Origin of the sequence: Caballeronia sp. S22, assembly GCF_964261745.1 — a bacterium.
Classification (GTDB): domain Bacteria; phylum Pseudomonadota; class Gammaproteobacteria; order Burkholderiales; family Burkholderiaceae; genus Caballeronia; species Caballeronia jiangsuensis.
Genome location: NZ_OZ180037.1, coordinates 1 through 228,152 on the forward strand (window position 1 = coordinate 1; position 228,152 = coordinate 228,152).

The 228,152-nt window shown below is 62.4% G+C and carries 208 protein-coding genes and 2 pseudogenes (1 of these 210 running past the window's edge); 101 read left to right on the forward strand and 109 right to left on the reverse strand.

What is annotated here, in order from left to right:
- Window positions 1-420: 420 nt before the first annotated feature.
- The 8 genes from ACEN42_RS23715 to ACEN42_RS23750 all read right to left on the reverse strand — a co-directional run bounded on the left by ACEN42_RS23715 (window position 421) and on the right by ACEN42_RS23750 (window position 9,229).
- A complete protein-coding gene (locus tag ACEN42_RS23715) occupies window positions 421-1,389 on the reverse strand; it encodes a M14 family metallopeptidase (RefSeq protein ID WP_371884881.1) in 969 nt (322 codons plus the stop codon).
- Window positions 1,386-2,858, reverse strand: a complete 1,473-nt coding sequence (locus ACEN42_RS23720; RefSeq protein WP_371884882.1) for an NAD-dependent succinate-semialdehyde dehydrogenase — start codon at window positions 2,856-2,858, stop codon at window positions 1,386-1,388. Before ACEN42_RS23720 ends, ACEN42_RS23715 begins: the two co-directional genes overlap by 4 nt.
- 17 nt (window positions 2,859-2,875) lie before the next feature.
- Window positions 2,876-3,940, reverse strand: a complete 1,065-nt coding sequence (locus ACEN42_RS23725) for a tartrate dehydrogenase (protein WP_371884883.1) — start codon at window positions 3,938-3,940, stop codon at window positions 2,876-2,878.
- A 95-nt stretch (window positions 3,941-4,035) separates the two neighbouring features.
- A complete protein-coding gene (locus ACEN42_RS23730) occupies window positions 4,036-4,533 on the reverse strand; it encodes an Lrp/AsnC family transcriptional regulator (RefSeq protein ID WP_187606672.1) in 498 nt (165 codons plus the stop codon).
- A gap of 43 nt (window positions 4,534-4,576) precedes the next feature.
- Window positions 4,577-5,986: an aspartate aminotransferase family protein gene (locus tag ACEN42_RS23735; protein ID WP_371884884.1), complete on the reverse strand. Its 1,410-nt coding sequence runs from the start codon at window positions 5,984-5,986 to the stop codon at window positions 4,577-4,579.
- Between the two features lie 163 nt (window positions 5,987-6,149).
- A complete protein-coding gene (locus ACEN42_RS23740) occupies window positions 6,150-7,076 on the reverse strand; it encodes a 2-hydroxyacid dehydrogenase (protein ID WP_371884885.1) in 927 nt (308 codons plus the stop codon).
- 5 nt (window positions 7,077-7,081) lie between these two features.
- Window positions 7,082-7,954: a GNAT family N-acetyltransferase gene (locus ACEN42_RS23745; protein ID WP_371884886.1), complete on the reverse strand. Its 873-nt coding sequence runs from the start codon at window positions 7,952-7,954 to the stop codon at window positions 7,082-7,084.
- Between the two features lie 75 nt (window positions 7,955-8,029).
- On the reverse strand, window positions 8,030-9,229 hold the full coding sequence (locus tag ACEN42_RS23750; RefSeq protein WP_371884887.1) for a YbfB/YjiJ family MFS transporter: 1,200 nt from the start codon (window positions 9,227-9,229) through the stop codon (window positions 8,030-8,032).
- A gap of 96 nt (window positions 9,230-9,325) precedes the next feature.
- On the opposite strand from ACEN42_RS23750, the gene ACEN42_RS23755 reads away from it, so the two are divergent.
- Both ACEN42_RS23755 and ACEN42_RS23760 read left to right on the forward strand, forming a co-directional pair.
- The gene (locus tag ACEN42_RS23755; RefSeq protein ID WP_371884888.1) at window positions 9,326-10,201 is read left to right on the forward strand and encodes a LysR family transcriptional regulator; all 876 of its coding nucleotides are present in this window, start codon (window positions 9,326-9,328) and stop codon (window positions 10,199-10,201) included.
- A 51-nt stretch (window positions 10,202-10,252) separates the two neighbouring features.
- On the forward strand, window positions 10,253-10,585 hold the full coding sequence (locus ACEN42_RS23760) for a cupin domain-containing protein (RefSeq protein WP_371884889.1): 333 nt from the start codon (window positions 10,253-10,255) through the stop codon (window positions 10,583-10,585).
- A 27-nt stretch (window positions 10,586-10,612) separates the two neighbouring features.
- Here the strand turns inward: ACEN42_RS23760 and ACEN42_RS23765 are convergent, their stop codons facing one another.
- From ACEN42_RS23765 to ACEN42_RS23775, 3 genes are all read right to left on the reverse strand, one after another.
- A complete protein-coding gene (locus tag ACEN42_RS23765; protein WP_035503817.1) occupies window positions 10,613-10,852 on the reverse strand; it encodes a hypothetical protein in 240 nt (79 codons plus the stop codon).
- A 199-nt stretch (window positions 10,853-11,051) separates the two neighbouring features.
- Window positions 11,052-11,435 carry a nuclear transport factor 2 family protein gene (locus tag ACEN42_RS23770; RefSeq protein ID WP_371884890.1) on the reverse strand — a complete coding sequence of 128 codons (384 nt, stop codon included), beginning with the start codon at window positions 11,433-11,435 and terminating at the stop codon, window positions 11,052-11,054.
- 31 nt (window positions 11,436-11,466) lie between these two features.
- A complete protein-coding gene (locus tag ACEN42_RS23775) occupies window positions 11,467-12,408 on the reverse strand; it encodes an aldo/keto reductase (protein WP_371884891.1) in 942 nt (313 codons plus the stop codon).
- A 193-nt stretch (window positions 12,409-12,601) separates the two neighbouring features.
- Between ACEN42_RS23775 and ACEN42_RS23780 the strand changes: the two genes are divergently transcribed.
- Window positions 12,602-13,408: an NAD(P)-binding domain-containing protein gene (locus ACEN42_RS23780; RefSeq protein ID WP_238292177.1), complete on the forward strand. Its 807-nt coding sequence runs from the start codon at window positions 12,602-12,604 to the stop codon at window positions 13,406-13,408.
- Here ACEN42_RS23780 and ACEN42_RS23785 read toward each other — a convergent pair.
- Window positions 13,372-14,001, reverse strand: coding sequence for a TetR/AcrR family transcriptional regulator (locus ACEN42_RS23785; RefSeq protein WP_371884892.1), 630 nt, complete (start codon window positions 13,999-14,001; stop codon window positions 13,372-13,374). The two genes, ACEN42_RS23780 and ACEN42_RS23785, sit on opposite strands and share 37 nt — an antisense overlap.
- A gap of 128 nt (window positions 14,002-14,129) precedes the next feature.
- On the opposite strand from ACEN42_RS23785, the gene ACEN42_RS23790 reads away from it, so the two are divergent.
- On the forward strand, window positions 14,130-16,166 hold the full coding sequence (locus tag ACEN42_RS23790) for an NADH:flavin oxidoreductase (RefSeq protein WP_250486711.1): 2,037 nt from the start codon (window positions 14,130-14,132) through the stop codon (window positions 16,164-16,166).
- A 3-nt stretch (window positions 16,167-16,169) separates the two neighbouring features.
- Here ACEN42_RS23790 and ACEN42_RS23795 read toward each other — a convergent pair whose 3' ends face one another.
- The 7 genes from ACEN42_RS23795 to ACEN42_RS23825 are packed head-to-tail and all read right to left on the reverse strand — an operon-like array spanning window position 16,170 to window position 22,910.
- A complete protein-coding gene (locus ACEN42_RS23795; RefSeq protein ID WP_035503809.1) occupies window positions 16,170-17,216 on the reverse strand; it encodes an ABC transporter substrate-binding protein in 1,047 nt (348 codons plus the stop codon).
- A gap of 22 nt (window positions 17,217-17,238) precedes the next feature.
- On the reverse strand, window positions 17,239-18,366 hold the full coding sequence (locus tag ACEN42_RS23800; protein ID WP_371884893.1) for an NAD(P)/FAD-dependent oxidoreductase: 1,128 nt from the start codon (window positions 18,364-18,366) through the stop codon (window positions 17,239-17,241).
- Complete coding sequence (locus ACEN42_RS23805; protein ID WP_371884894.1) at window positions 18,359-19,783, reverse strand: FAD-dependent oxidoreductase; 1,425 nt, start codon at window positions 19,781-19,783, stop codon at window positions 18,359-18,361. Before ACEN42_RS23805 ends, ACEN42_RS23800 begins: the two co-directional genes overlap by 8 nt.
- Window positions 19,780-20,088 carry a (2Fe-2S)-binding protein gene (locus ACEN42_RS23810; RefSeq protein WP_371884895.1) on the reverse strand — a complete coding sequence of 103 codons (309 nt, stop codon included), beginning with the start codon at window positions 20,086-20,088 and terminating at the stop codon, window positions 19,780-19,782. The genes ACEN42_RS23805 and ACEN42_RS23810 overlap by 4 nt, the downstream gene beginning before the upstream one ends.
- 10 nt (window positions 20,089-20,098) lie before the next feature.
- Window positions 20,099-20,893 (reverse strand): ABC transporter permease, encoded by a 795-nt coding sequence (locus ACEN42_RS23815; RefSeq protein WP_238212106.1) that lies wholly within the window; start codon window positions 20,891-20,893, stop codon window positions 20,099-20,101.
- A 15-nt stretch (window positions 20,894-20,908) separates the two neighbouring features.
- Window positions 20,909-21,826, reverse strand: coding sequence for an ABC transporter permease (locus tag ACEN42_RS23820; protein WP_371884896.1), 918 nt, complete (start codon window positions 21,824-21,826; stop codon window positions 20,909-20,911).
- Window positions 21,819-22,910 carry an ABC transporter ATP-binding protein gene (locus ACEN42_RS23825; RefSeq protein WP_035503798.1) on the reverse strand — a complete coding sequence of 364 codons (1,092 nt, stop codon included), beginning with the start codon at window positions 22,908-22,910 and terminating at the stop codon, window positions 21,819-21,821. Before ACEN42_RS23825 ends, ACEN42_RS23820 begins: the two co-directional genes overlap by 8 nt.
- A 285-nt stretch (window positions 22,911-23,195) precedes the next feature.
- Here ACEN42_RS23825 and ACEN42_RS23830 point away from each other — a divergent pair, with 285 nt between their 5' ends.
- Window positions 23,196-24,071 (forward strand): IclR family transcriptional regulator, encoded by an 876-nt coding sequence (locus ACEN42_RS23830; protein ID WP_371884897.1) that lies wholly within the window; start codon window positions 23,196-23,198, stop codon window positions 24,069-24,071.
- A gap of 3 nt (window positions 24,072-24,074) precedes the next feature.
- On the opposite strand, the gene ACEN42_RS23835 is transcribed toward ACEN42_RS23830, so the two are convergent.
- The gene (locus ACEN42_RS23835) at window positions 24,075-24,668 is read right to left on the reverse strand and encodes a YSC84-related protein (protein WP_371884898.1); all 594 of its coding nucleotides are present in this window, start codon (window positions 24,666-24,668) and stop codon (window positions 24,075-24,077) included.
- Between the two features lie 157 nt (window positions 24,669-24,825).
- Between ACEN42_RS23835 and ACEN42_RS23840 the strand changes: the two genes are divergently transcribed.
- Window positions 24,826-25,290, forward strand: coding sequence for a septal ring lytic transglycosylase RlpA family protein (locus ACEN42_RS23840; protein WP_187606692.1), 465 nt, complete (start codon window positions 24,826-24,828; stop codon window positions 25,288-25,290).
- Window positions 25,291-25,348: 58 nt separating this feature from the next.
- On the opposite strand, the gene ACEN42_RS23845 is transcribed toward ACEN42_RS23840, so the two are convergent.
- From ACEN42_RS23845 to ACEN42_RS23860, 4 genes are all read right to left on the reverse strand, one after another.
- Window positions 25,349-27,130: a ShlB/FhaC/HecB family hemolysin secretion/activation protein gene (locus ACEN42_RS23845; protein WP_371884899.1), complete on the reverse strand. Its 1,782-nt coding sequence runs from the start codon at window positions 27,128-27,130 to the stop codon at window positions 25,349-25,351.
- The gene (locus ACEN42_RS23850) at window positions 27,127-27,612 is read right to left on the reverse strand and encodes a hypothetical protein (protein ID WP_371884900.1); all 486 of its coding nucleotides are present in this window, start codon (window positions 27,610-27,612) and stop codon (window positions 27,127-27,129) included. The genes ACEN42_RS23845 and ACEN42_RS23850 overlap by 4 nt, the downstream gene beginning before the upstream one ends.
- Before the next feature lie 302 nt (window positions 27,613-27,914).
- Window positions 27,915-28,184, reverse strand: coding sequence for a hypothetical protein (locus tag ACEN42_RS23855; RefSeq protein ID WP_371884901.1), 270 nt, complete (start codon window positions 28,182-28,184; stop codon window positions 27,915-27,917).
- A gap of 15 nt (window positions 28,185-28,199) precedes the next feature.
- Entirely contained in the window at window positions 28,200-37,766 is a 9,567-nt protein-coding gene (locus tag ACEN42_RS23860) for a hemagglutinin repeat-containing protein (RefSeq protein WP_371884902.1), read from the reverse strand.
- An 831-nt stretch (window positions 37,767-38,597) separates the two neighbouring features.
- On the opposite strand from ACEN42_RS23860, the gene ACEN42_RS23865 reads away from it, so the two are divergent.
- The 6 genes from ACEN42_RS23865 (at window position 38,598) to cheY (ending at window position 47,214) form a co-directional block, all read left to right on the forward strand.
- A complete protein-coding gene (locus ACEN42_RS23865) occupies window positions 38,598-39,935 on the forward strand; it encodes an IS4 family transposase (protein WP_371880870.1) in 1,338 nt (445 codons plus the stop codon).
- 459 nt (window positions 39,936-40,394) lie between these two features.
- On the forward strand, window positions 40,395-42,203 hold the full coding sequence (locus ACEN42_RS23870; RefSeq protein WP_374191213.1) for a methyl-accepting chemotaxis protein: 1,809 nt from the start codon (window positions 40,395-40,397) through the stop codon (window positions 42,201-42,203).
- Window positions 42,204-42,314: 111 nt separating this feature from the next.
- Window positions 42,315-43,628: an EAL and HDOD domain-containing protein gene (locus tag ACEN42_RS23875; protein WP_371885077.1), complete on the forward strand. Its 1,314-nt coding sequence runs from the start codon at window positions 42,315-42,317 to the stop codon at window positions 43,626-43,628.
- Window positions 43,625-45,637 carry a putative bifunctional diguanylate cyclase/phosphodiesterase gene (locus tag ACEN42_RS23880; protein WP_371884904.1) on the forward strand — a complete coding sequence of 671 codons (2,013 nt, stop codon included), beginning with the start codon at window positions 43,625-43,627 and terminating at the stop codon, window positions 45,635-45,637. The genes ACEN42_RS23875 and ACEN42_RS23880 overlap by 4 nt, the downstream gene beginning before the upstream one ends.
- 131 nt (window positions 45,638-45,768) lie before the next feature.
- Window positions 45,769-46,677: a chemotaxis protein gene (locus tag ACEN42_RS23885; protein WP_371885078.1), complete on the forward strand. Its 909-nt coding sequence runs from the start codon at window positions 45,769-45,771 to the stop codon at window positions 46,675-46,677.
- A gap of 141 nt (window positions 46,678-46,818) precedes the next feature.
- Complete coding sequence (gene cheY, locus ACEN42_RS23890; protein WP_238292209.1) at window positions 46,819-47,214, forward strand: chemotaxis response regulator CheY; 396 nt, start codon at window positions 46,819-46,821, stop codon at window positions 47,212-47,214.
- Between the two features lie 215 nt (window positions 47,215-47,429).
- On the opposite strand, the gene ACEN42_RS23895 is transcribed toward cheY, so the two are convergent.
- The 4 genes from ACEN42_RS23895 to ACEN42_RS23910 all read right to left on the reverse strand — a co-directional run bounded on the left by ACEN42_RS23895 (window position 47,430) and on the right by ACEN42_RS23910 (window position 53,338).
- Entirely contained in the window at window positions 47,430-48,575 is a 1,146-nt protein-coding gene (locus ACEN42_RS23895) for an IS481 family transposase (RefSeq protein WP_371884905.1), read from the reverse strand.
- 181 nt (window positions 48,576-48,756) lie between these two features.
- Window positions 48,757-50,139 (reverse strand): sigma-54 dependent transcriptional regulator, encoded by a 1,383-nt coding sequence (locus ACEN42_RS23900; protein WP_309243952.1) that lies wholly within the window; start codon window positions 50,137-50,139, stop codon window positions 48,757-48,759.
- On the reverse strand, window positions 50,132-51,973 hold the full coding sequence (locus ACEN42_RS23905) for an ATP-binding protein (RefSeq protein ID WP_371884906.1): 1,842 nt from the start codon (window positions 51,971-51,973) through the stop codon (window positions 50,132-50,134). The genes ACEN42_RS23900 and ACEN42_RS23905 overlap by 8 nt, the downstream gene beginning before the upstream one ends.
- Before the next feature lie 6 nt (window positions 51,974-51,979).
- Entirely contained in the window at window positions 51,980-53,338 is a 1,359-nt protein-coding gene (locus tag ACEN42_RS23910; protein WP_238292215.1) for a 2-hydroxycarboxylate transporter family protein, read from the reverse strand.
- Window positions 53,339-53,758: 420 nt separating this feature from the next.
- On the opposite strand from ACEN42_RS23910, the pseudogene ACEN42_RS23915 reads away from it, so the two are divergent.
- Window positions 53,759-54,457 (forward strand): annotated as a pseudogene (locus ACEN42_RS23915) (GNAT family N-acetyltransferase); the annotation flags it as partial.
- A gap of 43 nt (window positions 54,458-54,500) precedes the next feature.
- Here the strand turns inward: ACEN42_RS23915 and ACEN42_RS23920 are convergent.
- Window positions 54,501-54,899 carry an FKBP-type peptidyl-prolyl cis-trans isomerase gene (locus ACEN42_RS23920; protein ID WP_187606702.1) on the reverse strand — a complete coding sequence of 133 codons (399 nt, stop codon included), beginning with the start codon at window positions 54,897-54,899 and terminating at the stop codon, window positions 54,501-54,503.
- 50 nt (window positions 54,900-54,949) lie between these two features.
- Complete coding sequence (locus ACEN42_RS23925; RefSeq protein ID WP_371884907.1) at window positions 54,950-55,258, reverse strand: DUF4148 domain-containing protein; 309 nt, start codon at window positions 55,256-55,258, stop codon at window positions 54,950-54,952.
- Window positions 55,259-55,521: 263 nt separating this feature from the next.
- On the opposite strand from ACEN42_RS23925, the gene ACEN42_RS23930 reads away from it, so the two are divergent.
- Together ACEN42_RS23930 and ACEN42_RS23935 are read left to right on the forward strand one after the other, a co-directional pair.
- On the forward strand, window positions 55,522-56,784 hold the full coding sequence (locus ACEN42_RS23930) for an MFS transporter (RefSeq protein ID WP_371884908.1): 1,263 nt from the start codon (window positions 55,522-55,524) through the stop codon (window positions 56,782-56,784).
- 69 nt (window positions 56,785-56,853) lie between these two features.
- Window positions 56,854-57,783, forward strand: coding sequence for a LysR family transcriptional regulator (locus ACEN42_RS23935; RefSeq protein ID WP_187606705.1), 930 nt, complete (start codon window positions 56,854-56,856; stop codon window positions 57,781-57,783).
- A 47-nt stretch (window positions 57,784-57,830) separates the two neighbouring features.
- Here ACEN42_RS23935 and ACEN42_RS23940 read toward each other — a convergent pair whose 3' ends face one another.
- On the reverse strand, window positions 57,831-58,712 hold the full coding sequence (locus ACEN42_RS23940) for a LysR family transcriptional regulator (protein ID WP_238212133.1): 882 nt from the start codon (window positions 58,710-58,712) through the stop codon (window positions 57,831-57,833).
- 260 nt (window positions 58,713-58,972) lie between these two features.
- On the opposite strand from ACEN42_RS23940, the gene ACEN42_RS23945 reads away from it, so the two are divergent.
- The 5 genes from ACEN42_RS23945 to ACEN42_RS23965 are packed head-to-tail and all read left to right on the forward strand — an operon-like array spanning window position 58,973 to window position 64,464.
- Window positions 58,973-60,100 carry a porin gene (locus ACEN42_RS23945; RefSeq protein ID WP_371884909.1) on the forward strand — a complete coding sequence of 376 codons (1,128 nt, stop codon included), beginning with the start codon at window positions 58,973-58,975 and terminating at the stop codon, window positions 60,098-60,100.
- Between the two features lie 20 nt (window positions 60,101-60,120).
- The gene (locus ACEN42_RS23950; RefSeq protein ID WP_238212134.1) at window positions 60,121-60,339 is read left to right on the forward strand and encodes a DUF3311 domain-containing protein; all 219 of its coding nucleotides are present in this window, start codon (window positions 60,121-60,123) and stop codon (window positions 60,337-60,339) included.
- Window positions 60,336-61,817, forward strand: coding sequence for a sodium:solute symporter (locus ACEN42_RS23955; protein WP_371884910.1), 1,482 nt, complete (start codon window positions 60,336-60,338; stop codon window positions 61,815-61,817). The genes ACEN42_RS23950 and ACEN42_RS23955 overlap by 4 nt, the downstream gene beginning before the upstream one ends.
- Window positions 61,818-61,822: 5 nt before the next feature.
- A complete protein-coding gene (locus ACEN42_RS23960; RefSeq protein WP_371884911.1) occupies window positions 61,823-63,010 on the forward strand; it encodes an amidohydrolase family protein in 1,188 nt (395 codons plus the stop codon).
- A gap of 53 nt (window positions 63,011-63,063) precedes the next feature.
- Window positions 63,064-64,464 (forward strand): amidohydrolase family protein, encoded by a 1,401-nt coding sequence (locus tag ACEN42_RS23965; RefSeq protein ID WP_374191214.1) that lies wholly within the window; start codon window positions 63,064-63,066, stop codon window positions 64,462-64,464.
- 52 nt (window positions 64,465-64,516) lie between these two features.
- On the opposite strand, the gene ACEN42_RS23970 is transcribed toward ACEN42_RS23965, so the two are convergent.
- Window positions 64,517-65,353, reverse strand: coding sequence for a bifunctional allantoicase/(S)-ureidoglycine aminohydrolase (locus tag ACEN42_RS23970; RefSeq protein WP_371884913.1), 837 nt, complete (start codon window positions 65,351-65,353; stop codon window positions 64,517-64,519).
- 20 nt (window positions 65,354-65,373) lie between these two features.
- The gene (locus ACEN42_RS23975) at window positions 65,374-66,609 is read right to left on the reverse strand and encodes an amidohydrolase family protein (protein WP_371884914.1); all 1,236 of its coding nucleotides are present in this window, start codon (window positions 66,607-66,609) and stop codon (window positions 65,374-65,376) included.
- A gap of 286 nt (window positions 66,610-66,895) precedes the next feature.
- Here ACEN42_RS23975 and ACEN42_RS23980 point away from each other — a divergent pair, with 286 nt between their 5' ends.
- From ACEN42_RS23980 to ACEN42_RS23990, 3 genes are read left to right on the forward strand one after another with little or no spacing between them, the layout of a single operon-like run.
- Window positions 66,896-67,378 carry an Hcp family type VI secretion system effector gene (locus ACEN42_RS23980; protein ID WP_371884915.1) on the forward strand — a complete coding sequence of 161 codons (483 nt, stop codon included), beginning with the start codon at window positions 66,896-66,898 and terminating at the stop codon, window positions 67,376-67,378.
- A gap of 16 nt (window positions 67,379-67,394) precedes the next feature.
- Window positions 67,395-67,913 carry a DUF2778 domain-containing protein gene (locus ACEN42_RS23985; protein ID WP_371884916.1) on the forward strand — a complete coding sequence of 173 codons (519 nt, stop codon included), beginning with the start codon at window positions 67,395-67,397 and terminating at the stop codon, window positions 67,911-67,913.
- Complete coding sequence (locus ACEN42_RS23990; RefSeq protein WP_238212142.1) at window positions 67,894-68,169, forward strand: hypothetical protein; 276 nt, start codon at window positions 67,894-67,896, stop codon at window positions 68,167-68,169. Before ACEN42_RS23985 ends, ACEN42_RS23990 begins: the two co-directional genes overlap by 20 nt.
- A gap of 130 nt (window positions 68,170-68,299) precedes the next feature.
- On the opposite strand, the gene ACEN42_RS23995 is transcribed toward ACEN42_RS23990, so the two are convergent.
- Both ACEN42_RS23995 and ACEN42_RS24000 read right to left on the reverse strand, forming a co-directional pair.
- On the reverse strand, window positions 68,300-69,079 hold the full coding sequence (locus ACEN42_RS23995; protein ID WP_371884917.1) for a Fic family protein: 780 nt from the start codon (window positions 69,077-69,079) through the stop codon (window positions 68,300-68,302).
- 208 nt (window positions 69,080-69,287) lie between these two features.
- Window positions 69,288-69,560, reverse strand: a complete 273-nt coding sequence (locus tag ACEN42_RS24000; RefSeq protein WP_029672539.1) for a phage tail protein — start codon at window positions 69,558-69,560, stop codon at window positions 69,288-69,290.
- 328 nt (window positions 69,561-69,888) lie between these two features.
- On the opposite strand from ACEN42_RS24000, the gene ACEN42_RS24005 reads away from it, so the two are divergent.
- On the forward strand, window positions 69,889-70,362 hold the full coding sequence (locus ACEN42_RS24005) for a hypothetical protein (protein WP_371884918.1): 474 nt from the start codon (window positions 69,889-69,891) through the stop codon (window positions 70,360-70,362).
- A 119-nt stretch (window positions 70,363-70,481) separates the two neighbouring features.
- On the opposite strand, the gene ACEN42_RS24010 is transcribed toward ACEN42_RS24005, so the two are convergent.
- The 3 genes from ACEN42_RS24010 to ACEN42_RS24020 all read right to left on the reverse strand — a co-directional run bounded on the left by ACEN42_RS24010 (window position 70,482) and on the right by ACEN42_RS24020 (window position 72,192).
- Window positions 70,482-70,904, reverse strand: coding sequence for a PaaI family thioesterase (locus ACEN42_RS24010; RefSeq protein ID WP_371884919.1), 423 nt, complete (start codon window positions 70,902-70,904; stop codon window positions 70,482-70,484).
- Between the two features lie 172 nt (window positions 70,905-71,076).
- On the reverse strand, window positions 71,077-71,541 hold the full coding sequence (locus ACEN42_RS24015) for an SRPBCC family protein (RefSeq protein ID WP_371884920.1): 465 nt from the start codon (window positions 71,539-71,541) through the stop codon (window positions 71,077-71,079).
- Window positions 71,542-71,559: 18 nt separating this feature from the next.
- The gene (locus ACEN42_RS24020) at window positions 71,560-72,192 is read right to left on the reverse strand and encodes a LysE/ArgO family amino acid transporter (protein WP_371884921.1); all 633 of its coding nucleotides are present in this window, start codon (window positions 72,190-72,192) and stop codon (window positions 71,560-71,562) included.
- A gap of 94 nt (window positions 72,193-72,286) precedes the next feature.
- On the opposite strand from ACEN42_RS24020, the gene ACEN42_RS24025 reads away from it, so the two are divergent.
- Window positions 72,287-72,751: an Lrp/AsnC family transcriptional regulator gene (locus ACEN42_RS24025; RefSeq protein WP_371884922.1), complete on the forward strand. Its 465-nt coding sequence runs from the start codon at window positions 72,287-72,289 to the stop codon at window positions 72,749-72,751.
- Here ACEN42_RS24025 and ACEN42_RS24030 read toward each other — a convergent pair.
- Both ACEN42_RS24030 and ACEN42_RS24035 read right to left on the reverse strand, forming a co-directional pair.
- Window positions 72,748-73,478: pseudogene (locus ACEN42_RS24030) on the reverse strand (MBL fold metallo-hydrolase). The gene ACEN42_RS24025 and the pseudogene ACEN42_RS24030 sit on opposite strands and share 4 nt — an antisense overlap.
- Window positions 73,479-73,725: 247 nt before the next feature.
- The gene (locus tag ACEN42_RS24035) at window positions 73,726-74,916 is read right to left on the reverse strand and encodes a right-handed parallel beta-helix repeat-containing protein (RefSeq protein WP_371884923.1); all 1,191 of its coding nucleotides are present in this window, start codon (window positions 74,914-74,916) and stop codon (window positions 73,726-73,728) included.
- 370 nt (window positions 74,917-75,286) lie between these two features.
- On the opposite strand from ACEN42_RS24035, the gene ACEN42_RS24040 reads away from it, so the two are divergent.
- Window positions 75,287-77,041, forward strand: a complete 1,755-nt coding sequence (locus ACEN42_RS24040) for an FUSC family protein (RefSeq protein ID WP_371884924.1) — start codon at window positions 75,287-75,289, stop codon at window positions 77,039-77,041.
- A 190-nt stretch (window positions 77,042-77,231) separates the two neighbouring features.
- Here the strand turns inward: ACEN42_RS24040 and ACEN42_RS24045 are convergent, their stop codons facing one another.
- Entirely contained in the window at window positions 77,232-77,786 is a 555-nt protein-coding gene (locus ACEN42_RS24045) for a hypothetical protein (protein WP_374191210.1), read from the reverse strand.
- 547 nt (window positions 77,787-78,333) lie between these two features.
- Between ACEN42_RS24045 and ACEN42_RS24050 the strand changes: the two genes are divergently transcribed.
- A complete protein-coding gene (locus ACEN42_RS24050; protein WP_371885080.1) occupies window positions 78,334-78,564 on the forward strand; it encodes a histidine kinase dimerization/phospho-acceptor domain-containing protein in 231 nt (76 codons plus the stop codon).
- On the opposite strand, the gene ACEN42_RS24055 is transcribed toward ACEN42_RS24050, so the two are convergent.
- Window positions 78,492-80,381 (reverse strand): TRAP transporter large permease subunit, encoded by a 1,890-nt coding sequence (locus ACEN42_RS24055; RefSeq protein WP_371884925.1) that lies wholly within the window; start codon window positions 80,379-80,381, stop codon window positions 78,492-78,494. The two genes, ACEN42_RS24050 and ACEN42_RS24055, sit on opposite strands and share 73 nt — an antisense overlap.
- Window positions 80,378-81,406 carry a TRAP transporter substrate-binding protein gene (locus ACEN42_RS24060; RefSeq protein WP_187606722.1) on the reverse strand — a complete coding sequence of 343 codons (1,029 nt, stop codon included), beginning with the start codon at window positions 81,404-81,406 and terminating at the stop codon, window positions 80,378-80,380. Before ACEN42_RS24060 ends, ACEN42_RS24055 begins: the two co-directional genes overlap by 4 nt.
- 193 nt (window positions 81,407-81,599) lie before the next feature.
- Here ACEN42_RS24060 and ACEN42_RS24065 point away from each other — a divergent pair, with 193 nt between their 5' ends.
- The 4 genes from ACEN42_RS24065 (at window position 81,600) to ACEN42_RS24080 (ending at window position 85,286) form a co-directional block, all read left to right on the forward strand.
- On the forward strand, window positions 81,600-82,508 hold the full coding sequence (locus ACEN42_RS24065; RefSeq protein ID WP_213233979.1) for a LysR substrate-binding domain-containing protein: 909 nt from the start codon (window positions 81,600-81,602) through the stop codon (window positions 82,506-82,508).
- 180 nt (window positions 82,509-82,688) lie between these two features.
- Window positions 82,689-84,047, forward strand: a complete 1,359-nt coding sequence (locus ACEN42_RS24070) for an NAD(P)H-dependent oxidoreductase (RefSeq protein WP_371884926.1) — start codon at window positions 82,689-82,691, stop codon at window positions 84,045-84,047.
- Window positions 84,048-84,084: 37 nt separating this feature from the next.
- Complete coding sequence (locus ACEN42_RS24075; RefSeq protein ID WP_371884927.1) at window positions 84,085-84,396, forward strand: putative quinol monooxygenase; 312 nt, start codon at window positions 84,085-84,087, stop codon at window positions 84,394-84,396.
- Entirely contained in the window at window positions 84,396-85,286 is an 891-nt protein-coding gene (locus ACEN42_RS24080; protein WP_374191215.1) for an NAD(P)-dependent oxidoreductase, read from the forward strand. The genes ACEN42_RS24075 and ACEN42_RS24080 overlap by 1 nt, the downstream gene beginning before the upstream one ends.
- Window positions 85,287-85,359: 73 nt before the next feature.
- On the opposite strand, the gene ACEN42_RS24085 is transcribed toward ACEN42_RS24080, so the two are convergent.
- A complete protein-coding gene (locus ACEN42_RS24085; protein ID WP_371884929.1) occupies window positions 85,360-86,244 on the reverse strand; it encodes a LysR family transcriptional regulator in 885 nt (294 codons plus the stop codon).
- 122 nt (window positions 86,245-86,366) lie between these two features.
- Between ACEN42_RS24085 and argC the strand changes: the two genes are divergently transcribed.
- A complete protein-coding gene (gene argC / locus ACEN42_RS24090; RefSeq protein ID WP_371885081.1) occupies window positions 86,367-87,296 on the forward strand; it encodes an N-acetyl-gamma-glutamyl-phosphate reductase in 930 nt (309 codons plus the stop codon).
- 114 nt (window positions 87,297-87,410) lie between these two features.
- Here the strand turns inward: argC and cynR are convergent, their stop codons facing one another.
- Window positions 87,411-88,298, reverse strand: coding sequence for a transcriptional regulator CynR (cynR, locus tag ACEN42_RS24095; protein ID WP_371885082.1), 888 nt, complete (start codon window positions 88,296-88,298; stop codon window positions 87,411-87,413).
- Window positions 88,299-88,422: 124 nt separating this feature from the next.
- On the opposite strand from cynR, the gene ACEN42_RS24100 reads away from it, so the two are divergent.
- Together ACEN42_RS24100 and cynS are read left to right on the forward strand one after the other, a co-directional pair.
- Window positions 88,423-89,082 carry a carbonic anhydrase gene (locus ACEN42_RS24100; protein WP_371884930.1) on the forward strand — a complete coding sequence of 220 codons (660 nt, stop codon included), beginning with the start codon at window positions 88,423-88,425 and terminating at the stop codon, window positions 89,080-89,082.
- A gap of 47 nt (window positions 89,083-89,129) precedes the next feature.
- Window positions 89,130-89,600 (forward strand): cyanase, encoded by a 471-nt coding sequence (cynS, locus tag ACEN42_RS24105; protein WP_187607113.1) that lies wholly within the window; start codon window positions 89,130-89,132, stop codon window positions 89,598-89,600.
- A gap of 57 nt (window positions 89,601-89,657) precedes the next feature.
- On the opposite strand, the gene ACEN42_RS24110 is transcribed toward cynS, so the two are convergent.
- From ACEN42_RS24110 to ACEN42_RS24120, 3 genes are read right to left on the reverse strand one after another with little or no spacing between them, the layout of a single operon-like run.
- A complete protein-coding gene (locus tag ACEN42_RS24110) occupies window positions 89,658-90,245 on the reverse strand; it encodes a flavin reductase family protein (protein ID WP_371884931.1) in 588 nt (195 codons plus the stop codon).
- A gap of 1 nt (window position 90,246) precedes the next feature.
- Window positions 90,247-90,951 carry a GntR family transcriptional regulator gene (locus ACEN42_RS24115; RefSeq protein WP_371884932.1) on the reverse strand — a complete coding sequence of 235 codons (705 nt, stop codon included), beginning with the start codon at window positions 90,949-90,951 and terminating at the stop codon, window positions 90,247-90,249.
- Complete coding sequence (locus ACEN42_RS24120) at window positions 90,948-91,865, reverse strand: polysaccharide deacetylase family protein (protein WP_371884933.1); 918 nt, start codon at window positions 91,863-91,865, stop codon at window positions 90,948-90,950. The genes ACEN42_RS24115 and ACEN42_RS24120 overlap by 4 nt, the downstream gene beginning before the upstream one ends.
- A 270-nt stretch (window positions 91,866-92,135) precedes the next feature.
- Between ACEN42_RS24120 and ACEN42_RS24125 the strand changes: the two genes are divergently transcribed.
- Genes ACEN42_RS24125 through ACEN42_RS24140 form a run of 4 tightly spaced genes read left to right on the forward strand, consistent with a single transcriptional unit; the run spans window position 92,136 to window position 96,347 of the window.
- Window positions 92,136-93,191, forward strand: coding sequence for an ABC transporter ATP-binding protein (locus ACEN42_RS24125; RefSeq protein ID WP_371884934.1), 1,056 nt, complete (start codon window positions 92,136-92,138; stop codon window positions 93,189-93,191).
- 37 nt (window positions 93,192-93,228) lie between these two features.
- Window positions 93,229-94,518: a PotD/PotF family extracellular solute-binding protein gene (locus tag ACEN42_RS24130; RefSeq protein ID WP_238292272.1), complete on the forward strand. Its 1,290-nt coding sequence runs from the start codon at window positions 93,229-93,231 to the stop codon at window positions 94,516-94,518.
- Window positions 94,519-94,534: 16 nt separating this feature from the next.
- The gene (locus ACEN42_RS24135; RefSeq protein ID WP_238292274.1) at window positions 94,535-95,449 is read left to right on the forward strand and encodes an ABC transporter permease; all 915 of its coding nucleotides are present in this window, start codon (window positions 94,535-94,537) and stop codon (window positions 95,447-95,449) included.
- A gap of 1 nt (window position 95,450) precedes the next feature.
- Complete coding sequence (locus tag ACEN42_RS24140) at window positions 95,451-96,347, forward strand: ABC transporter permease (RefSeq protein ID WP_187606733.1); 897 nt, start codon at window positions 95,451-95,453, stop codon at window positions 96,345-96,347.
- A 5-nt stretch (window positions 96,348-96,352) separates the two neighbouring features.
- Here the strand turns inward: ACEN42_RS24140 and ACEN42_RS24145 are convergent, their stop codons facing one another.
- The 5 genes from ACEN42_RS24145 to ACEN42_RS24165 form a co-directional block, all read right to left on the reverse strand.
- The gene (locus ACEN42_RS24145; RefSeq protein ID WP_238292276.1) at window positions 96,353-97,045 is read right to left on the reverse strand and encodes a TetR family transcriptional regulator; all 693 of its coding nucleotides are present in this window, start codon (window positions 97,043-97,045) and stop codon (window positions 96,353-96,355) included.
- A gap of 65 nt (window positions 97,046-97,110) precedes the next feature.
- A complete protein-coding gene (locus ACEN42_RS24150) occupies window positions 97,111-98,028 on the reverse strand; it encodes an ABC transporter permease (protein ID WP_250486664.1) in 918 nt (305 codons plus the stop codon).
- On the reverse strand, window positions 98,025-99,143 hold the full coding sequence (locus tag ACEN42_RS24155; protein ID WP_371884935.1) for an ABC transporter permease: 1,119 nt from the start codon (window positions 99,141-99,143) through the stop codon (window positions 98,025-98,027). Before ACEN42_RS24155 ends, ACEN42_RS24150 begins: the two co-directional genes overlap by 4 nt.
- Entirely contained in the window at window positions 99,140-100,711 is a 1,572-nt protein-coding gene (locus ACEN42_RS24160; RefSeq protein ID WP_371884936.1) for an ABC transporter ATP-binding protein, read from the reverse strand. Before ACEN42_RS24160 ends, ACEN42_RS24155 begins: the two co-directional genes overlap by 4 nt.
- Window positions 100,708-101,733, reverse strand: a complete 1,026-nt coding sequence (locus tag ACEN42_RS24165; protein WP_187606738.1) for a BMP family protein — start codon at window positions 101,731-101,733, stop codon at window positions 100,708-100,710. The genes ACEN42_RS24160 and ACEN42_RS24165 overlap by 4 nt, the downstream gene beginning before the upstream one ends.
- 197 nt (window positions 101,734-101,930) lie before the next feature.
- Here ACEN42_RS24165 and ACEN42_RS24170 point away from each other — a divergent pair, with 197 nt between their 5' ends.
- The 5 genes from ACEN42_RS24170 to hpxZ are packed head-to-tail and all read left to right on the forward strand — an operon-like array spanning window position 101,931 to window position 105,874.
- Entirely contained in the window at window positions 101,931-102,737 is an 807-nt protein-coding gene (locus ACEN42_RS24170) for a cysteine hydrolase family protein (RefSeq protein ID WP_371884937.1), read from the forward strand.
- Window positions 102,734-103,885 (forward strand): amidase, encoded by a 1,152-nt coding sequence (locus tag ACEN42_RS24175; protein ID WP_371884938.1) that lies wholly within the window; start codon window positions 102,734-102,736, stop codon window positions 103,883-103,885. Before ACEN42_RS24170 ends, ACEN42_RS24175 begins: the two co-directional genes overlap by 4 nt.
- 11 nt (window positions 103,886-103,896) lie before the next feature.
- Window positions 103,897-104,076, forward strand: a complete 180-nt coding sequence (locus tag ACEN42_RS24180; RefSeq protein WP_238212182.1) for an AtzG-like protein — start codon at window positions 103,897-103,899, stop codon at window positions 104,074-104,076.
- Entirely contained in the window at window positions 104,073-105,497 is a 1,425-nt protein-coding gene (locus tag ACEN42_RS24185; protein ID WP_371884939.1) for an AtzE family amidohydrolase, read from the forward strand. Before ACEN42_RS24180 ends, ACEN42_RS24185 begins: the two co-directional genes overlap by 4 nt.
- A complete protein-coding gene (gene hpxZ, locus ACEN42_RS24190) occupies window positions 105,494-105,874 on the forward strand; it encodes an oxalurate catabolism protein HpxZ (RefSeq protein ID WP_187606742.1) in 381 nt (126 codons plus the stop codon). Before ACEN42_RS24185 ends, hpxZ begins: the two co-directional genes overlap by 4 nt.
- Window positions 105,875-105,898: 24 nt before the next feature.
- Here the strand turns inward: hpxZ and ACEN42_RS24195 are convergent, their stop codons facing one another.
- Together ACEN42_RS24195 and ACEN42_RS24200 are read right to left on the reverse strand one after the other, a co-directional pair.
- Window positions 105,899-106,243, reverse strand: a complete 345-nt coding sequence (locus ACEN42_RS24195; RefSeq protein WP_238212185.1) for a response regulator — start codon at window positions 106,241-106,243, stop codon at window positions 105,899-105,901.
- Between the two features lie 169 nt (window positions 106,244-106,412).
- Complete coding sequence (locus tag ACEN42_RS24200) at window positions 106,413-106,676, reverse strand: hypothetical protein (RefSeq protein WP_371884940.1); 264 nt, start codon at window positions 106,674-106,676, stop codon at window positions 106,413-106,415.
- Between the two features lie 172 nt (window positions 106,677-106,848).
- Between ACEN42_RS24200 and ACEN42_RS24205 the strand changes: the two genes are divergently transcribed.
- Window positions 106,849-107,298: a DUF2231 domain-containing protein gene (locus ACEN42_RS24205; protein ID WP_371884941.1), complete on the forward strand. Its 450-nt coding sequence runs from the start codon at window positions 106,849-106,851 to the stop codon at window positions 107,296-107,298.
- Window positions 107,291-108,610 (forward strand): sorbosone dehydrogenase family protein, encoded by a 1,320-nt coding sequence (locus tag ACEN42_RS24210; RefSeq protein WP_371884942.1) that lies wholly within the window; start codon window positions 107,291-107,293, stop codon window positions 108,608-108,610. Before ACEN42_RS24205 ends, ACEN42_RS24210 begins: the two co-directional genes overlap by 8 nt.
- Window positions 108,611-108,711: 101 nt before the next feature.
- Here ACEN42_RS24210 and ACEN42_RS24215 read toward each other — a convergent pair whose 3' ends face one another.
- The 3 genes from ACEN42_RS24215 to wrbA form a co-directional block, all read right to left on the reverse strand.
- Window positions 108,712-109,707, reverse strand: coding sequence for a hydroxyquinol 1,2-dioxygenase (locus tag ACEN42_RS24215; RefSeq protein ID WP_187606746.1), 996 nt, complete (start codon window positions 109,705-109,707; stop codon window positions 108,712-108,714).
- A 34-nt stretch (window positions 109,708-109,741) separates the two neighbouring features.
- On the reverse strand, window positions 109,742-110,233 hold the full coding sequence (locus tag ACEN42_RS24220; RefSeq protein WP_187606747.1) for a hydroxyquinol 1,2-dioxygenase: 492 nt from the start codon (window positions 110,231-110,233) through the stop codon (window positions 109,742-109,744).
- 272 nt (window positions 110,234-110,505) lie between these two features.
- Entirely contained in the window at window positions 110,506-111,132 is a 627-nt protein-coding gene (wrbA, locus tag ACEN42_RS24225) for an NAD(P)H:quinone oxidoreductase (protein WP_238212193.1), read from the reverse strand.
- A 446-nt stretch (window positions 111,133-111,578) separates the two neighbouring features.
- On the opposite strand from wrbA, the gene ACEN42_RS24230 reads away from it, so the two are divergent.
- Window positions 111,579-112,790, forward strand: coding sequence for an FAD-dependent oxidoreductase (locus ACEN42_RS24230; RefSeq protein WP_371884943.1), 1,212 nt, complete (start codon window positions 111,579-111,581; stop codon window positions 112,788-112,790).
- Between the two features lie 186 nt (window positions 112,791-112,976).
- Entirely contained in the window at window positions 112,977-114,083 is a 1,107-nt protein-coding gene (locus tag ACEN42_RS24235; protein WP_371884944.1) for a porin, read from the forward strand.
- A gap of 76 nt (window positions 114,084-114,159) precedes the next feature.
- Here the strand turns inward: ACEN42_RS24235 and ACEN42_RS24240 are convergent, their stop codons facing one another.
- Window positions 114,160-115,092: a LysR substrate-binding domain-containing protein gene (locus ACEN42_RS24240; protein WP_371884945.1), complete on the reverse strand. Its 933-nt coding sequence runs from the start codon at window positions 115,090-115,092 to the stop codon at window positions 114,160-114,162.
- A 561-nt stretch (window positions 115,093-115,653) separates the two neighbouring features.
- Between ACEN42_RS24240 and ACEN42_RS24245 the strand changes: the two genes are divergently transcribed.
- Entirely contained in the window at window positions 115,654-115,896 is a 243-nt protein-coding gene (locus tag ACEN42_RS24245; RefSeq protein ID WP_371884946.1) for a DUF4148 domain-containing protein, read from the forward strand.
- Between the two features lie 129 nt (window positions 115,897-116,025).
- The gene (locus ACEN42_RS24250; RefSeq protein WP_371884947.1) at window positions 116,026-117,603 is read left to right on the forward strand and encodes an efflux transporter outer membrane subunit; all 1,578 of its coding nucleotides are present in this window, start codon (window positions 116,026-116,028) and stop codon (window positions 117,601-117,603) included.
- On the opposite strand, the gene ACEN42_RS24255 is transcribed toward ACEN42_RS24250, so the two are convergent.
- A complete protein-coding gene (locus ACEN42_RS24255; RefSeq protein ID WP_371884948.1) occupies window positions 117,600-117,860 on the reverse strand; it encodes a hypothetical protein in 261 nt (86 codons plus the stop codon). The genes ACEN42_RS24250 and ACEN42_RS24255 overlap by 4 nt on opposite strands.
- A 73-nt stretch (window positions 117,861-117,933) precedes the next feature.
- On the opposite strand from ACEN42_RS24255, the gene ACEN42_RS24260 reads away from it, so the two are divergent.
- The 4 genes from ACEN42_RS24260 to ACEN42_RS24275 all read left to right on the forward strand — a co-directional run bounded on the left by ACEN42_RS24260 (window position 117,934) and on the right by ACEN42_RS24275 (window position 122,260).
- The gene (locus ACEN42_RS24260; protein ID WP_371884949.1) at window positions 117,934-119,484 is read left to right on the forward strand and encodes an MFS transporter; all 1,551 of its coding nucleotides are present in this window, start codon (window positions 117,934-117,936) and stop codon (window positions 119,482-119,484) included.
- A 35-nt stretch (window positions 119,485-119,519) separates the two neighbouring features.
- A complete protein-coding gene (locus tag ACEN42_RS24265; RefSeq protein WP_371884950.1) occupies window positions 119,520-120,542 on the forward strand; it encodes an HlyD family secretion protein in 1,023 nt (340 codons plus the stop codon).
- Window positions 120,543-120,623: 81 nt separating this feature from the next.
- The gene (locus ACEN42_RS24270) at window positions 120,624-121,175 is read left to right on the forward strand and encodes a TetR/AcrR family transcriptional regulator (protein ID WP_371884951.1); all 552 of its coding nucleotides are present in this window, start codon (window positions 120,624-120,626) and stop codon (window positions 121,173-121,175) included.
- Between the two features lie 152 nt (window positions 121,176-121,327).
- Complete coding sequence (locus ACEN42_RS24275; RefSeq protein WP_371884952.1) at window positions 121,328-122,260, forward strand: LysR family transcriptional regulator; 933 nt, start codon at window positions 121,328-121,330, stop codon at window positions 122,258-122,260.
- Here ACEN42_RS24275 and ACEN42_RS24280 read toward each other — a convergent pair.
- Together ACEN42_RS24280 and ACEN42_RS24285 are read right to left on the reverse strand one after the other, a co-directional pair.
- Complete coding sequence (locus tag ACEN42_RS24280; RefSeq protein ID WP_371884953.1) at window positions 122,257-122,913, reverse strand: peroxiredoxin-like family protein; 657 nt, start codon at window positions 122,911-122,913, stop codon at window positions 122,257-122,259. The two genes, ACEN42_RS24275 and ACEN42_RS24280, sit on opposite strands and share 4 nt — an antisense overlap.
- 30 nt (window positions 122,914-122,943) lie before the next feature.
- Window positions 122,944-124,083, reverse strand: a complete 1,140-nt coding sequence (locus ACEN42_RS24285) for an alkene reductase (protein ID WP_371884954.1) — start codon at window positions 124,081-124,083, stop codon at window positions 122,944-122,946.
- Between the two features lie 232 nt (window positions 124,084-124,315).
- On the opposite strand from ACEN42_RS24285, the gene ACEN42_RS24290 reads away from it, so the two are divergent.
- Window positions 124,316-125,230, forward strand: coding sequence for a LysR family transcriptional regulator (locus ACEN42_RS24290; protein ID WP_238212204.1), 915 nt, complete (start codon window positions 124,316-124,318; stop codon window positions 125,228-125,230).
- A 17-nt stretch (window positions 125,231-125,247) separates the two neighbouring features.
- On the opposite strand, the gene ACEN42_RS24295 is transcribed toward ACEN42_RS24290, so the two are convergent.
- The 7 genes from ACEN42_RS24295 to ACEN42_RS24325 are packed head-to-tail and all read right to left on the reverse strand — an operon-like array spanning window position 125,248 to window position 133,268.
- Complete coding sequence (locus ACEN42_RS24295; RefSeq protein WP_371884955.1) at window positions 125,248-126,198, reverse strand: amidohydrolase; 951 nt, start codon at window positions 126,196-126,198, stop codon at window positions 125,248-125,250.
- A gap of 10 nt (window positions 126,199-126,208) precedes the next feature.
- On the reverse strand, window positions 126,209-127,135 hold the full coding sequence (locus ACEN42_RS24300) for an amidohydrolase (protein WP_371884956.1): 927 nt from the start codon (window positions 127,133-127,135) through the stop codon (window positions 126,209-126,211).
- 14 nt (window positions 127,136-127,149) lie between these two features.
- A complete protein-coding gene (locus ACEN42_RS24305) occupies window positions 127,150-129,021 on the reverse strand; it encodes a TRAP transporter large permease subunit (RefSeq protein ID WP_374191216.1) in 1,872 nt (623 codons plus the stop codon).
- A 41-nt stretch (window positions 129,022-129,062) separates the two neighbouring features.
- Window positions 129,063-130,094: a TRAP transporter substrate-binding protein gene (locus tag ACEN42_RS24310; RefSeq protein ID WP_187606762.1), complete on the reverse strand. Its 1,032-nt coding sequence runs from the start codon at window positions 130,092-130,094 to the stop codon at window positions 129,063-129,065.
- Between the two features lie 41 nt (window positions 130,095-130,135).
- Entirely contained in the window at window positions 130,136-131,335 is a 1,200-nt protein-coding gene (locus ACEN42_RS24315; RefSeq protein WP_374191211.1) for a CaiB/BaiF CoA transferase family protein, read from the reverse strand.
- 1 nt (window position 131,336) lies between these two features.
- Window positions 131,337-132,116 carry an enoyl-CoA hydratase-related protein gene (locus ACEN42_RS24320; RefSeq protein WP_371884958.1) on the reverse strand — a complete coding sequence of 260 codons (780 nt, stop codon included), beginning with the start codon at window positions 132,114-132,116 and terminating at the stop codon, window positions 131,337-131,339.
- 12 nt (window positions 132,117-132,128) lie between these two features.
- The gene (locus ACEN42_RS24325) at window positions 132,129-133,268 is read right to left on the reverse strand and encodes an iron-containing alcohol dehydrogenase (RefSeq protein WP_371884959.1); all 1,140 of its coding nucleotides are present in this window, start codon (window positions 133,266-133,268) and stop codon (window positions 132,129-132,131) included.
- 178 nt (window positions 133,269-133,446) lie between these two features.
- Here ACEN42_RS24325 and ACEN42_RS24330 point away from each other — a divergent pair, with 178 nt between their 5' ends.
- Together ACEN42_RS24330 and ACEN42_RS24335 are read left to right on the forward strand one after the other, a co-directional pair.
- Window positions 133,447-134,373: a LysR substrate-binding domain-containing protein gene (locus ACEN42_RS24330; RefSeq protein ID WP_371884960.1), complete on the forward strand. Its 927-nt coding sequence runs from the start codon at window positions 133,447-133,449 to the stop codon at window positions 134,371-134,373.
- A 134-nt stretch (window positions 134,374-134,507) separates the two neighbouring features.
- Entirely contained in the window at window positions 134,508-135,089 is a 582-nt protein-coding gene (locus tag ACEN42_RS24335; RefSeq protein WP_371884961.1) for a PPC domain-containing DNA-binding protein, read from the forward strand.
- Window positions 135,090-135,093: 4 nt separating this feature from the next.
- Here the strand turns inward: ACEN42_RS24335 and ACEN42_RS24340 are convergent, their stop codons facing one another.
- Entirely contained in the window at window positions 135,094-136,008 is a 915-nt protein-coding gene (locus tag ACEN42_RS24340; RefSeq protein WP_371884962.1) for a LysR substrate-binding domain-containing protein, read from the reverse strand.
- Window positions 136,009-136,111: 103 nt separating this feature from the next.
- Here ACEN42_RS24340 and dkgB point away from each other — a divergent pair, with 103 nt between their 5' ends.
- Entirely contained in the window at window positions 136,112-136,918 is an 807-nt protein-coding gene (dkgB, locus tag ACEN42_RS24345) for a 2,5-didehydrogluconate reductase DkgB (protein WP_371884963.1), read from the forward strand.
- Between the two features lie 156 nt (window positions 136,919-137,074).
- Window positions 137,075-138,274 (forward strand): DUF2235 domain-containing protein, encoded by a 1,200-nt coding sequence (locus ACEN42_RS24350; RefSeq protein WP_371884964.1) that lies wholly within the window; start codon window positions 137,075-137,077, stop codon window positions 138,272-138,274.
- Window positions 138,275-138,319: 45 nt separating this feature from the next.
- Here the strand turns inward: ACEN42_RS24350 and ACEN42_RS24355 are convergent, their stop codons facing one another.
- From ACEN42_RS24355 to ACEN42_RS24390, 8 genes are all read right to left on the reverse strand, one after another.
- A complete protein-coding gene (locus tag ACEN42_RS24355; protein ID WP_187606771.1) occupies window positions 138,320-138,484 on the reverse strand; it encodes a hypothetical protein in 165 nt (54 codons plus the stop codon).
- A 71-nt stretch (window positions 138,485-138,555) separates the two neighbouring features.
- Window positions 138,556-139,974 (reverse strand): aspartate ammonia-lyase, encoded by a 1,419-nt coding sequence (gene aspA / locus ACEN42_RS24360; RefSeq protein ID WP_371884965.1) that lies wholly within the window; start codon window positions 139,972-139,974, stop codon window positions 138,556-138,558.
- A gap of 97 nt (window positions 139,975-140,071) precedes the next feature.
- Window positions 140,072-141,529 carry an amino acid racemase gene (locus ACEN42_RS24365; RefSeq protein ID WP_371884966.1) on the reverse strand — a complete coding sequence of 486 codons (1,458 nt, stop codon included), beginning with the start codon at window positions 141,527-141,529 and terminating at the stop codon, window positions 140,072-140,074.
- Window positions 141,526-142,821 carry a dicarboxylate/amino acid:cation symporter gene (locus tag ACEN42_RS24370; protein ID WP_371884967.1) on the reverse strand — a complete coding sequence of 432 codons (1,296 nt, stop codon included), beginning with the start codon at window positions 142,819-142,821 and terminating at the stop codon, window positions 141,526-141,528. The genes ACEN42_RS24365 and ACEN42_RS24370 overlap by 4 nt, the downstream gene beginning before the upstream one ends.
- A 188-nt stretch (window positions 142,822-143,009) precedes the next feature.
- A complete protein-coding gene (locus ACEN42_RS24375) occupies window positions 143,010-143,924 on the reverse strand; it encodes a LysR substrate-binding domain-containing protein (RefSeq protein WP_371884968.1) in 915 nt (304 codons plus the stop codon).
- 81 nt (window positions 143,925-144,005) lie between these two features.
- Window positions 144,006-145,424 carry a pyruvate kinase gene (gene pyk, locus ACEN42_RS24380; RefSeq protein ID WP_371884969.1) on the reverse strand — a complete coding sequence of 473 codons (1,419 nt, stop codon included), beginning with the start codon at window positions 145,422-145,424 and terminating at the stop codon, window positions 144,006-144,008.
- 15 nt (window positions 145,425-145,439) lie between these two features.
- A complete protein-coding gene (locus ACEN42_RS24385; RefSeq protein ID WP_035500507.1) occupies window positions 145,440-146,525 on the reverse strand; it encodes a tartrate dehydrogenase in 1,086 nt (361 codons plus the stop codon).
- Between the two features lie 103 nt (window positions 146,526-146,628).
- Window positions 146,629-147,552, reverse strand: a complete 924-nt coding sequence (locus ACEN42_RS24390) for a LysR family transcriptional regulator (RefSeq protein ID WP_371884970.1) — start codon at window positions 147,550-147,552, stop codon at window positions 146,629-146,631.
- Between the two features lie 141 nt (window positions 147,553-147,693).
- Here ACEN42_RS24390 and ACEN42_RS24395 point away from each other — a divergent pair, with 141 nt between their 5' ends.
- The 3 genes from ACEN42_RS24395 to ttdB are packed head-to-tail and all read left to right on the forward strand — an operon-like array spanning window position 147,694 to window position 150,553.
- Window positions 147,694-148,998: an MFS transporter gene (locus tag ACEN42_RS24395; protein WP_250486626.1), complete on the forward strand. Its 1,305-nt coding sequence runs from the start codon at window positions 147,694-147,696 to the stop codon at window positions 148,996-148,998.
- 50 nt (window positions 148,999-149,048) lie between these two features.
- A complete protein-coding gene (gene ttdA, locus ACEN42_RS24400) occupies window positions 149,049-149,948 on the forward strand; it encodes a L(+)-tartrate dehydratase subunit alpha (RefSeq protein ID WP_371884971.1) in 900 nt (299 codons plus the stop codon).
- Entirely contained in the window at window positions 149,945-150,553 is a 609-nt protein-coding gene (ttdB, locus tag ACEN42_RS24405; protein WP_238212232.1) for a L(+)-tartrate dehydratase subunit beta, read from the forward strand. The genes ttdA and ttdB overlap by 4 nt, the downstream gene beginning before the upstream one ends.
- 12 nt (window positions 150,554-150,565) lie before the next feature.
- On the opposite strand, the gene ACEN42_RS24410 is transcribed toward ttdB, so the two are convergent.
- Complete coding sequence (locus tag ACEN42_RS24410) at window positions 150,566-151,201, reverse strand: TetR/AcrR family transcriptional regulator (RefSeq protein WP_187606778.1); 636 nt, start codon at window positions 151,199-151,201, stop codon at window positions 150,566-150,568.
- Window positions 151,202-151,434: 233 nt separating this feature from the next.
- Here ACEN42_RS24410 and ACEN42_RS24415 point away from each other — a divergent pair, with 233 nt between their 5' ends.
- Both ACEN42_RS24415 and ACEN42_RS24420 read left to right on the forward strand, forming a co-directional pair.
- Window positions 151,435-153,750, forward strand: a complete 2,316-nt coding sequence (locus ACEN42_RS24415) for a sigma 54-interacting transcriptional regulator (RefSeq protein WP_371884972.1) — start codon at window positions 151,435-151,437, stop codon at window positions 153,748-153,750.
- A gap of 161 nt (window positions 153,751-153,911) precedes the next feature.
- Window positions 153,912-154,109 (forward strand): hypothetical protein, encoded by a 198-nt coding sequence (locus ACEN42_RS24420; RefSeq protein WP_187606780.1) that lies wholly within the window; start codon window positions 153,912-153,914, stop codon window positions 154,107-154,109.
- 6 nt (window positions 154,110-154,115) lie between these two features.
- Here the strand turns inward: ACEN42_RS24420 and ACEN42_RS24425 are convergent, their stop codons facing one another.
- Together ACEN42_RS24425 and ACEN42_RS24430 are read right to left on the reverse strand one after the other, a co-directional pair.
- On the reverse strand, window positions 154,116-155,423 hold the full coding sequence (locus tag ACEN42_RS24425) for an NAD(P)/FAD-dependent oxidoreductase (protein ID WP_371884973.1): 1,308 nt from the start codon (window positions 155,421-155,423) through the stop codon (window positions 154,116-154,118).
- A 15-nt stretch (window positions 155,424-155,438) separates the two neighbouring features.
- Window positions 155,439-155,636, reverse strand: a complete 198-nt coding sequence (locus ACEN42_RS24430; protein WP_371884974.1) for a hypothetical protein — start codon at window positions 155,634-155,636, stop codon at window positions 155,439-155,441.
- 116 nt (window positions 155,637-155,752) lie between these two features.
- On the opposite strand from ACEN42_RS24430, the gene ACEN42_RS24435 reads away from it, so the two are divergent.
- Both ACEN42_RS24435 and ACEN42_RS24440 read left to right on the forward strand, forming a co-directional pair.
- Complete coding sequence (locus ACEN42_RS24435) at window positions 155,753-156,658, forward strand: LysR substrate-binding domain-containing protein (RefSeq protein ID WP_238212236.1); 906 nt, start codon at window positions 155,753-155,755, stop codon at window positions 156,656-156,658.
- Window positions 156,659-156,666: 8 nt separating this feature from the next.
- Window positions 156,667-157,299: an NUDIX hydrolase N-terminal domain-containing protein gene (locus ACEN42_RS24440; protein ID WP_371884975.1), complete on the forward strand. Its 633-nt coding sequence runs from the start codon at window positions 156,667-156,669 to the stop codon at window positions 157,297-157,299.
- A gap of 107 nt (window positions 157,300-157,406) precedes the next feature.
- Here the strand turns inward: ACEN42_RS24440 and ACEN42_RS24445 are convergent, their stop codons facing one another.
- A complete protein-coding gene (locus ACEN42_RS24445) occupies window positions 157,407-158,132 on the reverse strand; it encodes a haloacid dehalogenase type II (RefSeq protein ID WP_371884976.1) in 726 nt (241 codons plus the stop codon).
- A 214-nt stretch (window positions 158,133-158,346) separates the two neighbouring features.
- On the opposite strand from ACEN42_RS24445, the gene ACEN42_RS24450 reads away from it, so the two are divergent.
- The 10 genes from ACEN42_RS24450 to ACEN42_RS24495 all read left to right on the forward strand — a co-directional run bounded on the left by ACEN42_RS24450 (window position 158,347) and on the right by ACEN42_RS24495 (window position 169,220).
- Window positions 158,347-158,670 carry a DUF6566 family protein gene (locus ACEN42_RS24450; protein WP_371884977.1) on the forward strand — a complete coding sequence of 108 codons (324 nt, stop codon included), beginning with the start codon at window positions 158,347-158,349 and terminating at the stop codon, window positions 158,668-158,670.
- Window positions 158,671-158,803: 133 nt separating this feature from the next.
- Window positions 158,804-159,847, forward strand: coding sequence for a Dyp-type peroxidase (locus tag ACEN42_RS24455; protein ID WP_371884978.1), 1,044 nt, complete (start codon window positions 158,804-158,806; stop codon window positions 159,845-159,847).
- A complete protein-coding gene (locus ACEN42_RS24460) occupies window positions 159,840-160,643 on the forward strand; it encodes a family 1 encapsulin nanocompartment shell protein (protein WP_187606788.1) in 804 nt (267 codons plus the stop codon). Before ACEN42_RS24455 ends, ACEN42_RS24460 begins: the two co-directional genes overlap by 8 nt.
- Before the next feature lie 148 nt (window positions 160,644-160,791).
- Window positions 160,792-163,575: an AAA family ATPase gene (locus tag ACEN42_RS24465; protein ID WP_371884979.1), complete on the forward strand. Its 2,784-nt coding sequence runs from the start codon at window positions 160,792-160,794 to the stop codon at window positions 163,573-163,575.
- A gap of 71 nt (window positions 163,576-163,646) precedes the next feature.
- Window positions 163,647-164,027 carry a TraR/DksA family transcriptional regulator gene (locus tag ACEN42_RS24470; protein WP_371884980.1) on the forward strand — a complete coding sequence of 127 codons (381 nt, stop codon included), beginning with the start codon at window positions 163,647-163,649 and terminating at the stop codon, window positions 164,025-164,027.
- 114 nt (window positions 164,028-164,141) lie between these two features.
- Window positions 164,142-165,017: a glutathione-dependent disulfide-bond oxidoreductase gene (yghU, locus tag ACEN42_RS24475; protein WP_371884981.1), complete on the forward strand. Its 876-nt coding sequence runs from the start codon at window positions 164,142-164,144 to the stop codon at window positions 165,015-165,017.
- A gap of 3 nt (window positions 165,018-165,020) precedes the next feature.
- A complete protein-coding gene (locus ACEN42_RS24480; protein ID WP_371884982.1) occupies window positions 165,021-165,911 on the forward strand; it encodes a LysR family transcriptional regulator in 891 nt (296 codons plus the stop codon).
- A gap of 103 nt (window positions 165,912-166,014) precedes the next feature.
- Window positions 166,015-167,031, forward strand: coding sequence for a succinylglutamate desuccinylase/aspartoacylase family protein (locus ACEN42_RS24485; RefSeq protein WP_371884983.1), 1,017 nt, complete (start codon window positions 166,015-166,017; stop codon window positions 167,029-167,031).
- Window positions 167,032-167,049: 18 nt separating this feature from the next.
- Window positions 167,050-168,378, forward strand: coding sequence for an MFS transporter (locus ACEN42_RS24490; RefSeq protein WP_371884984.1), 1,329 nt, complete (start codon window positions 167,050-167,052; stop codon window positions 168,376-168,378).
- Window positions 168,378-169,220 carry an MBL fold metallo-hydrolase gene (locus ACEN42_RS24495; RefSeq protein WP_371884985.1) on the forward strand — a complete coding sequence of 281 codons (843 nt, stop codon included), beginning with the start codon at window positions 168,378-168,380 and terminating at the stop codon, window positions 169,218-169,220. The genes ACEN42_RS24490 and ACEN42_RS24495 overlap by 1 nt, the downstream gene beginning before the upstream one ends.
- Before the next feature lie 57 nt (window positions 169,221-169,277).
- On the opposite strand, the gene ACEN42_RS24500 is transcribed toward ACEN42_RS24495, so the two are convergent.
- Window positions 169,278-170,425, reverse strand: a protein-coding gene (locus ACEN42_RS24500; RefSeq protein ID WP_371880806.1) for an IS3 family transposase whose coding sequence is annotated in 2 segments (ribosomal slippage) — window positions 169,278-170,176 and window positions 170,176-170,425 — 1,149 coding nt in all. Because the reading frame shifts where the segments join, the coding sequence is not laid out codon by codon here.
- Between the two features lie 307 nt (window positions 170,426-170,732).
- On the opposite strand from ACEN42_RS24500, the gene ACEN42_RS24505 reads away from it, so the two are divergent.
- Window positions 170,733-172,031: a glycosyltransferase family 87 protein gene (locus ACEN42_RS24505; RefSeq protein WP_371884986.1), complete on the forward strand. Its 1,299-nt coding sequence runs from the start codon at window positions 170,733-170,735 to the stop codon at window positions 172,029-172,031.
- Between the two features lie 13 nt (window positions 172,032-172,044).
- On the opposite strand, the gene ACEN42_RS24510 is transcribed toward ACEN42_RS24505, so the two are convergent.
- Entirely contained in the window at window positions 172,045-173,466 is a 1,422-nt protein-coding gene (locus ACEN42_RS24510) for an aldehyde dehydrogenase family protein (RefSeq protein ID WP_371884987.1), read from the reverse strand.
- Window positions 173,467-173,568: 102 nt separating this feature from the next.
- Here ACEN42_RS24510 and ACEN42_RS24515 point away from each other — a divergent pair, with 102 nt between their 5' ends.
- From ACEN42_RS24515 to ACEN42_RS24525, 3 genes are all read left to right on the forward strand, one after another.
- Window positions 173,569-174,516, forward strand: a complete 948-nt coding sequence (locus tag ACEN42_RS24515) for a LysR family transcriptional regulator (RefSeq protein ID WP_371884988.1) — start codon at window positions 173,569-173,571, stop codon at window positions 174,514-174,516.
- 253 nt (window positions 174,517-174,769) lie between these two features.
- Window positions 174,770-176,023 carry a porin gene (locus tag ACEN42_RS24520; RefSeq protein ID WP_371884989.1) on the forward strand — a complete coding sequence of 418 codons (1,254 nt, stop codon included), beginning with the start codon at window positions 174,770-174,772 and terminating at the stop codon, window positions 176,021-176,023.
- A gap of 102 nt (window positions 176,024-176,125) precedes the next feature.
- Window positions 176,126-177,874, forward strand: a complete 1,749-nt coding sequence (locus tag ACEN42_RS24525) for a tannase/feruloyl esterase family alpha/beta hydrolase (RefSeq protein WP_371884990.1) — start codon at window positions 176,126-176,128, stop codon at window positions 177,872-177,874.
- A 12-nt stretch (window positions 177,875-177,886) separates the two neighbouring features.
- On the opposite strand, the gene ACEN42_RS24530 is transcribed toward ACEN42_RS24525, so the two are convergent.
- Genes ACEN42_RS24530 through ACEN42_RS24540 form a run of 3 tightly spaced genes read right to left on the reverse strand, consistent with a single transcriptional unit; the run spans window position 177,887 to window position 182,201 of the window.
- Window positions 177,887-179,203 (reverse strand): MFS transporter, encoded by a 1,317-nt coding sequence (locus ACEN42_RS24530; RefSeq protein WP_371884991.1) that lies wholly within the window; start codon window positions 179,201-179,203, stop codon window positions 177,887-177,889.
- A 53-nt stretch (window positions 179,204-179,256) separates the two neighbouring features.
- Window positions 179,257-180,450, reverse strand: coding sequence for a CaiB/BaiF CoA transferase family protein (locus tag ACEN42_RS24535; protein WP_371884992.1), 1,194 nt, complete (start codon window positions 180,448-180,450; stop codon window positions 179,257-179,259).
- Window positions 180,447-182,201, reverse strand: a complete 1,755-nt coding sequence (locus ACEN42_RS24540) for an acyl-CoA dehydrogenase family protein (RefSeq protein WP_371884993.1) — start codon at window positions 182,199-182,201, stop codon at window positions 180,447-180,449. The genes ACEN42_RS24535 and ACEN42_RS24540 overlap by 4 nt, the downstream gene beginning before the upstream one ends.
- A 140-nt stretch (window positions 182,202-182,341) precedes the next feature.
- Between ACEN42_RS24540 and ACEN42_RS24545 the strand changes: the two genes are divergently transcribed.
- The 7 genes from ACEN42_RS24545 (at window position 182,342) to dld (ending at window position 190,248) form a co-directional block, all read left to right on the forward strand.
- Entirely contained in the window at window positions 182,342-183,217 is an 876-nt protein-coding gene (locus tag ACEN42_RS24545; protein ID WP_371884994.1) for a LysR substrate-binding domain-containing protein, read from the forward strand.
- Window positions 183,218-183,764: 547 nt separating this feature from the next.
- The gene (locus ACEN42_RS24550) at window positions 183,765-184,775 is read left to right on the forward strand and encodes a lipopolysaccharide biosynthesis protein (RefSeq protein WP_371884995.1); all 1,011 of its coding nucleotides are present in this window, start codon (window positions 183,765-183,767) and stop codon (window positions 184,773-184,775) included.
- A gap of 172 nt (window positions 184,776-184,947) precedes the next feature.
- Entirely contained in the window at window positions 184,948-185,403 is a 456-nt protein-coding gene (locus ACEN42_RS24555; protein WP_371884996.1) for a hypothetical protein, read from the forward strand.
- Between the two features lie 28 nt (window positions 185,404-185,431).
- On the forward strand, window positions 185,432-185,962 hold the full coding sequence (locus ACEN42_RS24560) for a hypothetical protein (RefSeq protein ID WP_187606804.1): 531 nt from the start codon (window positions 185,432-185,434) through the stop codon (window positions 185,960-185,962).
- Window positions 185,963-186,200: 238 nt separating this feature from the next.
- Window positions 186,201-186,965 (forward strand): transcriptional regulator GlcC, encoded by a 765-nt coding sequence (gene glcC / locus ACEN42_RS24565; protein WP_371884997.1) that lies wholly within the window; start codon window positions 186,201-186,203, stop codon window positions 186,963-186,965.
- Between the two features lie 207 nt (window positions 186,966-187,172).
- Window positions 187,173-188,501: an MFS transporter gene (locus tag ACEN42_RS24570; protein WP_371884998.1), complete on the forward strand. Its 1,329-nt coding sequence runs from the start codon at window positions 187,173-187,175 to the stop codon at window positions 188,499-188,501.
- Between the two features lie 7 nt (window positions 188,502-188,508).
- Window positions 188,509-190,248, forward strand: a complete 1,740-nt coding sequence (gene dld, locus ACEN42_RS24575) for a D-lactate dehydrogenase (RefSeq protein ID WP_371884999.1) — start codon at window positions 188,509-188,511, stop codon at window positions 190,246-190,248.
- Between the two features lie 9 nt (window positions 190,249-190,257).
- On the opposite strand, the gene ACEN42_RS24580 is transcribed toward dld, so the two are convergent.
- The 3 genes from ACEN42_RS24580 to ACEN42_RS24590 form a co-directional block, all read right to left on the reverse strand.
- A complete protein-coding gene (locus ACEN42_RS24580; RefSeq protein ID WP_371885000.1) occupies window positions 190,258-191,082 on the reverse strand; it encodes a tyrosine-protein phosphatase in 825 nt (274 codons plus the stop codon).
- Between the two features lie 65 nt (window positions 191,083-191,147).
- Complete coding sequence (locus tag ACEN42_RS24585; protein ID WP_371885001.1) at window positions 191,148-192,455, reverse strand: ATP-binding protein; 1,308 nt, start codon at window positions 192,453-192,455, stop codon at window positions 191,148-191,150.
- A gap of 5 nt (window positions 192,456-192,460) precedes the next feature.
- Complete coding sequence (locus ACEN42_RS24590) at window positions 192,461-193,189, reverse strand: response regulator (RefSeq protein WP_187606810.1); 729 nt, start codon at window positions 193,187-193,189, stop codon at window positions 192,461-192,463.
- Window positions 193,190-193,430: 241 nt separating this feature from the next.
- Here ACEN42_RS24590 and ACEN42_RS24595 point away from each other — a divergent pair, with 241 nt between their 5' ends.
- Window positions 193,431-194,180: a response regulator gene (locus ACEN42_RS24595; RefSeq protein WP_371885002.1), complete on the forward strand. Its 750-nt coding sequence runs from the start codon at window positions 193,431-193,433 to the stop codon at window positions 194,178-194,180.
- A gap of 4 nt (window positions 194,181-194,184) precedes the next feature.
- Here ACEN42_RS24595 and ACEN42_RS24600 read toward each other — a convergent pair whose 3' ends face one another.
- The 4 genes from ACEN42_RS24600 to ACEN42_RS24615 are packed head-to-tail and all read right to left on the reverse strand — an operon-like array spanning window position 194,185 to window position 195,849.
- Window positions 194,185-194,853 carry a flagellar basal body L-ring protein FlgH gene (locus ACEN42_RS24600; protein WP_371885003.1) on the reverse strand — a complete coding sequence of 223 codons (669 nt, stop codon included), beginning with the start codon at window positions 194,851-194,853 and terminating at the stop codon, window positions 194,185-194,187.
- 20 nt (window positions 194,854-194,873) lie between these two features.
- Window positions 194,874-195,494, reverse strand: a complete 621-nt coding sequence (locus ACEN42_RS24605) for a hypothetical protein (RefSeq protein ID WP_371885004.1) — start codon at window positions 195,492-195,494, stop codon at window positions 194,874-194,876.
- 1 nt (window position 195,495) lies between these two features.
- Window positions 195,496-195,678, reverse strand: coding sequence for a DUF6726 family protein (locus tag ACEN42_RS24610; RefSeq protein WP_371885005.1), 183 nt, complete (start codon window positions 195,676-195,678; stop codon window positions 195,496-195,498).
- 3 nt (window positions 195,679-195,681) lie between these two features.
- Entirely contained in the window at window positions 195,682-195,849 is a 168-nt protein-coding gene (locus tag ACEN42_RS24615) for a putative motility protein (protein WP_187606814.1), read from the reverse strand.
- A 382-nt stretch (window positions 195,850-196,231) separates the two neighbouring features.
- On the opposite strand from ACEN42_RS24615, the gene ACEN42_RS24620 reads away from it, so the two are divergent.
- From ACEN42_RS24620 to ACEN42_RS24640, 5 genes are read left to right on the forward strand one after another with little or no spacing between them, the layout of a single operon-like run.
- Window positions 196,232-197,191, forward strand: a complete 960-nt coding sequence (locus ACEN42_RS24620; RefSeq protein ID WP_187606815.1) for an ABC transporter substrate-binding protein — start codon at window positions 196,232-196,234, stop codon at window positions 197,189-197,191.
- Window positions 197,192-197,197: 6 nt separating this feature from the next.
- Window positions 197,198-198,718 carry a sugar ABC transporter ATP-binding protein gene (locus ACEN42_RS24625; RefSeq protein WP_371885006.1) on the forward strand — a complete coding sequence of 507 codons (1,521 nt, stop codon included), beginning with the start codon at window positions 197,198-197,200 and terminating at the stop codon, window positions 198,716-198,718.
- Window positions 198,711-199,769, forward strand: coding sequence for an ABC transporter permease (locus ACEN42_RS24630; RefSeq protein WP_238212277.1), 1,059 nt, complete (start codon window positions 198,711-198,713; stop codon window positions 199,767-199,769). Before ACEN42_RS24625 ends, ACEN42_RS24630 begins: the two co-directional genes overlap by 8 nt.
- Complete coding sequence (gene yjfF / locus ACEN42_RS24635; RefSeq protein ID WP_035500439.1) at window positions 199,766-200,788, forward strand: galactofuranose ABC transporter, permease protein YjfF; 1,023 nt, start codon at window positions 199,766-199,768, stop codon at window positions 200,786-200,788. Before ACEN42_RS24630 ends, yjfF begins: the two co-directional genes overlap by 4 nt.
- Before the next feature lie 7 nt (window positions 200,789-200,795).
- Complete coding sequence (locus ACEN42_RS24640; RefSeq protein WP_187606819.1) at window positions 200,796-201,518, forward strand: FadR/GntR family transcriptional regulator; 723 nt, start codon at window positions 200,796-200,798, stop codon at window positions 201,516-201,518.
- A gap of 674 nt (window positions 201,519-202,192) precedes the next feature.
- Here the strand turns inward: ACEN42_RS24640 and ACEN42_RS24645 are convergent.
- On the reverse strand, window positions 202,193-203,356 hold the full coding sequence (locus ACEN42_RS24645; RefSeq protein ID WP_371885007.1) for a phytanoyl-CoA dioxygenase family protein: 1,164 nt from the start codon (window positions 203,354-203,356) through the stop codon (window positions 202,193-202,195).
- An 82-nt stretch (window positions 203,357-203,438) separates the two neighbouring features.
- Window positions 203,439-204,329, reverse strand: coding sequence for a LysR substrate-binding domain-containing protein (locus ACEN42_RS24650; RefSeq protein WP_250486588.1), 891 nt, complete (start codon window positions 204,327-204,329; stop codon window positions 203,439-203,441).
- Between the two features lie 105 nt (window positions 204,330-204,434).
- Here ACEN42_RS24650 and leuC point away from each other — a divergent pair, with 105 nt between their 5' ends.
- The 3 genes from leuC to ACEN42_RS24665 are packed head-to-tail and all read left to right on the forward strand — an operon-like array spanning window position 204,435 to window position 207,847.
- The gene (gene leuC, locus ACEN42_RS24655; RefSeq protein WP_371885008.1) at window positions 204,435-205,829 is read left to right on the forward strand and encodes a 3-isopropylmalate dehydratase large subunit; all 1,395 of its coding nucleotides are present in this window, start codon (window positions 204,435-204,437) and stop codon (window positions 205,827-205,829) included.
- A complete protein-coding gene (gene leuD, locus ACEN42_RS24660) occupies window positions 205,822-206,466 on the forward strand; it encodes a 3-isopropylmalate dehydratase small subunit (RefSeq protein ID WP_371885009.1) in 645 nt (214 codons plus the stop codon). The genes leuC and leuD overlap by 8 nt, the downstream gene beginning before the upstream one ends.
- A gap of 58 nt (window positions 206,467-206,524) precedes the next feature.
- Window positions 206,525-207,847: a 2-hydroxycarboxylate transporter family protein gene (locus ACEN42_RS24665; RefSeq protein WP_371885010.1), complete on the forward strand. Its 1,323-nt coding sequence runs from the start codon at window positions 206,525-206,527 to the stop codon at window positions 207,845-207,847.
- 19 nt (window positions 207,848-207,866) lie between these two features.
- Here the strand turns inward: ACEN42_RS24665 and ACEN42_RS24670 are convergent, their stop codons facing one another.
- The 3 genes from ACEN42_RS24670 to gcvA form a co-directional block, all read right to left on the reverse strand.
- Window positions 207,867-208,856 (reverse strand): porin, encoded by a 990-nt coding sequence (locus ACEN42_RS24670; RefSeq protein WP_371885083.1) that lies wholly within the window; start codon window positions 208,854-208,856, stop codon window positions 207,867-207,869.
- Window positions 208,857-209,008: 152 nt separating this feature from the next.
- Window positions 209,009-211,441 carry a glucose/quinate/shikimate family membrane-bound PQQ-dependent dehydrogenase gene (locus ACEN42_RS24675; RefSeq protein ID WP_371885011.1) on the reverse strand — a complete coding sequence of 811 codons (2,433 nt, stop codon included), beginning with the start codon at window positions 211,439-211,441 and terminating at the stop codon, window positions 209,009-209,011.
- 283 nt (window positions 211,442-211,724) lie between these two features.
- On the reverse strand, window positions 211,725-212,633 hold the full coding sequence (gcvA, locus tag ACEN42_RS24680) for a transcriptional regulator GcvA (protein WP_371885012.1): 909 nt from the start codon (window positions 212,631-212,633) through the stop codon (window positions 211,725-211,727).
- Window positions 212,634-212,737: 104 nt separating this feature from the next.
- Between gcvA and ACEN42_RS24685 the strand changes: the two genes are divergently transcribed.
- The 4 genes from ACEN42_RS24685 to corA all read left to right on the forward strand — a co-directional run bounded on the left by ACEN42_RS24685 (window position 212,738) and on the right by corA (window position 217,216).
- Entirely contained in the window at window positions 212,738-213,580 is an 843-nt protein-coding gene (locus tag ACEN42_RS24685) for an EamA family transporter (RefSeq protein WP_238292446.1), read from the forward strand.
- A 117-nt stretch (window positions 213,581-213,697) separates the two neighbouring features.
- Window positions 213,698-215,623, forward strand: coding sequence for a diguanylate cyclase domain-containing protein (locus tag ACEN42_RS24690; protein WP_371885013.1), 1,926 nt, complete (start codon window positions 213,698-213,700; stop codon window positions 215,621-215,623).
- Between the two features lie 240 nt (window positions 215,624-215,863).
- A complete protein-coding gene (locus tag ACEN42_RS24695; RefSeq protein WP_187606830.1) occupies window positions 215,864-216,082 on the forward strand; it encodes a hypothetical protein in 219 nt (72 codons plus the stop codon).
- Window positions 216,083-216,238: 156 nt separating this feature from the next.
- Window positions 216,239-217,216, forward strand: a complete 978-nt coding sequence (corA, locus tag ACEN42_RS24700; protein WP_238292450.1) for a magnesium/cobalt transporter CorA — start codon at window positions 216,239-216,241, stop codon at window positions 217,214-217,216.
- An 8-nt stretch (window positions 217,217-217,224) separates the two neighbouring features.
- On the opposite strand, the gene ACEN42_RS24705 is transcribed toward corA, so the two are convergent.
- Window positions 217,225-218,172, reverse strand: coding sequence for a hypothetical protein (locus tag ACEN42_RS24705; protein WP_371885014.1), 948 nt, complete (start codon window positions 218,170-218,172; stop codon window positions 217,225-217,227).
- 238 nt (window positions 218,173-218,410) lie between these two features.
- On the opposite strand from ACEN42_RS24705, the gene ACEN42_RS24710 reads away from it, so the two are divergent.
- On the forward strand, window positions 218,411-218,614 hold the full coding sequence (locus tag ACEN42_RS24710) for a hypothetical protein (RefSeq protein WP_187606833.1): 204 nt from the start codon (window positions 218,411-218,413) through the stop codon (window positions 218,612-218,614).
- 12 nt (window positions 218,615-218,626) lie between these two features.
- On the opposite strand, the gene ACEN42_RS24715 is transcribed toward ACEN42_RS24710, so the two are convergent.
- The 6 genes from ACEN42_RS24715 to ACEN42_RS24740 all read right to left on the reverse strand — a co-directional run bounded on the left by ACEN42_RS24715 (window position 218,627) and on the right by ACEN42_RS24740 (window position 223,499).
- Window positions 218,627-219,721, reverse strand: a complete 1,095-nt coding sequence (locus ACEN42_RS24715; RefSeq protein WP_371885015.1) for an acyltransferase family protein — start codon at window positions 219,719-219,721, stop codon at window positions 218,627-218,629.
- Window positions 219,722-219,780: 59 nt separating this feature from the next.
- Entirely contained in the window at window positions 219,781-220,686 is a 906-nt protein-coding gene (locus ACEN42_RS24720) for a phytanoyl-CoA dioxygenase family protein (RefSeq protein WP_371885016.1), read from the reverse strand.
- Window positions 220,687-220,914: 228 nt separating this feature from the next.
- Entirely contained in the window at window positions 220,915-221,418 is a 504-nt protein-coding gene (locus ACEN42_RS24725; RefSeq protein WP_250486575.1) for an SLATT domain-containing protein, read from the reverse strand.
- Window positions 221,419-221,480: 62 nt separating this feature from the next.
- On the reverse strand, window positions 221,481-221,888 hold the full coding sequence (locus ACEN42_RS24730; protein ID WP_371885017.1) for a VOC family protein: 408 nt from the start codon (window positions 221,886-221,888) through the stop codon (window positions 221,481-221,483).
- Window positions 221,885-222,394, reverse strand: a complete 510-nt coding sequence (locus tag ACEN42_RS24735; RefSeq protein ID WP_250486573.1) for a helix-turn-helix domain-containing protein — start codon at window positions 222,392-222,394, stop codon at window positions 221,885-221,887. The genes ACEN42_RS24730 and ACEN42_RS24735 overlap by 4 nt, the downstream gene beginning before the upstream one ends.
- A 220-nt stretch (window positions 222,395-222,614) precedes the next feature.
- On the reverse strand, window positions 222,615-223,499 hold the full coding sequence (locus ACEN42_RS24740; protein ID WP_371885018.1) for a LysR family transcriptional regulator: 885 nt from the start codon (window positions 223,497-223,499) through the stop codon (window positions 222,615-222,617).
- Window positions 223,500-223,575: 76 nt separating this feature from the next.
- Between ACEN42_RS24740 and ACEN42_RS24745 the strand changes: the two genes are divergently transcribed.
- Complete coding sequence (locus tag ACEN42_RS24745) at window positions 223,576-224,877, forward strand: aspartate aminotransferase family protein (RefSeq protein WP_187606840.1); 1,302 nt, start codon at window positions 223,576-223,578, stop codon at window positions 224,875-224,877.
- A gap of 686 nt (window positions 224,878-225,563) precedes the next feature.
- On the opposite strand, the gene ACEN42_RS24750 is transcribed toward ACEN42_RS24745, so the two are convergent.
- The 3 genes in view from ACEN42_RS24750 to ACEN42_RS24760 are tightly spaced (each overlapping or abutting the next) and all read right to left on the reverse strand, a layout consistent with a single transcriptional unit that may run on beyond the window.
- Window positions 225,564-226,439, reverse strand: coding sequence for a sugar phosphate isomerase/epimerase (locus ACEN42_RS24750; protein ID WP_250486527.1), 876 nt, complete (start codon window positions 226,437-226,439; stop codon window positions 225,564-225,566).
- Window positions 226,436-227,455: an ABC transporter permease gene (locus ACEN42_RS24755; RefSeq protein WP_238212302.1), complete on the reverse strand. Its 1,020-nt coding sequence runs from the start codon at window positions 227,453-227,455 to the stop codon at window positions 226,436-226,438. The genes ACEN42_RS24750 and ACEN42_RS24755 overlap by 4 nt, the downstream gene beginning before the upstream one ends.
- Window positions 227,452-228,152, reverse strand: partial view of an ABC transporter permease gene (locus ACEN42_RS24760; RefSeq protein ID WP_187606843.1) — the 3' portion only. It continues 313 nt past the right edge of the window; 701 of the gene's 1,014 nt are visible here — the last part of the coding sequence; the start codon falls outside the window, past its right edge; its stop codon occupies window positions 227,452-227,454. Before ACEN42_RS24760 ends, ACEN42_RS24755 begins: the two co-directional genes overlap by 4 nt.

Here is a 228,152-nt window from a genome sequence, read left to right on the forward strand (position 1 = left end):
GTCTGACAAGCCATAACCCAGAGCACGCTGGTTCAGCACCAAATAGCTCCGGCCCGCTACGCGGCCGATGGGTCAATCGGGTCGGCGTGCGCTTCTTAGTCGGTTTCCCTCGCATACCCGACGGCAGCGCGAAGCGCTGTGCCGAAGCTATTTGGTGCTGAACCAGCGCGCTAAAACGTCTAGCTCGTCAGACCGTGCGCGAGCCAAGCCCGGTAAGTCCTTCGAGGGCGACACTTAGGCGAGTACCACCGACGGCTGGCAAGTATGGCCAACGTGCGTGTGACCGCGGGCGATGAGAAGCTGCTTTCTTTGGTTACTTTCTTTGCAGCAGCAAAGAAAGTGACCCCCGCCCCGGGGAGGGGCAGTGCCAATAGACCACCACGAAACCGGGATCCGGCGAAAACAAACTCCGCAAAATCTCTATTCCGATTGAATACGCTGTTCGATCCTGCCGAGCCGCACGACAGTCACTCCCGGACGTAATTGCCGCAATGAGGGCATGACGAGCATGCAATCGTCATAGGGCGTCTCGACGGCAGTGCCATCCGACCATCCGATTACGCTACCCGCTTGGGGAAACACTTCGAGCCCGGTAAAGTCGCCCGCGAACCGAAAGTCCATGCTCTTCGCGACAACGGGTTCCGTCACCCGCACGACGAGCATCTCCCGCAGCGATGCCTGAATCCACCCCGCAGGCAAATCATCCTCGCCGACGACACCGGAGAGCAGAAGAAACCGCGCAGTCACGTCGCGCGCCACGGTCACGGCGCCCGCTTCCCAGTGCTGTCCGCATTCGATAAGCAATGCGTTCCTGCTGCTCGACGGATCGCCGAAGCCTTCGTAATCGCGCATGCGCCGTCCTTCGGGATGGCCTTCATCGCAGATGACGGTCGCGGGCGTGCCGAGCCGCGCCGACAATTCGATGCCTTTATCAAGCGGCCCCGCGACGATCAGCGGCTTGCTCTTCTCATGCATCGAATGAAGATCGAGCAGCAGATCGACGGTATCGATCACAGGCCGCATCGCGCGGGCGCGGCGCAGTTCGCTCGAATCGCGCGAGGTGTCGTCGAGCGCTTGCGCAGTCCATACGCGATTGAAATCCTGATCGACGAAACGCGATGCATCCGGCTTGCCCGCATCGAAGCGCGCGTATGCATCGACGTTCGCGAAGGCCAGCGTGAGCTTGCCGCGACGCGGCCTCAGTCGAGCGCGCAGCAACGCATCGACGACGATCGCGCCGCACACTTCGTTGCCGTGCGTGAGCGCATTGATCATCACATGCGGACCGTCGATGCCCGAGTCGAACGTATGCACATACGGCACACCCGCGTTGCCCGCTGCATGCGCGCCGATATCGGGAAACGTGATCTCGATCGGATAGGCGTTCATTCGAGTCCGCCCTGGCAGAGATATTTGATCGACAGATAATCGTCGAGGCCATACTTCGAGCCTTCGCGTCCATAACCCGATTCCTTCACGCCGCCGAACGGCGCGGCTTCGCTCGAAATCGCGCCTTCGTTGATGCCGACGAGTCCCGCTTCGAGCAGACGCGACACGCGATCGATGCGCTTCAGGTTCTGGCTATAGAAATAGGCGGCGAGGCCGAACGGCGTATCGTTCGCGACGCGGATGGCTTCGGCTTCATCGTCGAAACGGAAGAGCGGCACGACCGGGCCGAAGGTTTCCTCGCAGCTCAATTGCATGTCGGATGTGGCGCCGGTGAGCACGGTCGGCGCGTAATAGTTCGGGCCGAGTTCGGCGAGACGCTTGCCGCCCGTGAGCGCGCGCGCACCGCGTTCGATCGCGTCGCTTACGTGACGTTCGATCTTCTCGACCGCGCGCGCGTTGATCATCGGGCCGATCTGCGCGTCGGGGTCCGTCGCGGGCGCGACCTTCAATGCGGCGACGCGCTTCGCCAGGAGATCGGCGAACTTGTCGTACACGGACGACTGCACATACACGCGATTCGGGCACACGCAAGTCTGTCCGCCATTGCGGAACTTCGACGCCATCAGTCCCGTGACGGCGGCGTCGAGATCGGCGTCGTCGAATACGATGAAGGGCGCATTGCCGCCGAGTTCCAGCGAGAGCTTCTTCAACGTGCCCGCCGATTCGCGTGCGAGGTACTTGCCCACCGGCGTCGACCCGGTAAAGGTGATCTTGCGCACGCGGCCATCTTCGAGCCAGTCGCCGACGGCTTCCTGCGCGTTCTCGCGCGATGCGCCGATCAGGTTCAACGCACCCGCCGGCACGCCCGCTTCATGCGCGAGCAGCACGAGTGCGAGCGCCGTGAGCGGCGTGTCTTCAGCAGGCTTGCCGACCACCGTGCAACCCGCCGCGAGCGCAGGCGCGATCTTGCGCGCGATCATCGCGAGCGGGAAATTCCACGGCGTGATCGCCGCGACGATGCCAACCGGCTCCTTTACCGCGCTCATGCGCTTGCCGCGCTGCTGCTGCGGAATGATGTCGCCGTAGATGCGCGTGGCTTCATCCGCGAACCATGCGACATACGACGCGCCATACATCACTTCGCCGCGGCCTTCTGCGAACGGCTTGCCCTGTTCGAGCGAGATCAGACGCCCGAGCGCATCTGCATTTTCGACGATCAGCGCATGCCAGCGATGCAGCACGGCCGCGCGATCTTTCGGCAGCGTATCGCGCCACGCGGGAAAGGCGCGCGCGGCGGCATCGGTGGCGGCGCGGGCGTCGGCGGGGCCGCTGTCGGCCACTTGCGCGATGACATCGCCCGTCGCGGGATCGGTGACGGCGAAGCGCTTGCCGCTCGCGGCGGGAACCCATTTGCCGTCGATGAAATTGTCGGCGCGAATCAGATCGCTCAACTCGTATCGTTGCGTCATGATGGTCTCCGGAATGTTCAGCCGAGCAGGCGAGCGATGGCCGTGCCGACTTCCGTCGTGTTCGCGCGGCCGCCGAGATCGCCGGTATGCGGCCCTTGCTTCAACACGGTTTCAATGGCGGAGAGCATCGCGTCGTGCGCGTCGCGTTCGCCGAGGAATTCGAGCATCATCGCCGCCGACCAGATCATCGCGACCGGATTGGCGATGTTCTTGCCCGCGATATCCGGCGCGGAACCATGCACCGGCTCGAACAGCGACGGGAAGTTGCGCTCCGGATTCATGTTGGCCGAAGGCGCAATGCCGATCGTGCCCGTGCATGCCGGACCGAGGTCCGAAAGAATGTCGCCGAAGAGGTTCGTCGCGACGACCACATCGAAGCGATCCGGGCTCAACACGAAGCGCGCGCACAGAATGTCGATGTGCTGCTTGTCCCATTTGATCTCGGGATACTGCGCGGCGATTTCGGCGGCGCGCGCATCCCACCACGGCATGCTGATCGAAATGCCGTTGCTCTTGGTGGCGACCGTCAGTTTCTTCTGGCGTTTTTGCGCGAGATCGAACGCGAACTTCAATACGCGTTCCGCGCCCTTTCTCGTGAAGATCGATGTCTGCGAGACGAACTCGCGTTCCGTGCCTTCGAACATCGTGCCGCCGACGGACGAATACTCGCCCTCGGTGTTTTCGCGCACGATCATGAAGTCGATGTCGCCCGCCTTGCGGTTCGCGAGCGGCGAGGGCACGCCGTCGAAAAGACGCGCGGGGCGCAGGTTGATGTATTGATCGAACTCGCGGCGAAACTTGAGAAGCGAACCCCACAGCGAGATGTGGTCCGGCACGGTGTCAGGCCAGCCGACCGCGCCGAACAGAATCGCATCGGCGTCTTGCAGTTGCGCCTTCCAGTCGTCGGGCATCATCTGGCCGTGCTGCGCGTAGTAATCGCAACTCGCCCATTCGATATGCCGGTACTCCAGTTCGATATTGAAGCGCTTGCTCACGGCATCGAGCGCGCGCAATGCTTCGGGCATCACTTCCTTGCCGATGCCGTCGCCCGGAATCACGGCAATACGATATTTGCTGGACATGTGCTACTCCGCGTGAAGATGATCGACGATAAAAAGCACGCACGTGCAAAACGCGCGTGCGTGCATTCGTTCATGAGAAGAATGAGGCGCGCGCCTCAGTGATGATGCTGCGAGAAGAGCGTTTCGAGCGGATAGTGCGTTTTCACGAACGCCGTCTTGATGATGACATAGCTGAAGTACTTTTCGATGCCGATGCCACGCTCCAGCAGTCCTTCCACAATGCTCTGGTAATGGCTTACGCTGCGCGTGACGAACTTGAGCAGATAGTCGTAGCCGCCGCTCGCGAGATGACATTCGACTATCTCGTCGACATCCTTCACGGCATTCACGAAGTTGATGAAGTCTTCGCGGCGATGATCCGCGAGCGTGACTTCGGTGAAGACCACCTGCACGTCGCCGAGCTTCTCGAGTTGAATCTGCGCGCCGTAGCCGACGATGAAACCCGCCTTTTCCAGCCGCTTCACACGAATCAGGCAAGGGCTGGGCGACAGACCGACCGCATCGGCGAGCTCCACGTTCGTGATGCGCCCGCGTTTCTGCAATTGCGAGAGGATACGCAGATCGATTCGGTCCAGCTTGCTGTCGGTGCTCATCGCGGCGGGTTCGGTCTCGCATGTCGGCGGTCGGTCGATGTTATCACGCAGCCGCGCGGGAGCTGAAGCCCGATCCGCCCTTCAACGCGTCGCGTACTTCGCTCTGCGCGAGCACGTCGTCGAGCGTTTTCGTGAGGCGCTCGAACAGCATGTCGAAGTTCGCCTGCGTGTAGCACAGCGCCGGCGCGAAGCCGAGAATGTTGTCGCCGAACGCGCGAAACACGAGGCCGTTGCCATACGCGGCTGCGGCGATACGGTCCGGCAGCTTGAGCAATGCATCGAAGCCGCGTTTGCTTTCCTTGTCGGCGACGAGTTCGAGCGCGCCGAGCAAACCGCGATGACGCGAGTCACCGACGAGCGGATGGTCGAGCAATGCGTCGAGCCCTTGCGCGAAGCGCGGCGCCTGTGCCTGGCCGTTCGCGAGCAGGCCGCCTTCATGATAGAGCCGCATCACTTCGAGGCCGATGGCCGCGCTCACCGGATGCGCCGAATACGTGTGGCCATGACCGATGACTGCGGACGCATCGGTGCCATCGGCGATACCTCGATAGACCGCATCGGACATGAGGACCGCGCCCATCGGCGCATAGCCTGCGGTCAAGCCCTTCGCGACCGTCATCAGGTCCGGCTCGACGCCTTCGCCTTCGCACGCGAAGAGCGGACCCGTGCGGCCGAAACCGGTGATCACTTCATCGGCGACGAAGAGGATATCGAGCTTGCGGCATGCATCGCGCATCGCCTTAAGCCAGCCCGACGGCGGTACGATCACGCCGCCCGAGCCTTGAATTGGCTCGCAGAAGAATGCGGCGACGTTGTCCGCGCCGAGCTCCGCGACCTTCGCTTCGAGCGCCTGCACCGATGCCGCGATGAGCGCGGCATCGTCGGCGTATTCGTTGCGATACGCATACGGCGAAGGAATGTGATGCTGCGTCGCGAGCGGCAGATCGAAGTTGCGATGGAACGCGGGCAAGGCGGTCAGTCCCGCGCCGATCGACGACGATCCGTGATAACCGCGTTGCAGCGCGATGCAATGCTTCTTCGACGGACGGCCCGTCGCGTTGTAGTAATGCGTGATGAAGCGCAGCGCGGAATCGACGGCATCCGAGCCGCCGAGCGTGAAGTACACGTGTTGCAGCGACGCGGGCGCAAGCTCGACGAGCTTTGCGGCCAGTTCGATCGCGGGTTCGGAGCCGAAGTGGAAATAGCTCGTGGCGTAGGGCAGTTTCGTCATCTGCTTCGCAGCGGCCTCGACGATGCTCGCGTGCCCGTAACCCGTGTTCACGCACCACAGGCCGGAGAATGCATCGAGCAACTGCCTGCCTTCGATATCGCGCAGGAACACGCCATCGGCGGAATCGAGCACGGTGACGCCGCGTGCCTCATGCGCGCGATAGCTGACGACGGGATGAATCAGATGTTGACGGTCGGACTCGACAAGCGACTTGATCGGCATGATGCGGCTCTCTCTTCGCGAAGGGGGCGGAATGGCTCTTGACCGTTTCATACTATCGGCAGAGCCGTATCGCGCGCATCGCCAAAAAAATCGCCAAAAAGTGAATTCGCGGTTTTTTTCGGGGGCGCGCAGCATTTTGTGCTGCGCGCCCCGGAGGACGGGTTCAGTAGCCGCGCGTGCGGTCGATCGCGCCGATCATGCGTTCTCCCGCGCGATGGCGGCGCAGGTTCTCCAGCACCACGTCGACGGCGGTTTCCGGCCGCGTCGCGCTCGCGATATGCGGCGTCAGGCGCACGCGCGGATGCGTCCAGAACGGATGCGTCGGCGATAAAGGCTCGGGATCGGTCACGTCGAGGATCGCGGCATGGAGATGGCCGCTGTCGAGCGCATCGAGCAGATCCTGCTGAATCACCTGCGGGCCGCGCCCCACGTTGATGAACGATGCGCCTTTCGGCAGCATCTGGAACACGTATTTGCCGATGAGTCCGCGCGTCGCATCCGTGAGCGGCAACAGGCACACGAGGATATCGGTGCGGGCGAGGAACGTATCGAGCGATTCGATGCCCGCATGACATTCGACGCCTTCGATCTCATGCGGCGAACGGCTCCATCCGGCGCAATCGAAGCCGAAGAGACGCAGCGTTTTCAGCACCGCGGTGCCGAGCATGCCGAGCCCGAGCACGCCGACGCGCCGCGTCGAAGCCGCGCGCACGGGCATCTCGCGCCAGACGCGCTCGCGTTGCTGCGCGGCGTAATCGAAGAGATCGCGATGAATGGTGAGCACGGCCTGCGTCACGTATTCGACCATGCCTTCGACGATGCCCGGCTCGGTCATCCGCACGACCTCGACATGCGGCGGCACGCCCGACAGATCGAACTGATCGATGCCCGCGCCCACGGAGAAGATCACTTCGAGATTGGGGAATGTCTGCATGACGTCGGCGGGCGGCTGCCATGCGGCGAGATAGCGGACGGCTGCGGGATCGCCGATGTCGGGCCACACACGGAACGTCACGTCCGGCGCTTTTTGCGCGAAGTGCTGCGCCCACTGCTGGCCGCGTTCAGGATCGGCTTTGTAGAGGATCGTCATGGGTATCAGCCCAGCGCCTGATTGATGATCGCGAATTGCGCGACGGACGCATCGTGCGGCGGCGTGCCGTTGCGCGCCATCTTGATGACCGTATCCACACGTTTGAGCCCGATGCCTTCGAGCCAGTCCGAAAGACCGCTTTCATCCGGCGTATCGATGCGCGTGAACGTGCCTTCGCGAGACGCGAGCGCATGCGCGATGAGCGCCTGCGCGCGGCGTTGGTGCTGCTGATCGGCGGTGACGGCAACCACCGGTCCGATCGCGTGACCGCGCCCGAACTCGCGGATGAGCGAGAAGCCGAGCACTTCGCCATCGCGTTCGAGCACGACGCCGCGCGCGACGTTCAACAGCGCGGGCAGCAGCGCGCTTCGGTCGAGTCCGTTCGCGCGCGATGCGAGATCGACGATGGCCTGCGTATCGCCCGGTTCGATCGCGCGCAGCCGTTCGCCTTGCGGCAAGTCGATCGCAGGCACGTCGAAATCGGCGGATTGATGCTGATGGATCGCGCCGATGCGCTTGAACCCGAGCTTCGCGTAAAGCGGTTCGCCCGCGGGCGTCGCGTGCAGCACAGTGATGCGGTTGCCGAGCGCTTCGAGCAGCAGTTCCATCAGCTTGCGGCCGATGCCTTTGCCCTGGCAGTCGGGCGCGACGATCACCATGCCGAGCGATCCGCCGTCGTCGCCGTATGTCCAGAAGAGCGCGGTGCCGACCACGCGCTCGCCGTCCTGCGCGATGAAACCCGCGCCGGCGTCGAGCACGAAGCGCCAGTCGTCGGCGCGATGCGGCCATTTGACTTCGACCGAGAGCGCATGCGCCGCGGCGATGTCATCGGCGGTGAAGGGACGATAGAGAAGAGCGGATGTTTCGGCGGCGGACACGGCATGCTCCACATGAGAGGATGCCCGCCACTTTGACACGCGGCTTAGGCGCGCGGATAGGACGATCCTGTTGCGTCAGGCGCTCGCTGCGCGCCCGCGCATCCCGAGCCATGCCAGGCCGGCAGCGCCGAGCCCGAGCGCCGCCACCGCGATCCATAACGCGATGGAAAAGGAGCCGGTGTGCGCGGCGATCGGCGCTGCGACGAGCGGTCCGGCGATCTGTCCCACGCCGTACGCGGCCGTCGCGTATCCCATCAGGCCGGCGGCGGCTTCACCGCGCAATCGGCGCGCCTCGCGCATCGCGAACAAGGTGATCGCGGTGAACGGCAAGCCCAGCAGCGCGCTGCCGATACCGAAGCCGAGCGCGCTCGGAAACACGATGCCCAGCAGGATGCCGAGCGCCTGGATCAGATAGCACGCCGCCGACAAGAGCCGGTTGTCCCACGACAGCGGCAGCCGTGCGGCGATCAGCGCGCCTGCGATCAACGCCAGTCCGAACGCCGGCCAGAACAGGTCGGGCCACGGCGAGCCGGGCAACGCCTGTCGCGCGATGACGGGAAGAAACGTCGCGGTGATGATGTAGCCGAAGCCCGCGAGACTGTAGAGGCCGACGAGCCCGATCGAATCGGCGCGCGCCGACGCGGGCGCTGCGCGCTCGGGCACGTGTGCGCGACCGCGCGTCGATGGCGCCTGATGGGCGAGCGTCTTCCACACGATCGCGCCCGCCACGCCCGACGCGATCGCGAATCCGATCCATACCGAGGGCGCTGGCACGCCGAGCGCGGCGGCCGCCGCACCGAGCAAACCGGTCGCGACGATGCCGACGCCGGGCCCCGCGTAGATCACGCCGCCGAGGCCGTGCGCGTCGAGTTCGGCGAGCCGCCGCAAGCCCCATTGCGACGCGAACACGAAGGCCCACGCGCTGACGACGCCCGCCGCGAAGCGTATCGCGGCCCACAGCCAGAAGAGATGGACGACGCCCATCGCGAGCGTCAGCACGATCGTCCACGCGAGCGCGAGGCGCACCATGCGCGCGTGGTCGATGCGGATCGCCGCGCACGACAACGCGCCGATCAAGTAGCCCGCGTAATTCGCCGATGCGAGCCAGCCGCCGTGGCGGATATCGAGCGCGCCGCTTTTCAGCATCAGCGGAAGCAGCGGCGTGAAGGCGAATCGCCCGACGCCGAGCGCCACCGCGAGCACGACGGCGCACGCCAGCGCGGCATTTCGCGCGTGATGAGCGGGCAGCGACGAAGCTTGTGCGGGCGAGGCCATGAGTCGATCAGCGTAGCGGTAATGAACGCATCCTAACTTGACCGATGTATCTTGAAAAATGAATAATCGAGATGCAATGAATCTTCTGGAAAGATCATGGATCTATCGGCATTGACCATTTTTCGGGCTGTCGTGCGCGAGAACGGCGTGACGCGGGCGGCGGCGAAACTCAATCGCGTGCAGTCGAACGTGACGACGCGCATCCGTCAGCTTGAGGAGACGCTCGGCACGGACCTTTTCATTCGCGATGGCCGGCGTCTCGTGCTGACGCCAGCCGGCGAGACCTTGCTGCCCTACGCGGAACGGCTGCTCGCGCTCGCCGAGGAAGCGCGTCACGCGGTCAGCGAGAATCGTCCGCAGGGGCGTCTGCGACTCGGGACGATGGAAAGCACGGCCGCGAGCCGCCTGCCGCGCGTGCTCGCGACTTACCATCAGCGCTGGCCGCAGGTGACGCTCGAACTGGCGACGGGCGTGACACGCGCGCTCATCGAAAGCGTGCGCACGTTCGAAGTGGACGCGGCGGTGATGGCGCGTCCGATCGAGCCCGACACGCTTCCCCCCGAGCAGTTCGAGTTCGTGCCGGTGTTCGAGGAAGAGCTGGCGCTGGTCACGCCGCGCGGACAGCTTCCGGCGACGACGGCGCGCGAGGCGGCGGGTCTGACGCTAGTGGCGTTCGAGCGCGGCTGCGCTTACCGCTCATACGCGATGCGCTGGTACGAGCAGCAGGGCATCAGGCCGGCGCGGGTGCTGGAGCTGGGTTCGTATCACGCGATCGTCGCGTGCGTGGCGGCGGGAGCGGGCGTCGCGGTGGCGCCGCGTTCGGTGCTCGAACTCGCGCGGCTGGATGGCGAAGTGGATCTGCATCCGATGGGCGAACTCGGCCGCGTCGATACGCTGCTCGTGTGGCGCAAAGGGCACTTCTCGGCGGCGCTCAACGCGATGCGCGATCTGCTGGTAAGCGGGTCGAGTTGAGTTCGCACATAATCGATATCAGCGATTTGAACCCTGACGCGAGGCTGATCCATGCAACTGCAAACGGGTAACCTGTTCGGCGTCGAAGCAAGGCGCGGCGTCGAAGAGCGGATCGACATGCTCGTCACGGGGCAGCGCCTGAACGTGGAGCGGATCGTGTCGATGGGACACGCGAGTCCTGAAGGCTTCTGGTACGACGACTCGCGCGCCGAATGGGTCGTGCTGCTGTCGGGAGCGGCCACGCTCGAGTTCGAGGAGAACTCGACGCGGCACGACATGCGTCCGGGCGACTACGTGCTGATCGAGCCGCATTGCCGGCATCGCGTCGCGTGGACGGATGCCGACGAGCAAACCGTCTGGCTCGCGATCTATTTCGAACGATGAAGGCGCGTCGAGCGGCACGCGACCCGCTCAAAGCAGACGAGGGTCCTGCGTCGCGGGTTGCGGCGCTATCTGCAGCGGCACCGGAATGTGCAGCTCCTTCAGGAGCGCGGCAGCGCCGGGCCACGACGCCGGCAGCGTCGGCAGTCCGGGAAGCGTGTTGCCGCCGCCGGGCAGGGTCACATGGGCGATGCCGCCGCGTACGGCGGACATCGCATCGCGATCGATGGTATCGGCGCGGGGCAGATCGGTGATGGTCAGAGTGGTCATGGCTGGTCTCCTGGCAAAAGTGAAGTGAATGACGACATGCAAATCGCCACTCATTCATTTGCACGCGCCATGCCAACGAGTGCGAAAGTCCCTGCCTATAAGCGTCGAGCAATTTATTCGAGCGCGCACGCGTGTCACGCGACGGCTCGCGAGCGACAGTTCGATTACTCGATGTCGGCGCACAGCAGACATTCGCCCGTCAGGGCATTTGCTGAACCCACTGACTTCGCCAGGCCGGTGCTTCGAATGGATTCGAAAAGTATTGGGTTTCGTGAATCACCTTGCCGTCGCGGAATTCCATGATGCTGACCGTAAAGGCCGCCTGTCCCTGATACGAGATCATGTATTCCGTGATCCAGAGATTGCCTTCTCCCTGAATCCGTTTGACATCGAAACCGGATGGCTTGTCCGGATGATGTCCCCGCAATGCCTGCAAGTTCGCCCGTCCGCGTATGCGTTCGCCTGACTGGGGATAATCGCAGATGGCGTCGTCATCGTAGATGTCGTGCTCGGCGTCGAGATCGCCGTTCGCCGATGCGAGCCAGTGCGCATTCAGCGCTTCTCGAATCTGCTCTTCACTCATGGCGTGGCTCCGGATATCGTGCGCGCCGCAATTACTGCGGGCTGCGCGGAATAAAGCCGGGGCTGCCCGTCTTCACGACCTCGTTGAACCGCTGCCGCGTCTCGATCCGGTTGATCTCGTCGAACGCGTCTGCCGGAAGCGCGGATACATCGAGATTCTCGCGTGCGCGCTCCGCTGTCTTGGGCGTCGTGAGCAACGCGCCGCCGCGCTGAATCGCCCAGGCAAGCAGTACCTGCGCCGGCGTCTTGCCGATTCGCGCGGCAATCCGCGTAATGACGGGGTCTTCGAGCGGCCCTGGCCTGATGCCATGACCCAATGGCGCGAAGGCCAGAAACACGATCTGATTTTCCTTGCAGAAGTCCAGAAGCTCTGTTTCCGGAAGATACGGATGAGCCTCGACCTGTACCACTGCGGGCTTGATTCGCGCCGCTTCGTAAAGCCCTCGCAATTGGTCCAGGCCGATATCGGACAGTCCTATGGCGCGGCATTTTCCCTGATCGACGAGACGCTCCATCGCGCTCCACGTATCGTGCAAAGTCACGCCTTTATCGTAAATGACGGCGCCGTTCTGATCGCGCGGATCCTGCTCATCGCCCGGCTGAAATGCAAACGGCGTATGGATCAGATAGAGATCGAGAAACTCGACGCCGAGCCTTTCACGGCTTCCTTCGAAAGCCGCTTCGACACGCTCCGGCCGATGATTGGAATTCCATAACTTTGTCGTGACGAAGATGTCCTCGCGCGTAATTCCGCCATCCGCGAGTCCTGTGCGCAGAGCCTCGCCTACTTCACGTTCGTTTCGATACCGCTCGGCGCAATCGAAGTGTCGATAGCCGGCTTCCAGTGCTTCCCGGGTAGCGCGAAGAGTCGTGGCCGCATCGGGAATGAGTGTGCCGAATCCGAGCGCGGGCATAAGGCCGCTCCCGTGATTGAGCGCCAGTTTTCTGGTCCGAAAATCGCTCTGCTCGATCATGGCGATACTCCGTATTTCTTCACGATGCATTCGTGAACATCCGATACCCGAATCAGTCTATGCGCCGATTCGAGCGCGTGCAACGGAAGCGGCCAGATGTTCTCGAATGCGGATATAGTGCCTCGTGATGTGCGCGTCATCTGCACGAATGTTCAGTTTGACAAATCAGGCTCAGCGAGGAGTGACGAAGTTCATGATCAAGCTCGGGGTGCTCGGCGTCGGCGATCTGACCGAGAAGATGATTCGAGGATGGCATCGCAGCGGCAGCGACACGACGTTTCTTCTTTCGCCCAGAAGCCGCGCAAGAGCGGAAAGTCTCGCGAAAGATATCGGCTGCACGTTGATGCGCGATAACCAGGAAGTCGCGGATGCCGCTGATGTCGTCCTCATCGGCGTTCGTCCGGGACAACTCGGCGAGCTCGCGCAGGAAATCAACGTGAAGCCCGGCATCCCGCTCATTTCCGTTGTCAGTGGCGTGCCGGTCGGCGATTTGCAGCGCATGTTCGGCGCAAGGGAATGCACGCGCGCCATGTTGTCCCTCGCTGCCGAGATCAACCGCTCGACGGTCGCGGTCTATCCCGCCGATTCAGCGATGGCGCCGTTGCTCGCCGCGCTGGGCAATCCGGTGCTGCTTGCAACCGAACGCGAATTCGAACTCGCCACGGTCGGCGCATGCATGAACGGATGGTTTTATTTCCTGCTTCACGACCTCCAGCAATGGTTCGTTCAGAAGGGCTTCGCACCCGACGACGCGAGACAACTCGTGCTCAGTGGCGTCGAAGACTGCGTGGCTTACTCGCGATACAAAGCTTCTTCGGGCATCGGCGAAATCGGTTCATCCATCGCGACGGCGGGCACCTATACGGCACAAGGTCTGGATGTGCTGGAAAGGCTCGGTGGCAACGCGGCGTGGAAAGCCGCATGCGAGCACGTGTTCGAGCAACTGACCGCGAAGGAACACGTTCATTCGAACTCGAACTCGAAGTCGCGCCGCGAGTAGAAGCGCTGGAGTTCGTGCTTCTTCGGCCGCACACCCGTAAAGACTTCGACGTACTCCGGAATGCGCATCATGCGGACGGACATGTCTTCGTGAGGCTTCGTCGAGACATAGCCGGCCTGCGTGAAATACGCGACGCGCGCGCGGACATCGGCGGCGCGCGGCTCATAGTCGAATCGCTCGAATAGCGCAGTCAGCGCCTCGATGCGCTGCGCGTCGTCCTGAGCCATGTGCTCCGCGATGTCCGGCGATTGCTGCGCCCAGTTGCGGATCGCGGCCTCGAAGCGCGAGTCGAAGATCGTGTCGTCGAACCAGCAGTCGAAGACGTTCAGCATCGCTTCGCACACGCTGTCCGCATACGCTTCTGTACGCTCGATCCAGTTGCCCGTGTTCTTCTGTTTCCATCGGTCGAGCAGCGCGGCCAGCAATTCTTCACGATCCTTGAAGAACCAGTAGAAACTCGTCCGCGAAAGATTCAGCTTTTTTGCGAGCGGAAGAATGCGGACCGCTTCCACGCCACCTTCCAGAAGACCTTCATACGCCGCATCGAGCCACATCTCGGCGGAGCCGCGCACCACGTCGAGCGTCTCGTCCATTTCGTTATTTCCTCCGCTTTGACGACTCCAATGTACACCATTGTCTCCCTACTTGACGCATGTGTACAGAGGTTCTACTCTTGATTCACAACAGGCGTTTCGTCCCCACTCGCTTCGATGAGGCATCCATGTCCACGGACCCGCTGCTGCAGCCGTACACGCTGAAACACCTTACTTTTCGAAACCGGATCATGACGACGTCGCATGAACCGGCGTACGCCGAGGACGGGATGCCGAAGGCGAGCTATCGCGCGTACCACGTCGAACGGGCCAAGGCGGGCCTCGCCTTGACGATGACAGCCGGTTCCGCGGCGGTGTCGAAGGACAGTCCGCCGGTCTTCAACAACATCCTCGCGTACAAGGATGAAGTCGTGCCGTGGATGAAGGACCTCGTCGACGAGTGCCACGAGCACGGCGCAAAAGTGATGATCCAGTTGACGCATCTCGGCCGCCGCACGCGCTGGGACAAAGGCGACTGGCTGCCCGCCGTTTCGCCGTCGCACAACCGCGAACCCTCGCACCGCGCTTTTCCGAAGAAGCTGGAGGACTGGGATATCGAGCGCATCGTCCGCGACTTCGCCGATGCGGCGGAGCGCATGAAGGCCGCCGGGCTCGACGGGCTGGAAATCGAATCGTACGGTCACTTGATGGATCAGTTCTGGTCGCCGCTGACGAATACGCTCGAAGGTCCGTATGGCGGCTCGCTGGAAAACCGCATGCGCTTCACGTTCGACGTGCTGCGCGCGATGCGCGAGCGCGTCGGCGAGCGCTTTCTTCTCGGCATCCGCTATACGGCCGATGAAATGCTGGCGGGCGGCATCACGAAGGAGGAGGGCATCGAGATTTCGAAGCGCCTGAAAAACAGCGGTCTCGTCGATTTTCTGAACGTTGTTCGCGGGCATCTGGATACCGACGCCGGGCTCACCGACGTCATCCCCATCATGGGCATGAAGAGCGCCCCGCACCTCGATTTCGCGGGTGAAATCCGGCAGGCGACGGACTTCCCCACGTTCCATGCGGCGCGCATTCAGGACGTCGCGACCGCGCGCCATGCGATCGAGTCGGGCAAGATCGACATGGTCGGCATGACGCGCGCGCATATGACCGATCCGCATATCGTGCGCAAGATCATCGAGCGCAGGGAGGACGATATCCGGCCCTGCGTGGGCGCGAATTACTGCCTCGATCGCATCTATCAGGGCGGCATGGCGCTGTGCATCCACAACGCCGCGACGGGCCGCGAACTGGAGATGCCGCACACGATCAAGCCTGCCGCGACGAAGCGCAGGATCGTCATCGTGGGCGCGGGGCCCGCGGGTCTCGAAGCGGCGCGCGTCGCGGGCGAGCGCGGACACGATGTCGTCGTGCTGGAAGCGATGAACGATCCCGGCGGCCAGATTCGCCTGACCGCGCAGAACGTTCGCCGCAAGGAGATGATGGGCATCGTCGACTGGCGCATGGCGCAGTGCGAAAGGCTCGGCGTGCGGTTCAGGTTCAACACGTGGGCCGACAACGAGACCGTGCTGGCGGAGAATCCGGATGTGGTGATCGTCGCGACCGGCGGCATGCCGCACACGGAGGTCTGTACCGAAGGCAACGAGCATGTCGTCTCGTCGTGGGACATCATTTCCGGCGATGTGAAGCCCGGCGCGAACGTCTTGATCTTCGACGATGCCGGCGATCACGCCGCGCTTCAGGCAGCCGAAACGATCGCGCAGGCCGGCGGCAAGGTGGAAGTGATGACGCCCGACCGCTCGTTCTCGCCCGAAGTCATGAGCATGAACCTCGTGCCCTACATGCGCTCGCTGCAGAAACTCGCGACCACATTCACGGTGACGTTCCGCCTCGAATCCGTGCGCCGAGAAGGCGGCGAACTGGTGGCGACGATCGGCAGCGACTACGGCGGCGTGAAGAAAGAGCAGCGCCACGATCAGATCGTCGTCAATCACGGCACGATTCCGATGGACGAACTGTACTTCGAGCTGAAGCCTTTGTCGTCGAACCTCGGCGCGGTCGATTACGACACGCTCATCGACGGCAAGCCGCAAGTCGTCGAACGAAATCCGCAAGGGCGCTTCCAGCTCTTCAGGATCGGCGATGCGGTGGCGGCGCGCAATACGCACGCCGCCATCTACGATGCGCTTCGTCTCGTGAAGGACCTATAGGCGTTACTTCTCGATCTGCTGATTCCAGCGCTGATCCCACTGGGCGCGATTCGCGTTGATCGTGTCCCAGTCCACCACGGTCACTTTCTTCACGAGCGCGTTCAGGTCGCCGAGATTCTTCTCCATCTCCGGCGTCATTTTCGCCTGCGTGTTGGTGGGAATCTGCTTGCCGGCTTCGGCGGCCTTCGTTTGCGCGGGCGCGGACAGGAGGAATTGCGCGAGCTTCTGCGCGAGCGCCGGATCGGGATTGTTCTTCACGACGCACACATCGACGAGCAGCAGCACCGCGCCTTCCTTCGGCGCGACATACGCAACCGGCAGGCCCTTGTCCTTCAGATCGCCGATGGCGGTCGGCGTGAGCGGAAAGAGGCCGGCTTCGCCCGTCGTGATCATCTCCGAGAGCTTCGCCGAATTCGGAATGTACTCGACGACATTCGGGCCGACCGTCGTCGCCCATTTGGAAAAGCCCGGCTCGACGTTCTTCTCGCTGCCGCCGAGGATGCGGTTGATCGCGAGGAAGCCATGCAGGCCGAAGGTGCTGCTCGACGCCGACTGGAACACCACCTTGCCCTTGTACTTCGGATCGGCGAAGTCCATCCACGAAGTCGGCGGCGCCCAGCCCTTTTCCTTGAAGAGCTTCGTGTTGTAGCCGATGCCGGTCATGCCGAGCTGCACGCCCGCGCCCATGTCGTCCTTCAGGCGCGCGAACGGGTAGAGCTCCTTGAGCACGGGCGCATCGTCGAGCTTCTGGCACACGCCCATGCTGACGGCGCGCGCCATCACGCCGTCATCGAGGAACGCGACGTGAATCTGCGGACTGTTGCGGTTCGCGAGCAGCTTCGCGAGCACGTCGGACGACGTGCCCGGCACCACGACGACCTTCACGTTGTTGGCTTTCTCGAACTCGGGCAGGACCTGGCTGGTGTAGGCCTTTTCCATCGGTCCGCCGTTCATGCCGATATAGATCGTCTTGCTCTGCGACCAGGCGGACGACGTGACACCGAGCGCGACGAGCGCGGCGAGCGAAACGAGTGTGCGGGGCAGCTTCATCGTGAGTTTTCCTTGTTCTGATTTAGTGAGTGACGGGTAGAGGCATCGAACTGAACCGTCCGATCGAGAAGGCGTCGATCGGCGTGCTGGTCGCGCCCTGCGTGACCAGTTCGGCGAGCACTTCGCCGACGCCGGGCGCGAGCAGAAAGCCGCCGCCCGAAAAACCGAAGGCATGCAGAAGACACGGCGTGGTGCGGCTCGGCCCAATGATCGGATTGCTGTCGGGCGTCTCGCCTTCCACGCCGCTCCAGGTGCGGATCAGGAGCGCATCGCGCAGGGCGGGCAGCAGCGCGCAGGCGTCGCGCATCACGGCGCGCGTCGTGGCCGTCGATGGCTGCGCGTACTCGCCATCGCCATGTCCGCGTCCGCCGCCGATCACGCAGTTGCCGCGTTCGACCTGACGCGCGTAGATGCCGCCGCCGACCACGCCGAGACTGTGCCCGATAAAGAGCGGCAGCGGCTCGGTCACCCACATGTTCGGATAGATGGGCTTCATCGGCGCGCTTTCGCCGAAGCTGCCCGCGATGCGGTTCGCCCACGCGCCCGCGCTGTTGACGAGCCAGTCGGAACTGATGCGCTCGTTGCCCGCGCGCATCTGAAAGCGCGTGCCGTCGAAGGTGATGTCGGCGAGCTCGGTCTGCTCGCGCACGTCGGCGCCCGCGCGCCGGGCGGCATGCGCGAAACCCGGCGAGACGAGACGCGGATTCGCGTGGCCGTCGCTCGGGCAGAGCGAGCCGCCGATCGCCGCAGCTCCGAGCCACGGATAGCGCTTGCGGAATGCGGCGCCGCTCATCACCTGCGATTGAACGCCGTGTTCGCGCGCCATCGCGGACCATCGATCGAGCACGTCGAGATCGGCTTCGTAGCGCGCGAGACGCAGATGACCCGACATGACCATCTCGCCGTCGATGCCGATCAGCTCGGGCAGGCGTCCATACACGCGCCGCGCGCGCACGGCGAGCGGCAACTGTTCTGCCGTGCGTCCCTGCGTGCGCACGCCGCCGTAGTTCACGCCGCTCGCCTGCGCGCCGCAGAAGCGCCGTTCGATCAGCGCGACGCGCATGCCCGTTTTGGCGAGCGCAAGCGCCGTCGATGAGCCGACGAGCCCGCCGCCCGCGATGACGACATCGTAATGACGGATGTCACTCATCGTGGGCTTCCTCAGGCTGCACCTGCACGCCGTCGTCGTAGAGCATCGGTGTGATCGGGATGGGTTTGATGGGCGCCTGGCTGCGCAGACGGCCGACCTCGGCGAGCGGCTTGCCGGTTTCGGCGGCGAGGAGCGCAATGGCGGATTCGCCGCACATGCGGCCCTGACAGCGGCCCATGCCGATGCGCGTGAGCGCCTTCAGCCGGTTGACTTCCGTGGCGAGGCCGCTGCGGATGCACGCGCGCATCGTGCCGGCGGTGACTTCCTCGCAGCGGCACACGATCATGTCGTCGGGCCAGTCCTGCGCGGCGTTCGCGGGCGGCGCGAACGCATGCTCGATGCCCGCGCGGAAAACGGCGATGCGTTCGAGTTCGCGTTCGAGCTTCGCTGCATCGGGCTGAGCGCGTTCGTGCGCCATGATGCCGATGTCTTCGATCAGCGCGAGCGCGGCGCGCCGTCCCGCGAGATCGGCGGCGTCCGCACCGGCGATGCCCGCGCCGTCGCCGGCGAGATACACGTTGCGTTCCGAGCTGCGGCCCGCTGCGTCGCGCTCGGGAAGCCAGCAGCGATTGAGCGCGTCGAAGCGGAAACGGCATCCGGCGAGGTCCGCGAGTTGCGTTTCGGGGCGCAGGCCGAAGCCCATGCCGACGGCATCGCAGTCGAGCGTGCGTGGATCGCCGCGATGCGTACGCCAGCGGATGCCGCGCACGGCATCGTCGCCGTCGATGTTATCGAGCGTCACGCCACGTTCGATACGCACGCCATGCGCCTGCAGCCATGCGACGAAATACAGGCCCTTGGCGAACGTCGCAGGCTGGTTCAACAGGCGCGGCGTGGCGGCGGCCTGACGCGCGAGCGGGCTGGTATCGAGCACGGCCGCGACCCGCGCGCCCGCTTTCGCGTATTGATAGGCGACGAGATACAGGAGCGGCCCGGTGCCCGCGAACACGACGCGCGAACCGATCGCGCAGCCTTGCGCCTTCAACGCAACTTGCGCGCCGCCGAGCGTGAAGACGCCCGCGAGCGTCCAGCCGGGCAGCGGCACGATGCGATCCGTCGCGCCGCTCGCGATGATCAGATGCGTGAACGGCACGCTCGCCTCGCGCCCCGCGTGAAGCGTGTCGAGCCGGTTCTGCTCGCACGCCCACGCGAGCGTGTCGGGGCGATAGTCGATCTTCGGCAGCAGCTTCGCCATCGCGCCGTGCACGGCTTCGGCCTTCTTCGCCTCGAAGCCGTAGAGCGTCGTTGCACTGCGTTTGAAGCCCGCGTCGGCGGGCGGCTGCCGATAGATCTGTCCGCCCCAGCGCGCGTTTTCATCGATGACGACCGGCCGCAGTCCCGCCGCGACGAGCGTTTCCGCCGCGCGAATGCCAGCCGGTCCGGCACCGACGATCACCACACGATGCGCGCCGTTCATCGCGCGTCCTCCGTGACGACACGCATGCCCGCTTCGATGCGCGTCGAGCATGCGCGCATGCGTTTGCCGTCCTCGCCGCGCACCCAGCAGTCCTGACACGCGCCGATCAGGCAGAAGCCCGCGCGCGGCTTGCCGCTGAATTCGCTATGCCGCACATGCCGTTGCTGCATGAGGATGGCGGTCAGAAGCGTATCGCCCGCGAGCGCTTCGGCCGGCACGCCATCGAGAACGAAGGGAATGCGTGCGCGCTCGATCTCGTCGAGACGAACGAACTGCGGCGCATGATGAATCGTTGCGGTGCTCATGAGAGTGGGTTCAGTGCTGGCCGATCAGAATGCGGTTGAGCCCGTACACGCGGTCGAGAATCAGCATCGCGCCCGCGGTGATGAAGATGACGAGCGCCGAGACGGACGCCATCATCGGATCGATCGATTCGGTCGCGTACATGTACATGCGCACCGGCAGCGTGACCGTTTGCGGCGACGTGACGAAGACCGACATCGTCAGCTCGTCGAAGCTGTTGATGAACGCGAGCAGCCAGCCGCCGGTGATGCCGGGCAGGATCATCGGCAGCGTCACGCGGCGGAAGGTCGTCCACGAACTAGCGCCGAGAGACGCCGCCGCGTGCTCGATGCTGCGGTCCATGCCGCTCACCGACGCGAGCACGAGCCGCATCACGAACGGCGTGATGATGACCATGTGCGCGAGGATCAGCCACGCGAACGAGCCGGTTGCGCCGATCAGCGCGAAGAAGCGCAGCATCGCGATGCCGAGCACGAGGCCGGGAATCACGAGCGGCGAGAGCAGCAGCCCGTTCAGGAAGCCGCGCCCCGGAAAGCGCGCGCGGCCGATCGCGAGTCCGGCGGGCAACGCGATCACGAGCGACAGCGTCGCCGATGCGAACGCGAGCTTCACGCTGTTGAAGAACGCCGAGATGAAGTCGGGATAATCGAGAATCGCGCGGAACCAGCGCAGCGAGAGGCCGTGCGTGGGCAGCGTCAGTGTTTCTTCGGGCGTGAACGCGACGAGCATGACGATGACGAGCGGCGCCAGCACGAACAGGATCACGATCGTATGGAACGCCAGCGCGACGGGACCGTTTTTGCGCATGATGGATCGCCTCGTTCAGCCCATGCTGCGCGTATAGCGCCGCTCGAGCACGCGGTAGTAAGTGAGCATCACCACCAGATTGGCGATGAGCAAAAGCACCGCGATGGTCGCGCCGAGCGGCCAGTTCATCGAACTGAGGAACTGGTCGTAGACGGTCGTGGCCGCGACCTTCAGACGGCGTCCGCCGAGCAGTCCCGGAATCGCGAAGGCGCTCGCGGACAGACCGAACACCATCAGACTGCCCGACAAAATCCCCGGCACGAGTTGCGGCAATACGATGCGCCGCAGCGTGACGGCGGGCGAGGCCATCAGCGAGAGCGCGGCGTTTTCCGTCTGCGGATCGATACGTTGCAGCGCGGTCCACACCGGAATCACCATGAACGGCAGCATCACGTGAACCAGCGCGATGACGATCGCGAACGTCGTATAGAGCAGCTTGTACGGACCGAAGCCGAACGCGCCGAGCAACTGGTTCACGAGCCCGTTCACGTTGAGCAGCATGCTCCAGCCGAACGCGCGCACGACCACCGAGACGAGCAGCGGCGCGAGAATCACCAGCAGGAAGATGGAGCGCCACGGATCGCCCATGCGCGACAGGATGTACGCCTCGGGCGTGCCGATCACGACACAGAGCAAGGTCACCAGCGCGGCAATGCCGAAGGTACGCGCGAAGATCGTGTGGAAGTACGACGAGCCGAGCACTTCGGCGTAGTTATGCAGGTCGAACGCGGCGACGGAGCCGATCGCGGGATCGAATCGATAGAACGTGAGCGCGAGCGTCATCGCGAGCGGCACGATCACGAGCACCGCGAAAAGCAGCAGCGCGGGCGCGCTCATCATCCAGAGCGGCAGATACGCATGCCACGGCGCGCGCCGGGCGTCGTTCGATGCCGCCGCCGATGCAGGCTCGGAAGAACGCAGCGTGCTATCCACGGGCGGCCTCCTGCTGGATGAAGCGGATCGATTCCGTGTTCCAGTCGATGCCGACTTGCGCGCCTTCTTCGAGCGGCTCGTCGCCGTGATTCTGGCAGCACACGAGCATTTCGCCCGCGCGGCTGTCGAGCCGGTAAAGCCATTGGCTGCCGAGAAAGAAGCGGCTCGTCACGCGGCCCGGCAGACGTCCGCTGCCCGCTGCGCCGAGCCTCAGTTTCTCCGGGCGGATGCACACGGTGACCGCATCGCCGACGCCGATCGCGCGCTCGCGCTCCGGAAGCTGCGAGGTCGAGCCGGTCTCCGCGAGATCGTGGCCGAGATCGATGCGAATGGCGTCGCCGTCACGCGCGACGATCGTGCCGCGCAGCATGTTGGCCTTGCCGATGAACTGCGACACGAAGCTCGTCTCGGGACGCTCATACGCGCGATAGGGCGTATCGACCTGCGTGATGCGGCCCGCTTCCATCACGACGACGCGATCGCTGATCGACAGCGCTTCGGACTGATCGTGCGTGACCATGATCGTCGTCGTACCGATCTTGCGCTGAATGCCGCGCAACTCGAACTGCATGTCCTCGCGCAGTTTCGCATCGAGATTGGACATCGGCTCATCGAGCAGCAGCACGGGCGGCGCGATGACGATCGCGCGCGCGAGCGCCACGCGCTGACGTTGCCCGCCGGACAACTCGCGCGGAAAGCGATGCGCGAACTTGTCGAGCCGCACGAGCGACAGCGCGTCGCGCACGCGCTCGCGGCGCTCGCTCTTGTCGATGCCGCGCATCTCCAGCCCGAAGCTCACGTTCTGCTCGACGCTCATGTGCGGAAAGAGCGCGTAGCTCTGAAACACGATGCCGAGGCCGCGCCGGTTCGGGCGCATGTGCGTGATGTCGCGGCCGTCGAGCATGATGCGCCCGCGCGTCGCTTCGATGAAGCCCGCGATCATCTGCAAGGTCGTGGTCTTGCCGCAGCCCGACGGCCCGAGCAGCGAGACGAATTCGCCTTTCTCGACCGACAGATTGACGTCGGCGACGGCGTGCAGATCGCCGAACGACTTCGACAGATCGGTCAATGTGAGGAACGACATGGCCTGCCCCTTCGGCGCGTCGCGCGCCGCCTGTGTGCGACTGATTCCGATGATCCGACTCTAGCTAGCCAAATTTCGGTGCGTCAATTTGAAATTCCATTGAATGAGTGAAACCTGCTTATGGATTTCGAACAGTGGAATTTATATCGCTTCGATGGAGAAATTATTTCGATGAGCGGGATTTGGGTTATCCCTTAGATTGCGTAACGCGGCTGAATCGGGTCGAATAGGGGCGGAGAATTGCGTAGCGCGGACATTCCGTTGAATGGAATACACGAGGCGAAGATGAAGGCTTCTGAAGAAGAAAACGGAACGCAGGCGCCGGACGCGCCAGGCGTCGGAATGCTCCAGCGTGCGTTCGCCGTGATTCGCGCGCTCGGTGAGGACCAGGCCGAAGGCAGCCGTGTCACCGCGCTCGCGAAGGCGGTGGGACTGACGCAGGCCACCGTGCATCGCATCCTTCATGCGCTGATCGCGGAAGGGGTCGTCGAACAGGACGAAGGGAGCAAGCGTTATCGGCTGAGCGTGGATTTCTTTTCGCTGGCGGCGCAGGCGGGCAACCCGAGCCGCATGCGCACGCTGTGCCGGCCCGCGTTGCTGCGGCTATGCGCGAGTCTCGGCGACACCATCTTCCTGCTCGTGAAGAGCAGCTTCGATGCAGTGTGTCTCGACATGTGCGAAGGCCCGTTCCCGATCCGCTCGTTCACGGGCGATGTGGGCGGGCGCGTGGCGCTGGGCGTCGGGCAGGGCAGCCTCGCGATTCTCGCGTTTCAACCCGAGGAAGAGCGCGAGGAGATCATCCGTTTCAACGTGCCGCGGCTGCATAACTATGGCGTGTTCGACGAGGTCTATCTGCGCACCGAGATCGAGCGCGTGCGCGCGCAAGGCTACGCGGGGCGCAACAGCGGATTGATCGATGGCATGGCGGGCGTCGCGGTGCCGATACTCGATCGTGCGGGGCTTGCGGTCGGCGCGTTGAGCGTCGGCACGCTGTCGACGCGTCTCGGCGAAGACCGTTTGCCCATGGTGGTCGAGTTGCTGAAGCGTCAGGCCGCGACGATCGGCCCGCAGATCAATCCGTTCGATGTGGCCGTGCGTCGTCCGGTCCACGGCCTCACGCGCGCGATGGCGACCCGGCCGTTGTCCGGCCCGGAGCAGTAGCGCTCAGTCGCTCAACCGGCTGACCTTCGTGCCTTCGAGCGACACGCCGGCCATGAGTCCGGCATTCGTCAGCACGAAGACTTCGACGGGATTGGTGGCTGTCGTCGTATCGAGCTGGCCGTTGGCGCCGAGCCTCATGACCGCGACGGTCGCATCGGTGCCGACTGCCCAGCCGTCGCGGTTGCGGAATTGCGTGAGCGCGTCATCGGTCAGGAACACGTAGATGAGCGCTTTCGATTGAGCGCCGATCTGCAAGCCGAACGAACCGCCTGCCGTGCTGTAGTACCCGTCGGTTCTGCCATCCACGCGCAGCGCGCCTTCGCCGTACTGTGCGCCGAGCCAGAAGCCCGCCGATATCACGCGTGGAAAGACGAGCACGCCGCGCGCCTTGTTCACGAGTTCGCGCGAACCGTTCACGGAGGCATAGAGGCGCTGGAGCGTCGCATCGACGGCGGCGTCGATGGCGCGGTCGCGATCGGCCGTGCCTGCCGCTGTCTCACCGGACGATGGTCCCGTGGTCGTGCATCCGCTCAACGCCAGCGCTGCCGCTGCAATGCCGCCGGCCAACAAGAGACGCCTTTTGTTCTTCTGGTTCATAGGGTTCCCGAGATCCACAGTTCTTAGGCTCTCGCACTATACAAGCTGTCGTCCGGCGTGTGTGGAGATCGGAGGGCCAGCGTATTGAGCAGAGGGAAATGGAGCGATCCGTGCTACTACGAAGCAGTCGGGACGTCGAGTTCGAGAGGAAAGGAACATGAAGCGGCTTCGGGCATTCGTATGCGTGATCCTGTCGTGCAGTCTGAGCACGGCGTATGCGGCTTCTGCGAGCGAGCATCACGCGAAGACCACGTCCGCTCATGAACGCAATCTCGATCGCTCCGGCAAACCGCGCAAGGGCAAGGCTTCGTACTACGGCCACAAGTTCTACAAGAAGAAGATGGCGGACGGCACGCCGATGAATCCGCAATCCGATTCCGCCGCGAGCAAGACGCTTCCGCTCGGCACCAAAGCACGGGTCACGAATCTCGAGAATGGCAACAGCGAAGTGGTGCAGATACGCGATCGCGGGCCGTATGTGAAGGACAGGATCGTCGATGTTTCGCCCAAGACGGCCGATAAGCTCGGGCTCAAGAAGGATGGCACGGCGCCGGTCGAGGTCAAGCCGATCGAGGTTCCGCAGCCTGATGGCACTGTGAAGTCGGGCGCGGGGGCGCCCTAGTGCGCATGAAGAAATCTCCTGACACGGTACAAGCCCGCGACCTCCGAAGCCCGCTCCGTCAGAGCTGCGCCATGACCTGAAAACCGAGCGTCACGCGCGAGGTCGACATCGCCGATGGTTTGTAGAGCGGCGTGCCCGCGAAGAACTCATAACTCAGTCCGCCATACTTCGAGGCGATGCCGCCGCGCAGACCGATCACCGCGCCGACGAGTTGTGTGCCCGCGAGAAATGCCGTGCTCGGGCCGAACACGCGTCCGTAGTCGATGCCCGCATAGAGCGATTGGCGTGACTGCCCGAGCGGCGCTTGCAACTCGTTGCGCCAGTAAAATCCGCGCTCGCCCGCGAGCATTTGCTCGCCGTCGAAGCCGCGCACCGTGTATCGGCTGCCGATCGTGAGATCGTCGACGTAGAAGAGCGTATCGGGCGAATACTGGCCATGAAACGTTGACACGTACCGGAACGGCTGACTCGCCACAACGAACGGCGCCGAGAGGTTGAAATCGACCACCGCCATACGATAGCGATAGGTCGGCCTGGTCGTGGGCGTCGATGTCGGCGGATAAGGGCCGGGCGACGGGTCGGGCGTCGCGCCAAGGCCGCCGATCCCTTGCCGATACGCGAACGTGCCGTCGATCTGCGCGCCGCCGATGTAGTGCCGATCCGTGAGCCCCGCCTCGATAAAGGTGTTGTCGCGCCGCTGAATCTCGATCTCGGTATCGTCGATAAAGCTCGCCCCGAACCGTTTCGAGAGCTGCACGTAGGCGCTGAGCACGTCGCTCTGACTGCGGCGTAGCACGCGCGCGAGCTTGACGCCCGCCGTCTGCGTGTTACCGCTCGACGCGAACGTTTGATTGACCCCCGCGATCTGCTGATAGTACGTGCTCGTGTAGCCGAAGAGCGAGCCCGTCCAGTAGCCCCACGGTACCGCGTAAGAGCCGTTGAAGCCGTGCGAGCCGAGCCCCTTGTCGTCGAAATACAGATCCTGATTGGCGCCGAGGCTCAACACGTCATTCAGGCCGAGCGGATTGTCGAGGCCGAGGCTTAGGCTCCCTTGTAGCTTGCCCGTCGCGCGGCTACCCGAGTTGTCGACCGAGGCGACGAGCGTCCAAGGCTTCGCGCGCTTGAGCGAGACGACGACATCGCTCTCGCCCGGTGCGCCGGTCGGCTCGATCTTCATGTCGGCGTCCTGGCTTGAGGGCCGCTTCATTTGTTCGATGCCTTGCTCGAGGTCGCGCAGGTTGAGCACGTCGCCGGGCCGCGTCGGAAAGGCCGAGCGCCACGACGCCCACGTCACGGGCTCGGCGAAGCGGACATCGCGAATCACGCCGGGCACGAGCGCGAACGAGAGCGTACCGCTCGCGATGTCCTGCTCGGGCACGAGGACGCGCGTCGTCACGTAGCCGCGACTTAGCACGGCTTGCTGGATGCCCTTGGCGAGTATCGCGACGCTTTCGCGGCCGATGCATTGTCCGCGATAGTGGTCGAGCCATTCGCGGGCGAAGGCGAAGCGATCGAGCGGCAGCGCCGATGCGCCTTTCTCGCGGATCGCATCGGGCAATGTCGCTGGGACAGTAAGCGCGAAGGTTTCGACGCGGAAACATGGCTGCTCGTCTGGCAGCGTCGGAAAAGTGCCATCGGTCGGCACCGTCGAGCGCACTGCGGGTGCTTGTACGGTGGCCTCGCGCTGCTCGGCGTCGCGTTGCTGTTGTACCTGTTGATTTCGTAGCGCGTTGGCGCGAGCGGCGGCGGCTTCGTCGGCGATGGTCGGTGCTTGCTGTGCGTGAGCGGCGAGCGTTAAGGCGGTTGAGAGTGGCAGGGCCGCTAGCTTGACTCTTTTCATATGCCACCATTCACAGAAGCACACACCTCGTCGGACTGGTCATCAAACGTCTTCCGCCCTCTAAAGAATGACCATGCGCCTGCGATTGATAGACCACCCGTCAGTATCGGGAAAATCGACGGGCGTGCGAAAAATGCGGGGGCGCTCAATAGTGCGTTTAACAGGAACATCCCCAGCGCCACGCGCCAAACGAGCTTGGTACAACGATCCAGGCATCTCGCGAGTAATAAATAACTTAGCGCTAAGCACAGCGAGGTCGCCGCCGCTGACGCAATGACGGAAGCGCGCTGCATGAGCGATGCTTGCGCGTCAATGGGTAAAGGTATCGCGCCCGTGAGGATCAAGAGCGCAGATAAGGCGCTCTGTCCGGCAAATATGTAAAGCGCCACCTGAGCGACCGCGAAAGAATCATCGCGCAGGGCCGTCGTTTGTTTGTCATCTTTCAGTCCGTCCTTTCTTTTCCAATGCCAATAATTATTCAATGAATTGATACGTTATCCTGAAAATAGATTGCCCCTAAACAGGCAATTAATGCCCGAACTAGCCTTCGGCGACTTCGCTGATGCTCACCGTTCAGGAAGGCATACGCGTGCGCGCTTTCTCGCACATCCGACGCTAGACGTCTGAGCCCACGCAGTTCACCCTCGCCGGGCGATGGCTTGAGCGCGCCGGATTTGAACCGAGATAGCGGGTCAAAGTGCAGGGCGAACAGGGCAGGCTTGTCATCACGCCGGCCTGAACTGCTGAACACACGACAAACCCGATTACGGCCGGGTTTGTCGTTTCAGGACTTGTCTTGCTGCTCGTCCGTCTCTTCGTAGCTCTTGCGTGCCTTCTTATAGCTGTTGTCGAACGGCTTTATTTTCAACAGCGCTGCACGACTCGTCATTCCACCAACCAGACCAATTCCAAACCCTGTCAACAGTAGAGTCTTTGCGACCCAGGATGGGACATCAAATTCCAGTGCAATCACAGCTAAACCAATACCAGCAACGATAAGCAGCAACCTAACCCATGATGCAAGGTTACCATCTTCAATTATCTTGATCTTCATAGCTCAGTTTGCCCTCTACTTCTTAATCACACCTTTTACGCGCTCCTGCAGCGATGTCGCGGTTTCACTGTCATTAACCTTATTTGTTACCTCATTGATCGCAGGCGACCACAGCGGCCACTTACCTGATGCATAGTCGGAGATGATTGCAGTAAATCCGTTGAAGACATATTGCGCATCGTTTGGCTTTACCAACTGACCAACGGCGTCAGCGATGATCCCCGTGACCGTCCCCGCAAATGAAGCGCTGGACAACGCGGGAGAATATGGCGAAGGAATCTGCGCCAAAGCAGCCGTCGCCGCACTGAAACGTCCCGCATTCGTAGATATCATCGACGCCGACTCTGCAACCGAACTGCGCATGTAATCCGCATCCGACTTATCAAACTTCGTGAACGGCCCCGTTACGTCAACACCGAATTCCTTCTTGCCGTTCTGATCATAGATAATGCTCGGCACATCTCCAGCCGGCACCGATCCCGCATTCGCCACGATATAGTTTTGCAGCTCCGCATTGGCCTGCGGCATCAACTGCGTCAGGATCGGCTTGCCGTCATCCGTCTTTCCAGCATATTGCCACTGCGCACCCGAATCACTTGGCATCTGACCAATCAGCGTCGCAGCCGCGCCCGACTCGCGCCCACCATCGAAAGAACCGCCCATGAGCCGCATCTGATCTTCGATCTGCGTCGCTGTATACTTCCCGCCGCTTTTCTCTGCCAACTGCTTCGCCAGCGTCTTCTCATCTGGGTGCAACTGCCGGTTGTACAAATCGGCATCGGATGCCGTCATTGCGCCGGTTGTACCACCTACCGCAGCCCCCGCACCGCCCGCAATCACATTCGCAAGGATATTGCCCAGCGCCTTGTCCGCATTCGCGTTACCCGTCGGGCCCGATGCCGCAATGTCTTGACTCAACTCATTGAGTTTGCGCGCTGCGGCCGCTGAGATGCCTGCGCCCGCCGCACCCTGCGCCGCGCTGCCGATACTCCCCCCGCCTAAGCCCGCCACTACCGCCCCGCCCGCGATATGCATCACGATCCGATACTTGCCACCTTCGTCCCACAACGCTGCTTCCGCTTTATACTGCGCGGCGAGTTGGGGATTGCCATCTCGAGCGGCCTGTTCCGCCGCCTTTTTAGCCGCGTCGCGCTTCGCACCCGCGATCGCCCCGATCTGCGTCGCCACCGCCTGACCCGCCGCGCTCGCGGCGTTCATCATGTCGCCTTGCTTGTCGAGCAGGTTTTGCACGTCGGGCAACTTCGCGACCGTGCCGTTGGTATTCGACGTGTCGCGATTCAGACTTGCGATGTCCTGTGCCTGATGGTCCTTGTCCGTAACGTTGATCGTCCCGGCGCCGATCCCGCTCTTTGTCGTCGCGTCGTCGCTGCCGTTTTCGCTCTGCGAAAGCATCGGCGTGAAGCCGCCCGAGTTGCTGCGTGAGGTCGTGCCGGTGCCTCTCGCGGGCGCGCCCATCGATCCGCCCGCGCTAAACCCGCTGCTGCTCGCGCTGTAGTCCGAGTGATTCGCGATATCCGAGAATGTGAGCGTGCCCGTGTTGAGCGTGTTCTTGCTCGCGTCCGCGTCGCTTCCGATCACCGCACCCTTGAGGTCGGTGTTACGCGCGACGTTGATACTAAAACCGCCATCGCCCGCACGAATCCCGCTTTGCTCCTCGACGCCCGCGTAACTACCGCTCGCGTTGCCACGCTGCGAACTGAACGAACCGCCGCCGCCCGCCTGACTGATGCTCACGCCGCCGCTCATGCTTTCCTGATGCGCGTCGCTCTTCATCGTATCCTGCACGCTCGCGATATTGAGGTTGCCACCGATATCGGCATTGACGCTCTTGGCGTTGACGTTCGCGCCGACGATGTTCGTATCGCCGCCCGAAACAATCGTCGCGCCGTTGCTCGCGTTGATGTGCGTGTTGCTCTGCGTGGTCGAATCGCTGTTGGCGTGGCCGTTCGCCTTCGACATCGACGCATCGGCGCCCCAACCCTGTGTGCCGAACGAGACGCCGAAACTCGAACTGCTCGACTCGTTCGTGCTACGCATCGAATCGGTGTTCGCCGTGCTGATCAGGTTGACGCTATCTTTTGCCGCGAGGACGACGTCGGTCGCGTCGACGTTCGAACCCGCGATTGTCAGGTCGCCGCCCGTCGCGGCGAACGACGCGGTGCCGCCCGCCTTGACGCTCGCACCGCCGGTCGTGGTCGAGTCTTGCGTCAATGTGTCCTTGCTGTGGCTGCTGCCAAACGAGAGTTCGATCTTGACGTCGGGTTTGCCGCTCGCCATCGATTCGACCGCCGCCGCGCCGTTGCCCACTGCCGCGATCGCGTGCAGGGAAGCGGCGCGCGAGTCCTCGCTACTGCCCGAGGCTTGCGCCTGATTGATGGCGGACTGGACCAGATCGACCAAGCCGCCCGCGACGCCGAGCGAGAGAGCGCTTTGCTTGACCTCGTGCGTCTCGTCGTGGTGCGCGGTGTTCGTCGCCGCGTCGAGCGTGACATTCGCGCCCGTGCCGATCACGTCTTTCGCCGCGATCAGGTCGCTGCCCGTGACGTGCAAATCGCCACCCGCGACGAGCTTGACGCTGCCGTCCGTGCTGCCCACGAGGCTCGCGTTATTCTTGACCGACGCGTCGTTGTAGGCGTCTTTCTGCTCTTTGTCGCCGTAAGAGATCGCCGCGCCCGTGCTGCCGAGCCCCGAATGCGTTTCCTCGTGATGCTGGCTCGACTGGCTCGTGTCCTGTGACGTCGTGATCGTGAGATTGTTCGCCGCCGCGAGCGCGACGTCGTTCGTCGCCGCGATCGTCGAGCCGCTGATCGTCATATCGCGCCCGGCCGCGCCGGTGACCGTGTCGCCCGAGACCGTCGAGCCGCTCGCATTGACCGCGTGCGATGCGCTCGTGTCGTTCGTCGTGTCCTCCGACAAGAATCCCGAATGTCTGGTGTGGCTCCAGCTCTGCGCGTCATGCGTTTCGCTCACGCTGCCGACGTTGACATCGCCCGTCGCGGTTAGCGCGACGCCGCCCTTATCGGCGATCACGTTCGAGCCGAGGATCGCGAGGTTGCCGGTGCCGTTCTGACCAGCCGCGAGCGTGACGCCGCCGCCTGCCTTCAGGCTCGAGCCGTTGACCTCTTCGTCGTAGCTCGACGACACGTGTTGCGCGTTTTGTCCGCCGAGCGATTGCTCGTGGTTTGTGGCGGTGTCTTTCGAGGCCGTGATCGCGAGATCGCCGCCAGCGATCAACGACGCGTTGCCGCCCGCCGCGACTGTCGAACCCGTGAGCGTGGTATCGCGGCCCGAGACGGTCGTCACGTTGCCGCCCGCGATGATCGCGCTGCCGAGATGCTGGCTGACTTCGTCGTGGCCTCCGTTCAAACGGCCTTGAGACTGCACCTGGCGCGAGCTCGTGAATTCAGTCGTGCCGACATTGATATCGCGACCGGCCGTGATGCCCGCATTGCCGCCCGCCTTGACGGTCGCGCCCGAAAGTGTCGCGTCGCGGCCCGCGATCACCGCGACGTTGTTCGTCGCCGAGATCGTGCCGAGCGCATCGACGCCCGTTCCCGTCACGCGGCCGCTGAAGTCGCCCGAGCCGAACTCGCTCGCGACGCCATACGTGCGCGTCTCGTTGATGACGTCGCGCCCGGCTTGCACGAGCACATCGCCGCCCGCGATGCGCCCGCTCGTATTGCGCACGTCCTGCACGGCGACGACCGCCGTCGTGCCCGCGCTGCCGATCACGCCGCTATTGGTCACGTTATTGCCGATGATCGTCGTCGCGAGGTCGCTCGACACGTGTCCGCTGTTGGTGAAGTCGCCGCTCGCGGTCAGGTTCACGGCGTTACCCGCGACGAGCGCGCCGCTCTTCGAGAGGTCGACCGCGTTCGCGCCCGCGAGATAGAGTTGGGGCACGAGCACGGTCGCGTGCGAGGCATCGGGTAGGGTGACGTCCTGCGAGACGAGCCAGACCATATCCGTAGTCAGGCGCGCCATTTGCCCGGCGGTCAGCGCAATGCCCGGCGAGAGGCCAAATTCCTTTGCATAGCCGACGCCGTTGTTCATGAGCGCCGTGTACTCGGCCATTGCGTTGCTATAACCGGTGAGAAACGTGCGGCCCGTGAGTTGCGTGATCTGGTTGCGAACGAGCGTCTGCTCGTACATGCCATCGCCGAGCCGCTTGATCGTCTTTTGCGGATCGAGATCGAGGGCGCTGAGCATGTAGTCGCTACTGATGAACTTGCCGTAGTTCGTCAGGCGCGGGTCGGTCGCGATCAGGTAAGTCGCGCCGGGCGCGGTGTTGTACGTGTACAGCCCGCTCGTCGGCAGCTTCAGGTTCGGAATGCCGCCCGTCGCGCCGCCGAGCGTTCGCGGGGCGCTCGTCTGTCCGCTCGCGATCGGCGCGTGCGCACCGTCGATCGTCTGTGCTTTGCCGCGTTGCCCCGAGATCGCGTCGGTCAGCGTGCCTTCCACACTGCCGCCCGCGACGCCCGAACCGATCACCGTGTTGCCCTGACGGTCGACCGAGTTGATGCTGATCGTTGTCGCGTTCGTCTGGACGGTGCCGTTTCCGGTTGCGATCGCGGGTAGCGCGGCGACGGTGGTCGTCGTCTGCGTGATACCCGTGTCGACAACCTGCGTGTCGTTGCTGCCGCCCGTTTTCTGATGCCAGTAGAACGTGCTCGACGTCTTGCCGGTAATCGTCTCTTGCAGGACCGTGCCGGAGTCGTTGACGACGCCCCCCGTCGCGCGACGCACGAGGTCGCCGCCGGCCGCCATCGTCGATGAGACGTTATCGATGCGACCACCGTCCGCGTTGATGCGGATCGCCCCTTGCGCCTGCATCTTCGCCGCCGTGCCCGCGCTTACGAGCTTGTCTGCTGTTGTCGTCGTGCTGGTCGTGCGGCTCGTCTCGACGTAGTCGTGACTGTCGGACCCGAGGTCGTAACGCATCACCACCTGATCGGGCCGAATGTTCTTCTTCGGATCGAAGTCCGGCCAGAACGTGATTGAGACGGTCCCGTCGCCGTTGTCTTTCAGACGTTCGTACCATTGCGTCGGATTGGTCGTGACCTGGCGGGTTCGTTCCTGGAAGTCGACGTCGTTGATGCCAGAGAAGATAGTCACGATTGTCTTATCCTCGATCGGCTGCGAGAGCGAGAACGTTTTGGCCGTGGGGTCGACATTCGTTACCTGATCTTTGGGTAGCCTTACGGTGATCGGTTTGGCAAGCGCCGCGATCGTCTCGGTACCGATCGCGCCAGCTCGCCATCGCCACTCGGGAAACACTTCGCTCACGTAGTCGCCTAGATCGCGGCCGCTGAGCCCGGCAGTCCATAGTGTGAGCGTCGTCGTTCCCGTCTCCTGCGGCGTACCCGGTTCGGTGACCAAGCCGACGCGCTCGTTCCTGATCATGCGCGCGGCGATATCCATATCGCCTTCGGCCTCGATGCTCGCCGCGCTGTTGACGATCGAGTTCGTCTGATTCGCGAGGAGTCCGTCGGCGTCGCGCGTGCCGTTGCGCGCGATCTCAAGATTGCCGAGGCTGTAGATCAGTGCCCCGTCTTTGTTCGTCACCGAGTTATCGGCATAAAGGCGCACGCTACGCGCGCCCGCGATCACCGCCGCGGCGCCCGCGTTCTCGATGTCGCTCGCATCGAGCGTCACATCGTTGCCGATCACGGTTCCGGTATTGGCGAACCTCGCGCTCCTGGTCGTAACGGTGTCGCCTTCGATGCGCCCGGCGTTCGTGATCGTGCCCGTCGCGTTGACGCTCGTCGCCGTCGAGTTGATATCGGCGCCCGCCGCGTTGACGACATCGCGCCCGCTCACGGTCAGCGCGCCGTTCGCGGCAAGCGTGCCCGCGTTGGTGAGCGTGCCGGTCGCGGCGACGCGCATGTCGCCATCGGCGTGCAGGTTGTTGGCTGCGCCGTTCGTGTAGTCGCCCGCGACATCGAGCGCGAGGTTGCGCCCGGCGATCATGTCGCCGTCGCCCGAGACGACGCCGCTCGCGCTGACGTCGCGATTGGCGCGGATCGATCCACCCGCGTTCGAGAGCGAGGCGACCGCGAGCGAGACGTCGAGGGCGCCGAGGATCGTGCCGCCGTCGTTGATGACGGCCGCGCTCGCTTGATTGATGTTGAGCGCGCTGTGCCCGAAAAGCGTGCCGCCCGCGTTGTTCACCCTCTGCGTGACGTTCAGATTCGCCGCGCGCCCCGCGACGAGGTTCGCGCCTGCGTCGTTTTCGAGCGTCTGCGCATTGAGCGTCAGGTCGCCATTTCCGCCGAGGGTGCCGCCCGTGTTGGTCACGTCGAGCGCGGTGATCGTCGTCGCGCCGTCGCCCGCGTTGGTGAGCTTGCCGCCCGCGTTGTCGATCCGCGCCGCTTTCACGCTCGCCGAACCGTGCGCGCCGATGGCGATGATCGTGCCGCCCGCATTGTCAAGCGTGCTACCCGCGTTGATGTCGAGATTGCCCGCCGTCTTTATCGACCCGCCCGCATTGCCGATACCGCCTTGCGTGCCAACGTGCAATCCCGCTGCGCCGTAGAGCGAACCGTTGCGGTTCACGATGCCCGAGGCCGCATCGATCCGCGCCGCGTTCATCGCCCGCAGCGTGCCGTTCGTATTGTCGAGGCTCGTACCGCTTACCGTGAGCGCGCCGTCGGTCTGTACGCTTCCGCTGACGTTCGAGAGTGCGCCCGCCGATTTGACCGAAAGCGCGCCTGCGCCTGTGTGCCGCACCGTGCCGCCGTCGTTCGTGATCGTCTGCGCGTCGATGCCGAGAGTCTTCGCGCTGCTCGCGATCGTGCCGCCCGTGTTGTCGAGCTTGCCGCCCGCGTGGATCGTCTGATCGGCCGCGCCGTACTGCGTGAGCTTGCCGCCCGCGTTGACGAGCGCGCCCGGCGTCGAGATGGCGAGCGTGTCGCCCTCGATCGTGCCGCGCGTGTTGTCGATCGATGCGCCCGATACCGTCGTCGCCGCGCCCGAGAGGGTGCCGCCCGTGTTGTCGAGCGCATTGCTCGCGACGACTTCCAGTGCGCCGTCCACCGTGACGCTGCCCGACCGATTATCGACGTTCTGCGCGTGAATCGTTGCATCGCCCGCCGCCGTGAATTTTCCGGCGTTCGAGAGCGAGAGCGCCTCGACGTCGAGCGCGCCGTTCGTGCCGATCGTTCCGCCCGCGCCATTGACGAGTGCGCCTGTCGTCGACACGTTCAACCCGTCGCCGTTGAGCGATGTGATCCTGCCGCCCGTGTTGTCGAGCGAGGCCGACTTGACCCTCGCCGCTTTGGCCGCCTGAATCTTTCCGGCGTGATTGTCGAGCGCGGCCGCGTCAAGCGTGAGCGCGCCGTTCGTGACGACATCGCCCGAGACGTTCGACAGCGTCCCGTTCGAACTCATCGAGAACGCGCCCGTGCCCGAGTGCTGAACCTTGCCGCCGTTATTCGTGATCGTCTGTGCGTCGATGCCGAGTTTCGTCGCATTGCTCGTGATTGTGCCGCCGGTGTTGTCGAGCTTGCCGCCCGCGTGAATCTTCTGACCGGCCGCGCCGTATTGCGTGAGCTTGCCGTTCGCGTTGACGAGTGCGCCCGGCGTCGAAACATCGAGCGTGTCGCCCTTGATCGTGCCGCGCGTGTTGTCGATCGATGTGCCCGAGACGGTCGTCGCCGCACCCGAGAGCGTGCCGCCGGTGTTGTCGAGCGCACCGTTCGCGGCGGCATCGAGCTTGCCGCCCGCCGTGACGCTGCCGCCGCGATTGTCGAGCGTGTTCGCGCGTATGTGCGCATCGCCCGCTGCCGTGAGTTGACCCGCGTTCGAGAGCGAGAGCGCGACGACATCGAGCGCGCCGTTCGCGCCTATCGTTCCGCCCGCGCCATTGATGAGCGCGCCTGTCGTCGACACCTTCAACCCGTCGCCATTGAGCGACTCGATCTTGCCGCCCGTGTTGTCGAGCGAGTTCGCCTGCACGGTTTCACGGCCCGCCGCCTGCATCGTGCCGCCACGATTGTTCAGCGCGCCGCGTGTGTTCACATCGAGCGTCGATTGCGAGACGAACTGACCTTTCTCATTCGACACCTTGGCCGCCGCGACCCGCATCGCGCCGCCGCTCGAGAGCTTGCCGCCGTTGTTCGTGAGCGTGCCCGCCGCGTCGGCGCCAAGCGCGCCCCCTGCGGTCGTGCTCGCGCCCGACAGGTTCATGTCGCCGCTCGTGGCGTCGAGCGTCAGCGCGTTATTGGCCGATGTATTGCTGCCCGCGAGATCGACCGATGCACCCCGAATCGTCGTGTTGCCGCCGCCTTCGTTGCGCCCGCTTGCCGATACCGCGCCGCTGGCGGTCACATTCAGGTCGCCCGCGTTGGCGATCGTGCCGTCGTCGTTGACGCCAGCGCCGATTGTGCCAGTCGACGCAACGCTGCCCGCGCTGATCGTCGTGTTGTTCTGCGCGGCGAGCACGCCCGTATTCGCGAGCGTGCCCGAGATCGTCGCGCTGACGTCGCCACGTGCATAGGTTGTACCGCCGTTGTCGATGCCTTGGGCGGCGGTGATATTGATGTTGCCGCTCGCGTTGGTGCGCCCGGCCAGGATGAGCTTACCGGCCGACGTGAGCGTCAGGTCGCCCGCCTGCGCAGCAATGACCCCACGCGTCGAAACCCCGACACCGTTTTCTGTGCCGACGAGTTTGATCCTGCCCGCATACATGCCGCCCAACTGGCTGACATCGATCGCGAACGATGGCGCCGCGCCATTGCCCGCGATCGGCGTCGCGGCGAGCGTGTCGTGATCGACCTGATTCGTGCCCGCGATAACATTGAGCTGGTTCGCGTAGATGGCCGCGTTGACCTGCACGGCGCGCGCGAGTATGTCGACCGTGTCGACGTTCGACGCATTAAGGCCCGCGCCCTGGATGCTGATGTTGCCGCCGTTGACCGTGAAGCCCGCGAGGTTGCCGTTTGGTCCGAAATTCGGCGTCCCGGTCGTCAGAATCCCGCGTGACACGTTGAGAAAGCCGCCGCCATCCACGAGGATGCCGTTCGGATTTGCAATGATGACCTCGGCGCGTGGCCCCGCGACCTCGAGATACCCTCGCAGTTGCGACGCCGAGTTGCTCGACACTTGATTGACGATCACGCGCGCTTCTTGACCCGGCGTGAGATTCGCGTTGCCGTTGACGTAACCAGCCTGTTGAGTCTGCGTGATCGTCGGCGAGTTATTGAGTATTGCGCCTTGTTTCTGAATGTCGAATTGCGCGTAATTATTCAGGGATACGCCCGCGCCCGAGGGTCTTGCGATATCGACTTGTGGAAGCCCGTTTTGGGTCTGCACGACATGCGCCCCCGAGCCGGGCGACGCGACGATCTGCGCGAGCGACGACGTGCTCAAGATGACATTGCCGGCGAGCAGCATCGCGGCCAGCGCGAGCTCGCGCAGTGCGGGCGCGCGTTCGGCATCACATACGATGGCGCTCGCGCGGCGCGAGCCGGGCGTGTTGCCGTGAGCGTTGGCGAAATCCGCGACGGCGACGAGCATATGCCGCACACGGCTAAAGACGAGTTTGTGAATACCCTTGTTCATGCTTATTATGTGGGAATGAATCAGCGACTATTAATTCGTTATGCAATGCTAAATAGCGGATTTATTTCTATAACGGGACCGCTGCTAAGCGTGAAGCGTCGTCATGAATTTCCCAAATAAAAAGAACAACTCGCAGACGGCAAGACCACGCGAGTCCTCGGCGTCGACGAAAAAAGGCGCAACGTTGTGAAGCAAGGCGCACCAAGGCGCTCTTGCGAAGAACAATTAAAGAGGAGAGTCCGCTTCGCACAAGCGAGGCGGCGAGGGTCCGTCCGTACTATGGCGGCCGCTCAAATCACCAGGCGTGATTTGAGCAGGAGCCGATAGCGCTAGTCAAGAGTCCAAAATTCCCCGAGTCGTGCAATATGAACGACAGGCTGCGCTTTGTCCAACTTTTTCGTTTTTCGACGCGTGCGATCTGAGCGAATTAGAAACGCAATGCAAAAAGTAGAGCCAAACGAGCCCGCCATTTCGCGCGCGGGCTCGCTTCGAACAAACACGTTTGAGTCAAATATCATTTCGCTTTTGTCGATAGTATTGACTACTAATAAACATTCCATAATATATCTAGTGGTGTGTAGCGAATTGATTGAGTGTGCGATTTAAAGAAATAGACCTGTTAAAGATCGGAAGTGGCAGTTGATAGATAAATTCAATAAAAAGCAAACCGGCTTAACCGCATGCCAATCGTTTGCTGCCGGTTTACCCCACCTCATTACACATAAGTCGCGACGGTGGCACGCCGCGAAAAGTCGTTTACGGTCAATGACATAGCGGGTGGGGTTGTAAACTCTTTCGGACTGGCGTTAACTCTTGCATTTTGGGCGGCACATGACGCAAGAGAAATCGAGCTGGGCAGCGGCAGAACTCAAGGGCATCGATTTGGGCGACCAACGCCTGAACAAGCGTGCCGTGCTATTGGCTGAGCGGCTGGCGGAGAAGCCGACGGCAAGCATACCCAACGCATGCGGCGGCTGGGCGGAAACGGCAGCAGCGTACCGCTTCCTGTCGCAAGATGAGTTGGACTGGCGCGACATCATGGCGCCACATTGGCAGAGTTCGACCGAACGAATGCGGGCGTGCGAAGTAGTGCTATGCATCCAGGACACCACGCAGTTGGACTTTAACGGTCAGACCATCACAGGGTTGGGACCGCTGTCGTATGAGGCGCAACGCGGGCTGTATCTGCACCCGACTTACGCGGTGACGCCATCGCGCGAACCGCTGGGCGTGCTTGACGCGTACATGTGGGCGCGCGAGCCGAAGGGTGCGGACGGTGTGCGCCCCGGCATCAAGGAAAGCACCCGTTGGACCGAAGGATATGAGAGGGTTGCCGAACAAGCGGCCGCACTGCCTGCCACGCGACTGGTTTATGTGGCTGACCGGGAATCGGACATCATGGCGCTGATGGTCAAAGCAAAGGAGTTGGGCCACCCGGCGGATTGGTTACTGCGCTCGCAGCACAATCGCACCTTGCCTGACGGCGGCAAGCTGTGGGACCAAGTGACTGCGGGTGAGCCGGCGGGCAGGATTCACTTTACGCTGGCAGCCCGTCAGGCTCAGCCTGCGCGCGCGGTTCGGCAGCAGGTGTGGGCGCAGCGGGTTGCGTTGACTGATGCTGCAGGCGGCGTGGTGAGTGCTACTTGCATCGTCGCCCGCGAGGTCGACCCGCCGGCAGGCGTCAAGCCGATCGAATGGCGCCTGCTGAGTAACCGCGATGTGAACGACCTGGAGGCGGCAGCGCAGCTTATTGATTGGTACCGCGCGCGCTGGGAGGTGGAACTATTCTTTCATGTGCTCAAGAACGGCTGTCGGGTCGAGGCGTTGCAACTCGCATCGATGGCACGGCTTGAACGTGCCTTGGCGCTGTTCATGGTGGTGGCATGGCGCATTGCTCGGTTGATGCGACTCGGTCGAACTTGCCCGGACCTGGATGCAGCGCTCTTGTTCGAGCGAGATGAATGGCGCGCGGCATTCATTCTCAACAAGAAGAAACCGCCGAAGAACTCACCGCGTCTGAATGAGGTCGTGCGCTTGGTCGCCATGCTCGGCGGCTTCCTGGCGCGCAAAGGCGACGGCGAACCCGGAGTCAAAACCATCTGGCAAGGCCTGCAGCGAGTGACGGATTTCGCCGCCGGCCTCAAGTACGCCCAAGAACTCGGCGAATGACTTATGTGTAATCAAATGGGTTTACCCTCTCTCAAGTAGAAATTACCTCTGTCGTTACCCTTCTTAGAGTAGTGTGAAGTACAAATGTCCGGATCGCAGGATGGGTTAGTCATGCTTATGATTTTTGAATCAACACGGCGCATTGTTTCAGATCGCTACGGCCGCCACGACGCTCGATCGATTACCCGAGCGCGCCATAAGGATCCCGCAATGCCCTACAGGCGATCTCGCGCTCAGGCTCCCCTCCCTCATCGGAAGTGAGATGCGCTCCAGTTTCGCGTACCCCCGAACGGCGTGTCGCTGCATGCCGAGCATTCAAGTTGTCACCGTGAAGTTGAGGAGAGTCAAATGAAGTTTTATTTTGCCAGCAGACGCAGGGCATTAACCGCCGATGCATCGTCCCAAATCAGCACGACCGGGAATACCCATGCCCAGGACGAAGCGCGAGAGTGGGCGGACATGAAAGGGCAACTGGCTGCAATCAGTAAGGCTCAGGCGGTCATCGAGTTCACGCTCGATGGGCGGGTACTGACCGCCAATGACAATTTTCTGAGGACACTGGGCTATTCGCTCGACGAGATCAAAGGGCAGCACCACAGTCTGTTTGTCGATCCCGCGCATCGCGCTGGCGTCGAGTATCGGTTGTTCTGGGAGAAGCTCGCCCGAGGTGAATACGACGCCGGTCAGTACAAACGTATCTGCAAGGGCGGCAAGGAAGTATGGATTCAAGCGTCCTACAACCCGATCATGGACACGAGCGGGAAGCCGTTCAAAGTCGTCAAGTACGCCACCGACATTACCGAGGCGAAGCTGAAGGCAGCCGACTTCGAGGGGCAACTGGCCGCGATCGGCAAGGCGCAGGCTGTGATCGAATTCGCACTGGACGGGCGGATTCTCAACGCGAACGAAAACTTTCTGAGAACGTTGGGATACATGCTCGACGAGATAAAGGGCCAACATCACAGCCTGTTTGTCGATCCGGATCAGCGCGCCACGATCGAGTACCGGATGTTCTGGGAGAAGCTCGCACGGGGCGAGTACGACTCGGGCCGCTACAAGCGCATCGGCAAGGGCGGTCGTGAGGTATGGATCCAGGCCTCCTATAACCCGATCATGGACATGAACGGCAAGCCGTTCAAAGTCGTCAAGTACGCATCCGATGTCACCGAGCAGGTGCGCGCGGCGAAGGTGCTCGAGCTGGCAGTGGAACAAACGCAGGCCGTCACCGCGGCTGCCAAGGAGGGTGACCTGACGCCGCGTGTGCCGCTCGAAGGCAAGCATGGTTCGGTCGAAGCCCTCTGTTCCGGCGTCAATGCGTTGCTCGATAACATGGCCTCCGTGGTCGGCCAGATCAAGGAAGCGACGGAGTCGATCAGCACGGCATCCAGGCAAATCGCCGCGGGCAACACCGATTTGTCCAGCCGCACGGAGCAACAGGCGTCTTCGTTACAGGAGACCGCGAGTTCGATGGAAGAACTGACGAGCACCGTGCGCCAGAACGCCGAAAACGCCCGTCAAGCCAATCAACTTTCGGCCTGCGCCACAGATATTGCGATCAAAGGGGGCGATGTCGTTGGCAAGGTGGTCACGACAATGGGCGAGATCAATGCGAGCTCGAAGAAGATCGCCGACATCATCAGCGTCATTGACGGGATCGCGTTCCAGACCAATATCCTGGCGTTGAACGCGGCCGTCGAAGCGGCACGCGCGGGAGAACAAGGGCGAGGCTTTGCCGTGGTGGCGACGGAAGTCCGCAATCTCGCACAACGATCAGCCGGGGCTGCCAAGGAGATCAAGACGCTGATCGAGAATTCGGTGGCCAAGGTGGAAGCGGGCTCGAAGCTCGTCGACCAGGCTGGCCAAACCATGGGAGAGGTGGTGAGCAGCGTCAAGCGGGTCACCGACATCATGGCCGAGATCACCTCGGCGAGCCAGGAGCAAAGCGCCGGTATCGAGCAGGTGAATGTCGCCATCACACAGATGGACGAAGTGACGCAACAGAACGCCGCGCTCGTCGAGCAGGCAGCAGCGGCGGCGGCCAGCCTCGAAGAACAGGCGTTCGAACTGCAGCGTACGGTCGAAACCTTTCGCCTCGACGAGCATCCGTCGAGGACCGAAGCGAGGACCGAAGCAAGGACGATAAGGGCGGTCGCGAGTCCGGCGCGGTCAGGCGTCGCCAACGGTGCCCCTGTTGTCGCGAAGCCGCGATCCGATGCGTTCGGACCAAAGAAGGTGGTCGCGGCTGCCGGAGGCTGGGAGCAATTCTGAGCGGGCTTATTTCCATGCGCGACCGATGACCGGAGGATGGGCAGTGGGTGCCGCCTCCCGGTCTCGGATAAACAAGTTTCAGGATTTGAAGCAGGAGGGGCCGTGCAAGACATGGATTGCGATACCAGTGCTGACGACGCATATGCAGGGTCCGAGATCTACCTTGGACGACAACCGATCTTCACGCGCGACGGCACCTTGAGCGCCTATGAGTTGCTGTTTCGCGACAGCGCGGAGAACAGCGCGTCCGTGGGAGATGCAGACCGGGCGACCGCACATGTACTGTGCGGCGCACTTGGAGACTTTGGCGTCGGGAAAGTGCTGCGAAACCGCACGGGCTTTGTCAACGTCAGTCGGAGCTTTTTGATGAGTGATGCAATCGAGACCATTCCGTTCGAGCGCTTCGTACTCGAAATCCTTGAGGATATCGAATTTGATGGGGCCGTCATTGCACGATGTCACTCGCTGCACGCGGCCGGCTACCGGCTCGCACTGGATGATGTATCGACAGAGCTGCACGTTCCCCCGCAACTGCTCGCGGCGATCGATATCGTCAAGGTCGACATGCGGAGCACCTCGGGCGAACAGTTCGCCAACGTTGTCGGCTATTTCCTCGAGGCGGGGAAGACCGTGCTCGCCGAAAAAGTGGAAACCCATGACGACTTCGATGTCGCGTCGCGCGCAGGTTGCCAACTCTTCCAGGGCTATTTCTTCGCACGCGCGCAGGTACTGCGTCAGCGCAAGGCCAACCATTGCCCGGCAACGCTTCTCCGACTGCTGGGCGTGCTATCGACCGACCCCCATCCGAAGCAACTCGAAGAAGCACTGAAGGCCAATGCCGACATCGTGGTGCATCTCTTGCGGCTAGCCAATGCAAACCGGATGGCAGACTGGCAGCGCGAGATTACCTCGGTACGTGAGGCCATCCTCGTGGTCGGCGTCGCGCGCATGACCCGATGGATTCATTTGCTGACTTACGCGAACGGAATCAATCCGTCTACCGCGCTGGACGTTAGTCCGATGGTCCAACTTGTCGGGGTCCGCGCCAGATTCATGGAGTTGATGGCGCGGCGCATCGCCGAGCATCAAACGGTGCCGGATGATTTCGCGGATATGGCGTCGCTCACCGGCATGCTCTCACTGATGAATGTCATATTCGAGTTGCCGTTTTCCGAACTGATGGAACAACTGCATGTTCATCCCATGATCCAGGCCGCCATCGAAAGCCATGACGGTCCGCTCGGTACGCTGCTCGCGGCGGCTGAAGCAATCGAGATTCAGGATGAAGCCGTGCTCAAGCAAACGCTCGAGCGGTGGCCATCGCTCGAGCGATCGACGCTTGCCGAGCTGCAGATGAGCGCCGAGCGATGGATCGACCGATGGACAGAAGACCATCACCGGCCAGGTATCGGTATTCAGACATGAATTTATTGCGCATCCCTTTATTGCGACGGCTTTTATCGTTGAGCGGTGATTCGAACCCGAGTGACGAACTCTCGCGCTGTCAGTTCGAAGCATTCGCGAGGCAGTTGCCGCTGTTACACGTCATTCTGATCATCAACACTGTCGCGGTGGCAATTACGCATATTGGAACCGCCCCGGCCTGGCTAGCTCGTGACGTTCCGATCTCGCTGTGCGCGGCTTGTCTGATGCGGCTCGCGACGTGGCTAAGACGGCAGAAGCGCCGGCATACGCTCACGGATGCCCAGATTGCCGCACGTATGCGCACCACGCTCGTGTTGATCGGCGTGCTGGGGGTGTTGTTCACGACCTGGGGCCTGGCGCTTTATCCTTATGGTGACGCTTACGCCCGCGTCCACGTTGCGTTCTACATGTCGATTACCGTCATCGGGTGCGTATTTTGTCTGATGCACACGCGCGCGGCAGCGCTATTGCTGACGGCTATCGTGGTCGTACCGTTTTCGTTGTTTTTCGCTTTGACGCACAACGTGGTTCTGATGGCGATCGCGGCCAACATGTTGCTCGTTGCGGTTGCGATGGTGCTCATCCTGCTGTCCTACTACCGGGATTTTGCGCGCCTGGTCGAGTCACGGCGATCATTGCGAGCTCGCCAGGCCGAACTGCTGCGCCTCAGTGAGGAGAACTCCTCGCTGGCGAATCTCGACAGTCTGACTGGCTTGCCCAATCGGCGACGCTTTTTCGGTGAGCTCAACGCGCTCGTGCCTCGCGACAATCCCGGCTCGCTGAGATATGCCGTCGGCGTAATCGACCTGGACGGATTCAAACAGATAAACGACCTGTACGGCCACGCGGCGGGCGATCGCGTCCTTGAGGAAGCGGGCTGCCGTTTGCTGGCGCTGTCGAGACCACACATTACCCTGGCTCGCCTGGGCGGCGACGAGTTTGGTCTTCTGATACGCGATCTGACAGACGTACAGGAACTCGTACTGTTGGGCACGGCGATCTGTGAAGCGCTTCGCAGACCCTACGTCTGGCTCGGAGCCACGTTATCGCTGTCCGGTTCGATCGGTCTCGCGATCTTTCCGGAAGGAGGGGAGACGCCCGACCAGTTGTTCGAGCATGCGGACTATGCGCTCTATTTTGCAAAGACTCATCGGCGCGGGGGCATTACCATTTTCTCGCACGAACATGAGAGCCAGATTCGCAAGTTCGGCGAGATCGAGCAGGCTTTGCGCCACGCTGATCTCGAGCGGGAAATGTCACTCCATTTCCAGCCTATCGTTGATGTGACGACTGCACGCATCATCTCCTTCGAGGCCTTGGCGCGGTGGCAGAGTCCCATTCTCGGCGCGGTTCCGCCTTCTCTTTTCATCAAGGTGGCCGAGCGGAGTCATCTGATTCACACGCTCACCGAAGTGCTGCTGGGAAAAGCACTGAGAATCATGAAAGCCGGTGCTGTCGAAGCGCGCGTGTCCTTCAATCTCTCCGCGCTCGATCTGGCTTCGCCCGATGCCCTCGAGCGACTCATCAGCATGATTCGCAAAAGTGGTGTCGCACCCGATCGCCTCACGTTCGAAGTCACCGAAACGGCTGTCATCAACGATTTCGAGCAGGCGCAACAGGCGTTGAAAGCGCTTAAAACGCTGGGGGCGCACATCTCGCTCGACGATTTTGGAACGGGGTTTTCAAGCCTGAACTGCATCCACCGATTGCCGCTGGACAAGATCAAGGTCGACCGCAGCTTCATCGCGGACATCGAAACGAACGTCGGTGCGCGCGATATCGTGCGCAGTATTGTTGATCTGTGCCGCAGTCTGAGCCTGGCGTGCGTCATCGAGGGCGTGGAAACGCCTGCGCAGGTCGAAGTGCTTCGGCAGTTGGGCTGCGAGGTGATGCAGGGTTTTCATTTTGGCAGGCCCTCGGCCGCGGACGGAAAGGACGGCCTGGATCCATTGACGAGATTTGATATTTCGGCCTATTGCGGCGTTGGATCCACCGAAAAAAATAGTTAGGTAACCTTCATAAATCAAATACCGTTACCGTAAAAGAAGAGATCTTCCACTGTTATTCAAACGAGGAGCCGTACACCGTGAACCATGCACAGGACGATATCGAGCAGCGAGTCCAGCTCGCGGGCAGCAACATGTTTGAGCTTCTGCTCTTCAAGGTGGGCCACGCGCGGGATTCCGGGGAGCGCGAGCGCTACGGCATCAATGTATTCAAGGTGCGTGAAATTGTCGAAATGCCAACGATCACGTGCGTGGCAGGTGCGAAGCCGGAAATTCTCGGTGTGGTGGATATCCGCGGCCAGATCATTCCCGTGATCGATCTCGCCCGTGTGATCGGATGTCAAGCAAGGAGTGGCTCGAAAATCCTGCTGGTGACCGAGTTCGCCCGCACGACGCAGGGCTTTGCCGTCGAAGAAGTGGACGATATCGTACGGCTGGAGTGGAATCAGATCCTCTCTGCCGAGTCGTGCACGCGCGGCAACACGGTCACGAGCTTCGCACGGCTGGACGGAAACTTCGATGGATCGAGCCTCGCGCAGGTGCTGGACGTCGAGCAGATTTTGCGAGACGTGCTGCCGGGGAGCACCCAGCAAATCAGTGCGGAGAAAACCGGACAGCTTCTATTGAAACCGGGCGCGAAAGTACTTGCCGCGGACGACTCTGGCGTCGCGCGCAGCCTGATTGAGCAGAGTCTGACGGCGATGGGCGTCCCTTACGTGATGACCAAAACGGGCCGAGAGGCGTGGGAAATGCTGGAGCGGCTCGATCGCGAAGCGCAATCCACCGGCGCGTCCGTCGACGACCAGATCGGGATGGTCTTGACCGATCTGGAGATGCCCGAGATGGATGGTTTCACGCTCACTCGCCGCATTAAAGACACCGCTTCGCTGCGCCATATTCCGGTGGTGATCCACTCGTCCTTGTCCGGATCCGCTAATGTGGAACACGTGCGCAAAGTCGGCGCGAACGGCTATGTCGCGAAGTTCGAACCGAGCGAACTTGCCTCCGTGATGCGAAAGGCCCTCATCGCAAAGGCCGTTTGATAATCGAAAAACGCATTAAGTGCCGTGACATGGAGTTAGTCGAGAGCGTCAAGGCACTGATGTGCATCGTCGAGTGATGCGCGCAACGACGTCGGGTTCGACGGGCGAAGCGCAAACAATCGAGAGACAGGAGCGGGCAAGATGGATCGAAACATGAAGATTCTGGTAGTCGACGACTTTTCGACGATGCGCCGTATCGTGCGCAATTTGCTGAAGGAAAGCGGCTACGTGAACATCGATGAGGCGGAAGACGGGGCAGCGGCGCTCGCGCGCCTGCGAACCGGTCGCTACGATTTTGTCATTTCCGATTGGAACATGCCGGTCCTGGATGGTCTGTCGATGCTCCAGGAAATCCGCGCTGACGCGAGTCTGTCGCGTCTGCCCGTGCTGATGGTCACGGCGGAAGCCAAGCGGGAAAATGTTATTGCGGCGGCGCAGGCCGGTGCAAATGGTTACGTAGTCAAGCCGTTCACGGCCGCAACGCTTGAAGAAAAGATGACGAGCATACTTGAGAAGATGGCGAAGACGGGGGCGTGATTGTGAACGATCTGTAAATCACAGACTTAAAAAGCCTTGAACTTAATTTCGGCAACAGCTTCTTAGGCGAGTGCCACGGGCGGCTGGCAAGCATGGCCAACGTGCGTGTGACCGCGGGCTTGAACGAGCTGCTTTCTTTGGTTACTTTCTTTGCAGCAGTGTATAGACCGGGGACATGGTTGACACTTTCGTCGGGGACATAGTTGACACTTTGATCATCGGGTATCGGGCTGGTTCGGGTCAAACGTCATGAGTCGGTGATGCGCGAAATAAAGGTCGTAGGCATCGGCAATCTTGCTGCTCGGTCGCGCCGCGATGTGCAGTCCGTGCAGTGCGCTGGATACGCGCAAGCGGTGCTTTCCAAACGTCACCTTGCCGTTCCAGCCCACCAGCAGTACCTGATCATCCGGTCCGTATTCGAGCGGTGGCAGGCGGCTGGGCATCGCGCGCGCACTGGGCCGATAGCGCGAGATCGGCGTCGCCATGCCGATGCCCGCGTGCGGGCGCTCAAAGTTATAGCTTTGCCGCCAGCGGTCGAATTCAGCCTGCACCTGATCGGGCCCGGTGAAACTGCGGTGGTTCAGCACCTCGGCCTTGAGCGAGCGATGAAAGCGCTCGTCCTTGCCGTTGGTCTGCGGGTGATAGGGACGGCTATGGCTCATACGAATACCCAGCCGAATGCATCGGATGGCCAACTCGGTCAATTCGCCAGGCTTGCTTGGTGTGCCCCACGGCGCGCCGTTATCGGCATTGATCTGTTGCGGCAGCCCGTACAAGGCGAAAGCGTTTCGCAGGTGCGTGTACACCGTCTCGGTGTCCTGGCTGCAGCACGCCTGCAGCACGAGGTTGAAGCGCGAATGATCGTCGATCACGGTGAGCGGGTGGCAGCGCCTTTGATCGAGCATGCCGAAGTGGCCCTTGAAATCGATTTGCCATAGCTCGTTAGGCTCGGCGCGCTCGAAACGGGTCCAGGCGGTGGCCGCCTCCGAAGCCTTCTCGCCGATGCATCCATGGCGCTGCAAAATGACATTGACCGTGCTGTGCGAAGGCACGCCTTGCAGGCCTTGATCCTTCAGGCGCCGGCTGATCTTGTGCGCGCTCCAGGCCGGATGCTGGCTTCGCACCTCGAGCACCCGCGCTTCGAGTTCGTCGCAGGTTCGATTCGGGCTGCTGTGCGGACGTCGGGAGAGATCGCCCAGCGCCTCGCGGCCCCCGGCCTGATAGCGGTTGACCCACTTGTATCCGGTCTGCCGGCTGATGCCAAAGCGTTGGCACAGCTCGCTGAAAGCAATCTCTTGTTGCAGGGCCAGGGTCACGAATTCAAGGCGAAGTTGCATGGTGTCCTGCGGGTTCCAAGGCATGGTCGGGTCCAGGCATCGAGATGCCCGAAAGTGTCAACCATGTCCCCGCGGATCTGTCAGCTATGTCCCCGGTCTATACACTGCTGCAAAGAAAGTGACTGCCGCCCCGCACAGGGGCAGAGCCAATAGACCAACACGCAAACGGGATCCGGCGAAGCCATAAAAGCCCGAAAGCAATCAATCAATCCTCCCGCTCCGCCTGAACATCCCGCGCTGAGATATTGAACTGCCGCAGCTTGTGATAAAGCGTCTTCCGCGGCATACCGAGCGCGTCGCTCGCCGCACCGACATTGCCATTGTGCCGCCGCAGCATATCCTCGATCAGCACGCGCTCGATATACGCGAGTTGCTCGTTGAGCGGCGCCCCGCCGCGCGGCCGATCATCGGAAGGAATCAACTGATCGCCGGAAAGGCCCAGCACGAATCGATCGGCCACGTTCTGCAGTTCGCGCACATTGCCCGGCCATTGATGCGCGGTCAGCTCCGACACCTGCGCAGCGGTGACCATCGGCGCATCCTGACCGAAGCGCTGCGCCGCCGCGAGCACGAAATGCTCGAACAGCAGCGGCACATCCTCGCGACGCTCCCGCAAGGGCGGAAGATCGATCAACGCGACGTTCAGCCGATACAGCAGATCGGCACGAAAGCGTCCCTCGGACGAGAGCAGGGCGAGATCCGCCTTGGACGCCGCGACCACGCGGCAATCGACGGCAATCGATTCATTCGTGCCGAGCCGCTCGATGCGCCGCTCCTGCAACACGCGCAACAGCTTGATCTGCAACGCGACCGGCATGGTTTCGATCTCGTCGAGAAAGAGCGTGCCGCCGTCGCTCCATTCGATCTTGCCGATGCGGTTCTTCGTCGCCCCGGTGAACGCGCCGGCCTCGTGCCCGAAAAGCTCGCTCTCAAAAAGCTGCTCGGGCAAGCCGCCGCAATTGAGCGCGACAAAGTGATGCTCGCGCCTGCGGCCATAGTCATGCAGCGCCCTCGCGATGAGTTCCTTGCCGGTGCCCGTCTCGCCCGTGATGAGCACCGACACCGATGTATCCGCGAGCCGCAAAATCTTCTTGCGCACATCGGCGATGGCGGGCGACTTGCCGAGCACGAGCGCCTCGATGCCGCGCCCGTTTTGCAGCGCGGCGCGCAGGCCTTCGACCTCCAGCGTGAGCCGGCGCTTCTCGACGGCCCGCGCGACGCATCCGGCAATGTGCTCCGACGAGAACGGTTTCTCGATGAAATCGTAGGCGCCGACGCGCATCGCGCCGACGGCCGTCGAGATGTCCGCATGGCCGCTGATGAGCACCACGGGAATCTGCGCATCGACGGCGAGAACGTGCTGAAGCAGTTGCATGCCGTCCATGCCCGGCATGCGCAGGTCGGAAACGAACACCACAGGCGAGCCGGGCACGGCCGCGGCCAGCGCACTCGCCGCCGATGCGTGCGATTCCACCGGGAAGCCCGCGAGCGCCACCGCCTGTTCGACGCCGAGGCGCACGTTCTCGTCGTCCTCGACGATCACCACGCGGATGTCATCGCTTGCCTGCCGGATCGGGCTTTTAGTCACTGTCAGCGCTCCTGCCGTTCGCCGCTACGAATTCGATGGTGAATTGTGCGCCACCGCCTTCGAGATTGACAGCCGCGATCCGTGCGCCGAAGCCCTCGACGATGCGCGACGTGATCGCGAGCCCGAGGCCGAGGCCATGTCCGCGCGGCTTGGTCGTTACGAACGGCTCGAACAGATGCGCGAGCACTTGCGGATCGATGCCGGGCCCGTTGTCGGCGATGAAGAAGATGACGCGAGCGGGATCGTCGGCCCGGTTTGCGCCGATACGGACGCGCGGCGCTTCGCATCCGGCGAGCGCATCGAGCGCGTTACCCAGCAGGTTGACGAGCACCTGTTGCAGACGCCCCGGCTCGGCTTCCACGATAGCGTCCGGCGCGATGTCGATATCGAGCTGGACACGTTCGTCGCGGATGCGCGCGTCGTACATGAGCCGCGCATGCGCAAGCGCATCGCCGAGCGCGACCGGCACCGTGTTCGCCTCGGGCTTTCTCGCGAACGCCTTCAGTTCCGCCGTGAGCTGCGCCATGTTCTCGACGAGTTTGCCCACGCGCTCCAGATTGGCGATGGCCTGCGCGGGCTGGCCGCGCTCGAAGAACGTGCGCGCGTTGTCGCACAGCGTGCGGATGGCGACGAGCGGCTGATTGATTTCGTGCGTCAGGCCGGCCGCCATCTGGCCGAGCACGGCGAGCTTGCCCGCATGGACGACTTCCTGTTGCGAATCGCGCAGCTTGTGTTCGGTGAGCACGCGTTCCTCGATCTCCTGTTGCAACGCCGCCGTGCGCTGCTGCACGGTTTCTTCGAGACGGTCGTTCGCGCGCTGCAAGGCGTCCTGCGCCCTTAGCCGCTCGACGATCACGCGACGTCGCTGCACGGCGTAGAGACCATAGAGTCCCGCGATCAGGAACGCGAGCGTCACGAACGCGAAGGCGAGTTGTTGCTGCCGTCGCGCCGTCGAGAGATCGAGCGCCACCATGATCGCGTCGCCCGCTTGCGGCGCGCTGCGCGACATCACGAGATAGCGCCGCGTGCGGCCGGGATGCGACCAGTCGGGCAGGCGCGCGAACCACGCGCCGTTGCGCCAGTCGTCGAGCCGTTCGTAGCCGAGGTTATCGACCTTGCGGCCCGCATACTGGCGCGATGCCTGGATCTGCTCCTGCTTGTGCGCGGCGATGGGCGCGAGCGCGGTGAACTTCCACGCGGGCACGGTCGAGATCACGACCACGCCGTTGCCATCGACGACCATCGCGGCTTCGTTCGGGACGCGCCACGCGGCCTCGAGTGGATCGACGCTCAGCTTGACGGCCGTCGCGCCGAGCACCTTGCCCGCGCCGCGCACCGCGCTCGCGAAATACAGACCCGGCTCGCCCGTGTTCGTGCCGATGCCGAAGAAGCGGCCGCTGCCGCCCGAGATCGAATCGGTGAAGTACGGGCGATACGCGACGTTCGTGCCGACGAAGCTCACCCGCTGATTCCAGTTGCTCGCGGCGATGACGTCGCCGTTCAGGTCGATGACATCCACCGCGACGCTGCCCGCGTCCTTGTTGACCGCTTCGAGATAATCGTCGACGGCGGGGAGCAGCGCGCGCCGCGCGTCGGGCGGCGCTTCGAGCAAGGTCTTGATGCTGTCCTGGCGCGCCGCGATCGCGGGAAGGATCTCATAGCGGCCCAGTTCGCTCTTGAGGCTCGCGGCGTACAGATCCAGCCGGTGCGCGCCCGCTTCGGTCAGTGCGTCGAGTCCGCGATGCCAGGCCACTTCCACGGCGGCGGCGGCCGCGGCGAGATAGAGCACCGCGCTTGCCGCCACTGCCCACAGGGGAACGCCCAACATCGTCATACACGGTCATCCGAAATGCGCCAGCACCAGCAAGGTCAGCGTGACGACGATCGCCCCGCCGATGCGCGTCGCGATCTGCGCAAAGGGCATCAGCGTCATCCGGTTGGCGGCCGTCAGGATCGCCACGTCGCCCGTGCCGCCCTGGCCGCTGTGGCATGCGTTCACGATCGCGGTGTCGATAGGGTACATCTTCATCAGCCGTCCGACCACGAAGCCCGTGCCCATGAGCGTCGCGACCGTGATCACGATCGTCACGATGTTCGCCACCGTGAACGCCGCCATCAGCTTGTCCCACGGCGTCATCGCCACGCCGATCGCGAACAGCAGCGGATAGGTCACCGCCGTCGAGAAGAACTTGTACACCACGAACGCGCCTTCCTGAAGCTGCGGCGACACCGCCCGCGCGAGCTTCACCAGCACCGCCAGAAACAGCATCGCCACCGGGGCCGGCAGGCCGAAGATGTTTCTGCACATCAGGCCGAGCAGATACAGCGTGATCGCCGTGATGCCCGCGGCCGCGATGTGCGTCACGTCGATATGTCCGGTGATTTCTTCCTTCACCGGGTCCATCTCGTCCTGCTCGCCGACCTGCAGACGACCCTGGCCCGTCAGATGCGGAAAGCGGCGGCCGATCATGTCGAGCACGCCGGACAGCACGATCGCGGTGAGACTGCCGAGCATCACGGGCGGCAAGACCTGCGCGAAGAGTTCGCCCTGCGGCAGATGCATGATCTCCGAATAGCCGATCGAAAGCGGAATCGCGCCTTCGCCGACGCCGCCCGCCATGATCGGCACGACGATATAGAGCAGCGTGTGACGCGCGCCGAGCCCGAGCGCCGTGCCGACCAGCGTGCCGACGATCGCCGCCACGATTGAGCCGACCGCGAGCGGAATGAAGATCTTGATGAAGCCCTTGATCAGCACGCGCCGGTCCATGCTCAGAATGCTGCCGACGATGATCGACGCGATGAAGAGATACAGGAAGTTCGTCTGCTTCGTGAACTCGGTCGTGAGAGTCAGGATCGGCTTCGGCAGCAGATGATAGTAGGTGAGCGCCGACGGAATGAAGGTCGCGAAGATCGCCGCCGCGCCGATGTTGCGCACGAGCGGCATGCGCTTGCCGATCTCGGCGCACGTGAAGCCGAAGAAGGCGAGCACGGCGATCGCCATCGAGATTTCGCCGGGCACCTTGCCCGTCACCGCAAATCCCGTGATCAGGCCGAGCAGCAGCAGGTACACCGGCAGCGGAATGATGCCGATGCGCGTTTCCATCAGCTTCCACCAGCCCTCGGGCCAGAAGCGTTCCTTGTTCGTCGATGCCGGCTGCGCGTCGTCGTGCTGCGCGCTTTGAGATGTGATCTGCACGTATGTCTCCTTGCTGTTGGGGCGATGCATGTGCTGCAATCCGAACGGCGGGCGTGTGCGTCCCACGCCGCGTGTGGCGGATGATTCGGGATATGTCGGGGAAAGCGGGGGCGGCCGGTTACCGGAAGAATGCGCGTGCGCGCCGGGGCAATGGCAGGGTCAAGATGTCGTCTCCGTTGTTGGCTGGCCCTGAGCGGCGAAGCGCGTTCGCGGCGGGGTCTATGCCTATGACAAGGCAAGGGCCGTGCCAACGGACACGCGCGGATGCGACATGCCAAGCCACTGATTTGATGTGGATTTTTTTGAGACGACAGCGGGCGGCCGCGCAGCGTTCTGAAATTTCAGAATCGGGCCGTTTTGATGGCTGAGGTTTTAGACTGTGAGCTCATCCTTTTCAATGCAACCGGAGTTCCTTCACGCATGACGAGAACCAACGAGTATCGGCAGCCCATCGGCGAAGCGGTGAACGGCTGGACGGCGCGCGAGCGGCCCGCGCGCATCGGCATCGACGGCAGGCATTGCCGCATCGAGCCGCTCGACGTGGAGCGCCACGCGGCGGATCTTTTCGACGCCTATGGACAGGCGCCGGATGGCAGCGACTGGACGTATCTCTTCGTCGGACCGTTCACCGACTTCGACGCATTCCGCGACTATCTGACCAAGGCCGCGGCGTCCAACGATCCGCTGCACTACACCGTCGTCGATTCCGTGAGCGGGAAGGCGGTCGGCACGCTGGCGCTGATGCGCATCGAGCCGGTTCATGGCGTCATCGAAATGGGCAGCGTCACGTTTTCGCCGCTGCTCAAGCAGACGCGCATATCGACGGAAGCGCAATATCTGTTGATGCGCCATGTCTTCGACGACCTCGGTTACCGGCGCTACGAATGGAAGTGCGACAGCCTGAACGCGCCGTCGCGCAAGACCGCGCTGCGGCTCGGCTTCGAATTCGAGGGGATTTTCAGGCAGGCGATCGTCTACAAGGGACGCAATCGCGATACGGCCTGGTACGCGATCATCGACAAGGACTGGCCGCGCATTCGACACGCCTTCGAGCGCTGGCTCGCCGACGACAACTTCGACGCGAACGGCAAGCAACGCGCATCGCTCGCGCAATTGCGGGGCGAAGGCGGCGAGTGAATCGAACGCGCCTTCGCCAGCGGGCTTACTTCTGGATGCCGAGCAGTTCGACTTCGAACGTCAGGTCGCTGTTCGGCGGGATCGCGCCCACGCCGCGATCGCCGTAAGCGGTTGCGGCGGGGCATGTCAGCTTCGCCTTGCCGCCGACCTTGATCTTCTGCACGCCTTGCGTCCAGCACGGAATCACCCGGTTGAGCGGGAAGGTCGCGGGGCCGCCGTGCTTGCCCGAACTGTCGAACTCGGTGCCGTTGGCGAGCGTGCCGCGATAGTTGACGCTCACCACGTCGTCGGCTTTCGGTTGCGGACCCGTGCCCTGTGTAAGGTGTTCGACGACGACACCCGACGGCAATTTGTCGACGGCGTTGGCGGCGAATGCGCTCGATGCGATGGCCGATGCTGCAAGCAAAGCGATGACTGATTTCATGCGATAACCTCGTTGGACGGAACGCCGATTATATCGGGAGCCTTGCCGCCTCAATCCGGACGCGCCTCTGGACACTCCGCCCGATACCAGCGATCGACCTGACGCTGCGCCGCGTGGAGATCGTCGGGATAGTACGGATCGTAGAACTTCGACGGGTCGTAGCCCGCCCGCTCCAGCGCCGCCAGCTCGCTCATGTTGCGCTCGCGCGTGGGCGGCGCGTGGTTTCTGAGCGCGGTGAGATCGCGGCATTGCGCTGCGCTCAGGTTCGTTGCGCTTTGCTGCATGCCGCTCGCGGCGCATCCGGCCAGCGTGATCGCCAGCGCCGGGACCATCGAGCGGATTTTCAGTGGCTTTCTCATGTCGCGTCCTCCTTCTGCCCGTGGCTGAACATTACTGCATGCACGGGGCGTCCATCCGAAGTATCCCTAGTTGGAGCGAAATCCGCTCGGCCCGCCTCGTCTGAACCCGGCGACGACTGCAGTTGCGCCATTGTTTGCGTTTCGCAAATGACGCGTTCGCCCTTTCGGCAGTTCTTTTCAAAGGGCGTCTGGGTCACTCTCTGTTCCGTCGGCGAGGCCGCACTGCGACGAACCCGCCGGCGATTCTGACTCAGGAGACAGAGATGACCTCGAAACGGTGGGATACGTCCTACGAATGGAAAGCCGTGACGCTGCTTGCGCTCGGATTCGGCCTCGTCGGCCTCGACCGGTGGCTGATCGCGCCGCTCTTCCCGGCGATCATGAAGGACCTGCATCTCACCGCGCAGGACGTCGGCAACTGCATCGGCATACTGGGTCTTTCGTGGGGCGTGTTCGCCGCGCTGATGGGCGGCATCTCCGACAAGATCGGGCGGCGCAAGGTGCTGATTCCCGCGATCATCGCGTTCTCGCTGCTTTCCGGCTTCTCCGGCGTCGCGGGCGGTCTCGCCAGCCTGCTCGCCGTGCGCGCGCTGATGGGCGTCGCCGAAGGCTCATTCTGTCCGACGAGCTTCGCCGCCACCGCGGACGCCTCTCATCCGAAGCGGCGCGGTTTCAATCTCGGGCTTCAGCAAAGCGGATTCGCGCTCTTCGGGCTCGCGCTTTCGCCGATCATCGCGACGCAATTGCTCGGCGTGGTCTCGTGGCGCTGGGTCTTCGCGCTCGTCTCGATTCCCGGCCTGATTCTCGGGCTGCTGATGTTCTTCGTGATTCGCGAGCCGCGAACGGCCGAGTCGCCGGCCGTGGAACAGAAGGCGCCGGCCGCGCAGGGCAACTGGCGCGACGTGCTGAAGCGCCGCAACATTCCTGTCGCCATGGTCGCGCTGTTCTGTGCGATGACGGATGTCTTCGTGCTGGGCGCGATGCTACCGCTTTATCTCACCGACTACCTCGCGCTGGACACTCAGCGCATGGGCATCGTCGTGTCGGCGATCGGCTTCGGCGGCTTCGTCGGGCAGTTCGGTCTGCCGGGGCTGTCCGATCTCGTCGGCCGGCGGCTCGCGAGCATCGCCGGTTTCACGGGAACGGCGGTCATGCTGTACGTGTTTCGCGGACTCGGCGCGCAGCCGCTGATCCTGTTCATCGTGCTGTTCGTCGCGTCCTTCTTCACGCTGGGTCTCGTCGCGCTGCTTTCCGGGCCGGTCGCGACGGAGGCGGCGCCCGTCGGCATGGTGTCGACTGCCATCGGGATCGTCGTCGGCGCGGGCGAGATTTTCGGCGGCGGCGTGGCGCCGGCGCTCGCGGGATTCGTCGCGACACGCTTCGGTATCCAGAATATTCTCTGGCTGCCGATCTGCGCGGTGCTGCTCGGTATCGGCGTGAGCCTGCTGCTCGAAGAAACCGCGCCCGCGAAAGTGCGCCGGAATTCGGGGACGGTGGAGTTCACCGGCGTCGAGCAGCCGGAGTAAAACAGCTGTTTCGGAGCCTCGCGCGCTTTGGATACACTGACATGCTGGATACGACCGAAAGGGACCGGCATGGATCGTTTTCTCAGCATCGAGGCCTTCGTGCGGGTTGCGGAGACCAGCAGCTTCGCGGAGGCGGCGCGCCAGCTCGGGGTGGCCAGTTCGGTGGTCACCACGCGCATCCAGCAACTGGAGAAGTTTCTCAACGTGCCGTTGTTTCACCGCAGCACGCGGCACGTGCGGCTTTCCGATGTCGGCGAGGCGTTCTATCGGGACTGCGCGGAGGTCGTGGGGCGCGTCAACGAACTGACCGACCAGATGCGCGAGTTGCGCGCGACCCCGACCGGGCGCCTGCGGATCCAGATGCTGCCGGGCTTCGCGCTCGGTCACTTCGGCGCGTCGCTTGCCGAATTCAATCGACGTTATCCCGGCATCCAGCTCGACGTGATCGTCAATGATCGTGTCGTCGATCCGATCGAGGAGGGCTTCGACGTCGCGTTCCAGATTTTCCCGGCGATCTCCGAATCGCTGATCGAGCGGCGTCTCTTCACCGTCCGGCGATTGTTCTGCGCCGCGCCTTCGTATCTACAGGAGCACGGCGCGCCGCGCCATCCGCGTGAACTGCTGGATCACAGGACGGCGCTCTACTCGGGCTATCCGTCGCGCAATCGCTGGACGATGACGCGCGGCGACGAGGTCGTGGAAATCGAATTGCCCGGCATCATCCGTTCCAATTCCGTCCATTTGCTCCATGACTACGCGCTGACGGGCGGCGGAGTCGTGTGCCTGCCGACGCTGGTGGCGAGCGCGTCGCTGCTCGATGGCTCGCTCGTGCCGATTCTCGCGGACTATGCGCTCTCGCCGATGAACTTCGCCGCCGTCTATCCGGCGACGCAACGTCAGGGGCTGAAGGTGAAGGCGCTGGTCGAGTTTCTCGCCGAGCGGCTGGGCCCGGAGCCGGTGTGGGACGTGCCGCTCATCGAGCGCGGATGGGTGAAATAGCAACGCAACTAATCGTCTTTCGCTCGACCAGCCTGTAAACCCGGCGGCTATCGCCGCTGCGGGCCGAACATTCGCGACAACGCCCGCGCGAGCTCCTTGACGACGGTGTCCGCGGTCGGACGATGCAGCAACGCGATATCCATCGTCTCGATGGCCGGCAGCCCGTTCTTCGCCGTCAGCACGACGTGATCCGGCGAAACGGCCCGCGCCGGAAGCAGGCTGATTCCCAGACCATCGGCGACGGCCGCCTGAATGCCGCTCAGACTCGAACTGATGAAGCTCAGCCGCCAGCGTCGTCCGATGCTTTCGATCGCGTTGGTCATGTCGTCGCGATAAAGCCCGCGCGGCGGAAACGCGACGAGCGGAATCGGGTTCAGGCCGAACGAGGGATTCTTCGCGCTGTCGATCCATCGAAGCTGCTCCGGCCAGCTCGCGACCGCCTCGCGGCTATTGCGGCGCTGCTTCACGAGAACCAGGTCGAGGTCGCCGCGATCGTAGCTGGCGCTGATGTCGCGGCTCAGCCCGCTCGTCACTTCGAGCTTCACCTGCGGATGCTTGCGATTGAACGCGGCCAGCATATGCGTGGTCGGCCCGCCGACGAAGTCTTCCGGCACGCCGAGGCGCACTGTCAGGCCCACGTTCGCGCCCGATAGCGCCTCGATCATTTCATCGTTGAGCGCGAGCATCCGGCGTGCGTACGCAAGCAGGGTTTCTCCGGCGTCGGTCGGACGGACGTCGCGGCTGCCGCGTTCGAGCAGCTTGTGTCCCGCCATCTCCTCCAGTCGACGGACCTTCTGGCTCACGGTCGATTGCGTCGAATGAAGCCGTGCGGACGCTGCGGTGAAGGTGCCGCAATCCGCCACCATGACGATGGCTTTCAGCAGATCCAGATCGAAGAGCGGGGTACGTGCTTGGGGAACGTGTTTCATCGACCCAGTTGATCGTTGAATTCGGACTCTGACTTCTATCACGCGTGACCGGCACTGGCAATCGCGCAGCCGCCGCGTGTCTACGGGTATTCGCTTTTCAACTGACGCCTATTAGAACATTTAATTTTTGAATACAAGGCGAGATGGATAACATCAGCCGACGTTGATGCGAATGGCTAGCCATCACCCTTCGACGTCAGACAAAAAGGCTCGAACGCAGGCGAAAAACCGCGTGACGAGACATATGCCCGGAGACAAGGATGAAGAAAGCGCAAGTGAACACCTGGAGGATATCGCTCGTGGCGGCCGCTACCGGCATGGTGCTGGCAGGCACGGCGGGCGCGCAATCGAGCGTCGTGCTGTACGGCATCGTCGATGGCGGCATCACGTACACGAATAATCAGCAAGGCCATTCGGCATGGCAGGCGACGGGCGGTAACGAGTCGGGACCGCGCTGGGGTCTACTCGGATCGGAAGATCTGGGCGGCGGCCTGAAAGCGAATTTCAAGCTGGAGAACGGCTTCAACGTCATGAACGGCACGGCGATGCAGGCCGGCCGGATGTTCGGCCGGCAGGCCTGGGTCGGCATGAGCAGCGAGAAGCTCGGCGCGGTAACGCTGGGCCGCCAGTACAACACAGTCCAGGATATTCTCGGTTCGATCCAGATCAGCAATACGCTCGCTCAGTATTCGACCCATCCGTTCGACAACGACGACATCAACAACACGTTTCGCACAAACAACGCCGTCAAGTATGTCTCGCCGATCATCGCGGGATTGCAGGCGAACGCGATGTACGGCTTCTCGAATTCCACCGGCTTCGCGGCCAACAATAGCTGGAGCGCGGGTCTCAGTTACACGAGCGGGCCGGTCAATCTCGGCGCGGCCTACGCGCGCATGAATCAGCCCGCGAGCAGCGCCGTGGGCGCGGTCGCATCCGACAACTACTACGCGCCGAGCGCCGCGGTCTTCGGAACACGTCTCGTCGACGCGACCCGCCAGCAGATCTGGGGCGCGGGCGGCACCTACACATTCGGTCCCGCGACGCTCGGGCTGCTCTACACGGGCTCGGACTTCAACATGGCCTCGGGCGGCGCGCTGCGCTTCGGGAACTATGAAGGCAGCGTACGCTATTCGCTGTCGCCGGCGCTGATCGCGGCTGTCGGCTATACCTACACGCAGGCGTCGCAAGGCGATACGAGCGGGCACTATCATCAGGTCTCGGGCGGTCTCCAGTATCTGTTGTCCAAGCGCACGGACGTCTATGTGAACGGCTTTTATCAGAAGGCGACGGCTGGCATCGGTCATGCATGGATCGATGGCATCGCCGCGCCGTCGTCGACGACTTCACAACTGGCGTTCGTCGCCGGTCTGCGTCAGAAGTTCTGACAGGTCATGCGAGGAACCTCATGAAACTCCGCATTCTTCTTGCCGCGCTGCCGTTCATCGGCCTCTATTCGGGCGGCTCGCTCGCCGCGCATACGCCGCTTCTCTTCGGCGTTCCTTTCCTGCTGGTGTGGAATCTCTTCTGGATGGCGGCGACGGCTGCGATCCTTGCGCTCATCTATTGCCTCGACAGCCGCGACGAAGCGGCGAATTCGAGCGCACGCGCGGGAGGATCGCAATGAACGCGTCGCTGATCATCATCGTTCTGTTCGCGATCTTCGCGCTGGCCGTGGGCCTGTACGCGCGTCGCGGAAAAAAGCAGCTCAGCCTGGAGCAATGGGCGGTCGGCGGACGCGGCTTCGGCTCGCTGCTGACCTTCCTGCTGATGGCGGGCGAGGCCTTCTCGACATTCTCGTTCCTCGGCGCGAGCGGCTGGACCTATAGCAAGGGCGTGCCGGCGTTCTATATCCTGTCGTACGGGTGCCTCGCGTATGTGCTCGGCTACTGGATGCTGCCCGCCATCTGGCGCTATGCGAAGGACCGCAACCTCGTATCGTTCGCCGATTACTTCGCATCGAAATACGATAGCCGCGTGATCGGCGTGCTGGTTTCGATCGTGGCCGTGCTCGCGATGGTGTCGCTTCTGATCATCCAGTTGCGCGGGCTCGGGATCATCGTCTCCGAGATGTCGTATGGGCTGATCTCGCAGAACACCGCTATCTGGATCAGCGCGGTGCTGATGGTCGCGTACATGACGGTTTCGGGCATCCACGGCTCGGCGAGCATCGCGATCTTCAAGGACGTGCTGATTCTCGGCCTCGCGATCTTTCTCGGCACCTATCTGCCGCTGCATTACTTCGGCGGCTTCGGCGAAATGTTCGCGCGCATCGATGCCGTGCATCCGGAACTGCTGCGCATGCCCGAGCATGGCTTCAATCTGAGCTGGTACAACTCGACGCTGCTGCTCACGTCGCTCGGCTACTACCTGTATCCGCACGGCTTCACGGCGGTCTATGTGGCGCGCGATGCATCGGCGCTGCGCAAGAACGTCGTCCTGATGCCGATCTATCAGGTGCTCATCGCGTTCCTGTTCCTCGTCGGCTTCGCTGCCGTGCTCACCGTGCACGGGCTCGAAGGCGCGCAAACCGATCTCGCGCTGCTGCGGCTCGTCAAGCAGACTTTCCCGGCGTGGTTCGTGGGCATCGTCGGCGGGGCGGGGCTGCTCACCGCGCTGGTGCCGGGCTCGCTCATCATGCTCAATGCATCGACGACGATCGCGCGTAACATCTATCGCGAAGGCTTCGCGCCGCAGGCGACCGACAGGGAAGTGGCCCGCGTCGCCCGTATCGCGCTGCCGCTGTTCACGCTGGTCGTCGTCTTTTTCGTGTTGCGCGGCGGTGCGACCTTCGTGGCACTCGCGATCTTCTCGTCGAGCCTGCTCACGCAACTGGTGCCGATGCTCGCATCGAGTTTTCTCAAGCGCCCGTTCGGCACGCGCGAAGCGGCGTTCGGCGGCATCGCGGCAGGCGGCGTCGTGCTCGGGCTGTCGAACTGGGGCGGCATGACGCTTGCGACCGCGTTTCCCGGCGCGCCGCTCGCGTTCACGTCGATCAACATGGGGCTCGTCGCACTGTTCGCGAACGCCGTGGTCTTCGTTGCAATCAGCGCCGCACAACGTTTGCTGCGGGCGCGTATCGATACTGCCGTCGGATCGGCATGACAAACATGACTCGCTCTCTTTACCTTTCCAATGTCCGGCTGGCCGATGACCAGGCCGTCTCCGTCTCGGTCGTCGATGGCCGTATCGAAGCGCTCGGCGCGAATGTCTCGGCGCCGCCCGGCGCGCATGTCGAAGATGGCGGCGGCGCGCTGCTGCTGCCGGGCTTCGTCGAAGGCCACACGCACATAGACAAGAGCAACTGGGGCCGTCCGTGGTATCGCAATGAAGTCGGCCCGCTGCTCACCGATCGCATCAACAACGAACGCGAGTGGCGCAAGACATCGGGACACGATGCCGCCGCGCAATCGCTCGCGCTGTCGCGCGCATTCGTGCAGGCGGGCACCACGCGTCTGCGCACGCATGTCGATATCGACACCGATGCGCGCCTGCGCTACCTGGAAGGCGTGCTCGCGACGCGGCAGACCATGCGCGACACGCTGGAGATGCAAATCGTCGCGTTTCCGCAGTCGGGCATGCTGATTCGTCCCGGCACGGTCGAATTGCTCGGCAGCGCGCTTGCTGAAGGCGCCGATGTTCTCGGTGCGCTCGATCCCGCGTTGATCGACGGCGATCCCGTTGCATCGCTCGATGCGACTTTCGCGCTCGCGGAACGCCACGGCAAGCCGATCGATATCCATCTGCACGAGCCCGGCGAAGTCGGCGCATTCACGCTGAGACTGCTGCTCGACCGCGTCGAGACGATGGGCATGCAGGGCAGGGTGGTCGTCAGTCACGGCTTTTGTCTGGGCGCGTTGCCGGAGCGCGAACGCGATGCGTTGCTGGATCGAATCGCCCGGTTGCGCGTCGCGCTGCTGACGAGCGCGCCGCCTTCGCGCACGGTTCCGCCGCTCAAACTTTGTCGCGAGAAGGGCATCACGATGTTCGGCGGCAACGACGGCATTCGCGACACCTGGTCGCCATACGGCGTTCCCGACATGCTCGAACGCGCGATGTTGATCGGCATGCGCTACGACCTGCGTCGCGACGACGATCTCATGATCGCGTTCGATTGCGTCAGCGAGGCCGCCGCGCGCGGTTGCGGTTTCATAGACTACGGCCTGCACGCGGGCGCACGCGCGGACCTCGTGCTGGTCGATGCGCAGACCGTCGCGCATGCGGTGGCGTCGCGGCCGGTGCGCAAGCTCGTCGTCTCCAACGGCCGCATCGTGGCGCGTGACGGAGCGCTCACGTGACGAACGAACATGAACACGTCGACATACTGATCGAGCACGGCTGCGTCATCACGATGGATCCAGCGCGCCGTGTCATCGATGACGGCGCGGTGGCGGTGAAGGGCGATCGCATCGTCGCTGTCGGCGAAACGAGCGAGCTCGCGCGGCGATACCGGGCAGCGCGTGTGATCGATGCACGCCGCAAGGCCGTATTGCCCGGCCTGATCGATGCGCACGCTCACGCCGGGCACGCGATGCTCAGAACGATCGGCGGCGCGGACGGCGATGCATGGACGGCGGCATGCGAGGCGATCTACACACGCGCTTCCGACGAAGCCTTCTGGGAAACGGAGTCGCATCTGGCGGCGCTCGAACGTCTGAAGGCGGGTGTGACGACAGGCGTCTCGCTACTGGGAGGCGGCGATTCGATCATGCGTGTCGATGATCCCGTGTATGCGCGGCGTCATTGCGATGCGGTGGTCAGGACGGGCACACGATCGATCGTCGCGGTCGGTCCGTCGCGTCCGCCCGCGCCTCGTCCTTATACACGGCACGGCGCGAGCGGACAGAGCGAGACATACGACGTAGATTTCGAACGCATGTTCGACGTGTGCAAGGACATCGTCGATGCATGTCATGGCGATGCCGATGGCCGCATTCAGATCGCGTTGATGTTGCCCGTGTTCGCGCCGGAGCATTATCCCGAGGTCGCGCAATATGAAGGCGACTATCGGCGTGAAGCGCAGCGCTATATCTCGATGGCGCGCGAACGGAACCTGAGTTTCACGCAGGATGGTCATCGCGCGGGCACGCTCGATTTCGCGCATCGCGAGCTGGGATTGCTGAACGCGAAGTCGTTCATGTCGCACGCGATCGATCTGACGGATGCGGACATCGCGGCGTGCGTGGAGACGGGCGCTTCGATCGTGCATAACCCGAGCGCGATCATGTCGATCATCGGACGCTGCCCGGTGCCCGAACTGATCGATGCGGGCGTGACGGTGGCGATCGGCTCCGACGGTGCTGCGCCCGACAGAGGCTATGACATGTTCCGTCATATGTGGCAGTGCATGCACTACCATCGGCGGCACTTTCGCGATCCGGATGTGCTTCCGCATGGCAAGGTGCTCGAGATGGTCACCATCGACGCTGCCCGCGCCTTGTCACTCGACCACGAACTGGGTTCGCTCGAAGCGGGCAAGCAGGCCGACATCATTCTCGTCGACCTGTTCAAGCCGCATCTGATGCCGATGAACATGCCGGTCTATCGCGTCACGTGCTTCGCGAATGCGGGCGACGTGTGCATGACGATGGTCGGCGGAAAGGTCCTGATGGAGGATTACCGGGTGCTGTCGGTCGATGAAGGGGAGATACTCGAACGCGTCTCGCAGGTGGCGGATAGCACGTTCGAGCGCGCGGGCTTGCGTCATCTGCTCGACGCGCCGCGAACGTTGTGGGGGCACAGCCACTACTGAAGCCGGACCCTTGCGGCACGCCTGAGCAGCAGGGCGTGCCGCATCGCGGCAATCAACGCGGCGCGTTGAGCGTCAGCTTCATGTGCCGGTTGACGTCCTTGTACAGCAGATAGCGGAAGCGGCTCGGCCCGCCCGCATAACACGCTTGCGGACAGAATGCGCGCAGCCACATGAAGTCGCCTGCTTCCACTTCGACCCAGTCCTGATTCAGCCGATACACCGCCTTGCCTTCCAGCACGTAAAGACCGTGTTCCATCACGTGCGTTTCCGCGAACGGGATGACGCCGCCGGGCTGGAACGTGACGATGTTCACGTGCATGTCATGGCGCATGTCGCTGGAATCGACGAAGCGCGTCGTCACCCAGCGTCCTTCGGTGCCGGGCATGGCGATCGGCTCGATGTCCTGCTCGTTCGTCACGAAGGCTTCGGGAAGCGGCACGCCATCCACGACTTCATAGTGCTTGCGGACCCAGTGGAAGCGGGCGGTATCCTTGTGACGATTGCGCAACTGCCAGTTCGTGCCGGGCGGAATGAACGCATAGCCGCCGGTCTTCAGCACGTGCAACTTGCCTTGCAGCGTCACTTCGATTTCGCCTTCGACGACGAACAGCACGCCTTCCGCGTTCGGGTCCTGTTCAGGCTTTTCGCTGCCGCCGCCGGACGCCACTTCCATGATGTATTGCGAGAACGTCTCGGCAAACCCGGTCAGAGGCCGCGCCAGCACCCAGAGCCGCGTCTTGTCCCAGAACGGCAGATGACTCGTGACGATATCGCGCATCACGCCTTTGGGGATGACGGCATACGCTTCGGTGAACATCGCGCGATCGGTCAGCAGCTCTGTCTGCGGTGGATGACCGCCATGAGGCGCGTAGTAGGTATTCGTTGACATACGTAAGTCTCCGTTGATGTTCACGCCGCCGTGCTGATCGCGACGCCGTGGTGGTGTCCGGCTTGACCGGACTCGAATTGCAGGCGGGACACATCGCCCCAGAACTTTCCGCTGCGCACGATCGTGCGCTCCGCTGGCACGGCCGCGACGGCGGCGGCCGCGTTGGCCGCCTTCACGATGACGAACGTCGCGTCGTGACCGGCCTTCAAACCGTAAGCGTCGTGCCCGAGCACCGCGGCGCCGGCATCGGTTGACATGTGCAGCGCGACGCGCAGTTCATCATCAGTATAGAAACCTGAGCGATAACCGATCAGCATCGCGCGTTGCAGCATGTCGCCATTGCCGTACGGCCACCAGGCATCCTGGATGTTGTCGTTGCCGGTGAAGACGCGCACGCCTGCGGCGCGCAATCGCAGGATGGGCGGGAACGCGCGATCGCCGGGCGCGTTGGTCATGATCGACACGCCGGCATCCGCCAGCGCCGACGCGACACGGTCGACCACGTCGGGCGCGACATCGCCCAATGCGTAGGCGTGGCTGACGGTCACGCGGCCATGCAGTCCCGACGCTTTCGTGCGCGCTGCGATCCGGTGCAATTGGTCGATCCCTTGCTGGTCGGGTTCGTGCAGATGGATATCGATTTTCACGCCACGCTTTTCGGCGATGCCAAAGACGATATCGAGCTGGCCGTCGGCGTCGCCGTCGAGTGTCGTCGGGTCGATGCCGCCGACGACCTGAGCGCCTTCACGCGCCGCTGCATCGAGAATGTCCGCGGTGCCCGGACAGGACACGACGCCCGCCTGGGGAAACGCGACGAGCTCGATATCGACGAGGCCGCGCCATTTTTCGCGCGCTTGCATGACGGCGTGAAGATTCGTGAGACCCGTGGTCGCGTCGACATCGACATGACTGCGCATTGCAATGGTGCCGAACGATGCGGCCTGACGAATCAGCGCGTCCGCGCGCTCGGCGATGGGACGTGCGCGCGCGAGTTCCTGCTTTTCGATGGCGAGACGCTCGCGCAGGCTCGCGGCGGAGCGATGAGGGCGCCAGTCATCGCCCACGAAGCTCTTGTCGAGATGAATGTGGCCATCGACGAAGCCGGGCAGGACGAGATGGCCTTTGAGATCGATGACTTCTTCGTCGCGCGCTTCGATGCGCTGCGAGCCGATGCTGGCGAAGCGGCCGTCTTTTACCGCGAGGTTCAATGGATTGCCATCGGCGTCGATGGCATTGACGAAGACGCGGTCGAACATGCTTGTGCCTCAGTGATTCGGGACCTTTTCAACGCGTCCTGAACCGGTTGCGGCGTTGGGTTGTGGGGTCCTGGGTGTGGTGGACCTGTACAAAATATCGGAGACGGTTTGTATCGACAAATTAAATGTTTGAATGTGGGGTATTTGATTTTCGAATGGATTTTGGAAAAGCCGCTTTCAGACAAACCTCGTTGGCTTATCACTTCACCTTTGGCATTCTCATTTCCTCAGCGGATAACAATAAGTTAGCCGAATTAAACCTGTTCATTCGAGAAGGATGTGAGCGATGCCGATTCCGGCTTATATGTGGCTCAAGGACGACGGTGGTTCAGCCATTAAAGGCAGCGTTACGGTGCAGGGACGAGAGGGGAGTGTCGAGATTATTGGCTTCGGTCACGGACTAACGCTTCCAGTCGACGGCAACGCCGGCAAGATCACCGGCACGCGCATTCACGCGCCGATGGCAATCGAGAAGGAGTTCGATGCAGCGAGTCCATATCTCTATCAAGCCGTTGCCAAAGGGCAGACGCTTGAAAGTGCCGAAATCAAGTTCTACCGCATCAACGACGCCGGGCGCGAAGAGAATTACTTCACGATACTGCTTGAGGGCGTGAAGGTCGCGGGTGTCAATCCCGGTTTCGCAAACACGAAAATCGCAAGCCTGAGCCAACTGAATCACATGGAATCAGTGTCGCTCATGTATGACAACATCACTTGGCACTACCTGGACGGCAACATCCGATTCTCCGACGCGTGGACAGAGCGCTAAGCGCGGGAGAACGAAAATGGCTCTGCAGGGTAGATTCGTGGTTGACAATGCGCCGATCGAGATTTTGGCAGTGTCGGGCGTCCGAGCTTTTCCTGCTTTTTCGGGTGACGACGTTTATCGAAACCGGGGCGGCTGCACCGCAATCGTTGGCAAAGGCCCGTTGCCAGCGGGAAAATACTGGATCGTGCCGCGGCCCGAAGGCGGCATCGGCTCACAACTCCAGGCGAAGGCCAGGGATATGTTTAACGCTGTACGAGGTCGGCCATCGCATCACGACGAATGGTTTGCGCTCTACCGGGACGACGGACTGATCGACGACTGGACCTGGGTGAACGGAGTCAAACGCGGCAATTTTCGTTTGCACCCTGTCGGGGGCGGTGGCGTATCGTTTGGTTGTATCACGCTGCAAAGTGTGGCTGACTTTCAGCGATTGCGCCATGCGCTCTTGCAGACGAGCACCGTGCCGGCAGGAAACGCCGGCATTCCCGCATACGGATGGATCGAGGTGGTTACCATTGGCAACACTTGTCCGTAGCCTGCTAAAACTGATGCTGTTCCTAGGATTGCTGTTCTTTTTCATGCGGTTCGCTCATGTGGTCCCGTATCCGCTAACGGTTGAACAGCAGCACGTCCTGATCACATTCGCCGATTGGCTCCACATTCAAGACTATGAGGCGCTTTACATGATCGTGGCGACACTTGTCGATGTGCTCGTGACGACCCTCGCCTATAGAACCATATTGAAACTCTGGCGACGCTACCGGATGCGTCGCGGGTCCGTGCGTGTCTGACGATGAAGGGCACGGCTTGTGCGGGAGTTCGTGAATCGACGATTATTGTCGTGTCAAAAAGTTTGATCATAAAGATTATGTCAATTGATAAAAATTCCATGAGGCTCTGGTGCAAACGCGATACGGACGATCACGACGCGTCGCCAGGTCGGTTATCGACAAGCAATCCGAGCGCGTCGAGATAGATGTCCATCGACCGCTGGACCGATTCGGCGATCAACCGGGAAATGCCCGCATAGTCGTTGCTCACGCAAGCCTCGTCCAGCGAACCGCAATACGCCGCGCGATCTTCGTTCCGGATAACGGCCGGGGGATAACCGGATTTCATCAACTCGACGTTCAAGAGCAGGCGCCCCGTTCTGCCGTTCCCATCCATAAATGGATGGATCTTGACGAACCGCGTATGTAACTCGGCGGCACGCGCGACAGGATGCATATGCTCCCCTCTCGCATGCCACTCGATGAGCGCGGCCAATTCGGCCGGCAGATCCAGAAAATCCGGCGGGGTCGTACGCGCGCCGGCTATCGTTACATTCACATGTCGATAGCGGCAGGCTTCCTCACCGACGCGGCCTTTCAACACCACGTTGTGGATGTTCCGGATCTGCCATGCGGACAGGGGCTCATTCTTCGCGACGATCGAATCGAGATAACGCATCGCGCCGCGACGACCCATCGTTTCGCAGTGCTGCGACAGCGATTTGCCGTCCATCGTCATGCTGTCGAGCACGATCTGAGTCTCGTGCAGCGAGCGTGTGTGGTGCTCGATTGCACGCGCATCAGGCGACCATTCCAGCCTCAGCCTTTTACGCAGCAAAGCCAGAGCCGGAGGCGAAAGCGGACGCACCGCGTCCAGTTCCGCTTTGTCGGCATCGATCGCTTCGAGCATCCGTTGCAGAGACGAATCCATGACTCCGATCCGATGTCGCCGGGAATCGCGGTGAACGTTCCGGCTTGCGTCGACTGGCGGTGCGAATCGAGGAAGCGCTCATCCGTACAGCGGCGATTCTCAGTCATCCTTAAGTTTTTAAACGCTTCTGAAAAACGGCACCCGTAACCACTGACGGACTCAGCCTCGGCGCGGCGACTGGGAACACAAATCGCCGCGCCGGCTGCGCTCAGTCCCTGCTTGGGAAGATGCCGTTTATGCAGATTGCAAAGTTCATCGGCGGATAAGGCTTTCCGTTTGCGTCGCCACCGGCCACCGGCATTGGCGTTATATTGGGCAACTGGAACGTCGTTGCCCCATCCCCACCGTAGAAATTGCCAATCAATGCAAACAGCGCCTGGAATTGCGCGATGTGCAGCGTCTGGCCCTGACACAGCATCCAGCCCTTGGGTGCCCAGCCGAAGCTGAACATGCGGATTTCACCGATATACGCGTCTCCCATTGAACTTCTCCTTGGTTGTCATCGATCGAAGGAACGACACCTGCTCCAGGCTGCTCCTGGCCCTACACGGACGTTACTGTTCGATTTGCCACGCAAGTACCGGCTGACAATCCAGTTGAGGTCGGGACCGGCGTTCGGGAGCCAAGGCGGCCTGTCGCATCTCCCGTTACCTCGATATTCCAGAGACGTTGTCGAAGATCGTGCGACCATTATAGGCCGCTCGATTGTTCGGAAATTTTTTGGTGACGCGGGCGTACGCATCAGGCAGGGACGAACTTCGCCATTACCATCGACCTTGCTAGACTCAGGTTCCAGAAGCGGTTTCCCCTTGCCGTGGAAAGGTAAGGAGGAAAGCGCGGGCGCTGATCTGCACGAAGCGCACGGTTCGAAACCGAACGCCGAACAGGAGAGTTGTTTCGTGAAGAACTGCCTTCTCTGCGTGCTGTCCTTCATGTGGGCTAGCGCGGCCTGCGCCGCCGCTCCTCTCTGCTTCCCGGTCGGAACGACCATGACGCTTCGCGGCACGCCCGTGCAGGACGTCATGGAAACGGACGGCGGCTCCCGACAACCCGTCTCGCTGCTGGCGATGGACCCACCGCTGTGCGTGATCGACAAGCGTTATTCTCAGGACGCGCAAGGTCGGGTCATGGTCCCCCGGGTACTCATCATCGGGCCACCGCTTCCGACCGGCGTGACGCTCTCGGTCACCGGCACGCTGATGCGACGCAGCGCACCGCCCTACTACATGGTGCCGACCGCAGCCTGGGTCGTCCCGCCCACGATGGTTCCACCGCACCAATAGGGGCTTCGCGGCGACACGCGCGGTGCATCGGCCGGCTTATCCGCGAATGTGATTGCCAGCCAGGCGTCAGTTCACGCACTTCAACTCGCCTTCAGGCCGCGCGGCAAGCGGCATAACCGTTACCGGTGAAGGTTAGCCATTGTCGCCTGCATGATCGCAATCACCCTATGCTCGTCCCCATCTCCGGAAAACGCACGGACTTCACCCGTGCACACGGTAAGTGTCTTGCCTGCGTTCTGTACTCGTCCGATAGCCAGAAAGCGCTCGCCAACAGCTGGTCGCAAGAGATTAATCTTGAACTCTGCTGTGACCACATCAAAATCAGGCGCTAACTTCGTCAGCGCTGCATATCCGCATGCGCTGTCTAGAATGCTCGACGTAGCGCCCGCATGAAGATAGCCTTGTTGCTGAGATAGATGACTTGAAAATGGCAGGCCGATGTGCACTTCCCCGTCTTCAACGAGGAGAAGCTGTGCGCCGAGTGTCAGCATTAAGCCCTGCGCGTTGAAGCTGTTGGCAATTCGCGTGTGAAGATCGGCCATTGTCGTCGGTAGAAAGGTGGTTCGATGAACAGCGACTCAGCGACGCTTATATGGTATCGAGTACTCAGACGACGGGGAACAGTCCTCGGATTCGACAGGCACTTCGCACAATTGGCGGTGTACGTCGATATCAACGCAGCCGTGAAGCTGCTACAGCCACGTGCCGAGCCCTTCAGCAGATTGAAGCTGCCAGCAGCAACTCGCGACAAGCTGCGATCTTGCGCGCCCAGTCGTCGATCATTGCGGCGAAGCGCTCGCCTTCGTAACCTTCGAGCGCCTGTTCGCCCGCAGCGTTCAGCGCTGTGAGCTCGTAGCTTACCCATACTTCGGTGCGCGCCTCGTCGAGTGCGACACAACGCACCTCGACAAGACCGGTGCGCGACGCCGGCGTGCAGCGCAAATAGCACGATCGGTGTGCCTTGCGGTCGAAGTCAGTCAGGGTCCAGATGGTCAGCTCATCACCCTGACCGGTGATGAACACCATACCGGACTCTGTGCGGCCGTCGCGGGGATAGACGTAGGTTGGCGTCCAACCGTCGACCCAAAGCTCCTCGCCGGCCGGCGTGAAGAACATGAAGGCCTGGTCGATCGCAGCGTCGACCACGATCCTGTGGCTGGCGTTCAGCCGGTGCGTCATGGCTTGATCCTCCGATGGTCATACGATGAGCTGGCCAAGCTGCCATAACCCGAGTCCAGCCAGCAGCGCGGCAGAGCACAGATTGACGGCGCGTTGCCAACGTTCGTTGAAGCGGTTGCGCAACCGACCCACACCGGCCGACAGGATCAACCACCATAGCGCCGAGCCCACCAGTACGCCGACAACCATCACCCAAGGCGATGCCGAAGGCGAGCGGCCTGCCAGTGCACCGAACACCGCCATGAACGACAGGATGGTTGTCGGGTTCGACATCGTCAGCACGAACGTGCCGGCCATGTAGCGCAGTAGCGTGCTGGTCGGTTGCGAGGCATTCATGCTGCGCACTGCCGGCTTCGTGGCGATGCGCCAGGCAAGCCACAGCAGAAAGCCGCCACCGAACAGGCCCAGCCATAGCCTCAGGCTCAACAACCAGCCGATCAATCCTGTGACGCCAAACGCGCCGATGGCGCCGTACACCGCGTCGGCGAGTGCCGCCCCCAATCCAGTGGCGAGCCCCGCAGGGCGGCCATGATCCAGCGTGCGCTGAATGGCCAGCAATCCAATCTGCCCGACCGGCGCAGCGATCGACAGCCCGATCAGTAGCGACTGGCCGAACAGCACGGGGATGGGTGACGACAGAATGAGATCCATGTCGGGGATTATCCGACGGCATCGAAGGCTTGCACAGAATAAAACACCAATCGAAAATCCAGTTCATCTTCGATTTTTCAGGTGGAAGCTCGTCATGACCGAAGCACTGCAACTCGACGTCAAAGCATGGGCGCTTCTGATGGCGCTACAGGAGGATGGGCGCGCGCCCTTGAAGGCCCTGGCCCTTGCCGCGGGTTTGTCGGTGCCTGCAACGGTGGAACGACTCAAGCGCCTGAAGGACGCCGGCGTGGTGCGCTCTGTAGGCGCCGACCTGGATCCCGTGCAGCTCGGCTATGCCGTACGCGCCATTGTCGGCATCACCGTGCAGCAGCCCGGCAAAAAGACGTTTCTCGACAAGCTGCGCCGCGCGCCCGAGGTGCTGGAATGCCATCACGTCGCCGGCGCCGATTCCTACATCGTGACCGTGGTATCCCCCAGCCTCGAAGAGCTGGAGCGTTTTCTCGCCACCATCAACACCTACGGTGAGACGCGGACCTCGATCGTCTTCTCCACTCCCATTCCGCGTCGCGGTCTGGTGGCGCCGGGTGCGTCGCGCTAGACGCGTTCGACGCTGTCGGCGAGCGCGCGCAACAAGGCCGCGCCATCGCCGTGCCAGGCGCTGCCGTGCATGCAGGCCAGCGTTGTCGGCTGCAATGCAGCAAGGCGTTCCAGCATTGAGCGGGCGTTCCTGGTGTGTGAGAAGTAATCCATCTCGTGACGGAACGCCTCGCTGGGTTCGAGGATATCGCCCTCGGTAAGCGGCGGGAGGTTCGAACCGCCTTGGGTAAATAGGTCGCCACAGAGCAGCGTCGCCGACGCGGTCTCCATGAGAAAGCCGCATTCCCACGCGTGCGGTAGATGCGGCGTATCGAGCCAGCGCACGCTGTGCTGCCCGAGCGAGATCGTCTCGTCATCATCCATTGCGCGTGGCGGCCGGTCGGCATAATCGCTGACCGAGACCATGGCCGCGACCTGGCCGCACAACGGCTCCGCATGCGGCGCGGCCGCGAGAAACTCGTTGAGTGCGCCGCATTCGTCGGACTCGAAATGAGAGAAGCCGATATAGCGCAGACGATCGATCGATATGATGCGTTCGACTGCTTCACGCACGACCGGAAACAGCCTGCGCAGACCGGTATGAAATAGCAGGGCTCGTCGTCGTCGATCAGATACTGGTTGAACGAAAAGCCACCCCCGCCGGGGATCTCGACCGGCGTGGAGATGCGATAGATGCGTTCCGCAATCTCGTCGATGGTTGTACCGCTCGAAAGGGATAGGGTCGGCATGATGCGCTCCTTTCTTGGACAACTTACGTAATCCAGGCTCGGTCAGATCGTCGATGCACGTGCGCCGATTTTCGGCGATCCGGGTATCGATGTCCATTGCTTCTCGATCGATCATCGGCGGCGAGGCCACATCGTATTACACCAATGGAGCCGCAAGCCCTTCTGTTTCGATCACGCGCTCGATCGCAGGTCGCGCGAGCATCCGTTGCAGATACTGACCGCCCTTTCTAACTCCCGCATCGCGACCTTAGCCGATTGTCGGATTCACCACCGAGACGTTCGGGCCTGACGGCATCCAGTCGCCCAGATACCAGTTCTCCTTCCACACCGGATTCGTGCTCGTGATCGCGCCCGTCACGATGTAGCCGCTCGGTTCCAGGCCGCCGACACTGAACGGACCATCGGTCTGACTGTTGTCGATATGGTTCGTGATCTGAATATCGACGGTCTTGGCGACCGGTCCCGCGAGCGATCCCAGATCGATCTGGATGCCCGGGCCCGCGCAGCCCAGCGTCTTCGGGCTGACGATCCTGATCGCCCGGAACACCGCCGTGTTGTCATTCGGCTCGATATCGAGCCCCGCCTGCGGCGCCGTTCCGCCTATGTTCTGCCAGACAGGATGGTCGAAGGTGATGGTGTCGCCCGAAATGATCGTCACGCCCTGGCGACGACAGCCGTCCGCGAGATGATTGGTGATCGTCACGGCGTTGCTCGTCACGCCGTCCTCGATATAGCTGTTCGCGATGTAGATGCCGTCACCCCAGCAGTCGATGGTCGTCGGCGAAGTAATCGTGACATTCGAGCTGCCAGCGATCGAGATGCCCATACCCCACTCCCCCGACGTAGCCGCATTGAGCGACTTGCTGCCGTCGAGGTACGGCGACTCGATGTTCACGTTGCTCACGTCCCAAATGCGCATCATCTGATACGAATCGGTATTGTGAGCCAGCAGCTTGATCGAAGCGCCCTGCGCGAAGCGTATGTGGGTGTTCGAGTGCAGCGTGAGGCCCGTGGTGTCGATCCGGCTTTGCCCGGTGATCAGGAGAATCTGCCCCACCGATCCGTCGATCGCGGCCTGCAATGCAACGCGATCGTTCGTGATTCCGTCGCCCTTCACGCCGAAGGACACGTCGATGAGGACGCCGTTCGGGCTGGTGTCGCTTACGCCGTGAGTGCCGCTGGCCATGCCTGGACTGGCATCGCTCGCGCTCTGCGAACCGGTGGCAGTACTTGGCGTGGGTTCGCTCGTGTCTTGTGAGCCGGTGCTCGTGCTCGTGCTCGTGTTCGGGCTCGTCTTGGTCGACGAATCGGCCGCATTCGACGAATTCGCGCCGCCCCCTCCACAAGCGGACAGCGCAAGGGAGCCAGCGCCGAAGACGAGCGTCGAAAGGAATTTGCGACGCATCGTGCTGGGAATATCGGAGCGTGTCGAGGCCATGAAAAATTCCCTCGAATGACAAGTGCGCGACCGGGCGGAGTCGGATTGATTTGCGCCTCAGGAAGATGAAGCGACAGGCGACGAGCGATTCGCTTCGGCGCTTGCTTGGTTTACGGCGCGAAGAGCAAAGTCCTTAGTGAAAAGGCCGTGCGAGCGTCGATTTTCCCCGTCGCGGTCCACGATGGATCGGCAACGGAAGGTACGTTGTGGTATCTGAAGCTACACATGGCTGTGTATGCTTGTCGCGCGAGCAAAGCTTCAAGACTGGCGTTCGCTATCCAAACGCGCGACCAGCGCCTCACATAGACACACTGAGACGGACGACTGCTCAAGCGTGCCGAGCTTAGCCGCACGACGAGAGAGTTCCGATATGCGCCCTGCCAAGTCCAATATCGTTGCGCTGCTGAGCCTCGCCAACCCGCGATGGCCGATCGCGTGCCGCGCAGCATTGAGCCTCGGCATCCCGCTATTGCTTTCGTGGCTGATCAATGGCGACCTCTCCGCCGGACTTGTTGCGACACTGGGTTCATTTACGTCGCTCTATGCACCGGATCGGCCCTATCGTAATCGTGCGCTCGTGCTTGCCGGTATCGCTATAACTTTCGCCGCGGCGGTGACGGCCGGCGTCGCGGTACAAGGTCTGCCGCATGCAGCGGTTCCGTTGGTCGTCGGCATCGCAATGCTTGCAAGCTTTTTCTCGGCTTCGTTGAAGATCGGTCCGCCAGGCGCCTATATGATCGTTCTCGCCTGCGCCGCCGCGACCGCGATGCCCGTGACCAGTCTTCCCCTGAGCCATGTTTTTCTTCTCATTCTCGTCGGAGGCGCGATTTCGTGGCTAACACACATGGCCGGCGCGTTGATCGCGCCGAGAGGTCCGGAACGCGCCGCGCTCGTGAATGCAGCGAATGCCATTGCGCACCTGCTCGCGACGGCCGATGAACCCGCGCGGGAGATCGCACGCCACTCGGCTGCACTTGCCTTGCATGAAATGTGGATTGCACTGGTGAACCGTCAACCCAGGGATGTGCCGGGCGACGGGACGATAACTACGCTCCGTGCTCTCGGGCTCGAGTTGCATCTGATCTTTGCCCGTTGCAACTGCTCGCGTGACGGAACCGCCGAGCAAGACCGTGTCCGACAGATCGCTTCCCTGGCGTGCACGCAAACAAACCTCGATACCACCATGTCACGCTTGCCGCTAGGACAGCTTCGCGCGGTGGAGCGAATCGCTAGGGACGCGCGCTTTGGAACGAGGGCATGGAACATCGCGTTGCGGGTCGGCATTGCGGTCGCGATTGCAGGCTCGCTGGGCGAAATGCTCGGGCTCACGCGCGCTTATTGGGCGATGGCCGCCGCCACGCTAGTACTGCACCAGGGACTGAATCTTCAGGCGTCTTTGCGAAGGAGCATCGATCGAACCGTAGGCACGCTCGTCGGTATCGGCCTTGCGGCACTCGTGCTCGTCCTGCATCCCACCGGGCTGTCGCTCATTGCGACGCTCATGGCGCTGCAGTTCATCGTCGAACTGCTAGTGGTGCGCAAGTATGCTGTCGCCGTCATATTCGTGACCGCGATAGCGCTCACGATCGCAACGGGCGGTCATGCGATCAAAGACCCTGACACATTGTTCATCGCGCGCGGTGTCGATACTCTGGTCGGTTGTGCAGTGGGTCTACTCGTGTGTGCTGCGTCAAACATCGGATGGCGTACGCGATCATCACTCGCCGCGATGCTTTCGCTGATTGCCTGCATGCGTCCCGTGCTGGGCTACCTTCAGACAGCAACAGTTACAAGCGACGAAGCCTTGCGTTTTCGCCAAAGTTTGCAAGACAAAGCATTCTTGGTAATGATCTCGCTGGACGTGCATCCGGAGATCGAATCCGTTGTCATGCGCGCACAAAGACTTGCCTATCTGATTTCCGGCGCGGCGTGGCTCGTGCAAATGCGCGAAATCGAACCGGCACGCATTCAATGTACGGAACTGCAACGCACCGACACCATTCTGGCCGCGATCCTCACTGACCCACCTGCCACGCTCGATGAGTCGGTCAGTATTGAACTTGCGCGTGCCGCCGAGTCTATCGAAGCATGGCTGGACAACGATACGAAGCGATACTCCTCCTGACCGTTCCGTTCATATCGGGCGATCGTCATCTCTATCTTCCCAACCGCGCGAAACTCATACAGTACAGCGACCGCGGGCGACATCGGAAGCGTCATGGCAAGCGCATAACGGCCGGCGTCGACAACGAGTTCCTGCGCGAGCGAACTCTGTGTCAACTCACCCATAGCGTCTCCAAAGCAAAATGCAGTCTTTAGCTGGCGCTTTCAACTGCACCCGACGCGAGCATTCGCTTGACGACAAGCGCAAGCGGAACAGTGAAACAGAAATGAGACATGAAGCCGCCAATGATGACGATCGGATCCAGATAGTTCGGGTGATTGTCCGACGCGATCGCGATGGCGACGTGCATCACGATCCAGGCGAAGATTGCGTAAAAGAGCGCGACGAAAGTAGCCTCATAGCCACGTCGACGGAAGTACGGCCATATCGCGGCGAACAACACGCCCCAACCGATTGCGAAGACAAAATGAATCGCGGTGCCGATGACGTAGGCCCAGATGCCGATCGATTCTTGAAAAGCCTTACCAAAGACTAGCCCTGTCGCGTTCCGGGGAATGCCGGCGAGCGGCATGAGGTGCTGCACGCCCACCCAGATCAGCGCTTCGTAAATCCAGATAACAATCGCGCCCGCCAATCCACCCGCCGCACCGGCGCGGATGATGCGAGAAAACGGTGGCCTGGCCGCCGCGTTATTTTGCGAACGTCGGTCCAGTTCCTTGCTTCTTACATTAATGTTACTGCTCATGTTCCATCTCCTTGGCTGCGCAGATTAATCCAGAACTCTCGTCATGCTAGAAAGAGTTCCGCACAGGCCGTAGACGGGGTTAACCAGATATTGGAACTCGAAGCGGAGTTTTATGTCGCAGAACCAGGCTGCCCGCATCGCTGAAGACCGAGTCCCGATAAGGCTCCGAAGCCGTATTGCGAACATCCGGAGCGTCAATGTCCGCGAACCCGGCTAGAAACATCGATAAATAAAACAGATGGCGAAGACAACGATTCGCAAAGATCGAGCGTGCGAAAACTCAGCGTACCCCGGAGGGAATCTACTTCCCGCCAGGCTCGCAACGACGCTGGCGTCCGTGGCGTCGTTGATCCTCGCGGCCTCAATGCTTGCCACTTACTTTCTGGCAAGACCGATCAGGCAATTCGCCGAAGAGCTTCGTCAGAAAGGAGGCGATCTGCGAGTCGGGCCCGTGCGTGCAGCGGGTCCAAAAGAGTTGCGTGCAGCCATCAACGCATCCAACGAGCTGCAGGCGCAACGCCGAAAATTCGTCGATGACCGCACGCTGATGCTCGCCGCCATTTCGCACGATCTGCGAACGCCTCTGACCAAAATCCGCCTGCGAGGCGAGTTCATCGAAGACGAAGAACAGCGGCTGCGCCTCTTCCGAGACGTCGATGATCTGCAGGCAATGGCGGACTCTGCGCTCTCGTTGATCGAGGTCGTTCAAAGAAAGGCCGTCGAGATCCACGGAACAAAAGCAATGGCTATCAGCCCGAGAAGCAGCATACCCAGATAGATCCAGATCCGCCTGAGCCCCGCTTCCGGCGATACCTCTCCGATGATGCACGCCGCGTAATAACACAAGCCGAACGGCGGCGCGAAGACGCCGAGTCCCATCGCGAGCACGACGACCATCGCATAGTGCACCTCGTGGATGCCAAGCTGATGTGCAACCGGAAACAGCAGCGGCCCGAACAGAACGATGGCCGGGATGCCCTCCAGCACGCTGCCGAGCACGATGAACGCGACGATCGATACCAGCATGAAGCCGGCAGCACCGCCCGGCACCCTCGTCATCATGTTCGCAAGGTCGTGCGAGAAGCCGGATTGCGTCAGCGCCCAGCCCATCGCACTCGCCGCCCCGACGATGAACAGAATCGCGCCGGACAATGCCGCCGTCTGCAGCAGCATTGGCATGATCGCTTTCCACTTGAGGCCGCCGCGATAGACCAGAAGGCCGATCACGAGCGAATACGCGATGCCGATCGTCGATACTTCCGTCGCCGTCGCGATGCCCTCGACAACCGCGCTGCGAATCAGAAAAGGCAGCAGTAGCGCCGGCAGCGCGATGACGAACGTGCGGCGCACTTGCGACCACGGCGCCCTCACCGCGCCCGCGCGGCTCGCGTCCGTTTTTTCATCGCGTCCCGCACGCCACCATGCGACGACACCGAGCACGAGAGCAAGTACGATCGCTGGCAGAATGCCCGCGGTAAAGAGCGCCGCGATCGAAATGCCTGTCACCGACGCGATCGCGATCAGCACGAGCGACGGCGGAATCGTTTCGCTCATCGCACCGGACGCCGCGAGCAGCGATACCAGCTCGCCGTCCTTCATCCCGCGCTTGCGCATCTCGGGGAAAAGCACGGGTGCAACCGCCGCCATGTCGGCAGTCTTCGATCCGGAGATACCCGAGATCAGCAGCATCGCCCCGAGCAGCACATACGACATGCCGCCCCGAACATGACCGAGCAGCGAAGCGAGAAACGCGACCATCACGCGCGCCACGCCTGTCACATGCACGAGTTGCCCGAGCAGCACGAACATCGGCACGGCGAGCAGGATCAGCGTGCTCATGCCTTCATCCATGCGCCCGACCACGACGCTGAGCGGCGTCGACGTGGTCGTCAGCAGATACGCGCTCGTCGCGAGCGAGAACGCGAAGGCGATCGGCACGCCCGCCATCACCGCCGTGCCAAGCACGCCGACAAAAAACACGAGCAGCGCGCCCTGCCCCATGTTCGTCAATGGCGCCTTGGCGAGATAGCAGCCGAGCGCGATCAGCAGGATGAGCGCCAGCGCACCGAGGATATGCCGCCGGTCATGCCGTGCAAGACGCAGGCCGCAACTGATCAATGCCGCCGCGCAGCCGAAGGGAATCGCCAGTGCTCTCACCGAGCCCGACCAGCCGAGTGCCGGTGTTTCGACGAAAGCCTGATCCTGCACATAGTCGAACGCGGGATGCATCACGAGCGCGAAGAAAGCCGCCGCCGCAGCGACCGCCAGTGTCTCGGCCCACGCCTGCGCGCGCGGCGTCATGTGCGATACGAAGAAGGTCAGGCGCATGTGACATGAACGCTGCACCGCGAGCGCACTGCCCAGCATTGCAAGCCACAGGAACAGGATGGACGCGAGTTCGTCCGACCAGATGAGCGGGTGATGAAACACCGCACGCGCCACGATGCCGACGAACAACAGCGCCACCTCGCCGACGACCGCCGCTGCCGCGAGCACCTCGATGCCACGGCGCAACCACCGTTCGATGCCGCTCTCGCCGTGATGATCGCGTACGAGCGATGGCCCAGGCACCTCCAGATTGTGTGCCGCGCTCATGATATTTTCCCCGTTACCGCTTCGAGGGCGCTCCAGGGACCGGCGCCGAACTTGTCGCGCCATTGCGCATAGAAGCCGGATTTCGTGAGCGCTGCGCGAAACGCGTCCCTGTCCGCAGGAACGAAGGTCAGGCCTTTACCGGAGAGCTGCGACTTCAGCGACGTGTTCAAGCGCGCGACATCCGCACGCTGCTCGACGCTCGCACGGTCGAATTCGCGCCTCACGATCGTCTTGAGATCGTCGGGCAGTGCGTTGAATGCGCGCGGGTTGCCGAGCAGCCAGAACGGGTCCCAGATGTGATTGGTCTCGGCCACGTACTTTTGCACTTCATAGAGCTTGCCCGCTTCGATCGTGACGAGGCCGTTTTCCTGGCCATCCACGAGATGCGTCTGCAACGCGGTGTAGAGCTCGTTGAAGTTGATCGACGTAGGGTTCGCCCCAAGCGTCTGGAAGAGCGACGTGAACATCGGCGAGACCGGCACGCGAATGCGGTAACCGCGCAAATCGTCGGGTGCCTTGATGGGTTTCGTGGTGGACGTGATCTGCCGGAAGCCGTTGTCCGCCGCCTTCGAAACCGACACGAACCCGCTCTTGTCGATCTGCGCGCGAATGATCTTGCCGAGATCGCCATCGACGCCGCGCCAGACCTGATCGTAGTCCGAGAACGCGAAGCCGAGATTGGTGATGGCCGCGAGCGGGATCACCGTCGACGCCACCGAGCCCGAGATGTTGAGGAACTCGACAGCGCCCGAGCGCGTCTGCGATAGCAGATCGGTGTCCGAGCCGAGTTGCGATGCAGGGAAGAAGCGGATCTCGAGCCTGCCGCTGCTCGCCTCGCGTATGCGGTCGATGGCTTCCTTGAGACGCGTATTGATCGGCTGATTAAGGGATTGCCCGGTAGCGAGCTTGTAGGTGAATTCGGCGGCGCGTGCGGGCCGGGTCCATATCGTTACCAGCGGAAGGGCTGCCGCAGCCTTCAACACCGCGCGTCGCGAAATGCGTCGCGGCGAGTTCGACGTGCTCATGATGCTGTCTCCTGTTATATGAACTTCCGTGTTCACGCGCCACTTGTCTGTATGGCGTCGCGGGCACGTGGTGACACTTGTTCGACTCTTGTCGAGGCGCCGCCGGTCCTGCGTGTGCAAAATATAAGAGGCTTGTTGGTGAAGGACAATTCAATTATTTTGCGCAAAGGTGTAGCCAATCTAAAGGGTGATCATGTATCTGCCATTGCGGGCCATCAGTGTTTTTCATGCTGCGGCGAGTTCGGGGAGCATCTCTCGCGCGGCCGCGGAACTGAACGTCACACCATCGGCCGTCAGCCAGCAAATCCAGTCTCTGGAGACACATCTGGGCACGGCGTTGATGACGAAGGTCGGACGTGGTGTGGCATTGACCGAAGCAGGCGAACGCTACTTCGCGATGATTTCAGAAGAGATCGACCGCATCGCCGACGCGACTCAGCGTATACGCGGGTTGCGCTCCGTCACGCTCCTGACCGTGCGCGCGACGCCAACGCTATCCACCAAGTTTCTCCTGCCGCGCCTGCGCTCGTTCCTCGACGGTCATCCCGATCTCGAAGTGCGTCTTAACGGCACCAATGAAATGACCGACTTCGCGCAGGAATCCGTCGATATCGAGATCCGTCACGGCACCGGGCAATGGCCGGGCTTGTATGTCGAGCCGCTGACCGAGGAATCGTTCCTGCCGGTCTGCTCACCCGCGTACTGCGCACCGTCGAGTCTCGATGCCGCCGACCTGCGGCGTCATCGGCTCATCTATTCGATCAAGTCGCAGGTCCAGTGGCCGCACTGGTTCTCGGTGGCGCACGCAGACCCGCTCGATCCGGGGCAGCGCGTGTTGTTTGACCGCAGCCATATGGCGATCGATGCCGCCGTCGACGGCATGGGCATCGCCCTCGAAAGCACGCTCATGATGTGGCGCGAGCTGCGCGACGGCACGTTGATCTGCCCTGTGCGCGAGCCTCCGGAGATCCGGCTGACGACGCAGTGGATCGTCTGTCCGTTCGAGCATCTGCACAAGAAGAAAGTGATCCTGTTCCTCGATTGGCTGCGCGCCGAGCGTGCCGCCTGGCAAGCCGCCTCTCAGCTTGCCGCCGCCCGCTGACGTTGAAGCCTGGCTAACAAATCGCCTCGGAAATGTTAATTGTTCTGGCTGAACCCCCTGACTACACTTGCTCGCAAGTAAGGCGCACCGCTGTCATGCCTTCGATCATGCCTCCCCGGCCACTCACCGCGCGCCGCGCTCGCGGCCACGATCCATAGACTCGACCACAAAGGATTGCAAATGAATCTCTCCAGTCTGCTCCAGGCACGCAACGCTTCCGGGCGCCCCGTACGCGTCGGCCTGATCGGCGCCGGCAAGTTCGGCTCGATGGTGCTGTCGCAGGCACGTCATATCGAAGGGCTGCACGTGGTGGGCGTCGCCGATCTCGATGTCGGCAAGGCACGCGCATCGCTCGCGCGAGTCGGCTGGCCGGCCGAGCAATACGGCGCGCGCACGCTCGCCGATGCCATGAAGACCGGCGCCACCTGCGTTCTCGACGATGCCGCCGCACTCGCCGCCTGCGATGAGATCGAATGCATCATCGAGGCGACGGGCCATCCGATCGCCGGCGTGCGTCACGCACTCGCCGCGATCGAAGGCAACAAGCATGTGGTGATGGTCAACGTCGAGGCCGACGCGATGTGCGGCCCGCTGCTCGCCGCCCGCGCTCGCGAGCGCGGTCTCGTCTACAGCATGGCATACGGCGACCAGCCCGCGATCATCTGCGAACTGGTGGACTGGGTGCGCTCTTGCGGCTTCGAGCTGACCTCGGCCGGCAAGGGCATGAATTTCGAGCCGCGCTATCGCTATTCGACACCGGACACGGTATGGGGCTTCTTCGGCTGGACCGAGGAAGAAGTGGCCAAGGGCGACTTCAACCCGAAGATGTACAACTCGTTCACCGACGGCACCAAAGCCGCAATCGAAATGGCGGCGGTCGCGAACGGCACGGGCCTCGATTGCCCGGACAATGGCCTCGCCTTCCCTCCTGCCGGCCTGCATGATCTGGCGCGCGTCTTCCGGCCGGCGGAAGATGGCGGACGCCTTTCGCGCAGTGGTCTCGTGGACATCGCCGCGAGCCAGGAACCGGACGGCCGTGAAGTACTCAACAACATCCGCTATGGCGTGTTCGTCACGTTCAAGGCGCCAAACGAATACGCGCGTGCGTGCTTCAAGCAGTACGGCCTACTCGTCGATCCGACCGGCTGGTACGGCTCGATGTGGCGCCCGTTCCACATGATCGGCCTCGAAACCAGCGTGAGCGTGCTGTCGGCCGTGCTTCGCGGCGAGGCGACGGGTTCGTCGAAGGAATTCCGCGGCGACGCCGTGGCGACCGCCAAGCGCGACCTCAAGCCCGGCGAGATGCTCGACGGCGAAGGCGGCTACGCGGTCTGGGCCAATGCGATCCCGGCATCGAAGAGCCTTGCGATCGGCGGCTTGCCGATCGGGCTCGCGCATAACGTCAGGCTCAAGCGCCCCGTCGCCAAGGACACCATCGTTCGCTTCGAGGATGTCGAGCTCGAACGCGATCTCGACGTTGTCGCGCTGCGTCGCGAGATGGAGCAAAGTGCGCTCGGCAAGCCCGCGAAGGCAGCGTGAAGGACACACGTCATGGCATCGGATGGAGCATTCCAGCATGCATAGCGCAACGCAAGCCTTCGTGGTCGTCGCGGAGTTCGAAGTGAAGGCCGAGTGCGTTCGCGACTTCCTCGCGCTCGCACGCGACGACGCGCGGCACTCGCTCGCCGACGAGCCCGGTTGCCGGCAGTTCGACATCGTGCAGATGGAGGAAACGCCGGAGCGCGTCATGTTCTACGAGGTCTACGACGATCGCGCCGCGTTCGATGCACACTTGCGGACGCCGCACCTCGACCGCTTCCGTGCCGCCTTTCCGGCGCTGATCGTGACGGAGCGCCCGGTGCGTTTCGGCCGGCGCGAGTTCGCATGATGCGCGCCGGCCTCGCGGTAGGCTTCATCGGCACGGGCATCATGGGCTCGCCGATGGCGCGTCGCATCGTCGGCGCCGGCTACCGGGTCGCGGCGTGGAACCGCACCCCGGACAAGGCGGCGCTGCTCGCGTCGGCGGGCATCGAGGTGGTCGGTCACGCAAGCGAAACTGCGCGCGATGCGGATGTCGTCATCTGCATGCTGAGCTCGGGCTCCGCGTGCGACGAGATCCTGCTCGGCGACGACGGGATCGTCGCCAGGATGCGTGCGGGCAGCGTGCTGATCGTGATGAGCTCGATTCCTGTCGATACCGCGCAGCGCCATGCGCGGGCCGCAGCGGAACGCGGCATCGGCTATCTCGACGCGCCCGTGTCCGGCGGCGAGAAAGGCGCGCAGGACGGCACGCTCGCGATCATGGCGGGCGGCGACGCGGAAGTATTCGAACGCGCGCGCGCCGTGCTACAGACGATGGGCCGTCCGACGCGCATCGGCCCGGCGGGCACGGGCCAGCTCGCGAAGCTCGTCAACCAGATGATGGTCGCGAGCACGATCGCCACCGTCGCCGAAGCGATGCTGCTCGCGGAACGCGGCGGCGCCGATCCTGCGCAGGTCCGCGCGGCGCTGCTCGGCGGATTCGCCGACTCGACGATCCTGCGGCAGCACGCTGCACGCATGATCGCGCAGGATTTCGAGCCGGGCGGCCCGGCCAAGTATCAAATCAAGGATACGAAAACGGCGCTCGGCTTTGCGCAGAGCGTGGGGCTGGAGTTGCCGGTGCTTGGGCTCGTCGATGGCCTCTTCACCGACATGGTCGAACACGGCGACGGCGAGCTGGATCACAGCGCTTTGATCCGCGAATTACGCAGGCGTAATGGCTTGCCGGTGTCGTGACGCTGGGAGTTCGTCGAGGAAACGCGTATCTCAAGCCTTTGCAGCGGCATATGGTGAGCCACTCGTCTAACCCCTACGCCGATCGCAGATCCCACAACACGTCGAGTACGTGTTGAGTGGCACGCTCGACGTGCCCTGCACGGTGTGCAATGCCGAGTCGACGCCACAACGCCGGGCGCAGCGGACGCATGACGATGCGCCTGTCGGGTAAAGGCGTCGTGGCCTCATGGGGCAAAAGCGCCGCGCCGTAACCTGCCGCTACCAGACTCTTGATCGCGTCGTTGTAGTTGAGCTGAATGCGCGGCGCAGGATGATGCCCCGCGGTCGCAAACCACTCCGTCGTCAGGCGCGAGAGACGCGTAGTCGCGTCATTGAGAATGAGAGGCTGAGCCGCGAGCCATTGAGGCGTTACACGAGCCGGGCATCGCCAATGCGCCGGCACGAAAGCCATCACGGGGTCGCGGCGCCAGGGCTTTATCACGAGTCCAGCCACTGGCGGCTGAGGCAGCGCGACCAGCCCGACATCCAGCGTCCCATCCGCCAGTCGGGACAGCGTTTCTTGCGACGTGAGCACCGCAAGCTGAATATCGATTGCGGGATTGCGCTGGCGCAGCACCTCGAGCGCTTGCGGCAACAAGTACGCGATCACACCGGTCGACGCACCGAGCCGCACGCGCCCTTCGAGCCCCTGCACCTGGCGTTGAATATCGTCCAGCGCCTGCTCCGCATCGGCCAGCAGTCGACGCGCGCGCTCCACCAGCACCTCTCCTATCGCCGACGGCTTCACCTGCCCGCGCTTCCTTGACAGGAGCGGCGCCCCAATGCGGTCTTCGAGTTCAGCGATATGGAGGCTGACCGTCGGAGGCGCGAGATTCAACGCGCGCGCTGCATCGGCAAATGAGCCACGCTCGGTAATCGCGATCAGAGTGCGCAAGCGGTCCAGGCTGATCTCTCGCATGTCGGCTTCCAGATTCAGAAAAACTGAATGTTCAGGTTATGAAATTCAACTTTCCCTATTCTAGCGGCTCAGGGAACATGGGCACTCCTTCAACCCGGTACAACCATTCGGAGAATTGGCGTATGAGCGCTCCCGTTGTTTTCATCGATGGCGATCAGGGCACCACCGGACTGCAAATCCACGAACGGCTGCGCAATCGGACCGACATCACGCTGTTCACGCTTCCCGCAGCAGAACGCAAGGATGCGCGCCGTCGCGCCGAAGCCATCAACGCCTGCGATATTGCCATTCTCTGTTTGCCCGATGCCGCGGCACGCGAGGCGGTAGACGCTATCGTGAATCCTGCCGTCAGAGTCATCGACGCAAGTTCGGCCCACCGCACACAGCCGGGCTGGACATACGGCTTTCCGGAAATGACGCCGGGACAGGCCGAGCGCATCGCGAGCGCGCGCCGGGTCACCAATCCCGGCTGCTACCCGACGGGGGCGATCGGCTTGCTGCGTCCCCTGTTGCAGGCTGGGCTCATACCGGGCAACTACCCCGTCAGCATTCATGCGGTGTCCGGCTACTCCGGACGCGGTCGTGCCGGCGTGGAGGAACACGAAGGGCAAGATGCCGTCAACGCCCCTTCGTTCCAGGTATATGGCCTGGGACTCGCGCACAAGCACGCCCCGGAAATTCAGGCGCACGCCGGACTCGCGCAGCGGCCCATCTTCGTCCCTGCATATGGTGCGTTTCGTCAGGGCATTGTGTTGACGGTGCCGCTGGCGTTGCGGCTGCTCGCTCCCGACGTAGACGCCGCCGCGTTGCACGCATGCCTTGCACGCCACTATGCGGACGCAGCGCACGTGCGTGTCTTGCCGATGCATGAGGCGGGTGTCTTGACGCACCTCGATCCGCAAGCGCTGAACGGTACGAACGACATGCGCTTGAGCGTGTTTTCTAACATGGAACACGGGCATGTCTTGTTGTCCGCGGTTTTCGACAATCTCGGCAAAGGCGCATCCGGCGCTGCTGTTCAGAACCTGAACTTGATGCTCGCGCGCGATTAGTGGCCGCGAAGGCGGCCTTTGCGAAGCCGCAATCAGCAAGCGATCGTCAAGGATGAATCACTCCACGGCTTTGAGAATGTCCTCCACCATCTTCTTCGCTTCAGCGGCGCGGCCTCAACCATCAGCGGCAATTTCCTCGAGTGCGAGCGCAATGAATGCCCGTGCTGCCGCGCTTCGATACGCACCTTTGCGCAGCAGCAACGCAGCGGTTCTCTGCGGCAACGCCGGCTCCAGGTCCACGAGACTCAAGTCGCGGTGCTCGCGCGCTATCGCCGCTGGCAGCAGCGTTGCGAGCGCACTGCGACGCACGAGTTCGATGACCGCACTGATCGAGTTAACCTCCATCGCAATGCGCGGCGCAACGCCGTGTTGCCTGCAATACCGGTCGATGTATTGTCGCGTCGCAAATTCCTCGTTGAGCAACACGAGCGCTTCGCTCTCGAACTCGCGAAGCGTCAGCGGCGCGCGCTTCTTCGCATAGCGATGCGACTTACCGACCACCATCGCCAAAGCCTCGACCAACAGCGCCTGTGTCTCGATCTCGGGTGAGTGCGTATCGCTGAACGCAATGCCGACATCGATCGCATCTTCATTCAACAACGCCTCCATGCGCTCTTGCGGCATTTCGTGGATGTCGAGCGTGATGTTCGGATAGCGGTGGTTGTACTTCCGCAGCAACGGACCGATCAGGTAGGCCGTGAACGTCGGAGTCATCGCGAGGCGCAGTGAGCCGCGAGTCAGATCCTGCACGTCATGGATGGCCCGCCTGCCCGCCTCCAGGTCCTGCAGCGCACGCTGCGCGTAGCGCACATAGGCAGCGCCGGCGTCGGTCAACTGAATCGTCCGACCGGACCGGTCGAGCAATTGCGCGTCGAGTGCGTCCTCGAGTTGCCTGATCTGTTGCGACAGCGTCGGCTGCGACACGTGCAGCGCCTCGGCCGCCCGCGTGAAGTTGCGGTGTTCCGCGACCGCCAGAAAATAACGGATGTGCCGGAGCAACATGGGCCCCTCCAAACTATTGGCGCTGCCTATAGGGAGAATAAGAAACCGGTCTTGGACACTATATCTCGCCCGGCGCATTCTTCGTCCATCGGTGCTCAACACGCAGACCCAGATGGAGCGAAACATGCAGGACATCATCGACGGCTTCCTGAAATTCCAGCGCGACGCGTTCCCGCAGCGGTCCGAGCTTTTCAGGCGGCTGGCCACCAGCCAGAACCCGCGTACCTTGTTCATTTCCTGTTCGGATAGCCGGCTCGTGCCGGAACTCGTCACGCAGCGCGAACCCGGCGACCTGTTCGTGATCCGCAATGCCGGCAATATCGTGCCGTCGTATGGCCCGGAACCGGGTGGCGTGACCGCTACCGTCGAATACGCCGTCGCCGCGCTCGGCGTGACCGACGTGGTGATTTGCGGCCACTCCGACTGCGGCGCGATGACCGCCATCGCCACATGCAAGTGCATGGACCACATGCCGGCCGTGCGCAACTGGCTGCGTTATGCGGACTCTGCGAAGGTCGTCAACGAGGCGCGCGAGCATAAGAGCGAACGCGACAGGATCGACTCGATGGTCCGCGAAAACGTGATCGCCCAGCTCGCCAACATCAAGACGCATCCTTCGGTGCGGCTCGCACTCGAACAGGGACACCTGGCCCTGCATGGATGGGTGTACGACATCGAAACAGGCTCGATCGATACGCTCGACGGTGCGACCAACCGGTTCGTTTCCCTGGCTGAACATCCACACACATGTGCAACGCCGGCTCGACTCAATCTCGCGGCCTGATCTACTGCTTTTCTTCCAACATCGACTTAATCGCAAGGAGCATCATCATGACGCAATCCCTGTCCAGCCAGGCCCCCCGTGAAGCACTGACCGACGCCATCATCGACGCAAAGGTTCGCCAAGGCCTGACGTTCGAACAGATCAATGAAGGCACGGGCTTGAGCCTCGCTTTCGTCACCGCCGCACTGCTCGGCCAGCACCCGCTGCCTGCCGGCGCTGCGCAAGTCGTGGCTGACAAGCTCGAACTCGGCGAAGACGCCGTTCGCTTGCTGCAAGCGATTCCCGTACGCGGCAGCATTCCCGGCGGCGTGCCGACCGATCCGACGATCTACCGGTTCTACGAAATCGTGCAGATCTACGGTTCAACGTTAAAGGCGCTGGTTCACGAAAAGTTCGGCGACGGTATCATCAGCGCGATCAACTTCAAGCTGGACATCAAGAAAGTGGACGATCCTGAAGGCGGCTCGCGCGCCGTGATCACGCTCGACGGAAAGTATCTGCCGACCAAGCCGTTCTGATGCGCCGGGGGAAATCGCTGTTCGATGCGGAGATTTCCCCTTGGAGAACGCCCGCCATCACATCTGAAAGCGGTCACGCGTCGTCACATAGTCGCTCGCGCCGAAGCGTCCTACCGGAAAGTAATGCTCCAGACGGACGCGCCATGTATCGATATCGATGAGTTCGTCACGCGCATGAAGCATCAGCACGCGGCCGATGAAGATGTGGCGGCTCGCCGTTTCGAGCGTTTCCCACAACGCGCACTCGAACGCGACGGGCGCCTCGGCGATACGCGGCGGCTTCACGCGCGTCGAGCCGAGCGTGCTCAGGCCCACCTGTTCGAGCTCGGAGACATCCGCGGCGAAGCGTTCGCCGCAGCGATGCATCTGCTGCGCGATAGCTTCATCGGCGAGATGCACGACGAACTCCTTTTCGCGCGCAACATTCACCGCGGTGTCCTTCAACGTGCCGTCCGCCAGCCGGTTGATGCTGATCATGACGATGGGCGGCTCTTCGCCCAGCATATTGAACATCGAGAACGGCGCGGCATTCACGGTGCCGTCCGCGCCGAGCGTGGTGACGAGCGCAATGGGCCGCGGCACGATGAGACTCGCCATCAGCTTGTAACGCTGATACTCGGTAATCGCTTCGAAATCGATTTCCATGTCACTCCACTGCGGTTCGTTGCGCGGGATCGATGCCGAGCAGATGCGCGAGCCCGTTTGCGCCCGGCATGCGCGATGTCTCGATGCGCGCCTCCAGGCTGCGCAGATGCGCCAACATGTGCGCGATCGCGCCCGCGGCATCGCGCGCTTCGAGGCAATCGAGGATGGCGGTGTGCTCGTCGTGCTCGCACGGCGCGTTGCCGACCGGCTCGTAAGCGCCGACGATCAACGAGCAGCGCGAGATCAGTTCGCTGAGATAGTGTTCGAGGATCGCATTGCCCGCGAGCGCCGCGATACGCAGATGAAACGCGCTCGCAAGCCGCGCCCACGATGGCTGATCGAAGCGATGCATCGCCTCGTGTTCCTCGTCGAGCTGTCCGCGCAACGCGGCGATATCGGCGGCGCTCGCGCGCTCCGCCGCGAGTTCCACGAGCGCACGCTCGACCGAACGCCGTGCCTCGAAAATCGCGCGCGTCTCCTCGCGGGTCGGCTGCGCGATCACCGCGCCCTTGTTCGGACGCAGCACGACGATGCCGTCGTACGCGAGCTTTTCCAGCGCGCGCCGCACCGCCGCGCGGCCCACGCCGAACAGCGCGCATAGCTCGGGCTCGGGCAATTTCGTGCCGGGCGCGAGCCTGCGATTGAGCACGCCCTCGAAGATCGACCGATAGACGCGCGCGTCCGCGCTCTCCTTGCCGCCCTTCATGCGGCCTGCGCCGGCACGGGCACGGCTTCTTCGGCATGACGCGCTATCGCGCCGGGCGTCGCGAGCCAGATGTCCTCGCGCGCCGCCGCGATATGCGCGAGCGCACGCCGCAAATGCCGCAACCGGTACGGCTGCCCGACGATATACGGATGCAGCGCGATGCCCATCACGAGTGCTTGCGGCGTACGCGCGCGCAGCGTCTGTTCGAGCATCTCGTCGAACTGGTCGATGATCATGTCCGCGAAGTCGCGCATGTCCATGTGACGCGCCATGATCATCGGCAGATCGTTCAACTCCTGAGGATACGGAATCGACCAGAGCGGGCCGCCGCGCGTGTTCATGCGCACGGGCCGGTCGTCGTGACACCAGTTGAGCGTGTAACGGAAACCCGCCTCGGCGAGCAGGTCCGGCGTGCGATGCGATTCGGAGATCCACGGCGACAGCCATCCCGAAGGCGCTGCGCCGGAACATTCGAGCATGCGCGCGCGGCAGTGCGCGAGCAGCGCGCGTTCGCCGTCTTCGTCGAGATCGCTCTGACGCTGCGCGTTCGTGTGACCGTGCGCGATGAGTTCGTCGCCACGCGCAGCGCATGCTTCGACGAGCGCGGGACAGTGATCATAGAGCGACGTATTGATGAGCGTGCCCGCGGGCAAATCGAGCGCATCGAACAGTTCGATGCAGCGCCACGCGCCCACGCGGTTGCCGTACTCGCGCCAGCTGTAATTGAGCACATCGGGTTGCGGCGACAACGGCCCGAGCGCCGCGCCCAGCCCCTCGCCGAACGCGAAGTGTTCGAGGTTGAAGCCGAGATAAACGGCGAGGCCCGCGCCGTTCGGCCAGCGATAACCATCGCTTTCGTGGATCGGCCGATAGTCGAAGCGTCCATGCGTCTTCAACGGAGCGAAGTCGTTCATTGTCGAATGTGATGAACCGGTTTGGTTAGGTCATGCCCCATAGCGGACGTGATCCGCACCTCGATCGCACACGTCAGGCGTCTGTGGATGCTGACGATCGGGGTCCGCGATCGTGTGCAATATGCGCGCCAATTCGTCGACACCTGCTGTCAGCGTATGTGGCAGCGTTCTGGACGTGCAACGCGACCGTGCGGCCGGACACGAATGGCATATGTCTTGCAATGGCTTGCCCGCTGTATTCCATCAGCGTCTTGAACAGGACAAGCCTTCATGGTTCAACCGGCATCCACGGTGGTTCGCGCGAGCCCGGCCGATATCGAGCTCGTGCATGTTTCGAAGCGCTATGGCGATGCGCTCGCCGTCGACGCCATCGACCTGCGCATTCCCGGCGGGGCATATTGCTGTCTGCTCGGTCCGTCCGGTTGCGGCAAGACGTCGACGCTGCGCATGATCGCGGGCCACGAGTGGGTGTCCGAAGGCGACGTGCTGATCGGCGGGCGCAATGTCACGCGCGAGCAACCGGTCGCGCGCGGCACGGCGATGGTGTTTCAGAGCTACGCGCTCTTCCCGCATCTCTCGGCACTCGACAACGTCGCGTTCAGCCTCAAGGTGCGCGGCGTCGCGAAGGAAGCGCGCAGAAAGCGCGCGGGCGAACTGCTCGAACTCGTCGCGATGTCGGCCTACGCGAATCGCAAGCCTGCGCAGCTTTCGGGCGGACAGCAACAGCGCGTTGCACTTGCGCGCGCCCTCCTCAACGAGCCGCGCTGCCTGCTGCTCGACGAGCCGCTCTCCGCGCTCGATCCGTTTCTGCGCGTGCAAATGCGCGCCGAACTCAAGCGCTGGCAGAAGGAACTCGGCATCACCTTCGTGCACGTCACGCATTCGCAGGAAGAAGCGATGGCGCTCGCCGATCTCGTCGTCGTGATGAGTCACGGTCATATCGAGCAGAGCGGCACGCCCTTCGACGTATTCAACCGGCCGCGCACGGAATTCGTCGCGCGCTTTCTGGGCGGCCATAACGTGCTCGGTTCGAACGGGCGGCTCTTCACGGTGCGCGCCGATCATCTGCGCATCGCGCCGCATGGCGTCGCGCCCGGCACGAGCGCGGGCGACAGCGGTCTTCTGCGCATCGGCGGACTCGCGTGCACGGTGCGCGAAGCCGAGTATCAGGGCACGCATCTGCGCATGACGCTCGATCCGCTCGACGGCTCTCCCGAGCTCGTCTCGATGATCAGCGACGCCGACTACGACGCGCAACGCGCCGGCCCCGGCACGCGCGTGACGGTGTGGTGGGACGAGCAGAACGCGCATCCGCTCGCCGCGTGAGATCAGGCAATCACAACTTCAAATTCGAGGAGAGTCCATGAACGACGAACAAGCCAACGCACGCGAAGCAGACACCACGAACGCAGGCATTTCACGCCGCACGTTCATCAAGGGCGCGGTGGCGGCGGCGGGCATCGCCGGGTTTCCGTATGTGCACGCGCAGGAGAAGATCACGCTGCGCTATCTCGGCACCGCGGTGAACCAGAGCGCGGAGATCGCGAAGAAGTTCAAGGAAGATACGGGCATCGAGATTCAGTACATTCCCGTCACGACCGATGATGTGACCAAGCGCATCATCACGCAACCCAACTCGTTCGATATCGTCGATACCGAATACTTCTCGCTCAAGAAGCTGATCCCCGCCGGCACGCTCGCGGGCATGGATGCGAAGCGCATCAAGCTCGCGGACAAGATCACGCCCGTATTGACCAAGGGCGAAGTCAACGGCAAGAAGATCGGCGATCAGGGCACGGCGCCGAAGAAGGTGATGTTCCTCAAGGGCGCGCGCTCGACCGAGTTCAGCGCGACGCCAACCGAATGGATGACGCTCATCCCCACGACGTACAACGCGGACACGCTCGGCATCCGCCCGGACCTCATCTCGCGGCCCGTGACGACATGGGCCGATCTGCTCGATCCGCAGTTCAAGGGGAAAGCGGCGCTGCTCAACATTCCGGCCATCGGCATCATGGATGCGGCCATGGCAATCGAGGCGACGGGTCACGTCAAGTACGGCGACAAGGGCAACATGACGAAGGCGGAGATCGACCAGACCATCAAGGTGCTGATCGAAGCGAAGCGCGCCGGACAGTTCCGCGCGTTCTGGCGCGACTTCAACGAGAGCGTGAACCTGATGGCCTCGGGCGAAGTGGTGATCCAGTCGATGTGGTCGCCCGCCGTCACCAAGGTCCGCACGATGGGCATCGCGTGCAAGTTCCAGCCGCTCAAGGAAGGCTATCGCTCGTGGGCCTCGGGCTTCGGCTTTCCGCGCTCGCTGCAGGGCAAGAAACTCGATGCCGCGTATGAATTCGTCAACTGGTTCCAGGACGGCTGGGCGGGCGCGTATCTGATGCGCCAGGGTTATTACCCCGGCGTGACCGAAACGGCCAAGTCGCACATGCAGGCCTACGAGTGGGACTACTGGATGGAAGGCAAGCCCGCCGCGCAGGACATCAAGGCGCCCGACGGCCAGTTGCTGGAGAAGGCCGGCACCGTGCGCGACGGCGGCTCGTACACGCAGCGCATGGGCGCGATCGCCTGCTGGAACGCGGTGATGGACGAGAACATCTACATGGTCCAGAAATGGAACGAGTTCATCGCCGCATAAGGGAGCGCCGCTCACGATGGCTTCGGTCGAATATCTTCAGCAGGCAAAGCAGACGCCGGTGCGTCACCGGCGCGTGAGCGCGTGGCTGCAAGCGACGCCGCTCACGCTGACCTTCCTGCTGTTCTTCATCGTGCCGCTCGTGATCACGCTGATCGTGAGCTTCTGGGACTTCAACGAATATCAGATCATCCCTGCCTTCACGCTGAAGAACTACGCGGCGATATTCGACGGCTGCGGTTCGTTCACTGACGTCTGCGTGACCTTCAAGACGTACTGGTCGACGCTCAGGTTCTGCGCGATCGTGTGGGCCGTGACGCTCGTGCTCGGCTTCGCGATCGCGTACTTCCTCGCCTTTCACGTGCGCACCACCGCAATGCAGACCGTGCTGTTCCTCGTCTGCACCATTCCGTTCTGGACCTCGAACGTGATCCGCATGATCTCGTGGATTCCGCTTCTCGGGCGCAACGGACTCGTGAATCAGGCGCTGATGTCGGCGCATCTCGTCGACCGGCCGATCGAATGGCTGCTGTACTCGAACTTCTCGGTCGTGCTCGCGTTCGTGCATCTCTACACGTTCTTCATGATCGTGCCGATCTTCAACGCAATGATGCGCATCGACCGTGCGCTGCTCGAAGCGGCGCGCGACGCCGGCGCAAGCGGCTGGCAGGTCATCCGCGACGTGGTGCTGCCGCTCTCGAAGACGGGCATCGTGATCGGCTCGATCTTCGTCGTCACGATCGTGATGGGCGACTTCCTCACCGTCGGCGTGATGGGCGGACAGCAGATCGCCTCGGTGGGCAAGATCATCCAGGTGCAGACCGGGTATCTGCAGTTTCCCGCCGCGGCGGCCAACGCGATCATCCTGCTCGCCGTCGTGCTGATGATCGTATGGGCGCTGACGCGCGTCGTCGATATCAGAAAGGAGTTGTGACATGGCGGGTGCAATCGCGCATCGGGAACATCGGCCCGCGAGCTTCTACTGGCTCGCGCTCCTCTTCGGGCTATTCGTGCTGTTCCTGTACGGACCGGTCATCACGATCTTCATTCTGTCCTTCCAGGGTCCGGAAGGCGGTCTCACCTTCCCGATGCGCGGCGTCTCGCTGCACTGGTTCGCCGCGTTGCGCGACGGCGTCGGCGATATCGACATCTGGGCCGCGTTCGGACGCTCCGTGAAGCTCGCGCTCGCGGTGACAGTGCTAACCGTGCTGTTTTCACTCAGCGCGGGCCTTGCGTTCAGGCGGCGCTTTCGCGGCGATACCGCGGTGTTCTATGTTTCCGTGGCGAGCCTCATCATGCCGTCGATCATCGTGTCGCTCGGTATCGGCCTCACCTTTCGCCTGCTCGACACGCTCATCAAATATCTGGCGAACGAATGGGGCTTTCAGTCGTTCGCGGATGGCTGGACCACGTCGATGGGCCTCTTCACCTCGGCGCTCGGCGCGCATCTCACGTGGACGCTGCCGTTCGGCCTGCTCGTGATGTTCGCCGTGTTCAACCGATTCAATCCGGCGTACGAGGAAGCGGCGCGCGATCTCGGCGCGTCGCCGTGGCAGTCGTTCAAACATGTGGTGCTGCCGATCATCGGGCCTTCCGTGATCGGCGTCGGCATGTTCGGCTTCACGCTCTCGTGGGATGAAATCGCGCGAACCTCACAGGCGATAGGCGATCAGAACACGCTGCCGCTCGAATTGCAGGGCTTGACGACATCGGTGACCACGCCCGTCATCTACGCGCTCGGCACGGTGACGACGCTGATGTCGCTTGCGGTGATGGTCGGCGGCCTGTTGATCGTGAGATCGATTGCCAGGCGCCGAAAGCTCGTCAACTGAAGCGCCTACGTCAGTTCGAGCACACGCTCTCCGGCAAGGAACGCGCGCACCAGTTCATGCGCCTGCGCCTTGTGCGCGGCCTGCCATGAAGGCGCGAGCATGTCGGTATCGAACATCCGCGAGATCGTGTACGCGTTCGACTTGTGAAAATAAGCGAGGCTCACGAGCGTCACATACAGATGCAGGGGATCGATACCGCGACGCAAGGTGCCCGCGGTTTCGCCGCGCCTGATCAGCGTGCGCAACTTGTCGAGCACGGGCGATGACATCGCCTGAATCACTTTCGAGCGCTTCAGGAAACGTGCGCGATTCAGGTTCTCCCACGACAGCAGGCACAGCAATTCCGGATGCGCCGCGAAATGGCCTTCGGTGAAATCGTAGAGCTGCAGAATGCCGCTCGCGGGATCGACGCTCCGCACGTCGAGCGTCACCGCGAGTTCCGCTTCGCGCAACCGCGCGAGCACATGTTCCAGCACTTCGACATACAGCGCTTCCTTGCCGCCGAAGTAGTGATAGATCATGCGGATGTTCACCTTCGCGCGGCTCGCGATAGTCTCGACGCGCGCGCCGCTGAAGCCCTTGTCGGCGAACTCCCTGATGGCGATCCTGAAGATGCGCTCGCGCGTTTTGGCGGCGAGCTGCTGGCGGCGTGTGGGCTCGTCTTTCTTGTTCTTCGCGGGAACAGCGGTACGTGGCATGAATTCGATCGATGAGTTGAACACGGCGCGACGAAACACGATGGTACTCCGTCGCGCCGCCGCAGCTAGCGTTTGAACGGCTGCGTGAGCGCGGGCGGCGCGGTCTGCCGGCCAATCAGGCCCGCCACCGCGACCAGCGCGAGCAGGTACGGCAGCATGATGAGCAGCGCCGTCGGCACGTGCAGGCCGAACATCGGCAACTGAAACTGCATGGCGGTGGCCGCGCCGAACAGCAGGCACGCGAGCGCCGTGCGGCCGATCTTCCAGTTGCCGAAGATGATCGCCGCAATCGCGAGATAACCCGTGCCGTTGGTCATGCCTTCGGTGAACGTGTGAATATCGCCGATGGAGATGAAGCATCCCGCCGCCGCCGACATCACGCCCGAGAACAGCACCGCGCCGTAGCGGATGCGCGCGACGGGCAGGCCCGACTGATCGACCGCGCGCGGCGCGACGCCCGTTGCATGCAGCGCGACGCCGAGCGCCGTGCGCCGCATGATGACCGAAGTCGCGAGCAGCACCGCGAGCCCCGCATAGAGCAGCCACACTTGCCCGAACACGGGTTCGCCGATCAGCGGCAATTTTCCGAGCACGGGCGGCGACCAGTGCGCGAGTCCCGGAATCGCGGCGCTCGATCTTTCACCGAAGATCTCGCGATAAGCGAGCGTCGTGCCGCCGAGCGCAAGAATGTTGATGCCGATGCCCGTCACGATCTGATTCGCGCGCAGCGTCACGCTCAGGAACGCCTGCAGCAGCGCGAGCGGAATCACGCCGAGCATGCCGCACAGCAGACCGATCGACGGATTGCCGGTGAGCCATGAAAACGTCGCGCCGAGAAACGCGCCGGTGAGCATCATGCCTTCGACGCTCATGTTGAGCACGCCCGCGCGCTCGCTCACGAGTTCGCCGGTTGCGGCGAGCATCATCGGTGCGGAGAGACGAATGGATGCGCCCGCGAAGACCGCGAGAAGTTCGAGATTCATCGCCGTGCCTCTCCCTTGTCGAGCCACAACGCGCCGCCCGCGAGCGCTATCGTGACGATGCCCTGCACGATCAGCACGAGCGCCGAAGGCACCTGCGCGACCATCTCCATGTTGATGCCGCCCGAGCGCAGAAAGCCGAACAGCAGCGCCGCCGCGAACACGCCGGTAATCGAACCGCGCGCGAGCAGGCCGACCACGAGTCCATCGAAACCATAGCCCGACGAGAAACCCGCCTTGAGCGAGTATTGATCGCCTTGCAGCATCAGCGCGCCGGCGAGTCCGCTGAACGCGCCCGCGAGCGCGAGCGCGCCGACCAGCGATGACGTGATCGGCAAGCCCGCGCGTTTCGCCGCGATGGCGTTGAGCCCGGCGGCGCGCAGCGCGAGACCGAAGCGCGTGCGCGCGAGCAGGATCGCGGATGCGATGGCGAGCACGATAGTGACCGGCAAGCCGATGTTCAGGTTCATGCCGCTCGCGGCGAGGATCGCGGGCAGCTTGGTCGGATCGGGGATTTCGAGCGATTCGGGCAAGGTGGCGCCGTTCGTCATCGGCTGGCGCAGCAGCGCTTCGCTCTGCACGCACCAGTAGAGCAGCCATACCGCGATGAACGAGAGCAGCAACGTGCTGATCACTTCGTTGGTGCCGGCCTTCGCCTTCAGCACGCCCGGCACGCCGCCCCACACCGCGCCGGCCGCAGCCGCGCACAGCATCGGCACGATGAACGACAGACCGAAGGGCAGATGCGCGCAGCCGCCATAGAGACTCATCGCGGTCGCGACGATGCCGCCGATCGCGAGTTGCCCTTCTCCGCCGACGTTCGTGAGCTTCGCGCGGTTCGCGATGACGAAGCCCGTGCCGACGAGTGCGAACGCGAGGCTGCGATTGATCGACGCGCCGATCGCATACGGCGAGCCCCACGCGCCATCGGCGAAGGCGGCGAGCGCCTCGGCGATGGAAACGTGCATCAGCGCGATCACCGCGAGCGCGGCGAGCATCGCGAACGCGACGGCCGCCGCGATCACGCATGCCACGCGCAAGTGCGGCCAGCGCGCGCGCCAGCTTTGCGTACCGGGCGCGGACGCGAGCGGTGTTTGCAGCTTCATGTGCCGATTCATGCAGTCTCTCCCGCGCCAGCCATCCACGCGCCAATGCGTCCGCGATTGCTCGCATCGGGCGTGCACGTGCCCATGATGCGTCCGCGATACAGCACGACGATGCGATCGGCGACGCTCATCAGCTCGTCGAGTTCGGAGGAAACAAGCAGCACGCCCACGCCGCGATCGCGCGCCGCGCGGATGTGCGAATACACGGCGGCGACCGCGCCGACATCGAGACCGCGCGTCGGTTGCGCGGCGAGCAGAAAGATCAGCGGATCGAGCGTCAGTTCGCGCGCGAGCACGGCCTTTTGCTGATTGCCGCCCGAAAGTCCGCCGAAGAGCGCATCGGGACCGCTCGCGCGCACATCGAAACGCTGCATCAGTTCGAGCGCTGCGGCGCGCATCGCGCGGCGCTTCAGAAAGCCGCCGTGCGTGTAGCGGTCGAGATGATTGAGCAGCAGATTGTCGGCGAGGCTCATGCCGGTGACGCAGCCGACCGCGTGCCGGTCTTCTGGCACGATGCCCACGCCCGCTTGCGTGAGTTCGCGCGGGCTCGCCTGAGTCATGTCGCGCCCCGCGATGAAAAAGCGCCCCGCCGATGCGCCCGACATGCCCGCGAGCACCGCGCCGAGTTCGCTCTGGCCATTGCCCTCCACACCCGCAATGCCGACGATCTCGCCGCGATTCACGACGAGCGTGCAGTCGCTCAAGCGCGCGACGCCTTCGGCATCGCGCGCGCTGAGTCCATCGATCTGCAGCACTTCATCCTGCAACGGGCGCGAGTATGGCGAGACGCTTTTCACGAGCGACAGACGCCCGGCGAGATCGTCGGGGGTGTCGTCGCCTTCGCGATGGATCATCGCGTGCACGAGCCGGTCGATCTCCGTCGCGGGCGATGCCGAACGCGCCACCACGCGGCCCGATTGCAGCACGGTCGCATGCGTGGCGATGCGGCTGATCTCTTTCAGCTTGTGCGTGACGAGCACCACTGCACAGCCGCGCGCGGCCACGCGTTCGCAGGTGTCGAGCAGCGCGTCGATTTCGGCGGGCAGGAGCACGGCGGTCGGTTCATCGAGCAGCAGGAGACGCGGCTCGCGCATCAGGCACTTCACGATCTCCACGCGCTGCCGCTCGCCGACCGATAGATCCGCCACCTTCGCTTCGAGCGCCAATTCGAGGCCGACGCTCGCGAGCACCTCGCGCACGCGTTCGGCTTCGCGCTGCCGGTGAAGCCATCCGCGCGCCTGTCCGAGCAGCAGGTTGTCGAGCACGCTGGCATCGTCGACGAGACTGAAATGCTGATGCACCATCGCGATGCCGTGTGCGAGCGCCTCGCGCGGATTGCGCGGACGATACGGCGCGCCGTTCACGCGCATGGCGCCGGAATCCGGCTGATGCACGCCGAAGATCACGTTGCACAGCGTCGATTTGCCCGCGCCGTTTTCGCCGAGCAGGCAATGCACATCGCCCGGCATCAGGTCGAGCGAGACGCCTTCGAGCGCGGTGAACGTGCCGAAGCGCTTGCCGATGTCCGTGAGCGCGAGGATCGGCGCGGCATCGACCGAAGGATAAGGCAGCGTGCTCATCCCTCGGACACCTTGATCTTGCCGCTCAGGATGTCGTCTTCGATCTGCTTGAGCTTCGCGTCCATCGCGGGCGTCGACTTGCAGACGACCATGCCCGACGCCTTCGGTCCCATCGCGAGGCCGAACGCCTTGTAGCCGGGCTGCCACTGCCCTTTCTCCAGTTGCTCGATCGCGTATTGCGCCTGATAGCCGACGCCCGTGATGCTGTACGCGATATAGAGCGGATCGCTTCCGCAGCGGTCCGTATAGCTGCCGATGATATGCGTGTCCTTCTCCTTGGCGGCCTGTTCGAGTCCGCGCAAGCCGAGGTTCAGGATGTGATAGTGGACATCGGCGCCCTGCGCGATGGCCGCCGCCGTCGCTTCGCGCGACTTCGCGACATTGTCGAAGTCGCCGGTATAGCTCTCGAAGTATTTGATCTTCGGATTGACGTAGCGCGCGCCGTTGCCGAACTCCTTGCCCGCGTTGACGATCGACGGAATCTCCATGCCGCCGACATAACTCACCGCGCCGTTCTTCGACAGCATCGCGGCCGCCGCGCCCGCGACGAACGCGATCTCGGCCTGCTTCACGTCATAGCCCGCAACATTGGCCGGCATGTTCTCGCCCTTGTTGCCGCCGACGACGGAGAACTTCACGTTCGGAAAGCGCTTCGCGATCTTGAGCACGGCCGCCTGCGTCTGTCCGCCGATGCCGATCACGAGCTGATTCTTCGTCGCGAGATTGGTGAGCGCCTGCTCCATGTCCGCGTAGTTGATGTTCTCGATGATCTGCGTCTTGAGCTTCGGCCCGAACTCTTTCTGCGCGGCAAGCACGCCGTCGTAGCCCGACTCCATCCAGCCCTTGTCCGTCTTCGAGCCGGGAATCAGCACGCCGACGCGCATCGCGTCATCGGCGGCGTGCGCATCGGAGAGAAAGAACGCGGGCGCGGCGAGCGCGACGACACCGGCCGTCACGACGAGGCGCGACACGAGACGACGGCGCAATTTTTCGCGAGAAGCCTGTTGCAAGCTCGACATCACTGGCACTCCTTTTGCGTTGACTTTCGGTAAGTAGGTTATTCATGACTGAAACGCTCATTGCAACTTCGATGCCAATGCGCCTTCAATGCGATGAAGAACCGCTTCCTCGATGCCACGCAGAACACCGACGGATGACGCGCTTGCGCCGCGTCTCCGATGCACTCGTACTCCATTGATCCAACGCTTCGGAGAACCCGATGGACCACGCTTCAAACCCAGACCGGACAACGCCCGGCGGCCCGCTCGGCGCCTTTGCGCAGACCCGCTGGCACGCCACGGATGCGCTCGTCGACATGGCCGTGCAAGCGCCCGCGCCGCGCATCGCGATACTCGATTCCGCGCCGCAGAAAGTGCGCTTCGACATCGAGAAGACGGCGCTCGTCATCATCGACATGCAGAACGACTTCTGCACCAAAGGCGGGTGGGTGGACCATATCGGGGGCGATTACGGTGCGGACCGCGCGCCGATTGCACCACTGCAGCGCCTGCTGCCGATCGCGCGCAAGAGCGGCGTGCCGGTGATCTGGGTCAACTGGGGTAACCGGCCTGATCTCGCCAACATGCCGCCGAACCAGCTTCATCTGTACAAGCCGAAGGGCACGGGCATCGGACTCGGCGAGCCGCTACCGGACCACGGCGCGCGCGTGCTGGAAAAAGACTCGTGGGCGGCCGCCGTCGTCGATGAACTGATGATCGAGCCGCAGGACATTCGCGTGGACAAGTACCGCATCAGCGGCTTCTGGGACACGCCGCTCGATAGCATCCTGCGCAATCTCGGCGCGCGCACGCTCTTCTTCGCGGGCGTGAACACGGATCAATGCGTGATGCACACACTCACCGACGCCAACTTCCTCGGCTACGGCTGCGTGATGCTGACCGACTGCTGCGCGACGTCATCGCCCGCGTTCTGCACCGAGGCGAGCATCTGGAACGTGAAGAAGTGCTATGGCTTCGTCGCGGACTCGCTTCAGTTCGCCGATGCGTTGAGGGGAGCGAATCAATGAGCGCCTTCGTTCCCGGCCCGCGCGTACATGTCGCCGCAACCTCGGGCGGCCCGCTCGATGGTCTGCGCTTCGCCGTCAAGGATCTGATCGACGTGGTCGGCGTCACGACGGGCGGCGGCAATCCCGACTGGCTCGCAACGCACGGACCCGCCGCGCGCCATGCGCCTTGTGTCGCGAAACTGCTGGCCGCCGGCGCGAGCGTGGACGGCAAGACCATCACCGATGAACTCGCCTACAGCCTCGAAGGCGTGAACGCGCATTACGGCACGCCGGTCAATCCGCGCTGGCCGCACGCGTTGCCGGGCGGATCGTCGAGCGGCTCGGCATCGGCGGTTGCGAATGGCGATGTCGACTTCGCGCTCGGCACCGATACCGGCGGTTCCGTTCGCGTGCCCGCCGCGTTCTGCGGCCTGTGGGGCATTCGCCCGACGCACGACGACGCCGCGCTCGACGGCGTGCTGCCCTTCGCGCCCTGCTTCGATACGGTGGGCTGGTTCGCGCGTTCGGGCGAATTGCTCGCGCGCGTCGCCGACGTCATGCTCGATGACGTCACCGCACTCGACGCGCCCGCATCGTTCGTGCTCTTCAAGGAAGCATTCGATACGCGCGCCGAGCGCGAGCCTGACGATGCGCAGCGCCTGCGCGAACTGTCGATGGCGCATGACGAGATCGAGATCTTCGCAGGCGATCGCGCACGCTGGCTGCACGTGTATCAGCACTTGCAGGACGATGCGATTCGCGCGTCGCTCGGCGCGTGGATCGATGCGCATGCGCCGCGCTTCGGCGCGGACATCGCCACGCGTTTTGCGCGGATGAAGTCGCTCGACGACGTGGAAGTCGAACGCTGCCGCGCGATGCGTACGACGCTCGCCGCTCACGTCGACGACATCGTGGCGAAAGCGCTGATCGTGCTGCCGACGACGCCCCGCGCGCTGCTCGACAAGAACGAGCCGCCTGACGACATCGGCGCGTTCTATCGCGATGCGCTCACGATGAACGCGGTCGCCGCGTTCGGCGGCTTGCCGCAAGTCACCGTGCCGGTCGTGAACGGACCCGACAGGCCGCTCGCGCTGTCGTTCATCGGTCCGCGCGGTAGCGATCGCGCGCTGATCGCCCGCGTGCGCCAACTCTTTCCCACTGTTTCGTGAACATGAACCCCATGTCCTCTTCCATCGACGCCTATGTCGAAGCCGCGCTCGCGTTGCATTTTCCGGCGCTGTCCGACGAAGCCGCCGCGCGCGTGAAAGCGCAATTCGCGCGCATTGCGCAGCTCGCCGCGCCTGTGCTCGCGTATCACGTCGATGCCAACGACGAACCCGCGCCGGTATATCGCCCATGACGACATCGAACCATTTTCCGTATGGCGCACTCGCCATCGCGCGCGCTTATGCCAACGGCGACTTCAGCGCCCGCGAACTGATCGAGGCGACGCTCGCGCGCATCGACGCATACGACGCACAGGTCAACGCATTCACTGCCATCACACGCGAACGCGCGCTCAGGGAAGCGGACGCGCTCGATGCCCGCCGCGCGCGTGGCGACACGTTGCCGCCGCTCGCGGGCGTGCCGTTCGCCGCGAAGAATCTCTTCGATATCGAGGGCATCGCGACGTTGGCCGGTTCGCGCGTGCTCGGGGACGCGCCGGCCGCCGCCCGCGATGCGGCGCTCGTGACGCGTCTCACCGGTCAGGGCGCGATCATGATCGGCGCACTCAACATGGACGAGTTCGCCTATGGCTTCACGACCGAGAATCATCATGCGGGGCCGTGCCGCAATCCGCACGATCTGACGCGCTCGGCGGGCGGATCGTCGGGCGGCAGTGCAGCGGCGGTCGCGGCGGGCTTCGTGCCCATCACGCTCGGTACGGACACCAACGGCTCGGTGCGCGTGCCCGCGTCGCTGTGCGGCGTGTTCGGCGTGAAGCCGACTTATGGACGCCTGTCGCGCCACGGCACCTATCCGTTCGTCGCGAGCCTGGATCACATGGGCGCTTTTGCGCGCAGCGTCGATGACCTCGCGGCCACCTACGACGCATTGCAGTTCGCCGATCCGCTCGATCCCGCGTGCGCGCAACGGGCCTTCGAATCCGCGAATGCGAAGCACGGCGGATTGCGAGTGGCGCGGCTCGGCGGCTATTTCGATGAACACGCGAACGACGACGCGCGCCATGCATCACATGCGGCGGCAGAGGCGCTGGGCGCGTCCGAGACCGTCGAGTATCCCGATGCCGATGCCGCTCGCGGCGCGGCGTTTCTCATCACGGCGGCCGAGGGCGGTCAATTGCACATGGCGAACCTGCGTACGCGATACGACGAGCGCGAACCGTTGTCGCGCGATCGCCTGATCGCGGGCGCGCTGCTGCCGGCGGCGTGGGTGGTGCAGGCGCAGCGCGTGCGCGCGGCGTTGAGAACCCGCGTGCTCGAATTGTTCGAACGCTACGACGTGCTCGTCGCGCCGGCCACGCCGATGGTCGCGCCGCGCATCGGCGACGAGTTCATGGACATCAACGGCGAGCGGCTCGCCGTGCGGCCAAATCTGGGGCTCTTGACGCAGCCGGTGTCGTGCCTCGGACTGCCGGTCGTCGCCGCGCCGATGCGCACGAGAAGCGGGTTGCCGATTGCCGTGCAACTGATCGCACCGCCGTGGCGCGAGGATCTCGCGTTCGAAGCGGCGCGCAGGCTGGAGACGGCGCAGGTCGCGCATTGCCCGCCGCCGCCCGTGTTCGACGAGGCGCTGCTTTTGCCGGGAGCGGACGCATGAACGAGATCAATCGGCCCGACGTGCTTGCCGAAGTCGATGCGGCTTTCGACGCGTACGAGCAAGCGCTCGTCACCAATGACGTCGCCATGCTCGACACGCTGTTCTTCGACTCACCGCATACCCTGCGCTATGGCGCGACGGAAAACCTCTACGGCTACGATGCGATACGCGCGTTTCGCGCTGCGCGGCCGGGCCAAGGCCTCGCGCGGGAGATCACGGCGCGCGTCGTGACGACATACGGCGACGCGTTCGCCGTCGCCAATATCGAGTTTCGGCGCGATGGCGAGCCGCGCATCGGCAGACAGAGTCAGACGTGGGTGAAGATGCCCGACGGCTGGCGCGTGGTGAGCGCGCATGTGAGCTGGATGGGCGCGTAGACGCTGTGCGGTTCGACGATCAGCTCAGCACGCATCGAGCGCAGCCTTGAATCCGTCTTCCGTAAGCGGCTTGAGATATGCGCCATCAAAATGATCCGACAGCTCGTCCACGTGACGCGCGTCACCTGTTACCGCGACGACACATGCGAGCTTGCTCGGCCCCGCCGCCCGCAAGCGCCTGCACAGATCGCGGCCATCCACATCCGGCAAGCCGATGTCCAGAAAGATCGTGTCGTATCGGGTCTCGCGCGTGAGCAGCATCGCCTGATGCCCGTCATAAGCGACATCCGCGTCGTGCCCCAGAGACCTTGCCAGATCTCGGAACGCCTCGCAGAGGCGCATATCATTTTCTACAAAGAGGACGCGCATAGTTGAGTCACCGAGGCGTTGTTCGTCATGCCTCAGGTCGACTCAAGGGCTTTTGAGATCAGACCGTCCTGAAGCTGTTGTCTATTGAGCAAGATGCAGGCCAACCTCGAAAGGACTCATTCCCGCCCCATTCTTTGGCAGGATGTTTGCGCCGATCGCTTCCCGATTTTTATTCAGCCGACGACAGGCCGAATCGCGGCGCGGCCGCTATGTAGCGTTCCAGAAAGTGATGAAGGTCGGCGGGCGTCGGACGTGTTCCCCATCCGTCGCCATGATTCAGCGAAGCGAGCGCCATCCAGGAATCCGGCGGGTGCAACGCATCGATGACCTCGCTACCCTCCATCACAAGCAAGCGTCCCGTCGACGGCTGGAATTCTGCCAAAACTTCGCGAGTGGCAAATCGCACGACAGCAATCACGGATTGCGTCTTCATGAATTCCCCTCGTCGTGATGGGCGTCATGGTGCATTGCAACACAAAACTTTTAGTAGCGTACTGGCCCCTTGCATCCCGACGCTTTGCCGCTGCGCGCGCCGTCAGGCAAACGAAGGACTCAGGCATGGACGATGCAGAGACGACCGCAATACGACTTTCAGAGACAAAGCCATGTCCGTCACGCACGCCGCCACCAGACATCCATCGAGGATCGCTCCGGCCATCTTCGAACTCATGAATCCCATCCCTTATGGACTCTTTGTCGGCGCGCTGATCTTCGACATCACGTATATGAGCACGCGTAATGTGTTCTGGGGCAAGGGCGCCGCGTGGCTCGTCACAGCGGGGCTGATCGTCGCCATCATTCCCCGTCTGCTCAACCTCGGTCATGTATGGATGCAACGGCGGCGCGTGGTATCGCGAATCGAGAGGATGGACTTCTGGCTCAATCTGCTTGCGATCGTCGCAGCGATCGTCAATGCGTTCGTCCACAGCCGCGATGCTTATGCGATGGTGCCGGAGAACGTCATCCTCTCTGTCGTCACCGTCGTGCTGCTGAGCACCGCCCATATCGCCGTGGCAATGAACCGGCTCGATTTCGCGGAGGCGGCTCATGAATAAGCACACCGCGGCATACGCGCTCGTCGTCGCCGTTTCGGGGTTGATGAGTGGATGCAACGAACACGCGCAATACGACGCGGTGCATCAGGCGGGAGCCAATCCGCCAATGCCCGAGGCGCGCAACTTCTTCGCGCCGCCAATGCAGGTGCCGAAACATGTGGGATGGAAGGACGGCGCCGCGCCCAAGGTCGCCGACGGTCTGAAGATCGAAAAGATTGCATCGGGACTCGTGCATCCTCGGCAGGTCTATGCCCTTCCCAATGGTGACGTTCTCGTGGCTGAATCGAATAGCCCGGACGAAGAGGCCGTGACTACGCCGAAGCAGCTTATCGCGGGACTGATCGAGAGCAAGTCCGGAAAGAAGGCCAAGGGCGCGAATCGCATCACGCTACTGAGAAAGTCAGCCGACGGCAGCGGCGAATGGGAGCGGCATGTGTTCATCGACAATCTGCATTCTCCATTCGGCATGCAGCTTATCGGAGATACCCTCTATGTCGCCGATACCGATGCGATCCTGAAGTTTCCCTATAAGACGGGCGCAACGAGCATCAACGAGCGCGGCGTCGAGCTCGCCGATCTCCCCGATACGATCAACCATCATTGGACCAAATCGTTGCTGGCGAGTCGTGACGGCAAGAAGCTCTACGTGGGCGTCGGCTCGAACAGCAATGTCGGCGAGAACGGCCTGGACGTCGAGTATCGGCGCGCGGACGTGCTCGAAGTCGATGCGGCCACGGGCGCAAGCCGCATTTATGCGGCAGGCATTCGTAATCCGACGGGACTGCAATGGGAACCGAAGACAGGCCAGTTGTGGGCAGTCGCGAACGAACGCGACGAAATCGGTGCGGACCTCGTGCCCGACTATCTGACCTCGGTGAAGGAGAATGCCTTCTATGGGTGGCCTTATAGCTATTACGGCCAGCATGTCGATCCGCGCGCACAGCCGCAACGTCCCGACCTCGTCGCCAAGGCGATTCCTCCAGACTTCGCGATAGGTTCGCATGTCGCGCCGCTTGGGCTGATGTTCTATACCGGCAACAGTCTTCCGGCGCAGTATCGCGGCGGTGCCTTCATTGGTGAGCACGGCAGTTGGGATCGCTCGCCATTGAGCGGCTATGTGGTCTCCTACGTGGCATTCGAGAACGGCAAGCCTGTCGGTGCGCCAAAGGATGTCGTCACGGGCTTTACATCGGCGGATCAGAAGGAACTGTACGGCGCGCCTGTGGGCGTCGCGCAGGACCGCGAAGGTGGTCTGTTGATCGCCGATGACGTCGGCAACGCGGTGTGGCGTGTTACGGGCGCGGGCGGGTAATGCGTACTAGCCCGCTCCGCTGAAAGAACTGGGTTTGAGCTTTCTCGCGACGTCAACCATTCAGCGTGGCCGCATGTGTGGTCGCGAGAAAAGCGAAAGCGCTACAACTGGATTGGATACGGCAGCAATTCGCCGCTTTCATAGCGCTTCGGCAGATCAGGCGTGGCGTTCTCCCACACGAGCAGCATCGAACGCTTCTGCGAATAACCTTTGTGACGGATGTCGGCGGGCATTGCCGCGATGTCGCCCGCGTTCATCGTGATGCGCGCGCGCGGCTCACCGCTATCCTTGTCAGCAATGTCCCAGATGATCTTGTCCGAGAGCTGCAGAAACCATTCGACGCGATCGTTGCCATGAAACACCGGCAACATGAATTCCTCCGTGGTCGGGCAAAAGAGACTTTGCTGACACACCGAGGTAACCGAAGGATTCCATGTCACGTCCGAACGCGACAGATACTTGAACAGGCTGAATGCGTGCAACTCCTGTTCGAAGCCAGGCTCGGCGTGAACCTCGGGCTCGTCCTGCTCGACATCTGCAAAGTGGCGATTAACCGGAAGGTCGTCGCGCAATGGTGAATCGCCCTCGATGCCCGGCATGCGCTTCGTCGCAATGCGAAAGCGCTCTATTGCCTCGAGGTTATCGCCATTCTTATCGCCAAAAGCAGAACCGGTTTCCCCGGGCGCCGCGAACGGGTCGAAGCCTTCATTGACCCAATCCTTGAGGATCTCCTTGAACGTCGCCATGATTAGCGGCGTGTCGAACTGCTGCACGTAATCGATCCCCGCTTCCTTGAAGTTCGCGTTGTACGTGCCAGCATACAGATCGACCTTGCCGTAATGGTTGCGGGTCCCAAGGACGTGATCGAAGTTGACCCAGCCGTAGAAGAATCCCCATGCGACATCGCGCATCATGGCGCGCAGAAAGTCGTCGACCGGAATCTGATGCGTACGGGTTTGCCCTTTCGACGGCCACTTCACCGTGGCGAAATACGAGTCCCGACTGAATTCGAAATCGCCAAGCCGGAATGCACGATATCCGGTTACTGCGTCCGCATCACTCGCGGAGACGGATTTCTGATTGCTTCTGTTTTCCATATGAACTCCGAAACTGGCTTGTCGTAAAGGTGAATCAACGCACACAGATATCAGCCCACTTTTCGACCGAATGCCGACCACGAATAGTTTGAAGAAGAAGTACCCCCGTGGTCGCCGCGTCGAAACGATATGCGGCGCAAGCGGGCAACAGTGCCTGGTGGCCTCGGCGCAACCGTACGCGTCCCATGCGCTGCCCCGCCGGATCCTTATCGAGAAGAACGCTGCCTTCAACGGCCGCGTCGACGAGCGGCCCGTCTGATGGCTTGACGAAATGCACATCGATTTCGCCATCGATCGCCACGACGAATTCATCGTGCGACGCACAGAACCAGGGCGAAGCGCCTTCCGCACGAATGGTTTCGATCACATACTTGAGATTCTTTCCAACGACAATTTTTTCGTATGGCCTGGCAGCGCCAGCAACCTCGAAAACATTCGACATCGCGTAATGCTCAGCCTTGCCGCTAATGATCTCGATGGATCCCTTCTTAAAGCTATTCAAGCTTCCAAACAACGTCTCTTGCATTTCTGCCTCCGTTTGATTCCGTGAACTGTTGCGTGACTGAAGATTAGACGGAGGTTATGAGTTCATCAATGCGCGGAACGTTCTGGAATCGCGAACATCGAGTCTTTGGATAAGATGTCAGGATTTCTACCTAGCATCATGCCGTTAAGGGAATGCGCTAGATGCCGTCCGTGTGACAACGCGAAGCAGCATGGCGACACGAATCGCCATGCCGTGCGACGCTAAAGGCTTCCAATTCCAATCCAATTCAAACTCCGCTCACGCGAAGCATGTCATTTCGAATTGCCAGTCAATCGCTTTGCAATCGTCGCGACGTGTTCTCCCTGGAACCGGGCGATCTGAAGCTCGTTGTCGCTGGGCTGACGCGAACCATCCGCTCCCGCCAGGGTCGACGCTCCATACGGCGTTCCGCCCGATACTTCGCTCATGTTGACGAGACGTTGCTCCGAGTAAGGAACTCCGACGATCACCATCCCGTGATGAAGAAGGGTCGTGTGAAAGCTGGTGATCGTCGTTTCCTGGCCACCGTGTTGCGACGCAGTGCTCGTAAAGACGCTGCCGACCTTCCCGATCAGTCCGCCCGACATCCATAGCCCGCCTGTTTGATCGAGAAAATTACGCATCTGCGCGCACATGTTGCCGAACCGCGTCGGAGTACCGAAGATGATCGCGTCCGCCTCCGCCAGCACCTCCGGCGTCGCGAAAGGAATACTGGCGAACGCGGCGCGATAGCCTTTGACTCCGCTTTTGACCAAAACATCTTCGGGTACCAGTTCGGGCACCTGCAATAGCGTGACTTCGGTGTCTCCGACTGCCCGCGCACCGGCCGCGATCGCCTCGGCCATCTTGTAGATATGGCCATACGAGCTATAGAAAACGATCTGAATTTTGGTCGTCATGTCTCTTCCTGAGTTAGTGTCTGTGCCTGAAGGCAATATGACCGATGGAATGCACTCCATAGTCCTGTGGCGGATTGCAACCGATCCGGCTCACGATCCGTCTGCCACTTTCAGCATAAGCAGGACCATTAAACAAGACAACCGCGTCACCGTTCGGGTTTCACGAACGATCCGATCGGCATATCCGCACGGTGCGTTCCGTCGACATCGAAGGGCTTCAGACGCCAAGGCGTCGACATTAAAATCCTGTCAACCGGATTTACCCTCTCGATTCACCAGAATCACGGCACAAAAACCAGATCAGACTGTTCTGGATTGGCAAACCACTTCGCATTGCTTCCGTAAATCCTGTTGGTTACGCTTGATTCAACTGTTCCGGCCACCCGCAGTCCGACGCGCAGGGGGCGGGACATTCCCCGCATAAGCACATCAATAGGAGACAAGACATGGAAACGTTAGACGGCGTGGTGGTCATCGGTGGCGGTCCCGTTGGACTGCTCACCGCCCTGAAGCTCGGCAAGGCAGGCGTGCGGGTTATCGTGCTCGAGGCGGAGCCAGGTGTTTCGCCCTCACCGCGAGCCGTAGCCTATATGCCACCCACCGCCGCCGCGCTGGATCGCTTCGGCCTGCTCGATGACATCCGCAAACGTGCAGTGTGGTGTCCGGACTTCGCCTATCGGCACGGTGACGGCTCGCTCATCGCGACAATGGACTGGAGCGTCCTCGCTCACGACACGGACTACCCATACATGCTGCTGCTTGGACAGAACCACGTGTCCAACGTCATCGTGCAGCACTTGCGCACCCTGCCCAATGTGGATATCCGCTGGAATCATCGCGTCGAGGCCATCGATCAGGATGCCTCGTGGGTCACGCTCCAGACCCGTGGCCCCGGTGGCACGACACGGTTGCGCACGCGCTGGGTCGCCGCAACCGATGGCGCACGCAGCACGGTGCGCGAGAAGGTCGGCCTGACCTTCGACGGCATCACGTGGGCCGAGCGCCTCGTGGCCACCAACGTCTTCTATGATTTCTCGCTGCACGGCTATTCACGCGCCAATTTCGTCCACGATCCCGTCGACTGGGCGGTCGTCGTCCAGCTCGATCAAAGTGGCTTGTGGCGGGTCTGCTACGGAGAAGATCCGTCGATATCAGAGGCCGAAGTCCGCCAGCGCCTGCCCGAGCGCTTCAAACGTCTGCTGCCTGGAGCGCCGACGCCCGATCAATACCGGGTTGACCATCTCAACCCATATCGCGTTCACCAGCGATGCGCGCCCGAGTTCCGTCGTGGCCGTGTGATCCTGGCAGGTGATGCCGCTCACGCAACCAATCCAATGGGTGGCCTTGGACTGTCGGGCGGCGTACTCGACGCGGAGCATCTCGCCGAGGCCCTGATTTCGGTGATCAAGGAGGGTGCGTCGCTCAAGCTGCTCGATGAATATGCGATCGACCGCCGCAAGGTCTTTCTCGAATTCACCTCTCCCACGGCCACGGCCAACTTCACCTGGATGAAGGAGAGCGACCCGGCACAACGCGCGCGCGACACCGCCATGCTCGAACACGCCGGCACCGATCGAGCCGTCATGCGCAAGATCCTCCTCGATTTCGAAAAGCTCAATGGCCGAAGGTTTATCGAGCCGCAACTCCTCGCTGCATGACATCACGACATCCGACGGTCTGACAGAGACACGCACTGTCAGACCGCTCATCGGTGGATGTCGAAGACGTCCTTAAAACGAGTATCGATCCGATCAGGCCGAACCGCACGACGCGAGAATCAGAACTTCTCGCGGCATCGGAGATCGTCTGCGCCTCCGCTTTTCAGAATTGAACGGAAGGGAAAGATGAAAAAAGCTGGTTTTATCGCAGCGAGCTTGTTCACGGTCGCGCCGTGCGTCCACGCTCAAAATAGCGTCGTCATGTTTGGACTCGTCGATGCGGGTATTTCATACATAAGCAATCGCGGGGGGGCGTCATCGTGGAAGATGGACGATGGAATCGGCGTCCCTAATCTCTTTGGATTGCAAGGCAGTGAGGATATCGACGCGAGCACCAAAGCCGTGTTCAGACTCGTCGCGCAGTATATGCTCGGTACGGGTTCGATCGTTGGATTCAAGAGTAATGCGGATCAGGCAAGCGGCCTGCTGTTTTCTCGAGAAGCCTTTGTCGGCCTGGCGGACGATCATCTTGGCACCTTGACCTTCGGTCGCCAGCAAGACTTCATGGTCGACACGCTCCTCGGCGATGTCGATGCGGACGCTGCCGCCTACGTGGGCGGCTTCTACAACTTTCGTGATGGCCCGTTCGCCAAACTCGCACTCCCGGATTCACCTCCCGGCGAGGCATATGACTTCGATCACATGAGTGGAAGTCAGCCGTTATCGAATTCGATAAAGTACAAGTCTCCGACATTCGCCGGGATGTCGGTAGGCTATCTTTTCGCGTTCGGAAATACAGCCGGCAACTTCAGACAAAATAGCGCATCGAGCGCGGGTGGAAGTTTTGCCGCGGGTCCGTTCGCCATTGGCGCCGCCTATACGTCCGTACGATATGCGGAGCTGGGAGGCGGAGCCATCCAGAACATCGGTGCCGGGGTGCGATATAAGATTGGATCCAGTCAGATATCTGCTCTCTTCACGAACACCCGGAATACCGCCAATGGAGCAACAGTCAATATGGTGCAGGCGGGCGGCCTTTATCGATTCACGTCTTCAATTGCGTTCGGCGCGGACTACATGTACATGTGGGGGAATGAGGTAGTCGATCGAAACCATGCGCACCAGGTGACGGCCGTTGCTCAATATATTCTGTCCAAGCGGACAACGACGTATGTCGACGTTGTCTATCAGATCGCAAACTCCGGTGCGACGGCATCTATCAACGGAACCTTCGGACCTTCGAGCAGCCGTTCTCAATGTATAGGGCGCGTAGGGATTCAAACGCGCTTTTAATCAAGGCCTGCCCGTCAAACGAACGATGCGGCAGGCCACAGGACGGACATCGAACCAATTAGCCTGTCCGGCACGATCACTCGCTTTTTTCTTGGGACAAGCCGAGCAACCTGTCCCATTCCGGCTCCATTGAAAACGTCGAAGAGAGAAGATCAAGGAATAGTTTGACCTTAGCCGTAGTGCGATGTGAGGTTGGATAGACCGCAGAAAAATAAGGTACATCGGTCTCGAAATCGGGAAGAACGCGAACGAGATGCCCTTCCAAAAGATCACGGTAGACCACCATAGTTGGCAAATAGGCGATCCCCACCTCTCTACGAGCAAACTCCTGAATCAGATGTACGCTGTTGGAACGAAGCGTGGGAACCAGCGAAATCTCGCTGTGCTGCGAGCCGTTATCGAGCGACCAACGGTTACGCCACGGGTAGTATCGGTAACAGGCGAAATCGTGGCCGCAAAGATCATCCGGAGTGGAAATAGGTGACTTCTCTTTGAGATATCCCGGAGCAGCCACGAACACGCCGCGCATTCGGAATAGGCGACGCTCAATCAGAGATTCCGACGCGGGCGGAAAGATCTGCAGTACAACATCGTATCCTTCCTGAACAGGATCTACGACCTGGTCGTTGGCAAAGACGTCGAAATCGATATGCGGATAGTTCTTTCGAAAGGTCGCAATCACGTCCGGCAGATGCTCCAGCGCAAATCCGTTCAAGGCCGCGATTCTCAGAGTGCCGGTTAGCGCAGTCGTTGTATCGCGGGAGCGCTGCGAAAGGGCTTGCATCCTGCCGATAAGATCATGACACTCGGAGTAGTACGAAGCGCCGAACTCCGACATTTTCACCGCCCTGCTCGAGCGATGAAACAGAGATACCTCGAGATGCTCCTCAAGTTGCTGAACCCGCGTGCTGATGACGGATTTGGCGACACCGATCTGCCTCGCTGCGGCCGCAAAGCTACCGGACTCCGCGACGCGTACGAATGCTTCTATGCTTAGGTAAATATCCACGAGACGTCTCCGGCTTCTTGTGCACTCGTTGCGTGCGCTTCGGCCATCCCGCGTTGCTACGCTGTCAGGTCGGTCAGCGCGCAGGTAACGCGCAAGATGGGTTCGAAACGATACCACCTCGGAATTTAGTGAACTAGGGTGGAATTCCCGTAACCCGAACCTGTGATGCAACGCCGCGGGTAGCCTTCAACCGGCCACAGATATCAAAACCAGATCAGACTGTTCTGGATTGGCAAACCACTTCGCATTGCTTCCAAAGATCCTGTTGGTCACGCTTGACTCAACGGTCCCGGCCACCCCGCATTCCGACGCGCAGGTGGTGACTGTCAGCCGGCGTACTCGCCGCAGAGCATCTCGCTGAAGCCTTGATCTCGGTGGTCAAGGAGGGTGGATCGCTCAAGCCGGTTCTATCCGCTCGATCTCGGATCGTCGAGTTTCTCCCTCGCGGCCTCCTCCCATCTCCGTGGAAATTTTCCTTAGATACTTAAACGTATTCGCATACTTTATGGTATCTTGGTGGCTGGTCAGTATTTCCCCCACCAAATTTGGGAGTCGCCAGCCATGAAATTTTGTTTCGCGCTCTACCTCTCGGTAGTTTTCGCAGTGATCCCCCTTTCTGCGACTGCGCAGAGCACTGACACATTCAATCGTGCGCAGGCGCGAGCAGAACTTGCAGAACTCGAGCAGCAGGGTTACAACCCCGGCGATTGGATCCACTACCCGCAAAGTCTGCGCATCGCGGAAGATCGTCGAACGCAGACAGCGAACCAACCGAAGCCCGTTCAAGCGTCGCGAGCGGAATGAGTTACTCAATAAAACGCGGCATAAAAAGCTTAGTACTACATCCAAAGTACTGCGACCTGCTTTTGAGGCCAAATTCGGAGCGTTCGTTCAACGCTCGCGACGTCCCATAAAACATGCTGGAAGATCGAGATGTGTTTGAAACGTACAGTGCGAGCTTCGTTATCCGTAGTCGCGCTTTTGGGCATGGCCGCGTGCAGCGTGGGACCGGATTTCCGATCGCCTGAAGTGACGCCGCCACCTCGATCGCTTTCGATGAACGCGAACGATGTCCCCAGCCGCCTGACGGATCAGCGCCTGAATCCAGCGTGGTGGACGCTGCTCAACGACCCGCTGCTAACGTCGCTCGAAGCCCGTGCGGCGGCACAAAACCTGGACTTGCGATCTGCACAGGCGCGGATAGGTCAAAGCCGGGCCCGGCTGCGCATCGCGGGCGCGGACCTTTACCCGACAATCAGCGCAAACGCATCTGAGTTGCGCGAGCGAGCCAGCCCAAACGGAATATTGAAGTTGAGTGGACCATCGAGCCCGGTCAGCGCCACCGCGGCAAACGGCGCGGACCCTTACGGAACGAGTTCTTTGAGCGGAAGTGGTGGCGCCGCACCCTACAACCTCTGGCAATACGGTTTCGACGCGAGTTGGGAGTTAGACCTCTGGGGCCGAGTACGCCGAACACGAGAATCCGCGCTGGCCACCGCGGAGGCCGCAGAGCTGGAGGCCGAAGGCGTGAGAGTGTCTATTTCTGCGGAAGTCGCACGGACGTATCTCGAACTTCGCGGTGTCCAGAGCACGCTCGGCATCGCACGTAAAAATCAGGATATCGCTCGTGCCAGTCTCCGTCTTGCGAAACACCGCGAGGACGAAGGCGTTGCAACGCACTACGATAGTGCGAGCGCCGCTGCGCAAATGGCAACGGTCAGTGCTTCGATACCAGAACTCGAACGGCAGGTGTCTGCGCTGATGAATGCGTTGGCGCTTCTCGTAGACGAGGCTCCCCATGCGCTCGATGACGAACTCGCGAAGACGGCGGACGTTCCAGCCCCACCCGATAGCGTGCCTGTTGGACTCCCTTCCGAACTCGCGCATCGCCGACCGGATATCTTGCGCGCCGAGGCGGAGTTGCACGCTGCAACTGCGGACATCGGCGCGGCCAAAGCGAACTTCTATCCGACCGTCAGTTTGACCGGCAGTTTCGGCATTCAGGCTTTGAAGTTCAGCGAAGCAGGTGACTGGAGCGCGCGACAATTCGCGTTCGGTCCGGTCTTGCATCTTCCAATTTTTGAAGGCGGCCGTCTCGTGGGGACGCTCGCGTTGACCAAAGCAAGGCAGCAAGAAGCCGCAATCCAGTATCAACGCACGGTGCTTGGTGCGTGGCACGAAGTAGACGACGCCATCACCGCGTATCGCAGCGACCAGCTTCGAAATATGCAACTCAGTATCGCCGTCGATGAAAACCGTATCGCATTCGAAACGGCGAAGAATCGCTACGGCCAGGGCGCATCGACTTTCCTGTCCGTGCTCATCGCTCAGCGTGACCTGCTAGCCAGCGAAACCGCACTTTCGCAAAGCCAGACGAACGTGTCGGTCTCGCTCGTAAAACTCTATAAGGCCCTGGGCGGTGGATGGGATGCGCCCGAAGGCGGCAGCGGCTCATACGCCCGCGCGACAATCGAACGTCCGGTTTCCGTCAGGCGGGCGGCAGGAGGTTAGCCAATCGATCTCGAAAGCTTTTCAGCGGCAAGGTCCGCAGCAAGTCGAGCTTCTGCAAGGCTATCGGCTGTACCTGATCCCGCCTCCCCTGTTCCGCTGAATGTCTCGATTTCCCAGCGCCATTGACCATCCAGTTCGTCCTGCCAGACATATAGCCTGCGATGGCCGACGCTGAACAGGTTTGCATCGAGATCACGCACCCACGCAACCGACTCTGATTCGATAACTTCATGCCATTCGGACACGGAAGTATTCATGTGTTCGTCCTTTGAAATACGACATAGTATTACGATACTTTATAGTATGCTTAAACCGATAGCAAACAGGTCGATGCAGCATGTCGCCCCGTCGCAACCAACCCCGGCCGCACCGCACCCGTTCGACGGCCGGATCTTGATGGGCGTCCTGGGAGTCTTTGCCGCTGCAATGATGTCGGGTTTGAACAGTCGAATCGGCGGCTTGTCTCTCATTGACGTCAAAACAGCATTTGGTGTGGGCTCCGACGAAGGCAGCTGGATCGGCAGTCTGTACTCGGCTTTCGAGCTTGCGGCCATGCCCTTCGCGACCTGGTTCGCTGTAACGTTTTCGTTCAGACGGTTTCACGTGTCCGTCGTTATTGCCTTCAGCGTGTTTGGGCTGCTGACACCGCTTGCGCCCAGCTTCGAAGCACTGTTGGCGCTGCGATGCCTGCAAGGATTCTTCGGCGGATTACTCATTCCTGTGCTGATGGCGGCCGCGTTGCGCTTCTTCCCTCTTTCGCTAAGGCTGTACGGACTGGCGCTGTATGCAATGACCGCGACTTTCTCCCCGAACGTCGCCACCTGGCTCTCCGCGACGTACACCGACACGTTGTCCAACTGGCATCTGGCATTCTGGCAAATCGTTCCGCTTGCGCTCTTTTCGGGCTGGGCCGTTGCGTGGGGAATCCCGCAGGATCCTGTCCGCCTGGAGCGACTCAAGAACCTGGACTGGATTGGCTTGATCAGCGGCGTCTGTGGTCTCGTGTGTATCGGCCTTGGATTGACGCAGGGCGAACGCTACGACTGGTTCAATGACGCACTCATTAGCTGGCTCTTTTGCGTCGGCGCGCTCTTGCTCGTTGTATTCGTGCTTGCCGAGTGGTTTCATCCTCTTCCATTCATCAAGCTCCAATTGCTTCATCGCCGAAACCTCGGCCTCGGTTTCACGATCTTTATCGGGCTGGTTGTTGTCCTGCTATCCGGCTCGCTCCTGCCGGCTCAATATCTGGCGGAGGTGCACGGGTTTCGGACGCCGTACATCGCAGGGATCGGACTATCGGTGGGGCTGCCGCAGATCTTCTGCGGCCCGGCCGTCTCATTTCTTCTCTACAAGCGATGGATCGATGCGCGACACGTCTTTGCGCTCGGCCTCGCATGTCTCGCGGCGTCATGTCTGGTGAACGCATATGTGACATCAGAATGGATCGTGCACGAGTTCCTGATCGGTCAAGCGCTACAGGCAGTGGGACAGCCGATGGCCGTCATCTCCTTGCTTTTCCTTGCGACCAGCGTCGTCCAACCGATGGAAGGGCCGGTCGTATCGGGGATTATCAATATGTTTCGCGCCTTCGGAACATTGCTGGGAGATGCCTTGCTCGAACGCGTCTTTACCCTTCGGGAAAAGATGCACGCCAACATCATTCTGGATTACGCGGCCGGGAACGGAATGATCAGGTTGGAACATCACACTACCGCTACCGAAGCGCTCGGCGATCTTGCAGAACGCATTTCACGGCAGTCGTTCGTTCTGACGATCGCCGACGCTTACCTGATTCTGGGGACACTCTCTGTGTTGCTGATTCCATGTGTCTTGAGGCTCCAGTACATCAAGCCGCCCATATTGAACAATCCTTCCAAGTGATCGTTATGTCTCTTCCACGACCAGCAAAAATCGCCATGGCAATCATGCTCGCGTCCGCCGCCGCAGCTAGCCTGTATCTGTACAACCACGACGAAGGGCGATCGTCGGAGCAGACTACGACTGACGCCTACGTAACGACCGACTCCACCTTCGTTGCACCGAAAGTCGCCGGCAATATCTCAAGCGTCCTCGTAGAGGACAACGAGACTGTGCACAAAGGACAGTTACTTGCCGTGATCGACGAACGTGACTTCGCGGTGGCCCTTGCCAGTGCAAAGGCCGACGTTGAAAACGCGCAGGCGGACGTAGCCAGGCTCGAGGCAAGCGCCATTCAGCAGCATAGCCTGATCCAGCAGGCTAACGCTGCGATCGTCGGCGACATTGCCTCCGTGAATTTCGCGGCGGCGAACTCCCGCCGCTACTTGAATCTGGCGAAAGACGGCTCGGGCACGATTCAGGAGCAGCAGCAAGCCGAATCCGCCTTGCAGATCGCGGGCGCTCGCCAGTCACAAGATATCGCCGCACGCGACGCGGCCCAACATCAGCTGAACGTTCTGCTTGCTCAGGAACGGCAAGCTGCAGCGACCGTCGAGAAGGCGAAGGCAGCGCTGCATGCCGCAGAGTTGAATCTGTCCTATACGCGGATCGTCGCGCCAATCGACGGCATCGTGGGACAACGCACCGTCCGCACCGGCGCGTACGTGCACGTTGGCGCACCGCTGCTCGCGGTCGTCCCATTGCAGCAAGCTTATGTAGAGGCCAACTTCCGTGAAACCCAGCTGCGGCATGTTCAGCCTGGGCAAGCAGTTACAATCAAGATCGACATGTTGTCTGGAACGGTCATCCACGGCCACGTCAACAGTCTTGCCCCTGCCAGCGGGATCGCGTTCTCACCGATTGCACCTGACAACGCGACAGGTAACTTCACGAAAGTGGTTCAGCGACTCCCGGTCAAGATCTCCATCGATCCGGGCCAGCCAGCCGCAAGCCGACTTCGCGTTGGAATGTCTGTCGTTCCTACAGTGCATATCGATTCCGCCAGTGCCGCCCGGACATAATGCTGCATATTTTCAGAAGGGATCCCCGGAATGCCCAGGTTGACGAGAGAAGAGAGCCGAACACAGACGCGAGAGAAGCTGATGCTCGCTGCCGCCAAGGTGTTTGCGCGTGAAGGACTGGGCGGCGCGTCCATCGACCGGATCGCCGACGAAGCGGGCTTCACGAAAGGCGCGTTCTACTCAAACTTCGAATCGAAAGAAGATATCTTTCTGCAACTGGTGGAAACGACCACCCAGCAAAACATAGAAAAGATCCAGGCGGCGCTTGCCGGTATGTCTACCCCCGAGGAAATCATCGAAGCGGTCTGCGCGTGGGCCGACACTCATCCGCACGAACCGGATATGCGGCCTTTGGTCCTCGATTTGATTCGGCACGCAAAGCAAGACGCGGCGCTCACGAAAAGACACACGGAGCTTTTCAGCAAGCAATGGACGATCGTGGGCAAGTTGATCCTCCGAGCCTTTCCGAAGGGACGCGCGCCCGCCACGGCACTTGAACTGGGCGCGTTGGTGATGGAGTTGACGTACGGCACCGCCGTTCAGTTTCACGCAGGACCAACGGGAGGCGCACTCGTCCGAATCGCGCTTAACGGATTGATGGCGGCTGCACAGGTGCCACGGAAAACGAAGTAAGCGGCAGGAGCTTTCGTCCAATCCGATTGAGAGAGTTAAACAACACGTCCTTGCGCGAATAACGGTCATCTCTCTTCAAATAAGACACGCAACGGAGGCATGCGGCCCATGTCCAGACGGGCCGATCAGTTGAATCGAACGACAAGGATGTTATGGATACGCTTGAAAGTATGCGCGTCTTTGCGCGAGTCGTAACGGACGGCGGGTTTTCCGCCGCCGGACGACAGATGAACATGACGACGGGTCAGATCTCACGTGCTGTTTCGCATCTGGAAACCCATTTGCGCACTCGCCTGCTGAACAGGACAACGCGCAAGGTTGCGCTAACGGAGGCGGGTGAACGTTATCTCGATCATTGCCACAAGATACTTTCTCAGATCGATCTCGCAGAGGCCGAAGCAAGCGATGCGCAAGTGAGTCCCGCAGGAACGCTGAAAATCCATTCGATGTCCAACTTCGGGCAGCATCACATTGTCCCGTCGCTTCTGCGCTTCCATACGCGTTATCCTTCAGTGAAAGTTGACCTCACGTTTTCCCAATCCGTACCGGACCTTCTCGACGACGGTTATGACGCATCTCTCATTCTTGCACCGAGCCTTCCGGATTCAGGGCTGATCGCGCATCGTCTTGGCACGGTCGCAGGTGTCGTGTGTGCCTCACCAACGTACATCCGAAAATTCGGCGCGCCAGTCGACCTCGAAGATCTGCGAAAGCATACCTGCCTTCAGCTAACGAATCCTGTGTTTCCAAGCGGCAAATGGATATTCGACGGCCCCAATGGTCCGAGAGCGGTGTCATCCGGTCCTTCAGTGTTTTCGGTCAATCTTTCGGACGCTATGGAAGTGCTCATCCGGCAGGGCCTGGGCATTGGATTATTACCCGCGGCGTCCGCACTACCTGGATTGCAATCCGGCGAGTTGATCCGCGTGCTACCTCAATTTGCTCTTCAGAGCCTGAATGTGTATGCGCGATATCTTTCCCGCCAATACATCGATGCGAAGATTCGCATGTGGCTCGACTTTATGCGAGAAGACATGCCCCCGACTCTCGAAGCCGATGTAGCTGCTTTGGCGGCACATAATTAGTATGGAGTGAGACGTGGAAATGCGATCCTGAAGCCTTGCCGCCGTCCGCGCAGCGCCCGGACCGCCTTCAACAACGATTCCTCTTCGAACCCGTTTCGATAGTCGAAGTCGACATGTGCGAAGACGACAATACCGTCCTTGTCGATCAGATAGGTCGCCGGAACAGGGACCAGAAAATCTCCGCACTTCCTTGGCTTGGGCGGCTTGTAGCCAAGTTCGAGATAATGGTCGCGAAGAATCTCAGGCAGATCGAACGTCAGACCGAATGCCCTTGCAAGCCGAAGGTCCGTATCAACGAGCTCAGCCATCGGCAATCTGTCATGTTGACGCATCGATGTGTCGGGTGGAGCAACGGCAACAGCGGTCGCCCCCTCCGAGCCAATGCGCTCGTGCATTGCAAAGAAGCGCGCGAGACGCTCTTCACCGAACGAGCACCACGAGCCGCGCAAGAAATTGAGCACGACAGGACCCGAACGCAGTAGCTCATCCAGCGCAACGCGATTGCCGTTCCTGTCGGACAACACAAACCGAGGCGCGAGAGCGCCCGCGTGCAGCGCATGGGTGACGGCGACCGAGACCGATGCCATCGTGAGTTCAGCCATCGCATCGACACTCGTGCCTGCTACGCCAGCGTCGTTCGTCATGGTGGACATCCCTCGCGGTCGAAACGTCGCAGCGCTTCGTTAAGCCGTCTCTGCGCTTTCGTCTCGCACGGCACGAAGCGCTTCTTGCTGCACTTCGTACGTCGGGAAATCCGAGTAGTTCTCTTCGCTTCCACCCCAGAATGCGGCACGAACATAAGGCGTCAGCGGCAGATCGTGTGCAAGACGGTGCGGAAGGTCGGGGTTCGACGAGAAGTGACGTCCGAAAGCAACCAGATCGGCAACACCCGAATCGACGGTCTCGATTGCACTCTCGCGATCAAATCCACCTGCGACGATGATCGGGCCGGAAAAGTATGGACGCAGATAGGCAGCTGCGACGACGGGATGACCATGATGCAGCGTGTCGTCACCCTTGACCCGCGGCTCGATGACATGGAGATAAGCGATCCCGTACGAATCCAGCACCTTCGCGACGTAACTGAAGGTCGCTTCGGGGTTGCTGTCCGAGACGCCGCCCCATTCACCCGACGGCGAAATGCGCACACCGACGCGATCCGCACCAAACACGGAGATCAACGCTTCGAGCGTTTCGCGCAGGAAGCGCACACGGTTTTCAAGGGGGCCACCGTATTCGTCCGTGCGCCTGTTCGTGCCATCCTGAATGAACTGGTCGACCAGATAGCCATTTGCGCCGTGCAATTCGACGCCATCAAAGCCCGCTTTCTTCGCCCTTTGCGCAGCCTGCCGGAAGTCTTCGACAATTCCCGCGATCTCTTCGGTTTTCAGCGCACGGTGCGGCGATACGGGCACGAAGCCATCTCTCGTCAGCGCGACGCCGTCGAACGGCATGAATGACGGAGCGACGGGATCCGCGCCGTCATTGACCTCCACATGGCTCTGACGGCCTCCGTGGATGAGTTGCAGGACCGCGCGGCCACCCTTGGCATGCACAGCGTCTGCAATCGCCTTCCAGCCCGCGTCCTGGCCATCGTGATAGATGCTTGCGGCGCCGAGATAAGAGCGCGCCTGCGTCGAGATGCTCGCGGCTTCGATAATTACGAGACCGCCTTCGGAAGCACGCTGGCCGTAAAAGTCGGCCATCATCGGGCTCGGAATGTCGTCGGGCGGAATGGTGCGCAGGCGCGTCATCGGGGCAAGGACGACACGATGTTCGAGGTCGAATGCGCCGACTTTCGTCGAAGTGAACAGCTTGGCCATGATGGTACCTTTGAGAGTGAGTTGAGCACCGTGGGAAGCGGTGCGTCACGCGATGCGTTGAGATGAAATGTAGAGAATCCTGGGCGCGTGAAATAGCCGCCTGCGAGGATGAGGCCTATTCCAGATCTGCATAAGTCCGCGTGAGTCGCCGCGCGGGATCGCTGCACGCCGCCCGACATGTGGGGTACGCTATGACCAAACCACAACGCTCGTGTGGCTCAGGAGAATGCCGATGGATCGCCTTGCAGCGTTCGAAATTTTTATTCGCGTCGTCGACGCAGGCTCGTTTTCGGCGGCGGCAAGACACTTCGATATCGGTCAGCCAGCCGTGTCGAAAGCCGTGGCGCAACTGGAGGATTGGCTCGGCGTCAAATTACTGTTGCGTTCAACGCGCGCATTGACGCCGACCGAGGCGGGGCAGAATTTCTACGCGCGCGCGAAGCGCGCAGTCGAGGAGTCGGGAGAAGCCGTGGTCGCTGCACGGGGCACCGCCGCCGCTCTGACAGGAAAGCTCCGTGTGTCGGCCGCAGTGTGTTTTGCAAGGCTGCACATCGTTCCGAAGTTACCCGAGTTTTTGACCCAGCATCCCGATCTCGACGTCGACCTTGTACTTGATGATCGCAATATCGATCTGGTCGAAGAAGGCGTCGATCTCGCCCTGCGTATGGGCAATCTGGCCGATTCCAATATGACCGCGAAACGCATCGGCGAGGCCCGGCGTCGTGTGCTTGCGACGCCCTCGTACTTTGCAAGATGCGGCAAACCTTCGACACCCGTGGACCTGCTCGAGCATCACGCAATAGTCTATTCACGCGACATGGGCGGTGGCGAGGACTGGACGTTCAGAAGGGACACCGTCGAACAATCGATCAAGCTGCAAAGCCGCGTGAAGATATCCGCAACGGAAGGGTTGCGCGCCGCGGTATTCGCAGATATGGGGCTTGCCGTTGCATCCGAATGGGCATTCGCGCCGGAATTGAAGTCGGGGCTTGTGGTCGCTGTAATGGATGACTGGAACCTGCCGGGCATCGCGCTATCGGCGCTCTATCCGACTGGGCGTATGGCGAGCAGCAAGGCACGACAGTTCGCCACTTTCGTCGAGGAATGTCTCTCGCCCGAATTCGCCCCGACTCTTCTCTCCGCGTGAGGCCGAGCCGCGCCCCTTCAAATCCCATAAACCCGCGCCGTATTATCATAAAAAAGCCGTAGCCGATCCTCGACCGGATACCCCCGCACGATCGACTTGAATCCATCGAAGATATCGGTCATGCGATCCATGACACCATCGACCGGATAGTTGCTGGCGAACGAGCAACGCTGCGCACCGAACACGTCGATGGCAGTACGCACCACGGCCCCATTCGACTCGACGCTCCAGCGCTTCCCTGGGATGCAGATTCCCGAAATCTTGAGATGAACATTCGGCTCGCGCGCGACACATTCGAGCGCCTCGCGCCATGCGTGCAAGCCCCCTTCCGATCTATCGGACGGCAACCCGGTGTGATTGATCACGATCTGCGTGTCGGGAAAATCGCGCGCCAGTTCCGCGGCTTCGATCAGATGCCACCAGAACACCTGCAGCTCGAACAGTAATCCATGAGCGCGCAGCTTCGCGTAACCATCGCGCCATTTCTTATCGCGCATCGATCCCGGCGCAACGAAGTCGTCCCTATGTTCGGCGCGCGGCACGGCGGCAGGCTTGTGCCGGATGCCTCTGACCAGCGGATGACGGCCATAGACAGCAAGGACTTCATCGACGTCTTCGCGATCGAGCCACGCCTGAGCGCTCATCGCGTGCGGAAAGCCCTGTTCGCGCTGCAGCGTTTCGACCCAGCGCAATTCGCCCAGTGGATCGGCGGGATTCCACTCGCCTTCGATAAGCACCGTCTTCACGACCTTGTGATGCCCCGCCGCACGAAAGTAGTCATCGGGCAGAAACGTGCACCGGATGTTGTCGTAATTGCCGTAGCGAAAATTCTTCACCGGCTTGTCCGCAAGCCAGGGATAGTAATTGCGCTCGACATCGAAGAAATGCTGATGCGCATCGGCGATAGGCAAATCGTCGTCCGCACCGCTTTCGAGAAATCGGCGGCGAAGTTCCATAACATCTGACATAGGCGAGTCTCTAAACGGTCATGCGATAAAACTGCAACGCGTTGCGATAGAAGATCTTTTCCAACGCTTCGCGCCCGAGCGGTTCGAGCATCCTTCTCATGCTATCGACGAGAACGTCATAGCTCACTCTCAAACCCGCCACCGGAAAATTGCTCGCGAACATGCAGCGGTCCGCGCCGAAGATCGACACCGCATCGAGGACGATCTGTCGATTGTCGTCGTAGTTCCAGGGCGCATCCTTCAGGCCGAATTCCGATAGCTTCACAAACACGTTCGGCTGCCTCGCGAGCAGTTCCATTCCCCGTCGCCAGCGCGCGAGTCCCTCGTCGCTGCGATCCCATGGAAAGCCCGTGTGATTCAACGCGATCTTCGTATTCGGAAACGCGTTCGCCACTTCAGCCGCATCGGCGAGATGCCACGGCGGCACGCGCAAGTCCCACGAAAAGTTGAATCTGTCGAGCAGCGAGAATCCTCGCAGCCACGCCGGGTCTTGCATCGTTCCGCGAAGATCGTCGAGTGGCTCGTGTGGACCGCATGATGTCACCGGCTTCGAGCGAATGCCACGCACGAGCGGATATGCGGCGTGTTGCGCAAGAATCTCCTCCGTGTCAGGACGATCGAACCACGCGTGCGCGATCACGGCGTCTGGAAAACCGTATCTGTCGTGCACTTCGTGAAGCCAGCGCGTTTCCGCGACCTGCTCATCGCGCGCCCGTTCCGCCTCGACATGCACGGTGCCTATGATTGGCTGCGCGCTGACCGTCGCAAGATAGTCCTCGGGAAGGAAATCTCGGCAAATGCTTCGATAGTCGCCAAGAAAAAATGCCTCGTGATAATCGTCCTGCAACCACGGATAGCGCCCCGCTGAAAGATCCCACAGATGATGATGCGCATCGATGATCGGAATCTCGTCCGGTGCGATGTCTTTCATATGCATACGTCAATCATGAGTCAATTCGCGGGAAGAAAGCCCGTGGAAATCCACGGCACGGTGACGAGCACCAGCAGCGCAACGACGAGCGCGCCGAGATACGGCCACACGCGTTTCATCGCGCCATCCGGATCGACCTTCGCGATCGCGCACGCTGCATAGAAGCCCACGCCAAAGGGCGGCGCGAAGAGGCCGAGTCCCATCGCGAAGATGGCGACCATCGCGTAATGAACCTCGTTGATGCCGAGCGAACGCGCCACAGGAAAGAGCAGCGGGCCGAACAGCACGATCGCGGGAATGCCTTCCAGGAAGCTGCCGAGCAACACGAACGCCGCTGCCGATATCAGCAGGAAGCCCATCGAGCCGCCGGGCGCCGTCGACATCAGTTGCGCGAGCTGACGCGAGAAGCCCGATTGCGTCAACGCCCAGGCCATCGCGGTCGCGCAACCGATGATGATCAGAATCGCCCCCGACAGCGAAGCCGTGCCGACGATGATCGGATAAAGGCGATTCCATTTGAACGAGCGATAAAACACGAGGCCGACGACGAATGTATAAGCCACACCGACCGATGCCACTTCGGTTGCCGTCGCAATTCCTTCGACGACCGCCGCGCGAATCACGAACGGCAACGCGAGCGCGGGCAGCGCGAACAGAAACGCCCTGCCGACTTCACGCGGCTTCGCACGTTCGACTTCCTTCAGCTCGCGCTTGCGGTTCTTTACCCAGATGACCGCGATCATCGCGAGCGCACCCACGACCGCCGGCATGAAGCCGCCCGTGAACAACGCGGAAATCGATACGCCCGTCACCGAGCCGATGGTGATCAGCACGAGACTCGGCGGAATAGTCTCCGACATCGCGCCCGATGCGCTCAACATCGCGACCAGCTCGTTCTCGTCCTCGCCGCGCTTCTTCATCTCCGGAAAAAGCGCCGGCGCGACGGCGGCCATATCCGCGGCCTTGGAACCCGAGATGCCGCTGACCAGATAGATCGCGCCGATGAGCACATACGACAGCCCGCCTTTGAAATGCCCGATCAGCGATGCGAGAAAGCGGATCATCGCCTGCGCCATGCCCATCGCTTCGATCAGCGCGCCGAGAAACACGAACAACGGAATCGCGAGCAGGATCAGACTCGACATGCCTTCGTCGATACGGCCCAGCACGACGAGCATCGGCGTCAGCGTCACCGTGCTCAGGTACGCGACGGTCGAGAGCCCGAACGCGACCATGATCGGCACGCCGATCACCACCATGAACACGACCGCGACGACGAAGAAGATCACGAGGTTCCAGTTGCCGAGCGCGGTCATCGCGATCTTGAACGTCATCAGCGCGGCCGCGATGCCGCCGACCACCGCCGCCGAGATCACGAAGTGCATCGGACGCGCCTGCTCCATGAGACGCGCGACGGAAATCGCGAGCATCAGCGTGAGGCCGACGGCGAGCGCGGCAACGCGATAACCATTGGAGATTTCCAGCGCCGCGCTCGTGATGGCCCACTCTTCCGACACGTACTCCCACGCCGGCGACAACAGCACCATGATGAACGCGATGACGATCACGGCCCCGAACGTATCGACGAAAGCATGCCTCGACGGATTCAGATGCGCGATGAACGTTGTGAGCCTCATGTGCTCGTGGCGTCGCAACGCGATCACTGCGCCGAGCATCGCGAGCCAGATGAACAGCAGCGTCGCCAGTTCATCGCCCCAGATCAGCGGATCGTGAAGCACGTATCGAAAGAACACGTTGGCGAACAGCAGGACCACTTCGGCGACCACCAGCGCCGCCGCGCAGAGTTCGCTCGACCAGCGGATGCACGTATCGAGGACATGTCCCGCTTTTGCAACCGGGCCGGAAGGCTTGCTCGCAACCGCAACGGGCATGGTCCCGAGAGAAACGTCAGTGCTCATGATCCGCTCCTTGCTCACGAAAGCTGCCCGGAATACTTCTCTAGAAGTCCCCATGCCGCATCGCCGTACTTCTTCTTCCATTCGGCGTAGAAGCCCTTTTGCTGCAGGTCGGCGCGGAATGCCTGCTGATCCACCTTGTTGAAGGTGACGCCTTTGGCCGTGAGCATCGGTTCGAGACTCTGATTCAGGCGGATAACTTCCTCGCGCTGCTTCAGCGCCGCTTCGTTGATGTTTCGTGCGACGATGTCCTGCACATCTTTCGGCAGCTTCGGCCAGGTCTTGCCGCTCGCGAGCAGCCAGAAACCATTCCAGATATGACCCGTCAGCGAGCAGTACTTCTGCACCTCGTAGAAGCGCGCCGACTGCACCACGACGAGCGGATTCTCCTGGCCTTCGACGACTTTCGTCTGCAACGCGGAGTACGTCTCGTTGATGCTGATGCCCGTGGGCGCCGCGCCGAAGGTCTTGAACATCGATGTCCATAGCGGACTGACCAGCACGCGGATCTTGAAGCCCTTGAGATCGGCCGGCGTCATGATGGGACGCGTCGAACTCGTGATCTGCCTGAAGCCGTTGTTCCAGACCTTGTCCATCGCGATGAGGCCGGCTTTCGCAGCCTGCTCGCGCACGTGCTTGCCGAGATCGCCGTCCATCGCAGCCCATACCGCGTCGTAGTTCTTGAACGCGAAGGGCACGCTTTCGATCGACGCAACCGGCACGAGCGTCGACAGGATCGCACCCGGCAACGGAATGAAATCGACGCCGCCCGCGCGGACCTGCGAGAGCATGTCGGTGTCGCCGCCCATTTGCGCGTTCGCGAAGACCTGAAGATCGACGCGGCCATTCGTCTCCTTCTTGATTGACGCCGAGGCCTCGCGCATATGCGCGTTGAGCGGATGACTGTCCGGCAGGCTGCTCGCGTATTTGAGGACGATGGGCGCGGTTTGCGCGAATGCGCGCTTCGACAGGCTCAGGCCCGTCGCGGTCGCGGCTACGGCGAGTCCCGCCGTCGTCAGGAAGTCCCGACGCGTGATGATTCCACTCATGTTTGTCTCCTGAACTCTGTCATGCGCGATTGATCGCGTCTTTACTGCGCCAGCGCTACTACGGCCTTCTCTTCGATCAGCCGATCGACATCCGTTGCCGAATAGCCCGACTCCATCAACACTTCTCTCGTGTGCTCGCCGAGCAACGGCGCGGGACGATTCCCGGAGCGCTTCGCATCGGAGAAATGAATCGGCAGACCGAGGCCTCTGACCTTGCCGGCCAGCGGATGATCGGTTTCGACGACCATCTCGCGCGCGATCGTCTGCGGATGCGCGAGCGCCGCCGCGATATCGAGCACCGGGCCGGCAGGCAGACCGATGCGGTCGAACTGCGCCATCCATTCATCCGTGCTTCGGCGCACGAGCAGTTCATTGAGGATCGCAACCAGCGCCTCGCGATGCTGAAGCCGCAGCGCGTTCGTCGTGAAGCGCGGGTCGCTTGCGAGTTGGGGCGCATCGAGCACGTCGAGCAGGCGCTCGTAATTGCTCTGGTTGGCAGCGCCGATGTTGATCCAGCCATCGCTCGTCTTGAATACTTGATACGGCGCGCTCGTCGAATTCGCGGAACCCATCTTCGGCAGAATCGTGCCGTCCGCGAGATAGCTCGCGGCGGGCCAGAACATCTGCTGAAGTCCCGCTTCGAAGAGCGACGTGTCGACCATCTGGCCGCGTCCGGTGCGCAGCTTCTGCACATACGCCGCCGCGATGCCGAGCGCTGCGAGAATGCCCGAGTTGATGTCGGCCACGGGCGAACCGGCCTTGACGGGCTCGCGTCCCTCTTCGCCCGTCATGCTCATCATGCCGCTCATGCCTTGCGCGATAAGATCGAAACCGCCCTTCTCGCCGAACGGACCCGTGCGGCCGAAGCCCGAGATCGCGCAATAGATGAGTCCCGGATTGAGTTCCTTGAGCGTGTCATAGCCGAGACCGAACTTCTCCATCGTTCCGGCGCGATAGTTTTCGGTGACGACATCCGCATCGGATAACAATCGCTTCAATACTTCGCGGCCGCCTTCGCTCTTCAGATTGAGGCCGATGCCGCGCTTGTTGCGATTGACGATCATGAACGACGCGGACTCGCCGCTCGGCAGGATCGGTGAAAAGCGGCGGGAATCGTCGCCGTCGGGCACTTTCTCCACCTTGACGACGTCCGCGCCCATGTCGGCGAGCATCATGCCGCAGACCGGGCCGGACATGATATGCGCCAGTTCAACCACTTTCATTCCACTCAGCGGACCCATTTCACTTTCCCTTGAAGACTGGCTTCTGTTTTGCATTGAATGCAGCGGCGCCGATGCGAAAGTCTTCGGTGTCGAAGCAATCGAAGGCGGATTCGATATCGGCGTCCGTGAGCGCGGGCGATGGCGTCAGCCTGTTCGACGCCGCCTTGTGCCAGCGCGCGACGAGCGGCGCGCCGCGTGCGATGCGCCGCGCGGTGGCGATGGTTTCTTCCTCGACGGCATCGTCGGCGACGACGCGCGACGTAAGTCCCTTCGCAAGCGCTTCCCGTGCATCGAAGATGCGTCCTTCGAGCACGATCTCCATCGCCACCGGACGGCCCGCGAGACGAATCAGCGCGCCGAGTTCGGCGTAGGACATCGTGAGACCGAGTTGTCCGACGGGCGCGCCGAAGCGGCTCGATTCGCCGCAAATGCGGATATCGCAGAGCGACGCGATTTCGAGCCCGCCGCCGACGCATACGCCATGAATCATCGCGACTACGGGATGACGGCAATGCGCGATAGCTTCCATCGCACTGGTCGTGACCTCCGCATAGGCGCGCGCCTGCTCGCGATTCGATCGAAGCGTCGCGAACTCGCCGATATCCGCACCCGCTGCGAATGCCTTCGTTCCCGCGCCACGCAGGATCACGCATCGAATGCTGTCTTCGTCCGATAGCTGCGTCATTGCATCGCCGAGATCGCGCCACATACAGAGCGTGAGCGCGTTCATCTTCTCGGGGTTATCGAGCGTGACGATGGCGATATCGCCATTTCGCTCGATCGTGATCTTGTCTCCCATGTCTTCCTCAGTTCAGAACGACGCTTCGAGCATCGCGTGATAATCGCTTTCGGATGCGTCGCGCGGATTGGTTTTATGACTGTGGTCCTTCAACGCGCCCTTCACGATGCCGGGGAACATGTCGTGCGTGACGCCCACGCCGGATAGCGTCGCGGGAAGGCCCAGGCGCTGGGTCATCTCTCTGATGGAAGGCCCGACGTTCGCGGGATTTTCGAGGCCCATCGCCTGCGCGAGCCGCGCGAGCTTGCCTTCTTCCCGAACCGTCGGCGCGTCCTCGTTGAACGCGATCACGGCGGGCAGAAAGATCGCGTTGAGCGTTCCGTGATGCAGGCGCGGATTGATGCCGCCGAGCGAATGACTGAGGCTGTGCACGCATCCCAAACCCTTCTGAAACGCAAGCGCGCCCTGCATCGATGCGCTCATCATGTTCAGGCGCGCGGTCTTGTCGTCGGGATGTGCCGTCGCGCGCTCGATGTGACGCCACGCGCGCCACAGGCCGTCGAGCGCGATGCCGTCGGCCGCGGGGTTGAACGCGGGCGCCATGAACGTTTCTATGCAGTGCGCGATCGCGTCCATGCCGGTTGCGGCCGTCATCGTCGCGGGCAGTTTCAGCGTGAGTTCGGGATCGCAGATCGCGGACTTCGGCACCACGTAGGGCGATATCACGCCGACCTTTCTGCCGTCGTCGAGAATCAGGATCGCGCCGCGTCCGACCTCGCTGCCGGTGCCCGCCGTCGTCGGAATCGCGATGACGGGTGCGGTCGCCGACGTGATGCGCGTCGCGCCGCCTTCGATCACGGCGAAGCTCTGCAACGGGCCGTCGTGCGTCGCGCATACCGCGACGCCCTTCGCGAGATCGATCGACGATCCTCCGCCCACCGCGATGATTCCATCGCATCGTTCATCGACGAACACGGCGACCGCATCGCGCACCGCCGCTTCGTTCGGATTGGGCGGCGTGCCGTCATAGACCGGCACGTCGTAGTCCGCACCCAATGCCGAAAGCACCTTGTCGACGATGCCCGCCGCCTTGATGCCGCGATCCGTCACGACGAGCGGCCGCTTGATTCCAACCCTTTCGCATTCGCTCTTCAGCAAACGCAAGGCGCCGAACTCGAACTGTATCTGCGTGATGTAATTGATGAGAGCCATGTTGATCGACAGTTATAGATTCATGAAAACCCGAACAGCAGGAACCCTGATCGCTGCGGGTTAACGTTAGGCCCGGAGCTTTGCGCAATGCGGGTTTGATGGGGCAGTATAGGCAGCGGCCGAAACGGCCGGAATTGACAATAATGAATACGGGTATAACTATTCCTCAACTCGCGCGATGACTCCTTCTCTCAACTCGATCATTTCCCGGCTGCACCTGAAGCAGTTGCGTTTGCTCATCGCGCTCGCGGATCATGGTTCGCTTCTCAGTGCGGCCAAACAGGTTTCGCTCACGCAGCCGGGCGCAAGCAAGGCGTTGCACGAAATCGAAACGACCTTCGGCACGGCGCTTTTCAACCGGACGAGCCGGGGGCTCGAACCGAACGACATCGGGCATTGCGTGATCCGCTATGCGCGGCTCATTCATACCGACGTCGCGCATTTGCGCGAGGAAATCGTCGGCATCATGCGAGGTCATGGAGGACGCGTGTCGGTGGGCGTCATCATGGGCGCGGTGCCGCGCGTGATCGAAGCGATTTCTTCGCTCGTCACGAAGCATCCGGAGATGTCGATAGAAATCGTGGAAGATACGAGCGCCGCGTTGCTGAGCCTGATCGACGCAGGACGCCTCGATCTCGCCGTGTGTAGAACCACGATCAGTCAGACGCCGTTTCTCTACGACAGCGTCAATCTGCAGGAAGAGACGCTTGCGGTTATCGCGAATCTGAGTCATCCGTTTCAGAACGCACGCAAGCTGCGGCTTAAAGATCTCGCGGATGTGCGATGGGTCGTCTATCGCGCCAACATGCCGATGCGCATGCTGCTCGAACGCGAATTCCGCGAAGCCGAGATCCGCTTTCCACGGCATCTCGTCGAGACTACGTCGGCATTCGCGACGCTTTCGTTATTGCAAAGCAATCCGACTTTCGTCGCGCTCGTGTCGATCGATGTCGCCGAGTTCTTCACGCGACACGGCATGACGGGCATGCTTCCGCTCAAACTGTCATCGAAGAGCGAGCCTTATGAACTCGTCACACGGCACGGCGCGCCGGTGTCCGCGGGAGCGCGCGTCCTGATGGAAGAACTGCTCGCACAGCACGATTAGGCCGAGGATTTATCGTGAGGCATGAGCGCGGGTTATAAGCGTAGTCGCAACTCTCAGTATTCCGTCGTGAACGTCTTGTCTACACTCCGCCGCAGCCGAATAGAACGGCCGATAACATCAACGGAGACAGCTTCATGGACGAGACTTATCTGCGCAGGCACTTCTTCAAGAAAATCGCGGCGCTGTCGGCCGGCGCGCTCGCGACATCGATCATCCCGAGCGGCGTGTCGGCGCAGACGCAATCGCCTGCCGAGTGCGAAGCGGGCGTGATCGCGGCAGGCGGCCCCGATGTGCAACGCAGATACATCAGAACGCCCACGGGTTACTTTATGGTTCTGCGCATGGGCGATAACGTCTTCGAGCAACTGACGACGTTCGCGCTGGCGGAAAACATTCCGGCGGTCAGTCTGACGGGCATCGGCTTCGGCCATCCGACGTTCGGCTTCTGGAACGCCGCGAAGAAGGACTTCGATGCGAAGACCTTCCGCAATGTCGAGATGGGCAGCCTGACCGGATCGGTGGCGTGGAAAGAAGGCAAGCCGTCGATCCATATGCACGGCATGGCGGGCGACAGCAACTTCAACGCTTACGGCGGCCATCTATTGAATCTTGAAGTGGGCACCGGCTCGATGGAAATCACGCTGATCGTTCACCAGAAGCGGCTCGAACGCGCGGTCGATCCGTGCATCGGCGCGAATGTTTTGGGCATCGGCTGACGCCTTATCGGCGGCCCGTCAGCGCGAATTCAGTGGACTTCACGGCTTCGGCAAGATAGTCGACGAACGATGCGATGCGCGCGGAGATCGCCGTGTTGCGATAGTAGACGGCGTTGATCGGTTGCCGCACTTCCTGCGTGTGACGCGCGAGAATCTGCACGAGCGTGCCCTCGCGCCGGTCGCGCAGCGTCATGAAATCGGACAGGCACACGATGCCCGCGCTTTCGAGCGCGAGATGCCGCAGCGTCTCGCCGCTCGACGAAGCGATGCCCGGCTTGATCCGGTACGGCTCGTCGTCGCGCCCCGCAAGCGGCCAGAGATTGAGCGATTCCGGCTGCGTGAAGCCGAGCAGCGAGTGATTCGCGAGTTCGTCGACGCGCTTCGGAAGTCCGTGTGTCTCGAGATACTGCGGCGTCGCGAGCACGCGAATGCGGCTGCTGCCGATCGGGCGGCTGTGCAGCGTCGAATCCTTCAGCCTGCCGATGCGAATGGCGACATCCGTGCGGCGTTCCAGCAGATCGATCACGCCTTCGTTGCTGTTCAGTTCGAGCTCGACATGCGGATAGCGCTCCCGATATCCCGCGACGAGCGGCACGATCACGTGCAGCATGAACGGCGTCGCGGCATCCACGCGCAACAGCCCGGAAGGCCGCTCGCGCCGCGCGGCGATCTGTTCCTCCGCGCTTTCCACCGCGCCGATGATCTCGCGCGCGTTCTGCAGAAAGCTCTTGCCCTCCTCCGTCAGCTCCAGGCGTCGCGTGGTCCTGCGCAAGAGCGTCGTCTGGAGCTTCTCTTCGAGCCGTCCGAGCGTGCGGCTCGCGCCCGACACCGTCTGGTCCAGTTGTTCCGCCGCCTTGGTGATGGAGCCCGTGTCGACTACCGTCGCAAAGGTCTGAAGCTCGTCGAGAGTGATTTTCATAGTTGACTTTAATTCAAGAGTATTTCCTTTATAGCCCGGTTTTTGCGCAAGAGTAAAGCCGGCATACTGTGTTCGTCCACTCAGCCATTGGAGAACACATTCCATGAATCGCATTCCCGCTTTCGGCCTCGGCACGTTCCGCCTGAAAGATCAGGTCGTCATGGATTCGGTGCGCAACGGCCTCGAACTCGGCTACGGCGCCATCGATACCGCGCAGATCTACGGCAACGAAGCCGAAGTCGGCGAAGCGATCGCCGCATCGGGCGTGCCCCGCTCCGACATCTTTCTGACCACGAAAATCTGGACCGAGAACGCCTCGCGCAGCAAGCTCGTTCCGAGCCTCAAAGAGAGCCTGACGAAGCTGCGCGTCGATGAAGTGGATCTCACGCTGATCCACTGGCCCGCGCCGGAGCACGGCACGCTGCTCGAAGAATTCATGAGCGCGCTCGCCGATGCGAAGACGCAAGGTCTCACGAAGCAGATCGGCATCTCCAACTTCAACATCGAACTGACGAAGCAGGCGATCGATGTCGTCGGACGCGAGAACATCGCGACCAATCAGATCGAACTGAGCCCGTATCTGCAGAATCGCAAGCTCGTCGCGTTTCTGCGCGAGCAAGGCATTCAGGTCACGTCGTATATGACGCTCGCCTACGGCAAGGTGCTGAAGGATCCGGTCATCGGCGAGATCGCGAAGCGGCATCACGCGACGCCCGCGCAAGTCACGCTCGCATGGGCGCTGCAACTCGGCTATGCGGTGATTCCGTCATCGACGAAACGCGAGAACCTCGCGAGCAATCTGCTCTCGCAGCAACTCAGGCTGACCGCCGAAGACATGGCGCAGATCGCGGAACTCGAACGCAATGGCCGTGAAGTCAGTCCGGAAGGCCTCGCGCCGATTTGGGACTGAAGCGCGGTTTGATGCGATGCAACGAAGCGCCCTCGACGAATAGGCACTTTCAGCCAAAGCGTCGTTCGCATAAGACGCGCGGCTTGCCGAGTGACCCGCAAGAAACTAAGACATACTGAGCGAGCACTTGCGGCGTCACGACGGAAGGGGTGCATCATGGGCAAGAACATCGTTTTCTGCGCGGACGGAACATGGAACGGTCCGAACACCGACCACGACAACGACGGCATTCCGGACACCACCAACGTACTGAAGGCATTCCTTCTGTTATCCGGCGAGCCGGACCCCGCCTCGACGCTTCTCGCCTCCGAACAGGAGATCGCGGAGCCCGGACCTGACGGACAGGTCGCCAAGTATCTGCATGGCGTGGGCGATTCGCGCAACGTCATCAGGAAGCTGGTGGGCGGAGCATTTGGCGACGGCATCATCGCGCGCATCGTGCGCGGCTATACCTTCATATCGCGCAACTACAAGCCGGGCGATCACATCGTTCTGATGGGCTTCAGCCGCGGCGCGTACACGGCGCGTGCGCTCGGCGGAATGATCGCGAACGTCGGCCTGCTCGACACCAGCAAATACGAAAGCAACGACAAGGCGCTCGCGTATCGCATGGGCATTCTCGCGTGGCGCAAGTATCGCGAGTCGAGACCAACGGCAGGCGCGAGCGGCGGCGGTTTGAAGGGCCTGCTGGAGAAGATCGTCAATTTCGAGCCGTCGCTCGCGTTCACGAGGTTGCAGCCCGGCGACACGATTGCCGTCGATGAAATCCACGCTATCGGCGTATGGGACACGGTCGGCGCGCTCGGCATTCCGATCTATCTCGACAGCGAGGACTCGACGGTCGATCTGTTCCGTTTCGCCGACACCGCGCTCAGCCCGAAGGTGAAATTCGGCGTTCACGCGATCAGTCTCGACGAGCAGCGCGGCGATTTCACGCCGACGCTCTGGGACACCCGCGCGGGCGTCACGCAGGTGCTGTTCGCCGGCGCGCATGCCGATGTCGGAGGCGGCTATTCGAACGATGAATCGGGCCTCTCGGATATCGCCTGCGAATGGATGCTGAACCGTCTGGCCGATCCGTCGATCGGCGTGCGTCTCAAGGCGCAGCCGTGGACCTTGCAGCCGGACTTTCTCGGCGCGGCGCATTCGCCGTGGAAGGAGCCGCCCTTCTCGCTGCGCCCGTCCGGCCCGCGCGGGCCGTTCGCCTTTCCGCAGGATATCGGCGCGCATGTTTCAGTCGCCCAGCGCCTCGGCCTCGTGACGGTGGACGGAAAGCCGGTGCCCGTTCCCAATCCGTATTTGCCGACCGTTCTCGGCCCGGCCTTCACCACGCACACCAACTGGATCATGTCCTGAAAACGATCCGGGCCCGGGACTCTCGTTCCCGGGCCCGCTTTGTTACTACCACTTCGCGCTCTTGTGGCGATTGCGTCCGATCGTGTCCCACAGCTTGCGCGCCTGCTTCTGCACCGACTTCGCGTGTTCCTCGTGGTGAGGCTCCGTGTCACCGGCATGAGCAGCCGTGGCGCCGCGTTTCGGGCGCTTGAACATTTCGGCGAATCTCATCGCAACCTCCTTTCGCGGCTAGCACACCGCAAAAATAGTCTACTCCGGCTGGCGCTTCGCGGCACGGCCTTTCATGCCGCCGATGCCGTGTGTCTCGGCTGCGTCAGCATCGCCGGTTGCAGGATTTCGTCGAGCTGCAACTGGCTCAACAACCCTTTTTCGATGACGATCTGCGCGACGCTCTTGCCGGACGCGAGCGCTTCCTTCGCGACTTCCGTCGAGTTCGTGTAACCGATATACGGATTGAGCGCCGTGACGATGCCGATCGAACTTTCGACGATCATGCGCAGGCGCTCGCGATTCGCGGTGATGCCATCGACACATTTCGACGCGAGCGTGAGGCACCCCGCGCGCAAATGAGCGACGCTCTTGAACAGGCTATGCGCGATGATCGGTTCGAACGCGTTGAGCTGAAGCTGGCCCGCCTCGGCGGCGAAGGTCACGGTCACGTCATTGCCGATGACCTCGAACGCGATCTGATTGACGACCTCCGGAATCACCGGATTCACCTTGCCCGGCATGATGCTCGAACCGGCCTGCACCGGCGGCAGGTTGATTTCGCCGAGGCCCGCGCGCGGCCCGCTCGAGAGCAGCCGGAGATCGTTGCAGGTCTTCGAGAGCTTGACCGCGACGCGCTTCAGGACGCCGGAAAGCTGCACGAACGCGCCGACATCCTGGGTTGCCTCGACGAGATTCGGCGATGTCGTGAGCGCGATGCCGGTCACCTCGCTCAGATGCCTGCATGCGAGTTGCGCGTATTCCGGATGCGTGTTGATGCCCGTGCCGATCGCCGTCGCGCCGAGGTTGATCTCGCAGATCAGCCGGGCCGCTTCTTTGAGCCGCTCTTCGTCCTCGCCGAGCATCACCGCGAACGTGCTGAATTCCTGACCGAGCGTCATCGGCACGGCGTCCTGAAGCTGCGTGCGGCCCATCTTCAGATCGTTGCCGAACTCCAGCGCCTTGCGTTCGAACGACGCGCGCAGCACGCCCATCGCGTCGATCAACTGCATGATGCCCGCATACGTGGCGACCTTCAGCGCGGTCGGATAGACATCGTTGGTGCTCTGGCCGAGATTCACGTCTTCGTTCGGATGCAGCACGCCGTATTCGCCGCGCTGATGCCCGAGATGTTCGAGCGCGAGATTGGCGATGACCTCGTTCGCGTTCATGTTCGTCGATGTGCCCGCGCCGCCCTGAATCACATCGACGACGAAGTGCTCGTGCGCCGTGCCCGAGCGCACTTGCCTGCATGCCTGCACGATGGCCTGCGTCTTCACTTCGTTCAGGAGACCGAGGCCGTGGTTCGCGAGCGCGGCCGCTTCCTTGACGCTCGCCAGTGCGTTGACGAGATTCGGGTATGCGGAGATCGGAATGCCGGTGATGGGAAAGTTCTCCAGCGCGCGCAGCGTGTGCACGCCGTAGTACGCGGTGGCGGGCACGGCGAGATCGCCGAGAAGGTCGTGTTCGATGCGTTCGGTAGGTGCGAGCATGGGTTCCTCTTCAGGTTCTGAATATGACGGGCGAACGAAGTCATCCGGCACACGTCGTGTGCGGGTTCGTCGCGTGGATGAGTTGATGCGGTTCGGGTTAGTGCGGCGGCTTCATCGCATGGGCGACGCATTCCCTCGCGAGCACATCGGTCGGATCGATGATGCTCACGCGCGCGCCGTTCGTGCCGATGACGTGCGCCTCGCGCAACAGAAGCGGCAGTTCCGTGCAGCCGAGGATGACGACCTCGACGCCAGCGGCAATCAGCCCGTCGATCGCGGCGGCGATGTCCTCTTGACATCGCCCGGTCGTGAAGCCGGCTTTCACGCCTTCGCTGCCGTAGATCGCTTCCATCACGCGCGCCTGCAATGCGGGTTCCGGCACGACTTGCCGCAAGCCTTGCGATTCGAGCGCCTTCTCGTAGACGCCGCTCGCGATCGTGCCGGATGTCGCGAGCACGCCCACGGAACGCACCGACGGAAACGCCTCGCGCAAATGGCGCACGGTCGTTGTCAGCATGTTCACGATGGGTATGCCGAGATACGGCTGAATGCGCTCGACGAACGCATGCGCCGTGTTGCACGGTATCGCGATGAGATCGACGCCGCCCGTCTCCAGCTTCTTGCAGGTCGCATAGAGCGAGATGGTCGGATCGGGTCCATCGCCGATCAGATTCTCCGTGCGGTCCGGAATCTGCGGGTTCTGTTCGACGAGCAGCTTGATATGGTCCTGATCGCGCGTCGCGGGTGTCGCACGCACGATCTTGTGAATGAAATCGACGGTGGCCGCCGGCCCGACGCCGCCCACCACGCCGACCTTGAAGATCGTCTCGGGCAATTGGTACTGGCCCGACACGACGTACTGCGCGTAAGCGAGATTCGAATCGACGAGCGGAACACGCAATGCGCCCAACTCCTCCGCAACGAGCGCGATCTCGGTAAGCCCAGGCACGATGACGTTGACGCCCTGCGCGATGAGATCCTCGCAGGCCTCGCGCAGCAACTCGACCGGACGGCCGCGCAGGTTGCCGCTCTTCACGCCATCCGCGCCATAGATGGCTTCGGTGACGAGATCGACGCCTTCGCTCGCGCGCGGATGAATCACCTCGAACTCGGGCGCGGCGAAATATTTCTCGAACAACTGCTTGCGCCGCGTATGAGCGGACGCGAGCACGCCGACACGCCGAACCGCCGGAAACTTTCTGCGCACATGGCTGCGCACGGCTTCGATCATGTCGACGATCTGCAGCGGCGAATTGGCGTTCAACTCGTCGATGAACGTGTGGCTCAGAAAGCACGGCAGCACGACCGTTGTGACGCCGCGCTTTTCGAAGCTCGCGATCAGATCGAAGATATAGAGCTTGCGCTGCGTCAGCGTCTCGCTGTCCGCGTCCGCGCTGCGGAACGGCTGCTGCTCGAAGATCGCGTCGAAGTGCTCGGCGTCGCGCGTGGCGGGCGTCGACTTGATCAGCTTGAAGAAGACGTCCGCGCTCGCGAGCGGACCGAGCCCGCCGACCACGCCGAACTTGCGAGCGGGCGCCGTGTCCTTGCCATTCATTTCGTGTCGCCTTCGAGTTGGCCGAACGAAGGCGTGCTCATCGCCGCGCGGCGTTCCTGCCGTGCGACGCGTTTGCCTTCCCACTTCGCGATGGCCGCCGTCGCGATGCTGTTGCCGATCACGTTGGTCGCCGTGCGCCCCATGTCGAGAATCTGGTCGATCGCGAGCACCAGCACGACGCCCGACGGCGGCAGATGAAACATCGGCGCCACCGCAGCGACGACCACCACCGAGCCGCGCGCGACGCCTGCCATGCCCTTGCTGCTCAGCATGAGCACGAGCAGCATCACGATCTGCGTGCCGATCGGCATGTCGATGCCGAACGCCTGCGCGATGAAGATCGCCGCGAAGGCCTGATACATCATCGAGCCGTCGAGATTGAACGCGTAACCGAGCGGCAACGTGAAGCCGACCACTTTCTTATCGACGCCGAACTCCTCCAGCTTCTCCGTCAGACGCGGATATGCGGCCTCGCTGCTCGCGGTGGAAAAGGCCAGCATCGCGGGCTCGCGGATCGCCTTGAGCAAGGCCCAGATCGGCTTGCCGAGAAACGCGTATCCGGCGAGGATCAGCGCCGCCCACAAGAGCCCGAGCCCGGCGTAGAAGCTCGCGACGAGCTTGCCGTACGTGGTGAGCACATCAAGCCCGTGCACCGTGATCGCGGATGCGAGCGCGCCGAACACGCCGATGGGCGCGAGGCGCATCACGTAGTCGGTCAGCTTGAGCATCGCGGGCACGAGACCCTCTACGCCGGCGATCAGCGGCGTTACGCGCGGGTCCGACTTGATCACGCTGAGCACGATCCCGAACATCACGGAGAAAACGAGAATCTGGAGGATGTCGTTGCGCGCCATCGCATCGAGCAGGCTCGTGGGGAACGCGTGCGTCACGAAATCCTTGAAGTTCAGGCCGGCGGTGTTGAGGCCGGTGGCGACGTCGGCGCTCGTCTGGGTCATGTGCAGGCCCGCGCCCGGTTGAAACAGGTTGGCGAGCACGAGTCCGAGCGCGAGCGAAAAGAGCGATGCGCACACGAACCACGCGATCGAGCGCAGGCCGATTCTGCGCACATCGCTCGTGCCTTCCATGCCGGCGAGCCCCGACACGAGCGTCGCGAAGACGAGCGGCGCGATGATCATCTTCACGAGCCGCAGAAAGATATCCGTGACGATGGAAAAGTAGCCGGCGATGACCTTCGCTTGCTCGGCATCCGCCGCCATGCGATGACAGACATAGCCGACGGCCACGCCGAGCGCCATGCCGGCGAGGATATAGAGGGTGAGTCGATTCTTCATGTGTCTCCGTCCTGGGATGACGCACGAACGGTCGGTCGCGACCGGCGTGCGCTCGGGGAATGGCAAGCGCATCGAAGATCGAGGCGCCGCGCTTTCTTGTGTCAGGACGGAATCTTAGGGAAGGCAGAAAAAACGTGAATGCTAGTGCTGCATATGGCTATGCAATTTTCGCATAGCGTCGAAAATCGCTACTCGGCAGGTCCGAACGACGCGCGAAGATGACGCCAGAGCGTGTCGAGCAATTCGCTGCGATTGGCGAGATCGCGATACACGCGCAACTCGAGCGCCAGTTGCCATTCGGACTGACCGGCGGCCACGAGTTCGCCGGCATCCAGTTCGGCGGTAATCGAACTCTTCGGCAGCCACGCGACGCCCTCGCCTTCGAGAACGAGCTTCTTCACGACTTCGGCCATATCGGACTCGTAATGCAGACGTAAAGCGGGCGATGCTTTCGATTGCGCCATCAACAACGCGAAGCAGCGTCCGAAGTAACTCGTGTCCGTGTACGCGATGTACGGCATCGGACGAGCTTTCGCGCCGGGCAGACGGTGCGCTGGCGCGAGCCTTTGATTGGGCTTGCAGACCGGCATGAAAGTATCGACGCCGACGGTCACGTACTCGTACTTCTGCGGATCGAGATGCAGCGGCAACTGCGGATGATGATAGGCGAACATCAGCTCGCAATTGCCGTTGACGAGCATGAGAATCGAATCGTGGACGTTCGCCGGAATCACCCGCGCGCGCACTTCGCCGACATGCTTCGCCAGCGTTCGCAACCACGCGGGCAAGAAGTTGAGCGCGATGGTATGGCCCGCTGCGATCTGCAGACTCTTGCCCGCGATGCGCTGCTCGGTGCGGATGATCGCGCGCGTATCGAAGAGCTTGTCGAGAATGTCTTCGGCCGCGTCGCGAAAGAGTTGCCCTGCGGGTGTGAGCGTCGGCGGAAAGCCGCTGCGATCGACGAGATCGGCACCGACCCATTGCTCCAGCGACTGAATGCGCCTGCTGAACCCGGACTGCGTGACGTTGCGAAACTCCGCCGCGCGCGAAAAGCTTTGATAGCGGGCGAGCGCGATGAAATCCTCGATCCACTTGATTTCCATGAGCCATCCGTCTCCGGTCAGGCGACGAATGGGCTCGCCGCCACGCGCCGGAGATTCTACGCTCGGCCTTGCGTCATCCGGTCATTCGATCTGCGCGATGCGCAGCAGATTGGTCGTGCCCGGCGTGCCGAACGGCATGCCCGCTGAAATCACGACCGTATCGCCTGTCGTGCCGAAGCCTTCCGCGCGCACGGTTTCGCATGCAAGCTCGCTCACTTCGAGCACGTCGACCACTTCCTTGCACACGACCGGATGCACGCCCCAGACGAGCGCGAGACGGCGCGCCGTACCGATGTGCGGCGTCATGCCGACGATCGGCGCGCCCGGCCGCTCGCGCGCCATGCGCAGCGCCGAGTAGCCGGAGCACGTATACGCGACGGTAGCGGCTGCATCGAGCAGGCCCGACACGTGGCGCATCGCATAGCCGATCGCATCCGAGGTATTCGCGCGCGGCGCGGCGTGCGACGCGGCGATCACTTCGCGGTAGTACGGGTCGCGTTCGGTCTGCGCGATGATGAGGTCCATCGTGCGCACGGCTTCCACGGGATACTTGCCGCTCGCCGACTCCGCCGAGAGCATCACCGCGTCCGCGCCGTCGTAGATGGCGGTCGCGACGTCCGATGCTTCGGCGCGCGTGGGCACCGGCGCGCTCACCATCGATTCGAGCATCTGCGTGGCGACGATCACCGGCTTGCCGGCCTTGCGGCACGCGCGCACGATGCGCTTCTGAATGGCGGGCACCTGTTCCGCGGGCATCTCGACGCCGAGATCGCCGCGCGCGACCATCACGGCATCGGCTTCATCGACGATCGCATCGAGACTGCCGATCGCGGCGGGCTTTTCCAGCTTCGCGACGATGCCCACACGGTCCCCGACGATCTTTCGCACGTCGCGAATGTCCTCGACGCGCTGCACGAAAGACAGCGCGAGCCAGTCGATGCCGAGCGTCATGCCGAATTCCAGATCGCGTCGATCCTTCTCCGTCATGGCCGAAAGCGGCAGCACGACATCGGGGACATTGACGCCCTTGCGCTCGGAAAGCGGACCGCCGACGATGACCGTCGTTTCCGCGAAGTCGGGCCCGCAGCGCTCGACGCGCAGTTGCACGCGGCCATCGTCGAGCAAGAGGTTCGTGCGGGCTTCGAGCGCCGCGAAGATTTCAGGGTGAGGAAGCGCGACGCGCGTGAGATCGCCGGGCGTCGCCGCGTCGAGATCGAGCCGAAAAGACGCGCCTTTCTCCAGCGTGACCGGGCCATTCGCAAAGGTGCCGATCCGCAGTTTCGGGCCCTGCAAATCGAGCAACACGCCGATGGGCCGGCCCGCATCCTTCTCGATGGCGCGAATGACTTCGAGCCGCCGTTGATGGTCCTCGTGCGTGCCGTGGCTGAAGTTCAGCCGGAACACGTCCGCGCCCGCCTTGTACAGCGCTTCGATGGTTTCGCGACTGGTGCTCGCGGGTCCCAGCGTAGCGACGATCTTTGCATTTCGAGTGCGGCGCATGCTTTTCAGCTCCTTTCAGGCGGCGTGGGCGGCTTTCGTGCCGATCAGCGCGCACACGGCAGCGGTCACTTGCGCGGTGGTCGCCTTGCCGCCGAGATCGCCCGTGTGCAGCGACTTGTCGGAGGTCACGGCTTCGATCGCCTGCATGACGCGCTTCGCTGCGTCGAACTCGCCGAGATGTTCGAGCAGCATCACGACCGACCAGAACGTGCCGACCGGATTCGCCAGCCCCTTGCCCATGATGTCGAACGCGGAGCCGTGGATCGGCTCGAACATCGACGGATAACGGTGCTCCGGATCGATATTGCCCGTCGGCGCGATGCCGAGGCTGCCCGCGAGTGCGGCGGCGAGGTCGCTGAGAATGTCGGCGTGCAGATTGGTCGCGACGATCGTATCCAGCGTCTCGGGACGGTTGACCATGCGCGCGGTCGATGCATCGACGAGTTCCTTGTCCCACTTCACATCCGGAAATTCCTTCGAGATTTCCAGCGCGATCTCGTCCCACATTACCATCGCGTGACGCTGCGCGTTGCTCTTCGTGATGACCGTCAGCAGCTTGCGCGGACGCGACTGCGCGAGTTTGAATGCAAAACGCATAATGCGTTCGACACCGGCACGCGTGAGGATCGATACATCGGTTGCGGCTTCGATCGGATGGCCCTGATGCACGCGGCCGCCGACGCCCGAATACTCGCCTTCCGAGTTCTCGCGCACGATCACCCAGTTCAGGTCTTCGGGCTTGCAGCGCTTGAGCGGCGCGTCGATGCCCGGCAGGATGCGCGTCGGGCGCACGTTGGCGTACTGGTCGAATCCCTGGCAGATCTTGAGACGCAAGCCCCACAGCGTGATGTGATCGGGGACGTCCGGATCGCCCGCCGAGCCGAACAAAATCGCGTCCTTGTCGCGGATCGCGTCGAGGCCATCGGCGGGCATCATCACGCCGTGCTCACGGTAATAGTCGGCGCCCCAGTCGAAATTCTCGAACTGGAATTCAAAATTTTGCGTGTTGCGTGCCAGCGCTTCGAGCACTTGCTGTCCTGCCGGAACGACTTCCTTGCCGATGCCGTCGCCGGGAATGGTCGCGATGCGATAGGTCTTCATGTCTCCGTCCTCCAGATGTGTGTGTGACTTCACTTTACCCACATCCCGGCGCGGAAACCGGCGTCAAACTTAATGCATTATTAAGTTTTATGCACGAATGGCGCTACCAGTTCGAACTGACGCGCGTCGGGCCGTCGGCATGCTGGCCCAGATAGTCGCGCAGGTGATCGACGAAGCACGCGACCTTCGCGGACAGGTTCAGGCGTTCGGGATAAACGGCGTAGATGTCGGCGGGCGGCGTGTCGTAGTCGTCGAGAACCTGCACCAGGCGGCCGCTACGCAAATACTTCGCGATGTCCCATTCCGCGCGCATCAATATGCCGTGGCCTTCGAGCGCCCAGTTGAGCGCCACTTCGCCGTCGTTGGTGCTCAGCTTGCCGTGCACCTTGATCGTCTCCGTGCGCCCGCCACGGCTCAACCGCCAGTTCCCATAGGCGGAATCGTTCTGCCGCAGCACGATGCACTGATGATGTGTCAGGTCATGCGGATGAGCGGGCTGACCCGCGCCACGCAGATAACCCGGCGACGCAACCAGCAGCCGCCGGTTGGACGCGATCTTCTTCGCGATGAGTCGCGAATCCGGCATCTCGCCGAACCGCACGGAGACGTCGATGCTCTCGTCGGGCAGGCTGATGGGACGGTCGGTGAGAAGCAACTGCACTTCGACATCGGGGAAACGCTGACTGAACACCGAAATCGACGGACCGATATAGGAGCGCCCGAATCCCAGCGGCGCGTTGACGCGCAACAGTCCCTTCGGCGCTGCGCGGCTGCTGGAGACGAGCTGCTCCATATCGTCGATGTCGCTCAGGATGCGCTGCGCATTCGAGAAGTACACCTCGCCTTCGCTCGTCAGGCTGATGCGCCGCGTCGTGCGGTTGAGCAGGCGCACGCCGAGACGATCTTCCATCGCCGAAAGCCGGCGCGAAACCGCTGGCGGCGTCAGATTCAGTTCGCGCGCGGTGGCGGCGAGACTGCCCTGCTTCACGAGCAGGCAGAAGAAACCCAGTTCCGAGTCCATGTTCATTCGTGAATTTTTTGCAACGATGTATTAAGTCTAGTTCGATTCATACGCGATTCCATCGGTTTTAACCTTGGTCCTGGCTAGTACGAAGCCGCACAAGACGGCTGACACCTTCGATTGATCGTCGGAACAAGGAGACATTCCATGGACATGGATCTGGAAAAACGCACCCTGCGCAAAATCAGCTGGCGCATCGTGCCGTTCATCATGCTGCTGTATTTCATCGCTTATATCGACCGCGTCAACATCGGCTTCGCGTCGATCACGATGAAAACCGATCTCGGCTTCACCTCCTCGATGCTCGGCTTCGGCGCGGGCATCTTCTTCTGGGGCTACTTCATGTTCGAAGTGCCCTCCAACATCGTGCTTCACAAGGTCGGCGCGCGGCTGTGGATAGCCCGCGTGATGGTCACGTGGGGCATCATTTCCGCGATGATGGCCTTCGTTCAGGGGCCGACGAGCTTCTACGTCATACGCTTTCTGCTCGGCGCGGCGGAAGCGGGCTTCTTCCCCGGCATCATCCTGTATCTCAGCTACTGGTTCCCGGCGCGGCACCGGGCGGGCGTGACGGCTTTCTTCATGGCCGCCGCGCCGATCTCCACGGCGCTCGGCTCGCCGCTCTCCGCCGCATTGCTCGAAATGAACGGCGTGATGGGTCTGCGCGGCTGGCAATGGATGTTCATTCTCGAAGCGATTCCCGCGCTCATTCTGGGCGTCGTCGTGTTCTTCTACATGACCGACAAGCCCGAAAAGGCGAAATGGCTGAAGGACGACGAGCGCGCGTGGCTCGTCAACGTGATGAACGTGGAAACCGCCAGCCGCGCCACATCGGGCGCGAAGCACGGCATCATCAGCGGCCTCGCGAATCCGCGTGTGCTGGCCTTGTCGCTGATCTACTTCGGCACGTCGGCGGGCCTCTATACGCTCGGCATCTGGGCGCCGCAGATCATCCGTCAGCTCGGCGTTTCGTCGATGACGACGGGCCTCCTCAACGCGATTCCGCCGATCGTTTCCGTGATCGCGATGATCTTCTGGTCGCGCCATTCCGACCGCACCGGCGAGCGCACCTGGCACGTCGTGCTGGCGTGTGTCGCGGCGGCGATCGGGCTCGTCGTGGCCGCGATGGCCAACAGCGTCGTCGGGCTCATCGCTGCGCTGACGCTCGTGAATATCGGCATCAGTTGCGCGAAGCCGCCCCTGTGGACCATGCCGACGATGTTCCTCTCCGGCGCCGCAGCCGCGACAGGCATCGCCACGATCAATTCGATCGGCAATCTCGGCGGCTTCGCCGGCCCGGCGATGATCGGCTGGGTGAAGGATCAGACCGGCAGCTTCGCGGGCGGGCTCTATTTCGTCGCGGGCCTGCTCGTGCTGTCCGCCGTGCTCACGCTCTTGCTGGCCCGCACCCAGAAAGCGCCGGTCACGCCCGGCAATGCGGCCGTGCACTGAAACCCGACGCCTCCCCCAATCACCACGATACGTCGTCAGAGGAATGCAACATGGATAAGGAACTCGCCATTCAGTCCGTCACGGACACGATGGCCAAATTCACCGCTTACATCGGCAAGCGTCTGCCCAAGGATGTGAAGGCGAAGCTCGCGGAATTGCGCACGATGGAAACGAACCCGCTCGCCAAGTCGATCTACGACTCGATGGACGGCAATCAGGAAGCCGCCGACAAGCTGAATCGCCCGAGCTGTCAGGACACCGGCGTGATCCAGTACTTTGTCGAGGCCGGCGCGAATTTTCCGCTGCTCGGCGAGCTTGAGGAAATCCTGCGCGAAGCCACCGCCGGCGCGACCCGGATGGGACCGCTGCGCCACAACGCCGTGGAAACCTTCGACGAAAAGAACACCGGCACCAACACGGGCACACAGATTCCGTGGCTCGACTGGCGCATCGTGCCGGAGAAGGATAGCTGCACCATCGACGTCTATATGGCCGGCGGCGGCTGCACGCTGCCCGGCGCGGCCAAGGTGCTGATGCCCGGACAAGGCTATGAAGGCGTGGCCGAATTCGTAATGGACGTGATCACCGAGCGCGGCGTCAACGCGTGTCCGCCGCTGTTGGTCGGTATCGGCGTTTCGACATCGGTCGAGACCGCCGCGCGCCTTTCCAAGCTGGCGATCCTGCGGCCGGTCGATTCGAAGAGCGACAACCCGCGCGCCGCGCTGATGGAAGAACTGCTGGAAGACGGGCTCAACGAGCTCGGCATCGGCCCGCAAGGCCTGAAGGGCAACAACAGCGTGATGGGCGTGAACATCGAGTCGTCGGCGCGGCATCCGTCGACTATCGGCGTCGCTGTCAATACCGGCTGCTGGGCGCATCGGCGCGGCAAGATCCGCATCCATGCCGACATGTCCTACGAAGTCCTTTCCCACGAAGGAGTGGTGCTGTGAAAAAGATTCTGACGACCCCCATCAAGAGCGAAGATCTCGAGGATTTGAAGGTCGGCGACGTCGTCTATCTGACGGGCCGTCTCGTGACGTGCCGCGATGTCGCGCATCGGCGGCTGATCGAACAAGGGCGGCAACTGCCTGTCGATCTCGAAGGCGGCGCGATCTTTCACGCGGGTCCGATCGTGCGCAAGAAGGACGACGGCAGTTTCGAAATGGTGTCCATCGGCCCGACGACGAGCATGCGCATGGAGAAGTTCGAGCGCGAGTTCATCGAGCAGACCGGCGTGAAGCTGATCGTCGGCAAAGGCGGAATGGGCCCGGAAACGGCCGCGGGCTGCGAGGAGCACAAGGCCGTGCACGCGATCTTTCCGGGCGGCTGCGCGGTGCTGGCCGCGACGCTCGTCGAGGAGATCGAAGGGGCGGAGTGGCAGGATCTCGGCATGCCGGAAACCCTGTGGATCAATCGCGTGCGGGAGTTCGGGCCGCTGATCATTTCCATCGACACGAAGGGCAACAACCTGATTCAGCAGAACAAGGCCGTGTTCAACGAGAAGAAGAAGCCCATTCTCGACAGGATCAGCGCGCAGCTCGGCTTCATCAGGTAAGCCGCGCGCCGCCTAGCTGGCCGGACGCAGATACGCGAGCAACATGTCGAGCTGCATGGCGGCAATCGACGCCTGATGGCGTTGCTCGACGTAATTGCGGCCAACGAATACATCGATGGTGTAGCGGTTCGACACGATGTAATAGCCCATGCCGACGAGCGTCACGTAGAAGTCGAGCGGATCGACGCCCTGACGGAACTGCCCCGCTGCCGCGCCGCGTTCGAGCGTGACGCGCAGCAGGTCGACCACCGGCGAGATGGTCTCGCGCAAGTGGCTCGAACGCTCCAGATAGCGCCCCTCATGCAGATTCTCGTTATTGATGAGACTCAGCCACTGGGGGTTTTCCCGCAAATGCGTCCAGATGGATTGCGCCAGTTCGCGGATTGCATCGGCGGGCTGAAGGCCGGAAAGGTCGAGGCGCTGCTCCCGCTCCGCGAACTGCGCGTACATGGATTCGAGCACGGCGACGTACAGCCCTTCCTTGCTTGCGAAGTAGTAGTAGAGCATGCGTTCGTTCGTGCCCGCCGCCGTGGCGATGGCGTCGACCCGCGCGCCGGCAAGGCCGAACTTCGTGAACTGCTCGGTGGCGGCTTCCAGAATGCGCCGTCGCGTGCCTTCCGGGTCTCGTTTTGCTCGTTGTTCGCTCATGGTTTGCGGCCCCCGATCGAATTACAACTGTTAATTGATGTCTGACATTATGCCGACCGTAACAGGCGCGGGGTTAGCTCCGAGTATAGGCATTGTTGCCGCCTTGACGACGAGAAAATGAAGCGCTAACAAAATAGCCCGCCGCTGCCTCCAGCGTGCTCAAGGATCGCGGACAAACGCCGTTAACTGCGGCACAGACCGTTTCCGCCATCACTGACCTGGAGCGCTCAGCAATGAGTCGTAGCCCAATCGTTCCGTTTGTCCACGGCGACGCGGATGGCAGTTTCATCGGCAAATCGCCGGCGTTTCGTCAGCTCGTGCGCATGATCGACCGGATCGCGCCGACCGTGCATCCCGTCCTCGTCTTCGGGCCTACGGGCTCTGGCAAGGAGCTGGTTGCGCGCCGCGTTCACGCGGGCAGCGAGCAGCGCGATCACCCGTTCGTCGATATCAATTGCGGCGCGATACCCGAGCATCTCGTCGAAGCCGAATTGTTCGGGCATGTCAAAGGCGCATTCACTGGCGCGGGCGAAACGCGTCAGGGCCTCTTTCAGCAAGTCGGCAAAGGCACGCTGCTGCTCGATGAAATCGGCGAACTGCCGCTCGCATTGCAGCCGAAACTGCTGCGCGTGCTGGAAACGCGCACCTTCCGCCCGGTCGGTTCGTCGACGAATCTGCGCTTCGAAGGGCGCATCATCGCGGCGACGCATCGCGATTTGCGCGAGCTCGCGAACGAAGGCCGTTTTCGCGAAGACCTCTACTATCGTCTCGCCGTTTTCGTGCTGGCCGTGCCCGGCCTCGATCAGCGTGTCGAGGACATTCCGTCGCTGCTCACGCACTTCGCCGGACAACATCCGCGCAAGCTCGAATTCTCCGCCGCCGCGATCAGGCAGCTCTGCGCGCATCCGTGGCCCGGACACATCCGCCAGTTGCGCAACCTCGTCAGCCAGTTGAGCGTGCTCGCGGAAAGCACGACGATCGACGCCGACGCACTCGCGCCGTTTCTCGCCAACGAGAAGGCCGAGCGCGTCTCGCGTGCGAATCTCGCCGACATGCTTCTGCAACTGGAGGGACGCGACAAGCTCGCCGCTGCCGAAGACCTGCTCGTCGATCGCGCGCTCGAACGCAGCGGCGGCAACAAGAGCGCGGCGGCCGTCCTGCTCGGGGTCGGGCGAAAGACCATCGAACGTCGGCTCAAGGCGCGGGAGCAGCATCATCGAAATGCGCGCACCGATCTGGCGCGCGCGAATGCGCTCATCGACGATGCCCGTTTCGCGGAAGCCACGCCGCTTCTGCGCCGCTGTCTGGAAACGCTGCAGGCGAATGGCGAGCAAGAGGAGGTGCGGCGTCTGCAGTTCGATGCGTATCGTCTGTTGGGCATGAGCCTGCGCAGCGTGCACGGCTGGCTGCATGCCGAAGCGACCGCGTGCTATGCGGCCGCGCTCTCGATCGGCGAAGGACTCTGCGATGCGCGCGAAATCGCGATGATCCAGTTCGGCATCTGGACGACACAGCTCACCACGCTGCAACTCAAGCACGCGCGCGCGACGGCGCACGACATGCTGCAACGCGCGCAAAACAGCGGCGATTCCGTCGCGCTGGACGAAGCGCATGTCGCGCTGACCAACACGCTGTTCTGGCTCGGCGACAGCGAGGAAGCACTCGCGTGCCTCGCGCGCGGCAATCTTTCCGGCATCGGACGGCACGATGCGCGCACCGGTTCGCAAGGCATCGATCTGGCTGCACTGGCATTGACGTTCGAAGGGCTATCGGCCTTTCACACCGGCGCTTTCGATCGGGCGCGCCACGCGATGGACATGCTGATCGAGCGCGCATCCGATGCGGGCGGCCATGCGTTCGCACACGCGATCAATCTGCAGGGCGCGGCGTGGCTCGCGTGCCTCTTCGACGACATGGAACGCCTCGGCCGGCTCGCGAGCGAACTGGAAGGCGTCTCGATCAGACACGGCTTCGCGTTTTATCGCGGCGTGGGACAGGTGCTGCGCGGCTGTCACGTCGCGTCGCTTGACCGCTTCGATGAAGCAGAAGCCGTCATGCTGGATGGCTTCGACAACCATATGATGAGCAACGGCGGCGCGCTGTTCTTCTCGTTCAAAGCTTGGCAGCACGGCGAACTGCTCTTGCGCGCGGGCCGCGCCGCGGATTGCAAGGCCATGCTCGCCGGCGCGATCGAAGAAACGCTCGCGCGCCAGGAGCGCGTCTATATGGGCGAACTGCTCGTCACTCAGGCGCGCGCGCAATGGGCGCTGGGCGATGCGGGCGCCGCGGAATCGGGATTCCGCACGGCGCTTTCGACGGCGCTCGCGCTCGGCTCCGTGCCCGCGCGCGTGGACGCCGCGCGCCATCTCGCCGGGTTGCTGCGTGCGTCGGGGCGCATCGAGGACGGCATCGATACGCTCGAACGTGCGTTGCGCACGCTCGTTCCAGGCTCAACGCCGCGCGTGGATGCCGCGATGGATCTGCTGGCCGAACTTCGCGAGGAATCGTCCTCGCCGATGCTCACGGACCGACGCGTTCGCGCCGGATGAACTGGACGGAATCGTCCACATCGGCTCGTTCGCGCGGACGCGACTGACCGTTTTCTCGCCTCTATCCGCGCCGACGGATCGGGCAGCGCACGGACAGCATGCGTTGGCACGGCGGTTGCTATATAACGCCTTCCACCCGAACGCGTTCGTGCGCCTCAGTCATGCTTCAATTCATCATCGAAAGAGACCTGCTGCATCTCGAGCGCGTCGTCGAACAGGCTTGCGACGGCACGTTCCCGTTCGCGTACTGGCATGCGCGCATCGATTCGCTCAGAGGGCCGACCCTGGCGTTGCCACTCGCGCAACGCATCGATCGTCTGAAGCGCAAGTTGTCCATGCTCGAATCGACACAGCGATGAAGCCAGTCAATGCAGCTTGACTCGCGGCGCGAGCAAGCGTCCGAGTCCATGCGCAGCGAGTCCGAACACAGTCCGGCGCAAGCCCGATACGGCAACGAGATGCTTTCGATAAAGCGCCGCGTACATCAGCTTCGCGATGAATCCTTCGACGAAGAACTTCCCGGTGCTGGTGATGCCGGCCACGCTGCCTACCGCTGTCGGCGAACCCAGCGACACGAGCGAGCCGTGATCCTTGTACATGAACGCACCGATCGCGCGCCCTTCGATGCGCGCGCCGAGCGCCTTGCATAAGAACATCGCTTGCTGGTGCGCGGCCTGCGCTCTCGGCGGCACGAGTACGTCCGCCGTCCACGCGCAACTCGCGCAATCGCCCAGCGCGAAGATGTTCGCGTCGGTTTCGCTCTGCAGCGAAGGCGTGACCTTGACCTGATTGATGTGATTCACGGCGATGCCGTCGAGCGATGCCAGAACGCCCGGCGCCCTGATGCCGGCGGCCCAGATCGTGATGTCGGCGGGAATCGATACGCCGCCTCCAACCTCGACGCTTTCCGGCCGCACGCTCGTCACGGATGTCGATACCTTCACCGAAATGTTCATCGTTTCGAGCGTGTCGCGCGTGGTATCGGACACCCTTTGCGCAAGCGCGGGCAACACGCGATCGCCTCGTTCCAGCAGCGAGATGCGCATGGCCGCGCGAGGGCTTTCGGAGAGCAGCCTGAACTGCTTCAACGTGTGCTCCATGCGCCTGAGTTCCGCTGCAAGCTCGACGCCCGTCGCGCCCCCGCCGATGATGGCGATGTCCACCGCCTCGTTCGTTTCCGTCGTGCCGTGCGCGCGCTTTCTCAGGCACACCTGAAGCAGACGCTTGCGCAAGCGCTCCGCCTGTTCGAGCGTATCCAGCGCGATGGCGTGTTCTTCCGCGCCCGGCACGCCGAAGAAATGCGTCCGGCTGCCGAGGGCGAGCACCAGCGTATCGTATTCGAGGCCACGAGGCGGCAGCACTTCGGCATCGCTGTCATCGGATTCGAACATCGGACCGATCTTCACGGAGCGGCTCGCGCGGTTGAGCGCCGTTATCTCGCCATGAACGAACGTGAAGCCGTTCCAGTGAGCGTGAGCCGCATAGGCAATTTCGTGCGCGTGCGTATCGAGGCTGCCGGCGGCGACTTCATGCAATAGCGGCTTCCACACATGCACGGCGCAACGATCGACTAGTGTCACGTGCGCGCGTCCCGCCTTGCCTAACCGGTTGCCGAGCCGGGTGGCAAGTTCGAGACCGCCCGCGCCGCCCCCTACGATTACGATCCGATGCATAGGCTGCCCTCGCGTTCAGTTGTAGCCCAGAATGGCGGCCGAATTGGCGTCCGCGCGTTCCGGGACATTGCCGGCCATGATCGCAACGGGTCCTTCCAGCAGCTTCGAATATGACGAACTGCGCGTCTTGTCGATGACATGCTTCGACGTGGGAAAATGACCCTTCAGGAAAGCCTGGAAAGAAAATGCGTCGTCGTCGATATAGTGGTTCATGTTTTGGATAAGAACGTCCGGTTCATAGAGCGGTGATGTCGGATCGATTCTCATGGCACCATTAATGGCCTGCAAACGAAATAAATACTCAACGTTGTGCGTAACGGGAAGGATGTGTGAGACGCAAGATACCGAGCATCGATGCTTTGATCGCCTTCGAGGCGGCAGCCCGACATCTGAGCTTCACTCGCACGGCCGAAGAGCTGTCGCTGACACAAAGCGCGGTGGGACGTCAGGTCGCGAGCCTGGAGGAATATCTCGGGACGCCGCTTTTCAACCGCTTCAAGCGAAGAATCAGTCTCACCGAAGCGGGCGAAATCTACGCGAAGCGCGTGCGAGAGAACCTGGAGCGCCTCGAACGCGACACGTTGGCCGCGATGGCGCACCGTAGCGCGGGCGGCATTCTCGAACTCGCGGTCATCCCGACATTCGCCACGCGCTGGCTGATTCCGAGGCTTCCCGAGTTCTATGCGGCGCACGATGACATCGTCGTGAATCTGACCACGCGAGCCGCGCCGTTTCTGTTCAAGGACACGCCGTTCGATGCCGCGATTCATTTCGGCGATCCGGTGTGGCCCGGTTCGGTCGCGAAGTATTTGTTCGGAGAGGAGATCACCGCGGTGTGCAGCCCGCGATTGCTTGCGGGCAGAGCGAAACTCGCGCCGCGGGACGTCGCCGGCTTCACGTTGCTGCATCAGTCAGCGCGTCCGGATGCGTGGCGGCAGTGGCTCGCTCAGGCGGCCGTGCATGACGTCGACAGCATGAAGGGTCAGCGATACGAGTTGTTCTCGATGCTCGTCGAAGCGGCGAAAGCGGGTCTCGGCATCGCACTGGTGCCGAGGTTCCTGGTCGCGCATGAGCTTCGCGCTCACGAACTGGTGCGGCCTTTCGAGTTGTCCTTGCCGAGCGACAAGGGCTATTACCTCGTCTATCCCGAGCGCAAGCAGAACTCTCCGCTGCTGCGAACATTCGAACACTGGCTGCTGATCGCGGCGCAGTCATACATCGAGACCGAGGAGTGAGCGCCATCATGCAAGCCGATAACCCATCATCCAGTCGACGACTCGAACAGGCTCGCCGCCTGCTCGCACTCGCGCAAACAGGACTCCACTACACGACCGGCGTCTTCGACAAGGAGCGTTACGAGGAAATAGCGGCGATCGCTCATGCGCAAATCGCCGATATCGCCTCGATGGAAACAGGCAAGGTGGCCGAACTCTTCGCGTTCGAGTCGGGCTATGCGAACCCGAAACTCGACGTCCGATGCGCCGTATTCAACGACGCCGGACAGATCCTGCTCGTGCGCGAGGCCGCCGATGGACTGTGGTCGCTTCCCGGCGGCTGGGCCGATGTGGGACTCTCACCCGCCGAGAACGCCGCCAAGGAAGCGCGCGAGGAAAGCGGCTATACGGTCGAGATCGTTCGCCTGCTCGCGGCCTGGGATACGGCGAAGCATCCTCATCCGCCGTCGGTGTTTCATATCTGGAAGCTCGTTTTCCTCGGTGAGATCGTGCGAGCGGGCGACGTGATCGGCGCGGAAACCGATGCCGTCGCATTCTTCGATCTCGATCGCCTTCCATCACTGTCGCTGGGGCGGATCATGCCCGCGCAGATTCGACGGCTGGACGAACTGCGGCGCGGCAGCAAGGTGGACTTCGACTGACGGCTGTCACTCGATGGCGAAGCTGCGAAAGGTGGCATAAAACATTGACGGTTAGTTGCATCATGCTGATAGTTAGTCCTCCGATCAAATTCGATCCGACACGCAAGCTACTTATCGAGCAACGCCTCGCGATGCGCGTTCGCCAGTTCCGCCATGCTGTTGAATCGGAAGTCGATGTTCGGCTGAGCGCCCGGGTCCATCGTCGCGCCGAAACCGGGCTGCGAATGACGGCGATAAATCCAGCACGATGCGAGGCCGAATCCGTTCGCGGGTTTGTGATCGTGGAAAAGGCTTTCGGCCGTATGCAAAATGGTTTCTTTCCGGATACCGCGCTCGCCCAGCTTTTCCAGCATGTATTCGAAATTGCGCGGCGAAGGCTTGTACGATCCGATATCTTCCGCCGTCATGATCGCGTCGAATTCAACCTGTAGCCTTGCATTGCTATGGGCAAAGCTCTCGTTGTCGACATTCGACAGAATCACGAGCTTGTAATGCTGCTTCAGATACCGGAGCGCATCCGCGGAATCCGGGAAAGCCGGCCAATCGCGAATCGAGCGGCCGTAAGCGATGCAATCGTCCTGCGTGAAGGACACGCCCCACTCTTCGGCAAGCCGCTTATAGACGATAGCCAGAAGCTCCTGATAGCGCTTGCCCGGCGTGTACTTCTGCTGCGATGACTCGTGACGCGCGTGCGCCTCCAGAACCCGATCGCGTGTCAATGCAGGTTCGACGCGATCCAGCAACGGGCGCAGCGCCTCGAAAATCCCCGTTTCCCAGTCGATCAGCGTGCCGTAGCAGTCGAACGTCAGCGTGTCGAAGTCGGTCAGTTTCACAGTCGCTCCTGTCAGTCGATAAGGATGATATGGATCACGGCATCGCGCTCGCCGTCATGTTATAAAACCGTGCGTTCCGGAGTATTCATTGCATCGAGTTGGTGTATCGTCAGTCCACTGCTTGCGCTGAAAGCGCGTGGAATACATCAGCAATATAATCCTATGAATCTTCGGGTTGCCCTTATCGCAGTCTTGATCCGCATCGGAGGAACAGATGGAATCTGCCTTTGACGTTTATGCGGGATTCGAAATCTCGGTCGCGACGCGACGTAACGAACGCGGCGCATGGGTGGCCGACCTGTCGGTGAATCGCGATGGCAAGGCCGCGCTCGCTCCCTGGCCCGAAACCGTTCAGCCGGAATGGCGCACCCAGGACGAGGCGATACGCGACGGCATCGAACGGGCGCGGCGCGTGATCCGGCAACATCTCACCGATCACGCCAATCATTCCTGGGTTGCAACACGCCGGCACGCGCAAACGTGGTTCACCACCGAAACGGAACGACGTTCCGGGCACACCTTCACGCCCGGTAAATAAACCATTTCGTCGATTCCGGAACGCGCCTGGAATATCACGGGGATCATGCGCGCGCCGCTTTTTTTAAGCGCGGGCATCCGCCGTGATTTGTCGATCGATTCGATCAACCGCTTCATGCAATCGAACTCTTCAGATGCCCAACAACACACCCGAACCACAAGCAGTCTGTAATCCGATTTCCCGAAGCGCGATCTTCATCGTTGCAACCGTGGCACACGGCGAAGACAAAGCCGATGTCGTGCGCTCATGGTGCGGCGATATCGCGGCGCTGGTCCGCGCGGTCGGCACCCGTGCGCCCACAGCAGACTTGTCCTGCGTATGCGGCTTCGGCGCCGATGCGTGGGATCGGCTCTTCGGCGCACCGCGACCCGCTTCGCTGCATCCGTTTCGCGAGTTCGGCCAGGGCGATCGCCGCGCGATCGCCACGCCCGGCGACATGCTTCTGCATATCCGCGCCGATCACATGGACCTGTGCTTCGAGCTCGCATCGCAGATGCTCAACAAGCTCGGCGATGCGGTCACGGTCGTCGATGAAGTGCATGGCTTTCGCTATTTCGATTTGCGCGACATGGTGGGCTTCGTCGACGGCACTGAAAATCTGAGCGGCAAGAGCGCCGCACGCTACACGATCATCGACGAAGAAGATCCGGATTTCGCGGGCGGCAGCTATGTGATCGTGCAAAAGTATCTGCATAACCTGGATGCGTGGAATGGCCTCACCGTCGAACAGCAGGAGAAGATCATCGGGCGCGAAAAGTTATCCGATGTCGAGCTCGACGAATCGATCAAGCCTTCCTGTTCGCACAGTTCGCTCACGACGATCGACGATAACGGCAAGGAAGTGAAGATCCTCCGGCACAACATGGCTTTCGGCCGTCCGGGCGCGAAGGAGTTCGGCACGTATTTCATCGGCTATGCGCGCACGCCCGCGCCGATCGAACAGATGATGGAGAACATGTTCGTTGGCAGGCCGCCGGGCAACTACGACCGGCTGCTCGACTACAGCCGCGCGGTAACGGGCGGCCTTTTCTTCGTGCCGTCGAACGATCTGCTCGACGAGCTGCCCGACCGGAACCCGAACGCGGCGCCAACTTCCATCGGCGATAGCCAGCAAGAAAACGAAAGCGAAGGCACATTGAACATCGGCTCACTCAAAGGAACGTCACAAGATGAATAACCTGCATCGAGAGCTTGCGCCGATCTCCGGCGCCGCATGGTCGCAGATCGAAGCGGAAGTCGCCCGCACCTTCAAGCGCGCCCTCGCGGGCCGCCGTGTCGTCGACGTGAAGAGTCCCGGCGGCGTCGCGCTGTCGGGTATCGGCACGGGACATCAGACGAAGATCGCAGCGCCGAAGCAAGGCGTCCTCGCGAACCTGTACGACGTGAAGCAGCTGGTGCAGCTCACCGTGCCGTTCACGCTGCAACGTGAAGCCATCGACAGCGTGGAGCGCGGCTCGAACGATGGCGACTGGCAGCCCGCCAAAACCGCCGCGAACGAACTCGCGCTCGCCGAGGACAGCGCGATCTTCGACGGCTTCGCGGCCGCCGGCATCACCGGCATTCGCGAAGGCAGTTCGAACGCGCCCACGTTTCTGCCCGCCGACGTCGCCGACTATCCCGCCGCGATCAGCCAGGCGCTCGAAAAGCTGCGTCTAGCCGGCGTCGATGGCCCCTACTCCGTGCTGCTCGGCGCGGATGCCTATACCGCGCTCGCCGAAGCGAGCGATCAGGGCTATCCGGTCATCCAGCATATCAAGCGCATCGTGAGCGGCGATCTCGTATGGGCGCCCGCGCTTCAGGGCGGCTGCGTGCTGTCCACGCGCGGCGGCGACTACGAACTGCATATCGGACAGGATTTGTCGATCGGCTATACGAGCCATACCGACACAGCCGTACAGCTCTATCTGCGCGAAACGCTCACGTTCCTGATGTTGACGAGCGAGGCTTCCGTTTCCATCGCGGCTGGCGAGTAGCCGCATCAGAAGAATTGCCGATAAGAAAACCTATGAGGGGAATGCACTGCTCATCTGGCGGTGGTGCGGCCTGAGTTGACGATTGCATCGTAGGGCGCGTGATCGTTCGGGCCGGGCATCGACCGTCCTGAACATGGAGATAACGATCATGGCTGCCCTTTGCGAAATTTGTCATGCCCGGCCCGCGGTCGCACAAGTGACCGTCGTGCAGAACGGCCAACGCAAGTCGATGTCGATCTGCGAATACGACTACCGCCAGTTGATGCGGCATCAAAGCATGTTGAACCCGTTCGATTCGCTATTGGGCGGCGGCGGGCTGTCGCGCCTGATGGGCGGCATGCCCGATGCCGGCGATGAGAACGACGAAGAAGACATGGTGGCCTCGGTGCCGCGCGATTCCGTCGATGTCACCGATGCCTTCAGCGAGCAGACGATGGAACTGCTGCAGCGTGCCGCGGAAAAAGCCCACGAACTGCAGAAGACCGAGCTCGACACCGAACAGGTGCTGTACGTGCTCGCCGACACCGACGTCGTTCAGGCGCTCTTCAAGGAGCTGAAGCTTTCGCCCGACGACATCAAGCGCTATATCGACGAGCACGCGCAGAAAGGCAAGGCGGAACCCGACGCGCCGGTCGAGAAGATGACGATTTCGCCGCGTCTCAAGAAGGCGTTCCAGTACGCGTTCCAGGCGTCGCGCGAACTCGGTCATTCTTATGTCGGTCCCGAGCATGTGCTGATCGGTCTCGCTTCCGTGCCCGACAGCATCGCGGGCACGCTTCTGAAGAAATACGGCGTCACGTCCGAGGCCTTGCGCCAGAAGGTGGTGAAAGTCGTCGGCAAGGGCGCGGAAGACGGGCGCGTCGATACACCTACCGGCACGCCGACACTCGACAAGTTCGGCCGCGATCTCACCGCGATGGCGCGGCAAGGCAAGCTCGATCCTGTGCTCGGGCGCGCGCAGGAAATCGAGAGCACGATCGAAGTGCTCGCGCGGCGCAAGAAGAACAACCCCGTCCTGATCGGCGAGCCGGGCGTCGGCAAGACGGCGATCGTCGAAGGACTCGCGCAGCGCATCGTCAATGACGACGTGCCCGAGGATCTGCGCAACAAGCGGCTCGTCGAGATCAACATCAATTCGATGGTCGCGGGCGCGAAGTACCGCGGCGAATTCGAAGAGCGCGCCAAGCAGCTCATCGACGAGATTTCCGCGAAGCAGGACGAGTTGATCGTGTTCATCGACGAGCTGCATACGATCGTCGGCGCGGGTCAGGGCGGCGGCGAAGGCGGACTGGATATCGCAAACGTGCTGAAGCCCGCGCTCGCACGCGGCGAGCTGAGCCTCATCGGCGCGACCACGCTCAACGAGTATCAAAAGTACATCGAGAAGGACGCGGCGCTGGAACGGCGCTTTCAGCCGGTGCTCGTGCCCGAGCCGACGGTCGAGCAGACCATCGTCATTCTGCGCGGCTTGCGCGACAAGCTCGAAGCACATCATCAGGTGACTTTCGCCGACGATGCGTTCGTCGCGGCGGCGGAGTTATCGGATAGATACATCACGTCGCGTTATCTGCCGGACAAGGCTATCGATCTTATCGATCAGGCGGCGGCGCGGGTACGCATCCGTTCGAAGTCGCGTCCGCCCGAGATTCAGGAACTCGAAGCGGAGATCGCGCAATTGAAGCGCGAGCAGGATTATGCGTCCTCGCGCAAGCGCTTCGATCAGGCGAAGGGCTTCGAGGAACGCATCAACGAGAAGCAGGCGAAGCTCGATGAACTGACCGAAGCGTGGCAGCGCAAGACCGGATCGGAGACACTCGAAGTGACGGTCGCATCGGTTGCGGAAGTCGTGTCGCGTCTCACGGGCATTCCCGTCACGGAACTCACGCAGGAAGAGCGTCAGAAGCTGCTCGACATGGAGAACAAGCTGCGCGAGCGCGTCGTCGGGCAGGACGAAGCCGTGGTCGCCGTCAGCGATGCAGTGCGCCTCTCGCGCGCGGGCATGGGTCAGATGAACCGGCCGATCGCGACGTTCCTCTTTCTCGGCCCGACCGGTGTCGGCAAGACCGAACTCGCGAAGGCGCTCGCGGAAACCGTGTTCGGCGACGAACAGGCGGTGATTCGCATCGACATGTCGGAGTATATGGAGCGGCATGCGGTGGCGAGACTCATCGGCGCGCCGCCAGGATATGTCGGTTATGACGAGGGCGGTCAGTTGACCGAACGCGTGCGCCGCCGTCCGTACAGCGTGATCCTGCTCGATGAAATCGAAAAGGCGCATCCCGACGTGAACAACGTGCTGCTGCAGGTTTTCGACGACGGCCGCCTCACCGACGGCAAAGGTCGCGTGGTCGATTTCAGCAACACGATCATCATCGCGACGAGCAATCTCGGCGCGTCCGTCATCATGGACAACCTCGAGAAGAGCGACAAGGAACGCGACTCGGAGAAGGCCATGCGCGCGAAGCTGATGGACGTGCTCAAAGGCCACTTCCGTCCGGAGTTCCTGAACCGTATCGATGAAATCATCGTGTTTCATGGGCTTTCGCGCGAGAACATCCGCTCGATCGTGCAGATTCAGATCGATCGCGTCAAGCGCACCGCCGCGGCGCAGGACATTACGCTCAAGGTTCAGGAGCCGGTCATCGATCATCTCGCCGATGTGGGTTATCGGCCCGAGTTCGGTGCGCGCGAACTGAAACGCCAGATTCGTCAGGAACTGGAGACGCATCTCGCGAAAGAGATTCTCGGCGACAAGCTGAAGTCAGGCGATACGGTGGATGTGAGCTTCGACAAGGAAGCCGACAAGGTCGCGTTCACCAAGGTCGAAGCTCCGGCGCAATCGAAGGAAAAGGAAAAGAAAGCCAGGCACGCCGCGAAGAAAAGCGCGACGAAGGCCGAAGGCAAGAAGGAGTCCGCGAAGAGCGAAAGCTGATCGCCTGAATGAAGCGAAGGCGGCGCTGTCAGCCGCTTTCGCTTTCAGTCATCTTTTCATGGAGCATGAACATGGCCAGTCAACAAAGCGGCTTGAGCGACGACTTCATCGCGAAACAACGCGAGCGTCTGCTGGCGCTGAAACGCGAATTGCTCGGCAACGAGGAAGGCGGCATCGCGGCCGAGCGTCGATTGCAGGAAGAGCGCGGTTCCGAAGCCGAAGAGTATGAGGACGATGCCCAGCGCATGGAGCAGGACATCGCGAATCAGGCATTGCGCGACGTGAACGACGGGCGCATCGGCGATATCGAGCGTGCATTGGCGAAGATCGCGGACGGCACTTACGGTCTCTCGGACGAAAGCGGCGTGCCCATTTCAAAAGCGCGCCTCGACGCGATGCCCGAAGCCATACTCACCGTCGAAGAACAGGAAAAGCGCGAAGCAGGCCGATGACGCTGCGTCATGCCGCGATACGCGCTGATCATACCAGGCGCGGTTGAGCACGTTTGCCGTCGAACTGCTAACCTCGGGCGAATTCAATCGAATTTGCAACGAGGAGCGTGAAGCATGAGCGCATTGCCCGAGTACGTGCCGCCGGCCGTGTGGACCTGGACCAAGGAAAGCGGCGGACGTTTTGCCAGTATCAACCGGCCGATCTCCGGACCGACGCATGAGAAGGCGTTGCCGGTCGGCCGTCATCCGCTGCAGCTCTATTCGCTGGCGACGCCCAACGGCGTGAAGGTCACGGTGATGCTCGAAGAGCTGCTCGCGCTCGGCCATCGCGGCGCCGAGTACGATGCGTGGCTCATTCGCATCGGCGATGGCGATCAGTTCGGCAGCGGCTTCGTGGACATCAATCCGAACTCGAAGATTCCGGCGCTGGTGGACCGCAGCGGCGCGACGCCCGTGCGCGTATTCGAATCCGGCGCGATCCTGCTCTATCTCGCGGAAAAGTTCGGCGCGTTGGTGCCCACTGACCCCGCAAAGCGCGCGGAATGCCTTTCGTGGCTCTTCTGGCAGATGGGCAGCGCGCCGTATCTCGGCGGCGGCTTCGGGCACTTCTATGCTTATGCGCCGAGCAAGATGGAGTATCCGATCGACCGCTTCGCGATGGAAGTGAAGCGTCAGCTCGATGTGCTCGACAAGCGTCTCGCTGACAGCGCGTATATCGCCGGCGACGCGTACACCATCGCGGATATCGCCATCTTTCCGTGGTACGGCGGCCTCGTGAACGGCTGGCTATACGATGCGGCCGAGTTCCTTTCCGTCCACGAATACAGGCATGTGCGACGCTGGGCCGACACGATCGGCGCGCGTCCCGCCGTGCAGCGCGGCCGCATGGTCAACCGTACCTTCGGCGAGCCTTCGACACAGTTGCACGAGCGCCATGACTCGTCCGACTTCACCACGCGCACACAGGACAAAGTCGCCACGGAAAAGTGAGGCATGGAACTGCGCCATCTGCGCTACTTCATCGCGGTCGCGGAATTGCGCAGCGTGCGCGCCGCGTCCGAGCATCTGCATGTCACGCAGCCCGCCATCTCGCGGCAGATTCAGGATCTCGAAGAGGCCATCGGCGCAACGCTTTTCGAGCGCACACCGCGTGGACTGAAGCTGACGCCCGCGGGCATCGCGTATCTGAGTGAAGCGCGCGATATTCTCGCGCGCGTCGATGCGGCGAACCGGCTTGCGCATCGCATCGCGTCGGGCGTGCAGGGGCATTTGCGCGTCGGCTTCGTCGAGAATGCATCGTGGAGCGGGCTGGTGTCGTCGGCGCTGAGCGCGTTTCAGCAATCCGCAAGCGACGTCGCACTCGAATTGCAGCCGATGAACACGCCCGAGCAACTCGACGCCATCGCGGCCGAGCGTCTCGACGGCGGCTTTTGCTATCGCTTCGGCGCGTTGCCCGAAGGCTTCGCGAGCGTGCCGCTGCTGGAACAGGGCGTCGTGCTCGCGGTGCCCGATGCGTGTCCGCTCGGCAAGAACGGGCCGGTAAAGGCGGTCGAATTGATCGGGCTGCCCTTCATCGCGTTTCCACGGCATGTGTATGCCGCGTATTACGACCGCCTCGTCTCCGCTTGCGCCGAGCGCGGTCTCACGCTCGATATCCGTCAGGAAGCCTCCACCGAAACCGCGATTCTCTCGCTCGTCGCGGCAGGCGTCGGCGCGGCGCTCGTCAATGCGGCCAATCGCGATCGTCCGCCCGCTCGCGTGCGATTCGTCGACGTAACGGATCTCTCCGTGCGTTTGCCGCTGGAATTCTGCTTTCTCGCGCAACACGGCAACGCGGCCTTGCAGCGTTTCATCGATCTGCTGAGAGCGCATCGGCCCGAGTAGCCGCGATGCCTGCGAGGCATCACCTGCCGCATGAAACGGCATTGGCCACGCGCTTTATCGTCGGCAATAGTGGAGTCGAACTCACTCGACTCGAACTCCGCTCATGTCAACGCTCCCCTCGCTCATCGCCACCGACGTCGACTACGAACGCATCGGTTTTCAAACCGGCACGCTGCGTTTGCCGTGGTCGCACGACCGCTCCGCCTACGGTCATATCCCGATTCCGCTCGCCGTCCTGAATGCGGGCGATGGCCCCACCGTGCTGCTCACGGGCGGCAATCATGGCGACGAATACGAAGGCCCCGTCGCGTTGATGAAGCTGATGCAGCGCATGCCGGAACTCGCGATTCGCGGCCGGCTGATCGTGATTCCCGCGCTCAATATGCCCGCGTTTCTCAACGGCTCGCGCACATCGCCCATCGATGGCGGCAATCTCAACCGCCTCTTTCCGGGCGCGCGTCACGGCAAACCGACGGAGATGATCGCGCATTACATCGAAACCGAATTGCTGCCGCGCGCGGATGTCGTCATCGATCTACATGCGGGCGGCGCGTCGTTCGACCATGCGCCGACGTTGCTCGCTTCGCCGCCATCGAAGAACGATGAAGAGCGCCGCGCGCGCTATCTCGATCTCGTGCGTGCGTTCGGAGCGCCGAACACGATGGTGATGGACCTGCTCGGCGAAGACCGCACGTTCGCGGCGGCCGCCGAGCGTCACGGCAAGCTCTTTGTATGCGGTGAGTTCGGCGGTCACGCGGGCTGCGATGTGGTCAATCTCGCGATCGTCGAACATGGCTTGCAGCGCGTGCTTCAGCGTCTGGGCGTCTTGCACGACGAGCGCATCACGCCCGCACCGGCGACGCGCTATTTCCGCGTCGAGGGCGCGCAGCACTATGTCTACGCGCCGCATGCAGGCGTGTTCGAAGCCGCCTTTGCACTCGATGACGATGTGCACGCAGGCCAGCTCGCAGGCCGTCTCTTCGATCCGCACGAGCCCTGGCGCGCGCCGCGCGAGATCGCGTTTCGCGGCGCGGGCCGCGTGATGTGCGCGCGCACCTTCGCGCGCGTCGAAGCGGGCGACTGCATCGCGCTCATCGCCGCCGAAACTTCTCTCGACTGACACTCAAGGAGCACATGCATGAGCGCTCATCCCCTGCCCGCGCGCGCGGACACGTCCATCGACGTGCGGCATCCGACGTATATCGTGCTGTTGTTCTTCGTCTGCTTCGCGTTCTCGTATCTCGACCGGCAGATCGTCAGCATTCTCGTGCAGCCGATCAAGCTGACGCTCGGCATCACGGATACGCAAATCGGCTTGTTGCAAGGCTTTTCGTTCACGATGTGCTACGCGACAGCGGGCGTCTTCGTCGCGCGTCTCGTTGATCGTGCCAACCGCGTGCGCCTGATCGCGGCATGCGTCGCGATCTGGGCGATATCGACGGCGCTCTGCGGCTTCGCGACCAGCTTCGCGGAACTGCTCGCCGCACGCGCCGGCACGGCGATCGCAGAAGCGGCGCTGAGTCCCGCGGCGCTTTCCATCTTCAGCGACATCTTTCCGCCGCGCAAGGTCACGCGTGCGAGCAGCGTCTTCATGCTCGGACCGTATATCGGCGGCGGGCTCGCGCTCTTCGGCGGCGGCATGCTGCTTTCCGCGACCGGCGGCGATACGAGCGCGCGGCTCGCGGCGCACGGCTTTACGCCGTGGCAGGCGGTGTTCGTGCTCGTCGGTCTGCCGGGTCTCGTGCTGGCGGCGCTCGTGGCATTCACGGTGCGCGAGCCCGCAAGACATGAAGCCGACGAACGCATGCGCGCCGGCGATGATGCACTGCCCTCACTGCGCGAAGTGCTCATCGAACTGTTCGTGCGCAATCGCTTCTGCGCGCCCTACTTCGCCGCGTATGTCGCGCTCATCACGTTGTTCTATTCGCATGCCGCGTGGTTTCCGACGCTTCTGATGCGGCATTTTCATCTCGCGCCATCGGAGGTCGGCAAGATGGCCGCGCCTGCCTACATGATCGGCGGAATGATGGGCGTCGCGGCGGCGGGGCTGCTCGCGGGGCGCGTCACCGATGAACGCACGCTGCGAAAGGTGCTGTCGATATCGACGGGCGCGGTGGCCGCGCTCGTGCCCGCCGCGATCGCGATGCCGCTCGTCGCTCACAGCACGCTCGCGGTCATGCTGTATGGCGCTTGCGCACTGGCCGCGAGCATCGCGATGGCGCTTGCGCCCGTGCCGCTGCAGATCGCCGTGCCGAACCGCATGCGCGGCCGCTCCATCGCCTTGCTCGTTTTCATGACCAACGCGATCAGCGGCGGTCTCGGACCGCTCGCGGTAGGCTATCTGAACGAACGTCTCGGCGGCCCGCAAGCGCTCGCGATCGTCGGCGGAAGCGCGGCGCTTGCGAGTGCATTGCTCTATGCGCTGGCGACGGCTCGCATATCGGCCGCGCGAAAGGAGGCTTGCTGATGAACCATCACGTATTCAGTTGCCGTATCGGCGACATGACGATAACGCGCATCGACGAAACGGCATTCGCGCTCGCGCCGGAGAAGCTCTATCCCGACTGGAACGATGAATTGGGCACGGACGCAATCGAACTGCGCACGCATCTATGGGTGATCGAGCGTGACGGGCTCGTGTTCGTCGTCGATACGGGCATCGGCAACGGCAAGTCGCGTCCCTTCAGCGCGCTCTTCGACCAGCTCGACAATCCCGTGCTCGAACGCTTCGCAGCCGCCGGTTTCGATCGGCACGAGGTCGATTATGTGTTGCTCACGCATCTGCATGTCGATCATGTCGGCTGGAATACGCACTGGGAGAACGGACATTGGGCGCCGGTGTTCCCGAACGCGACGCATGTGTTCGGCGAACGCGAGCGCGCATTCTTCGATACACCCGGCGGCGAGCCGCGCCGCATGGTCTACGCGGACAGTGTGCTGCCCCTCATCGATGCGGGCCTCGCGCGCACGATTCCCGACGAAGGCGCGACGCTCATCGAAGGCGTTCGCTTCGTGCCGACATTTGGGCATAGCGCGGGACATATGGCGATCGAAATGCAATCGAACGGCGAGACCGCAATTTTTTCCGGCGACGTGATGCATAGCCCGATTCAGGTCTCGATGCCGCATTGGAGTTCGGTGTTCTGCCAGCAACCGCAGCACGCGCGTGCTTCGCGCGACTGGCTGCTGAAACGCGCGGTCGAATCCGAAGCCCTCGTGTTCACCGCGCACTTTCCTCAGACATCAGCCGGGAGAATCGAAGAAACGGTGAATGGCTTCGCGTGGCGTTTTCTTGCGGCGAACGATTGATGCGTCTCATAAGGACTTAATAAATTCCTGTAGTGGTTCAGTATTCTTGGACACCGATTACGCAGTTTCCACCTTTAAATCCTCGAACTCGGCCGGCGGCATGTGACGCGCGGCCGAGTGCAAGCGTTCCTGGTTGTAGTACATCAAGATGTAAGTCAGCACATCGGCGCGAGCCTCGGCGTGATCACGGTATGCGTGCTCGCCGATGCATTCTCCTTTGAGCGTACAGAAGAAGCGCTCGACGACGGCGTTGTCCCAACAGTTTCCTCTGCGGCTCATGCTCTGCACGATCTCGTGCTCCTTAAGAAACTGCTGGAACGTCAAACTCGCATAGTTGCTTCCTTGGTCCGAGTGGAACATCAATCCCGGTTCGGTACGCCGCGTTTGAAGTGCGACCTGTAACGCGCCAATCACCAAGAACGTGTCACAGGAACCCGAGGTCGCCCAGCCGACTACACGCCGGGAATACAGATCGATCACCACAGCCAGATACATCCAGCCCTGCTGCGTCCAGATATACGTCACGTCGCCCGCCCAGAACCGGTTTGGAACCGTCACGGTGAATGCCCGATCGAGCCGGTTTTGCGCAATCGCCGATGCTTGCGTGCGCTTCACATAACGATGCGTGCGACGTACCCGCGCCTGCACACCGCCTTCGCGCATGAGGCGACGCGCACGCTCGCGTCCCACCGCATGGCCCCGACGCTTCATTTCCTGCGATATGCGCCGACTGCCATAGCTTTGCCGCATCTGCGCATGAATCGCCTGCACCTCGCGCACCAGCCCCGTACGTACCGGACGTGCCTTGCCCTGCCGTGCCTTCCATGCGTAGTAACTGCTGCGCGCCACGCCGACTACACGACACAGCGTCGCTGTCGGATATGCCTTCTCTGCCTGCCGGATCACTTCGAATCGCGGTCCAGTTCCTTGACAAAGAAGGCCGTGGATTTTTTTAGAATGTCGCGCTCCCGTTCGAGCTCCGCCACTCGTTTCTCAAGTGCTCGAACCCTTCGCTGTTCAGCGCTGCCGCCCTCGGCTGCGCTCACCGGTGCACCCGCAACCGGCCGGCGATTGCCGATCCAGCGCCGCAACGCCGTCCCTCCAATGCCCAGCGCCTTCGCCGCCTTCGTCACCGTATAGCCCTGCTCCAGTACAAGCGCCACTGCCTCGCGCTTGAATTCCTCTGAAAATTCTCTTCTGCCCATTTGACACCTCGCTGGTCGATCAAAGTCTACCTTTCGAAGTGTCCAAGATTGCTAGACCACTACATTCCTGCGACCGGCACGAGTGCATAAAAATAAATGCACGTCATCCCTTTTTCAATAATGATCCAACCGTTGCAGTGCGCAAAAACACGATTGACGCCGCCCCGGCGATGCTGTCACGATTCGTAGGCCGTAAGGATCTGCTATCCCGTCTGACTTGTTTTCATGAGACGAATAGCGGATCGATCCCGAAGATCCTGATTACAGCGTCCTTACTACGCGATAGCCGACATACGGGAGAACGTCCATGCTGAACGCTCGGGCTGGCGCCAGATCCACCGATAACATCCGGATCATTGCGGCTTTTCTCATGCTGGTCGCAGCGGGGTTTCTCGCGATCCGCATGGTCATCATCTATCACTATTCGCTGACCTATGTGTCCGATCATGCACGGGCCTTCAGCGATTTCAATTTCTACTATTACGCGTTCAGCACCGTGCTGAACGCGCCGCACGATCCATCGCTCATCTATAACAACGAGCATCTGGTTGCCTATCTGTCGAATCTCGGCGCCAACCTGGACGACATCCTCATCTATTGTTATCCGCCGCAGTTCGCGGTGATCTTCTCTCCATTCGCGTTGTTGCCGTCGTTTACCGCGAAACTCGTCTGGGTCGCGATGTCGGTCGTGCTGTGTATCGTCGGCGCGATTCTGCTTGCGAAGATGTCCTATCGCGGTGAAGACAGGCGTGTGACCGCGCTGCTCATCGCGGTGACGTTGCTGAGCTTTCCGGTGCTGCATGACGCTTATCTCGGGCAATCGAACCAGCTTCTGTTCTTTCTGCTCGCGACGCCGTTCTTCCTGATCGAACGCGGCAATCGCTGGCTGGCGGGCCTGTTTCTCGCATTTGCAGTGGTGTTCAAGGTGACGCCGCTCGCGGTCGTCGGCCTGCTGTTATTGCGACGTGAATGGCGCACGGTGATATCGACAGGCGTCTGCGCCATCGCGCTCACGCTCTTCACCGCAAGCAGGCTGGGCTTTCGCGTGATCTGGGAGTACCTGACCGTCGAGATCGCACGCGCGCAAGCGCAGATCCTCAGCGCAGGCGGTCTGCCCGGCAATAGCTCCGTGCGCGGCGCCCTGCAGACGATATCGGAGAAGCTCGGCATGCCGGCATCCGAGGCGACGCTTCACACGACGCAGACAATCTTCGCCGTAATCATCTGTCTGTTCGCATGCTATCTCGTGATCCGCCGCAGTCGCGAAAGACGCATGGACTACGCGCTCGCCTGCATGACGATGCTGCTCGCCGCGCCGATTCTCGAACCGATTCACATGGTCGTCGCGCTGATTCCTCTGGTGATTCTGCTCGGCACGGCGCTGGAGCAACGCGATCTGCAACTGTCCGCGCTCGCGCCGCGTGTCGAGTTGTTCCTTCTCGCAATCGCGGTGCTCCTTCTGTTCTTCATGGAGCGGTCCGCGATGTACACCGTCTCGGCGCTGATTACCTATGTGCTGTGCGTCGCGCGTTATTTCCCGCCCGCGACGGCGCTCCGGCGAAATCGGAACGCGGACACCGGCGCATTCGACTCGCGGATTGCGTGAGATTTACGAGAACTTAGCGCACGCCAAGCAACGCCTTCGGTTCGAGAAACGCCTCGATACCGAAGGTGCCGTATTCGCGCCCGATACCCGACTGCTTGAAACCGCCGAACGGCGCGGCCGGTTCGTGCGCGAGCGTATTGACGAGCACGCGCCCCGCCTCGATGCGCTCTGCCACCGCATTCGCGCGCGCGGCGTCCGATGAAGCGACGTAGGCTTGCAGGCCGTACGGCGTATCGTTGGCGATCGCGATCGCATCCTCGGTATCGCCGTACGCGATGATCGACAGCACCGGACCAAAGATTTCCTCGCGCGCGATCGTCATGTCGTTCTTCACATCGCTGAAGATGGTCGGACGCACGAACCAGCCCGCATCGACGTTATCCGGACGCCCCTCGCCGCCCGCGATCAACCGCGCGCCCTCGTCGATGCCGATACGGATATAGCGCTGCACGCGCTCCCATTGCTTGCGGCTCACCATCGGTCCGATGCTGGTTTGCGGATCGCGCGGATCGCCTGATCGAATCTTGCCGACCGCATTCACGATCCTGTCCTCGAATTCCGCGAGCCGCGCGCGCGGCACCAGAATGCGCGTGCCGGCAATGCACGCCTGCCCGCTGTTCATGAAGCCCGCGTCGAGCGCGAGCGGCACGGCTGCGTCGAAATTCGCGTCGTCGAGCACGATCATCGGAGACTTGCCGCCGAGTTCCAGCGTCACGCGCTTGAGCGTATCCGCGGCGGTGCGCAGGATCGTCTTGCCCACGGCTGTCGATCCGGTGAACGACAGCTTCGCGATATCGGGATGCGCGCTGATCTCCGCGCCGACGGTTTCGCCACGTCCCGTGACGATATTGAACACGCCCGCGGGAAGCCCCGCTTCATGCAGCGCTTCGGTAACGACGCGCGTCTGCATCGCGCTCATCTCGCTCGGCTTGATGACGGCCGTGCAGCCCGCCGCAAGCGCGGCCGCGAGCTTGCCGCAGATGAAACCGGCATCGCTGTTCCACGGCGTGATCAATCCCGCGACGCCGAGCGGCTGCATGACGACCTTCGCCGTACCGGCTTCGCGCACGAACGAAAACGTTTCGAGCACCTTCGCCGCTTCGAGCAGCACATTGCCCGCGTGCTGCGCCATCCAGCGCCCGCGCGACACCGGCGCTCCGTACTCCGCGACGATCGCCTCGAAAAGCTCGTCCTCTTTCGCGACCACGGCGGCATGCATGCGCTTCAGCATGTCGATGCGCTCGCGCTTGTCCGTCCGCGAGAACGCGGGAAATGCGCGCTTCGCGGCCGCGATCGCATGGCGCGCGTCCTCGGCATCGGCGAGACGCACGCGACCGATGACCTGTTCGGTGGACGGATCGTAGAGGTCGAAAAGCTCGCTGCCGTGCGGCGTAACGAATGCGCCGTCAACGAAGATCTGATCGATATAGTGCATGTCCGATTGGTCCGATTCGATGTAGTCAGCCCAAAGATAAGGCGTTTGCATTGATTCGACTAGACGTACAATCCGGCATGACCTCTTGAGCGATTTAGCATAATGAAAACGTCCGGTCTAGCCGAACTCGAAGCCGTGCTGGCCGTCTCGCGACATCGCAGCTTCCGCGCCGCCGCGAGCGAACTGAGCGTATCGACGTCCGCGCTCAGTCATTCGATCGCCGGGCTCGAAGCGCGCATCGGCGTGCGGCTCTTCAACCGCACGACCCGAAGCGTGTCGCTATCCGAGGCCGGCGCGCAGTTCGTGCAGAACGTGGCGCCCGCGCTGTCGACCATCCGCGATGCGCTCGAACAGGCCGGCAGCTTTCGCGACACGCCGTCGGGCACCTTGCGCATCAACACGTCGGTGGGCGCGGCGCATCAGGCGATGCCGGTCTTCATCGCGTTTCTGCAGCGCTATCCCGACATGAAGCTCGATATCGTCACCGAAGGACGTCTGATCGATATCGTCGTCGAAGGCTTCGACGCGGGCATCCGTTTGCTCGAAACCGTGCCGCAGGACATGATCGCGGTGGCCTTCGGCGAGCGTCAGCGTTTTGCCGTCGTCGGCAGTCCGGCGTACTTCTCGAAGCACAAGCCGCCGCGCACGCCCGCCGATCTCGCCGCGCATCGCTGCATTCGCAGCCGGATGCCGAGCGGGTCGATCTATCAGTGGGAATTCGAGCGGCACGGTCAGACGGTGCGCATCGACGGCGACGGCGCGCTGACGCTCGACGAACCGGGCATGATGCTCGCGGCGGCGCGCGCCGGGCTCGGTCTCGCCTATCTGACCGAATGGAATGTCAGCGTGGATCTCGCGGCAGGCGCGCTCGTGCGCGTGCTCGAAGAATGGACGCCGCCGCTCGACGGGCTATGCCTCTACTATCCGGGCCGGCGTCATGTGCCCGCCGGCTTGCGCGCCTTGATCGACATGATCCGCGACTATGCCGATGCGAATCGCAAGCGCGCGGCGCCGAACAGGAAGCGCAGGCAGCCCAATTCAAAGGCTTAACGCGGTCATCAGTTTTGTTTATCGCGATTCCGGCATCGGTTCCATCGAACATTGCGTGGACGCGCTCGCTACGCAAGGGTTCCGCGTCATCGCGACGCCGCCTTGCAATCGACGGTCGGGCCTCATCCACAGGTTAACCCTTTCTTTTTGCGCTCCGTGAACGGCGTACGTTCGAACCCGCGGGCAAATGGGCGCGTTGCGCGTCATGCCATCGCGTCATCAATCGAACGACAACGATGAGGGGTGTTCAAGAGTGAAAGGTCAACTGAAGCCATTGAGTGCGGGCGTGCTGTTGTATGCGGCTGCCGTCGCAACGCCGGCATTCGCGCAAAGCAGCGTCACGCTGTACGGGATCGTCGACGATTCGATTGTCTACCAAAGCAGCCAGACGAACCTGAACAGAAGCACCCCGGGCCGTTCGAACGTCAAGATGGCGTCGGGCATCTGGGCGGGCAGCCGTTTCGGTTTGAAGGGCGCGGAAGACCTGGGCGGCGGCAACAAGGCCATCTTCCAGTTGGAATCGGGCTTCGACATCAACAGCGGGCAACAGCAGTTCACCAACGCGATGTTCGGCCGCCAGGCATGGGTCGGTCTGACGAACCCGGGCTACGGTACGCTGACTCTCGGCCGCCAGTACACCTCGTACTACACGCTGCTCTCGCCCTATAGCCCGACAAACTGGCTGACCGGCTACTTCGGCGCGCACCCGGGCGATCTGGACGGTCTGGACACGATCTACCGTGCGAACAACTCGGTCGTCTATACGTCGCCGAAGCTCTACGGCGTGACGGTGAGCGGTTCGTACTCGTTCGCGGGCGTGCCCGACAGCGTGTACCAAGGCTCGACGTGGTCGGCTGCGATCCAGTATCAGCAAGGCCCGATCGGTGGTGCGGTGGCGTTCTCGCGCATCAACAACGCGGCCAACGGCGGCGGCTTCTACAGCGGTCAGTCGACCACTGTCAACGATACGACGAGCACGACGGGCGGCGGCCAGGCGGGCGTGTCGGCGGTGACGGCTGGCTATCAGCGCGCACAGGCGCAACAGCGCTTCGCGGTTGCGGGCGGCTACCAGTTCAACAGCGCGTGGGATATCTCGGTCACGTACACGAACGTTCAGTACATCCCGGGCGTGAACTCCGGCTTTACCGACGAAGCCGTGTTCAATACGGCAGGCACGGTGCTGCACTGGAAGGCGACGTCGGCATGGGACTTCGCGGCGGGCTACAGCTACACGTGGGCGAGCAAGGCGAACGGCATCAACGACGCGGCTTCGTACCATCAGTTCAACCTGTCCCAGTACTACTCGCTCTCGAAGCGCACGGGTCTGTACGCACTGGAAGCGTTCCAGTGTGCGAACGGCAATACGCTGTTCTACCCGAACAACAACGCGACGACGACCCCGCGCCAGGGTGCAGCGATCGCGACGATCGGCGATGGCTTCCAGGGCGCACCGTCGGCATCGCGCAGCATGTTCGCTGCGGGCGTGGGCATCATCCACCGCTTCTGATCAGCAACGAATCATTTCGCTTCGAGCGTCCGATCGCCAGCACGCGTCGTCGTGCGGGCGATGCGAACGCGCGCCATTCAAAAGGAAGTCAAGGAGATAAGCATGAGAGCTCTGGATCCCAGGCGATTACTGACATTGCTGGCCGCGTGCATCGTGGCCGCCACCGTCGCGGCATGCGGCGGCGGTAGCAGCAGCAGCACGGGCAGCGACAGCGCCGCGAAAACACCGTTGGCCGTAGTGAAGCCTGTCGTCGATTGTTCGAAGCTGGCATCGATCGATCTCAGCGATATCGGCGGCGGGGGCAGCACCATCAGCTCGGCCACGGTCACGGCCGCTACGGTCAACGGCGCGACCGTCAACTTCTGCACGGTGAAAGGCACGCTCGCGCCGTCGAACACGTTCGAGGTCGCGTTGCCGGTCGACTCGTGGACGCAGCGTTTCGCCGAGCTGGGCTGCGGCGGCCTGTGCGGCAATCTCAGCGATCCGAGCAAGCAAAGCTCGTTCAGCTTCAGCTATACCTGTCCGCTCGTTCAGCAAGGCGGCTTCGTCACGGCGGCGACCGACATGGGCCACTCCGGACAGAGTTCCGCATGGACGACCGATCCGCAGAAGCAGGCGGACTTCGCGTATCGCGGCCAGCACATCACGACGCTCGCCGCGAAGAAGCTGATCAAGGCGTACTACGGACAGGAACAGAAGTACTCGTACTTCGTCGGCTGCTCCGATGGCGGCCGCGAGGCGCTGATGGCCGCGCAACGCTATCCGTCGGACTACAACGGCATCGTCGCCGGCGCGCCTGCTGCGCACTTCCAGATCCAGAACTCGCTCTATCACGGCTGGAACGTGGAATCGAACAGCACGACGGGCACGAGCGCCGGCAAGGCCGTGCTTTACGCCGACAAGGCTCAGGTGCTGCACAAGGCAGTCGTCGCCGCATGCGGCGGTCAGGCAAGCGTGGCCGATGGCCTCATCGCCGATCCGCGCACGTGTCATTTCGATCCCGCGACCATTCAATGCGCGGCCAGCGCGTCGAGCACGAGCAACTGCCTCAGCGCTGCGGAAGTCGCGACGGCGAAGAAGATCTACAGCGGCCCGACCGATGCGAACACGAACATGCTCATGCTGGGCGGCTCGCCGCTGTACGGCTCGGAAGCGAACTGTATCGGCGTCGAGGTGCCGACATCGAACTCGACGGATGCGCCCGTGCCCGTGACGAGCCTCTTCAGCTACATGATCGTGACCGGCGCGTATAACCTGATCTTCACGGGATCGCCCACGATGCCGAACATCGACACCTTCGGCTATACCGACGCGAGCTTCTATCCGAACTATCTGCAGACCAACCATGCGCTCAACGATGCGACGAGCCCGGATCTGTCGGCGTTCAAGAATGCGGGCGGCAAGCTGATTCTGTGGCACGGCTGGGCCGATCAGCATATCTCGCCGCTCTTCACGATCCGCTATTACCAGGCCGTGAAGGACACGATGGGCGAAGCCAGCGCGAACGAATTCTCGCGCCTGTATCTGGTGCCGGGCGTGGGTCACTGCGGCGGCGGCGAAGGCTTCCCGAACATCGATCTCGTATCGCAGATCACCGGTTGGGTCGAGCAGAGCACGGCGCCGAATGCCGTCATGACCTATCAGACCGATGCGACGACGAGCGCGGTGACGGCATCGCGTCCGGTGTATCCGTATCCGGCCGTGGCGAAGTTCAACGGCAGCGGCGACTGGCATGATGGAGCGAACTGGGCTCAGGGCGCGCCGCTGTATAACGATCCCGCGCCCGCGTGGGCAGGAGCGAGTTTCTATACGTCGTATAGCCCGAAGACGCAGGGGGTCGCGGCGCCGTAAGCGGCTATACCATCACTCCATCATCGCCATTGTTGCGGCGGCGCGCGTATGCACCCTGCGCCGCTGCAATCCGAGCAGACACACGAGCGATACGGCCGCAAGCGAGCTGTAGAACAACGCAAGCGGCCACCACTGCCCCGGCCACGCATGCGCGAGCACGGTGCCGATGAGCGGCGTCAATCCACCCGCCAGCGCCGCGCATGACTGATACGAGAGCGAGATGGCCGAATACCGCACGCCGACATCGAACGCGTCGGTCATGAGTCCGGCCATCACCGCATACGAACTCGACATGCACATCACCGCGATCGCAATACCGATGACGATCGCAACAGGCCGTCCCGTCGACACGAGCACGAACATCGGATAAGGCGACAGCATCGCCAGCCCCGCGGCCCATGCGAGAAAGCGATTCGCGCCGACGCGCTGCGCGATCCATCCCGACGCGAGCTGCGTGAAGAGCTGAATGAACGCGACGACGAAGAGACAATCGAGGACCAGCGCGCGTTCGAGGCCGAGCGTTTCCGTCGTGAAGCTGAGCATGAACGTGTTCACGAACCACGCGCCCGCCACGCCGATGACATTCGCGCCGAGACACAGCAGCACCGTGTGCCATGCGTTGCGCAAGACATCGACGACAGGCAGGCGCGCGGGCTTCTGCCGCTCGCTATACGCGGTGAACTCCGGCGATTCCGCGACGCGCGCACGAATGAACACGCCGACGACAAGCAACAGCGCGCTCGCCATGAACGGCACGCGCCAGCCCCAGTCGAGCAGCGCCTCGCGCGGCAGATGTCCGACCGTGCGAAACGCGAGCAACGCGAGAATCAGCCCAGCGGGACTGCCGAGTTGCGCGAACGATGCGAGAAACGTCCGCTTGCCTTGCGGCGCATGTTCGCCTGCCATCAGCACCGCGCCGCCCCACTCGCCGCCGATCGCGATGCCCTGCGCGACGCGCAGCAACACGAGCAGCGCGGGTGCGAGCGCGCCGGCGGTCGCATAGGTCGGCAGGAAGCCGATGCCGACCGTACCCACGCCCATGATCGCGAGCGTGGCAACGAGCGCCTTCTTGCGGCCCACGCGGTCGCCGAGATGCCCGAACACGAGCCCGCCGAATGGCCGCGCGAAGAAGCCCACCGCGAAGGTGCCGAACGATGCGAGCGTGCTGTAGAACGCATCGCCCGATGGAAAGAACAGCTTGCCGAACACGAGCGCCGATGCGGTCGCGTAGATATAAAAGTCGTACCACTCGATCGTCGTGCCGAGGAACGCGGCGAACGCCGCGCGGCCGGGCTGGCGGGCCGGGCCGCCGTGAGCATTGCTGTGCATGAATCGTCTCCTGTTGATGACCGGTCTGCGTGCCGGTTCGTCCGTTCGGTTGTCTAGCCCTTCAGTACGCCCGCTTCGAACAGGCGCTGCTGCGTGGCCGCATCGATGCCGAGCGTGTCGAGCACCTTGCGCGTGTCGCCACCCAGCGCGGGAGGCGGCGTGCGATACGTCGCGGGCGTGCGCGACAGCTTGATCGGCGTGCCGGTGCCGCGATACGCACCCAGCTCGACGATCAACTCGCGATGCAGCGTATGCGGATGCGCCGCGACGGCATCGACGGTATGCACCGGGCCACATGGCACGCCGCCGCGAATCAGCGCCGCCGCGAGCGGCTCGCATTCATGCGTTTCGAGCAATCCTTCGAGCGCTTCCTTCAACTCGCGGCGATGCGCGCAACGGCTCTTGTTATCGATGAAACGCGGATCGTCGGCGAGCGCGGGCGCGTCGAGATGCGCACAGAGCTTCGCGAACTGACGATCGTTGCCCACCGCGAGAAAGATCGGCGCGGTGCCCGTGCGATAGCTGTCGTACGGTGCGATGTTCGGATGCGCATTGCCGCTGCGCTGCGGCGTGCGTCCGTTGCCGAAGTAGTTCGGCAGATGCGGATGCAGCAGCGACACGGCGCAGTCATACAACGCGATATCGAGGGACTGCCCGCGTCCGCTCTTTTCGCGTTCCGCGAGCGCGAGCAGAATACCGGCAAGCGCGTTGAGACCCGTCACCATGTCGACGACCGGCAGACCGACGCGCAGCGCCGGACCATCGCGTTCGCCGTTCACGCTCATGAGGCCCGCCATCGCCTGAATCGCGGCGTCGTATCCCGGCAGGCCGCCGAGCGGGCCATCGGGACCGAAGCCCGACACCGCGCAATGAATGAGGCGCGGAAAGCGCTTCGAGAGATCGCGCTCGTAATCCATGCCCCAGCGCGCGAGCGTGCCCGGCTTGAAATTCTCGACGAGCACATCCGCATCTTCGAGCAGTCGCCACAGCACCGCGCGCCCCTCCTCGCACGACAGATCGACGCAAATCCCCTGCTTGTTGCGATTCACGCCGACGAAGTACGACGCCGTCTCGCCGACGAACGGCGGCCCCCAGCCGCGCGTTTCATCGCCGCCCGGCGGTTCAAGCTTGATGACCTCGGCGCCGTGATCCGCGAGCGCCTGCGTGCAGTATGGGCCGCCGAGCACGCGGCTCAGATCGATCACGCGCAGGCCGTGCAGCGCGCCGTGAATACGTGCCGTGCTCATCGTGCGTCTCCTTCGCGTCGCGGCAGAAGCGTCATGGCTTCGTCGATGGTGACGGGCGTTTCATCGACGAGCTTGCGCAGAAGCGGCGCGTCGTCGCGCACGTCATGCGGCGCGAGCGGATCGCGCGGCATCAGCTTGTGACGCACGATGAGATGCGCGAGCGCGAGTCTGCGATGATCGGGCGCGACGCGTGCGGCTTCTGCCGCCATGAGCACGGCGGTCGTCGCGTGATAGAGCGCGCTCGCCGCCTCGCGCACGGATTCGTCGCGGCCGCATTCGGCGACGCTGTCGAGTGCTTTGCATGCGCGTGCGAACATATCGCGCAACATCGCGATGCTCGCCGATGGCAACGCGCAATCGTCGAGCATCGCGCTTGCATATTGCGCGAGCGCATCGAGCGCGCCTTCGCGACGCGCGGCCCGCGCGACATCGAGCGCGACGATATTGCTCGTGCCTTCCCAGATCGAGCCGAGATGCGCATCGCGCACGAGACGCGGATCGGCCCATTCCTCGATATAGCCGACACCGCCGCGCACTTCCATCGCATCACCCGTCACGCGGCGCGCATCGCGGCATGCGCGGAACTTGATGAGCGGCGTGAGGATGCGCACGCACTTCGCCGCGAGCGCATCGCCGCGATCCGCGCGTGCGAGCAGCGTCGCGATCTGCATGAACATCGAGCGCGCCTGTTCAGCGGGAAGCATCAGCTTGAGCAACTGGCGCTGCATGAGCGGCATGTCGATGAGCTTGCGGCCGAACGCCTCGCGATTTCGCGCGACGTGCAGCGCTTCGGTCAACGCGCGACGCATAAGCCCCGCCGCGCGCACACCGTTCGAAAGCCGCGACATGTTGATCATGTCCGCCATCTGATGAAAGCCGCGCCCTACTTCGCCGATGAGATACGCTTGCGCGCCTTCCAGCACGATCTCGCCGCTCGCCATCGAACGGCTGCCGAGCTTGTCCTTCAGCCGCACGATGCGATACGCGTTGCGCGTGCCGTCTTCGCGCGTCTTCGGCAGAAGAAAAAGAGCGAGGCCCTTGATGCCGTCGGGTGCGTCGTCGGGGCGCGCGAGCACCATCGCGAGATCGGCGTCCGCGTTCGAGCAGAACCATTTGTCGCCCGTGAGCGTCCACACTTCATTGCCGTGCGCATCGACGCTGCGTGTCGCGCGTGTCGCGATGCGTCCGACATCCGAGCCCGCCGCCTGCTCGGTCATGAACATCGCGCCTTGATACAGCGTGTCGAAATCTTGCGATGCGAGCATCGGCAGATAGCGCTCGATCAACGCCTTCGTGCCGAAGCGGCGCAAGGTGCGCGTGAGCGAATCGGTCATGCTGACGGGACAGCACAGGCCGAACTCTGCCTGCACGAAGAGATACGTGAGCGCGTATTTGACGAGTGGCGGCGGCGCGTTCTCACGATGACTCATCGCCGCGAGACCGAGCTCGGCATACGCGACGCGTTCGAGCGCGACGTAATCCGGATGCTTGTCGATATGCTGCAACGCTTCGCCCCGCCGCGTGCGCTGACGCAATTCCGGCGGATGATGATCGGCATTGGTCGCCCATGCGTCGAGTTCATCGGATGCGCGCTGACCGAGATCGACGAGTTGTTCTTCGATGCCGCGATACACCGTCTCGCCGAGATAACTCTTCAGCAGCGCGCCGAACGACGGATCCCTGTTGAAGAAGTTGATGCCGCGGCTGTCGGGAATGTTGGACGTGTCCGCATCGGGACGGATGTCTTGCATGAACTGTCTCCTGGCTTTTGTGCGGCGCAACCCGCGCTGCGCCATCCTTGAAACCAGACTACGTTCGCTTTCGATAACCGTCCAATACAATTGCTGGCACGTACGATAAGATCTGTTTATCGTAGCGCCGGAGAAAACCGATGGAACTGAAGCAGCTTCGCTATTTCGTCGCGGTCGCGGAGGAACTGCATTTCGGGCGCGCAGCGCGCCGGCTTTTCATTTCGCAGCCGGCACTGAGCTTCGATATCCGTCGTTTCGAAGAACACCTCGGCGTGAAGCTTCTGGAGCGCAGCAACAAGTCCGTGGCGCTGACCAACGCAGGCCACGTATTGCTCGGTGAAGCGCAGCGCCTCTTGCAGCAGGCCGAGGAAGTCGTGCAGGTGACGACACGTTCGGCGCACGGACTCGCGGGGCGTCTGCGCATCGGCTTCGTCAATTCGATGCTGTATCGCGGCTTGCCCGAAGCCGTGCAGCGCTTCGAAGCCGATCATCCTTCCGTCGAAATCGTGTTGAAGGAGATGAACACGGCCGAACAGGCGCGCGCATTGCAGCAGTTGAACATCGATCTCGGTTTCGCGCATTGGGGACATTTTCCGGCGGAGGTCGAAAGCCATCTATGGTCGTCGGAAGCGTTTCTGTGTTGCCTGCCGGTCGATCATCGGCTCGCGAAACGAAGACGCATCGAGCTGAGCCAGTTATCGCGCGATCCGTTCATTCTCTTTCCGCGAGCCGTGTCTCCGCACTATCACGATCAGATCATCGCGACGTGTGTCGATGCGGGCTTCAGTCCCACCATTCGTCACGAAGCGCGCTTGTGGCAGACCGTCGTGACGATGGTCGAGTTCGGCATGGGCGTCGCGCTGGTGCCGCAGGCGCTGGCGAAGACGGAATCGCAACGCGCCGTCTTCAGGCCGCTTACGCGCAATCCGTTTCCTTCGCAAATCCTGCGATTGACGCGCGCCGAAAGTCATTCGGACGTCACGCGGAGCTTCGTGGCGTTTTTGCGGAAGTCGTAGCGGCTTTACGCTCCGTGCACGTCTCTCGTCCCCATAGAAACGGTTACGTGCAAAGAGGCAAAACGTAGAAGGGACTGTTCGAAATGTCACTACAGGAAAGATGTTTTTTCTGATGTCCGGTTTACTTCCACATCAGAACAAAGTAATCTTGCCTCGCTGAGTCGATACCGGCAACGCATGTCCCGCGTAGAAAGCAATTCGCGTCATCGTCAGCAATTTTGACGTCCCCGACATGCAGTCGTTGCACATGTTACCGATGCCAGGCGCTCGAATCGCCCCTGTCATCTTCGAGCGCGCGCCAGATATCTGGCGGCGGTCCCGCTATCCGATCTCTGCACTGCCCCTGAATGTTCTGGCGCACCGTCTGCGCCTCGTGCTTCAAATTACATCGGGCAGTCGTTCGGATTACTAACGATACTTACCAATCGCCTCAGATGCGCAACGCACGCGACCGCTGTGCGCATCCCGGTTGGTCAAACTCATCGATATGAACAGTTCTGCCCTTCCCGTTCTTTCCCAATCCATCGCAGCGGCGCTCGTAGCAAGCATGATTCTTGCCGCTTGCGGCGGCAGCGACAGCCCCGCCGACACCGCCTCGACCGGCAAGAGCGCCGCATCGCCGAAATCCACCGCGAAAGCCGCCAGCGGCAGCGGCTCGATCTTCTACGGCGCGAACGGCCATAACAGCAACGGCGGCGCATACGACTCCACGAGCGTGCAGACGCAGCTCTCGCAGTTGCAGGATCTCGGCGCGACGATCTATCGCAATGACGTCTACAGCCAGACATCGGCGAACATGGTCGCCGGCGTCGCGAAGACGATGGAGGAAGGCGGCGTCACGGTGTATCCCGTGATGCTCGTGAACCTCAACTACGACAGCGAGGACGACGCCTACAACGCGGGCTTCAAACTCGGTCAGCAAACCGCGAACAGCTACCACTACAAGTACTACGAGGTCGGCAACGAACTGGAGGCGAAGGCGCTCATCGGCAATGTCGATGGCACCGTCTGGTATCAGTACAACAACTGGTCCTACACGCTTGCGCGCGGCGCGATCCGCGGCCTGATCGCGGGCGTGAAGTCCGTCGATGGCTCGGCGAAGATCGTGCTGGGCGGTACCTGGATGCACACCGCGTTCTTCCAGATGCTCGCGGACGGCTCGCAGCCGGATGGCACCTGGGGTCATCCGGCCGTGAGCTGGGACGTCACGTCGTGGCACTGGTATTCGAACGAAGGCGACATCACGCATGCCTGCGGCGGCACGGGATGCCATGACGTGCTCCAGATGCTCCACGACATGGGCAAGCCGATCTGGATCAACGAGTTCGGCGTGCGCCCGGACTTCGGTTCATACGATCAGATCGCGACATACATGACCGGCAATCTGATGATGGCGCAATTCGCGAGCGTCGCGTCGAAGTACAACATCCAGTCGATTCAGGCTTTCCAGCTCTATGACGACGGCGAAGGCGCCTACGGTCTTCTCGAAGGCGATGGCGTCACAAAGAAGGCCGCCTACTGGGCGTACAAGGCCTTCGTACAGAACCACCCGATGTAAGTCGATCGGCGGCAAGAAACGAAGAAGGTGCCAGCGAATTAATAGCTTGAAATAACCTGCACGATTGGCGCTTTGCTCCGCATATCGAATCGCGGCGCATAGCAGGAAGATCTCGATGCGTGATGTCCGCCGTGGACATCATGCCCATCTTCCTTCGACACTACGCCAAGTCATGCAAGCTCAACCTTCAGGCAGCCCCCGTCTCCTCTCGATGCGTCGCGCGCTCGTCGCCGTATCGCTCATTGCGCCGATGCTTTCCGCATCCGCCGAAGATCTCCCCGACGTCTGCTCCGCGCTGCAGACGATCGTCGATGCGCCCTCATTCGATACCCTCGCCAAGGGTCGCCCGCTGATGCCGGCCGCTTCGCCCGGCCAGGGCGCATGCCGCGGCAGCGCGCATGTCTATGACTGCCGCTGGCGAGCGCATTGGGGCCCGGACGGCGTCGTGGGCGACCCGCTGCAGGAACTGGGCGCGGACATCGCCGCCTGCTTTCCCGACGTGCGTCACGACGTGAACACGTCCACGCGCCAGCACTTCGCGCTGCGCAACGTGACCAGCAAGCGCGTGACCACGATGACCGCCACGATAGAAACGCCGAACACGATGCGCCTGCGCATCGTCCGCTGAGCTTCCGCACGCGGACGACGGCAAGAGCATGCTCAGAACGCACGTTTCTCGCGCGCTCCTTGCTGTCGGCGCGTGCGCGCTTTCCGGCTGCACGTGGACGCTGATCACCGCCGCCGATGCCGCCGGCTCGCTGGTGCAGGCGGGCTTCACGGTTGCGTCGAACTACTCTTCGCCGACTTCGGTGACGGGGCCGCCCGCCACGCTGCAATCCGTATGCATCGAATTGAATCAGAGCGTGGCGACAGGCGATTTCGTGCCCGTGCTGCAAGTCGCATTGCGCCGGCGCGGCGTGAATTCGGTGGTCTACAACCCCGGCACGTCGCCGCCCGGTTGCGAGGCGATGCTCGTCTACGGCGCGACGACCAGTTGGGACCGGCGCGCGTTTTCGAGCGAGCCGGTGTCGTATTTGTCGGCGATCGATCTGACGCTCGTGCGGCATGGGCAGATTCTCGTGACCGCGCGTTATGACACGAATGGTCTGAACATCGACCGTTTCGCGAGCGCGCGGCAGAAGCTGGATGCGCTGGTGGACCGGATGGTGGTCTCCCGCACACAGTAAGGCGCGCTTTCCTTACGGCATCTTTCCGATGCGATTTCGCGCGTCGAAGCAATGCTAATCTGCCCACGCTGTAGTTGTTGACCGATCCCTCTTGCGGCTCGCCATTTGTTTTCTGGCGAGCCGTCTTTTTTTGGTCTGGCTACTTCGAATGGCCGAGCACTCACGCCGACTTCGGGAATGCTAGCATCGCCCTGGGGTGAAGATTCTTTTGCAAGTGGTCGGACCAGTGAGGCGCAGCATGCTCGAAGACAACCAGGAAGAGGCGTTACAGATCGCGGATGTCGTCGCCGGACGTATCGAAGCGCTGATCGTCGACGGCGTGCTGAAACCCGGTCAGGCGCTGCCTTCCGAGCGACGGCTGACCGCGAAGCTGGGCGCGTCGCGATCGGCGGTGCGGGAAGGATTGAAGGTGCTGCGCACGCGCGGCATCATCGAAACCTCGCACGGACGCGGCTCGTTCGTCGCCGCGCTGACGACGCAGCCCGCGCTCACACCGATGATGCATCTGCTCGGCTCGCAGCCGCGCACCCTGTACGACATCTTCGAAGTGCGCGAAATGCTCGAAGCCGAATCGGCGCGGCTGGCGGCGCTGCGCGGCACGCAGGCCGATTTTGCGCTCATCACCCGCCGATACGAAGAGATGCTCGCCGCGAACGAGAGCGACGTGGGCGAATCGGCCCGCGCGCGGCTCGACTACTTCCATCTCTCGATCTGCGAGGCGTCGCACAATCCCGTGCTGGTGCACACGCTGAGCTCGCTCACGGATCTGCTGCTCAGTTCGGTCTTCGCTTCGGTCAACAACCTCTACCATCGCGAGGCGCAAAAGCGCGTCATCGACAAGCAGCACGCCCGTCTCTACAAGGCCGTGCTCGGCAAACAGCCGGAGCAGGCGCGCAAGGCCGCGAGCACCCATATCACGACGACGACCGCCTGCATGCGGGAAATCGAGGCCGAAGAGCAGCGCCTGGTGCGCGCGACCTTGCGGCTCAAGGGCTGGACGTGATCCCGCGCCGCGCGTGGACGCACAAGCGTGCGAAAGCCCGCGCGCCCTCGCCGCCATTGATTCAGGCGGAAAAGCACATCTGGCACGCGAAAAAGAAGTGGTAGGACCAGTGGTTCGACATCTCGACAGTCTCTTACTGGCACGGAACAATGCGCTGCAGCAAAGCCAGTAGCGGCACCAAGCCGCACGATTCAGGAGACTCTCACGGTGAACCCAACCAGCCCGACAGCCACGACCGAGTTCGAAAACGCGACGTACGCGAAAGTGACCTTGCGTCTGCTGCCCTTCCTTTTCATCTGCTACGTTGCGGCCTATCTGGATCGCGTCAACGTCGGATTCGCGAAGCTGCAGATGCTGAACGACCTGAAGTTCAGCGAGTCCGTGTACGGGCTGGGCGCGGGTATTTTCTTCATCGGCTATTTCCTGTTCGAGGTGCCGAGCAACATCCTGCTGCATCGCGTGGGAGCGCGCGTGTGGATCAGCCGCATCATGGTGACGTGGGCGCTGGTGTCGGCGGCGTCGCTCTTCGTGAAGACGCCCGCGATGTTCTACACGCTGCGCTTTCTGCTCGGCGTCGCCGAGGCCGGATTCTTTCCGGGCATCGTGCTGTATCTGACGTACTGGTATCCGGGAAAGCGGCGCGGCCGCATGAACGCGCTCTTCATGATCGGCATTCCGGTCGCGGGCGTGGCCGGCGGTCCGCTGTCGGGCTGGATCATGCAGGCGTTCAACGGCGTTCACGGCTTGTCGAACTGGCAATGGCTTTTCCTGCTCGAAGCGGTTCCGTCGCTCGTGCTCGGCATCCTGACCTTGTTCATGCTGCCGAACGGCATCCGCGCCGCGTCGTGGCTCAGCGCGCAGGAGAAGCAGCTTCTCGAAGACAACATCGCACGCGATGAACCCGCCGGCGCCGATCATTCGCTGAAGAGCGTCGTGTCGAACGGCCGTGTGTGGCGGCTCGCCGCGATCTACTTCTGCTGCATGATGGGCCTCTACGGCGTGAGCTTCTATCTGCCGACGCTCATCAAGACGGCGGGCGTGAAGGACGCGCTCGACGTCGGCCTGTTCACCGCGATTCCGTACGCGGTCGCAATGGTGTCGATGATTCTCGTCGCGCGCTCTTCCGACCGCCGCAACGAACGCCGCTGGCATCTCGCGCTGGCGGGTATCGCGGCTGCGGCGGGCTTCTATGCAAGCACGCTTCACACGGGCAACCTCACGCTCGCGCTGGTCACGCTGTCGGTCGGCACGGCCGGCGTGCTGTCGATGATGCCGGTCTTCTGGACCTATCCGAGCAGCGTGCTGACCGGTACCGCCGCGGCAGCCGGCATCGCGATGATCAACTCGATCGGCAACCTCGCCGGCTTCGTGAGTCCGTCGATCATCGGCTGGATGAAGGATGTCACGCACAGCACGAACGCAGGGCTCGTCGTGGTCGCGGGTGCGCTCGTCGTCGGCGCCGTGCTGACGCTCACGCAGCGCGCGACGGCGGGTTCGTCGGCGGAGTCGTCGTCTTCGGCACCGCGCCGCGCGTGAGGCCATCATGTCCGTCACCGCCCCTTCCGCCCTTTCGTTCGGTGCGTCGCGCACGAGCCTGCTCGCATCGCTCGGCGATATCGTCGGCACGCACAACGTGCTCACCGGCGATGGAGAAACGCGCCGCTATCGCACCGGCTATCGGTTCGGCAGCGGCCGCGTGCTGGCGGTCGTGCGGCCCGGCACGCTCGTCGAGCAATGGCGCGTGCTCGCCGCATGCGTCGCCGCGCGCGCGATCGTCATCACGCAGGCGTCGAACACCGGTCTGACGGGCGGCTCGACACCCGATGGCGATAGCTACGATCGCGACATCGTCATCGTCAGCACGACGCGCATCAAACGCGTGCATCTGATCAAGGGCGGAGGTCAAGTGGTCTGCATCGGCGGCACGACGCTCGATCAACTCGAACGCGCGCTTAAGCCGCTCGGACGCGAGCCGCATTCGGTGATCGGCTCGTCGTGCATCGGCGCATCGGTGCTGGGCGGCATCAGCAACAACTCGGGCGGCTCGCTCGTGCATCGCGGGCCGGCTTATACGGAGATGGCGGTGTTCGCCGCCGTCGATGCATCGGGTGTGCTGCGCCTCGTGAATCATCTGGGCATCGAGCTCGGCAGCACGCCCGACGAGATTCTCGCGCGCATCGAAAACGGCACGTTCACCGATGCCGATGTTCGCGAAGGCGCAGCCGCCTCGGATCACGAATACGCGACACATGTCCGCGATATCGACGCTGCCACGCCCGCGCGCTTCAACGCCGATCCGCGGCGTCTGTTCGAAGCATCCGGCTCGGCGGGCAAGGTGATGACGTTCGCGGTGCGTCTCGACACGTTCGCCGCCGAGCGAGGCGCGAAGGTGTTCTACGTCGGCACGAACGACACGAACGTGCTGACCGACATTCGACGCGACGCGCTCGCGAACTTCACGCATCTGCCGATCGCGGGCGAGTATCTGCATCGCGATGCGTTCGATGTCGCGAAGCAATACGGCAAGGACCTTTTCGTCATCGTCGACAAGTTCGGCACGGATCGATTGCCCTTGTTCTTCAATCTGAAGACGCGTTGCGATGCGTGGTTCGAGCGCCTCGGCTTCATGCCTAAGCACATGAGCGATCGCGTGCTGCAATGGTTGAGCGAACGTCTGCCGGATCATCTGCCCGCGCGTCTGACGAGATATCGCGAACAGTACGAACATCATCTGATGCTGAAGGTGCCGGCGGCGGGCATCGAGGAAGCACGCGCGTTTCTGGCGCAGCGCTTCGCGAACGGTGGAGGCGCGTATTTCGAATGCACCGATGAAGAAGGCCGCAAAGCCTTTCTGCATCGCTTCGCGGCGGCGAGCGCGGCGGTGCGCTATCGCGCGGTGCATCATCGTGAGGTCGAGGATATCGTCGCGCTCGATATCGCGTTACGGCGCAACGACCGCGACTGGTTCGAGCGGCTGCCGGAAAAGATCGAGCGCCCGATCGTTCTGAAGCTGTTTTACGGGCACTTTCTGTGTCACGTGTTCCATCAGGACTACATCGTCGCCAAGGGCAACGACTGCATGGCGCTGGAGCACGAGATGCTCGAACTGCTCGATGACCGCGGCGCCGAGTATCCCGCCGAGCACAACGTGGGGCATCTGTACGAGGCGAAGCCGCAGCTTGCCGACTTCTACAAGCAACTCGATCCGTGCAATTGCTTCAATCCGGGAATCGGGAAGACATCGAAATTCGCGGCGTACCGGGAGCATGCGGCAGAAGCCTGAACGCGTTGTCTACGCGATCAACTTCGCCCGCAACATCGCCACATCCGCGCTGTTCATCGACAAGCCCTGCGCGAGATAGCGGCTCAGCGTCCCGTACTCGCGATGCATCTCGTCGAACGCCGCTTCGATGGTCGCGCTTTGCGCCTGATACAGCGGCGCGACTGTCTGCATATCGGTTCCGAGCCGCGTCGCATGCGCGGTCATGCGTGCATCGATCTGCGTCTGCGCCACGGTGTTCGTCAGCAGATAGTCCTGGATGATCACGTCGAGCGGCACGTCCGCGATGGAGAGCAGGAGCGCCGCCGCCCAGCCGGTGCGATCCTTGCCCGCCGTGCCGTGAATCACCTGCGGCCCCGGCACGCGCGCGAGCTGAGTCAGCAGCAGGCCGAACTGCAAACGCGCGACCGGGTCCGTGACCAGCTGCCGCTGACGCTCGACGATCCATGCGCTCGCGGCTGCGACGTCGGCCGGTGCCGCGGCGGCGACGTCGATCGGCGCGATCTCATGCGTTTCACGCACCGCACCCGACGGCACGCGATCCGGCGCAAGCGACGCCTCTCCCACTACACGAAGATCATGCACCGCGCTCAGCGACAAACGCGCGAGTGCTGCTGCGTCGGCATCGTCGGGCGTGAGCGCGCCCGAGCGATAGAACACGCCGCGCCGCAAGCGCGCGCCATCGACGGTCGGATAGCCTTCGCCCATCCCCGCAACATCGCGGAAGTTCTCGACGGTGGACAGCTTCGGCGTTTCGGTGACGCTCTGATCGTCGCCCGAGCCGCCGCATGCCGACAACAGCGCGCTCGCGCCGAACGTGCTCGAAAGCAGCGCCACACGTGCACCGCCTCTGATGAAAGCACGACGCGACAAAGGCGTCGAACGCATGGACGAAGCGGGCATCATGTTTCTTCGCAGGGAATGACGATGCGCACGATCAGCCCGCCGCCTTCGGCATTGCCGATTTCGCAGCGGCCGCGCTGCTCACGCGCAAGGCGTTCAACGATGGTGAGCCCGAGTCCGCAATGGCCGTTGCCGCTGCGCGCGGGATCGAGCCGCACGAAGGGCCGCAATACGTCGTCGAGGCGTTCATCGGGAATGCCGGGTCCGTGGTCGCGCACTTCGATCAGCCAGTCATCGCCCTGACGCGCCGTGCGGATCTCCACGGGCGGCTCGCCGTGCTCGAGCGCGTTGTCGACGAGATTGGTCATCAAACGATCGATGAAAGTCCGCGGCAGTCTGAACGTATCGCCCGCTTCGAGCGACAGCCCGAACAAGGGCTCGTCGCCATCTTCGGGCGATGCGAACTGCTCCGCGATGAACGCATCGACGCCGGTCTTCGTGTTGTCCGAAGACGAGCGCCCCGCGAATTCGAGAAACTGCTGCACGATGCGTGTCATCGAATCGATATCGCGCAGGAAATGGGCGCGCTCGCGTTCGTCCTTCGCAAGCACGCTCGCGCGCAGCGACAATCGCGTGAGCGGCGCCTTCAGATCGTGCGCGATGCCGGCGAGCATCACGGCGCGATCGTCGTCGGCGTCGGTGAGTTTCTTCATCATCTGATTGAACGCGCCGATCAGCTCGCGCAATTCGCGCGGACCGTTTTCTTCGACGGGCACCGGCCGCTCGCCGCCGCCGAAGCGTCGCGCCGCCTGCGCGACGCGTGCGAGCGGACGCTGCAACTGCCATGTCGCGATGAGCGAGAGCACGAGCGCGCCCGCGAGCAGCACGATGCCTTCGGTGATGAACGGCGCGGGCGGCGGCAGGTCGATCGGCGCGACGATCCACACGTTGCTCTGCGGATAACGCACCCAGAGCCGCGACTTGTTGTGGCCGTCGATATCGATGGCGATCTGCGAGCCTTCCGGCAAGCGCTCGGCGAGCTGGCGCGCGAGGTGCGCATGGCGCGTCTTCGCGGGATCGCGCAGCGTGAGCGGCTCGGGCATGTTCCACACCGGCACGATATGCACGCGCGTCTCGCGCATGAGCCGTCCGCCGAGCGCGACATCGTTATGCGCCGCTTCGAGCACGATGAGCAACGCGCGCGCGTAACCATCGGCTTCCTTGTGCGGCCCTTGCACGTGGAGAATCGCGAACCATCCGCCCTGAAGCGCGAGCAGCACGCAGATCGACACGATCGCCATGCGGCCGAACAGCGTGTCGATGAAACCGCGCGGCCTGCGCGCGGACTGCCAGAAACCGGAACGCATCGTGGTTACGCCCCGGTCCAGTCGAAAGCCGGAGCGTCCGTGTCGGGAACGAAGACGTAGCCCTGCCCGCGCACGGTCTGCACATGACGTGGATGCGACGGATCGTCTTCGATGAGGCGGCGCAAGCGCCAGATCGGCACGTCGAGGCCGCGATCGCGAAAAGGCAGATCGTCGCGATGGACGAGATCGTGGATCAGCACGCGCGACAGCACCTTGTACGGATGCTTGATGAACACCTTGAGCAGCGCGAACTCGCTGTCACGCAGCGCGATGCGTTCGCCGCCGCTCGACAGCGAGCGCGTCACGAAATCCACTTCGAAGCGCCCGAAGCGTTCGCGCGGCGCGGGCTCGGGACGGCTCGGCGCGCTCGCACGGCGTCTGAGCACTGCCTCGATGCGCGCGAGCAGTTCACGCGGATCGAACGGCTTGGCGAGGTAGTCGTCCGCGCCCGACTGCAGCCCGGCGATCTTTTGCGGCACGCTATCGCAACCGGTCACGAAGATCACCGGAATGTCCTCGCCCGCCGCGCGCAGATCGCGCAGCGCGCGCAGGCCGTCGATGTCCGGCATCATGATGTCGAGCACCACGATGGACGGACGTTCGAGTTCCAGCCGCCGGCGCAGCCCGCCGCCGTCGTGCAGCACGGAAACGTCGATGCCTTGCGTGTTGAAGAAGCGGCGCAGCAGGTCGCGCACCGCGGGGTCGTCGTCGACGATGAGAACCGATGTAGACATCCCAAAATTTTATTCGGCCTTAATCCGTAATCGCGCGTCGTGCGCGCGGCGCGACATTACGGATGTTTACGGAAGCCATCCCGGACGCGATGAACGTGCGGAGTACGTGCGTGCTAATTCCCGTGGACCCGCGCACGCCGGAGACCGGGCCGCGCATCGCCGTTGAAACACGCCGTAACGGAAAGAAATGGAAAGTTCGCGGCCGTCGCGACGGCGTGGGCCTAGCGCTTAGAATCCGCGAATGACACCACATGTATTGATGGTCGACGACGACCCCGTCGTGCGCGATCACGTTCGCGACTATCTGCAGCAGCACGGCTTCGATGTCTCCGTTCTAAGCGACGGCACGGACCTCAAACGCCGCGTGCAGGCCGAGCGCCCCTCGATGATCGTGCTCGACGTGATGATGCCCGGCAAGGACGGCATCAGCGCGCTGCGCGAATTGCGCAATGCCCGCGACGATATCCCCGTGATCCTCTTGACCGCGCGCTCGGACGTGCTCGATCGCGTCATCGGGCTGGAACTCGGCGCGGACGATTACCTCGGCAAACCCTTCGATCCGCGCGAACTGCTCGCGCGCATCCGCTCGATTCTGAGGCGCTTCGAGAGCGCTCCGCCGGTCACGGCCAGCGCGCCGGAGATTCGGCCGTCTTATCACTTCGGCCCGTTCGAGATGGACTTCGGCGCGCGCGAGTTGCGCCGCGACGGCGAGCGCATCACGCTGCGCTCGGGCGAGTTCGCGCTGCTCAAGACGCTCGTCAAGAACGCGATGATCGTGCTCACGCGCACGGAGCTGAACGAAAAGATGCGCGGGAATGGCGCGCATCGCGATCGCAGTCTCGATGTGGCGATATGGCGGCTTCGGCGGCTGCTTGAAGTCGATCCGTCGGAGCCGCGTTATGTGCAGACGGTTTGGGGGCAGGGGTATATTTTTGTGCCGCATGGGGACCCGACTGCGGCGGGGAGAATTGCGGCGGATATGGGTGTGTAGGATCTCAGAAGGTCAGCACACTCATGAAAAGCCGCTGCAACCACCCCATCGTCGTCGAATCGGCGAGCATCCCCACCCCCGCCTGTTCGATACGCGCATTGGCCACCTTGTTCGACGCCACATAGTTCCCCGCCTCGATATCCTTCGGATTGACGATACCCGAGAAGCGCAGCCGGTCCTGATTGCCGCTCATCGCGATGATCTTGTCGCCCGCGACCACGAGATTGCCGCCCGGCAAGGTGCCGATGACCGACACCGCCAGCGTGCCGCTCATCGCGGAAAGATTGCTCGTGCTCCCCTTACCCTTGAACGACGTATCCGCCGAGCCGACGTTGAAGAGCCGCGCGAGCCGCGCCGCCGCCCCGCTCGACTTGTCGGCGGCCTCGGCGCTGATGCTGCTCGCGCGGCTCGCGCTGGCATCCGCGGAATTGCTGCCCTTATACGACTCCGCGAGCCGGATCGTCAGCACGTCGCCGACCTTCTGAGCGCGCGAAGTCTCGTAGAGCGACACCGAACTGCCCGCCTGATAGATCGCGCCCAACGTGTTGACATTGACCGGCTGCGCGACGGCCGGCGCATAAGTCGGCATCTCGACGATCGAGCGCGACCCGGACGACGAGCACGCGGCGAGCGCGAGCACGAACGCCGCGCATGGCAATGACGCCAGTTTCATGAACAATCCTCTCCTTCGATTCAGGGCGTGTCGTGCACCGCGGCAAGACGCCATCGGTCGGTCGTATCGCGCAGCCACGCTTCGTATGCCTTCAGGCGATAGATCAAGCGCGCCGACGCCGCCGCCCCGTTCGCTTCCAGCGTGATCGAGCTCGCCGCGTTCTCCCACGTTCGCGTCTGGTAGCCGTTCGCGCGCTCGACGCGGCTCGTGCCGAATTTCGACGACAGCGCCTGCGCGAAGTCATCGGCGACACGCGCGTCGATCACGAACGACATGCGATAGAGCCGGGGCGACGCATCGCCCGGCATCGCCATGAAGCGCAGCACGTGATCGCGCGCGGGCGCGCCATCGACGACCGCCAGCGATTCGCTCCATCCGTTTTGCGTGCGATGCGCCCACTTGCACGCGATCGACAGGCTGTGCGCATCGCGCAGCACCATGCCGAGCGAAGCCGCTTCGAGATCCGTGTCGCACACCGCGACGCTGCCGGGCGGCGTCGCGCGCGCGGGCTCTTCGTGGCGGAACGCATCGAGCGAGATGCCGAGCCGCAGGCCGCGGAAGTCGAAAGGCTTTTGCGCCGCCGCGAACGCAGGCATCGCCATGCAAACGAGAAAGGCACAACCCAGGAACGTTCGCTTCATGTCAGTCGATGGCGGTGGCGCAGGCATCGAAGGGCGTGGACGCGGCATGACCCACGACCGGCACGATCTTCAGCGCGGCCGATGTCACGCGGCACGGCAACGCGGCGAGCGCGCAGCCATCGAGCACGATCGGGCACGCCGCGAGCGCGGCGCACGTGAGTACGAGACGAAAGGACGTCGCCATGATTCACGCGGTCGTATCGATGTGATTGCCGAGATGCGCCGGATTGCTTGGCGTCGTCTTCGCGTTCGGCGTGCCGGTTTCCACCGTCGGGGTTTCGGTGCCGCGCTTGATGGGCAGCGTGTGCGACAACGCTTGCGTCGTGTGTTGGGTGCTCGGGCTGGTGACGTTCATGCTGCGCGCTCCTTCTATATGGAAGACCGTTGCGGATTGCAACGCGGCAATCTTCCGTGAGCGCGCGATATGGCGATCGCACGAGGAAAACACGCTTTCCGCGAGAGCTTACGAGCCGTTACGCCGCTGTTACCAGTTATTGCTGCAACGCGGCGAGAGCGGCGAGATGGTATGACTGTTAAGTGGAAAAAGCGGGTTAACGTGAATTAAAAGTGGGCGAATAGCTTCATATAGTCAATCTATCTCGGCGCCGTTGCATCGACAGTTGAAAAACCCAAATACCGGAATGGCGAGGAGATAAATAGAACAACGAATTAAAAGGTTATTCCAGAATCATTCGAACAAGATCGATAAATAGCCAACGGATGGAGGAACCACTGACATGAAACGCCGCACCGTGTTAGTCGCGATGGCCGCCGCGCCCTTGAGCGCAATGCTCCCGCTTCCCGCCTTCGCGCAGAAACCCATCGTGCTCGGCTTCGCGCAGGTCGGCGCCGAAAGCGAATGGCGCACCGCGAATACCGAGTCGATCAAGTCGAGCGCGAAAGAAGCCGGCATCGACCTGAAATTCTCCGACGCCCAGCAGAAGCAGGAAAACCAGATCAAGGCGATACGCTCGTATATCGCGCAGAAGGTCGATGTGATCGCGTTCTCGCCGGTCGTCGAAACCGGCTGGGAAACCGTGCTCGTCGAAGCGAAGAACGCGAAGATTCCTGTCGTTCTCACCGACCGCGCGATCAGCAGCAAGGACGAGACGCTCTATGTGACCTTCATCGGCTCCGACTTCACCGAGGAAGGCCGCAAGGCGGGACGGTGGCTCGTCGAGAAGGAGAAAGGCAACGCGGGGCCGATCAATATCGTCGAATTGCAGGGGACGGTGGGTTCCGCGCCCGCGATCGATCGCAAGAAAGGCTTCGAGGAAATCATCAAGTCCGATCCGAAGTTCAAGATCATCCGCTCGCAGACCGGCGACTTCACGCGCGCGAAGGGCAAGGAAGTGATGGAAGCGTTCCTCAAGGCCGAGGGCAAGAAGATCAACGTGCTCTACGCGCACAACGACGACATGGCGATCGGCGCGATCCAGGCTATCGAAGAAGCGGGCATGAAGCCAGGCAAGGACATCATCATCATTTCCGTCGATGGCGTGAAGGGCGCGTTCGAAGCGATGATGGCGGGCAAGCTCAACGTATCGGTCGAATGCAGTCCGTTGCTCGGGCCGCAACTGATGTCGGTCGTGAAGGACATCAAGGCGGGCAAGTCCGTGCCCAAGCGCATCGTTACGCAGGAGAGCATCTTCCCGATGGAGGTCGCGGCGAAGGAATTCCCCAATCGCAAATACTGATCTCCGATGACATCACCCGTACTGGAGTTGCGAGGCATCGACAAGCGCTTCGCCGGCGTGCATGCGTTGCAGGATGTGAACCTCGTCCTTCATCCGGGCGAGGTTCACGCGCTGATGGGACAGAACGGCGCGGGCAAGTCGACGCTCATCAAGGTGCTCACCGGCGTCGTGAGTCTCGACGCCGGCGAAATCCTGCTCGACGGCCGCGCGATTCGCCCGGAATCGCCGCTCGACGCGCAGAAACTCGGCATCAGCACGGTCTATCAGGAAGTGAATCTCTGCCCGAATCTCTCGGTGGCGGAGAACATCTTCGCGGGCTATTTTCCGCGACGCGGCGCGCTTGCCGGCTATCGCATCGACTGGGACGCGACGAACCGGCAGGCGCGTGAGTTGCTCGCGCGCATCGGACTCGATATCGACGTGACGCGCGTGCTGACGAGTTATTCGGTCGCCGTGCAGCAGATGGTCGCGATTGCGCGGGCGCTGAAGCTGTCGTCGAAAGTGCTGATCCTCGACGAGCCGACCTCCAGTCTCGACGACGACGAAGTGCGCCGCCTCTTCGACGTGCTGCGCCGGCTGCGCGAACAGGGTCTCGCCATCCTGTTCGTCACGCACTTTCTGAATCAGGTCTACGCGATCTCCGATCGCATCACGGTGTTGCGCAACAGCCGGCGCGTCGGCGAATGGCGCGCGAATGAGCTGGGCACGCAGGCGCTCATCGCGGCGATGCTCGGGCGCGAGCTCGCCGCCGCGCAGGCGCGTCAGGCGCCGCCCGAAGAGTCCGAGGCAGGCGTCGCGGATAACGCCGTGCTCGACGCCATCCGGCTCGGCCAGAAAGGGCAATTGCAACCGCTCGATCTGCGCGTGCGCGCGGGCGAAGTGGTCGGCGTCGCGGGGCTGCTCGGGTCCGGGCGCACCGAGCTTGCGAAGCTGCTCTTCGGTCTGGAGAAGCCCGACGAAGGCGAACTGCGCATCGATGGCATACCGGTGTCGTTTGCGACGCCCGCGCAGGCGATCCGTCACGGCATCGCGTTCTGTCCGGAGGAGCGCAAGGCGGATGGCATCGTCGCGGAGCTGTCGTTGCGCGAGAACATCGCTCTCGCGTTGCAGGCGCGCATGGGCGCGCGACGCTGCCTCACGCGCGCCGAACAGAACGCGCTCGCCGAACGCTTCGTGCGCGCGCTCGGCATCAAGGCCGCGACGCTCGACATGCCGATCGGCCTGCTCTCCGGCGGCAATCAGCAAAAGGCGCTCATCGCGCGATGGCTCGCGACCGAGCCGCGCCTGCTGATTCTCGACGAGCCCACGCGCGGCATCGATGTCGCGGCGAAGCAGGAAATCATGGACGAGATCTTGCGCCTCGCATCGACGGGCATGGCGGTGCTCTTCATCTCGTCGGAGATCTCGGAGATCGTGCGCATCGCGAACCGCATCGTCGTGCTGCGCGACCGTCGCAAGGTCGGCGAGCTTCCGGCGGGAACGAGCGAGGACACCGTCTGCGAAATGATTGGAGCCGAACATGGATGACACCGTGCGGCGTGGAATGCTTCGCTCGGCGATGGAGCATCGGCTCGGCTGGCCGATCGTCACGCTCGCGCTGTTGCTCGCGTTGAACGCGGCGTTCAACCCGGGCTTCCTGCATGTCGAATGGCGCGATCATCATCTTTACGGCAGCCTCGTCGATATTCTCAATCGCGCCGCGCCGCTCGCGGTCGTCGCGCTCGGCATGACCATCGTGATCGCGACGCGCGGCATCGATATCTCCGTGGGCGCGGTCGTCGCCATCGCGGGCGCGGTCGCCGCATGGGCGATCGGCGGGTCGGTCGCGGGCACCGTCACGCGTTTTCCGCTGCCCGTCGTGATCGTGCTCGCGCTCGGCGTCGCGTTGCTGTGCGGGCTGTGGAACGGCGTGCTCGTCGCGCGCGCGGGCATGCAGCCGATCATCGCGACGCTCATTCTCATGGTCGCCGGACGCGGCATCGCGCAGCTCATCACGAGCGGCCAGATCATCACGATCTACTACTCGCCCTACTTCTTCTTCGGCGGCGGCTATCTGCTCGGCGTGCCGGTGTCGATACTGATCGTCGCGCTCGTGTTCGTGCTGCTCTATCTCGCGATCACACGCACCGCGCTCGGGCTGTTCCTGCAGGCGATCGGCATCAATCCGACCGCCGCGCGCGTCGCGGGCGTGCAGGCGCGCAGGCTCACGCTCGGCGCGTATGCGTTCAGCGGATTGTGTGCGGGCGTCGCGGGCATACTGATCAGCTCGAATGTGAAAAGCGCCGACGGCAACAACGCGGGCCTGCTGCTCGAACTCGACGCGATCCTCGCCGTCACGCTCGGCGGCACTGCGCTGACCGGCGGGCGCTTCACGCTCGCGGGCAGCGTGATCGGCGCGCTCATCATCCAGACGCTCACGTATCTGATCTATTCGCTCGGCGTGCCGCCGGAGGTGAACCTCGTCGTGAAGGCGATCGTGGTGTTCGTGGTGATGATGCTGCAATCGGGCGAATTCCGCGCGACGGTCGCGAAGTTCGCGCGCCGCCCCGCTCTTTCCGACCGCGAGGTGCGCCGATGAATTCGGGCCTGCCCACGCTCACGCAGCATCGCAAGGGCGATACGCCGCCGCGCAAGACCTCGCGCAGCCGCTACCTTCCGCTTGCCGCGACGATATCGCTGTTCATCGCCGTTTCGGTGCTCGGCTCGGTGATGTACACCGGCTTCTTCTCGCCGCAGGTCTTTCTTAATCTGCTGATCGACAATGCGTTTCTGATCGTCGTCGCGGTCGGCGAGACCTTCGTGATTCTGTCGGGCGGCATCGATCTGTCGGTGGGATCGGTGATCGCGCTCACGACGATGGTCTCCGCCGCGCTCGTCGAAAAGGCGGGCTGGCATCCGCTCGTGGTGATCCCGCTCGTGCTCGCAATGGGCACTGCGTTCGGCACGCTGATGGGCTGGCTGATCGCGCGTTTCCGGCTGCAACCGTTCATCGTCACGCTCGCGGGGATGTTCCTCGCGCGCGGGCTGTGCTATCTCATCAGCATCGATTCGATCAGCATCACGGACCCGTGGTACGCAGCCGTTTCGCAGCTTCGCATACCCGTGATGAGCGGCGCGTCGCTATCGCTCGGCGCGGTGATCGCACTCGTCGTGCTCGCTGCCGCGGTATTCGTCGCGCATTACACGCCGTTCGGACGCACCATCTACGCGGTCGGCGGCAATCCGCATTCCGCGCTGCTGATGGGCTTGCCGGTGAATGCGGCGACCATCGGCGCCTACGCGTTGTCGGGCTTCTGCTCGGCGCTCGGCGGCGTGCTGTTCACGTTCTACATGCTCTCGGGTTACGGCCTGCATGCGATGGGCCTCGAACTCGACGCGATCGCTTCGGTCGTCATCGGCGGGACGCTGCTGACGGGCGGTGTCGGCTATGTGATCGGCACACTGTTCGGCGTGCTGTTGCTCGGCATCATCCAGACGCTGATTTCGTTCGACGGCTCGCTCAGTTCGTGGTGGACGAAGATCGCGGTCGGCGCGCTGCTGCTCGTGTTCTGTCTGTCGCAGCGGGCGTTCGGCGAGCGCGGCGCGGCGAAGCGCTGACGACGATATGGACTATCGCCATCCACAGCCCCGCAAGAGCATGCACGCGCGCATCGTGCAGGAGCTCGGCATCGAGATCGTGAGCGGCAAGCTCAAGCCGGGCGACCGGCTGCCTGCCGAGGCGAAGCTGTGCGAAGCGTATGGCGTGAGCCGGCCCGTGCTGCGCGAAGCGACGCGCGTGCTGGTCGCGAAAGGCCTCGTGCTGTCGAAGCCGCGTCTGGGCAGTGTCGTGCGTCCGCGCGATGAATGGCACACGCTCGATCCCGATGTGCTTTTCTGGACGATCAACAGCGTCCACGAAGGCGAATTCTTTCAGTCGCTGCTCGTGGTGCGCAGGATCGTCGAGCCTGCGGCCGCCGCGCTTGCCGCATCGAACGCGACGGAAGAGGATGTCGCGCTTATTCGTGATGCGTTCGAGCGCATGTCGCATGCGGACACGCCGGAGGCCTTGCTCGCGCCCGATCTCGAGTTTCATCGCGCGATCATGACCGCGACGCACAACGATATGCTGATGTACATCGGACATATGCTGACGCTGGCGCTGTCGGAGTCGATCAAGCTGACGAGCCGTCATCCGGATACGCACGCGCTGTCTTTGCCTCGGCACAAGGCGATTCTCACTGCGATTGCGAATCGTGATCCGCTCGGGGCGCGGCATGCGAGTCTCGTGCAACTCGACAATGCATTGGCCGATGCGCAAAGTGTGTTGTCGGCGGTTTATCAGGAATAGTGTTTTCGCGTAGGGTTTTGGGGTTTTTTTCGCCGGATCCCGTGTTCGTGTCGGTTTATTAGCACTGCCCCTCCCCGGGGCGGGGGTCACTTTCTTTGCTGCTGCAAAGAAAGTAACCAAAGAAAGCAGCTCGTCTAAGCCCGCGGTCACACGCACGTTGGCGATGCTTGCCAGCCGCCAATGGCACTCGCCTAAGTGTCGCCCTCACAGGCCTAATCGGGCTTGGCTCGCGCACGGTCTGACAAGCTAGTTGTTTTAGGGCGCTGGTTCAGCACGAAAGAGCTCCGGCACAGCGCTACGCGCTGCCGTTGGGTATGCGAGGGAAACCGACTAAGAAGCGCGCGCATACCCGATTGACCCATCGGCCGCATAGCGGGCCGGAGCTATTTGGTGCTGAACCAGTTTGTTCTGTGGTGCGATGCGTCAGACCGTGCGCGGTCCAAGCTCTTGTCTGCTTGTGAGGGCACTCGCTACTGCCGGGCCATTAGGCCAATCGCCTGTGCCGCGGCCGGTGTGAAGTGCTTAGGCTGGGGATAGCTGTTTCTTTGGTTACTTTCTTTGCAGCAGCAAAGAAAGTGACTGCCGCCCCGCATAGGGGCAGTGCTAATAAACCGACACGAATACGGGATCCGGCGAAAAGCAAAAAACGAAAACCGCGCCAACAAATTCCACCCCTACGTGCGCCGACGCCAAGCGTTCCCCTCCAGCGCCTCGCCGAGCGCACCGACAGACCAAACCTCATCGATTGCCTGGCGAAGCAGCGCCTGCTGACTCTTCGGCGCAAGCCCCCCAATCGGCGGATCGCGATCCAGATTCGTCGGAAACGCATAACCTTCCGCGCATGACGCAATGACCGCATCCAGTTCCGCATCGCTCATTCGTCCCGTCGACTTGCACTCGAGCAACACCGGAAAAACCGCTTCGCACATGCGAGCGCGATCGAGCGTTTCCATCGCACGACCATATGCCGATGAAACCTGCAACAGGTTCGCCATACGCTGCACGTCGTGTGTGCGGTTCGCGCCCGCAGCATGAAAGAGCGCGGGGCTGAAGAAGAGCGCGTCGCCCTTTTCGAGCGGCAATTGAACGTAGCGTGCTTCGAAGTACTCGCGAAAGTCCGCGCGACGCCACGCGACATAACCTCGGGCGTAACGTTGCGAGAAAGGCAGCAGTTTCGTCGGACCGCTCTCCACAGGCATGTCGCTATGCGCGACCGCGCCTTGCAGTGTGAGAAACGGCGACATCGCATGCACATGCGCCGGATAGCGCCGCACTTCATCCGCCGTCTGAAAACCGAGGTGATAGTCGCGATGCGCCTGTTGCGCGTCTCCGCCCGGACGCACGACATTGACCTGCGATGTCATCTGGAAACCGGGACCGAGCCACGCTTGCGCGGCACACTCGATAAACGGATTCGCGAAGTAGCGCGCGAACACGCCGGGCGCCTGCAGACAGAGCTTCTCCTGCGCATTCCAGATGCGATCGTTCGCACCCGCCTTCGCGAAGTGATCGCCCGCGCTCACGCCTTGCGCACGCTCCTCGCGGATGATGGATTCGAAAATCGCGGTGGCCTCGTCGACCGGGCCGGTGTCCGCATACGCATGCTTCAGCACGAACACGCCCGCGCCATCGCGCAGCACTGTCGCCCATTCCGCCTGCAACGCCATCACCTGCGATGGGTCGCGTAATACGCCCGCGAGCGCGCCGCAGTCGTAAAGCGGAATCTGCCGCTGGATATCCGACGCGAACGCAAGCTTCTGCGCGGTATCACGCTCCAGCAGGCTCGCAAACTCGTCGAGCGAACAGCCGCTTTCCGTGTACCAGTTCGTCTCGTTCATGTCTCGCTCCGTTTTCCCTAAGCATAGCCGGTGCGGCGAAACGTGAACCATCAATAAAACATCAAAAAACCATCAGCAAGCATTACGCCCGCTTCAGATAGCGCTCCAGAAAGTCGATGAACACCCTCACCTTCGCCGACAGATTCAGCCGCTCCGGATAGATCGCGTAGATATCGGCGGGCGGCATCGACCAGTCGGCGAGCACTTGCTTGAGCGCCCCCGAATCGAGATAAGGCTGCGCGTCCCATTCGGAGCGCACCAGCACGCCGTGGTCATCGAGCGCCCAGCGCAGGGTCGCTTCGCCGTCGTTGCTGCTCATCGCGCCCTGCACCTTCACCGTCTCGTGTCGCTTGCCCTTCGTGAAATGCCACGTGCCATACGCGGTGTCGTTCTCACGCAGCACGATGCACCGATGACCGCGCAGATCATCAGGCTCTTTCGGCGTGCCGTGCGCCTTCAGATACGCCGGCGATGCGCACACGAAACGCCGGTTCGCCGCGATCTTTCTGCCGACGACGCGCATGTCCGGCAACTCGCCGAAGCGTATGCCGACATCGAACGCGAACTCGGCGAGATTCATCGGACGATCGGTGAGATCGAGCTGCACGTCGACTTCCGGATATTCCCGGCGAAACCCGGACAACGCCGGCGCGATGTGCCGCCGCCCGAAGCCAAACGTCGCGTTCACCTTCAGCAATCCGCGCGGCAGATCGCGGCTGCTCGACACCATGCGTTCGAGTTCCTGCACCTGTTCGAGCAGGCGCGAACCGGTGCCGAGATAAAGCTCGCCTTCCTGTGTCATCGCGAGCCGCCGCGTCGTGCGATTCAGGAGCTTCACGCCGAGACGCCGTTCGAGCTGACTCAGACGCGCGCTCACCGCGGGCGGCGTCACGCCGAGCTCGCGCGCGAGCGCCGACAAGCTGCCCTGCGTAACGAGCCGCGCAAAAAACTCCAGGTCCGCGATCGAGTTCATTTATAAATCCATCTTAATAATGGGTTAAATGAGTCTGCATTTTACGGCCTCCAGTATCGAATTACACTGGCTTCGACTTATCCGAGGGGCATCGAGGGAGACAGCATGGGACAGACGCTTTACCGGAAGATCGTGGAGAACCATACGGTTTTTCGCGTCGATGACGAGCACGTCGCGCTTTACGCCGACCTGCACATCATGAACGAGTACACGAGCCCGCAGGCATTCGCGGGGCTCGCACAGAAGAACCTGCCGGTGCGTTGCCCGGAGAAGCAGATGGGCGTCGTCGATCACGTGATTCCGACGCATCCCGTGGCCGTCGACAAGCGCACGATCATGATCGACGCGGCCGCGCATCAGGCCGCGAACTTCACGCGCAACTGCGCGCGGCACGGCATTCATCTCTTCGACGTGCGGGACCGCGCGCAAGGCATCGAGCATGTGGTCGCGCCGGAAATCGGGCTGATTCGTCCGGGCATGGTCGTGCTGTGCGGCGACAGCCACACGACGACATATGGCGCGCTCGGTGCGCTGGGCTTCGGCATCGGCACGTCGGAGGTGGAACATGTGCTCGCGACGCAAACGCTCGTCTATCGCGTGGCGAAGGACATGCGCATCGTCGTGGATGGCGCGCTGGCGCATGGCACGACATCGAAGGATCTCGTGCTCTACATCATCTCGAAGATCGGAGCGCAGGGCGCGCGCGGCTTTGTCGTCGAATATGCGGGCAGCGCAATCGACGCGCTCTCCGCCGAAGCGCGCATGACCTTGTGCAACATGACCGTGGAAGCGGGCGCGCGCGGCGCGTTGATCGCGCCCGACGAGACGACGATCCGTTACGTGGCCGAGCGCATCGGCGACGACGCCTTCGTCGCGCAATGGAAGCAGATCCATTCCGATGCCGATGCATCGTTCGACATCACGCATCGCTTCGACGCACGCGACGTCGCGCCCTTCGTCACCTGGGGCACGAGTCCGGATCAGGCGATTGCGATCGACGCGCGCATTCCCCGCCTTGCCGATGAACCGGTCGCGAAACGCAATGCATCGAAGGCGCTGGACTACATGGGGCTGGATGCGGAGCAAGCGCTCGAAGGGCTCGCGATCGATCACGTGTTCATCGGCTCGTGCACGAACGCGCGCATCGAAGACCTGCGCGCCGTCGCCGATGTCGTGCGCGGCCGCAAGGTCGCGCCTTCCGTGCGTGCGATGGTCGTGCCCGGCTCCGGCATGGTCCGCGAGCAGGCGGAACGCGAAGGCATCGCGAGCGCGCTGATCGAAGCGGGTTTCGAATGGCGTCAGCCAGGCTGCTCGATGTGCCTCGCGATGAACGACGACATCCTGCAACCCGGCCAGCGCTGCGCCTCCACGACCAACCGCAATTTCGAGGGCCGCCAGGGACGCGGCGCGCGCACCCACCTGATGAGCCCGGCGATGGCCGCCGCCGCCGCGCTCGCGGGCCGCATCGTCGATGTACGAAAGGAGTTCGAGCATGTCTGAGCACGCAACACTGGCGGGCATCGCCGCGCCGCTTCCCCTGAACAATCTCGATACCGACCAGATCATGCCGAAGCAGTTCCTCTTCGGCATCGACAAGTCCGGTCTCGCGCGCGGCGTGCTGTATGACCTGCGCTTCGACGCGTCGGGTAACGCGCGCGAAGACTTCGCGTTGAACAAGCCCGAATACGCAGGCGCGCGCATTCTCGTCACGGGCGCGAACTTCGGTTGCGGTTCGAGCCGCGAGCACGCCGTATGGGGCCTGCAACAAGCGGGCATCGATGTGGTCATCGCGCCGAGCTTCGGCGAGATCTTCTACTTCAACGCGCAGAACAACCGGCTGCTGCTGATCACGCTCGATGAAGCCATCGTTGCGACATTGACCGCGCTCGTGAGCGATCCGGCAACGAATCGCCTGAGCATCGACGTCGAGCATCAACGCGTGAGCACGAGCGATGGCACTCGCTACGCCTTCGATCTGCCGCCGCGCCAGAAGCGCATGTTCATCGAAGGCCTCGACATGATCGGCATGACGCTCGCCGACAGCGACGCGATCCGCGCGTTCGAAGCGAAGCATGAAGCCGCGCATCCGTGGATGAAGATCGATCTGCCGAAGCAACGCAAGACTCAGGCGGCGTAACGCAAGAAGAGACGCACGAGCGTCCAGCACCGCACCATCCCCCATCAGGAGACAAGTTATGGAAAGCCCTTCGTTGCGCACGGGCGCGGCGCCGCTCGGACTGCGCGCCCGCTTCTCGATGTTGACCATCGGCGGCATGCCGATCGCGATGTTCGCCGCGCTCGCGCTGGTGACGATTCTCGCCGCCGCCACCGGCAAGCTGCCGAACGACATGATCGGCGGCTTCGCCGTGCTGATGCTCTCGGGCCTGCTGCTCGGCGAAATCGGCAGCCGCATTCCGGTGTTCAGGCATATCGGCGGACCCGCGATTCTCTGCCTCTTCGTGCCATCGGCGCTGCTCGGCTACAAGCTGATGGACGACGCCGCGCTCAAGGCCATCACCACGACGATGAAGACCGCGAACCTGCAGTATCTGTATATCGCGTGTCTCGTCGCGGGCAGCATCCTCGGGATGAATCGCAAGATCCTGATTCAAGGCTTTCTGAAGATGTTCGTGCCGCTGCTGGTCGGCACCGTGACGGCGATCGCGGCGGGCGTGCTCGTCGGTCTCATGTTCGGCCATGATCCGAAGCACACGTTCTTCTATATCGTCATGCCGATTCTCGGCGGCGGCATCGGCGAAGGCATTCTGCCGCTGTCGATCGGCTACGCGGAGATCACCGGCGCGGCGCAAGGCCATCTCATTGCGATGATGGTGCCGGCCGCGCTCATCGGCAACGTCGTCGCGATTCTCGCGAGCGGCTTGCTCAAGCGCTTCGGCGAGAAGCATCGCGCGTATAGTGGCGACGGCATGCTCGTGAAGAGCGGCGACGATCAGGCGCTCCTCAAGGAGCAAAAGGCCGAGGCCGCGCTCGATCTGCGGCTCATGGGCTTCGGTCTGCTGCTCGGCTGCACGCTCTTCATTCTCGGCATGTTGCTCGCGCCGGTCACAGGCATCCCCGGTCCTGTGCTGATGATCGTCGCGGCCGCGGTGCTGAAGGTCGCGCGCGCGATTCCCGAGCGCATGGAAATCGGCGCATATCAGATCTACAAGTTCATGTCGACGAATCTCACCTTCGCGATTCTCGTCGGACTGGGCACGCTGTTCGTGTCGTGGGACAAGCTCGTCGGCGCATTCTCGCCCGCGTATTTCGTGATCTGCGCATCGACGGTCGCGGCGATGATCGTGTCGGGCTTTTTCGTCGGCGCGTGGCTGAAGATGTATCCGGTCGAAGCGGCGATCATCACCGCATGCCACAGCGGCCTCGGCGGCACCGGCGATGTCGCGATTCTTTCCTCTTCGAACCGCATGGGCCTGATGCCCTTCGCGCAGATCTCGACGCGCATCGGCGGCGCGAGCATGGTCGTGTTCGCCACGCTGATGATGAAGTGGTTCGGTTGATGCGCCCGCGCTCTTCGCGTCAGAACCGCTCGATCATGCCGACCTGTACGCCACGTACCGGCGCGCCGGGATAAGCCGCCGGAATGCCGACGACGTTCACGCCGCGCAGCGTGAATGTCGCGTCACCATGATTGCGCAGCATCGCGCCGCTCGCGTAGAGCAGCACCTTCGGTGAAAGATCGTATTCGCACGCGACGCTGAACTGGTCCGCGTCGTTGTCGCCGCCCGAGCGGTCGCGTGCATACGCATAGCCGAGCGACGCACGCAGGCGCGGCGTCACTGCATAGCGCATCGATAGCGAAAGACCGTCGCTGTGATAACGCGGCGATCCGCCATCGCCGTTGAAGTACGAAAGGAAGGCCGTCGTCCTGCCGATGCGATACGACACGCCGCCGAGATTCGCACGCAAACCGGTGTCACCCTGCGTCTCCTGATGCGCGTAGGAAATGCGAAACGGCCCGTTGTGATACGCGAAGGTCTCGTAGTTGCCGGATAGCCCGTTGCCATCGCCGCTATCGCGCAAGGCGACCATGAGCGTCGTCGTGAAGCCGTGAAAATCGGGCGACAGATACGCAATGCCGTTATCCGTATAAGGCGTGATCTTCGACAGATTGTTGAGGCCCGACGCGATCGTGCCCGCGCCGAAAGCATCGAGACCGCCCTTGAACGGGATATAGATCGGCGAGTACTGGCGGCCCATGCGCAACTCGCCCCACGGCGCGCCGAGGCCGATCCAGGCCTGCCGGTTGAAGATCGTGTTGGCGGTCGCGAAGGTGCCGTCCGCCGAACTGAAGCCGCTTTCGAGATCGAAGATGAGGCGCGTGTCGGCGCTCAATTGCTCGTAACCGCGCAAGCCGAAGCGCGAGCCGCGATACGCGCCCGAATCCATGCGCGGCGTCCACGACGAGCCGGGGTTCGTCACTTCGATACTGGTGTCGATTGTTCCGTACAGTGTCACGGCGCTCTGCGCGTGAGCCGTCGATACGCCAATGCCGCATGACATCGACATGGCCAGCAAGCGAATGAAAGTCTTTGTCGGACGCATGAAATCTTCGGCCCATATAACGAGCCGACAGGATCAGGGAAAAAGGGTTGGCCGGACGAAGCGGCGGCAAGCATGCCAGCGCCGCCGCTCGCCATGATAATCGCCAGGACAGACGATCAGCGATTCAACGCGTATGCGATGACGTAATCGCCGCGATCCGGCGACTGCCGCGCGCCGCCCGCCGAGATCAGCACGTACTGTTTGCCTGTCTTCGGCGATACGTAGCTCATCGGTCCGCCCTGGCTTCCGACCGGCAGGCGCGCCTTCCACACTTCCTTGCCCGTCGCGCTGTCGAACGCGCGCAGATAGTAGTCTTGCGTACCCGCGATGAACACGAGTCCGCCTTGCGTCGCGAGCGTGCCGCCGAGCGTCGGCATGCCGATGGGCATCTTCATGCGCATCTTGATGCCGAACGGTCCCGTGTCCTGCACCGTGCCGACGGGCACTTGCCACAACAGTTTTCGCGTCTTCAAATCGACGGCCGACAACGTGCCGAACGGCGGCTTCTGGCACGGAATGCCGAGCGGCGACATGAAGCGGTTCTTGTTCACGGCATAAGGCGTGCCCTTCAGCGGCACCGCGCCCATGCCCGTGTTCACCCCTTCGCCGCCGTTGCTCGCGGGCGCGCTGTCGGTTTTTTGCGGCACCATCTGCACCCAGAGGCCGAGACGCATGTCGTTCACGAAGACGACGTGATGGTCCGGATCGGTCGACAAACTGCCCCAGTTCATGCCGCCGAGCGAGCCGGGAAAGCTCAGCGAAACGTCTTTGTCGGGCGCGGTGAAGAGGCCGTCGTAGCGCATCGATTTGAAGCTGATCCGGCACACCAGCTGATCGAACGGCGTGGCGCCCCACATGTCCGATTCCTTCAGCGTGTCCGCGCCGATCGTCGGCATGCCGACCGAGAACGGCTGCGTGGCCGAGTATTGCTCGTTGGGGATCGTGCCCGTCTTCACCCTGCGTTCTTCGACACGCGTGAGCGGCGTGCCCGTCATGCGGTCGAGCACGAAGATCTGGCCGGACTTGGTGCCGAACACGACAGCGGGTTTCGTCGATCCGTCCTGCTCCGGAAAGTCGATGAGACTCGGCTGCATCGGCACGTCGAAGTCCCACAGATCGTTGTGGACCGTCTGGTACACCCACTTTTGCTTGCCGGTGGTCGCATCGAGCGCGAGGATCGAGGTCGCGTAGCGATGATCCAGCGGCGTGCGATTGCCGCCCCACAAATCCACCGACGAGCTGCCCATCGGAATGAACACGGTGTTCATCGCGGGATCGTAGGACATCGGCGCCCACGAGTTCGGCGTGCTGCGCGCGTAGGTTTGGCCCGGTTGCAGGCGCGCGTTGGGATCGTCGCGGCCCGGATCGAAGGCCCAGCGCATCTCGCCGGTGATGACGTCGAAACCGCGCAACACGCCGCCCGGCATGTCGGTCTGGACGTTGTCCGCCACGCGCCCACCCACGACGACTGTCGTGCCCGCGAGCGTCGGCGCTGAGGTGAGCTGGTACTTCGGATCGTCGGCGACGCCGAGGCCCGCCTTCAGATTCACGAAACCATGATCGCCGAAGCCTTCGCACAGCGCGCCGGTGTCGGCGTCGATCGCGACGAGGCGCGCGTCGATCGTGTTCATCAGCACGCGGCGCTGGCAACTCGCTCCCGCCGCGACGGAAACAGCCGTCACGGGCGTCGAGCCTGCCACGGAAGGTTGCGTCAGAGGCTGGGTCGCATCGAAATAGGCGAGACCGCGACAGCGGTTCCACACCTGCGCCTGCGCGTCGATCTCGCGCTTCCAGATTTGCTTGCCGCTGTCCGCATCGACGGCGATCACGTTGTTATGCGGCGTGCACATGTAGATGCGATCGCCGATCTGCAGCGGCGTCTCCTGATCTTCCGCGCCGTTGCCGGTGGGACTGTCGGGGATATCGCCCGTATGGAACGTCCACGCGACATGCAAATCCTTCACGTTGTCGCGCGTGATCTGGTCGAGCGCCACGAAGCGGCTGCCGCCGGGCGTATTGCCGTAGTTGCTCCAGTCCTTCTGCGCGTGTTCCTTCGCAACGGGCACGAGCGGCGCTTCGTTTCCTTCGGACGCGACGGTCGGATGCGGCTGGAACATCTGCACGAACGCGACGAGCATGCCCACCGCGATGACGCCGGCAAGCCCGTATGCACGCTTCGACGCGCGCTTGCCCGTCTCATGCCTGCGCAACGATGGCCATGCGAGCAGCGCGAGCACCATGAAGCCGGCCGGCAGCATCAGGCGCGACACGAGCGGCCAGAAATCGAAACCGGCGTCGATGGGCGCCCATATGAGCGTGCCGATGAACGCCGCTGCATACACGAGCACCGCCGACGATTTCGCCCGCATGAACTGCACCGCCGAAACGACGATGACCGCGCCCGCGATCACGAAATAGAGGCTGCCGTGCAACAGCGCGAGCTTCGCGCCGCCGACGACAAAAAACAGACCAGTGGCCAGCAACGCGAGGCCCAGCAATACGCACCCTGTTCTCAGCACGGCTGAGAGACGGGCTTCACTCGTAGACATCGAATCTTCTCCAGGAATCTGCCATGCGATCCGGCATCGGTCGGCGAAACGGAATGCCGCGGCCATGTCGCGCCGCGCGATGAAAAGCGTTCCGTTGAAGTCAGCGCGCCGGACGACGCACTTCGTCATTCGCCGATGCCGCGGCACATAAGGAATCGGCAACGCGTGAATGCGTGCGCCGAAGTGCGCGGCTGGATCGCCTGCCCTGTGCGGTCACGAGAACCGGCAAGGGCATTGGCGTAAACCACTATATTCTAACTGGATAGTTAAATGTTTGCTGCATTCAGACTTCGTGCTCGCTCGCGAACGCCTCGCCCTCCCGCTCCAGCCACGAGCGAAACAGCACGATCACATCGTCATCGGCCTTGTCATCGGCGACATAGGTGCAGTAGCTTCGCGACGGCAGGCGCGGACCGTCGAACGGCGCGACGAGCCGGCCTGCGGCGAGATCGTCGGCGACGAGCGCGGTCGGGCCCATCGCGATGCCCATGCCATCGACAGCGGCCTGCAAGGTCAGATAGAAGTGATCGAAAGTCAGCACCGCCGCGGGCGTGAGCGCGGGCAGATCCACCTGCGCGAGCCAGTCAGGCCAGACGCGCGGCAGGCTCGACGTATGCAGCAACGTGTGCCGCTGCATGTCTTCAGGCGTTCGCAGCGGCAAGCGCCGCAATAGCGCCGGACTGCAAACGGGCAAGCGCTCTTCTTCGAGAAACGGCCGCATGACATAGCCGTAAAAGGTATCCGGGCCGCCGCGGATCACGATGTCATGCGTGTCCTTCAGGCTCTCCACCGGCTCGTTCGATGTCTCTATCCTGACTTCCACATCGAGATGAAGCACGCGGAATCGTTCCAGCCTCGGCACGAGCCAGCGCAAGGTGAATGTGGCGGGCGCATTCACGGTCAGCGTTCGCGACACTGTCTCGGACAAGCCATACCGGGCCGTGGCCTGCGCAAGCCGATCGAAAAGCGGACCGATTTCCGCGAGATAAGCCCGCGCCGCGGGCGTGAGCACCACGCGCCGATTATGACGCTCGAACAGGGACGCGCCGAGCCACGCTTCGAGCAGGCGCACTTGCTGGCTGATCGCGCCGTGAGTCACGTGCAGTTCCGCCGCGGCTTCCTTGAAACTGCCGAGCCGCCCCGCAGCCTCGAAGGCGCGCAACGCGTTGAGCGAAGGCAATGCCGGTCTCATTCACCAGAGTTTTTCTAACACGACAACGCAATTTATATGGTTTGTGCGGGGCTTACAAGATAGTTATTCTATGAACTATCCGTCACACAACCGACATAAAACGCATGTTCACCTACACCGGCGGCGTCGTTCTCTTTGCGGCGGTGCTTCACGCGAGCTGGAACGCGATGCTCCACGGCAACCGCGACCGCTTCCTCTCGATGACATGGATGAGCATCGCCATTGGCGTCGTGTCGGCGTTCGTCGTCTTCTATTTGCCGATGCCCCCGAAAGCCGCGTGGCCGTACATCGTCGCTTCGGGGCTCGTGCATATCGTCTATAACGTGAGCCTCGTGCGCTCGTATCGTCGTGGCGATCTTGCGCAGGCTTATCCGATCGCACGCGGTTCTTCGCCGATGCTCGTCACGCTCGGCGCGGCGTTCTTCGCGCACGAAGGCATCGGCGCGCTGCATGCGTTCGGAATCGTGCTGATATCCGGCGGCATCATGGCGCTCGCTTTGCAGGGCGGCCGCGTGTCGCGCGCGGGCGTGCTCGCCGCGCTGACGACGGGCGTGACCATCGCGATCTACACGGTGATCGACGGCATCGGCGTGCGTCTCTCCGACGGCGAGGCGCTCACCTACACCACGTGGATGTTCATGTTCTACTGGCTGATGCCCGTGATCTTCGTCGCGAAGCGCGGCCTGCCGGCGCTCTGGACGCCGGTGAAGGAAGCGCCGATGGCCGTGGGCTCGTCGCTCGCGGGCGGACTCGTATCGATTGCCGCCTATGGCATCGTGATCTGGGCGATGCAGTCCGGCGCGATGGGTGCGGTATCCGCGTTGCGCGAGACGAGCGTCGTGTTCGCGGCGCTCATCGGACGCGTGTTCCTGCGCGAGCCGGTCAGCGCGAAGCGCTGGCTCGCGTGCGTGGTCGTCGCGGCCGGCGCCGTGTGCCTGGGGCTATAGAGCATGCGTCGAACTAAGGCCCAAGCCTGCCTTTGATCGACGAATCGGGATTGCGCAGGGTTCGATAAATTGCCGACGTGGCATTGGGCACGTTACCGATAAGAATCGAGAAGAACCTTGCAACCCGTACACGAATGGCACGCGGCGCCTCTGCCCGCAGATGAAGCGAAGCGGCTCCAGTTGCTGCGCAGCCTCGACCTGCTCGACACTGCGCAGGAAGAAGTCTTCGACCGCGTGACGCGCGTCGTCGCCGAGCTGTTGCAGGTGCCGATCGCGCTGGTGTCGCTCGTCGATGAACATCGGCAGTGGTTCAAATCGCGCGTCGGGCTGGATGTATGCGAAACCGCGCGCGACGTGTCCTTCTGTGCCCACGCGCTGCATTCCGGGCGTCTGCTGCTCGTCGAGGATACGCAGGACGATCCACGCTTCGCGGGCAATCCGCTCGTCACGGGCGCGCCTCATATCCGCTTCTATGCGGGCGTGCCCTTGCGCTCGTCGGATGGCCTCGTGCTCGGCACGCTATGCGCCATCGACACGAAGCCGAGAACGCTGAGCGCGTCCCTGCAAGCCTCGTTGTGCGATCTCGCGGCGACCGTCGAGCGCGAAATCGTTCAGCGTGAAGCCGCACGCGAGACGCGCGAGCTTCAGGAAGCGGACCGCCGCAAGCTGCGTCTGTCCGAATCGCGCTTTCACACGATCTTCCAGCGGACGCCGACGGGCAAGGCGATCGTCGATCTGAGCGGACGCTTCGTCGAAGTCAATCCGAAGCTGTGCGAAATCACCGGTTATAGCGCCGACGAACTCGTCACGATGACCTTCCAGCAGATCACCGAGGAAGCGGACCTTCCCGCCGATCTGCAACTCGTGAGCGAACTGCTCGACGGCGCGAGAAAGACCTATACGCTCGAAAAACGATACAGACGCCGCGACGGCGAGCCTGTGTGGATCGAGCTTTCCGTCGCGCTGATTCGCGACGAACGTGGCCTGCCGCTGCACTTCGTGAGCGTGATGCACGACATCACGAGCCGCAAGCATAGCGAAGAGATGTTGCGCGATTACCGGCAGGAACTCGAACGCCGCGTGCTCGAACGCACCTGCGAACTGACCAGCAGCCGCACCACGTTGCAGACGATCACGGACAACCTGCCGGTGCTGATCGCTCATGTCGATGCCGATCTGCGCTACCGCTTCAACAACCAAATGTATCGCGAGGTGTTCGGCGTCGAGCCGGCCGCATTGCGCGGCAAATACGTGCTCGACACGATCGGCGCGGCGACGTTCGAACGTTGCCTGCCCTACTTCCGCCGCGTGCTCGCGGGCGAACGCGTGACGCACGAGGATATCGTCTACGAGGGCGCGCCCGGCCGCATCTGGAACGCGACGTATATCCCCGAATACCGGCGCGATGATGTCGGCGGCTTCTACATCATGTCGCAGGACATCACCGAGACGAAGCGGCGCGAGAACCAGATGCGCTCCGAAGTGATGCTCGACGCGCTGACGGGCCTGCCCAACCGGCGCGCGCTTGCCGAGCAGCTCGCGCTTTCCGTCGATGCGGCCCGCGACGAAGACGTGCCCTTCGCACTCTTCTTCATGGACCTCGACGGCTTCAAGAGCGTCAACGACCAGCACGGCCACGACACGGGCGACGCACTCCTCAGACAAGTAGCCGCGCGCCTGAAAAAAACGACGCGCGCCGGCGACCTCGTCTGCCGCCTGGCCGGCGATGAATTCGTGCTGCTCGCGCGGGGCATTGCGTCGGCGAGCGCGTGCAGCCGGATCGCGCAGGATATCTGCCGCGCGATCGGCCGGCCTTTCGAGCTCGGTTGCGGAGAGGCGCACCTCGGCACGAGTGTGGGCATCGCGATGTGCGCGGGCGGCTTCGATACGTCCGCGGAAGCGATCCTCGCCGACGCCGATCGCGCGATGTACGAGGCCAAGCGCAAGGGGCGCAACGGCTTTCGCTTCGCGCCCGTGTTTGCCGAAACCGCGACGCCCGCGATGGACGACTATCGACACGAAATTCTCACGATGCGGAATTGAGGTCCGTTTCCCGAAAATCTACGCTGCATGGCAGCACGACGTGGGTTGCACATCGGAGGATCGGCTTTCTCATCATGAGAGCGTGCGCATAGCGCGTTGATTCATATCGATTTTTATTTGGTGCGCAACACCACGTACAGCACCCGGCCGCCGTCGTTTCTTCGATAACCTCTTATACAAGAGGCGCACGTTCGCCGATGCGGACCGCCCAGTGCTTTCCAATCACGCGGGAGTAACGCAATGCAGAATGTCTATATCGAACCGATGCCGAAGGGCCAGTGGGGACCGATCGACGGCTACACGCTCGAATTCCATGACGGCACGAAGATCACGCAGCAGGTTTATCGCTCGGAAAGACTCGCCGCCGATGAAATCAAGCTGCGCGGATATGCCCCGATGGTCGCGAAGGTGCGCGTGACCGACAAGACCGTGGACGATCACTGGCAACCCGCCGCATAAGCCTTGCAAATGCGCTTCGCGTCTCGCGCGAAGCGCATCCCCCGCCAATTTCCCCCCGCCGCATCGCGCTGAAAACGCACTGACGTCGTGCGCGATGTCATAAAAGCGTCGACTGGGCGATGCACGATGCATGTCTGTCTTGCATGGAGACCGACAATGTTGATTGCCTGCGCCGCCTATCAGGACGGCCGAAAGCTCGGCGACATCACCATCGAAGCAATCAGCGATTACGTGCAGAAGCCGGAGTGCTTCGTCTGGGTCGCGCTGAAGGATCCCGAGCCCGCCGAACTCGATGCGATGAAAGAGGAATTCGGTCTGCACGAGCTCGCTGTCGAGGATGTGCGCGCGCATCATCAATGGCCGAAGATCGAGGAATACGGCGAATCGCTCTTCGCGGTGATGCACACCGTCGAGTTGCAGGACGACGCCAGTCTGCTGTTCGGCGAAGTCGACGTGTTCGTCGGCAGGAACTACGTGCTCTCGGTGCGCATGCGCACGATGCACGGCTTCAAGAAAGTCCGCGAACGCTGCGAGCGCGAACCGCCGCTTCTCAGGCAAGGTTCCGCGTTCGTGCTCTATGCGCTGATGGACGATATCGTCGACGGCTATTTTTCCGTGCTGGAAACGATGACCGCCGAACTCGAAGTGCTGGAAGACCGCATCTTCTCGCGCCAGGAGGGCCGCGATTCGCGCGAGCTGATCGAAGACCTGTATCGCTTCAAGCGACAGCTCGTGGTGCTGCGTCATCACGTCGGCCCGCTGCTCGAAGGCGTCGGCAAGCTGACCGGCGGCCGCGTGCCGGGCATCTGCGAAGGCATGACGGCCTATTTCAAGGATGTCTACGTTCACCTGGAGCGGATTGTCGGCGCGATCGAAGGACGCCGCGAAATGGTGATCACCGCGATTCAGGTCAACCTCGGCATGATCGCGCTCGCCGATAGCGAAATCACCAAGCGCCTCGGCACGTTCGCGGCGATGTTCGCGGTGCCGACGATGATCGCCGGCATCTACGGCATGAACTTCGAGCACATGCCGGAATTGCACGCGCGCTTCGGCTATCCGATCGTCATCGCGGCGATCGTCACCATCGACTTCCTGCTGTTTCGCTGGTTTCGAAAGGCGAAGTGGATTTGAGCTTCCGCTTAATTCTTCGTTTTGCCCGGCTTCCAGCTTCCGTCCGTGGTCATGGCGGGTTTCACCGGCGCAGGGATGGCCGCGACCTTCTGGAATTCCTTCGGCGCGGTTTTCGTTCGTGCGACCGGCGCGGGACTCGGCGACTTGGCCGCCTGCCGATTCTTCGGCTCCGCGCTAGCCACGCGGCGTTGCGGCGGCTCGGTACATGCGCGACCGGCTTTGTGCGCACATGCGGCGGCGGGTTTTGCTTTTGAAGCGACCTTGGAAACGGCTTTCGAATCGGTTTTGGAAACCGTTTTGGGCGCGGCTTTGACCGCGTGCTGCGCGCGGGACGCCGGATGTTTCGCCGCGACCGGTCGTTCGGGAACGACAACCGGGGGCGTGTCGTGGTCTTCGCTCGACGCGGCTACCGCCATCAACGGCGAAGGCGTTTCGGCTGAAGAATTCGCCGGCCCGCGATGCGTCGCCTCGACGATCCGCTGCGGCGCCACATCGACCTTCGGCGGATTCTGTTGTCCGACGCTGCCCGCGACCGCGACGGGCAGTCCGGCCGCGCGCGCCGTCGACGGATGTTGTTCGAAATAAGCGCGTATCAGGAAACACGCGCTGATCACGATGCCGCCCATCGCGACCGTGGCCAGTATCGAGTTCGAAGCGCGCTGCGGTTCGATTACGACGGTGCCGGCGGCGGTTGCGGGAGCGGGCAAACGCGGCTCGCGCCGGCGCGGACGCACGCTCCAGCGCACGCGCGCCACTTCGCTCGGTTCCTGGAAATGACGCGTTACGCCGCGCGCCGCCTCGACCGCCCGCACCGCGGTCTCCGCGCCCTTCGTGAGTACGGCTCCGTGTCGGTCGGCGCCGCAGAACGGGCATACGCTTTCTTCTACTGATGAAAGGCTTTCACACCGGGGGCAGATGATGAGATATAGCGACGAGCCGCCGGCCCGCTGGTCCATTGTCACACTCCGTCCGAATCAGTTCGGAAGGCCGATCGACAATCAGCGATCGCCCGGTCGCAAGTAATACATACGAATCACCGTAGCATACCGGGCAACGTTTCGGAAGATCAAACAAACCCATCGGGAAGCGTTCAATTGTCAGGCGAATAAGGCTCTTTTCGCGACGCGGCCATTAATTCGGAGCTAATTCAGCGCCCCTATGATATGCACGCATACCTGAGCGGAGGACGATGAAATGAGCCTGCTGACCGATGAACGCCTGACCACACTGAGCGAGATCGCCACCGATTGCTTCGATGTCGATTTCAGAAGCGGCGATGCACTCGACGATCGCATCGCCGTCAAGCCGATCGATATCGTGCGCGCGCTGGAAAGCGCCTATGACATGGGGCTGGTTGCAGGCTATCACCTGACGCGCGGAAAGATGTGCCCGCGATAATCGGCGCTGAGCTCATCGTTCGACTAGTGGAGTCACGCTCGCTTCGGATTGCAGGGTTCCGTCCTTCGTTCTTTTCATGAAGGCGCGCAAAGCTTCGTTCAGAGGACGCTCCATCGTCAGATAGGCAAGATAGCCAACGAATATCGACGCCATCACAAGCAGAACGCATGCGACATCGCCTTGCAAAGCCCGCGACTTGTCGAAGTGTCCGAGACCGTGGGCGATCACGGGTACCGTGAGCGTATGCGTCAGATAGATCGAGTAAGACGCATTGCCGACGGGAAGCAGAACGAGTTTTGGAATCCATCCATTCGCCGATTCCCAGAAAACAAACCCTGCCACGAGCAGCGCCGATGGAATGCCGGCGAAGATGAACCGGTGCTCCATTTCGAGCGTGATGGGAGACACAAAGAATCCCAGTATTCCGGTCACTGCCATGCAGGCTGAGACGGCCATGGGAACCTTCATTCGTTGCGTATACATCCATCCGATGATGCAGCCGAAAACGAATTCGAGCATCATCGGGTTCGTCATGAAACGCCAGTAAAACGCATTCGCCTGAGCCGTGAGCGACCCGAGTCCAAGCATCACGAAGAACGCCACGATGCAATACCGCATGGGACGCTCGGCAAAGCATAGCGAGACAGCGAAGACCAGATAGAAGAACATCTCATACGTGAGTGTCCATCCAACGTACAAGACGGGATATGCATGTCCTGCCTCTTTGACTTCATAGGGCAGAAAGAGATAGGACGTGATGGTCCGCGCGAGGCTGAACTTTTCGGTGCTGAAAACGGAAGGCGCGAACAACAGAAGCATCACCATGAACGTCGTCAAAAGCCAGTACATGGGTGCAATGCGAGTCAGACGCGCGAGCATGAACTTCCGGGCGGCATCGATGCCCCGCGGCTTGTTGGCCGTGGTCAATACCATCACGAAGCCGGAGATCACGAAGAAGATATCGACGCCCGCCATGCCCCGGATAGCGAATCCCGACGTGTACTCGGGAACCCAACCGGCGTTTTTCAGGCTATTGACCGCGTGAAATGCCACGACAAGGCTGGCCGCGATGCCTCGCAGCCCTTGCAAAGAATCCAGTTTGGTCATTGCGGATAACCTCGTCGGCGCCGGTGTCGTTCAATACATTCCTTGAGGCCTCGAGCGCCTCATTTCACCAGGGCCTTGATGGCCAGCTTCTTTGCCATCTGGAATGTCTTGGGGAATGTGGTTTCAATGCCCAGCACCACGCGGCTGGACAGCCGCTCCATATCCTTCGGGCAATTGAACGCCATGCCATTGAACTCACGCAAATTCAGCGGCTTGATCTTCGACTGAAACTGCAGGAACCGGTGCGAGGCCGGAATGAAGTGCGACGTCAGAGAACTGCGGGAAAATTCCGGCCGCGTCGTGCGCAAGCTTCCATGTATCGTTTTCGAGTTCCAGACAAGCACGTCGCCTTTCTGCAGAAATGGCGCGCGGAATTCGAGCTGTTGTTCGGCGAGGATCTTCCTCACAAGCTCCTTGTATTGACCGTGATTGAACGCAACGTCGAAGTTCTTCCCGTTCTTCACCATGTCGATGCGATGACTGCGCGGCACCACGAAGAAGCGCCCCGCGCCCGCGTCGATATCCTCCAAGGCGTACCAGCAGCCCACCATCGTGCCGATTCTCTCGCTATCGAGATAATACGTGTCCTGATGAGGCCACGTTTCCGCGTTTCCTTCGAAGTACATGCTCTGTACGAGCTTGCCGTCTTCCGCAAAGAGTTCTCGCGTGATGGCCTTGATCGGCGTACTCGCAAAGGCTCTGACCGCTAACTGCTTTAGCGGCGCGAACTCCAGATCACCAAGAGATTGAAGATTGAGCAGTGGATTCATCACGAACCCGTACTCGTTGATCCTGTTCTTTTCCGGATTCGCCGTCGCCTGCCGATAGATGTATCCCGGATAGCGCTTGACGGTATTCTCGAATGCATTGCGAATGGAATCGCACGCGGTCTGATCCACTACGCCGCGCACGACGACATAGCCATTCTCCTCGTAGTATTGCTTTGCACCGGCGAGGTCGATCAAATCGAACGTGGTCGAGTTCTGAGCCACGGTTTCCGGAATTTCGATTTCAGTTCCAATCGGACTAAGGATCTTGTACATGGTGGGCACCGAAGGCTGATTAGACCGGCATGATCGCTCTCTCGGGAGCCCTTACACGCTACGTCGAACGCGTCAGCCTGCGTCGCTCCTGACGGATTCCGCCAAGGGATTGGCCTGAAGTGGCAAAAACGCCGGCGGTGTTTCCGACGATCACGACTTCGCCGCCGCGCGCGGCAAATGCGGCGCGGTCTGCGCGATGTGATCGAGTTCGTCGCGCACCGCATCGATCACACATGCGTCGTGCACACAGGGACTGGCGGCGTGGAGCGCTTCGAGACGCCGCCGCACCGCGCCGTACTGCGCGCCCGCACGGCGATGCAGCTCGGCCCGCTCGCTATAGCGCAGAAGCGTCTGCAACGAGGCGAGCACGGCCGCGCTCAGACTCGTCATGCCGATGATGATGCGCACGTCAGGCGACACCGCCTGCGCGACGAGCGAAAGGAACGCCGACGTGCCCGTCGCCGCCGTGATGCCGATGACGCCAAGACCGAGGCGTCGGCCGCAGCGCGTCAGCCGGTCGGCCATCGTGTAGTGACGTATCTGCGATTCGCGCGCGCGCCTGATCCACGCCAGCACGAGCGCCGGCGTGTCGCGAGGCGGATCATACGAGGAAGCCGTGCCGGTTCGTTGCGATTGAAGGAGCAAGTCGGTCATGTTCGAAGCATTTCATGAACAGACCTCATCGTCGCCGCGAACACGGACAGATCGTGTCCCGTTCAGCGCGGCGCCTGGATCATCTTCCAGCCGTTGCCGGCGGGGTCGCGAAAGCCCGCATCGACGCTGCCGAAGCGTTCCACCGGCTCTTGCGTGAACTCCACGCCGCTCGCCTTCAGCCGTTCGTAGGTCGCGCGGCAGTCCGCGACGGACAACACGAGCGGCGGCATCGCGCCTTTCGCGACCATCGCGCGCAGCGTGAGCGCGGTGGCGTCGTCGTGAATGGGCGGGCCGGGCGCGAACAGGCCGAGCTGGAACGATGGCTGATCCGGATGCTGCACGGTGAGCCATCTGTACGTGCCGTTGCGCACGTCGGTGTGAACGCGAAATCCGAGCTTGTCGACGTAAAACGCGAACGCTTCGTCCTGATCGTCGACATAGATGCCCACCACGCTGATGCCCTGGTTCATGTGACCTCCTTCGTTGAAGATGGCCGCACTGTACCCGTCGCGCCCCGCCGCCGCTTCTCCAAAACTGCGATCGTGAGATCGGGGCGCTGCGCAGCCTTCAGTACGCACGCGGGCACGCGGTCGAGCGCGGGCGCGACGGCGCGGGACTCGACGCGCATCGCGCCCGGACTGTGGCCCGTGATATCGCGAAAGATGCGGCCGAAGGTGCCGAGGCTTTCCCAGCCGGTGACAAACGCGATGTCCGTGATGGAAAGGTCGGTGTCGCGCAACAGCGTGACGGCCTGCTCGATGCGCCGCGTCAGCAGATAGCGATGCGGCGGAATGCCGAAGGCTCGCTTGAACGAGCGCGCGAAATGCGCTTCGGAGACGCCGCTGACTTCGGCCAGACGCCTGACCGGCCAGTCTTCGTGCGACGACGCATCCATGCGGTCTTTGGCGCGCAGGAGGCGCCGCAGCAGTGCCGGATCTTGCGAGGCGTCGGCGCTGTCGTGATCGCGTGATGGCATGGCGTTCGGCGCGCGAAAAGTAAGCGGTTAGTGTAGCCCGCACACGCCAGCTTCGGCCGCAAAAGAAAAGCGTCGTGCGGACGAAAATCCGCACGACGCGAAGATCGCTCACTCCCTGGAGGGAAAAGAGCTAGAGGGGATGGAAAGTATCTTAGCGCGCGCAAATGCGGCGCCAAGCGCCGGAAAGCGGGCGATTTGCGGTTCATTTCGCCGAATCGAATCAAAGCAACGGCAGCGTCAACCGGATGTGCTCCGCAAACGCCGCCGTCAGCAGCGACGGCCGCTCGCGCGCGAACTTCAGCGATATGCCCACGTCCGGCAACGCGGGCAGACCGGGATCGGCATTCAGCACGGAGAGATCCGCGGGCACCGCTGTCTGCGTGATGACCGCGAAAGCCTGCCCCGAGCGCACCAGCGCGGTGAGACCCGCGAGACTGCTGCTCGCATACGCGATGCGATACGCCTTGCCCGCGCGCTGCAGCGCGTCGCACGCGGCGATGTGATCGAGCGTATCCGGATCGGAGAGCGCGAGCGGCAACGGATCGTAGTGCGCCGAATCCATCCCCGGACAGCCGATCCAGACTAGCTGCTCGCGCCGGATCACGTGGTCGCCGGGGTTGTCTTCGGGCAGCGAGAGCATCGCGAGATCCAGCGCGCGCTTCTTCAACTGCTCGGCGAGCCGGGGCGTCGGGCCGCACACGACTTCCACGAGCGCATGCGGATGCTGGCTCGAAAACTGCCGCAGCAGGCTCGGCAGGAAAACGGCGGCGTAATCGTCCGGACAGCCGAAGCGGATGCTGCCCGAAAGCCCTTTGCCGCACAGATCGGCCATCGCTTCATCGTGAAGCCGCAGGATGCGTTGCGCGTGCACGAGCAGACGCTCGCCGGGATTCGTCAGCACGACGCCGCGGCCGGTGCGCTGAAAGAGCGGCTGATCGACGATATCCTCCAGCCGCTTCATCTGCTGGCTGAGCGCGGATTGCGTCCGGCCGATGCGCTCGGCCGCGCGGCTAAGCGCCCGCACTTCCGCGATGACGGCGAACGATCGCAGCAATTCGATCTCAAGCGAAAGACTCAAGATATTAGATCCTCTTCTATCTCGCATTAGAACTATTCGATTCTATAAAACCAGAGCGCCGACTACACTGCAAGTTCTTTCACCTTTCGCCAGGAGAAGCACGGTGTCCAAGAACAACGACGCAACTTTTTGGCAGAACGCCAGGCAGCACCTTATCCGCTACGGCGGCACCTTCGAGCCGATGATCATCGAGCGCGCCCAGGGCAGCTTCGTCTACGACGCCGACGGCCGCGCGATTCTCGATTTCACGTCGGGACAGATGAGCGCCGTGCTGGGTCACAGTCACCCTGACATCGTGTCGGTGATCAGCGAATATGCGGGCAAGCTGGACCATCTCTTCAGCGGGATGCTGTCGCGTCCCGTGGTCGATCTCGCGACACGTCTCGCCGACATCACGCCCGCCGGGCTCGATCGCGCGCTTCTGCTCAGCACGGGCGCGGAGTCGAACGAGGCGGCGATCCGCATGGCGAAGCTCGTCACGGGGCGATATGAAATCGTCGGCTTCGCGCAGTCGTGGCACGGCATGACGGGACATGCCGCGTCCGCCACGTACAGCGCGGGGCGCAAGGGCGTCGGTCCGGCGGCGGTCGGCTCGTTCGCGATTCCCGCGCCGTTTCCGTATCGCGCGCGCTTCGAGCGCAACGGTCATTACGACTGGCTGGCGGAACTGGATTACGCGTTCGATCTCGTCGATCGTCAGTCGAGCGGGAATCTCGCGGCTTTTATCGCGGAACCGATACTGAGCTCGGGCGGCATCATCGAATTGCCGGAAGGTTATATGGCGGCGTTGAAGCGCAAGTGCGAGGAGCGCGGCATGCTGCTGATCCTCGATGAAGCGCAGACCGGCATCGGCCGAACGGGGACGATGTTCGCGTGCCAGCGCGACGGCGTCACGCCCGACATCCTCACGCTATCGAAGACGCTGGGCGCGGGCTTGCCGCTTGCGGCCACCGTGACTTCGGCGGCGATCGAAGAAAGAGCGCATGAGCTCGGCTATCTGTTTTATACGACGCATGTGTCCGATCCATTGCCGGCTGCCGTCGGGCTGCGCGTGCTGGATGTGGTCGAGCGCGACGGGCTCGTCGCGCGCGCGAACGTGATGAGCGCGCGGCTCAGGCGCGGCCTGCTCGATCTGATGGAACGGTTCGACTGCATCGGCGATGTGCGCGGGCGCGGTCTGCTGCTCGGTGTCGAGATCGTCAAGGATCGACGCACCAAGGAACCCGCCGATGGTCTCGGCGCGAAGATCACGCGCGAGTGCATGAATCTCGGGTTGAGCATGAATATCGTGCAGTTGCCTGGCATGGGCGGGGTGTTTCGTATTGCGCCGCCGCTCACCGTCAGCGAGGAAGAGATCGATCTCGGGATTGATTTGCTCGGCAAGGCTATCGAGCGGTCGTTGTAGAGGTTTGATTGGGGAGGCGGCTGTTGTGGTTCGGGGTTTGTTTCGCCGGATCCCGGTTTCGTGTTGGTTTATTAGCACTGCCCCTCCCCGGGGCGGGGGTCACTTTCTTTGCTGCTGCAAAGAAAGTAACCAAAGAAAGCAGCTTCTCACCGCCCTCGGTCACACGCACGTTGGCCATGCTTGCCAGCCGCCAATGGCACTCGCCTAAGTGTCGCCCTCAAAGGCCTATTCGGGCTTGGCTCGCGCACGGTCTGACGCGCTAGGTGTTTTAGCGCGCTGGTTCAGCACCAAATAGCATCGGCACAGCGCTACGCGCTGCCGTCGGGTATGCGAGGGAAACCATCGAAGAAGCCCGCGCGCACCCGATTGACCCGTCGGCCGCGAAGCGGGCTGGAGCTATTTGGTGCTGAACCAGTCAGCACAACGGTGCGATGTGGCAGACCGTGCGCGGTCCAAGCCCCGCGAGACCTTCGAGGGCACTCGCTACTGCCGGGCCATTCAGCCAATCGCCTGTGCCGCGGCCGGTGTGAAGTGCTTAGGCTGGGGAGAGCTGTTTCTTTGGTTACTTTCTTTGCAGCAGCAAAGAAAGTGACTGCCGCCCCGCACAGGGGCAACGCTAATAAACCAAAAAGAAAACGGGATCCGGCGAAACAACCCCCCACGCTACCCCAAACCCAACACCACCATCAATGATGCTCCCGCGCCATCGCCGCGGCATTAATCCCCCCCGCGATGAACTCACGCGCATGCACCGCGAGATCCATCCCGTCGTCCCAAAGGTTGCGCCAGATCGCAAGCGCATTGGACAACTGCTCGTTCACGACCGTCGACGAAAAGCTCTCGAAGGTCACGACGCCCTGATACCCGATCATCGCGAGCGCGTGAAAGAACTGCGAAAAGTCGATCGTCCCCGAGCCGAGATAACCTCGATTGCTCTCGCCGATATGCACATACCCGAGCCGCTTCCCGCACTCCAGCACCGGCTGCATGAAATCCGATTCCTCGATATTCATGTGATACGTATCGAGATGCACGACGACATTCGGCGCGTTCACCTCGTCGATCAGCGCGAGCGCCTGCGACGCCGTGTTCAGCAAATTGCTCTCATAGCGATTCACCACCTCGAGCCCGAGCGTCACGTTCTTCTTCTGCGCAAATTCGGCGATACGCTTGAGCGAATCCACCGCATTGCGTCGGCCCTGCTTCGTGACGGGCGCGGAATACTTCGCCATCGCGCCATAAAGAATGCCGCCGAAATAACCGCCGCCCAGTTCCGAAGTAATCGTGATGCCTTCCTCCAGCAACGCGACACCTCGCGCGACCGTCGCGGCATCTTCGCTCGAAACGTCCGCATCGAAAGTCAGTCCGCGCGAGCAGCCGATATCCAGCCCGTGCTCCTGCAAAAGATCGCGCGTCAACGCGAGATCCATCACCTTCGGCCCGTGCAGCGAAAGCTCGACCAGATCGAAACCGGCGGCCCTGGTCTGGCTGATCACCTTGCGTGTCGATTCCGGCGTCAGATCGCCCTCCCACACCAGTGCATGTACGCCAAGCTTGTTCATCGTGCGACTCCCTCCGATGCGGTCACGCGCCTGCGGAACCGTGTTTTGGAAATGCCGTTGGCCCACGCCCAACGGATGAGCATCACCACCAGCAGGAACACGCCCCACAACGCGGTGGCGAGATGTTGATTCGCGCCGAGCAGATTCAACCCCGACGCGATCACCTGAAGAATCACCAGCGCGATGACGACCGGCACCACGCGCCCGAATCCGCCGAACGGATCGACGCGTCCAAGGAAGCACGCCAGCACGGAGATCAGCAGAAACGCCTCGCCATGACCCACGCGCACCGAATTGAACTGCGCCGCCATCACGACGCCCGCAACGCCGCACATCAGTCCGGACAGCATGTAGATGCGCGTGACCGCGCGTGTCGTCGCGATGCCGGAATAGCGCGTCGCTTCGAGATTCGAGCCGATCATGCGGGTGGCGAAGCCGAGCCGCGAGCGCGTCATCACGACATGCCACAGCACCGCGCAGCCGATGAAAATCCACAGCGGAATCGGCACGCCGAGAAACACGCCGTTGCCCATCTCGCGCACGAACGGCGGAAAGCCCGAGATATCGCCGCCGCGCGTGAGGAATTCGCCGAGGCCGCGCAGGAAGATCATCATCGAGAGCGAGACGAGAATCGGGCTCGCGCCGGTTCGCGCGATCACCGCGCCCATCACCCAGCCCGATGCCGCGCCCGTCGCCAGCGCGGCGGCGATGCCGAGCAGGATCGCGAGCGCGCCCGCGTCCGCGCCGCCGTGCGTGTGCAGCACATAGGCCATCGCGAGGCCCGAGATGTTGGCCGTGAACGTCACCGCGAGATTGAAGCCGCCGGAGATCAGCGGCATCAGCATGGCGAGCGTGAAGAAGCCGAGCTCGGGCAACTGGAACGCGACCGATACGAACGTGCTCGCCGTGAAGAAGCGATCGGACGCGAAGCTCATCGCGACGATCACGACGACGAGAAAGCCGAGCAGACCGGCGACATCGGCGGGAACGAGCGGTTGGGACGAGCGCGTTTTCATGACGAAGCCCTGCCGCCTGCCGGCGCGAAACGCGATCCGACGAGCTTCGCGAAGCCGCCGCTCGACAAGGTGATCGCGACGAGAATGATCGCGCCGATGATCATCTTGAACGCATACGGCGAGATGCCGAGCAGATTCAGCCCGTTCGCGGTGATCGCGGTGAGCAGGATGCCGAGGATCGCGCCGAGGATCGTGCCGCGTCCGCCGCCGAGACGCGCGCCGCCCAGAACCACCGCCGCGAGCACATCGAGCTCCCGGCCGTACAGCGCGTTGGGCACCACTTCCTGCACGTAGTGCGCCTGCATCAGTCCCGCGATGCCCGCCATCATGCCGAGCCAGCCGAACGCGATGTAATGCATCGCGCCGATGTTCACGCCCACGCGCCGCGCCGCCTCGGGATTGTCGCCCATCGCGTAGAGCTGGCGTCCCGTGGTCGTGCGGCGCAGCAGGAACCATGTCGCCGCGACCATCGCGACCATCACCGCGACGGGCAGCGCGAGATTCGCCGCGCCGCTCGCGGTATCGAAATGCACGATCGACACGCGATCGACCCACCAGTCCGGCAGATCGTAGATCGACACGCCGCCCGTCAGAAACATGAGGCCGCCGAAGAACACGTTGAACGTGGCGATCGTCACGACGATCGAGACGATCTTGAAGCGATAGATGATGGTCGCGTTGAACGCGCCGAGCAGAA

Excerpts from the sequence above, each read along its gene's own strand:
- ACEN42_RS23715 (WP_371884881.1), bottom strand. The coding sequence starts at position 1,389 with ATGAACGCCTATCCGATCGAGATCACGTTTCCCGATATCGGCGCGCAT.
- ACEN42_RS23720 (WP_371884882.1), bottom strand. The coding sequence starts at position 2,858 with ATGACGCAACGATACGAGTTGAGCGATCTGATTCGCGCCGACAATTTC.
- ACEN42_RS23725 (WP_371884883.1), bottom strand. The coding sequence starts at position 3,940 with ATGTCCAGCAAATATCGTATTGCCGTGATTCCGGGCGACGGCATCGGC.
- ACEN42_RS23730 (WP_187606672.1), bottom strand. The coding sequence starts at position 4,533 with ATGAGCACCGACAGCAAGCTGGACCGAATCGATCTGCGTATCCTCTCG.
- ACEN42_RS23735 (WP_371884884.1), bottom strand. The coding sequence starts at position 5,986 with ATGCCGATCAAGTCGCTTGTCGAGTCCGACCGTCAACATCTGATTCAT.
- ACEN42_RS23740 (WP_371884885.1), bottom strand. The coding sequence starts at position 7,076 with ATGACGATCCTCTACAAAGCCGATCCTGAACGCGGCCAGCAGTGGGCG.
- ACEN42_RS23750 (WP_371884887.1), bottom strand. The coding sequence starts at position 9,229 with ATGGCCTCGCCCGCACAAGCTTCGTCGCTGCCCGCTCATCACGCGCGA.
- ACEN42_RS23755 (WP_371884888.1), top strand. The coding sequence starts at position 9,326 with ATGGATCTATCGGCATTGACCATTTTTCGGGCTGTCGTGCGCGAGAAC.
- ACEN42_RS23760 (WP_371884889.1), top strand. The coding sequence starts at position 10,253 with ATGCAACTGCAAACGGGTAACCTGTTCGGCGTCGAAGCAAGGCGCGGC.
- ACEN42_RS23765 (WP_035503817.1), bottom strand. The coding sequence starts at position 10,852 with ATGACCACTCTGACCATCACCGATCTGCCCCGCGCCGATACCATCGAT.
- ACEN42_RS23770 (WP_371884890.1), bottom strand. The coding sequence starts at position 11,435 with ATGAGTGAAGAGCAGATTCGAGAAGCGCTGAATGCGCACTGGCTCGCA.
- ACEN42_RS23775 (WP_371884891.1), bottom strand. The coding sequence starts at position 12,408 with ATGATCGAGCAGAGCGATTTTCGGACCAGAAAACTGGCGCTCAATCAC.
- ACEN42_RS23780 (WP_238292177.1), top strand. The coding sequence starts at position 12,602 with ATGATCAAGCTCGGGGTGCTCGGCGTCGGCGATCTGACCGAGAAGATG.
- ACEN42_RS23785 (WP_371884892.1), bottom strand. The coding sequence starts at position 14,001 with ATGGACGAGACGCTCGACGTGGTGCGCGGCTCCGCCGAGATGTGGCTC.
- ACEN42_RS23790 (WP_250486711.1), top strand. The coding sequence starts at position 14,130 with ATGTCCACGGACCCGCTGCTGCAGCCGTACACGCTGAAACACCTTACT.
- ACEN42_RS23795 (WP_035503809.1), bottom strand. The coding sequence starts at position 17,216 with ATGAAGCTGCCCCGCACACTCGTTTCGCTCGCCGCGCTCGTCGCGCTC.
- ACEN42_RS23800 (WP_371884893.1), bottom strand. The coding sequence starts at position 18,366 with ATGAGTGACATCCGTCATTACGATGTCGTCATCGCGGGCGGCGGGCTC.
- ACEN42_RS23805 (WP_371884894.1), bottom strand. The coding sequence starts at position 19,783 with ATGAACGGCGCGCATCGTGTGGTGATCGTCGGTGCCGGACCGGCTGGC.
- ACEN42_RS23810 (WP_371884895.1), bottom strand. The coding sequence starts at position 20,088 with ATGAGCACCGCAACGATTCATCATGCGCCGCAGTTCGTTCGTCTCGAC.
- ACEN42_RS23815 (WP_238212106.1), bottom strand. The coding sequence starts at position 20,893 with ATGCGCAAAAACGGTCCCGTCGCGCTGGCGTTCCATACGATCGTGATC.
- ACEN42_RS23825 (WP_035503798.1), bottom strand. The coding sequence starts at position 22,910 with ATGTCGTTCCTCACATTGACCGATCTGTCGAAGTCGTTCGGCGATCTG.
- ACEN42_RS23830 (WP_371884897.1), top strand. The coding sequence starts at position 23,196 with ATGAAGGCTTCTGAAGAAGAAAACGGAACGCAGGCGCCGGACGCGCCA.
- ACEN42_RS23835 (WP_371884898.1), bottom strand. The coding sequence starts at position 24,668 with ATGAACCAGAAGAACAAAAGGCGTCTCTTGTTGGCCGGCGGCATTGCA.
- ACEN42_RS23840 (WP_187606692.1), top strand. The coding sequence starts at position 24,826 with ATGAAGCGGCTTCGGGCATTCGTATGCGTGATCCTGTCGTGCAGTCTG.
- ACEN42_RS23845 (WP_371884899.1), bottom strand. The coding sequence starts at position 27,130 with ATGAAAAGAGTCAAGCTAGCGGCCCTGCCACTCTCAACCGCCTTAACG.
- ACEN42_RS23855 (WP_371884901.1), bottom strand. The coding sequence starts at position 28,184 with ATGAAGATCAAGATAATTGAAGATGGTAACCTTGCATCATGGGTTAGG.
- ACEN42_RS23860 (WP_371884902.1), bottom strand. The coding sequence starts at position 37,766 with ATGAACAAGGGTATTCACAAACTCGTCTTTAGCCGTGTGCGGCATATG.
- ACEN42_RS23865 (WP_371880870.1), top strand. The coding sequence starts at position 38,598 with ATGACGCAAGAGAAATCGAGCTGGGCAGCGGCAGAACTCAAGGGCATC.
- ACEN42_RS23870 (WP_374191213.1), top strand. The coding sequence starts at position 40,395 with ATGAAAGGGCAACTGGCTGCAATCAGTAAGGCTCAGGCGGTCATCGAG.
- ACEN42_RS23875 (WP_371885077.1), top strand. The coding sequence starts at position 42,315 with ATGGATTGCGATACCAGTGCTGACGACGCATATGCAGGGTCCGAGATC.
- ACEN42_RS23880 (WP_371884904.1), top strand. The coding sequence starts at position 43,625 with ATGAATTTATTGCGCATCCCTTTATTGCGACGGCTTTTATCGTTGAGC.
- ACEN42_RS23885 (WP_371885078.1), top strand. The coding sequence starts at position 45,769 with ATGTTTGAGCTTCTGCTCTTCAAGGTGGGCCACGCGCGGGATTCCGGG.
- cheY (WP_238292209.1), top strand. The coding sequence starts at position 46,819 with ATGGATCGAAACATGAAGATTCTGGTAGTCGACGACTTTTCGACGATG.
- ACEN42_RS23895 (WP_371884905.1), bottom strand. The coding sequence starts at position 48,575 with ATGCCTTGGAACCCGCAGGACACCATGCAACTTCGCCTTGAATTCGTG.
- ACEN42_RS23905 (WP_371884906.1), bottom strand. The coding sequence starts at position 51,973 with ATGACGATGTTGGGCGTTCCCCTGTGGGCAGTGGCGGCAAGCGCGGTG.
- ACEN42_RS23920 (WP_187606702.1), bottom strand. The coding sequence starts at position 54,899 with ATGAAATCAGTCATCGCTTTGCTTGCAGCATCGGCCATCGCATCGAGC.
- ACEN42_RS23925 (WP_371884907.1), bottom strand. The coding sequence starts at position 55,258 with ATGAGAAAGCCACTGAAAATCCGCTCGATGGTCCCGGCGCTGGCGATC.
- ACEN42_RS23930 (WP_371884908.1), top strand. The coding sequence starts at position 55,522 with ATGACCTCGAAACGGTGGGATACGTCCTACGAATGGAAAGCCGTGACG.
- ACEN42_RS23935 (WP_187606705.1), top strand. The coding sequence starts at position 56,854 with ATGGATCGTTTTCTCAGCATCGAGGCCTTCGTGCGGGTTGCGGAGACC.
- ACEN42_RS23940 (WP_238212133.1), bottom strand. The coding sequence starts at position 58,712 with ATGAAACACGTTCCCCAAGCACGTACCCCGCTCTTCGATCTGGATCTG.
- ACEN42_RS23945 (WP_371884909.1), top strand. The coding sequence starts at position 58,973 with ATGAAGAAAGCGCAAGTGAACACCTGGAGGATATCGCTCGTGGCGGCC.
- ACEN42_RS23950 (WP_238212134.1), top strand. The coding sequence starts at position 60,121 with ATGAAACTCCGCATTCTTCTTGCCGCGCTGCCGTTCATCGGCCTCTAT.
- ACEN42_RS23955 (WP_371884910.1), top strand. The coding sequence starts at position 60,336 with ATGAACGCGTCGCTGATCATCATCGTTCTGTTCGCGATCTTCGCGCTG.
- ACEN42_RS23960 (WP_371884911.1), top strand. The coding sequence starts at position 61,823 with ATGACTCGCTCTCTTTACCTTTCCAATGTCCGGCTGGCCGATGACCAG.
- ACEN42_RS23965 (WP_374191214.1), top strand. The coding sequence starts at position 63,064 with ATGGATCCAGCGCGCCGTGTCATCGATGACGGCGCGGTGGCGGTGAAG.
- ACEN42_RS23970 (WP_371884913.1), bottom strand. The coding sequence starts at position 65,353 with ATGTCAACGAATACCTACTACGCGCCTCATGGCGGTCATCCACCGCAG.
- ACEN42_RS23975 (WP_371884914.1), bottom strand. The coding sequence starts at position 66,609 with ATGTTCGACCGCGTCTTCGTCAATGCCATCGACGCCGATGGCAATCCA.
- ACEN42_RS23980 (WP_371884915.1), top strand. The coding sequence starts at position 66,896 with ATGCCGATTCCGGCTTATATGTGGCTCAAGGACGACGGTGGTTCAGCC.
- ACEN42_RS23985 (WP_371884916.1), top strand. The coding sequence starts at position 67,395 with ATGGCTCTGCAGGGTAGATTCGTGGTTGACAATGCGCCGATCGAGATT.
- ACEN42_RS23995 (WP_371884917.1), bottom strand. The coding sequence starts at position 69,079 with ATGGATTCGTCTCTGCAACGGATGCTCGAAGCGATCGATGCCGACAAA.
- ACEN42_RS24000 (WP_029672539.1), bottom strand. The coding sequence starts at position 69,560 with ATGGGAGACGCGTATATCGGTGAAATCCGCATGTTCAGCTTCGGCTGG.
- ACEN42_RS24010 (WP_371884919.1), bottom strand. The coding sequence starts at position 70,904 with ATGGCCGATCTTCACACGCGAATTGCCAACAGCTTCAACGCGCAGGGC.
- ACEN42_RS24015 (WP_371884920.1), bottom strand. The coding sequence starts at position 71,541 with ATGACGCACCGGCTGAACGCCAGCCACAGGATCGTGGTCGACGCTGCG.
- ACEN42_RS24020 (WP_371884921.1), bottom strand. The coding sequence starts at position 72,192 with ATGGATCTCATTCTGTCGTCACCCATCCCCGTGCTGTTCGGCCAGTCG.
- ACEN42_RS24025 (WP_371884922.1), top strand. The coding sequence starts at position 72,287 with ATGACCGAAGCACTGCAACTCGACGTCAAAGCATGGGCGCTTCTGATG.
- ACEN42_RS24035 (WP_371884923.1), bottom strand. The coding sequence starts at position 74,916 with ATGGCCTCGACACGCTCCGATATTCCCAGCACGATGCGTCGCAAATTC.
- ACEN42_RS24040 (WP_371884924.1), top strand. The coding sequence starts at position 75,287 with ATGCGCCCTGCCAAGTCCAATATCGTTGCGCTGCTGAGCCTCGCCAAC.
- ACEN42_RS24045 (WP_374191210.1), bottom strand. The coding sequence starts at position 77,786 with ATGAGCAGTAACATTAATGTAAGAAGCAAGGAACTGGACCGACGTTCG.
- ACEN42_RS24050 (WP_371885080.1), top strand. The coding sequence starts at position 78,334 with ATGCTCGCCGCCATTTCGCACGATCTGCGAACGCCTCTGACCAAAATC.
- ACEN42_RS24055 (WP_371884925.1), bottom strand. The coding sequence starts at position 80,381 with ATGAGCGCGGCACACAATCTGGAGGTGCCTGGGCCATCGCTCGTACGC.
- ACEN42_RS24060 (WP_187606722.1), bottom strand. The coding sequence starts at position 81,406 with ATGAGCACGTCGAACTCGCCGCGACGCATTTCGCGACGCGCGGTGTTG.
- ACEN42_RS24065 (WP_213233979.1), top strand. The coding sequence starts at position 81,600 with ATGTATCTGCCATTGCGGGCCATCAGTGTTTTTCATGCTGCGGCGAGT.
- ACEN42_RS24070 (WP_371884926.1), top strand. The coding sequence starts at position 82,689 with ATGAATCTCTCCAGTCTGCTCCAGGCACGCAACGCTTCCGGGCGCCCC.
- ACEN42_RS24075 (WP_371884927.1), top strand. The coding sequence starts at position 84,085 with ATGCATAGCGCAACGCAAGCCTTCGTGGTCGTCGCGGAGTTCGAAGTG.
- ACEN42_RS24080 (WP_374191215.1), top strand. The coding sequence starts at position 84,396 with ATGCGCGCCGGCCTCGCGGTAGGCTTCATCGGCACGGGCATCATGGGC.
- ACEN42_RS24085 (WP_371884929.1), bottom strand. The coding sequence starts at position 86,244 with ATGCGAGAGATCAGCCTGGACCGCTTGCGCACTCTGATCGCGATTACC.
- argC (WP_371885081.1), top strand. The coding sequence starts at position 86,367 with ATGAGCGCTCCCGTTGTTTTCATCGATGGCGATCAGGGCACCACCGGA.
- cynR (WP_371885082.1), bottom strand. The coding sequence starts at position 88,298 with ATGTTGCTCCGGCACATCCGTTATTTTCTGGCGGTCGCGGAACACCGC.
- ACEN42_RS24100 (WP_371884930.1), top strand. The coding sequence starts at position 88,423 with ATGCAGGACATCATCGACGGCTTCCTGAAATTCCAGCGCGACGCGTTC.
- cynS (WP_187607113.1), top strand. The coding sequence starts at position 89,130 with ATGACGCAATCCCTGTCCAGCCAGGCCCCCCGTGAAGCACTGACCGAC.
- ACEN42_RS24110 (WP_371884931.1), bottom strand. The coding sequence starts at position 90,245 with ATGGAAATCGATTTCGAAGCGATTACCGAGTATCAGCGTTACAAGCTG.
- ACEN42_RS24115 (WP_371884932.1), bottom strand. The coding sequence starts at position 90,951 with ATGAAGGGCGGCAAGGAGAGCGCGGACGCGCGCGTCTATCGGTCGATC.
- ACEN42_RS24120 (WP_371884933.1), bottom strand. The coding sequence starts at position 91,865 with ATGAACGACTTCGCTCCGTTGAAGACGCATGGACGCTTCGACTATCGG.
- ACEN42_RS24125 (WP_371884934.1), top strand. The coding sequence starts at position 92,136 with ATGGTTCAACCGGCATCCACGGTGGTTCGCGCGAGCCCGGCCGATATC.
- ACEN42_RS24130 (WP_238292272.1), top strand. The coding sequence starts at position 93,229 with ATGAACGACGAACAAGCCAACGCACGCGAAGCAGACACCACGAACGCA.
- ACEN42_RS24135 (WP_238292274.1), top strand. The coding sequence starts at position 94,535 with ATGGCTTCGGTCGAATATCTTCAGCAGGCAAAGCAGACGCCGGTGCGT.
- ACEN42_RS24140 (WP_187606733.1), top strand. The coding sequence starts at position 95,451 with ATGGCGGGTGCAATCGCGCATCGGGAACATCGGCCCGCGAGCTTCTAC.
- ACEN42_RS24145 (WP_238292276.1), bottom strand. The coding sequence starts at position 97,045 with ATGCCACGTACCGCTGTTCCCGCGAAGAACAAGAAAGACGAGCCCACA.
- ACEN42_RS24150 (WP_250486664.1), bottom strand. The coding sequence starts at position 98,028 with ATGAATCTCGAACTTCTCGCGGTCTTCGCGGGCGCATCCATTCGTCTC.
- ACEN42_RS24155 (WP_371884935.1), bottom strand. The coding sequence starts at position 99,143 with ATGAATCGGCACATGAAGCTGCAAACACCGCTCGCGTCCGCGCCCGGT.
- ACEN42_RS24160 (WP_371884936.1), bottom strand. The coding sequence starts at position 100,711 with ATGAGCACGCTGCCTTATCCTTCGGTCGATGCCGCGCCGATCCTCGCG.
- ACEN42_RS24170 (WP_371884937.1), top strand. The coding sequence starts at position 101,931 with ATGGACCACGCTTCAAACCCAGACCGGACAACGCCCGGCGGCCCGCTC.
- ACEN42_RS24175 (WP_371884938.1), top strand. The coding sequence starts at position 102,734 with ATGAGCGCCTTCGTTCCCGGCCCGCGCGTACATGTCGCCGCAACCTCG.
- ACEN42_RS24180 (WP_238212182.1), top strand. The coding sequence starts at position 103,897 with ATGTCCTCTTCCATCGACGCCTATGTCGAAGCCGCGCTCGCGTTGCAT.
- ACEN42_RS24185 (WP_371884939.1), top strand. The coding sequence starts at position 104,073 with ATGACGACATCGAACCATTTTCCGTATGGCGCACTCGCCATCGCGCGC.
- hpxZ (WP_187606742.1), top strand. The coding sequence starts at position 105,494 with ATGAACGAGATCAATCGGCCCGACGTGCTTGCCGAAGTCGATGCGGCT.
- ACEN42_RS24195 (WP_238212185.1), bottom strand. The coding sequence starts at position 106,243 with ATGCGCGTCCTCTTTGTAGAAAATGATATGCGCCTCTGCGAGGCGTTC.
- ACEN42_RS24200 (WP_371884940.1), bottom strand. The coding sequence starts at position 106,676 with ATGAAGACGCAATCCGTGATTGCTGTCGTGCGATTTGCCACTCGCGAA.
- ACEN42_RS24205 (WP_371884941.1), top strand. The coding sequence starts at position 106,849 with ATGTCCGTCACGCACGCCGCCACCAGACATCCATCGAGGATCGCTCCG.
- ACEN42_RS24210 (WP_371884942.1), top strand. The coding sequence starts at position 107,291 with ATGAATAAGCACACCGCGGCATACGCGCTCGTCGTCGCCGTTTCGGGG.
- ACEN42_RS24215 (WP_187606746.1), bottom strand. The coding sequence starts at position 109,707 with ATGGAAAACAGAAGCAATCAGAAATCCGTCTCCGCGAGTGATGCGGAC.
- ACEN42_RS24220 (WP_187606747.1), bottom strand. The coding sequence starts at position 110,233 with ATGCAAGAGACGTTGTTTGGAAGCTTGAATAGCTTTAAGAAGGGATCC.
- wrbA (WP_238212193.1), bottom strand. The coding sequence starts at position 111,132 with ATGACGACCAAAATTCAGATCGTTTTCTATAGCTCGTATGGCCATATC.
- ACEN42_RS24230 (WP_371884943.1), top strand. The coding sequence starts at position 111,579 with ATGGAAACGTTAGACGGCGTGGTGGTCATCGGTGGCGGTCCCGTTGGA.
- ACEN42_RS24235 (WP_371884944.1), top strand. The coding sequence starts at position 112,977 with ATGAAAAAAGCTGGTTTTATCGCAGCGAGCTTGTTCACGGTCGCGCCG.
- ACEN42_RS24245 (WP_371884946.1), top strand. The coding sequence starts at position 115,654 with ATGAAATTTTGTTTCGCGCTCTACCTCTCGGTAGTTTTCGCAGTGATC.
- ACEN42_RS24250 (WP_371884947.1), top strand. The coding sequence starts at position 116,026 with ATGTGTTTGAAACGTACAGTGCGAGCTTCGTTATCCGTAGTCGCGCTT.
- ACEN42_RS24255 (WP_371884948.1), bottom strand. The coding sequence starts at position 117,860 with ATGAATACTTCCGTGTCCGAATGGCATGAAGTTATCGAATCAGAGTCG.
- ACEN42_RS24260 (WP_371884949.1), top strand. The coding sequence starts at position 117,934 with ATGCAGCATGTCGCCCCGTCGCAACCAACCCCGGCCGCACCGCACCCG.
- ACEN42_RS24265 (WP_371884950.1), top strand. The coding sequence starts at position 119,520 with ATGGCAATCATGCTCGCGTCCGCCGCCGCAGCTAGCCTGTATCTGTAC.
- ACEN42_RS24270 (WP_371884951.1), top strand. The coding sequence starts at position 120,624 with ATGCTCGCTGCCGCCAAGGTGTTTGCGCGTGAAGGACTGGGCGGCGCG.
- ACEN42_RS24275 (WP_371884952.1), top strand. The coding sequence starts at position 121,328 with ATGGATACGCTTGAAAGTATGCGCGTCTTTGCGCGAGTCGTAACGGAC.
- ACEN42_RS24280 (WP_371884953.1), bottom strand. The coding sequence starts at position 122,913 with ATGTCCACCATGACGAACGACGCTGGCGTAGCAGGCACGAGTGTCGAT.
- ACEN42_RS24285 (WP_371884954.1), bottom strand. The coding sequence starts at position 124,083 with ATGGCCAAGCTGTTCACTTCGACGAAAGTCGGCGCATTCGACCTCGAA.
- ACEN42_RS24290 (WP_238212204.1), top strand. The coding sequence starts at position 124,316 with ATGGATCGCCTTGCAGCGTTCGAAATTTTTATTCGCGTCGTCGACGCA.
- ACEN42_RS24295 (WP_371884955.1), bottom strand. The coding sequence starts at position 126,198 with ATGTCAGATGTTATGGAACTTCGCCGCCGATTTCTCGAAAGCGGTGCG.
- ACEN42_RS24300 (WP_371884956.1), bottom strand. The coding sequence starts at position 127,135 with ATGCATATGAAAGACATCGCACCGGACGAGATTCCGATCATCGATGCG.
- ACEN42_RS24305 (WP_374191216.1), bottom strand. The coding sequence starts at position 129,021 with ATGCCCGTTGCGGTTGCGAGCAAGCCTTCCGGCCCGGTTGCAAAAGCG.
- ACEN42_RS24310 (WP_187606762.1), bottom strand. The coding sequence starts at position 130,094 with ATGAGTGGAATCATCACGCGTCGGGACTTCCTGACGACGGCGGGACTC.
- ACEN42_RS24315 (WP_374191211.1), bottom strand. The coding sequence starts at position 131,335 with ATGGGTCCGCTGAGTGGAATGAAAGTGGTTGAACTGGCGCATATCATG.
- ACEN42_RS24320 (WP_371884958.1), bottom strand. The coding sequence starts at position 132,116 with ATGGGAGACAAGATCACGATCGAGCGAAATGGCGATATCGCCATCGTC.
- ACEN42_RS24325 (WP_371884959.1), bottom strand. The coding sequence starts at position 133,268 with ATGGCTCTCATCAATTACATCACGCAGATACAGTTCGAGTTCGGCGCC.
- ACEN42_RS24330 (WP_371884960.1), top strand. The coding sequence starts at position 133,447 with ATGACTCCTTCTCTCAACTCGATCATTTCCCGGCTGCACCTGAAGCAG.
- ACEN42_RS24335 (WP_371884961.1), top strand. The coding sequence starts at position 134,508 with ATGGACGAGACTTATCTGCGCAGGCACTTCTTCAAGAAAATCGCGGCG.
- ACEN42_RS24340 (WP_371884962.1), bottom strand. The coding sequence starts at position 136,008 with ATGAAAATCACTCTCGACGAGCTTCAGACCTTTGCGACGGTAGTCGAC.
- dkgB (WP_371884963.1), top strand. The coding sequence starts at position 136,112 with ATGAATCGCATTCCCGCTTTCGGCCTCGGCACGTTCCGCCTGAAAGAT.
- ACEN42_RS24350 (WP_371884964.1), top strand. The coding sequence starts at position 137,075 with ATGGGCAAGAACATCGTTTTCTGCGCGGACGGAACATGGAACGGTCCG.
- ACEN42_RS24355 (WP_187606771.1), bottom strand. The coding sequence starts at position 138,484 with ATGAGATTCGCCGAAATGTTCAAGCGCCCGAAACGCGGCGCCACGGCT.
- aspA (WP_371884965.1), bottom strand. The coding sequence starts at position 139,974 with ATGCTCGCACCTACCGAACGCATCGAACACGACCTTCTCGGCGATCTC.
- ACEN42_RS24365 (WP_371884966.1), bottom strand. The coding sequence starts at position 141,529 with ATGAATGGCAAGGACACGGCGCCCGCTCGCAAGTTCGGCGTGGTCGGC.
- ACEN42_RS24370 (WP_371884967.1), bottom strand. The coding sequence starts at position 142,821 with ATGAAGAATCGACTCACCCTCTATATCCTCGCCGGCATGGCGCTCGGC.
- ACEN42_RS24375 (WP_371884968.1), bottom strand. The coding sequence starts at position 143,924 with ATGGAAATCAAGTGGATCGAGGATTTCATCGCGCTCGCCCGCTATCAA.
- pyk (WP_371884969.1), bottom strand. The coding sequence starts at position 145,424 with ATGCGCCGCACTCGAAATGCAAAGATCGTCGCTACGCTGGGACCCGCG.
- ACEN42_RS24385 (WP_035500507.1), bottom strand. The coding sequence starts at position 146,525 with ATGAAGACCTATCGCATCGCGACCATTCCCGGCGACGGCATCGGCAAG.
- ACEN42_RS24390 (WP_371884970.1), bottom strand. The coding sequence starts at position 147,552 with ATGAACATGGACTCGGAACTGGGTTTCTTCTGCCTGCTCGTGAAGCAG.
- ACEN42_RS24395 (WP_250486626.1), top strand. The coding sequence starts at position 147,694 with ATGGACATGGATCTGGAAAAACGCACCCTGCGCAAAATCAGCTGGCGC.
- ttdA (WP_371884971.1), top strand. The coding sequence starts at position 149,049 with ATGGATAAGGAACTCGCCATTCAGTCCGTCACGGACACGATGGCCAAA.
- ACEN42_RS24410 (WP_187606778.1), bottom strand. The coding sequence starts at position 151,201 with ATGAGCGAACAACGAGCAAAACGAGACCCGGAAGGCACGCGACGGCGC.
- ACEN42_RS24415 (WP_371884972.1), top strand. The coding sequence starts at position 151,435 with ATGAGTCGTAGCCCAATCGTTCCGTTTGTCCACGGCGACGCGGATGGC.
- ACEN42_RS24420 (WP_187606780.1), top strand. The coding sequence starts at position 153,912 with ATGCTTCAATTCATCATCGAAAGAGACCTGCTGCATCTCGAGCGCGTC.
- ACEN42_RS24425 (WP_371884973.1), bottom strand. The coding sequence starts at position 155,423 with ATGCATCGGATCGTAATCGTAGGGGGCGGCGCGGGCGGTCTCGAACTT.
- ACEN42_RS24430 (WP_371884974.1), bottom strand. The coding sequence starts at position 155,636 with ATGAACCACTATATCGACGACGACGCATTTTCTTTCCAGGCTTTCCTG.
- ACEN42_RS24440 (WP_371884975.1), top strand. The coding sequence starts at position 156,667 with ATGCAAGCCGATAACCCATCATCCAGTCGACGACTCGAACAGGCTCGC.
- ACEN42_RS24450 (WP_371884977.1), top strand. The coding sequence starts at position 158,347 with ATGGAATCTGCCTTTGACGTTTATGCGGGATTCGAAATCTCGGTCGCG.
- ACEN42_RS24455 (WP_371884978.1), top strand. The coding sequence starts at position 158,804 with ATGCCCAACAACACACCCGAACCACAAGCAGTCTGTAATCCGATTTCC.
- ACEN42_RS24460 (WP_187606788.1), top strand. The coding sequence starts at position 159,840 with ATGAATAACCTGCATCGAGAGCTTGCGCCGATCTCCGGCGCCGCATGG.
- ACEN42_RS24465 (WP_371884979.1), top strand. The coding sequence starts at position 160,792 with ATGGCTGCCCTTTGCGAAATTTGTCATGCCCGGCCCGCGGTCGCACAA.
- ACEN42_RS24470 (WP_371884980.1), top strand. The coding sequence starts at position 163,647 with ATGGCCAGTCAACAAAGCGGCTTGAGCGACGACTTCATCGCGAAACAA.
- yghU (WP_371884981.1), top strand. The coding sequence starts at position 164,142 with ATGAGCGCATTGCCCGAGTACGTGCCGCCGGCCGTGTGGACCTGGACC.
- ACEN42_RS24480 (WP_371884982.1), top strand. The coding sequence starts at position 165,021 with ATGGAACTGCGCCATCTGCGCTACTTCATCGCGGTCGCGGAATTGCGC.
- ACEN42_RS24485 (WP_371884983.1), top strand. The coding sequence starts at position 166,015 with ATGTCAACGCTCCCCTCGCTCATCGCCACCGACGTCGACTACGAACGC.
- ACEN42_RS24490 (WP_371884984.1), top strand. The coding sequence starts at position 167,050 with ATGAGCGCTCATCCCCTGCCCGCGCGCGCGGACACGTCCATCGACGTG.
- ACEN42_RS24495 (WP_371884985.1), top strand. The coding sequence starts at position 168,378 with ATGAACCATCACGTATTCAGTTGCCGTATCGGCGACATGACGATAACG.
- ACEN42_RS24505 (WP_371884986.1), top strand. The coding sequence starts at position 170,733 with ATGCTGAACGCTCGGGCTGGCGCCAGATCCACCGATAACATCCGGATC.
- ACEN42_RS24510 (WP_371884987.1), bottom strand. The coding sequence starts at position 173,466 with ATGCACTATATCGATCAGATCTTCGTTGACGGCGCATTCGTTACGCCG.
- ACEN42_RS24515 (WP_371884988.1), top strand. The coding sequence starts at position 173,569 with ATGAAAACGTCCGGTCTAGCCGAACTCGAAGCCGTGCTGGCCGTCTCG.
- ACEN42_RS24525 (WP_371884990.1), top strand. The coding sequence starts at position 176,126 with ATGAGAGCTCTGGATCCCAGGCGATTACTGACATTGCTGGCCGCGTGC.
- ACEN42_RS24530 (WP_371884991.1), bottom strand. The coding sequence starts at position 179,203 with ATGCACAGCAATGCTCACGGCGGCCCGGCCCGCCAGCCCGGCCGCGCG.
- ACEN42_RS24535 (WP_371884992.1), bottom strand. The coding sequence starts at position 180,450 with ATGAGCACGGCACGTATTCACGGCGCGCTGCACGGCCTGCGCGTGATC.
- ACEN42_RS24540 (WP_371884993.1), bottom strand. The coding sequence starts at position 182,201 with ATGCAAGACATCCGTCCCGATGCGGACACGTCCAACATTCCCGACAGC.
- ACEN42_RS24545 (WP_371884994.1), top strand. The coding sequence starts at position 182,342 with ATGGAACTGAAGCAGCTTCGCTATTTCGTCGCGGTCGCGGAGGAACTG.
- ACEN42_RS24550 (WP_371884995.1), top strand. The coding sequence starts at position 183,765 with ATGATTCTTGCCGCTTGCGGCGGCAGCGACAGCCCCGCCGACACCGCC.
- ACEN42_RS24555 (WP_371884996.1), top strand. The coding sequence starts at position 184,948 with ATGCAAGCTCAACCTTCAGGCAGCCCCCGTCTCCTCTCGATGCGTCGC.
- ACEN42_RS24560 (WP_187606804.1), top strand. The coding sequence starts at position 185,432 with ATGCTCAGAACGCACGTTTCTCGCGCGCTCCTTGCTGTCGGCGCGTGC.
- glcC (WP_371884997.1), top strand. The coding sequence starts at position 186,201 with ATGCTCGAAGACAACCAGGAAGAGGCGTTACAGATCGCGGATGTCGTC.
- dld (WP_371884999.1), top strand. The coding sequence starts at position 188,509 with ATGTCCGTCACCGCCCCTTCCGCCCTTTCGTTCGGTGCGTCGCGCACG.
- ACEN42_RS24585 (WP_371885001.1), bottom strand. The coding sequence starts at position 192,455 with ATGCGTTCCGGTTTCTGGCAGTCCGCGCGCAGGCCGCGCGGTTTCATC.
- ACEN42_RS24590 (WP_187606810.1), bottom strand. The coding sequence starts at position 193,189 with ATGTCTACATCGGTTCTCATCGTCGACGACGACCCCGCGGTGCGCGAC.
- ACEN42_RS24595 (WP_371885002.1), top strand. The coding sequence starts at position 193,431 with ATGACACCACATGTATTGATGGTCGACGACGACCCCGTCGTGCGCGAT.
- ACEN42_RS24600 (WP_371885003.1), bottom strand. The coding sequence starts at position 194,853 with ATGAAACTGGCGTCATTGCCATGCGCGGCGTTCGTGCTCGCGCTCGCC.
- ACEN42_RS24605 (WP_371885004.1), bottom strand. The coding sequence starts at position 195,494 with ATGAAGCGAACGTTCCTGGGTTGTGCCTTTCTCGTTTGCATGGCGATG.
- ACEN42_RS24610 (WP_371885005.1), bottom strand. The coding sequence starts at position 195,678 with ATGGCGACGTCCTTTCGTCTCGTACTCACGTGCGCCGCGCTCGCGGCG.
- ACEN42_RS24615 (WP_187606814.1), bottom strand. The coding sequence starts at position 195,849 with ATGAACGTCACCAGCCCGAGCACCCAACACACGACGCAAGCGTTGTCG.
- ACEN42_RS24620 (WP_187606815.1), top strand. The coding sequence starts at position 196,232 with ATGAAACGCCGCACCGTGTTAGTCGCGATGGCCGCCGCGCCCTTGAGC.
- ACEN42_RS24625 (WP_371885006.1), top strand. The coding sequence starts at position 197,198 with ATGACATCACCCGTACTGGAGTTGCGAGGCATCGACAAGCGCTTCGCC.
- ACEN42_RS24630 (WP_238212277.1), top strand. The coding sequence starts at position 198,711 with ATGGATGACACCGTGCGGCGTGGAATGCTTCGCTCGGCGATGGAGCAT.
- yjfF (WP_035500439.1), top strand. The coding sequence starts at position 199,766 with ATGAATTCGGGCCTGCCCACGCTCACGCAGCATCGCAAGGGCGATACG.
- ACEN42_RS24640 (WP_187606819.1), top strand. The coding sequence starts at position 200,796 with ATGGACTATCGCCATCCACAGCCCCGCAAGAGCATGCACGCGCGCATC.
- ACEN42_RS24645 (WP_371885007.1), bottom strand. The coding sequence starts at position 203,356 with ATGAACGAGACGAACTGGTACACGGAAAGCGGCTGTTCGCTCGACGAG.
- ACEN42_RS24650 (WP_250486588.1), bottom strand. The coding sequence starts at position 204,329 with ATGAACTCGATCGCGGACCTGGAGTTTTTTGCGCGGCTCGTTACGCAG.
- leuC (WP_371885008.1), top strand. The coding sequence starts at position 204,435 with ATGGGACAGACGCTTTACCGGAAGATCGTGGAGAACCATACGGTTTTT.
- leuD (WP_371885009.1), top strand. The coding sequence starts at position 205,822 with ATGTCTGAGCACGCAACACTGGCGGGCATCGCCGCGCCGCTTCCCCTG.
- ACEN42_RS24665 (WP_371885010.1), top strand. The coding sequence starts at position 206,525 with ATGGAAAGCCCTTCGTTGCGCACGGGCGCGGCGCCGCTCGGACTGCGC.
- ACEN42_RS24670 (WP_371885083.1), bottom strand. The coding sequence starts at position 208,856 with ATGTCGATGTCATGCGGCATTGGCGTATCGACGGCTCACGCGCAGAGC.
- ACEN42_RS24675 (WP_371885011.1), bottom strand. The coding sequence starts at position 211,441 with ATGTCTACGAGTGAAGCCCGTCTCTCAGCCGTGCTGAGAACAGGGTGC.
- gcvA (WP_371885012.1), bottom strand. The coding sequence starts at position 212,633 with ATGAGACCGGCATTGCCTTCGCTCAACGCGTTGCGCGCCTTCGAGGCT.
- ACEN42_RS24685 (WP_238292446.1), top strand. The coding sequence starts at position 212,738 with ATGTTCACCTACACCGGCGGCGTCGTTCTCTTTGCGGCGGTGCTTCAC.
- ACEN42_RS24695 (WP_187606830.1), top strand. The coding sequence starts at position 215,864 with ATGCAGAATGTCTATATCGAACCGATGCCGAAGGGCCAGTGGGGACCG.
- corA (WP_238292450.1), top strand. The coding sequence starts at position 216,239 with ATGTTGATTGCCTGCGCCGCCTATCAGGACGGCCGAAAGCTCGGCGAC.
- ACEN42_RS24705 (WP_371885014.1), bottom strand. The coding sequence starts at position 218,172 with ATGGACCAGCGGGCCGGCGGCTCGTCGCTATATCTCATCATCTGCCCC.
- ACEN42_RS24710 (WP_187606833.1), top strand. The coding sequence starts at position 218,411 with ATGAGCCTGCTGACCGATGAACGCCTGACCACACTGAGCGAGATCGCC.
- ACEN42_RS24715 (WP_371885015.1), bottom strand. The coding sequence starts at position 219,721 with ATGACCAAACTGGATTCTTTGCAAGGGCTGCGAGGCATCGCGGCCAGC.
- ACEN42_RS24725 (WP_250486575.1), bottom strand. The coding sequence starts at position 221,418 with ATGACCGACTTGCTCCTTCAATCGCAACGAACCGGCACGGCTTCCTCG.
- ACEN42_RS24730 (WP_371885017.1), bottom strand. The coding sequence starts at position 221,888 with ATGAACCAGGGCATCAGCGTGGTGGGCATCTATGTCGACGATCAGGAC.
- ACEN42_RS24735 (WP_250486573.1), bottom strand. The coding sequence starts at position 222,394 with ATGCCATCACGCGATCACGACAGCGCCGACGCCTCGCAAGATCCGGCA.
- ACEN42_RS24740 (WP_371885018.1), bottom strand. The coding sequence starts at position 223,499 with ATGCGAGATAGAAGAGGATCTAATATCTTGAGTCTTTCGCTTGAGATC.
- ACEN42_RS24750 (WP_250486527.1), bottom strand. The coding sequence starts at position 226,439 with ATGAACAAGCTTGGCGTACATGCACTGGTGTGGGAGGGCGATCTGACG.
- ACEN42_RS24755 (WP_238212302.1), bottom strand. The coding sequence starts at position 227,455 with ATGAAAACGCGCTCGTCCCAACCGCTCGTTCCCGCCGATGTCGCCGGT.